Genomic DNA, 230,686 nt, shown 5'->3' on the forward strand with positions numbered 1-230,686 from the left:
CATTCTATTTTCCTGCTGAGTTTTCGCAAACTGAGCAGCCTTAGTAACTGACAACATCAACTCTTCATTGGCAAAGGGCTTTGTAATATAATCAAATGCCCCTACTTTCATAGCTTCAACGGCTGATTCAATTGAACCAAAAGCGGTCATGATTATCACTGGAATGTGTGAAAAGTTCTTTTTCACATGTTCAAGAACATCCTGGCCCGTAAGCTTAGGCATTTTCATATCAGTGATAACAACATCAACTTCTGATTCATCCATAAAAGCCAGACCGGTTTCAGGATCTGAAAGCGCAGTTATGTTATACCCCTCGTCCGAAAGCATTGCTTCGAGAATAAGTAGGTAGTTCTGTTCATCGTCCAGTATAAGAATATTAGTAGCCATAATTTTGCTATATCCAAAAATTTTAAGTGAGCACTAAAACCAAGTGCTAACAATCATGTTTATCTGACAAAAAGAGTTCAATGCGAGCACCGCCCTCTTCATTATTCATAACAGTAAGTCTTCCCTTATGGCTTTCCACAATGTTACTAACAATAGCAAGCCCCAAACCTGTTCCGCTATCCTTGGTCGTAAAAAATGGATCTTTAACTTTACCAATTATTTCAGGTGAAAAACCGGGTCCTGTATCTGAAAAAACAATACTTACGCCATTTTTTACTTCTTCAATAGAAACACATATCTTTCCGTCCTTATCGATAGCCTGCAAAGCGTTGCCGACAAGGTTGTAAAAAGCACGGTAAAGCAAATCTTCGTCTCCGCAAACCATAAGCCCATGAACATATTTACGTTCAAATTCAATTCCCTGTGAATGGCACTTTTGTTCCATAAACATTGAAATTTTATCAATCAAGTCAGCAGGATCAATAGGAACAAAGGTCAACTTACGAGGTCTAGCGTAATCGAGGAAATCACTGACAGTGCGGCTCAGCCTTTTACACTCTTCGTGAATAGCGGAGAGTATCCGCTCATTAAGCGGATCACTATCTTTCATGCGCTTAAGAAGCAATTCCGAACTAGAACTTATAATCCCAAGAGGATTACGAATCTCGTGCGCCACGCCTGAAACCATACGCCCAATACTAGCAAGCTTTTCGCTCTGGTTAAGCTCTTTTTCAAACCTCTGCCTATCTTTCATACGCTGCGCATTGATAATATCAGCACGCTTAACAATAGCCATAATAGTAGCAAACAAAATCAGCGCGGAAAAACATGAAGTAAAAAGAATCAACCTTTCAAAGTTAATAACAGACTGATAATCCTCAGTAATGTCTTGAGTAAGAACCAGCGCGCCCATGATAATATTTTCTTCAATGTTTAGGCTCTTCTCTGAACGCAAAGGATAAACAATCTTCAAAAGCATTGTCCCGGGCCGCATATTTAAATCAAAAATTGCCCCAATCGCGGATTTCTTGCTAATAAATTCATATTTAGGCTCGCCCGTCTCCATAACCTTTTTAATGAATTCTCCACCCAAATTATCTTTACCAATATTCGTTTTATCCAAAGAATACGAAACCATAAGGCCCGGATCATAAATCCTTACTTCATTGACCTTAAAGCTATGAATAGTAGAACGAACAACCTGATCCAAACGGTCCATCTGCTCTTCATTTTTTAAGCCGATTTTACCGTACCCAATAATAGTAGGCAAAATAAAACGACGATATATTTGGTGATTCAAATTTTCAGCCTGCAATAACGAAAACTCTTTCTGCTTTTCCAAAAGAGTCTCATCAGCATGTTTAGCCAAAAAAACAGACAGGCCCAAACTACTCGCAACAATAACCACCAACAATGTCCATGACAGCAGCTTTACCAACTGAAAAGACTGATTCTGTGGATCTTTAGGTTTAGAATCCAAGTATGCTCCGTATAAGAGAGTGCGGTGGGGTTATGCCTCCGGCGGCTTAAGAACCTTTTTGGAAAAAGGTTCTTAAGAATCTCCCAAAACTTTTTAACGGGTTAAAATAGGTAGAATTTGGAAATAACTACCGTTTAAATATTCTTTATAAGGCTTATGCAACAAAATCAAATCGGTCACTCACAAATATGAATGACCGATCTGTTACTTTTAAAAATAATACTAACTCAAAAAAGACCAATCTCTTCAAACCCCAACCCGATAAAAAGTTTTGGGATTCTTAAACCCTTTTCCCAAAAGGGTTTAAGCCGCCGGAGGCATAACCAACCTAAAATTTCTGCTCTACTCGTGTGTTACATAAAAAAGCTTCGAGGTCGGCTTTTTCTTCTTTTAGGCCGTCTGCTCCGAGACGCGCTTTGGCGAGCCGTTTACCTAGTTCTACTGCTGGTTGGTCGATTGGGTTAATTCCAATTAGCCATCCTGTGAATATTGTTGTGGCCATTAGTAATCCCATAAGGCGCCCTGCTGATTCTTCTGAATCTGCGGCCATTTTTAATTCGATTAACGGCACACTGTTGGCGGATAGGGCCATTTTGGTTCCTAATCCTTCTGCGTGAATTAGTTCACCGAAATTTTTACCTTTGATATATCCAAAATTATCGGGAATATTTTGGGGAATTTCTTCGCCATCCGGTAAGGAATCGCAGGTTAGGAACATACAAGCTTTATTCCGTGGCCCGTCTAGGAACATTTGGTTTACGGAGTGCTGATCTGTTGCACCGACTGCGGGAATGGGCTGACTGCCTTTGCCTTCTTTGCCTAAGCTTTCAGCCCAGAGCTGGGCGAACCATTGGCCGAAACAGGCCCATTGCGGAATATATGAGAAGAATATTAGTTCGTTATATCCTTTTTCCATCAAGGCTGCATTCCAGCAGGCTAATTTATATGAAGGGTGCTCTATAAGAGCTTCGGTAGTTAGGTTGGGTGAAGCTAGGGGCGATAGGATTTCTGCCGCGCCTTCTACTAATGAGCGGTAATCCATCTTCATAAACATGGCAGGGAGTAACCCTACAGCGGATAGTATGGAATATCTTCCGCCTAGGTTATCTGGAACTTCCAGAGTGCGAATGGAAAGCTCATTTGCTTGTTCGCGCAAAAATCCGTTCTCTTTGTCGGTTACGAAAAGGAAATTGTTGTTCCACTTTTCGCCGAGCTTTTCCTGCATGCGCTTACGAATCAAAAAATATTGGCTGATAGTTTCAATTGTTCCGCCAGATTTGGAAACAACTGCAACGAGTGTTTTTTCGAGAGGGAGTTTTTCGAGATATGAATCTAGTGTCTTGGCGCAGACGTTATCGCCTATCCAGAGCCAAGGGCCTTTATGGCAAGGCTGATCCTGTGCGGGAAAAAATGCTTTTTGTAATGCTCTGGCACCAAGGGCTGACCCCCCAATTCCGAGTAAGAGCATGTGATCGAACCCTTGAACATAATTTTCAAGGCCATCAAGATCGTGCAGAAGTTCCGCCATATAGGGCATGGAACAAAATGGTAATTTACCTTCAGCAACCTCTTCACAGAATCTTGCGGATATTGCATCTGCGGATTCGGTCTGTGCTTTTATATCAAGCTTATCCTGCCAACTGTCTGTCCAATCTATGATGTTCGTTGCCATACTCGATCTCCAAAATTATGGGTTCGTAATCCTCTCCCGGAAATAAAAACTTATTTCCGGGAGAGGTAAGATCCTATTACTAATCAAATATGACTATCTTTACGAACATTTTATTTTTTCATCAACACTTTCCCTATCTTTTCCAGTGAAGTTTTAAGAACTTCATCATCAAGAGCATAGGAAAAGCGGATACAGCGATCATCACCGAAAGCAGAGCCAGGCACAAGTGCTACTCCGGCTTCTTCCAATATTTTAGTACACATAGAAGCTGAATCAGGAGTTTCTTCATCAAAGAAAGTATCCAAAACAGGGAACAAGTAGAATGCCCCATCAGGCTTAGGACAAATAACGCCCGGCCATGAAGTAATTATATCGTACGCAATATCTCTGCGTCTCTCGAAAGCAACTTTCATTTCATCAACGAGATCCCAAGGACCTTCGAAAGCTGCAAGCGCAGCTTTCTGAGCCATTGAGTTAACGTTGGAAGTTGACTGCCCCTGAATTTTAATCATCGCTTTAACCAAGTCAGGGTGGGCAAGTGTTGTACCGATACGCCAACCGGTCATGCAGAAACTTTTTGAAAGCGCGCCGACGATTGCTACATCTTCAGGGTATTTTTCCCAAAAAGTAGAAAGAGTTGAATAGCTGGCCGGTGCATAAACTAGTCTGTCATACACTTCATCTGAAATGATGAAAATACCTTTACTTCTAGCCCAGTTAGCAATCTCATCAAGCTGAGCCTGAGGATAATGACAACCAGTAGGGTTAGAAGGTGTATTTAAAATGAGAACTTTAGTTTTAGAAGTGGTGGCTGCTTCAAGATCTTTAATTTGAGCAAGAAAATCATTCGCTGCTTTTGTGGATACAATTACAGGTTTTCCTTCTGCAAGTTCTACCATAGCAGGATAACTCACCCAGTATGGTGCGGGGATTAAAACTTCATCGCCTGGATCGATCAGAGCCATGAAAAGATTGTATAGTGAATGCTTTCCGCCGTTACTAACAATCACGTTGTCTTGTGTAGCTGTAACGCCGTAAAATCTATCGTAATATCCTGCAACAGCTTTACGCAATTCAGGGATACCCGGAACCGGGGTATAACGAGTGAAACCATCATCAACAGCTTTTTTCATAGCATCACATACGTGCTGTGGTGTCTGGAAATCAGGTTCGCCAACTGCAAGGCTTACAATTTCTTTACCCTGTGCGCGAAGTTCTTGTGCTTTTGCATTCACTGCCAAAGTTGCTGACGGCTTTGCTCTCATGAGTCTTTCAGAAATTTTCATATCTCTTTCCTGCTGCTTCAGTTATATGTTATTCCCCGACCAAAGACGTGCTTTTATCCCTCTGATACTGGGGACAGCTGACATATCCATGACCGAATACCGATTGCCTTTTTAAATTTGCAAACTACTGTATTACAAATTTGAGACAGACTATACGTATATCGCCCTAGGATTCTAATGTAAAAATGTTCGAACGTAAATCTCTCTATGGAAAATTTATTGCTTTCCACTGCTATTTTACATCCGTTTACCGAAACAATGCTTTTTGCAAATCATCTTCACCCCTGCTACTATCTATAAATAAGGAGATCACAATGACCTGTAGAATATTTCTTTTAATGGCTTTGCTCATGACCATCACCGCATGCTCAATTGTCCCAATGAACGGGAATGTAACTTCAAGCGGAGAAATTCTTGGAGCTGCGGAAATGTCCGCCACAAGAGATCCCGGCCTGAAGTCATATAATATTGTATCTGAACTTCCAGACGGAACCATTTACCGCGGTACTACCAAAAGCTCAGACAAATCCCTTACTTTGTTCAGCAATAGCGGAGAAAGCATGGAGTGTGTCTTCAAGGTAAATAACCTATCCAAGGGATTTGAATCCGGTGGAACAGGTTCTTGCACTACCTCTGAAGGGCAGAAATTGGACGTAAAGTTCTAGCCTTCTAAATAATAAAATAGAAATTTAATATGATTCATCTTAATCGCTTATCATACAGCTTCGGTTCTAACTGGGCACTGAAAGATATTTCCCTGCATGTAGAAAAAGGGGACTTCATATTCCTGACCGGACATTCCGGAGCAGGTAAAACTACACTTATGCGCTTATTATATGGCGCTCTTCCCGTAAAAAGAGGCCAGGCAACTGTCGCTGGATATGATTTACATAATTTGAAACGCAAACAAATTCCAGATTTACGACGCGAATTAGGCGTTGTTTTTCAGGATTTTAAAATTTTACCTAACCGTTCTGTATATGAAAATGTAGCTTTAGCTTTAACCGTGAGAAGCATGGCAAAGTCCACAATTGATAAAAGAGTACGCGCTATCATCCGCGCTCTTGGTCTCGAAAATAAGACTTACACAAAATGCCACAAACTTTCAGGCGGAGAGCAGCAAAGAGTAGCTATTGCCAGGTCAATGGTAGTGAACCCCAAGCTGATCCTTGCAGATGAACCTACTGGTAATCTTGATTTTGATCTTTCCATGCACCTGATGGATGTCTTTAAACAATTTCACACCCACGGTACGACAATCATAATGGCAACTCACAGCCGTGAAATACTCCGCACCGTACCGGACGCTAAAATAATCCACCTTGAGGGCGGACAAATTTGCGAACCACCGGAACATATACTTTCGGAGATAGCTTCATGATTTCTCTTATTTTTAGACTGATAGGCAGAGGAATACGCGATCTCGGTCTGCATCCGTGGGCAAATCTTTTCACGCTCGTTGCAGTAACCATGGTTTCGCTACTTGCCGGACTTTTCATGTTCACTCTGCATAACGTTAATCAGGAATTGCTCAAAACCAGAGGGCAAGTCCAAATGCAGATTTTCTGGCAGTCCGGTACAGCCGCTGAAGTCTACAAAAGACAATGGAAAACACTATCAAAACTTGATGGCTTAAAAGAAATCCGCACCTTCACTCCAGACGATGCACTTAAACATCTATCTGAAGCGTTAAACGGTGAAGACGATTTTGCATGGATGAAAGAACAAAACAATCCACTTCAGCCCACAGCGCTACTTGCCTTTTCCGTTGAGGCAGGAGTAGAAAACGATAGATGGGCCACGGATTTACTTAGCAGACTTAAAGAACTGCCTTACGTAGACAAGGTTCACTACAACCCTCTGCAAATAGACTTAGCCAAAGGCTGGATAGGACTCACACGATCCGTAATATGGCCTATAATTGGATTTCTAGGCTTGGTTGTTGCCCTTGTAGTTGGAAATACCATCCGTCTTTCTCTAATGACCCGCAAAGACGAAATTGAAATTCTATACTTAGTCGGCGCAAAGCAATGGTTTATCCGCCTGCCGCTCCTGACAGGAGGCGCACTCTTAGGGTTAACAGGAAGCTCCATAGCTCTGGGAACACTCTACGCTGCGCAAAGATTTTTCGAAGACGTATTGAATTTTCCGCCGCTATTCATGAAACTTACATTCCTACCGCCCGACCAATGCATGGCACTAATCGGAGCAGTAACCCTAATAGGAATGTTCAGCAGTTTCGTAGCTGTTCGTGGCTAAGAATGCCGCTGGCGGGCAGGGGCTTTGCCCCTTGCATCCCCACCAAAGGGGATAATCCCCTTTGGAAACCTTAGTTGGGGTTTATTCAGAAGATCGAATTAAATTTATTAAACCTTGCCCCCCCCCCCGATAAAAAGTTTTGGGAGCCTTGAACCCTTTTTCCAAAAGGGTTTGAGCCGCCGGAGGCATACAAATAAAAAGGAAACATAAAATGAGAAGTAAAAAAATGACAGGCGGGCTGGAAAAAGCTCCTCACCGTTCATTATTATATGCATTAGGTCTTTCAGAAGACGAAATGCACAGACCGCTTATCGGTGTATGTAACTCTGCGAATGAAATTATTCCGGGCCACGTACATCTACATACAATAGTTAAAGGCGTTAAAGACGGCGTTCGTTTAGCTGGTGGTGTTCCAATGGAATTCCCTGCAATCGGCGTATGTGACGGACTGGCGATGAACCATGCCGGAATGCGCTACTCCTTGCCGAGCAGAGAAATTATTGCTGACTCCATTGAAATCATGGCTACTGCTCATCCTTTTGATGCATTAGTGCTCGTTCCTAACTGCGACAAAGTCGTTCCGGGAATGCTCATGGCGGCTCTTAGGCTGAATATTCCGACCGTTATCGTTAGTGGCGGGGCAATGCTTGCCGGCAAAAAAGACGGCAAAAAAGTTGACCTCATCACCGTATTCGAAGGCGTAGGACAGGTTAAGTCCGGCACTATGACTGAAGGTGAGCTTACATCCCTTGAGCAAAGCGCATGTCCTACTTGCGGATCATGTTCAGGTATGTTCACAGCCAACTCCATGAACTGCCTCTCTGAAACAATCGGACTTGCATTACCTGGTAACGGAACAATTCCAGCTGTAATGGCTGACCGTATCCGTCTCGCAAAAAGAGCCGGTACACGCGTAATGGATCTGCTCGCAAAAGATATCAAACCACGCGATATTGTAACAGAAAAATCCCTTACAAACGCAGTAACAATGGACATGGCACTTGGTTGTTCAACAAACACAGTGCTCCATCTTCCAGCTATTTTTGATGAAGCAGGCTTAAAGCTTGATCTTACCATATTTGATAAAATCAGCCGCAACACACCAAATCTGTGTAAACTTTCACCAGCTGGTCCTCACCATATTCAGGATTTACATGACGCTGGCGGAATTCAGGCAGCGCTTGCAGAACTTGCAAAGTCAGGCCGCATTGAACTTGATGCCATGACTGTCACAGGTAAAACAATCGGCGAGAATCTTAAAGAATTGAATGCATCTGTAAAAGACCACGAAGTAATTCGTCCAATCGACAATCCTTATAGTAACGAAGGTGGAATCGCTATTCTTTTCGGTAACATAGCTACAGAAGGTTGTGTTGTTAAACAGTCTGCAGTTGCTCCAGAAATGATGGTAAAAACAAGCAACGCAAAGGTCTACAACTCAGAAGAAGAAGCTGTTGAAGCAATTCTTGGCGGAGAAATTGTAAAAGACGATGCAATCGTTATTCTTTATGAAGGACCAAAAGGCGGACCGGGTATGCGCGAAATGCTAACCCCAACATCCGCAATAGCTGGAATGGGACTTGGCGCAGACGTTGCTCTCATCACAGATGGTCGTTTCAGTGGCGGAACTCGCGGCGCAGCAATCGGCCACGTTTCACCCGAAGCAGCATCAGGCGGAACCATCGGAATAGTTCAGACCGGAGACGTTATCAAAATTGATATCCCGGGCCGTACAATTAACGTAGTTCTTACCGATGATGAAATTGCCGAAAGAATGAAAACATTCACCCCTATCGAAAAAGAAATGCCTTCCGCATTCCTGAAAAGATACAGCCAGAACGTAACATCAGCTTCTACTGGTGCTATATATAAAAAATAGTTTTATTAGCTTTCAGCTGGTCCAGGGGGTAACTTTTGAAGAAGTTTTCCCCTGGACCCCTTCAAAACTTTTTAGCGAGTCAGCAAGGTGAGATTATGTCAGACGTATTTTTCTGGAATTTAAGAACTACTCCCAATGCGCCGTATAGTAAAAAAATTGAGCGTTTATTGAGTAAGTCTGGTCTGGATTCTATTGTTGACGAAGGTGATCTTGTTGCTCTTAAAGTTCACTTTGGGGAAAGCGGAAATACCGGATACATAAATCCTGTTAATCTACGGCCGCTTGTAGATTTTCTTTTGAAATCTGGGACTAAACCTTTTTTCACTGACACCAATACTTTATACGTCGGCGACAGAGGAGAATCTGTTTCTCACGCTCTTGTTGCCGCACGGCACGGATATGATCCTAACAATATCGGTGCGCCAGTTATCATTGCGGATGGATTAAAAGGCGAGCACGAAGTTACCATTCCTTATGAAGGTAAATATATTTCTGAAGCATATGTCGGCGGTTCAATAATGGAATCTGACATGCTCGTTACTGTTAATCACGTTAAAGGCCATGGTCTTGCCGGATATGGTGCGGCCATAAAAAATATCGGTATGGGATGTGCTTCCAAACGTGGTAAAATGCACATTCACATCACCACCGGGCCAAAGCTGGTCGCGGAAAAATGTACGGGATGCAAGGTTTGTATTTCCGAATGCGCTGCAAATGCTCTTCAACTTGATATCAATAGCCGCATTTCAATGATTGGAAACTGCACTGGCTGCGGCCGCTGTTTCCTTTCCTGCAAACATGACGCTATCATCATTGACTGGAAGACAGATGTAGTTGAGTTCACCAACCGCCTGATTGAATATAACAAGGCAATTTTAGATAACTTTAAAAAACCTGCCATTCACATCAATTTCCTTACGAATATTTCACCAGAGTGTGATTGCCACGGATATACGGATACACCGATCTGTCCTGATCTTGGCATTATGATTTCATCAGATCCTGTCGCTATTGATCAGGCATCACTTGATATGATCAATGACGCTCCGCCTATCTACCCGAGCAAATTACCAAATGGCCTTAATTCCGGTGATGAAAAGTTCAGAGCACTCGCCCCAAGTACACCTAAATATTTCGGACTGGATTACGCAGAAGAAATTGGACTTGGTTCAAGAAAATATACGCTTATTAACATCTAGAATAATTTTGTTTCCTCGACCATTGCAGGAAAATATTTGATCATAGATCTATAATAATTTATCTTTTCGCAGAATAGTCATTAATTCAGCGCAATCTTTTGCTATGAAATCTGGATTAGACTTTTTCAGGTCCTCAAACGATATTCTACCAGTAGCTACTGCCGCCGTTCGGGTGCCTGCTCTCTCTCCTGTTTCAATATCGATAGGATGATCGCCCACCATCAGTGCATTCGCGGGAGATAGATTTATGATCCCCAGTGCTTTTTGAATATGATCTGGATGCGGCTTAACATTTTCAACATCTTCACGGGAAAGAAAGCAACCGCATAGCTTTTCAATATCCGGCAGCATGGTCTTAACTGCTGATGATGTATTACGTGTTATGATTCCTATCTTGATTCCAGACTGTCGCAATTCAATCAGCAAAGGGTGAGTAAATGGAAATAATTTACCATGTCTGGCAGCTTCCAATTCCATTGAAATAATTAGGAATCTGCACCTTGTATGGAACTCTTTTCCCAGATCAGAATCATCAATAGAAAGACAACTTGCAATATAATCCACCCATTCCAGAGCTGGTAGATTATCTGTTTCTGGTAGCGGATCTATAAAAGCCCTGCCCAAAGCTTTAAGCCTTTTTTTCATCTCATCAAAATCAATTGTCAGCTCAGCCAACGTTCCATCAAAGTCGAAAATAATACCTTCAATCTTATTCATAGTTTTCTATTTTTAAATATCTTTACAGTGTTGCTTGCGAAAGGGTCTTTCTCAGGGTTATGAAAGCTAAGCATGTTCGAACAAATTTATTCTTAATATATGTTTTTGTCAGGAGTTATAGTGTCAGGTAAATATGATGTAATTATCGCAGGAGGAGGTCCAGCCGGATCTTCAGCTGCATATATCCTCGCTAAGAAAGGCTTTAAAGTAGCTATTATCGACAAGGCGGAATTCCCTAGAAAAAAACTCTGTGGTGGACTAATTACCCACAAGACCATGAAAACTCTGGAAAAAATATATGACTGCGATGAACAATGCATAATTGATGAAGGCCTTATCGAATACGAATCCGCCGAATATTCAGTCTATTACCGCGACAAAAAAATACAAGATGGTGCATCACCAGTCCCTTTCCGTTTCGTGAACAGAGAAACCTTTGACTACTTTCTTCTTAAAAAAGCTGCAAATGCCGGGGCCGAGATTTTTACCTCTGAAGAAATAGTCCACTGTAATTACCAAGATGCAGAAATAAAGACCAAAAGTAATAAAATTTTCAAAGGTAAATACCTATTAGGGACAGATGGTGTAAATTCCACTGTCCGCAAATTTGTTCCCTACGATAAAAAAGCATGGCGGGAAAACATGGCGTCCACCATCGAAATAACTTTCGATGCAAAGGATTATCCACGCGAAGTCAAATGGCCTGAACTATACATAGGTTGCCTCAAAGCAGGTTATATCTGGGTTTTTCCGGCAAAAGACAAGGTTGTGGTAGGAATAGGCAGTCTCAATCGCTGTACTACAAATTTCAAAGAGACCTTCATGAATTTCCTGAAAAGTCAGGGCGTCGAAGATCCATACTCAATTCCACTGCAAGGATTCCCGCTTCCATACGGAAACTACATCAAAGATCCATGCTACGGCAGAACCATATTAGCAGGTGACGCCGCCGGACTTGTCGAGCCACTTTTCGGGGAAGGAATATTCTACGCGCTACAAACAGGAAGATACGCCGCAGAAGCCATCGCAAAAGGCATAGTCGAAAACAAAGATCCCGCTCAATTCTACATCCCAAGGTTACAAAAATACATTTTCCCCGAAATTATCTATTCAAACAGGCTGCGCTGGACTTTATTCTATTCACAAAAATTACTTAAACACGTTTCGTTCAAAATCGCGTTTAAATCATTACCAGCAATGCTCGCAGAAATGATTCACGGTATTCGCTCTTACAAGTTTTTATTGAAAAAGAAGTGGGATTAACTCACCCAATCCTATTTCGACTTAATCTGAGAAACAAGCATTCCGCAAAGCATCAGTCCACAACCGAATAGACCTTGAATTGTTAGCGTTTCTCCGAGCAACAGCCACCCTGCTACTGCGGCAAATACTGACTCTAAGCTTAGTATTATTGCGGCATGAGCAGGTTTTGCGTCTTGCTGAGCTATAACCTGCAAAGTATACGCAACTCCAACGGACATTAACCCTCCGTAAAGGATCGGAATAGCTCCGGCGTATATACCGCTCAGGGTCACTTCTTCGACCATAAATACGCCTATAAAACTAAATATTGAACATACTACAAATTGACCGCTTGCAAATTTTATTGGGTCAATTCTAGAAGAAATAAGCGATATTACAATTACATGTCCGGCCCAGAAAAATGCACTGATCAGAACGAGTAGATCACCGAAAGCTATATTAAATCCTTCATTCACACTCAGTAGATACATCCCGACTACCGCCAGAACGACACCTACCCATGTTGGAAGACCTGTTTTCTGCTTAAAGAAAAGCCCCATAATAGGGACAAACACAACATACATACCTGTAATAAATCCAGCATTTCCAGCAGTGGTGTAAACAAGTCCCCACTGTTGCAATGTAGACCCTAAAAATAGTGCTGATCCGGCAATAATACTGCCTTTAAAAAACTGATTCATATCCAATTTTTTGTAAGTACCGTCTTTCTTTTTTTCACTATCAAGTCTGTAGATGAGTGGAAGAAGTGCAAACGCACCGAGAGCAAAACGAACAGCATTAAAAGTAAATGGACCGACATAGTCCATACCTACTCTCTGAGCTACGAAGGCGGCTCCCCAAATCATTGCTGTTATGAGTAACAACACATCTGCTTTTATATTTTTAGACTGCATTTATTATAATTTTGGTTGTAGTTAAAAATGAAGAGCGAGAATGACTGTAATAATTTAATTCTGCAAGAAAAAAAGTACTGCCAAAATTTATATTTATGCCTCAAATATTTACTACTTAATTAATAATTATTAAAACTGATTTTCAAGATAAATAAACATCTCAACATACTGATAAGACTGAATAACTAGTAATAGTAATAAATAATAAAAATCCAGAATACTGCACGTTTATATTGTGCAATATTCTGGATTTTTTATGAAGTCAGAATAAATTGTAATTGCTTAAAACTAAGTTGTCTTATGTAGACTCAATTTCATCAACAGGCTCAGTTAAAAGGAAATCTCCTTTCTGAATCCATGATTTGAGCTTATCAGCAATTTCAAGTGACATAACATGACTTGTCATTGGAACAGTTGGAATAACCTTACCATTCACAGTTATTTCACCTGATTTAAGTTCTTCAAAAGTAACATGAGCAAGAGCACGTCCAACCCCGTTAGGATAGTCGTAACCGTAATCTTTTACCGGCATCTGAATATCTGCATCAGATACTCCGGTGAACCATGCCATTTCTTCGTTAAGAATCGGAATTGGAATTCCTATACCGACAGAAGCTGTACAGCCATATCCCTGAAAGCTTAGCCCGCGGAAATAACGTGGGTCCATGCCTTCCAAATCACCCTTAATCATAAGAGTTCCAGACCCGCCAAGAGGTATACCTCTTTCGTTACGAGCTGGGTTTTTAACATGCTGAGTTCCCGCTCCGATTACATATCCTTTAGCTCCTGCCAAAAAGATGCGTGTACCTAAACCGATAGTCTTTAAATATGGATCATTGAAAAGTGGTGAAAGCTGGCCGGCTGTAGCGTAATTTGCGTTACGCTGATTAGCTTTAAGAGGCCCCATATACGTGTGTATTGTACGACTGGTCATATTAACTGCGCAATTGTAATTTTGATAACAATTACGGGGGTTAAACATAACGGCGTTAGGTAAATCTTTCAGTGTAATGTCTTTTTCAATCTCTTTACGAGGATAACAGTCAGTCCCGTATCCCTTCGCCTTAAGACGAACAGTCTTACCTGCAATCAAATCTTCGATTACATGGCCGCCACCGTAAGCAAATCTACCTGGGTAAACTTTATTAAGCGGATCATCTTCAGCAGGCTCTGTAACACCGATATAAGAGTCTGCAGCGGCAATTCCTGCATAACATGGAACATTGTTCAACCACACCTGTGAAGTCTTCATAGTAGGCGGTTCCTGTCCAATATTGAACAATAACCCAGAAGAACACATGGGTGAGAAAGTACCCGTTGTTACAACATCTATTTCTTTAGCTGCTTCAACTTTGCCCTTAGAACGGACGATTTCGACCATTTCTTCAGCGTTGACGACTACAGCTTTACCATTTTTAATGCGCTCGTTTATTTCTTTTATAGTCTTATTGACTTCAAAGGTCTTCGCCATTGAAAAGACTCCATTTTGATTAAGATTAAGAAGAACCGAGATTGTGTCTTAAAAGCCCTCTTAATGCAATTTTAATTTTAAAATGAATTTTATACAGCCAACCCCTTTTAAAATGGTTTTAGAGCCATATCTATCTTGGCTAAAGCTTTCTTTTAATGTATAAGAACGAGTGGCTTTTGAGAGAAAAATAAATCATTATTTTTTACATAAATTTCAACTAGATATAGCACTGGTATAAAAAATAAAAATCACGTGAAAAACGAACTAAGAAATAACCTTCTGAATACTTGCTCTGATTCAGACTTAATACGCTGGTTTGACCCTATTAGCATCGAAGTTTCCGATGACACAGGATTTGTCATGGTTACTTTTCCACATGCTTTTTTCGGTCAATGGTTCAAAAGCAGCATTCAAGATAAGTTTGAAGAGCAACTTGGACTTTTTCTAGGAAGCGGTTTTTCTGTTTCGTATTTAAATAAAGGCTCTTCCGGATCCCAGCCTGCCGTAAAAATATCTGATACCAAAAAAATTGATTTCCCCTTCGGTCATAAATTTACATTTGAAAACTTCCTGACAAGTAAAAAGAATTACTTTCCTTTGGCTTCCGCAAAAGAAGTGACCAGAGTTGAAAATGTAGCTTTCAACCCTTTTATTATCTGCGGTAAAAGTGGTTCTGGTAAATCACACCTACTGAAAGCTATAGCGAATGAGATAAGCAAAAAAATTAATCGCGATAAAATTTTCCTTGGAAACATAGATGATATTCAAAATATTTACTCTGTCCGTTTCGGCGGAGATCTTATCCGAGCAAGAAATTACTTTTTTGAGTTTGACTACTTCTTCCTTGATGACCTTAAGCAAATTAGAAAATACGATAAACTCCAGCAGGAACTTATTTCTATTTTCAATAATTTTTACGAGAATGGAAAACAGATGGTTTTCAGTTGCTCTGATAAATTAGCCTCCTACGACTTTTTAGACCCTAACCTTAAGTCCAGGTTGGAATGGGGTTTAATAGTCACTCTCAAGCGCCCTGACCTTGAAATAAGAGCACACTACATCCAGAGACAGTGTAAACTTAAGAAGCTTCCGTTGACTAAGGATCAAATTTTAACTCTGTCTCAAAGATTTCAGGATTTCAGATATCTTCAAGGTATACTTATCAAGCTCACTGCATTCAGAGAACTTGTACGCAAGAATATGGATGATAGAGATTTTGAAAATATTCTGAACAACACGGAAGAAAAAACAGAGGAGAAACTCACTCCAGAGTTTATTATCAAGTCTGTTTCAACTCATTTTAACCTCAAACCTTCAGACCTGACAGGTAGCAAAAGGCACAAGATTACGGCTCATGCAAGACAGATTGCAATGTACCTTTGCAGAGACCTTTTGGGAATATCCTATCCGGCACTCGGAAGGGTCTTTGGGGGCAAAGATCACAGTACAGTCCTATATTCGGTTAAAAAAATACAAGAATTACAGAGGTATGATAAGGTTTTGAAAAGGCTGTTGATAGAATTGAAGGATATGTGTCTATTACGTGTTTCAAACTGAACAAGTTAAAAAACAGTGTCTATATGTTCAAATTGAACAACACTGAATGTCTATAAATTATTCAATGTTTCTAGAGTTTTATGCGAGTAAGAAACATACGAACGAAGCTTATTAAATTTACAAGGAGAATATAATGTATTTAAAGGTGAATAGGGACGAAGTGATCGAGGGACTCCAGAAATCCGCCAGCATCATTCCAGCCAAAACAGGAGCTGCATATTTGCGGACAATTTGGCTGAAAAGTGAGGAAGGCAGTTTACGGATTATGTCCACTGATTCTAATTTAGAATTTTGCGGAACATACCCAGCTGAAATTATCGAAGAGGGTCTTGCTGGAGTTCAGGGAAGAGCATTCTATGAACTGGTAAGAAAATTGCCTTCAGGTGAACTCGTAATCAAAACTGATCCTGATGGATCAAGTATTTTGGTTGAGCAGGGATCAAGAAAATACAAACTTCCAGTAAACGATCCAACTTGGTTTCAGAAGTTTTCTACTTTTCCAGCAGAAGGCGCTGTATTCTGGTCAGGTGATTTCTTACTTGAAATCATCGAGCGTATCGCATTCTGCATCAGCGATGAAGACAGCATGGAAGCAATCGCTTGTATGAACATTGTCCCTTCTTCTGATGAAAACGGAAAATACATTGAAGCATGTGGTCTAAACGGGCATCAGTTCGCTAGACTTAAATTTTTCAATGATGACATTCATGCGATTCTTCCTGAAGATGGCATTCTCGTTCAGAAGAAATATCTTGCTGAGCTTAAAAAATGGCTGACAGCTGATGAAATTGAAATGTCTCTAGTCGAAAAAAGACTATTTTTCAAAACAGCTGATGGTAAAGAAACTTTCAGCATGCCTCTCAGCTATTACCAGTATCCAAATTACAAAAATTTTCTGTCAAAGCTTAACGACGATGATGTCTCACGTATGAAAATAGAAAAATCAGAGCTTTCAAATGCTCTTGACCGAATTTCTATTTTCAACACTGATTCCAATCGTTGTGCTTCTTTCATGTTTAATCCTGGTGAGCTTATTCTCTTCAGTCAGGGACAGGAAGTTGGAACTGCAACAGAATCCATTGAAGTTGATTTCAGCGGTGAAATGGAACGTATTGCATTTCCCACAAAGAACCTGATCGAGATCCTCGGTCATTTTCAATCTGGGAAAATTAGCTTTACTTTGACCGGATCTGAAGCTCCTTGTGGTTTAAGCGGTGATGAGGACAACGAATATCTCGTCATTGTTATGCCTATGAAGGTTCAGGAAGAGACTTACTACAGCGAGGAAGATGTTTAATGGCTCAGAATAAAGATACTTATACAGCCGACTCGATCACGGTCCTTGAGGGACTTGCAGCTGTAAGAAAAAGACCGGCCATGTATATCGGTTCAACCGATACCAGAGGTCTGCATCACCTTGTTTACGAAGTTGTGGATAACTCCATTGACGAAGCTATGGGCGGATATTGCTCAAAGATTAAAGTCAAACTTCATATGGACAACAGCGTTACTGTTTCAGATGACGGTCGTGGTATTCCAGTCGATATGCATCCGAAAGAAAAAAAACCGGCTCTTGAGATCGTAATGACCGTTCTTCATGCCGGTGGTAAGTTCGATAACGATGCCTACAAAGTCTCAGGTGGCCTTCACGGGGTCGGAGTGTCATGTGTAAACGCTCTTTCGGAACATCTTGAGGCCACGGTAAGGCGCGACGGTAAAATGTATCGTCAGTCGTATATACGAGGAGTTCCAACTGCCGCACTTGAGTGCATAGGTGACGCAGTTACAACAGGAACAACTATCCGTTTCAGACCTGATGAGCAGATTTTTGAAACTAATCAGTATGATTTCAATACCTTAAGAAAACGTTTTCAGGAACTTGCTTACCTGAACAAAGGTTTACAAATCGATTTCCTCGATGAAAGAACCAGTGAGAAAGCAAGCTTTAAAGCTGAAGGCGGGATTATTGAGTTTGTCAAAGACCTTAACAAAGGTCAGACAGCTGTTAGTGAGATTGTTTATGCTTACTCAGAAGTTGATAATGTTGTTACTGAACTTGCCTTGCAATACAACACAGCTTTTAAAGAAAATACCAACACCTTTGCCAACAATATCCGCACTGTAGAAGGCGGAACTCATCTTGCTGGTTTTAAAGGTGGGCTGACCAGAGCTATTAATAATTATATTCAGAATTCAGATTTGCCTAAGAAGCTGAAACAGAAGCTCTCAGGTGATGATGTTCGTGAAGGTTTGATTGCGGTGCTTAGTGTTAAACTTTCCGATCCGCAGTTTGAAGGGCAGACCAAAACAAAACTTGGTAACTCTGAAATGACGGGTATTGTCGGAGCGATGGTTTACGACAAACTGTCATCATATTTTCAGGAAAATCCCAAAGATGCTAAAGCAATAGTCGAAAAAGTTGTTGATGCGGCAAGAGCCAGAGACGCAGCCAGAAAGGCTCGTGATCTTGTTCGTAGAAAGGGCGCTCTTTCTGATCATTCACTTCCCGGTAAACTTGCCGATTGTCAGAGCAAGGACCCTTCTGAAAGTGAACTTTTCATAGTTGAGGGAGATTCCGCTGGCGGTTCAGCTAAGCAGGGTCGTAACCCGAAACATCAGGCGATTCTTCCACTCAGAGGTAAAATTCTGAATGTCGAAAAAACCCGCTTTGACAAAATGCTCGGTAACAAAGAAATTCGTGCCATGATCACAGCTATGGGGATAGGGATCGGGCAGGAAGAAAACGATAAGGATTTCGATAAACTAAGGTATCATAAAGTCGTAATTATGACTGATGCTGATGTTGATGGATCTCACATTCGTACGCTTCTTTTGACTTTCTTTTTCAGACAGTATGAAGAGCTGATTAGGCGAGGCCATTTGTACATTGCACAGCCTCCTCTTTACAGAATAGCCAAAGGTAAATTTGAGAAATTTATTAAGGATGATGCTGAGCTTTACAGTTTGCTGATTGAAAGAGTTTCAAAAGATATTACCATCAAAGCAAGCAATGACAAAGAATATCATCAGGAGACTTTAACGCCTCTTCTTGACGATATTCGTTTCATCAAGCAGAAAATATTTGAAGCAATGAACATGGGTGTTGCTGATAAGCTTTTTGTCGCTTTGATAAGCTACTATTCTAAAATTACTCCAGAATTTTTCAATGATGGAGATACAGCTGAGTTCATAGAAAAAATGGCTGTAGCTGGTTTTAAAGTTGATATCGATCGTGAAGATGATGATGGCGAAGAGCGTGTTTACGTTACTTTTGAAAATGAAAATGGAAACCGCAATAAGCTTGCTGTTGAATTCTTTAATTCAAAACTCTTCAGATATTCATACGATACGCACAGCAATATCACCACAGAATGCGCAGGTAATGAATTCGCAGTGTTACGCGGCGAAAATGTTACTCAAGTTACCGGAATATTTAATTTGCTGGATGCTGTCATGGAAGAAGCCTACAAGGGCATTAATCTTCAGCGCTACAAAGGTCTGGGTGAAATGAACCCTGAGCAGTTGTGGGAAACTACAATGGATCCTGACAAAAGAACCATGCTGCAGGTAACTATCGAAGACGCAGTTGGTGCTAACGAAATATTCATGGATCTCATGGGTGATAACGTTGAACCGCGCAGAGAATTTATTGAAAGAAATGCTCTTGCCGTCCAAGAGCTTGATATTTAGTTTCTGCTAGAAATAAATATTATATATTTGATTTTACACAGGATATTTAAAACATATGGGTGTGAGTTTTCTCATAAAAACATATGTTTTAAGTCAGCCTAATTTCCGTTTTCAATCGGAGGACAACAGTGGCTCAGATTACTATCGAAGAAGAACTTAAAAAATCGTACTTAGAGTATTCTCTAAGCGTCATCATAGGGCGAGCTATCCCTGACGTAAGAGATGGTCTAAAGCCGGTTCATAGACGTATTCTTTACGCAATGCATGAACTTGGAAACCATTATAACAGATCATACAAAAAATCTGCCCGTATCGTCGGTGACGTAATTGGTAAGTATCACCCACATGGTGATTCTGCTGTTTATGATGCTTTAGTACGTATGGCGCAGGGATTTTCTATGCGCGATCCGCTTGTAGACGGTCAGGGTAACTTCGGTTCCATTGATGGTGATGCAGCGGCTGCGATGCGTTATACTGAATCCAGAATGACAAGGTTAAGTTCAGAGTTCCTGGCTGACCTTGAAAAAAATACAGTCGATTTCAGAGACAACTATGATAACTCTCTGCAAGAACCGACTGTTCTACCTACAAAAGTTCCTAACCTTCTGCTGAATGGTACAACTGGTATCGCAGTTGGTATGGCCACAAATATTCCTCCTCACAATTTACGTGAGCTTTTAAATGGAACTTTGCATCTTCTGGACGCTCCCGAGTGTACAATTGATGATCTTATGGTTCACATTAAAGGTCCTGACTTTCCTACTGCGGCTCTTTGCTTCGGTGGGAAAGGACTTGAAGAAGCGTATAAAACAGGCCGCGGAAGTATTAAGATTCGCGGTGTTGTTGCTGTTGAAGAACTTAAAAACGGTCGTCAAAGTATCGTTGTCAGCGAAATTCCTTATGCTCTTAACAAATCCAGTCTAGTTGAAAAAATTGCGCTGCTGATTGGTGAAGGCAGAATCGAAGGTGTTTCTGATCTTCGTGATGAATCTGACCGTAAAGGTATTCGCATTGTTATTGATCTAAAACGAGGCGCAATAGCTGATATCATCATAAATTCACTTTACAAATTCACACAGCTTGAAACCAGTTTCGGTATCAACATGATGGCAGTATCTGGAAACAGACCAATGCTCATGAACCTGAAACAGGTACTTAGCTTCTTCCTTGAACATCGCAGGGAAGTTATTATCAGACGCACAAGGTTTGACCTTGATAAATGCGAAAAGCGTGCTCATATCCTAGAAGGTTTGAGAATTGCTCTTGATAATATTGATGAAGTTGTAAAAATCATCAGAGCATCAAGCAATGGTGACGAAGCTAGACTCGGGCTTATGGCTCGTTTTGAGTTTTCGAAAGTACAGGCTCAAGCTATTCTCGACATGAGATTGCAGAGACTTACTAATCTTGAGCATGAAAAAATTCTTGAAGAATATGCTGAAATCCTCAAAAAGATTGAATACTTCAAATCTATTTTGGAAAATGAAGAAGTTCTTAAATCTGTAATACGTGATGAACTGACTGAGATTAAAGAAAATTACTCAACACCGCGTAAAACAGTACTTCTCGATCAGAATCCAAATGATATCGATATCGAAGATCTCATTCCTGATGATGATGCAGTAATTACCCTATCCAGACGCGGATACATTAAGCGTACACCTCTTTCTAACTATCATCAGCAGAAACGAGGCGGAAAAGGTATTGCGGGAGTTCAGACTAAGGATGGAGACTTTATCCATACTTTCCTGACCACTTCAAATCATCAGTATCTGGTACTGTTCACTTCGAAAGGAAAGATGTTTAAAATTAAAGTACATCAGGTTCCCGAAGCTAGCCGTATTGCACGTGGCGCACACATAGCTAACTTGTTGCCTTTGGAGAAAGACGAAACCATCGCAACAGCACTTACTATGCGTGAATTTGAAGAAGATCGCTTCTTCCTGTTCGTGACCAAGAAAGGAATGATTAAACGTTCCAGCATTGCTCTTTATCGTAATTGCAGACAGTCCGGTATCCGCGCTGTAGCAATGAAAGAGGATGATGTGCTCATCACTGTCAAGCAGGTCAGCGCTGATTCAGAAGCTATTCTTGTTACCAAGAACGGAACTTCAATCAGATTCAGCTGTCAGGATGCTCGCTCCATGGGCCGCGTCGCAAGCGGTGTGAAGGGTATTGCTCTTCGTCCTAAAGATGAAGTTGTTTCAGGTGTTGTTACTGGAGATGAAGAACGTACTCAGCTCCTTACCATATCCGAAGGCGGTTACGGTAAACGCACCAAGATTGAACAGCATCGCCTGCAGACACGAGGCGGTAAAGGTATCATCAGCATGCGTGTTACCACTAAGACCGGTAAGGTTCTTGGTTCCATCATGGTATCTGCGGATGATGAAGTTGTGCTTCTTACTTCTGGTAATAAGATTATCCGTCTTGGAGTCAAAGACGTCAGCTTAGTAGGTAGAGCTACTCAGGGCGTAAGACTTGTTAAGATGGCCGATAATGATAATGCAGTAGGATTTGATCTCGTAATGGATGATGGTATTGAAGTGCCAGAAATTGATGAGAGCGAAACCGAATCATGAGACAATGGTTGATATTAATTCTCGCATCCCTGATCCTTATGGTTCAGGGGTGTGAGAAACCTGTTGGTGATCGTTCTGAAGCTATCGAAAAAGCTAGGCAGAATTTTATCAGCGGCTTTTATGTTGATTCTGAAAAAGGTTTCGAAAGATATCTTCAGAATAATCCGCAAGGTAAAGACAGGCTTGAAGCTTGGGAATACCTAGTGAAAATTGATTCTGAGGTACGCCAAGATACTGAAAGAGGTGCTTCTCTCTTAGAAGCTATGTACCTTGAATTCGGTCATAAAAAAGAATTGGCAGCTGAACTTAAACGTAAGTTGGCTGAAATGTATGTAAGAAATGGCCAGTATAAATTAGCAGTGGAAGCACTTGAAAAAAGCTTAGAATTTCCGAATCAGCCACCTGAGCAGGTTGATTCAACCAGAACTTTGCTAGCGCAGACTTTTCGGAAATTGAGAAATTATGATTTAGCAATTTATACGTATAATGATCTTGCAGATACAACGCTAAATTCAGATACTAAGGCGAAGGCTCTTTATGAAATGGCGCATACTCTAACTCTTATTCAGGCATGGGAAAGAGCTGAATTAGAGCTGAAAAAAATGATAATAATGAAAGATATGCCGGAAAATGTGCACGCTAAAGCATCATTTATGCTGGCTGATATTTATGAACAGAAACATGAATATACGAAGGCAGTAGAGCTTTTAGAAGGCATATTATATACATATCCAAATCCACATGCTGTTCAGTATAAATTAGATTATATGAAGAAGCTTGAATCTGGTAAAAAGAGATAAGTTGTTCTGGCTAAATTAGATTAAAGTAAAAACGAACTTGTAAGTAATCCTTACAAGTTCGTTTTTTTTATTGGAGGTAGAAAATTATTATGTAGTAATTTTTTTACCAATCAATAGGCAACCGCACTATCTTCTTATCCTTATTAGTAAAAAGAACATACCCGTGCTCTTTTCCGAATAGATAAACATCTCTTGTTACAGCAACATCCTGTGTACAATATTCTGTAATAAGATCGAGCTTATCTTCTTTCCACCATTCTAGAGCTTGAAGCCCGTCAGCACTTTTTGCTGTATCTAATGTTGCCTGCGCTATGTTATCAAGTTTCAATCGATATCCAAGCTTTTCATGGACCTTAATTAGTAGATCTAAAGTGTTTAATCCTTTGTAATTAAAAGCATGCACTCCAGAGAGCACTTTATAATCAAACCTATCAATATTAAAGCCGATTATTAGGTCTAGTTTTTGAACATGGACCATCATTTCCGGTATCTGATGTTGTTCATAATTGAAAAATTTATCTTGTTCAGAATCGTATAGTACAGCGATGGAAATTCCCATGCGTTCAGCTTTATTCCAGCCTCCTACTTCTTGTGCGGATCTTCTGGTTTCCACATCGAGCACTCCAAAATTATTTGGCTCTACTACTTCTTTTTTTATTTCTTCGCCGTAAAGTCTAAGGCCCATTTTATTATCCTCAATATTTTTTGGTGTATCACCGTGAATCATATTTTGTAGAACGAAAATTGCCGCGCTTTTATCAATTGGACGATTGCCGGACCCGCATTTCGGGGAATGCACGCAGGTAGGGCAACCAAGTTCACATTCACAATCTAAAACTATCTGTAAGGTTTGCGTGAGCAGATCTTCCGCCTGTTCAAAGGCTTGCATGGTAAGTCCCGCGCCGCCGGGTATTCCATCATAAATAAATACTGCCGGTCCATCTACCTGTTCATGCATAGGTGTAGAAATACCGCCGAGATCGTTTCTATCCGTTAATACCATTAATGGAAGTATCCCGATGGCAGCGTGTTCTACAGCATGAATTCCACCCATGAAATGTATAAAATCGTCCTCAGCTTTCCGCTTGATTTCAGATGAAATTTCCATCCATAAACCTTGCGTTTCAAATATAACCGGAGGCAGATCTAGCGATACTATACCAAGTAGTTGTCCGCCGCGCACAGCCCTTTTTTCGTAGCCTGTTACTTGTTCGGTAACTTTTAGTTTACCAAAACGCATAACAATACCGAAAACTGTTTTCTGCGAATATACTTCTAAAATTTCTGTCGATTTATTCTTACGGGCGCGGGTGTAATATCCGACTCGCTGTTTCGCAGCTTTGATAATTTTTGCCGCTAAATCCAGTTCTTGAATGCAATAGGTATTTCCGCGATGAATATAAACCGCGCCTTCGTGTGCTTCCGAATGTGCTCTAACTTCGTCAATTGTTCCGATTGGTTCGGAAGTGGCAACATCTTGAATATGAACGGTACTACCTGCGCCGCGCAGGGATATTTCACGATGTGGCCGTTTGCGTTTGGAATATATTTCATCACCGCGTTTATTGCGTAGAAGTACGCCAGCTTGTTCTAGTTCAAGCACCCTATCTCTAATTTTGTCATCCTTAAGGAGATAATCATCTTCGCGCAAAGTTAGCTCTGATGCAGCGCAGATTAAATGCTTCTCCATAATGACCGGATTATATGGATTCAATACGGCATTTTCAGGTGGCCGTGAAAAAAAATTTTCTGGATGACGCATGAAATATTGATCAAGTGCATCTTCCTGTCCGACTAGGATAACAGCTGATTCCTGATTGGATCTACCAACTCTTCCGCCACGTTGAAGAGTAGCCATAACTGAGCCGGGATATCCGACCATAATGCAGAGATCGAGTCCGCCAATATCAATTCCAAGTTCAAGCGCGCTTGTGGATATTACAGCAAGCAATTCGCCAGACGACATTCTGGACTCTATTTCTCTTCTTTCTTCCGGCAGAAATCCTGCTCTATACGCGCTTATTTTCTCTTTATATTTTCCAGCCTTGTCAGTGACCCACATGGATATAAGCTCAGTCATTTTGCGGGACTGAGTATAAACAATTGTGCGTAATCCTCTAGCTAGCGCTGCTTTTAAGAGCTGAATAGTGGCGTTCGAAGGACTTATTACGGGATTGAAAAAAACAAAATTACGCTTGCCGGATGCGGCTCCGCTTTCAGTTATAGCGTGAACATCAAGACCAGTTAGAGAATTGCATAGAGCAGCAGGATTACCAACCGTTGCCGATGAAAAAACGAAGGATGGAGTAGCACCATAAAATTTGCATATTCTAAGTAATCTACGGAAAACCATAGCCATATGTGAACCCATCACACCCCGATATGTATGAACTTCATCCACTACAATATGAGTAAGTCCAGCGATAAATGGCGCCCATCTTTCGTGATATGGCAGAATTGATAAGTGGAGCATTTCAGGATTAGTGAGAATTACTGCAGGAGGATTATCGCGTATTTTTTTGCGCTTATACGGGGTGGTGTCACCATCATAAATTGCGGCTTCGGGTCTGATTTTTTCAGGCAAAAGGGCGGTCATCTCATTAAATGTCTTGAGCTGATCCTGCGCTAATGCTTTGAGCGGAAAAAGATATAAGGCATGGCTATCTGGATCTCGCAAACATTGCTCGAGAACGGGAAGATTGTAAGTAAGTGTTTTACCGCTCGCAGTAGGTGTGGCGACAACAACATTTCTTCCGGCCCTGGCGTAGTCGGTAGCTTCGGCCTGATGTGAATAAAGATTTTCAATATCGCGAAAACTCATGACAGCATCAAGTGACTTAGGCCATTTATGACGTGATTCACCATACACAGCAGTATTGCCGTCAATCACTCTATGGTGAACGACTTGATCTCCCATATTTGGAGAAGCCAAAAGTGATTTTATATATTCCTGTACTTTGTCTTGCTGGGTCAAATTGTATTCCGGTTTATGATTCAAGAAGAATTTAGAATCATACTCCAATACCTAGTTCGTCAAGGATTAAGAAAGATGCGGCATGCAAAAAATTAAGGCAGTGCCGGGGGGATGAGGGGGGTCCCGGCACTGCCAAAAGGGTTGTACAACAAAATCAATCTGAGTAAGGGCGTACAATTATTTTTATAATATAATAAATTGAATTAAAATCAAGGACAATTATTAATATTTTTATAAGGTTTTATTTTTAAAAATATAAATTAAAATTATTCTTTAAATATGGATGTTTGAAAGGTTATTGAATGTTCTAAAATTTGGGTTTATGCACTTGCGCTAACAAAATTTGAATGTATATTGAGATTTATATTTCAAATAAAGAGTATTAAAGTTTGTTTTTTTTATCGCTAAAAAGCTAAGTTCTAAGCAAAATTATTTCAAATAACTTCAAATTCGGAGCGTGATACCATGGAAGTATTGGAAGCAATTCACACCAGAAGAAGTGTCAGAAAGTACGAAGATAAGCCAGTATCTGAAGAATTGATAAAAGAGCTTTTAAGTGCGGCAATGGTTGCTCCAAGCGCGGGTAACGCTCAGCCTTGGCAGTTTATAGTTGTTGACGATCACGAGAAACTTAGCGGTGTTAAAGAGTATAGCCAATATGCCGCAATGGCAGAGCATGCGCCAGTAGCCATAATAATTTGTGGGGATTTGAGCCTTGAAAAATATCCCGGATATTGGGTTCAGGATTGTTCCGCTGCAACTCAGAATTTGTTATTGGCTGCTCATGGAAAAGGTCTAGGCGCCGTTTGGACGGGCATTTATCCCGTGGAAGAAAGAGTTAAAGGATTCTCCGACAATTTTAATTTGCCGGAAAATGTTATTCCGCTAAGTCTTATTGTAATCGGCTGGCCTGTGCATGAGCAAAAATATAAAGATCGTTACAAAGAAGATCGAGTTCACAAGAATAGTTGGTAGAAAGATCAAACATAAATTCATAAAGCCTCGCATAATGCGAGGCTTTTTTTTGCCCAAAATATGATGCCCCTTAAAAGAGCTCTTTTATCGCACCTTGTACTGTATCTTTTTGTCTAAAATTATAATTCTGAATATCTCATATTACCTACGCTGATATGTAATGTTTCAAGCTATCCATATTAACAATTGGTTTTATATTTTTATAAGTGATAAACAACTGTAAATAATAACTTTTATTGTGTTTTATTTAGCATGTAGAAAATGTCTACCAGATACGGCCATGGCATTGATTAATTTTGTATAAGCTAATTTTCTTTATTTTAAATTATCCGTGTAGTTGCTCACTTACGAGGATGAATAATTATGAACTATAATAAGTATATAGATTTTAAAGCTTACAGTGAAAAACTTAGTTGTGCACTCGGATTAAAACGGCAACTTGTGGGGGTTACTTTTTTTTACAGCCAAAGTGAATATGACTTAGCTGATGATCAGGAAATTAAGGCACCAACATCATATTGTGCCATGGTTAGAATGATGACTCTTGGACATGCTCGCAAAGCTAAATTTGAACATGTGAGTTGTCCCGGCGCTCAGCGCGCACTCGTCTTTACTCCTGTTGACGAAGAATTTAGGTCCGGAAAAAGGTACCAGTCACTGGGATTATACAGGGACGTTCAGTGCGCTAAAGAAACAGCGGCAGAAGTCTGCTTGATGAAAGATAAAATTTATGGGTTCTCACTTCGTCCGCTTTCTACCTGCACAACCCCTCCGCACGTAATTATTTCAATATGTGATCCAAATCAGGCCATGCGTCTGGTTCAGGGCTATATTTATAATTTTGGACCTGTTCAGCCTATGGGAAGCATGGGAATGCAGGGAGTCTGCGCTGAGCTGACAGTTCGGCCACATCAGACTCAGGAAATAAATGTTTCACTTCTTTGCTCAAACACTCGCTACACCTGTGCATGGGAAGATGGAGAGCTTGGTGTAAGTTTGCCTTACAGCGCATTCGTAGAGACGGTAGAAGGTGTAATCAGCACCATTAATTCCACTGAATCAGATAAAAAGAAACAAGCGCTTATGAACCGCGCTGATGAAATGAACATGAAAATGGATGTTCAGCTTGGAACAGCATATTATTCACCTCCGGTATCTAAAATATCCTCAATATCTAAACACTTAGAAGTCTCTAAAGTATCCCCAAAATCAAAAAATATAGAAAGTTCTACGAAACCATTTTGCGCGGTTGATAAACTTGAAAATTTATCTATTTCAGTTGAAAATGTGAGCAAAGCGCATTCACTGAAAAGTAACGAAAAAATTCACGTTGTTGATAACATTTCCCTTGATATTTACGATCAGGAATTCGTGACAATTGTTGGCCCGAGTGGTTGTGGGAAAAGTACACTGCTCAGCCTTATGGCAGGCCTTTCAAAACCTGACTCTGGAAATATTATATTTCATGGAAAGAGCGGAGATAAAAGTAACTTCAATCTAGGTTATATATCCCAGATTGATACTCTTTTGCCGTGGAGAACTGTTCAGGGAAATGTCGAAATAGGGCTAGAAATGCGCGGAGTTCCTAAAGCTGAACGAAAGATAATTGCTGAAAAATTGATGAAGCAGGTTGGGCTGAATGGGTTTGAAAAAAGTTATCCATTTGAGCTTTCAGGAGGCATGAAAAAAAGGGCGGCTGTAATCCGTACTCTTGCCTACGATCCAGATATTATTTTTATGGATGAGCCTTTTGTGGGGCTTGATGTCCAGACTCGCGATGAACTTGAGGAAGATATTTTAAAAATTTGGCAGGAACATAAAAAAACTATTGTTCTGGTCACTCATGATTTGACTGAAGCTATTACACTTTCCGACCGGGTTATCCTTCTTACAGCTCGCCCCGCTATAATAAAATCAGAATATGAGGTTAACATACCTCGTCCTAGGTCTGTTGTTGAAACTAAATTTACAGACCGTTTTATCGAACTTCATAAACAAATTTGGCACGACCTTAGTGCTGAAGTTCTTAAATCCTCCAAGGGGATAAATAATGAGTAACGACAGCAATTTTGAAATAATTCGAAACAGAATTCTAATTTTTGTTATTGTCGCTTCTGCACTTATTTTTTGGGAAATAGGTGCGAATATGAAGATTATTAAAACATTTTATGCCAGCCAACCTTCTGCTATTTTTATTGATTTCTATAATTTCATTATGAGCGGCGAAATTTTTATCCATTTAGGAATAACACTAAAGGAAGCTAGTTTAGGGCTTTTATTCGGTACTATAGCAGGAATTTCGTGCGGCGTTCTGCTGGGCAGAATTAAGTGGCTAGCTGATTTATTTGAACCGATTATCTCCGCGCTTTATGGAATTCCAAAACTTGCTTTAGCTCCAATATTTATTCTCTGGTTCGGGCTGGGCATCGAATCTAAAGTCTTTTTATCCGCCATTCTTGTATTTTATCTCGTATTTTTCAGCACCTTTGAAGGTATTAGATCTATCGATTCAAATATTGTGGCAGCTATTAAATTGATGGGTGCAAACCGTTTTCAAATATTTATGAAAGTAACGCTTCCGTCTTGTATCCCGTGGATAATCACAGGTGTCCGTGGAGGCATAGGAGCATCATTATTAGGTGCCATTGTAGGCGAATATATGGGGGCAAGCGCAGGGCTTGGCTGGATGGTTCAGTATGCGACCACCACTTATCAAGTCGATCGAGTTATGTCCTGTATTCTGACACTTCTGCTCATAGGTTTGCTTTTTAATAAAGGGTTAAAATATTGCGAGGCCCGCCTGCTTAGATGGCGGCCCAATAATTGTTAACGGTTGTTAGCTAGAGTTGGTCAGGGGGTGGACCACTTTACGCAAACTATAATTGAATATTGTATATTAACATTAAAAATCAGGAGAGTTAGGGATGACTAGAAGTAAAATTTCATTTGTTGTTGTGATCATGCTGACAATGTTTTTGTCGATGTCTGTGTGTGCAAAAGCCAGTAATACTGAAAAGCCAAAAGAGCTTACAAAAGTAGTATTTGCTGAAGCTGTACGTGGTGAGGGATGGTTGCCTATTTATCTGGCTCAGGAACTTGGATATTTTAAAGACGAAGGTATTGATCCAAAGTTTGTTACATTTAGGGATGGTCCTGTTGCTTTGATGAGTCTTTTGAATGGTGATGCTCAGTTTTGTATTATTGGATTTGAGCCAGTACTTATGGCCTTTGATAAAGGTGAAGAAAGTAAAGTTATCCTGACTACTCTGGATAGCCAGCCATATACTTTTGTTTCCCGCTCTGGACTTAAGGATATTAAAGATTTCAAAGGTAAAGTTGTTTTCGGAGGAATGGCGGGTTCTGCTCCTTATTATTTCGTAAAAACAGCTCTTAGAAATGCGGGCATTGATCCTGATAAGGAAGTTACTTTTGCAAATCTTAATTATGGTGCTGAGCTTGTTGCCATGAGTAAAGGTGATCTTGATGGTGGTTACGTGAGAGCCACAAGATTTGTTCAGGTTGATGAAATAGGCGGGAATGTCCTTGTTGATGCAACAGACCCAGCGCAGCATAAAAAGATTTATGGATCAGAGCTTTTTCAAGCGACTGTAGTTCAAGTAAGCGATGAGTATATTAAAGAGCATCCTGAAGTTGTTCAGGGCTTTACTAATGCTGTATACAAGGCAATCAAGTGGCAGAATGCACATAGCGATGCTGAAGTAGCTAAAGTGGTATCTCCGTTCTTCCCAGGCAGAAACATTGACGCTCCTTTGATCAAAGTTCTTAGACGCTGTCTGTCTGAGGATGGTCAATTTTCTGAGGAAGGATACCGCGCAGTTGTTGATTTCTGTATTGCGAACGGCGTGATTAAAAAAGATATTCCAATGTCCGCTTCTGTTGACCAGACTTTCATTAAGAAGGCAAAAGAGCATATTAAATAGTATTTGTCGTGATCTTTATTCTTTAAAAATATTGCTATTAAAAAAGCCCGTCATTATGACGGGCTTTTTTAATACAAAAAATATATTGATAGTAGTTTAGATATATTTGCTAAAACCACTCCTTCAAAGCCTTCAAAATTATATCCCACGCTTCCTCGGCTCTATTTGAATCAAATTCTGGATTATCAGGATTTGCAAAGCCGTGCTGGACGTTATTAAAACGAATCATCGACCATTCTACTTCAGCTTCGTCCATCTCATTGGTAAACATTTCAGCGTGTTTTTCGGGCACCACAGGATCATTTTCCACATGGATAGTGATTACTTCAGCTTTAATTCTACCGCGCTCTGCGGGATGAGTTGTGTCCAAATATCCGTAAACGCTGATTGCTCCAATTAATGCGGATTCTGAATTTATATTACCTTGATCAACGCAACGAGCCAGTTCAAGAACCGCGCCCCCTCCGAACGAAAATCCTAAACCAGCAATCCTTGTAATATCCACTTCCTGCTGTGCAATAAGGGCCTCAAAGAATGCTTTTGCGCGTTCTCGCATTAGTAAACGGTCATCACGGAAAACTCGGTGAAACTTGTTAGCCTCATCAACATTTTGGGGTCTGTTGTCTGGTCCGTAAAAATCTGCCGCGAATACTGCATAACCCGCACGGGATAGTCGTCTTGCGTGCTCTAAGGTGGGTTCATTTAAACCTGTATATTCATGAATTAGCAGAATAGTGGGGAATGGTCCGGTCCCTTGCGGCAGCACAAGAACGCTTTCAAGTTTGGTCCCAGTGTGCTCGTGATGAATAATTCTTTCGTGAATCACTTTTTGAAATTTTTCCACGTTGAGCATCTCTAAGAATTATTATTTTTAATCATAAATCCGCATAATCCGCCGACTTCATCGCAATCGTATGAAGCTTTATCCTCTTCAGGTTCAACGTGAATTGTTACGCGGCAGTTGTTGAGTTCATCTTTGATGCAGGATTCGATTTTATTGCATAAGGTGTGTGATTTATTAATGGTTACTTCACCGGGTAGAAGCAGGTGAAAGTCGATGAACCTTTGAGATCCTGCTTTGCGGGTCCTTAGTCCATGGTAGATAGTTTCTTGCCCAGCGGAATCTCTGATGGCTTTATCAATAATATTAAGTTCAGATTGTGGGAGTGCGTTGTCCATCAATCCAGAATATGATTTTTTAATTAAATAAAAACCGGTGAAAATAATATTTCCTGCCATTATGACGGCAATGATGGGGTCAAGAATCGCCCAAGATGGCGGAGTGAAGAGCATGACACCTAGGCCGAGTACAAGCCCTATTGAGGTCCAAACATCCGTTAAAAGATGCTTGGCGTCAGCTTCAAGTGTAATTGAATCGTGTTTTTTAGCTCCCTTAAGCATGATCTTGGCGGTAACAAAGTTCACCACCGAGGATAGGATAGCTATAATTAGACCGAAGCCTAAATTTGTAGGAACGGAGGGAGATATGAATCTATCGATAGAAGCATATATAATACCCACGGCGGCAATTAGAATCAGCATTCCTTCTGCCCCACTTGAAAAATATTCAGCTTTACCATGACCATAGGTGTGGTTGGGGTCGGCAGGTTTAAGGGCCATGGTCAGTGCACCCAAAGCAAGGATTCCAGCCACAAGATTAACTACTGTTTCCATGGCGTCTGAAAGCAGCCCCACGGAATCAGTGATGTGCCATGCCCAGAATTTAAGGATCAGAGTTATTATAGAAGCGGCAATGGAATAATAAATATATTTTTTAGGTGATTCTGACATAGTTTCAACTTAATTATGGTTAATAAATTTAATGATCAATTAGAGATAATTACCACTGGAATATTGCCCTTAGCAAGGTGCTTTAGGATATTTAACTTATAGGGCGATGGGTAAAGGTTAATTGTATAAATATCTTTCCATGGAGCGCACGGTTATATATGTTCTTAAAAAATATTAACAGTTCGTTAGTTTTTTTATAAGGAGAATATTATGAATTTGATTTTATCTTTTGTTTCAATATGCGCATTAGCAATAATGGGGTCTTTTATGGCCGTTTTTCCGGCACAAGCGTGTACTGGAATCACTCTCGAAGCTAAAAATAAAGATGTTGTTTATGCCAGAACTCTGGAGTGGGCAGAGTCTTTGGAATCAAAGGTTATTACCATTCCGCGCGGAATGGCTTATAAAAGTACGCCTCCGAAGAATGTAAAAGGAATAAATTGGAAAAGTAAATACGGTGTGGTCGGATCGAATGTATTTGGTCAGCCAATTGTTTTGGATGGTATGAATGAAAAAGGACTTCACGTAGGTCTGTTCTTTCTTCCTGAATACACTGAATATCAGAAATCTAAGTCTGGAGTTCCAGCACTGGCATCATGGGAAGTTCCTGTGTGGCTTCTTACCTCATTTGCAACTGTAGATGAAGCTGTGGCGGCATTAAAAACAGTGCAAGTCTGGGGAGCTCCTCTCGCTGGTACGGATGCAGACCCGACATATCATTTTTCAATTACTGATTCATCTGGCGGAAGCGTTGTTGTTGAATATGTAAAGGGTGAGCTAAATATTCATGAAAATATGCTGGGTGTTATTACCAATTCACCTACTTTTGATTGGCATCAAACGAACCTTTCAAATTACGTAAATTTATCCGCAACAAATGTTCATCCTTTAGATGTTAAAAGCAAATCCATCGCTCCATTCGGGCAGGGTTCAGGTATGCACGGGCTTCCCGGAGACATAACTCCGCCATCAAGGTTTGTTCGCGCTGCGGTGTACACTTCATCTGTTTTACCCAGTGAAAACGGAGCAGCAGCTGTTAAGCAGGCTGTGCGTATTATGAATGCATTTTATATTGTCGAAGGATTTTCGAAAGAAGTGCAAAATGGTAAAACACTTTATGATCATACTTTATGGACTACAGTTTCAGACCTTGCCAATAAAGTTTATTACTTCTGTGATTACGAAGGATTATCATGGCTTTCAGTTGATATGAAAAATGTTGATTTTACCGGTAAGAAAGTGAAGTCTATATCCATGACTGGTGAGTTTGCTAAGGATGTTAGCAAGAATTTGAAATAGGCGCAGGTTAATTTTACTGCCGTAAGTAATGATTTTGGGAGAATGATATGAAGATGGATGAGATTCCTTTTTGCACCACTGATTGGAATAATGTCGAAAAGACAGAGCATAAGGGAGAAACTGGTGTCGCTTACTGGCGAACACGTTTATTCGGTCCTTCTGATAATCAGATGAGGGTGCGCATGGTAGAGTACTCGGCTGGGTACTTAGCTGATCATTGGTGTAGTAAAGGGCATGTATTGTTTTGTATGGCAGGGCAGCTTGAAACAACACTTGAAGATGGTAGAAAGTTTACGCTGACTCCCGGAATGAGCTATCAAGTTGCGGATAACGCAGAAGCACATCAGTCATATACTGAAGGTGGAGCAACTTTATTTGTTGTGGATTAGCAAACTAATCTGAAGAATTCAGTAGTATATATTAGAAAAGGCCGTTCCATCTGGAACGGCCTTTTTGCTTGTATTTATGAATGGGTACTATTTGTTTTTAAGAGCGATTCTGAAACAAACTATTGCGCCGCCCCAAGTGATAACTAGACCGAAAACCATCATGATTATTGCGCCTGTAGTCATTGTCTATCTCCTTCTGAGGAAGCTGGTGTTTTCGGAATATTTTTGAAAGGCGTAATCTTTACGTGTAAATATCATTGAGAATATTGAACATATAAATAGAGTTGCCCAGCCAAACATCATGATGGCAGTGTTGGAGTAACCACCGTAATTTGTCTGAATATCACCAATAAAGTTGGTAATAACCATAAATCCGAGCATCGTTGGAACAATGAAGCGCAGGGAAGCTTTCCATGCTCCGCCGACTTTGAACTCGGAGGTGCTGTTAATGTGCAGTCGCAGACCTTCAAGATCGCAGAACCATGCGATAAAGATGATCTCAATAAATCCGCCGATTAGAATTCCAAAGTTGTTTACGAAATGGTCGACAATATCAAGCAACAGAAGTCCGCCACCTGTGGTGAATACTACACTGACTAAGAAACCAACTGCGCAGAATATGGTAGCGGCTTTTTCGCGACTAGTGTGCAATTTATCAATAATCGCAGAAACCACAGCTTCGGTGATGGATATCATGGAAGATAGTCCGGCTACAACAAGTGCTAAGAAGAACATAACACCGAAGAAGACCGGAGCAGGCATCAGGTTAATTGCTGTAGGCAGAGTTATGAAGGCCAAGCCAACACCTTTGCCAGCTACTTCACTAACAGGAACGCCCTGTTGCAGAGCCATGTAACCTAAAACACTGAAGATCATGATACCTGAAAGTATGCTGAATCCACAGTTGATGAATACAGTCATGCAGGCGTTGTTGGTGATATCTGATTTTTTTGGAAGATAACTAGAGTAGGCCAGCATAATTGCGAAGCCGATGGAGAGGCTGAAGAAAATCTGACCGAATGCGGCTGCCCATACTTTACCTTTCAGCAGAGCGGAAAAGTCTGGTTTAAATAACCAATTGAGGCCGTCCATGGCACCGGGAAGCATAAGCCCACGAGCGATGAATATGAAAACCAGTATGAAAAGGAGTGGCATGAATATTTTGTTAGCTCTTTCAATACCTTTTTTAACTCCGGTAAAAATAGCAAGGAAAGTACAAAACCATGCAGTAGCAGTAGCGGCCAGAATGCCCCACTGAATATTCCCGAGATTTGTCGGTGAATTTGTAAGATTTAAGAAATCTCCGTAGAAGAATTCCTTCGGTGATGCTCCCCAGCCCTGAGTAAATGCCAGTAGCAAATAGTTCATAGCCCATGCAATTACTACTACATAGTAGGTGTCGATGATGAAGGCGACCGTTACCTGCCACCATCCAAGCCATTCCCAGCGTTTGGAAATAGAAGAAAATATTTTGGGAGCTGATCCTCTAAATTTTTGCCCAAGCCCAAATTCAAGAATCATGAATGGAATACCAGCGGCAAGCATGGCGACAAAATAAGGAATAAGAAACGCTCCGCCTCCGTTTTCATAAACCATGTAAGGAAAGCGCCAAATGTTACCCAGGCCGATTGCAGATCCTACAGCGGCTAAAATAAAGCCGGACCGTGAACCCCATGTTTCTCTTTTTTCCATTTTAGTTAGAACTCCTTTCAAGAAAAGATAACTTATTTAGTATATATTCTGCGGAACACGAAAAATTATGTGTATTAAAATGTTAAACGCAAGAATACCGACCCGCATAAAATACAATTAGAGAATTGTCCATACGCTAATAACCTGAGTTTAAAATTGTAAAAACTTGTTTTTCATATGGAGAGGTGCGATTGTTGTTCTGGTAATATATTGATATTTTTAGGAGATTTATAGATGGCGAAAGAAGTAAAGAGTGGAAGTAAGGAAACCGTAGGTTTTGTATCGGCTGTTTCTATTGGAATAGGTGGTATGGTTGGCGGAGCAATTTTTGCTGTGCTCGGTCTTTCTGCGGGGCTGGCAAGAGGATCTATGCCGATTGCTTTTCTTGTTGGCGGAATTGTCGCTCTTTCAACTTCTTATTCATATGCAAAGCTTTCCGTTGCATTTCCGAGTCGCGGCGGGACTGTCTCGTTTATTAATAGAGCGTTCGGACACGGACTATTTTCCGGCAGTTTGAATAATCTTCTTTTGCTTAGTTATGTAGTGGTTCTGTCGCTCTATGCATATGCTTTTGGAGGTTATGGAGCTAGTTTCTTTCCGGTCGAGGATCAAAAGTTTGCTCAGCACATTCTGCTCTCTGGTGCACTTATTGGTCTCACTGTTTTAAATATTACCGCAGCTGAAAAAGTATTAAAAACTGAGAATCTTATTAATGCTTTGAAAATGATAATTCTTTTTATGTTTGTCGGAGCTGCATTTTATACGGGCATTAATTATGAGGCAATGTCTCCTCCCACTTGGGTTCCGCCATTAGAGATGATTGCCGGGGCAATGATAATTTTTGTGAATTACGAGGGTTTTGAACTTATTTCAAACGCAGCTCCGGATGTTCCAAATCGTGCTAAAATTTTACCAGCGGCACATTATACATCAGTAATTGTAGTAGTAGCTCTATACATTTTAATAGCTGTAGCTTGTCTTGGAGTAATGAGCCCTGAAGAGCTTCAATCTTTTTCAGATTACGCATTGGCCGCTGCAGCGCGCAAAGTTTGCGGTGCGACTGGATTTACCATGATCGCTGTTGCCGCACTTCTTGCTACCGCTTCCGCTATAAACGCTACTTTTTATTGTGCTTCCAGAATTACCTATACAATGGCTGAGGAAGATGAGGCCCCCCATTTTCTGGAAAACATGTTCATGGGGCAACCTGTACTAGGGTTAATCCTTATTTCAACATGTACATTGTTTATTGCGAATCTTGTTGATCTGCGGGCTATTTCGACCATGGCAAGTTCCGGCTTTTTGTTGGTATTTGCTGCAGTGAACGCAGCCAATATCAAGCTTGCTGAAAAAACAGGAAGCAGTAAAATAATATCTGGTATCGCCTTTTTGCTTTGCATCGGAGCGCTGGTTTCCATTTGTCTGCAAGTTTGGTCTGATCCAGTAAATAGACATCATCTTTGGGTGTTGGCAGGTATGTTCGGGATTTCATGTGGATTGGAAGTAATTTATAGATTTTTCACTTCAAGAAGGAAGGTTTGTGATGTCAGCTAAAATATTTTTCCCAATTAAGACCCGAATATTGGATGATATATTTAAGCTGATATTGGCTTCTTTTGTAATTTTATTGATATTTAATTCAAACTCATTCGCCGATGATTCCGTTTTAATTCTTGATGCTCCGGCTGTAGAAAATCTCCCTCGAAATTTTCGCACCTCAGCTTTTCCATTTAAAAATAGTACAGATTCGCCTTCGCGGACCGGGCTGGACACTCTTAAAATATCCGGTAGCGGTCAGTTTTCAGCAGATCAGTTTGATGTGATGCGCAGCAACCTTCCTGCCACTGTTACTGTGGTGGATTTGCGACAGGAATTCCATGGCAACCTTAACGGGGCAGCGGTTTGTTGGTTCAGCTATCGGGATTCCGGAAACAAGGGACTTGATTCAGCGCAAGTTACTAGCGGCGAGCAGGAAGCCTTGTCTTTACTTGGTGCGCAAAAAGAAATTCAGCTCGGCATGAATATTATTAAAAATGATGATGGCGGGTTCAAAGTTGATAAAAAATATCAGTTAAAGCCGCATACGGTCTATTCTGAACATGAATTGATGGGGGCACGCGGAGTAGGTTATATCAGGATAGCTTGTACGGACCACCTGAGACCGCCTGATGTTGCTGTAGAAAGGTTTGTAAAATTTGTACGTAATCTGAAATCTGATGTCTGGTTACATTTTCACTGCCGTGCAGGAAAAGGGCGCACAACGACCTTTATGCTTATGTATGATATGCTTAGAAATGCGAATAAGCTTGATTTAGGAACGCTGGCTGCTCGTCAAAAAATGATCGGAGGGTCAGGTTTGCTGGGAAAAGTTTCTACTGATAAAGAATGGAAAATTGAGATTGGCCATGAAAGGCAGAATTTTATCCGCAAATTTTATGATTACGCAAAGGCCAATCCAAACGGCTTACCGATGACTTGGCTAGAATGGCAGAAGTAACCGTTGGTTGTGGTAAGTTATTCACCAGATTTTTAAGGAGCAATAATCATGGCAAATATTCTGGTTCTTGATGACGTCATAGACGCTGGAATTCTTCTTAAACGAATTCTTGAGCGTAAAGGGCATGAGGTTGCGGTTTTTTCTGAGGAAGAAGAGGCAATAAGCTATGTCGCGACCAATAAAGTTGATTTGGCCATTTTAGATATTAAGCTCAAGAAGATGACCGGAGTGGAAGTTCTTGAACTTATGAAAGAAAAAGCACCGGATATTAAAGTGATTATGCTCACTGGTTACCCTACTCTTGAAACTGCGCGTGCTTCAGTCAAGCACGGTGCTAATGAGTATTGCGTTAAGCCTATCGATAAAGAAGAGCTTGAATCGAAGGTTGCGGAAGTTTTAGGTAAATAGTTTTTATAAAGTTTTTTTGTCTGCGCTATCCACTATTTTATTTTATGAAAAAACGGCCTGAAAGGTTTTCCTTTCAAGCCGTTTCATTTTGCTATTTGATAAGGTGGATTATGTCTAGAATTTGTCAGTGTGTACAAAAGATGCGAATGGCTTATGCTTAGGCATAGCTCCTTTCTGGTTGCGATACCCCATAGGGATTATGCTGACTATTTCTGTGCCTTCAGGGACATTAAGAATTTCATTGCACTTATTGTGATCGAACCAGCCTACGACAACAGTTCCAAGCCCTAGTGAATGAGCCGCTAAGCATAAATTTTGTGTCATGAGACCTAGGTCATACATGTACCAATCTGCATGGATGGTCGGCATTGAGTCCCCAATCATCCCTGATGTTCCTTTTTTGGCGCACAGAGCAAAAAGCACTGGAGCATCAACGGTGGCACGGTAGGCTGGGTTTTGCTTTGGCAAAGTTGCTTGCAACTGTTCTCTAATTTCAGGATCAACAACATTCACCACTTCCCAGCACTGAGTATTCGCCCATGACTGAGTGCTTTCCATGACCTTATATAGCTGCTCAAGAGTTTCATCGGTAACTGTTTCATCGGTATATTTTCTGATTGTGCGGCGTTCAAACATGTTATTTATTACTTCGTTCATTTTTTTCTCCGATATAAAAAAGTTGATTTATTACTAAGTCAAATGCGCGACTCGTGCAGATTACTTAGAAACTATTTAAGTCCAATTCACTCATGACGCAAATTAATAGTTGTCATCTTTAGTATGACTTATTATCATGCTGCATGACATCAATACTACTTGAAATAGATATGCTTCGTTGTTTTGTAGCTGTTGCGCAGACTGAAAGTTTTACCAAAGCTGGTGAAACAATTGGTTTAACTCAATCAGGCGTAAGCGTTAAAATAAAAAGGCTTGAGGATAAATTGGGGAGTTCTGTGTTTTACAGAACTCGCAAAAATCTTTCTCTCACATTAGAGGGCGAGGTGTTGATGAAGTATGCCCGGAGGATATTGGCAGACCATGATGAAGCGGTTTTACGTCTGTGCGAGCCAAAGGTTTCTGGTAACTTAAGGGTTGGCTTGGCAGAATATTTTATTCCTGATTTGCTCCCGACATTGCTCAGCAAGTTTAGAAAATATTATCCGGCAGTTCATCTTGAAGTTAAAACTGGATTCGGAATTAACCTTATTCCACTTTACGAGCGTGGAGAATTAGATCTGGTTGTGGCCGGAGCGGGACCTAAATCAAGTCCAAACCGTATTATAGCGCAAGAACCGTTGGTATGGGTAAGCGGGCGGGATATTGAATTACCGGAAAGAGATCCTGTGCCTCTTGCTTTGCTGCCTGCCCCGTGTGGTTTTCGTAAGGTGGCGATTGACATGTTGGAACAATCAGGCCGCGACTGGGAAGTGTTGTTTACCGGAACGTCAGTTCACAGCATTCAAGCTGCGGTTCAAGCTGGAATGGGATTTTCTGTACTTCCTTTGGGGGCTTTGGGTAGTGAAGTTCGTCAGGCTCCGCTTAGTTACGGGTTTCCAACCTTGCCTGTACATACTCTTTCACTTTTTACTGATGATGAGCAGAAAGTCCCTGCAAAAGAGTTATTTATTGAGTATTTAGAGTATGAAATAAGAAAAAAGCAACATAAATACAGCAATTATTAGCAGCCGTTTTTTTTAAATCAATACCAGTTTATAGTTTTTTTTCAAAAATAGAACTTGAGTTGACTAACTAAATTTGCTTTTTATAAGCTGCTTTAGGATATTAATTTTTAGTCAGAACAATTTTTAGTGATAAATATAATTTAGTGGCGGTGAATATACCGTGTTTTACTTATGAAAAAAAGGAGTTTAAATGTCTAATCTTTCTATACTTTTCCCCGGCCAAGGATCACAGGAACTAGAAATGGGTCGTGATCTCGCAGAGTCATGGGCGCCTGCGATGGATTTGTGGAAATTTGCTGAAGCTGAGAGCGGACAAGCTCTTAGAGAAATTTATTGGGCGGGTTCTCCAGCTGATATGGCAAAAACTGATGCTCTTCAGCCTGCGCTCACAGTAGTAAACCTATCTATCTGGCTTTACCTCAAAGATAGTATTAAACCTATCGCAACAGCAGGGCACAGCCTTGGCGAGTTTGCGTCTTTAGGTGCATCTGGAATTCTTAGCATTAAAGATACTTTAAAAGCGGTATCCCTTCGCGGTAAGCTTATGTCACAGGTTGCAAATGCAGATCACGGCATGGCTGCTGTTCTTAAACTTGCTCAGAGTGATGTTGAAGAAGCTGTAGAAGTTGCCATAAGTGAATCAGGCAAAGAGCTTCGAATTGCAAATTACAATTCCCCTGCTCAGTACGTAATCAGCGGTGAAAAAGCAGCTCTTGATGCTGCCGGAGCCGTGATTAAAGGGAAAAAAGGCCGCGCCATTCTTTTACCTGTAAGCGGAGCATTTCACAGCCCACTAATTCAGGAAGCTGCGGATGAATTCGCTGGATACTTACAGAAAATGGACTGGAACAGCCCCGCATTCCCTGTATATTTCAACGCGACTGCTGCTACTGAAAAGAATGCCGAAAAAATTAAAGAAATCATGTGTTCGCAGATGACTTCATCTGTGCGCTGGATTGAAATTATTGCTAACCAGTATGAAGCCGGAGCAACAAGCTTCTTGGAGCTAGGGCCTAAAGGTGTTCTGACTAAGCTTCTTGTCGCTAACCTTAAGGGTAAGGATTACGAAGGCAAAGGTATTGGCAACCTTGAGCAGGCTCGGGAAGTGAAATAGTTTAAAAGTTAATTAACATTAAAAAGGGGTAGATCTGGAATTCCAGTTCTACCCCTTTTTTTATAGTTCTGACGCTAATTATACCTTACAGGCCTCACTTCCTGAGCAGTATGCGTCTATGAATCCCATTAATTGGTGTCCGAAATAGACACACTTTTCACCTTCAATGCACCTTAAGGCATCCGCGTTCTCAATGTGGGTGGACAGAGTTTGCTCGCCCTTGGTCATAGTAACTAACCATTCATTCTTTTCATCACTGAATTCTGTTGAAATTTTAATCCCGAACTTGTTGATTTCAGGGTAAAGCTCAGTAATCTTTTCTTGTATTTGTGAACCTACAGTACTCATAAGCACCTCCATTATGTTTGATGTTGAACGTGGAGCATCAATCTTATTTGTAAAATGTTGTTAGTGACTGAATAATATAACAATCGTGCGTCAGGTCAAGAATAATCTAATAAAATTACTGCTTACGAACTCTTGCTGCTATATTAGATGCTTACAAAACTGTGGATAGGATGTGGTGTTTTAGAATCATATTTTTAATTTTATCAAGCTGTGTTATTAATGAAAAGTGTAAGCTGTTTACCTGTATCCGTGATTTTTAGTGTGAACAGTTGATGACAGCTTTATTCAAAAGAGATATTTAGTTTTTAAATAAATCGATTAAATTTGAACCATTTGGAGTTTATTATGAAAACCTTGACCGCTTCTCGCATGGAGCGTTGCATAGGATGCCATTCCTGTTCCTTTGCATGTGCCCGGCAAGTTCATAAGCTGTTGTCATGGAATACTGCAGGCATCAGAATATCTTCTTCCGGTGGTTTATCCACTGGATTTGTAGCAAAAGTGTGCCTCGCCTGTGACCCTGCACCCTGCGCAAAAGATTGCCCTACCGGTGCAATGAAAGCCCGTAAAAAGGGTGGCGGAGTTTTACATAAAAAAGATTTATGCATCCGCTGCGGAAAGTGTGCAGAAGCTTGTCCAGTCGATGCTATATATTTAGACCTTAAAGGTCGTCCTTTCGTCTGTATTCATTGTGGAAGATGCGTAAAATATTGCCCTCATGAGTGTCTTGAAATGATTGAATCAGAGAGCACGAAAAGAGCAAAGAAGGAGGACGCATTATGATACGCGATTATTTTAGAGTCCTTGTGGTCGATCTTGCTACCGGAAAAGGCAATGTCGCTAAAGTTGAAGGTCGTAATGAATATGCGGGCGGTAGTGGGCTTGGTGCTCTTTTGTTCAGCATTTACGGACATCCTACACGTCCGTGGGACGATCCTGATCAGCCGTTAATTTTTTCCATTGGTGCGCTTACTGGATTGTTTCCGCTCATGAGCAAAACAGTCTGTTCCTTCAAGTCGCCATATCATGATCAGTTTGCAGAAAGCCACGCAGGCGGGCGCTCAGCTCTCGCCATTCGCTTTGCCGACTATGATGCCATTGTCATTAAAGGACGCGCTCCGCGCTTGTCCTGCCTTTCCATAGGTATGCGTCATCTTGAAGTTAAAGATGTCCAATTTTTAGCTGGCAAGGATGTTTTTGCCACGGGCAAGATGCTTCGCCGCATGTTCCCCGGTTCAGGACATCGTTCCATTTTACGTATCGGGCCGGCCGGTGAAAATTTATCCGGCATGGCTTGTATTAATGCTGACACTTATCGCCATTTCGGAAGGCTCGGTTCCGGTGGCGTTATGGGGTCAAAAAATCTGAAGGGTATTGTTATTCTCGGTGATGGTTCATTTGTTATGCCAGAGGGTAATGAATACTCAAAAGTTTTTGATGAAGTCTACGATAAGATGACCGGTACCGACATGATGAGTAAGTATCATAACCTTGGTACTGCCGCTAATTTGAATGCTCTTAATGAGCTGAAGTCTTTGCCGTGGCGTAATCTGCAGGCAACTAGTGATGATGACATTGCCGGCATCACAGGCGAGAAATTTGCCGATGAAACTTTGCTCAGAAATGCCGCCTGTGCGGGATGCCCGGTCGGTTGTATCCATTTAGGTTTTGTTCGCGAAAAGTTCATGGAACAGAATCAGTATATGTATCGTCAGGTGGCTTACGATTATGAACCTATTTTTGCCACGGGTTCAATGCTTGGCGTAACGGATCCATTCCACGTTCTCACCATAATGGATGAAATTGAAAAAGCCGGACTCGACGTAATGTCGGGCGGAGTTGCTCTTGCGTGGGCGACCGAGGCTTTTGAAAAGGGTTTGATTACTGAAAAGGAAACAATTGTTCCGCTCGCTTTCGGCGATGCTGAAGGATATCAAAAAGCAGTCTATTATATGGGGGAGGCCGAGAATGATTTCTATGCCGCTCTCATCAAAGGATCATTGGTAGCTGCCAAGAAGTATGGCGGGGAAGACTTCGCATGTGTACTTGGTCAGGAAATGGCCGGATATGCCACAGGAGAGACTTTCTACGTTGCGGAAGCTTTAGGGTTCAGACATTCCCATCTCGATTCAGGAGGCTACTCCTGGGATCAGAAAAACGATTCTAAAGACGTTAACGCTATCTGTGATTTCCTAATAGGTGATGAAACAGGGCGAGCTTTCATTACTTCGATGGTCGCGTGTCTATTTGGTCGCGGCGTTTATAATGATGAACAGCTTGCTTCATGTCTTCATTCTGTCGGTTATTCCGAAATTGCAGATAATATGGATACGATTGGAGAAAGAGTTCGGGCGCTGCGGTGGAAGATGCGTTTTGATACCGGATATGATCCTGACGCAATCACTATTCCGAAAAGATATAACGAAGTGACCACTTGGAAAGGTAAAACTGATCCAATATTCCTTGCCGAACTCAAGAAAGAATATGGCAACAGAATCCGCGGTTTAGTCTCAGAAGAGGCCTTAATTAGGCTTGGATTGGAAAAAAACGATAAAAAATAGTAAAAATTGCAAAAAGTACTTGCCAAGTCTGGCTGGTTTCGATAGATATCTCTCCTCAGCGGCGCCGAGGTAGCTCAGTCGGTAGAGCAGGGGACTGAAAATCCCCGTGTCGGCGGTTCAATTCCGTCCCTCGGCACCATCTGTAAAGAATAGCCCTTATAATTTATTATAAGGGCTTTTTCTATTGTGGTCCGTTTTATATTTTAAGTTAAATTTCATAGTTGACATAAATCATCGTTATGATAGGACTTACCTATCGGCGCCGAGGTAGCTCAGTCGGTAGAGCAGGGGACTGAAAATCCCCGTGTCGGCGGTTCAATTCCGTCCCTCGGCACCACGCGAATATTAAAGGGTTAAGCTTACAAGCTTAACCCTTTTTTGTTTTGTTTTTCAGTAGTTTGGAATTGTTGTGCGAATCTTACTTGTCTGAATCCAGTCTCTTTCCTAAGCAGACCACGTTATCTACTTCATAGCCTAGGCTTTCATAGAAAGCTAAAACCTTAGAGTTTCTTTCACGAACTTGCAGGTTAATTTTGGGGCAGCCTTTCGCTTTAATTTTTTCTTCTACGCAATTCATTATTTTTTTTGCGAGCCCTTTCATCTGAAATTCAGGTGAAACAGCTAAGTAATTTATCCATCCTCTGTGCCCTTCGTATCCGCCCATTACCGTGGCAATTATCTTGTCATCATGAATCCCGACCAGAAATAAATCAGGATCTACTTCCATTTTTATTTTAATGTCATTTTCCGGGTGATTCCATGGCGCAACAAGATTGCACTCTTTCCATAGCTTGATGACTTCTTTTTGGTCTTCTATTTTAAATTCACGTATCTGCATGGGCTAGGTTTTACTCGATTGAATGGTTACTTTTATGTGTTTTATAAGTAAGTTCGGTTTGGAAGAACTGCTATAATCAAATATAACACACGTAATAGCAAATGCTAAAGAGTAAATATGGGAGAAGTTATGAACGAAAAAAAACATTTATATATTTTATGGACAAACGGTGACGTCGAAGCGGCAGAGAAGATGGTTTTTATGTACGGAGTAAATTCTCTACTTAAAGGGTGGTGGGAGGAAGTTACCATTATCCTTTGGGGTGGATCTGCAAAACTAGCAGCAGAAAACGAGACCATAAAAGATCTCATTTCAAAAGCTGTAGAAAGTGGTGTACATATTAGTGCATGTCGCGCCTGTGCGGATATGTATGGTGTGGCTGAGAAGCTTGAAGAGCAGGGTATAGAAGTTATTTATTGGGGAGAGCAGATGACTCACCTTCTTAAAAATAATGAAAAATTGCTGACGATATAGTTTTGTAGTTGGTTATAAGTACAAGAGCAGGGATCATAAATGAAAATTCGGATATTGATATTAATGGTATTGCTTTCGGCGATGTTTGGCCTGTCTGCCTGCGCGAGTTATGAGCGTAGTAGTGGGGTTGAGAATACTTGGCGGTCCAAAGATGTACCTACTTTTGAAAAAGGGGTAACGACTCAGGCGGATGTAATTAAAGCACTCGGCCCTCCATCGCAGATTATTACTCTTCAAGATAAGCCCGTTTTTTACTATTTGCATGAACATAGAGAAGGGGGCGGGGTTTTTCTGCTTGTATTCAACTATGCGAAAGATAAAGCCGTTTACGACCGCGCTGTTTTTTTCTTTGATGCCGATGGCGTTATAGAAGATTTTAGTCTCAGTAAAGAAGGTGTGCCTTATGAGCCTGAGAGCGAGTAGATTTTTAACAATATTTTTGCTCAGTTTAGTCTTTTTTTCAGGGTGCACTATTATCCAGAAAGAAAGTATGAACACAGTTGCGTTCAATCCAGCAGAGTATGAGCCTGGTAAATCATCCTGGAATGAGCTGCTGGCTGATTTGGGACCGCCTGACCAAATGGGTGATGCGGGAAGTGGTATGGTGTGGCTATATGAAAATATTGATGTCAGCGAATTTCAAATGGGCATCAGGATGAATTATCAGTGGATTGAACTGGTTAAGTTTGTGCACGCAACTGCTGAAGCGGATCGTATCGCTTTAATTTTAACTTTTGATAAAGATCGAAAGCTAAAAAGCGGTAATATTTTTGAATGGAAAGATGACCTCGGTCATGACAACGCGATTCAGTTTTTTCTGGTCGTATCAAGCCTTGCCGATGCAGATCATTTAGATCCTTCTCCGTATCAACTTCAATGGGGAAGATCGCTTCTTGTGGATTTACCCGAGGGACTTAATGCTCAATGGGTGCCGGAATTGAACGGAAAGGGAGTGGAGCTTAGAGGTACACCTCTTAAGGCCGGTCAGCATACTTTAGAGATGCATTAAGTCGATACGTATAAATTTTATATGCGTATAAATTTTGATGTGGAAAGCGAATAAGCTTTCTATCTTTTAAATTAGCTCCCGCAAAATATCTATCCCCCGCAGTAGCTCTTCAGCTGTACGAGGTCCGCTTAGTGATATTCTAGCCATGGCGGGAACAATGCTGTCGCCGACTGCGAATTTCTCTGCCCCGAAAAGATTTACTCCCATTTCCCGTGCTTTTGCTTCAAGCAGGTAGCCTCGCCACGGTTCAGGTAGTTTGATCCATATAAAAAATCCCGTAGGTTTGCCGTAATAAGTAAGGCCTTTTAGAGGTTCTTTTGCTAGCTGAGATCTTTTTGCTGCTTCTCCTCTTTTAAGGGCGATAATCTTATCTGCGGTCCCGTCTATTATCCATTCGGAGGCAAGTTCTGCATTTAACGGCGGTGTCATCCATACAGTGTTTAATATGGCGTGTGCTAGCTGATCCCGCAAAATTTTTGGTGCAGACATGAAGGCTACTCTCAGTCCAACAGCCAAGGATTTTGATAGTCCGGCAATATGAACACTATTATCGGGGGCTAAGGATGAAACAGGAAGCAGCGAATTTTCTACCGTGAGGCCGTAGGCATCATCTTCGATAATAGTAAGTGAATGTTTGCGGGCAATTAGGGCAATTGCTTCGCGCCGCTCGGCGGACATGCAGGCTGTGGTGGGATTTTGTACCCCGGGCATAATATACAGCCCTTTAATTTTCTCTCTGCGGCAGATTGCATTAAGCGCGTCCGGCATCATGCCTTCCCCATCCATTGCGACAGGAACCAGCCTGATTCCGAGCATAGACGCTAAGGTTTTCATGCCGGGATAAGTGAGCGCGTCTGATGCAACCCTGTCTCCTGCGCGAAATAGTGCAGTCAGGCAACAAGTAAGCGCGTGCTGTGCTCCTGAACAAACAAGTACGTCTTCAGGAGTTACATCTAGGTTATACCGTTTGCACCATTCGGCACCTGCCGCACGGTGCTCCGGCAATCCTCGTGGATCTGTATAGCGCAGGAAAACATCCGAATTGCGCCTACGGATGAGCTTTTTCATGCCCTCTTGAATATCAGGATCACAATCATAAAAAGTATTCGCCGCCCCTAATTCTATCATCCCGGGAACTTGCGGCTCGAATGAAACCATAGATGACGAAATAATCGCGTCAGAAGCCACAAATGTTCCGCGCCCGACAGTTCCAGCAATCAAACCTCGCCGTTCAGCTTCGACATAACCACGCGTAACTGTACTGACGTTTATTTCAAGATCGTCCGCAAGTTCACGGTGCGTAGGAAGTCGATCACCCGGTTTAAGCTTACCGGAAAATACATCACGTTCTATTACATCTGCCAGCGCACGGTATTTTGGGCCTGATACATCTTCAAGTGTGGGGTTCCATTTTGTCATGCACACAATAATTCCATTGACTACATACAATGTCAACAATATGTCTACAATCAGACAAATCGCAGCACACAATTTTTTGTGCGATCGCTTCTTTAAGTGAAAAAGGAATTATTATGCAGGAAAATTATTGGGCTTTTTTATTGTTTGTTATTGTTATGACTGGAACACCGGGGCCCGGTAATCTGGCAATGCTTGCGCTCGGTCAGAGTGTGGGTTTCAAAAAATCTATACCTTTTTTAATAGGCATGGTTACGGGCGGAGTATTTGTCGGGGTTCTCATATGTATGGGGCTTGGGGAATTGTATATGACGTCTCCTCGTACCGCCTCAGTTTTTAAGATCATCAGCATTATGTATATCCTCTACCTTGCGTGGAAGGTAATGATGATGAATGTAAAGCCACCTGAAGAGGTAAGGCCGTTTACTGTATACGACGGGTTGATGCTGCATCCATTAAATCCAAAAAATTGGGCTATGAATATTTCCGCATTCAGTCAGTTTGCAGATCCCACCGCACCTAGGCTTTTCGAAATTAGCATTTTTGTTCTGACATTTGGTTGCGGGGCTTTACTTTTCCACAGTCTTTGGGGGTATGCAGGTTCGTCTTTATTACGACTGTTGCGTACTCGCACTCTTAGATTGTGCATCAATTCCTCCATGGTTGTATTGATGGTCGGGGCTACTTTGTATGCCTTGTATAAGTAGAATCTAGGATGGCACCGATGTGTTATGGTTTTCGTTTCTTAAATATTAGGATATGGAATTTTTAGGGATGACTGTAAAAGCATTCAAAAAGTGCGATTTAAGGTTTAAATATATAATTTTGCATGAGGATTACAACTATGGGTAAAAAAATCGGTTGGATTGGAACAGGCGTAATGGGAAGCTCTATGTGTATGCATCTTATAAAAGCTGGACATGAAGCCTTTGTTTATAACCGCACAAAAGCTAAAGCTAAAGATTTGATCGCTGCTGGTGCAACATGGTGTGATTCTCCTTCAGCTGTTGCCAAAAGTGCTGACATCATATTTACAATCGTTGGTTATCCGACTGACGTTGAGCAGACAATTCTTGGATCAGAGGGCGTACTTGCAAACGCTGATGCCGGAAAAATTATAGTTGATATGACCACCTCTGAGCCTGCTTTAGCAGAGCTTATATACGACGCCGCAGCGGATAAAAACGTTGAATCCTTAGACGCTCCAGTTTCTGGAGGAGATTTAGGCGCACGCAACGGATCTCTAGCAATCATGGTCGGTGGTAAGCAGAAAGTCTTTGATGAAGTAAAAGAACTCTTCGATATCATGGGCCAGAATGTTCAGCTTATGGGTAAGGCAGGAACCGGACAGCACACAAAAATGTGTAATCAGGTTCTAATTGCTGGAACTATGATCGGAGTTGTTGAGTCGCTTCTATATGCTCAGAAAGCGGGCATGGATATGAATAAAGTAATCGATGTCATCGGTTCTGGAGCTGCCGGATCTTGGTCTATTAATAACCTTGGCCGCAGAATTGCCGAAGATGATTTCAACCCCGGTTTCTTTATTAAGCATTTTGTAAAAGATATGGGCATTGCTCTCGATGAAGCAAAGCGCATGAAACTTTCCTTACCGGGGCTTGCTTTAGTAAATCAGTTCTATATTTCTGCTATGGCAATGGGCTATGAAGAGCTTGGAACACAGGGACTATTTAAGGTTCTGGAGAAAATGAATCAGGTTTAATTTAGCCGGTTTCAATTTTACGTAGATTAAATAAAAAGTCCGGCTTCGTGTTTTCATGGAGCCGGACTTTTATTTTAATAAGCTATTCTAAAATTAAACCGGAACTTTAAATCCGCATAATTCGAGGATCTTTTGAGATTCAGCCGCTAGCACTGTTTGCAATAGCTCAGCTCCTTCTTTGCTCTCACCAATTACCATTGCATAATACTTTGCTCTGACCTTCAGTGGATGAGGCAAATCCATAATGTGAATATCAGTCATTTTTTGAGCAAGATCGAGCGCGGTTGTTTTATAGCCCAGAAATAGATCGATTCTACCATCATCAAACAAGTGGTACACTGGCGAATGCGGACCTTTCTCTTTTGGTGAATTTTTACCACCAACCAAAGTTAAGGCCCTTTCTCTTAGAATGAGTCTACTACCGGACTGCACTGCTTCGGTTTTATCAAATACAGCAAAAGCATAATCGCCTCCCGGATCATCGATTGGCGTAGACGTACCTATTCTGTTTTCGGTATTGAGCATATTTTTTAAAACATCATCACTTTGCATTGCTGATGATCTACCAAACAAGCACAGCTCATTTTCAGTGAACAGAACAGGATCAGAAGCAAGTCCCAAATCCGCAAGAATCTGTCCATGCTTTAAGTTTGCAGATAAAAAAAGAGCTGGGCAATCGCCACTAACAATACGCTCCTGAAGTACCCCTGAAGGCCCTAAGGTAGTTGTTACCAAAAGATCAGTATTTTCGAATATAGCTGGTAAAGCATTGCGCAGACTACCTGCTGAAAAAACTTTAACTTGGGTTATCACTTTGATCTCCTCCTATCATGCACGTGCGATACAGACTTTATCTCCGCCCTCAAGAGTGCAGACTTCTACAGGTAAACCATACAAGCGACTCAACATCTCAGGATCTAATGTTTCATTAGTAATTCCATACCCTTGTAAGAGTCCGTCTGCAATCAATGCCGTACGCTCAGAAAATCCTAGCGCATGGTCTGGAAAATGTGTTGTCATTACAACGGCTAACCCTTGATCAGCAAGTTTGCGTACAAGTACCAGTGTTCTGGCCTGATTCCCAAAATCCAGATGTGAGGTTGGTTCATCCAGCAGAAGAATACGAGATTCCTGCGCAAGTGCTCTGGCAAACAAAATCAGCTGACGTTCTCCGCCACTGGTTTCGTTATAGGATTTCTTTGCTAGGTCAAGAATTCCAAGAGTCTCCATTGCCTGTTCAGCAACCGAATAATCATTTGCTGAAGGTGAAGCGAACATACCTATATGGGCAGTGCGGCCCATAACGACGACCTCAATAGCTGTAAATGAAAAGACCGGAGTGTGCATCTGCGGAACAAAAGCAATGGCCTGTGCAATCTCTTTACGGCTCATATTTCCTATTTTGTTGCCTTCGATGGTTACCTGACCGTTTGATGGCACATGTAGCCCTGCCATACAGCGTAGCAAAGTAGATTTACCTGTGCCGTTAGGTCCAAGCACAGATAAAACTTCACCAGCATGTACTTCGAGCGTAATACCTGACCAGACAGGATTCACGCCATCATAAGCAAATGTGAGATCGGAAACGGTTAAAACTACGCCCATCCTGTTCTCCCTTTACCTAATAACCAAGCAAAAAACGGTGCACCAACTGTTGCAGTAAGAATTCCAAGTGGAATTTCAGCCGCACTGATATTTCTGGCAATGCCATCAATAACCACAAGGTAACAAGCCCCTAAAGCAAGGCTGGCGGGCATCAGCCGTCTATAATCCGGCCCGACTAACATTCTGGCAAGATGAGGAACGACAAGGCCGACCCAGCCTACGATGCCGCTGACGGAAACGGCACTTGCTGTGATAATCGTAACCGCAATAACCACCCCGAATCTTAACTTGCCTGCCTCGACCCCGAGGGTTCTGGCTTCCTCATCCCCGAAAGAAATCACATTTAGTCTCCAGCGCACCATTAAAAGGCCTACCATGCATAGTCCCATGGGAAGAAGAACAGTATATAAATCTTTCATAGCGATAGAAGATAGAGAGCCCATAAGCCAGTAGACTATCATGGGCAGCTTATCGTCAGGATCGGCAAGATATTTGACCAGAGATAATAATGATTGGAAAAAAGCGCCTACAATTACACCGGCAAGCACTATGATCATTGAACCGCTGGCTTTATAAAACTTACTCATCAGCCAAGCAGAACCAACTGCGACCATCCCGAATAAAAATGCGCAGCCTTGAATCATTACAGGTTGATTCCAGATGATTATTCCAAGGGCAGCTCCGAAACCTGCGCCTGATGCAACTCCAAGAACATATGGAGAAACTAGCGGGTTACGAAAAAGACCTTGAAATGCAGCGCCGGAAATAGATAAACCTCCACCGATAAGCATGGCAGCGAGTACTCTTGGTAAACGAACATGCAGAACCACGGTTTCTACAACACTGGACCATTCCCCTGTTACTGGTAATCCTACGTAGTTGCCGAGAACAAGCAGTACTTCAGTAAGTTTAACAGGATATCTACCCCAGACAAGGCCTAGGCATAAAGCGGCGACAGGAGCCACCCAGAGTAAAATAGACCACTTACTCCGGTTGTCCCTGCCGCTATTTATTGCAGACTTATTTGTATGAGACGCCATAGAATTCTTTGTAGTAAGATTGAACTAAAGCAGATAAATCAACATCTTTAAATTTTTCAGGATAAAGTGTTTTTGCCATCCATAGTTCACCTAGAGCCATAGACTCAGGTAGTGCGTGTCCCCAAGGTTTTACGTATTCAGGGCAAATAAAAACTTTATTGTTCTTAACTGCGTTGATCTGTTTCCATATAGGGTCAGTGGTCAAATCTTTTGCAACTTTGCGGTGACGCCACTGAACAAAAATAACTTCAGGGTTCCAGCGGAGCACATCTTCCATTGAGACTTCTTTGAATCCAACTATTTCTGCAGCAGCAACATTAACTCCGCCTGCACGTTCCATAATAACGCTGGTGTATTTACCGCGTCCGTAAGTTCTTAAGTTGGAACGAGCCATGTAACAACGTACACGTTTGGCTTCTTCAATTGTTCCCAAGTGGGATTTCAATATTTTCTGATTAGCATTGATAACTGCAATTAACTTCTCAGCTTTCTGTTGTTTGCTGAAAATGTCAGCAATGATGTTAATGCCTTCTTTCAGTCCATCGTTATAAGCTTTACTTGCGTCTTTTAATTCAGGATTAAGTACAGATGCTTGTTCGTAACCGGCATTATAAAGGGTGATAGCTACAACTGGGATACCAGCGGTTGTAATCTGCTCGATCATATCTTTAGGAGCGTAGTGAGTTACAAAAACAATGTCTGGGTTAAGCGTGAGCAGTGTTTCCATATTCACGCTTTTAAGACCACCGGGAGTGGGCATATTTTCGATATTTTTGATGCTCTTTGCTGCGCCGGGAAGATATTTTTCCCATTTCTCAAGGATACCTACGACTGAATCAGCAGCACCAAGCTGGATAGCAATGTCTAGTGTCTGATGCTGCAAAATAACTGCGCGGTTAACAACATCCGGTATAGTAACAGTTCTGCCAAGCTGATCTGTTACGCTACGCTCTGCCATTGCCGGGCCAGCAAAAAGAACAAGACAACTTAGTGCAAGAGCGCACAACAAGTTTAAAATTCTGAAATTTTTCATAGACATCCTTCTATTAGAAAATTGTTAATCCCAATCATCCCCCCAACAACATAATGACCACTGGATCTTTATATGTGTTTTTTGACATAACAGAGTGTGTAAGGCTCAGCAATGCGAATTACTCTTAGTTGTAAAATGGTACAGCATTAGTTATTATGATGCTCTATAATCATAACATCTCTCTATTTTTATGTAGTGATTGCATATATAAAAACGCAGGAAATCTATTTGCATCCCGATCACTCTCCAGCTGCATACTTACTTAAGCTTAATCGAGCATTATACAGTTATTTTATTATGAAATATCAGACATAATAAAAACAGCCCATACGTAAACGCATGAGCTGTTTTGTCTTAAAGCCATTTTTGAAAATAGTCGGTTATGCGCTATCCCTCTCAGCATTAACCTTCTTCTCAAAAGCACTACGATCCTTGCCTACATAAAAGATGAATGTGCAGAGCATAACTATCATGCAACCGATAAGCGCACTTTTTGCTGCGCCGGATAAAGCTACCAGACAGAATCCGCAGGCTATAATTGCAGAACAGATTTGCAGCCATGCTCTTTTCGCTTTGAATCCATAGCGGCGTAGAAGATTGAGAGCTGAATAGAAATAAGGCGGTAAGGTCAATAACACTGCGATGGATGCAATGTTTCCGAACAAACTTTGCGTGTTTCCGCCTTTGGACATGAACATAAGAATTACGAGAAGCACGCTCATCATTATAGATGAGAATACAAGTCCCATAACAGGAACGCCGTGGCTGTTTCTTACTCCAAAAGCTTTAGGAAGAGTTCCATCATTGGAAGCTCTGCAACCAGCCTGTGAAACAAGCATCATCCACGAACCAAGCGAGGCCAGACAGGCAAATGCTGTTACGGCTGAAACGAGCTTAGGAACATACGCTGCGAAAGGAAGACTGGCGCAGATATGGCCCATTGCCAGTGAAAAAGGTGCGCCGGATGCCGCCATTACTTTTGCGGGAAACATGCCGGAAATAGCAGTACAGGAAAGGATGTAAACTCCGCCAGCCAGCGCGGTTCCTACCATGGTTGAAATAGGAATGGTGCGTTTTGGATTCTTTACAATAGCGGTGTTAACCGAGGCACTTTCCACTCCGATAAAGGACCAGATGCAGAGAATGATCGCCGCAAGTATTGCGGAATCGGGAGTGTGTCCTTCCATAAGCCAATTGCTATTGAACTGCGCCATGTCAAAATAAGCCCAACCCGCTGTTCCCGTAATGATCACAGGAATTAAAAGCAGCACAACTCCAACTGAAACAAGTCTCCCGATCCAGTCTGCACCTAGAATATTAATTCCAGTGAAAAACCAGATAAGCGCTATGGAAGTTATACCTGAATAAATTGGATTCTGTAGGGCCGGAAAGAAAGTTGATAAGTAATCCACACCGGTAATCGCGATGGCAATGTTGCCTATCCAGTTGGCGTGGTAGTAGAGAAGGCCGGATTGGTAGCCCAAAATAGGCGCAACTTCTCCGGCATAGGCGATAGGACCACCCTCTTGCGGGTCTTCCATACCAAGTCTGGAGAAAACGTACGCAAGTGCCAGCGCTCCAACTAAGGCAATACCCCAGCCGATGACAGAAATACTGCCGATGGCAGCTAAGTTTGCCGGAAGCAGAGCTATTCCCGAACCCATCATGTTTCCGGCAACAACTGCGGTACACGCAATTACGCCCATTTTTTTGTGTTCAGCTGTGGCCATTTTGCATCTCCTTCTCGTCGTTAAATTACAAAATTTGAAATATTCTCTAGTTAATAATTTTAAGGTTCAATCGTAACAGGTGAAACAGCAGCAGCTTGTAAGCTGAGTTCTATTTGTGATTTTCTACGCATAGCGCGGTGATAGAAAACCAAAGGAACCAACGTGAAAACAATCACTCCTGTGAGTAGAAAACCTACATAGTAAATTGACGACCACATCCCTTGCGAGCGAACAGCGTGGGGCGGAATAAAGCCAAACCCGATAACGAACAAACAGGTAACCATTGCAACGGATGACACGATCCATATACCAAGTTTTCCGCCGGGAATTGTATAACCGCGCTTAACTTCGGGATGCGTGTAACGAAGCTTGATAGCTGCTGCAAACATCAGCAGATACATAATGAGGTATAGCTGAGCTGCAAGAGCACTCATAAGCATGAACGCGCTACTGACTGTCGGCATATACAAAATTACAAGTGAGAGAATTGCGGAAAGGCTCGTCTGGATAATTAAAATATTTGTAGGTATTCCGTACTTATTAACCTTCTCCCATGATTTAGGAAGATAGCCTTCTTTCGCAACGACACGGATACCTTTAGACGGGCCGACCATCCATGTAACAACCATGGTCAGTGCGCCATAAGCGAGTAGAAAACATATGATCGGAGTCATAAACGGCATGTGATGAATCTGGAATAGCTTATCAAAAGCCTGGCATACTCCAGCACTGAGACTTACGCCGCCAGCTGGAATAACCATGGCAATTGCAAGAGATCCTAAAGTGGAAAGGGCTATAATGATTGCACAAGCCGCAAAAATGGCCTTGGGGTAATTCTTAGCAGGATTTTCAACTTCATTAACATGAACCGCAGACATCTCCATACCGAGAAATGAAACAAGCATAGCTGCAAGAAGCATCAACTGTTGCAAACTGTCCATATTTGGAATCATTGCGGAAGCTGAAAAGGTTATCTCTAGAGGCTTTCCGGATATAACATGCACAATGCCTAGAATAATAATCAAAATTCCCGGGATGATGGTTCCCACTATAGCGCCGGATGAACTGAAAAAAGCCGAAAGTTTCATATCTCTAAAGTTCAAAAAGGTTGTAACCCAAAGCGCAACCTGAATAACTCCCACAATAAACCATTTGTTCTCAGCAAGAGCTGGATCAAAAGTGTAGGCAATGGCCGATGCTCCGAAAGCAAGTACTGCCGGAAACCACGGGAGATTTTCAACCCATTGCATAAAGATCGCGACAAATCCCCACTTGGGACCGAAGGCTTCCTTCACCCACAAGTATACACCACCCTCGCCCCGCCAGCCGGAAGCAAGCTCCGCTGATACCAGAGCAGAAGGAATGAAGAAGCATAGTGACGCAACGGTCAGATAGAAAATTAGCGACCAGCCATACTCAGCAAGGCCCGGCAATGCACGAAGCGACATAATAGCCGCCACGTTGATCATCATCAGGGTGAATACGCTTAATTTACTGGATTTCTTTGGTTTGATTGATTCAGCCATTATATTTTGGGGCCTGATTGCTCTTAAAAATATGAGTCCTTAAAAGCTTGTCTCTAAGGACTCATATTTAAATTATTAATTTGTTTAACAGGGACGTTCGCATATCCCTAATAAACCGCAATTATTAGCAGTTTATTTCTTTACGCACATAGTTCTGAAGTACTTTTTACCTTCACGCTCAATGCGCTCAACTCCGTGAATATCACTTTCGTATCCGGGGAATATGTTCTCGAAATCCTGACGTGCTTCAAGGTATTCATAAATAGCGTCAGCTTTCTCATTCAAGATTTCCCCGCCCATAATTACTGGGATACCGGGAGGGTAAGGGACAACCATTACAGCAGGAATGCGGCCCTTCATATTAGCAAGCTCTACATATTCAACATTCTTACGAACAACTGAATGGTAAGCTTCCGAAGGTTTCATTGCCTGATCTGGAATTACCTGAAATGCAGCTTGCATTTTGTCGATTAGCTTGTGTTCTTTGTAGTAGTTGTGGATGGCGTTACAATGATCTTTCAACCCAACTTTTGCATATGCTTCAGGGAAGCTCTGTACTAGGTCCGGCTGAACTTGGACCAGAGGAGTGTTCGCATCGTATAGCTCTTTGAACTTCAGCATTCCGGCAAGGAGTGATCCCTGCTTGGCCTTGGTTGTGCCCATGGAGTTAAGGAGCAGGAAGGAATAGTAATCTGTTTTTTCGCAAACAATACCGTGATTAATAAGGTAGTTGGTAACGATTGAAGCAGGGATTCCTTCGTCATACATCTCACCGTTTTCTTTCAAGCCCGGTGTCGTGAAGGTCAACTTGATAGGATCGAGCATAGCGTAATTGTCTTCGATATCATCGAATCCATGCCAATCATCTTTTGAACTGAAGACCCAAGGTTTCTGATTATCGCAGAGATACTGAGTAGGAACATCTTCGAAGTTTTTAATCTCTCCGTCCATATCAACCTTTGCAGGCTGCCACATTTCGAAGAACCAATCGCCTTCGTCCTTCATTTCCTTGGCAATCTTAGATACTTTTTTGCGCAAGTTAATGGCGTCGAGGATTGTGTCGTTCATTAGAACTTCACCACTGTCGTCCATCATTTTAGTTGCGACATCGAGCGAGGCAATCATGCTGTACTGCGGCGATGTAGAGCCATGCATCATATATGATTCATTCAGCTCATCAGGATCAATTTTTACATGACTTCCGTCTCTCACATGAAGCATGGATGCCTGTGAAAAGGCCATGAGAAGCTTGTGAGTGGAGTGTGAACAGAAGATTGGCGGATGGTTCTCATTAAGGTCATCATCAGCCATACCGAAATGATCTTTATACATAGGGTGAAAGCGAGCATATGCGAACCATGCTTCATCGAAATGAAGGTTATCAACGCTTTTTTGGAGCTGCTTTTTGATGTTGATAACATTGTAGCAGATGCCGTCATAGGTGGAGTTAGTAAGCGCAGACATCTTAACACTGGACGACTTAATATTGTCAGGTATCAGCTTATTTTCTTTAACTTTGGCCTGAATGGATTTTTCAGAGAATTCAGATAGTCGACAAGGTCCGATAATGCCTCGTTTATTACGGCGCGGAACCATATATATAGGATACGCATCAGTAATGACCATGGAGTAGTTGAGTGATTTATGGCAGTTGCGGTCAACAAATGCGATATCATCACGCACTAGCTGACTTCGCCAGATAATCTGGTTTACGTTGGATGTACCGTTCAAAACGTAATATGTCTGATCGGCTCCGAATACGCGGGCAGAATTCTTTTCAGCATCCCCGACAACGCCTTCATGATCGAGCAGAGAGCCAAGCTCTGGCACTGAAATGGAAAGGTCGGAACGGAATACATTTTCGCCGTAAAATTTATGCATTGCTACGCCGGCAGGGGATCGCATGAAACCTTCACCACCCATATGTCCGGGGGTATGCCAAGCGTATTTGTAAGCATCTGAATATTTGACCATTGCGCCGAAGAATACCGGATACACACCTTTAACGTATTCAAGGAGCACTGTTTCAACGCGACCTGCAAGGAATTCAGATGTATCGGCAGTTTTCCAGAGGCATTCATTGATTTTTTGTAAAACTCTGGTTGGTAAGTCTTCCATTGCAGTACGATCGGTAAGTAAAATGACAGGGATTTTTTTATTACGCTTGCGGATAGCATCAAGAAGTAGTTCGGGCCCAATTTTCTCATCTGGCCGCTCGTCTTGAATGTCCCAGTCAATGACGACAGCGCCAAGATCCGCGCGGGACATGAAAATTTCGATAGCATCTTCATAACTATAGGATGGAACTACCGAGCACTCCTGCACTTCGATGAGTTCTTCTTCTAGTTCACGGAGCCTTAGTCCTTCGTCATTCATCGCTTCAAACTGCCCTGAAACAATCAAAACAGGCCAAGAATGTTTAGTTATTTTCATCCCGCATACTCCTTTCTAACGTTTCAAAATACTTTTATAAATAAAGCACTAGCCTGACATAAATGGAATTTTTATTTAAATTACGCATATATCAAATCAAATAGAATAGCTATATTCTTTGCATAATTGTGGTGTTATTAAATTTGATAAAGGTAAAAATTTAGCCGAATAACCATAAAAAGAGTTTGGTGTGGGTGCTTGCAAAAACATGCATCAGGTATGTATGGTCTATCTATTAAATTTAAATCACTTCAACTGGCGGAGACCAAATTGAGAAAGCTGTTTTCAATTTTCATTATACTGATTCTACTATCCCTTACTGCCGGAATCAGCTTTGCTCGCAATGGGGCTTTACCCAATAAGGTAGCTATCGATGCTGATCAGGCGATTGGTCTTTTGAAAGAAGGAAATCAGCGTTTTGTAAAAGGTTCCAGCGTTTATCCGAATCAAACATCGCACCAGCGTAAAGTTTTAGCTTTGCAGGGGCAGCATCCTTTCGCCACAGTTGTTTCCGGAGCAGATTCCAGAGTGGACCCCGTGCTCATTTTTGATCGAGGACTAGGCGATTTATTTACCGTTCGTACCGCAGGAAATGTTGCTGGTACAGATACTCTTGCCTCAGTTGAATATTCAATGATTACGCTTGAAACTCCGCTATTGATTGTGATGGGACATACACGAAACAGTGTGATTAAAGCGGCTGTGGAGAAGATTCCGGTTAAAGGATATCTGGTTCAGCTGGTAGGTAAGTTAAATCCGTCCATCAAGATGACAAAGGTTTTATATCCATCACTTAAGGGTGACGAGCTTGTGGATAAAGTTACTGAAACAAATGTTCGGCAGGTAATGCGTGATATTTTGGGGAGCTGTCCGGGGGTGCTTGAAAAAGTAAGATCCGGTAAGGCACAAGTTATGGGTGCTATTTACGACACAGACACAGGAGCTATTCGCTGGCTTGGTCCGTAGCAGAATGAATTAAAGAACGATTGGTTTTTTTTAACGTAAAAGGATATTTTTTGCAGGCGCTGGGCTGTAAGAATTATCCTTTGCAGCAAGGTTTCCAGTCCAGTTCCGAAACATAGGGACGTTTTATCCAGATCATGAAACAAACCGCGAGAAGCTTATTAAGTGGGCTGATACGGCCATGTATAAAGCTAAGGAACAAACTAAGGATAGCAGTATTGCCGCCAGTGCAGAATGATCTACTTATTCAACTTGAATTTCGTAAGATTTAAGCTTGCGATATAGTGAGCTCCTTTCCAGGCCTACCGCTTCGGCAAGTTTGGAAACTGATCCACCGAACTCTTTTAATTTTATTTCGAGGAATTTAGCTTCGAAGTCTGCACGGGCTTTCTTGAAATCAAGTTGCCCTTCAGGAAGTGGCAGTGGAATTTGATCTTGATTGCACCTTTCAGCTCTAGGTCCGTCAGCTATTTCGGGGGGAAGTTTGTCAGGACCGACTTCTTTTCCTCCGAACATAATGAGCATACGTTCAACGAAATTCTTCAGTTCCCGCACATTTCCGGGCCATGAGTATTCGCTCAGGACAGTTAAGGCCGCCTCTGTAAAGTTTAGCGGTTTGAAACCATGCTGTCTGTTGAGGCGAGTTATGAATTCTTTGATAAGCAGCGGGATATCTTCTGATCTGTCACGTAGTGGAGCCACTTCAAGTGGGAATACTTTGAGTCTGTAGTATAAATCTTCTCTGAAGTTGCCTTCTTTAATTTCTTGGAAAAGATCTTTATTGGTCGCTGCTATCACGCGTACATTTACATTAATAGTTTTACGCCCGCCGACTCTTTCAAAACATTGCTCTTGGAGTATTCTAAGTATTTTAGCCTGTGTTTTAAGGCTCATATCACCAATTTCATCAAGAAATAAAGTTCCAGTGTCCGCAAGCTCAAATTTGCCTTCCTGCGCTCTTTCAGCCCCGGTAAAAGCCCCTTTTTCATGTCCGAATAGTTCGGACTCAATGAGTTCTTCCGGAATAGCTGCGCAGTTTACGGCGACCAGAGGCCTATCTTTTCTAAGGCTTAAAGAATGTATTGAACGGGCTACAATTTCTTTGCCTGTTCCGTTTTCTCCGGTGATGAGTACCCATGCATCTGTGGGTGCAACTTGCCCGATTACTTCACGCATGGACACAATAGCGTCAGAACGTCCGGTAAGTTTGGCGGGCTGCTCTGTTTCAATGCGTGTTCTCAGAGCTTTGTTTTCAGATTGCAAACGTGAAAATTCGACCGCTTTTTCCGCTGTGATAACTACTTTTTCAAGCGAAAGTGGTTTTTCTATGAAATCAAAGGCGCCTTTTTTGATAGCTGATACGGCAGTTTCAATATTGCCATGGCCGGAAATCATGACCACTGGTAGCCATTTCCATTCTTTCTTGATGCGGTCTAAAACTTCAAGACCGTCCATACCTGGCAGCCAGATATCCAGAAAGACTAGATCAGGCATGTCTTCTGACAAAGATTTTAACGCTGCTTCACCGCTACCGGCTTCAGCAACCTCAAATCCTTCGTCTTCCAGAATGCCTCTAAGTGAGTACCTGATTCCGTCTTCATCATCGACAATGAGTATGCTTTTGTTCATGAGTATTTCCGCTATTTATCGAAAGAAAAGTTTTCATTTTTTATAACAGCGATGCAGGCATCAACTATATTTGGGTCGTAATGGGTTCCGCGTCCACGAATTATTTCGTCTGCAGCTTTTTCGAATCCGAGAGCCGGACGGTATGGTCTATGGGAACTCATAGCCTCCACGACATCGGCAACAGCTATTATTCTCGCTTCAAGAATAATGTTGTTGCCGGAAAGCCCGGCCGGATAACCTGATCCGTTTATACGTTCGTGATGCTGATGTACAATCTTAGCCACTGGCCACGGGAAGGATATACCTTTAAGAATTTCATAACCGACTTCAGGGTGCGTTTTTACTAAACTCATCTCGATGTCGGTGAGTTTTGTAGGCTTTGATAATATTTCAGCTGGGATGGAAAATTTCCCCACATCGTGAAGAATGCCCGCAACCTTTATGCAATGAATCTCTTCCACGGACATTTGAAGTTTTATAGCGATTTTACAAGCAAGTTCGGCAACTCTCTGCTGATGTCCAGAAGTATACGGATCACGTTTTTCAGACATGATTGCGAGGGATGCAACAGTTTCATCAAATGTGTGCCGCAATTTCTTAAGGCTGTTTTTAAGAGCTGCTTCACTCTTCTTTATCTGAGAAATATCTCTCAAAACAATTACAGTGCCTATAGTTGTTTTGCGATCTTTGATTCCGGAAATACTTACTGAAACAGGAATATGTTTATTTTGGGTTTTTAAAATGGCGTCATCAATTTGAATTGTGTTTTCTTCACTGTTAGCGAAGTCGTCTAATATATTAAGATATTTAAGACTTATAGGGTCTGCCATGTTCACTTCTGAATTGAAATCTTTTGCAAAAATATATTCTGCTGAGCACCCAAGCATGAGTGAAGCTGTTTTGTTAATAGATTTTATTTGTCCATTTTTGTTGGTGGTAATAACTGCATCGCCAATGCTGTTAAATGTAGTTTTAAGCCAGCGTCTATTTTCTTTTAGAGCGCATTCAGCTCTATGTTTGTATAGAGCCATTTCAATGGTCAGACTTAATTCGCGGTCTTCAAATGGTTTTATAATATAACCAAAAGGTTCGGTTATTTTAGCACGGGAGAGAGTTTCTTTGTCTGCATATGCAGTGATGTAAATGACAGGAATACAATGTTCTTTGTTGATTTCTTCTGCAGTTTCTATTCCGTCCATGTCGCCTTCAAGCATAATATCCATAAGGATAAGATCCGGCAATTGCGCAATAGCTAATTCGATAGCTTTTTCCCCGGTAGATACAACTCCGATGACAGTGTAGCCTAGAGCATTAAGGCTCCCTTTGATGTTGAGAGCAACGATGGCCTCATCTTCAACAATAAGTATTCGAGATCCTTCGTTGCCGTATTCTGGCTGTGGTGAGTAAGGAATCATAATAGTGCTCGGTATTTTTAGCTAGCTATGTAAAATATATTCAACAGTGTGGGAATTGTTATAATAAAAGTACTTTAACCATGAGTTATTATTTCAGGCAAGCACAAGGAGTACCTTATTAAGTTGGCAATTCAATGACAAAAGTTGTCCCGTGCGGCTCCGAAGGTTTAACTCTAATGAATCCACGGTGATCGGTTATAATCGACTTTACAATAGTAAGCCCGAGACCGGTTCCACTTTTTTTACTTGAAAAATAGGGTTCGAACATTCTTGATCTTTCGTCAGAAGTCAGGCCCGGTCCATTGTCCTGAACCTCAATTCTCAGCCATCCCAGAGTGGAGTCATGCATCGCAGTAATATTGACTGTAGGATTTTCGCACTCTCCCAAAGCTTCGGCGGCGTTGGTGAGTAAATTGATCAACGTCCTACGCATGGCTTCAGTATCAAGCTCAAGGTCAGGTATTTTTGTGAGCAATTCCAGTTTCCATGAAATGTCAGTGTGACTGTTGTTATACATGCTGACAATTTCTTCGAGTAGCGGAGTCATATTGCCGGGATTCAGCTTAACTTCCGGTAGTTTTGCATAGGCAGAGAATTCTTGAACCATCTGTTGCAGATGTTCAACCTGAGAGACGATAAGCTCTGTGCTTTCGCGGAAAACTCCATCTTCGATCTGTGGACCGAATTTTCTCTGCAACCTTTGTGCTGAAAGCTTGATAGGGGTCAGCGGATTCTTTATTTCATGAGCGATGCGTCTTGCCACTTCTCGCCATGCCGCGATCCTCTGCATTTTTTCCAGCTCAGTAATATCTTCAAATACTGCAACAATGCCGTTGCTGCTGCTGGAAGTTTTGAGCGCGACAACATTGACCAGAAATTTACGGTGACGGCCGTCCACGGTCAGCGAGAGCTGTCTCTGCCACTGCGAATACGGGCTTGATGCCATATGAGACCGTGCGTCTGAAATGAGCGAGGCCAGGTCACCTTCAGGGAGCAGTGCGAGAGGATCTTTGCCGTGAACAAAGCGGGCATTGATACCGAGCATTTCTTCGATAGCATCATTTACCGTGCTGATTTTTCCATTTTCATCGAGTGAGATAACGCCCGCAGTAATGTTGTTCAGAACCGCTTCCATGTAGCGGCCTCTACGTTCAAGTTCCTGATTCTGTTGAGCTAATCGTTCGTTGGCCGTTTTCAGACTTTTCTGACTATCTTCGAGATCTTCCGCCATACGGTTGAATGACTGAACCATGAACCCCAGTTCATCATCAGAGTTGTCCTCGAGTCGCACGGAAAGGTCTCCGCGCGCAATTCTTTGCGAACCTGCCGCCAAAGCCTGAATAGGAGCAGACAATTCTTTTGACAGTCTGAACCCGAACCAGATGGAGCCGAGAATGATAAGTAGAGTTGTCACGCCAAGAGTGAGGTACAAGCTCATTTTCAGTGGATATTTAAGGGTCTTGAGTTGTTTGTACTCATCAAGACCTCTAACAACCCGGTCTAACTTGAAAAGCAGTCCCTGCCCGATATTATCACCGATAATAAGAAAGCCGGTGCGCGCATCATCAACAGGTAAAACCCCGATAACCATGTCGTTGCCGGGCATAGGATGTATGGTTGACCAGAAATGAGGGTTCTCTCTCATGTTATCCCAGTCTACTTTAGCCTCGATTTCCGACCATGCTTTTTCCCATGAGCCTTCGGAGTGCCAGTTTAGCTTGTCCCCGTCCGGCTGGATTACTCCGAGCAGGCCGAGGTCATATTCAACCAGTTTGGTGGCGAGGAACTGGTTCATGGTTTTCCCACCCCAAGCGTAGCGGCTTTCTTTGATAGCTCCGAGGACGTTGTTTCCTCTACGCTCAAGGCCTTCCTGCGCTGATGCGTAAAAGGCGCGGCCCAGTTCAAGGGACTGGACCATGGATTCTTCCACCTGATTCTTAAACCAATAGTCCACAGATACCTGCACGAACTGCATCGCCATGAAAAACATGAGCAATGTCGGGACAAGAGAAAGGGACATGAATGAAAGGACCATTCTCGTCCGAAGTTTGGAGCCGAGCACTTTCCTGCGTCGTTCTAAAAGAAGCTTAACTCCGTTCCGTACAACAATGAAAAGGACAACAAGAAGAAGAATGAAGTTCAGGTTGAAAAGACCGACAAATAGATATGAGTTTACACCGATATATTTAAGCTGAACAACGCTGAGCGCCACAAAAATGAGCAGACAGAGAAATGCCAGAACATATTCACGCTGTCTTTTTTTGCGCTGCTTAGTGTCAGGGACACTTACTTTAATAGATTTTTCGCTCATAAATGATTTGGAGATTTAGTAAGTAAAATCAAGTTGATATGTGGCAGAAGGGATAACATCCCATGACCAGAAGAAAAGTGTTTTTTTGAGCCATTCAGGGACGTCGATTTGATCGAGGCTTACATTAAGTTTAAGCTTGTAACGTTCTCCACGTTTCAGAGTACTCCAGGGGCCAAGATCCAGAACAATAGAATCCCATCCTTTTTGGAGCAAGTGGGTAAGATTTTTGTTTCGCAGTGGGTTTTTGTTGCCGGGTTGTTCTAAAACAAATTCTTTTGACAAAGAATTGTATGAAAGTTTGTCTGAATAGATTTTGTTTGCCACCTCAGAATCGGCCCACAGGCTTTGATGAACATACAGAGTCGCTTCACACTCAAGTTTCAGCTTAATGCCGTTTTCAAGAGCTTCCTCTGCTTTTGTGTCTCCCTTAAGATTCAGCCCGAACCGTGCTATGATTGCTCCCGCCTGATTATCGAGGACCATATTTTTTAGATCGAGAGATGCTGCGTGAACCGAGGAAGCTGAACAAAGTAAGGGCGCAAACAGACAACATACAATGACCAGTAAGTTTACTAGTATGGTATGTCGCGGTATAATGTTTCTTTTGTTCAGGTTGTAAGCCTTCATTTCGGTTCCTATAATAAGTGTTTCTAAGGAGAGACTAACAGTCACTAATCATTTGTTCAACATTATGATTGCCTAAGTCCTGATTTTACAGTTGAACTGTCTTTTCGTAAGATTATAATGTAAAAGAGTCTTATAAAGGTTAATTGGAGAGATACGGAGATTCTTATGTTTAAAAATATATATGCAAAGTGGAAAAATTTAGACCGCAGAATTCGGTGGGCATCTATCTTTTCTTCTTTAGTGGTTGTGTACGCCTTAATCGGTTTTTTCCTTGTTCCAGTTATTGTTAAGAGTGTTGTTGAAAAAAAACTGCCTGCGGTTCTGAACAGGGCGATAGACCTGCAAGGTGTTAAATTCAATCCATTTGCTCTTGATCTGGAGTTGGATGGTTTCTCTGTTGCTAAAAAGGATGGAGAAGGTAACCTTTTCTCCTTTAAATCGCTTGATCTGAATTTTGATTCACTTTCTCTTTTAACCTTTTCGGCTGAATTTGATAAACTTGAGATTGTTGATCCGCAGATAAACTTAACTATTTTTACGGACGGCTCTACCACTATTTCTGATCTTATCCCTGAAGCTGTTGATGACGATCAACCTGTAGAAAAGGATAAAAGCTTTTTTCCTTTTTCCATTCAAGATTTGATCGTTACTAACGGGACTTACGTCGTATATGATACTCCGAAAGATTTTCATCATTTGATATCAAATTTCAATCTGTTCGTTCCGTTTACTTCATCACTATCGCGGCACTCGGATGATTTCGTTCAGCCGTCGCTTGATATGACTATTAATGGAACTCCCTTTGTGCTCCAAGGGCAGAGCTTGCCATTTAAAAATACCCTACAAACTGAGTTCAATTTTTCTTTAGAGAATGCAGATCTCGGTGAATACTGGGTTTATCTGCCGATTCATAAAACTACGACTCTTAAAAGCGGTAAGCTGAGTTCTGCTTTTGATATTACTTTTGTACGTGGAGAGGAATTACTGCCTAAGATTTTGCTAGGCGGCCAATTTTACATCAGAGATTTTGATCTTGTCCGTAATAGTGGCGAACCTCTGTTGAAGTTTAAGGAGCTGGCTGTTGATATTGATGAAATGAGTCTTTTGAGAAAGATTCTAAAAATTAAATCAGCTAAACTAACTGATCCTCATCTTAAAATTGGACTTAAGGCAGATGGTTCTCTTGATCTTATAGATGTAGTTCCAATGTTACAAAGCAAGTCCGATAAGCCTGCAGCACCAACAGATGACGAACCTGGGTTTTTTGCAGAAATCCAAAACGTCACCCTTGTGGGTGGTAATGTAGACTTCACAGATAAAGCTTTTGGAAACGGCTTTACAAAGCAGATTGGGCCTCTATCTATAATTGCTAACAACATTACCACGGAAGAGAACAAGGTTGGGACATACGCTATTCAGGTAGGTTCAGCCGGTAAGGAAGTTGTAAATGTTGATGGGACTCTCGCCCTTGCCCCTCTGATTGTTAAAGGGCTTGTTTCCGTGAAGGATTTGAACATTCCAGATTATCAGAAGTATTTGGAAAAGTCAGTTCCGTTAGCTGTAACATCTGGTAAAGTAGGACTAAGTTCTAATTTTAATTTTGCTCCGCAAGATAACGGACTCATGAGGCTAGAAGGTCTCAAGATCAATGTAAAAGCATTTGAACTCAGTCCTAAGGCGGGCGGTGACCCGTTGATCGGGTTGGGCGGTTTCGCCGTTTCAAACGGAACAATAGATGTTGGTAAAAAATCGGTCTCTATCGGCTCGGTTGATTTAACAAAAGCCTTGATTAAATTGACGCGTGATAAGGATGGTATTGATCTTTTAAAGCATATCAAAGCACATGGTCAGGCAGGTGTTTCCAACCAAACTGTTGTATTTACAGGTAATGCTACTGAGTCCGTTGGAAGCGCTACTAAAGTAAAAGTAACCGTGGAAGAAGCAGTCTCAGAGTTAAAGCCCGTAGTTGAAGATATCGTAAAGAAAGCTGATGCAGGTGGATGGAAGGTTCTTGTTACTAAAGTTAATTTGGCTGACTCTGCTTTTGAATTTTTAGATAAGGCCGCACCGAAAGATACACCCCTTAGCATTAGCAAGCTTAGTGGCGGTATCAAGGGGATTAGCTACCCAGAAAATAACCCTCTTCAATTGAATTTTGATGGGGTTGTTAATAAAAGAGGCTCCCTAAATTTAACGGGAAAAGGTGTTCTGGCGCCGGTTGATATATCGGGAGCGGTAAAAGTTAGGAAGATTAGGCTGCGTGAGTTCAATGGCTATTTGCCGGCTGTAATGCAGATGAGTATTGCCAGAGGCCATATTGATGCCTCAGGAGATTGGACTTTTTCTAATGTGAATGAGCCTGTGGCTACCTATAAAGGAAAGGCGCAGATTAAAGATATGCTTTTGCGTGATGCAAAAGGAGATAAGCAGTTTTTCCACTTAAATGAGCTGGCCGTAAGGGACATAGATTTCATTTCGAATCCATTGAGGATTGATGTTAGGCTGATAGATGTTATTGAGCCAAACGTTTTTGTTGCGAGAGAGGAGGACGGCACGATGAATGTTCTCCGTATCCTCACTGGCAAGCTCGCTCCTCCTGTTGATGAAAAGGCTATTGCGGCGCAAGCTAAAAAGTCCGCATCTAAAGGTGGAGTTCTGTCGGGAGCAGCGAAAGATAAGGATGTAGGAGATCTCGTTTCTAATTCCACCACGGCTCATGGCACATCTGGAGATGATGGTAATTTTATTTTCTTCAATAAAATGGCGATGTCTAATGGTACTCTCATACTTAAAGACTACATGGTTTCTCCCGCTTTTGAGCTTGATATCACCAAAATGAGATCTGCCGTATTTGGTATAGAGTTGCCTTATGGTGACCGCACCGAGCTATCGTTTAATGCAACTTTAGATCAGCAAGCGCCGCTAGTGGCGGAAGGTTATATTCAACCCGCTGATGATGGTGCAGATACCGATTTGCATGTTACGTTGATTAATCTGGATATGACTCAGCTTTCACCTTACACAAGGAAATATATCGCTTATCCTGTAAGTACTGGTATGCTTAGCGCTGATGTCGCTTTGGCGCTCAGGGGAACGCTTCTCTCTACTGAAAATGTGTTTGATATTTACCAGTTTGAAGTTGGCAAGAAGATCGATAATCCCGATGCGGCGAATATTCCAATCGGGCTTGGGCTAGCACTGCTTCGGGATAGCAATGGCAACATTCAGCTCGATATTCCTGTGGAAGGACGTGTTGATGATCCGCAGTTTAGGCTTGGCCGAGTTATCGGAGCGGCAATATTAAATATTTTGGTTAAAGCTGTAACCTCCCCGTTTGCCCTTATCGGCGCGTTGATTGGCGGCAGTGATGATATGGATGTTCTGGTGTTTGAGCCGGGGCTTGCTGTTCCAAAAGAAGAAGCGGATGAAAAATTGGCGTCTGTTGCCAAGGCAATGGAGTCCCGTCCGGGCATTACCCTGAAAATTAGTGGCTTCACTTCGCCGGAAGATATCCCTGCGCTTGAGGGGCATAAGTTTAATAGAATGGTAGCCATGCCTAAGTTCTTGGACTTAGAGTCTGATGGTAAAGCTCCGAAGTCGATTGATGACGTAGTTATCAGCGAAGAGGAGTATCCTGAGTACCTAGAAGAAGCGTACAAGGAAGCTCCATTTGAAAAGCCAACAAATTTCTTAGGAATAGTTGAAAGTCGCCCAGTTCCCGAAATGGAACAGGCTCTGAGGGATCACGTCAAAGTTACCGATACGGATTTAGCTGAACTTGTCAGAGACAGAGCAGAGAGAATCCGCATTATATTAACGACTGAAAAGGGCGTAGCGAGTGAGAGAGTTTTTCTCAAGCGCGCGGCAACTGGTAAGGGAAACGGGCCGCGAGTTGAGCTTGGGTTAGGTAATTAACAAATAAATATTAGGAGTGGTAATATTATGAAAGTTATGAAAAAATTAGTGTTGGTTTTGTGTTTGGTTGCGTTCATGTCCGTAGCAGTTGGTTGTGAGAACGAAGGATCTGCTGAGAAAGCGGGTAAGAAAATTGATCAGGCTATGGAAGACGCTGGGGATTCTATGAAGGATATGGCTGATAAGCTTAAAGAATAGTTTTTTGTTGGGATTTTAGGATTGTAGTTGGTGAATTTGGAAGGCCGCTGGAACGTAGTTCCGGCGGCCTTTTTTTGTTTTTATGTGTCTTTGCTGGCTATATAAGTCATTTTTATATATTATTTAAATAATACGTGTGTAGGTGTAGTGAGTCGGTTTTAAGGTTTTAAATTAACTAGTTTGCTTGAGGGAAAGATGTCTTTTTATCTTAGAAAATCTGTCACGATTGGACCTGTTAGGTTTAATCTTTCAAAAAGCGGTATCGGTTTATCTTCAGGAATAAAAGGATTTCGAATTGGGGTTAGGCCTAATGGGAAAAGCTATGTCCACGCAGGGCGGAATGGTATATATTATCGCCAAGAATTAGGAAAAAGTGACAAGGAAAATAGCAAGATTGAGATTACAAAAAAACAACAAGATATTAATCCGAACACAACTTTTTATAAGTCGGCAAGTTCAATCGATATTGCTTCTGAGTCACGAAGAGAATTACTTGAAAAGCTTAACTCTTCTCATAAATCATTGAGAAGGGATTATATTATAGGAGTGTTGCTTCTGCTTGTTATTGGGTTCAGTTTTCGTGTAAATTCACAATACGGTCTGGTTGCTATACTAGTAGGCTGGGTTTTGTTCATCATTTCTTATTATGCTGAAAAGAAGCGTAGAACTGTCGAAATTGAATATAATTTTGAGAATGGAGATGCAGACTATTATAGAGATGTTCTTTTAGCATTTAATAATTTAGAATCATGCAAAAAAGTCTGGGCTCTCTTGGATTCAACTGCAATTTATGGCGCACATGAGCAAAAAAGAAATTCTGGGGCTAGCGAACTAGTTAGCAGGTCATTAGTTAAGCTTGGTGAAGGAAAGCCCCCTTGGGTGCGAACAAACATAGATGTTCCCGCATTAATATTAAAAGACCAAAGTTTATACCTGATGCCAGATGGCATTTTTATATATGATAATGTTGGCGTAGGTTTTGTTGAATATTCCGAGTTATCATTAGAAGATGGAACAACGGAATTTATTGAAGAAGTTTACCCTAACGATGCTACTGTTCTAGGAACTAGTTGGAAATATTCCAACAAAAGTGGAGGCCCAGATAAACGTTTTAAAAATAATTATGAAGTTTACATATGCCTTTACGGTAATCTCATGGTTAAATCTGCTTCAGGACTTTTTTGGTATTTGATGACATCGAAAGAAAACGCTGCTTTAGAATTTTGCAATGCTTTATCAAGAGCTGTTTCTCATAGGCAAGATTAAAGCGTGACTTGCTAATACTTATCTTTAAACAAAGAAAAGCCGCTGAAACAAAAGTTACAGCGGCTTTCCTAATTCTTAATCCAAATCTAATTCGTAAATCGAATTAAACCCTATCTAATAATCAGTCCTAGAACTGATCCTTCATAATATTAGAAAGGTTACCAGCAGTGAACCCGTACTTTTCAGCAAGCTCGCCAGCAGGTGCGGATGCTCCGAAGTGATCTATTCCTAGAACTGCTCCGTCTAGGCCAACGTATTTGTACCAGATTTCAGGGCGGCCAGCTTCAGCGGCAACACGTACTCTGACTTTCGGATCTAGAACGGAATCTTTGTATGCCTGATCCTGCTCTTCGAACAGTTCCATGGATGGCATGCTGACTACGCGGATTTTCTTATCCTTGATAAGGTCAGCCGCATCGATTGCTAGGGATACTTCTGATCCGGCCGCAATAGCGATCATGTCTGGAGTTCCTTCGCAATCCTTAACGATGTACCCGCCGCGCTTAACGCCTTCTTCTACCATCGGGAATTCGCCCTTATCCATTACAGGCAGACCCTGACGAGTTAGCATGAGGCTGGAAGGACGGTCAGTCTGGCTGATAGCAATCTGCAAACATGCAGCGGTTTCTCTTGCGTCAGCAGGTCTTAGAATCAACATATTCGGGATGAGTCTAAGTGATGCTACATGCTCGATTGGCTGATGAGTCGGTCCGTCTTCACCTACGTAGAATGAATCATGTGTGTAGATGTAGAGAACTGGAAGTTTCTGTAGCGCGGACATTCTCATACCGTTTCTGCAGTAATCAGAGAAGGTAAGGAAAGTTGCACCGAAAGGAATTACGCCGCCGTGAAGAGCCATACCGTTCATGATAACGGACATTGGGAACTCACGAACACCGAAAGCTAAGTTTCTTGCGCTGTAACCGTCTAGGCCGAAATCACCCATCTTCTTACGGAAATTCGCAGTCTGGTTGGATGGATCTAGATCGGCGGAACCACCTATTAAGGTAGGAAGTTCGTCGGTGATAGCATCGAGACATGCGCCCCATGCTTTTCTTGTTGCCATGGACTGACCTGATTCGAACTCAGGAAGGTCTAGCTTAATTTCGCTGCGTGGCTTGAAAGCTTCTGCCCAGAAAGCAGCAATTTCTTTGTTTCCGGCTAGGACGGATTCAAGTTTAGTCTGCCAGTCAGCGGACATTTTCTGCATTTCAGGGAAGCGGGAGCGGAAATGCGCAACAACATCTTCAGGAACGTAGAAAAGTTCGTTTTCAGGAAGGCCGAAACATTTTTTGGTAGCGGCAATTTCTTCATTTGAAAGCGGGCTTCCGTGCGTGCAGTGGTCGCCTTCGCAAGTTGCAGCTCCGGCAGCCATTTTAGTCTTACCGATGATGAGCGTAGGTTTGCCAGTTTCAGCCTGACCAGCTTTAATCGCTGCACGAATTTCATCGTGATTGTGGCCGTCTACTTCTAGAACCTGCCAGCACATGCCTTCGTATACTGCTTTGAAATCTGTGCAGTCACAACGGCTTGTTGGTCCAGCTAGCTGAATGTCGTTGCTGTCATAGAAAACTATAAGCTTGCCGAGTTTCCAGAGTCCAGCGAGAGCGGCTGCTCCAGAGGATACAGGCTCCTGAAAATCGCCGTCAGATGAAAGAACGTATGTGTAATGATCTACTACGTCGTCGTTAGTTTTAGCGTTCAGGAACGCTTCGGCAGTTGCCATACCAACACCGACACAGAAACCCTGTCCGAGAGGTCCGCTTGTTGCTTCAACTCCGGGGGTTACATCATGTTCCGGATGACCGGGAGTGATGGAGCCAAGCTGACGGAACTGCTGAAGATCTTCAACTGTAATCAGACCGGCTAAGTGCAGAAGACCGTAAAGAAGTGGGGATTCGTGCCCCGCAGCTAGTACGAAGCGGTCTCTGTTTTCCCAGTCTGTATTGGTTGCATCGTAGCGCAGGAAATCTTTATAGAGGATGTATGCAAAATCCGCAGAAGACATGGAGCCGCCGGGATGACCCGAGTTGGCCTTGCGGATAGAATCCATGATAAGGCCTTTAATTACGTTAACTGCTTTCTGGTCCATCTGACTATTAGTACTCATTGTGAGTGTTCCTCGTAAAACTATTGGGTATTTCTATATAAAAAATCCCGAAAACCGCATGGTTTTCGGGATTAAAGGCTATAAACCGTCGATCTGATTGATTCTACGCATATGACGTTCACCTTCAAATTCGGTGGTCATAAATGTACGGATAATTTCTTCCGCTAGTCCAATTCCGATGACTCTAGCGCCCAAACAAAGGATGTTAGCATCATTATGTGCTTTCGCCATTTTCGCCATGTACTCGTTTGTGCACATTGCGGCGCGGATTCCTTTCTGTCTGTTGGCTGCCATGGACATACCTAGGCCTGTTCCGCAGATGAGAATGCCCAGCACATCTTTTTTAATCTTTGAAGCTACCTTCGTAGCATATATAGGGTAGTCGCAGCTGACTGCAGATTCAGGACCTGCATCTTCAACTTCGTATCCCATTTCAAGGAGTACTTCTTTAGCATGTTCCTTGAGTTCAAAGCCGCCGTGGTCAGAACCGATTACTACTTTAGGCATCTCTGTCTCCGTGGTCTTTCATTAAAGTTAAGAAACCAAAAACCCTTATAAACAAAGGTCTATAATTCCATGTCACGCTGATTATCTCTGCGCTTTACATCTCGCTTTGCAGCTTGCTCTGTTTTCAGCTTGCTGATCTCTTCTTTGAAGAAATCTATCTGCTTCTTGCAAAGTTCAATGTCGCCTTGAGCATCATCGCAACTAAGCTTTCCGAGAAGGGCGTATTCTCTTTCGAGACGTTTTTCAAGCTGGCAAACTTCGAAATTTCCGAGTAATTTGCTGAAAATTGTCTTAAGTTCTTGCATCCAGACAGCAAGTCCATTCTTAAAATTATCAATAAGTCCTTTACCTTTGTCGACACACGCGCATTTCTGATCGCTCATTTTATAGTCTCCATAACAAAGCAAATTTTTTTTTAAGAAATATTGTTATTTCTGTTTCGGTCAAGTTTTATGGTCGGAATTCCGTCAGGAATGGCCATTTCGAGAGATTTATCATCCCAGATAGTATTCGTGAACAATCTGGATTTTATTCTAAGTATGGCTTTACCCTTATTTTCTGTGAAAACGGTAATCTTATCGGGCAGCTCTTTGCCGGACTCATCTAATTCATATGATGACATTTCCATCCGCCATGGAAGCTCTCCGCGTCCTGTTAATTCAACGGGAAGTCCTTCGCTTGTGAGAGTTACCGAGCTGATCGGGCCCTCATCAAATATAAACAGCAAATTGTTACCATTTGCTGTCAATGTCATCGTATCAAACGATTTTGGGATGAGGCTTGGATAACAGCCTGCAATTAGTCCCGCAAGGTCTTTTAATGCGAATGGAAACGGAAGACCCAGTAATTTGACCGCCCTAGTGGGTGAAGAGTGCGAGTAAGCTGTCTTTTGTTCAGGGTAAAAAGCCGTCAATCCTTTGCTGTCTTCGCGGATATGGGCAACGTAAGCACCTATTCCGGCTCTGACGTCAAGTCGCAAAGGTTCGGCAAGATTTCCCCATAGGTTTATTACTGTACGATGTCCCTGCTCATCCGAACTATAGTATAGGCTTGCCTTGGCTTTCATCCCGGTACTGTTACAATTTCCGTATTCATTTTTGAATTGGGCATAAACTTTGTCGGGGTCATAACTCTGTATTTTACGAGAAGCACACCCTGAAACCATAAATATTATGCTTAGCAGCAAAACGGTCGAAGCCGGGAATCTGGAAATCATAATGAATCGAGTTTCCTCTGAGCTTCACTGTTTTTAGGATCGAGCTTAAGAGCTCTTTTGTAACCCTTGGCAGCACTCTTAAAATATTTCATGGAAACAGCAATGTCTCCGTAATGTATCCATAAATCCGGCTGTTTATCTCTTAGAGATACAGCTCTTTTAATCTGTACCCATGCTTCTTTATATCTTCCAAGGCGGTAAAGAACCCATGCAAGTGAATCCGTAATATATCCATTGTCCGGCTCAAGCTTGTTTGCTCTGGAGATTAATACCAGTGCGCGGTCAAGCTGTTCATTCCGGTCAGCAAGAATATATCCTACGAAGTTAAGAGCGTCCGCATGATCCGGCTGCATAGAAACGATTCTTTCCATGTACGCAAGGGTTTGATCCAGATCTCCCTTCCCTTCAGCCATGATACCGAGCTGAAAAAGAATTTCCAATGAATTAGGAATGTTCTGGTCTCCTCTCAAAAGAGCTTCTTCTGCTTTTTTGAGATCGCCCATTTCGTTGTGAATCATCCCTTCAGTCATGTAAAAATTAGGGTCTTCTGGAAATTCCTTTTGGCCCTCTTTTGCAATTGTAAGCGCTTCGTCATACTTTTTAAGAACAATCAATAGATGCGATTTAAATTGCAGACTACGATCATAATGATCGCTGCCCGGCTGTACCTTGTTAAGGAAATTAAGAGCCTTCTGCGGATCTTCTTCTCCTTCATAAGCAATGGAAGCTTTGAAGAAGTAGTAGGAGTCGGGAATATCTTTTTTCTGTGCAAAAATATCAAGTATTGTTGATGCCTGTCCGTAAAACTTCCCATTCAAGAAAAGTTGTGCGGCTTCAAGAAGAAAAGGAGTGGATCTCGGTCCTTCAAGAACAAGAGACAGTCCTTTGTCAGGATTGTTAAGCTTTAGACTAAGTTCGATAAGGCGCAATCTGATATGGCTGGAAACTTCAGGAAATTCGAGCATTCTGGTGTAAATTTTTTCAGCTGCATCATAGTCTTTGCCCATTTCATACAAGTAAGCCAGTTCTCCCCATGCTTCAATGTAGTTGGGGTCAACTTTAACAGCTGTTTGAAGCGATCTTATTGCTTGCTTGGTCAGACCGAGGCCTGCGCTTGCTTTAGCGTACGAATAGAGAATGTCTGGCGTACGCTTCTTAGCCGGAATTGTTTTCAGCGTATCGAGAGCCTTGGCAAATTTTTTCTGTTCAAGGTAAATGTGTCCAAGCTGGCTGGTAACAATGATGTCGTCAGGATGTCTGTGAAGGTAGTCTAGCAGCACTCCTTCTGCGTCAGCATTTCTATTTTCAATGAGATAGGTGCTGGAAAGACTAAGGATTAGCTTTTGATCATCAGGATATTTCAGCAGCCCCTCTTTCAAAGCTTCGCGGGCTTGATCTACTTGCTGTGAAGCCCAGTAAAGCGAGGCTTTTTCAGAATAAAGTTGTGCGCTTGGCTCGGCTAGTAATATCCGGTCCAGAACGGTGATTGCTTCATGCTGGATGCGTGCGGCTTCAGTCACGCTTTCCAGCGATCTGTTGCTCAGGCGCATAAGCTGACTCAGCCTCGACAGATAATCTTGATAGACAAGATAGTCGTATGTCAACTGAGTTTCTGGGCTTAGTTGAATGGATTCATTTGCAGGGATGGGCACATTTTTATGTGCACAACCTTGTAATAGAATAACAAACAGCAGTGCGGCAACTGCAATAGGAGAAATAGTTTTGCGGGTCATGGATGCTTGCTTAATCATACAGTCGGCTTGTCTTTATTATAGGGGGAATATTCAGGAGAAGCGGCCATTTCAACTAGGCGCTTGTAAATGTCAGCTCCGATGGTCATGCCTTGTTCTATCATTTCAGGACCGTATTTCTTACCGGTATCTGTCCGAAATGTTGATTCGATGGATTTTATCATATCAAGTCCATTTGGAAACTTTTCTATAATTTCATTTACAGACCAGTCTTCGTAATCACAAATTTCCCAGAGCGTTGTGGAAAAGTTGTCAGGACCCCAGCGGAATTTGTCGGCATCGTAGAGCGCGCCACTAAGAAGTTCCAGCTCAGGATCATCGACGATAGGAGTAAGCGGTTTGAACGCCTCATGTCTGGCAATCGACTTGGCAATAAGATCTTTATTGCGTTCTGAAAGTGGATACTTGTTCAGAATTACGCGTGAAGTTTCTGCTCCGCGTATAGCGTGATCGTCATCAAGTCTGCAACTGTCATGGAGCAGCCCGCAGAATTGCGCGAGCAGAACAAGCTCTCTGACCGTTTCAGGAGGAAGATGATCGCCGTCTTTCAGAACGATTGCACCGGCTTCTATTGACACTTTTTTGGAGTGGTAAATGCCGTGAGCATATTCATCATAAAGAAAGGGCAGCACATCTTCCTGCAATCTAATGACAAGGGGATGATCGAAAAACATGCCATGCGAAAATTCAAGCTGCGTCTCAGCATCCCTGTAAAATTGGGGAGTGGGCTGAGATCTAGCTAATTTTCCTGCTTCTATTTTCAGTTCAGTCAGCAATTTATTCATTGTCAGGTATCCAATCTTCAGAAAAATCTTTTACAGTTTCGGCCAGATGTTCCTTGAGCTTTGATAACAGCCGGGCTTCAATCTGGCGGACTCTTTCTCTAGTAACCCCGAATTCTTCACCAATTTCTCTAAGAGTTCTTGGTGAGTCAGAGAGCAACCTGTCATCTAAAATAACTTGTTCCTTCTCATTCAACTTCGGAGCAACAGCTCTAAGCTGATCAAGAAGTAATGTAGAAATCTCTTTATTGGCAAGAGTTTCTTCAATACCCGGACCTAGATCGGGTAAAAAGTCCATGCGTGTGGCTTCTGATTCTTCTCCGAATTTAAGATTCAGAGAAAGGTCATTTTTTGCGAGCCTTTGGTCCATTTCCGAAATCTCTTCAACACTGACATTGAGATTTTTGGAAAGCACGGACGGCGTCGGATCAAAGCCTAAAGTCTGCAGTCTTTGACGCTCTTTGTTCAGATTATAAAAAAGTTTGCGCTGGGTTTGCGTGGTTCCTATTTTAACCATGCGCCAGTTATCCATTATATATTTCAGGATATAAGCCTTAACCCAGAATGCTGCATAGTAAGAAAATTTGATGCCTTTATCAGGATCAAATTTGTTTACAGCTTTCATAAGGCCGACATTTCCTTCCTGAATAAGGTCCAGAACATTTTGCATCCAGCGACGCTGGAAATCCATTGCTATTTTTACCACCAGACGCAGGTGAGATGAGACAAGACGGAATGCCGCCTCCTGATCTCCGTTTTCCTGCACTCTTTTGGCTAATCGAAATTCTTCATCAGGCTCAAGCAAAGGAAATCGGCTAATCTCTTGAAGGTAGAGATGCAGAGGATCTTTAGTGGCTACTTCGCCTTTTGGTCTCGGAGTAGGAAGAAAATCTGGCTTTGGAGTCAGCTTATCTTCTGTAATATCCGCTACTTCTGGAATAATCGGTTCTTTTTTTGATTTCATTGTCCGGGTAGTTTTCCTATGCGCCTGACATTATTAAAGCTTTCGTATCCAATGTAGATCATACTAGTAACTTATAAGGATATAGTTTTTATTTGTCCTTTTCAATGTTTTTAAGTAGAAGCTATTTGAAACAATTATGACCTTTCTTTTTGGGGTTTATTCATAACTTTTGGAGTATTTTATGCCGGATTTTCGCAAAGCACTCAGTGATGACAAGGTTTACTTTTTTGATGGTGGATATGGAACTCTCTTACAGGGACGAGGTCTTCCTGCTGGAATGTCACCTGAAATCTTCGGCCTTCAGAGTCCTGATGTCATTAAATCCGTTCATAAAGACTACGTTGCTGCCGGAGCAAATGTTCTTACCACAAATACTTTTGGGGGCAGCAGACCTAAACTCGGAGCAGACGTCGATGTTATAGGTCTTAACAGAGAAATGGCACTAATAGCCAGATCTGTTGCTGGGGATAATGTTTTTGTCGGTGGTAGCGTTGGCCCAACCGGGTATTTTGTACAGCCTCTCGGTGAAATGACCTTCAAAGAGATGGTCGAAATATATAAAGAGCAGATTCAAGGGCTTGTTGAAGGTGGAATCGACCTGATTTTGGGCGAAACTCACTTTGACCTTGCCGAAGCGCGCGCTGTCGTTATTGCCGCTCGCGAAGTGTGTGATCTACCTGTCGCACTTTCTATGACTTTCGAATCACCTGCAGCTTGTTTGACAGGAACTTCACCACAGACCTTTATTGATACCATGCAGAACATGGGTGTCGAGCTCATGGGAACCAACTGTAGTGCCGGTCCTGAGCAGATGTATGATGTTCTGAAATCCATGCAGACCAGGCTCACCAGCCCTTTGCTGGCAGAAGCGAATGCCGGACTTCCTGAGCTTGATGAGAATCGCAATACTGTTTTTAGACTTCAGCCTGAGCCTTTTGCTAAGCAGTCCGCTCGTTTCGTTGAAGTTGGTGCGAAGTTCATCGGTGGTTGTTGCGGTACAACTCCTGATCATATTAAGGCACTTAGAAATGCTGTCGGTAATGCCACATGGATGCGTCCTGTCCCGCAGGAAGATTGCCAGATGGTGCTTACTTCACGCGCACAGACCGTTAAAATCGGTTTTGAGCAGCGCGGAGTAATCATTGGTGAGCGCATCAATCCTACAGGTAAAAAAGTTCTAAGCGCAGAACTTCAGAACGGTCAGTTCACCGAAGCTATGAAGTTTGCCGCTGAGCAGCTTTTAGCCGGAGCACCTGTTCTTGATGTGAATGTCGGCGCACCGATGGTTGATGAAGTTAAAATTTTGCCTGCTCTCGCTAAAGAGATCATGGCGCAGCACCCAGCACCACTTAGTATCGATTCTACCAATCCTGACGCTGTTGAAGCCGCATTATGGACATATGCAGGATCTCCACTGGTCAACTCCATCAGCGGTGAAGCCGGACGTATGGAACGGCTCGGACCTTTGTGTAAAAAATTCGGTGCACCATTTATTCTACTGCCAATTATCGGAACCAAGCTTCCGTTCACTTGTGCTGAAAGAATTGAAGTTGTTTCCAAGCTTCTCAAGCAAGCTGATTCTTACGGAATTCCACGCAGACTGATTATGGTTGATGCGCTCGCGCTGACTGTTTCATCCAAGCCGGAAGCCGCAAGACATTGCTTAGATTTCATCCGTCACTGTAAAGAAGAGTGGAACCTGCCGACAGTACTCGGCCTTTCCAACGTATCTTTCGGACTACCGGCTCGTGAGCTATTAAATTCAAGCTTCCTAACCTTATGTCAGGGGCAGGGTCTTAGCGCATTTATTGCTAACCCGAATTCCTCCAGACTTAGAGAGAGCTTGTATTCCGCAGAAGTTCTGCTCGCCAGAGATCCACAGGCTGAGCAGTTCATTGCTCAGTATTCCGGCTGGACTCCGGCTGGTGAGGGCGGTCAGGCTACTGGCCAAAATTCTGGTCCTAAAAAAGTTGGAGCCGATAATCTCTTCGACGCAGTAGTTACGGGCGATCGAGGTGGAATTCTTGATCTCGTGAATAGAGAACTTGATGCCGGGCGCGATCCTTTCGTTCTTGTAAACGATGAGCTTATCCCTGCGATCATGGAAGTTGGCGAAAAGTACGAGCGCAAGGAATATTTCCTTCCACAGCTTTTGCAGTCCGCTGAAACTCTCCAGAAAGCTTTTGAAAAACTCAAGCCGCTTCTTGAGGCCGCAGGCGGCCAGAAGGTGCAGGACGTAGTAGTCATGGCAACTGTTGAAGGCGATATTCATGATATCGGTAAAAATATTGTTTGCCTCATGCTCCGCAATCACGGTTTTGATGTTGTTGATCTGGGTAAGGATGTTACGGCAGAGAAGATTGTTGATGCAGCTCAGGAAAAAGGCGCTAAAATAATCGGCCTTTCTGCTTTGATGACAACAACAATGGTCAGAATGGAAGATACCATCAAGCTTCTTAAAGAACGCGAACTAGATATTAAGGTTATGATTGGTGGAGCAGTGATTACCGGCGGATTCTGCGATTCTATCGGAGCTGACGGCTGGTCTACTGACGCAGTTGCTGCCGTTAAATTAGCTAAAAGGTTGGTTCAGTAATTTAATAATTGAAATATATAACCGCCGCATGGAATCTATTCATTGCGGCGGTTTTATTTTATTCGATAAAAACAGATCTGTTTTTACGTATTTTTTGACTAGCATGATCTTTTTGAGTTCTTTGCGGGAATCTGCTACTGCTGACGTAGGTTAATTGTGACGCAACAATTTTATACTGGAGATAAGTATGAGATTATCAAATAAAGCTTTTATTTTGCTGGCAATGCTTGTGATGCTTGCTGTCGGATGTAACAAAGCGGAAACTTCCACTGATGTTGAAACCGTGAATGCTAAAGCTATCCAAGATGTGATTGCTAAAGCAAAGGGTAAGGTTGTAGTTTTAAATTTCTGGGCAACATGGTGCCCGCCTTGCCGCGCTGAGATTCCTGAATTGATCGAAATTCGTAAAAAATTCAGTGATAGTGATCTACTGCTGATAGGTGTTTCAGTTGATCCAGGCGTTGATGCTGTTACGGAATTCATGAGCAAAGACGTAGAGTTTAACTACCCTATTTATTTTGCAGGTAGTGACGTCGCAAGCTTTTTTTCAATTGAATCTATTCCCAGGACGCTTGTATTTAACGCCGAGGGAAAGAAAGTTTTTGACAAGTCTGGCAGCTTTCCCGGTGCAATGTTTGAAAATTTCATAAAAAAATTGCTTCAAGACAAGTAGATACAAATGCCGTTTATTAGAAAAGCAATGATGAAGGATGCTAAAGATATCCATTCGATCATCAAAGAGAGTACAAAGGATGCGATGGTTCTGCCTCGCCCTTTGTCTTCTGTTTATAGTCATCTTCGAGATTTTTTTGTTGCAGAAGCGGATGATGGTAGCGTCGTTGGTTGCTGTGCTTTAAGCATAACTTGGGATTGTCTTGCAGAAGTTAGGTCTTTGGTCGTTATTCCTGGGCAGCGCGGAACTAATCTGGGGGGCCAGATGGTTGAAGCGTGTGTTGCAGAGGCTCGTAAGCTGGGTGTTTGCGAGGTGTTTGTTCTTACAAATATTGAGGACTTTTTCTCAAAGCAGGGTTTTGTTGCGACAGATAAAAACATTCTTCCCCAGAAGGTCTGGGCTGATTGTATCAACTGTCCTCTTTTCCCCGACTGTGATGAAATTCCGATGGTTATGAAACTATAATATACTAAATTAACAAGGTAATTTTAAATGAGCCATAGCCTGAAAGAAGTCTTTTCTTCAAAAGAAATTGAAGCTAGAATTAAAGAGATTGTTAAAGATATTTCCAAAACGTATGGAGATCAGCCTTTAGTATGCGTGTGTGTGTTAAAGGGAGCGTATCTTTTCTTTGCCGATCTGACACGGAACCTTGAAGTTGAGGCGGAAATAGATTTTGTCCGTCTTTCCAGCTACGGGTCAGGTACCAGCACAACAGGGAAAATGGTTTTTTCTAAGGATCTTGAGGGTTCTATAGATAATAAGCATGTTCTTATCGTTGAGGATATTGTAGATACTGGTAACTCAATTGATTTCCTTAAGAATGTTTTTTCCATGCGTGGCGCACTCAGCATTAAAACCTGTGCGCTAATTGATAAGCAAGAGCGTAGAGAAATCGATTTAGATGTTGATTTCCCCGGTTTTGTTGTTGAGAGTGGCTTTCTTGTAGGATACGGAATGGACTACGCTGAAAAATACAGGTATCTAAATGCTGTGTATGAATTAGAGAATGTCTAATTGCGTTGTTTTGTTTATATGATTTTTCAATGATTTGCATTGATTTAAACCTCTTGAAGAGCAGGTAGAGCGGTCCATGATTATTACGTGTTCCAACTGTGAGACCAAGTTCAATTTACCGGACAGTAAAATTCCCGCAGGTGGAGCTAAAGTTAAATGCTCCAAATGTGCGAATGTTTTTAAGGTAAACCCTCCTGCTCTTGAGCCGGAAGACGAAGTTGCGTCTATGCTCGAAGAAGAGACCCAGCCGGAGCCTAAACCAGCTCCGAAGCCTAAACCAAAGCCAAAACCTGAGCCGGAACCTGAGCCAGAACCTGAGCCGGAACCTGAGCCAGAACCTGAACCTGAACCTGAGCCAGAACCTGAGCCAGAGCCGGAAGAAGATCCTCTCGGTGATCTTGCTGATGATGAAGATCTGTTTGGCGAAGAGCCAGCCGCAGAAACTGAAGCTGATCTTGATGAAGATCTTTTCGGTGACTTAGGTGATGATGTTGCAGATGCTGGTTCAGATGATTTGGAAGATGACCTCTTCGGCTCGGATAATACCGACGATGATGCTGATTTGGGTGCTGATTTATTTGATGATGATGAACCGGCAGCACCTGCGGCAGCCAGTGCCGATGCTGACGATGCTTTCGATATAGATGATGAGCTTTTCGGCAGTGATGATGATGAAGTTGCTGATATTCCTGATGATATTACAAGTGATTCTGCCACTGAAGATCCTGCTGAGGAATCTCCAGCCGAAGACGAAGACCTCTTTGATGAAGATGAACTTTTCGGTAATGACGATGATTCTGAACCTTTTTCCGAGGATGAACTTTTCGGAGATGATGAGGGCGTTGAAGACGAAGTGGCGGATAATTTTCAGGCAGAAGAAGATTTCGTTGAAGAAGACGATGATGACGATGATGACTCAGACTTTCCTTTAGATGATGGTGAAATGGGCGATTTTGATCTTGATGATGGAGTCACCTTATCCGCTGCTGCTAAGAAAAAAAGCGGCAAGAAAAAAGGAAAAGGGATGATCATTATATTGGTCGTCGTACTCCTTTTTGCCAGTGGCGCAGGAGCGGCCTGGTATCTGAAGCTCTGGGAAAAGATTCCTTTCATTTCTTCAACTGATAGTGGTGAAATGGATGCTTCTGAACCTGCAGCCAAGCGGTTCAGCAAATTCTCATTCAAGGATTTGCGTCAGTTCTATGTGAACAATGACAAAGCGGGACAGCTTTTCATCATTGAAGGAAAAGTTGTTAATAATTTCGATACCGCTAAAGAGCTAATTCAAGTGGAAGCTCAGCTATTTGATGATAAAGGCCAAGTGCTCGATTCTCAGAAGCTGCTTTGCGGAAATACTCTCTCGCTGTTCCAGCTTGAGGTTCAAAGCAAAGAGGAGATTGACGCAGGGCTGACCTCCAAAGTCGGAGTCATATCTAATAATACTTTGCTTAAGCCGGGTATGGATACTCCGTTCATGGTGGTTTTCTTCAAGCCGTCACCAGCTGTTAAAGAATACGTAATTAATGTGGTGGATGCTAAGAATCCGCCGAAGAAATAAAGAATTATCAGAGGTAAGCTTTTTTATAAACTGAAAGGTCTTACCTTACGATCTGAATTAATAGATTTAAATATGAAAAGCCGGACGTATTGTCCGGCTTTTTGTTTATGTTTTACTACTGCGGAGAGATGATGAAGACTAAAGATGTTTTTGTTTGTTCCAGTTGCGGAGCGCAGGCTCTTAAATGGCAGGGACAATGCCCGCGTTGCGGTGAGTGGAATACTCTTCAAGAGAAAGTAGTTGTCCGCAAAAAGGGCGGAATAAGTCACGTTCACGCAGGGATAAAAGGTATACCTCTATCCGAAATACCCATTGAAAATACTGAAGCCCGTTCGACAGGTTTTGTCTCTTTAGACGCAGTTTTGGGTAAAGGTTTTGTTCCCGGTGGTGCCGTCTTAGTTGGCGGAGAGCCAGGTATCGGTAAATCCACCTTACTCTTACAGCTTGCCGCCGCGCAGGCGCAGATGGGAAACAAGGCCGTATATTTTTCTGGAGAAGAATCTCTAGCCCAGATTAGAAGTCGCGCTGAAAGGCTCGGCCTTCTTGATACTGGAATGCTGGCCATTGCATCCACCAGCTCAGATGAAGCACTCTCCATTCTAGAGTCTCCAGACAAGCCTGATCTTATAATAATCGATTCCGTGCAAACTCTAAATTCCTCACATGCTGATGGGATACCCGGATCCGTAAGTCAGGTTCGAGCTGTATCTTCTGAGCTAGTCGATGCAGTAAAAAAGACTTCTGCAACATTAGTTCTAGTAGGACACGTCACTAAAGACGGCCAAATTGCCGGACCAAAGCTCTTAGAGCATATGGTCGATACAGTTTTATATCTTGAAGGTGATCGCAAGCACATGATGCGCATAATGCGAGTGCTCAAAAACAGGTTCGGGCCAAGTGACGAACTCGTAGTATTTTCCATGCGCGAGGAAGGCATGGAGATAGTAGAAGATCCATCAACGCTATTCCTTGGCGACAGAGACGATTCTTTTTCCGGCGCAGCGGTAGTAATGGCAATGGATGGGCACAAGCCTTTCGCAGTAGAAGTACAAGCCTTAGCAAGCCGCTCAGTATTATCCATACCGCGCAGAACCGCATTAGGTTTTGACACCAACAGGCTTAACCTAATTCTCGCTGTAATAGAAAAACGACTTAACCTAAATCTAGGTGAACTGGACATCTACGCCAAAATTGGCGGAGGTCTAGCTATGCGCGACCCGGGACTCGATCTCGGCGTAGCCGCCGCAGTGCTCTCCTCTTTCTATGATCGTCCATTACCAGCTGGTTCAGTCTTCTGGGGTGAAGTCGATCTAAACGGAAGAATAAGACCAGCCTCAGGTGGAGAAACACGCTTAAAGCAAGCCGACAGGCTAGGCTACAAACCCGTTTTCCAGTCCGAAACATGCAAAACTTTAGATGACTTACAAGCTAAACTTTTTGGACCTGCTGAATAGTTGATATTACTATAGTTCTGTTATGTCTGCGACGCTTTTTTGAAGGCGGGGAAAGAATGGGTAATTTCGCCTTCGGCTGGTCCAGAAGGCCCGAGGCCCTCTGGACTTCCATTTAGGGGGAGGGGGGAGTATTTTTTTAATGCTATACCCGTTAAAAGTTTTTGGGATTCTTAAACCCTTTTTTCAAAAAGGGTTTAAGCCGCCGGAGGCATTCCCGGTTTTTCCCTATAATTTAAATTGAGAGAATATAAATGAAAAAAGTATTTTTGGTAGCTGGAGCGCGTCCTAATTTGATGAAAGTGGCCCCTATTTTTCGGGCCGCCCGCAATCTAGAATCCATTGAATGCGACATTGTTTATACTGGTCAGCATTACGACAGACAGATGTCTCAGGTCTTTTTTGAGGACCTTGATATTGATGAGCCAAAATTTAATATGGGCAAATCTACTGGCACTCACGCTGAGCAGACTGGCGCGATTATGATTTCATTTGAGCAGATGTGTATCGAACATAAGCCTGACCTTGTGGTGGTTGTGGGTGATGTTAATTCTACTCTTGCTTGCTCGATTACTGCGCGCAAACTTCATATTCCGGTTGCTCATGTTGAGGCTGGCCTTAGAAGTGGCGATCTGGATATGCCGGAAGAGATCAACCGCATGGTTACTGATTCGATTAGTAATTTGTTCTTTACTACTGAAGAACATGGTTATGAGAATTTACTGCGCGAAGGTAAGGATGAGGCGGCGGTCTTTCAGGTCGGTAATGTGATGATTGATAATTTGTTTTATAATGTTGGTCGCTTGGGCGATGAAGTTACAGCTGACTATCAATCTCGACCGCTTAAAGAAAAGCTTGGTAAGTATGTATTTTTGACCATGCACCGTCCTTCCAATGTGGATTGTAAGGATGTTTTGCAGCCTATTGTTTCTGCGCTTAATAAGATTTCAGAAAAGCTTCCAATTGTGTTCCCGATTCATCCTCGTACGGCTAAGATGATGGAAAAGTTCTCAATATCATTCTCGGAAAATGTGTATACTTTCCCGCCACTTTCATTTCGCGAATCTCTTTATTTGTGGAAAGATGCTCAGGTTGTAGTGACTGATAGCGGTGGCTTGCAGGAAGAGACTACTGCTCTTGGGGTGCCTTGCGTTACTATTCGCAAAAATACGGAGCGCCCTGTTACAGTTGAAAAGGGTACAAATGTTCTTGCTGGTGTTGCGGAAGATAATATTTTGCGCGAAGTGGATAAAGCGCTTGAAAAGACAGGTAATCCTGCTCCAAAAATACCCGGCTGGGATGGCCATGCGGCTGAACGTATTTGGAACATACTGATTGATTATATGAACGCGAAATAAAATTTAGGCTAAGCTAATTTTTTGTTGTTTCCCTTTAGACTCTGACATAGAACGGCGTACTTTTTATGTGCAGCCGCGATTCTTTGATTCGGTATGTTTTTGGTTTCCCTTCCATCTGCGGGAAGACAACTATACTCGAACTTTTTGGCGTATTTGAGACGCCTAATGCCGGAACTGTCAGCCTTGGCGGCGTAGTTATTAATGACCTGCCCCCTGAAAAACGCGCTGTTTATACAGTTTTCCAGAGCTACGCCCTTTATCCACATATGACCGTTTTCGACAACGTTGCCTTTGGCCTTAAGATTAAGAAGTAATCTGCGTCTGATATTAAGCAGGCCATTGGGGATATTTTTTTGCGTGGTTTCTGGCTCATGTCCATGGGGTTAATCTCCATGCCCGCGCAGATGCTCTATACTCGCGGAGCGGTGCTTTTGGGTCTTTGTTATACCTTGCTCCCATTTATGGTGCTGCCACTTTATTCATCCATTATAAAACTCGACAAAAGGCTGCTCGAGGCTGGGCGCGATCTTGGCGCAGGGCCGGTGCGAACCTTTTTAAGATCGCCTTGCCGCTTACTTTGCCCGGCATAGTGTCAGGTTCTATATTGGTTTTCAGTCCTGCTTTAGGTATGTTTTATATACCTTATATTCTTGGATGATCTAAACAGACACTTATCGGTAACTTTGTCAAATATAAATTTTTAGTGACCCGTGAATGGCCAGCCAGAGCTGCCGCAAGCGTGTTTTTAACTGCGCTTATGGCGTGCATGTTTTTCGTGAATATTCTAAGTCTGCGCAAGACGCGTAAGAGGACTTAATCATGAAAATTTTGCGCAATTTATGTGCATTTATGGTCTATCTTTTCCTTTATCTGCTATTGGCAGTGATGGTGGGATATTCGTTTAATTCTTCGAAAAATTCCATGAACTGGAAAGGTTTTACTACCAGTTGGCTGCTAATTTACGGCTGATGGAAACGGCGATGAATTCACTTTTGCTCGCCACGGTTGCCGCTACGATTGCAACTGTTTTAGGAACTGTCGCGGCCGTAATTATCACAAAAATGTTGCGGAGGCGCATAGGTTTATTTACTTCATTCTGCGCCCTGATGTGGCGGCTAAGATAGCCCTACAGCTTGGATATTCATCACCGAATGGTGAAGCCGTTAAATTGTTACCCGAAGCAATGCGCAAGAGTCAGATTTCATACCCCGATGATGAAACCCTTAAGCGCGGCGAGTTTGAAGTTGGACTTGGTGATGCTACACCATTATATGAAAAATACTGGGTAAAGCTCAAGACTGCCGAATAAATAATTATGGATTAGTTCTTTAACCATTATTGGGCGGTATAGTTGGCTTATGTGCGCAATAATGGTATATTCCTTGGTAACAAAACAATTGAAGGAGGAGCTATGCCCGCCCCTATACATACTGTTTGTTCCAAATGCCAAGCCATCAACAGGATTCAGTCTGCACGTCTTGGAGATAAGCCTACCTGTGGCAAGTGTGGTGGACTAGTGCTTAGTTCATCTCCCTTAGTCTTTACTGGTTCAAATTTTGATCGCTTCATTTCAAAAACAGAACTACCAATATTGGTCGATTTCTGGGCGCCTTGGTGCGGTCATTGTCGAACTATGGCACCCGCCTTTGAGCAGGCAGCGTTAGCGTTGTACCCTCATATATTGACCGCAAAAGTTAATACTGAAGAATTTAAATCACTGTCTGCCCGTTTTAGCGTTAGCTCATTACCTACTCTGGTTTTATTTAAGGGCGGCCGCGAAGTTAAGCGCGTGTCAGGCGGTATGTCTGCGCAGCAGATTACAAGCTGGGCAAAGCAGTTCGCGTAACTCTGTTGTTGAGCTTTCTCACCGTTGTATTATGTAGCTTTATGGAGAAAATATGATTCGTCCGGTTAAATATGTAGTTTTGTCCTTCCTGCTCATGATGATGGCTTTTTCAACTGTTTTTGCTTCTACCATGTTTCCTCTTGAGCCACCGGACACATCAAGTCCGCGCGCTACTCTAAATAGTTTTATCCATTATACTGATGAGTTATATAAGGCTGCAAATGAGCCTGATGAAGATTTCGCGCTTGAAGTAGAATATATGCAGAGAGCTGCACGTTGTTTTGATTTTAGCCTAGTTCCGCCTACTTTGCTTGATGATATCCGTGTCGAGTCTGTCTTGATGCTTCGCGAGGTGCTGGACAGGATTGATCTGCCGGATATGGATGATGTTCCGGATAAAAGAGATGTAAAAAGTTCAGGCGCGGTTTCGTGGCGCATGCCACATACAGAAATAAATATTAGCCAAGTTGCAAAAGGACCTAGAGTTGGTTCTTTCTTATTTAATTCTGAGACTGTGAATAGGCTGAACGAGTATTATAATGAAGTACGAGATTTGCCTTACAAAAACAGTGATCATGGTAAGGATTATTACGGTTTGTATGAGCAATATATTTATTCTTCAGGTTGGATGATACCGGATGGCTTTTTAAGCAAGCTGCCTGAGTGGTCAAAGCAAGGATATTTGGGACAGGCTATATGGCAGTGGATTGGTCTTATTTTGGTTCTTTTTTTTGGATCCCTCTGTTTATGGTTGATGTGGTTGATTAATGAGAGAGTAAAATGCTGGACTGCTGGTTGTTCGTGGGAAACCGGGCGTTTATTATTTCCGTTAGCAGGTATGTTTGTCTGTGCTTTTGTAGAGTATCTTATGAGTCGCCAGATCAATATTACTGGGCGGGTGCTGGCAGTTATGACCATGGGTTTTGAGCTATTCTTTTTTATGTTTTCCGGTATTGCCATAATTGTTGCTGGAAACGTTGTAATGCATGGTATTATAGCCACGGCAAAAATTAAGGAAGAGGCTCTTGATGCTGATGTGATTAAGCTTGTTGTAAGGCTTGTTTCATTTAGTCTTGTTTTCGTATTATGCTATAAAGCTGGAAGTTATTTCGGGATTCCAGTTACAGCTGTTTTCGCTTCTGCTGGTATCGCAGGTGTGGCTGTGGCCCTTGCTGCACGTGAAACTTTAGCCAATTTTTTTGGTGGAGTTTCTATCTTTCTCGACAGGCCGTTCAGAGCAGGTGACTATATTGTCCTTGATTCAGGTGAGCGGGGTGAGGTGAAGGCTGTAGGGATGAGATCCACCCGCATGCTGACCAGAGACAATATTTTAATCACAATTCCAAACTCGGTAATTACCAATGTTAAAATCACCAACCAGAGCATGCCGGAGCCGCACTTTCGGGTGCGTATTAAGGTTGGCGTTGCCTACGGCTCAGATGTTGATAAAGTAGAAGACATTCTTTTGGAAGTTGCCCGTTCTAATTCACTTGCTATCAGTAATCCCCCGCCGAAAGTGCGTTTTCGTTTATTTGGGGATTCTGCGCTGGAATACGAGTTGCGATGCTGGGCTGCAGAGCCGAAGGACAGAGGCAGGCTTACTCATGAGCTTAGTCGTGATATTTATAAGAAGTTTAATGAAGAAGGGATCAGCATACCTTTTCCACAGCGCGATGTGCATTTGCATAAGGTTGATGAATAGATGGATAGAGGAATCTGCTTACAAACAAAAAAAGTCCGGCATAAGCCGGACTTTTTTTGTTTAACATATGGAAAATAAATAAATTAGTATTCGATGATAGCGCCAGACCAGCTAAGTCCGATTCCGAAACCGAAGAGCATGATTTTGTCTCCGCGTTTAAGCTGTCCTCTTGCTTCTGCCCTTTTCATGGCAATGGGAATGGTTGAAGAGGTTGTGTTGCCTGTCTCTTCTAGATCAATGATCAGTTTGTCTTTGGGGATGGAAAGTTTTTTGCCGATCTCTTCAAGCACTTTGCGGCTTGCCTGATGGAAGACGAACAAATCAATGTCATCAAGAGTTATTCCCGCAGATTCAGTCAGCTTTATCATTTCGGGCGGTATTGTTTTTACTGTGAATTGGAGCACGTTGTAGCCGTCCATTATGAAATTTGGATTTGCAATGGGGGCGTCGGGGTCCTTTCCGGTCATTACGCTGATGCCGGTATTTTCACAGATAATGGATTTATTGCGGCTGCCGTCTGTACCGAATTGGAAAAACGGGGCGATCTCTGGTTTGTCTAGAATGGTTGCGCAAGCTCCGTCAGAAAAGAGCAAGTAAGCTTTGTTTGTTTCAGGGTCGATCACTTTTGAATAATTGTCGACAGTAACAAAGAGTACTCTTTTTGAAATATTTGCGGCCAGGTAGCCGTATGCAATGGAAAGACCGTAGCAATATCCACTACAGCCGAGACTCAAGTCAAAACACTTGGTACTAGAAGGCAGTCCCAGTTCGTGCTGAAGGCATGCAGATACGTGAGGCAGAAGGTTGTCCGGGGTCTGCGTGCAGACTATAAGCGTATCTGGAAGTTCTGATTCCGGAAGTGAAGCTATTGCCTTTTTCGCCGCAGTAAAAGCCAGCTGGAGCGTTGTTTCATCACTATCTGCATGATGAAGGAAGCGGACACCTGTTTTAGGCAGTGAATTGCGTACATGCCATTCAGGTTTGCTTTTATCTAACTCTAGGCAATCTACTGTGTTCTCTGGGATATAATATTCTATTGCATTGATAAGGGCAGTCATGATCTTTCCGTCGTTATTTATGTGTACCGCGATTAGGTGGTAGAACGACTGTTTTAGTCAGTTTTCAAAAGTGCATTGTATTTGGAGAGAAAATGGAAGATACATTCATATGCGTATTTAAACTCTCGTGTCACTAGTCACGGGTCTAATAACGATTATTCATGTGTGGCGCAAGTTAATAAAGGCTTGCTTATTTATTTTAATAAAAAAAATAAAAAGCTCGCTGAAGTTTTTTACAGCGAGCTTTTTATGAATATTTTATCTAGGAAAGTGTTCAGCTAGTTGTTGTCATTAATGATTTTAACTGCTTGTGGAAGAAACATGCTGAAAGTGTCATGAAGGCCAGCCATCAACTTGCCTGCATTATCACCTGTGTTTGCAAATCCTTTTTCCTGCTTGGAAGTGTAATTTTGGGAAAAAAGTAATTTGTTATCTTTAGTGACCATGCCGTCCAATTGAACTTTGTAATACATTTCCATCTGGCCCGGACGGTTGATGAGTACTTTATTGGCTATTCCGGTGACAATGAAGTTATCGCCTGCATCATCCATTGTTTCGAAGTACTCTGCATCGTACCCTTGGGACGTAAGCTGGCTGAGAACGGATTTAGCCATCCATGTACCTACATCTATTGAAGGTATATAATTGAATAATTTGCTTTGACCGAGCTGTGTGATGGGGTTGGTTTCTGTAAATTTTACCACTGCAATTTTTACTGTGCATGGAGGTATGTCCATTTTGATAGGAGTATAATCGAGCTGTAGAATAGTGTCCTTCATTTTCTTCTCAGCGGCAAAGCCTGAGGAAGGCATCATAAGCACTGCTACTGCAATAAGTAGAATGAATATTGATAGGGACTGTTTTTTCATGATTTCTCCTGTTTGTGTTCAATGTACATGCGATGATATTATATCGTTTTTCAAGATACTGGAACTTAGCTATTTTTGTCAAAGTTCTTTTCAATAAGGTGAAAAAATAATAGCGGCTTGAAATTGTGGTTTTAATTTTCATGATGGGCATGTAAATAACTCGGGTTGACCGAGGGCTGAGGGTAGACTATTTGCAGTAGCATCTCGATTCAGAGCAGCTATATAAAATTATGAATATGGCTAAAGGCAATATGGCTGCCTATTTTGAGGATGAAAAATTTTCAAATTGTTATGCTACTTCACCGTTGGTTAGTATTTCATAGTTCAGCCGCAAAAGTTATAGTTCGCTAATAGTTCCAAGAGAAATATTACCGCAGAATATATTTAAAGAAGGATCAGCAAAATGAAGACAGCAGTTTTAATTCCGTGCTTGAATGAAGAAGAAGCAATTACAAGCGTTGTCCGCGATTTTGCAAAGCAACTCCCGGGCTGTGAAATATACGTTTATGATAATGGTTCCACTGATAATACCATCGCAGTTGCAAAGGCTGCCGGAGCAATCGTTGCTTCTGAGAACCGACGCGGAAAGGGCAACGTAGTCAGCCGCATGTTTGCAGATATTGATGCAGATGTTTATGTTTTGGTTGATGGGGATGATACTTACGATGCTACCGCGGCTCCGGCTATGGTAGACAGGCTCCTAAGTAATAATCTTGATATGGTTGTCGGTATTCGTGATCATAAAGATGAAGACGAAGCATACCGTTCCGGTCATCAAGCAGGTAATGCCGTTTTTAATAAATTTCTGGGTGTAATCTTTGAAAAAACTTTCACAGATATCTTTTCGGGTTACCGCATATTTTCAAGGAGATTTGTAAAGTCCTTTCCTTGCCTCAGTCGCGGATTTGAGATTGAGATGGAAATGAGCATCCATTCCATTACCGCACGTCTGCCGGTGGAAGAAATGGTTACAACCTATGGCAAGCGTCCTGAGGGGAGCCATAGTAAGCTCAATACATATAGAGATGGTATGCGTATCTTTTTGACAATGTTGCGCTTATTTCGTCATATTTTCCCGCTAAAATTTTATGCAGGGATCGGCGGCGCATTTGCTTTACTTTCTCTTATTCTTGGACTTCCGATCGTAGGGGAGTGGATGTTGACGGGGCTTGTTCCCAAACTTCCTACAGCAGTGCTTGCAGCTTCTGTGGGTATAATTGCCTGTTTGTCGGTTGCAATAGGTATCATATTGGATTGTGTCAGCCGCGGACATATGGAGATGAGAAGGCTGGAATATTTGAATTTTACATCTCCGGCAGTAATATGCCGCGATTACTGTGCAAAAGAGAATGTTGATGGCGGATCAGTTGATAAGTAATCGATTTTTAAGATTTTGCTGTATCGGCGGGCTTGGTTTTGTCGTTGATGCGGGGATTACGTATGGGCTTGTTGCTCTCGGGGCACCGTCCCTTTGGGCAAGAATACCGGCAATATTGGTAGCGCTCACCGTATGTTACAGATTTCATCATGGTTTTACCTTCCGAAAAGAAGGGAAGGCTCCATGGCGTGGGTGGTATAAGTTTTTGATATCAAACGGAATTGGTAGTATCATTAACTATGGGAGTTATGCAGGAGTCTTACTCATTTGGCCTGGCTCACCCTTAATTATTCCACTGGCTGTAGGATCTTGTGTCGCTTTGGCGGCAAACTATGTGTTATCAGCTTGTTACGTTTTCAAGTGATAGCAATGAGTAGTGTAAGTCGTAGGATTTATGGAAAGGTCCGTCTGGACTTTGTTTAAACGGTGTGCTTATTTCGACGCTTTCAAAAAATAAACGGATCAGCCCGTTTTATGTTCGGTATTGAAGAGTGAAGATAAATTTTTTTTGATTTTATATAATTTCGAAAAGTGAGTTTTTGCGTAGTGAAAGATATAAGCACGATTAATCCTAAGCGAATTTTAGTATGCCAGTTACGTCAGATTGGTGACGTGGTATTGGCTACGCCTTCCGTGTCTTTGTTGCACAAAAAATATCCACATGCAGAAATTCATGTTTTTACTGAGGGAAAGTGTGCTGAGGTCTTTGAGAATAATCCAGCAGTACAGCATGTTTGGGTAATAGATAAAAAAAAACTAGCTAATCCATTAAAAGCCTTAGCTTTTTATAGAAAGGTAGGAAGGTCCGGCTACGATTTAGTCGTTGATTTTCAGCAACTGCCACGTTGCCGATGGATGCTTTTATTTAGCAATGCTTCTGTAAAACTTTCCTTTAAACCACCATGGTATAATCGTTTTTTGTATACCAATTGGCCCGACTTTATACCTGGCGGCTACGCTGCAAAATATAAAGCAGGAGTATTAAAGCCTCTTGGCATTGATTGGGATAATGAGAAGCCACAAATTTTTGTAAGTGATGAGGAACGCGCAGAGGGGCGTGATTGCCTGTCCTCACTAGGTGTTAGCGAGAGCGATACACTGGTTACAGTCGATCCTTCTCACAGAAGGGAGACAAGACGCTGGTCAGCCGAATCCTATGGCAAGCTTATCGCTCTGATTGCACAGGAAAGGGAAGGAGTTAAGTTCTTCCTGCTCTATGGTCCTGGCGAAAAGGATGTAGTGGAGAAGGTTAAATCTGTAGCAGATCTTGGCGAGCAGTGTGTCATGCTTGAAAAGCCAGGTTCACTCAGGCTAATGGCGGCTCTCATCGAAAGAGCTGTTTTACATATAGGAAACTGTTCCGCTCCGAGGCATTTTGCTGTAGGAGTCGGAACTCCAAGTATAACTCCCCCAGGATCATCAAGTAGTGCGTGGACTTTTCCTTCACCGGAACATGAAGAGGTTGTGCCTGAAGGTTTGGAGTGCCAGCCCTGCGGAAACGAAAAATGTGCCAGTGGCTTGATGAAATGTTTGAATGAGTTGAAGCCGGAAGTTGTGCTTGAACGTGTTCTGGAAAAGATTTAGAAGTTGTAGTTGTAGTTAATGGGGTGTCAGAGTCCGTTTTAATGGCAACAAATTTTTATTTGAGGAAATGAATGCCAGTATATAAAAAACAGGGCTCATATGGTTTATGAGTTTATCGTTAACCGAATTCTTAAGGGAGTTTGGCATCAATTTAAATGGGGCGTGTACAGTTTTACTGACCCTATTTTTTACCTGTTTTTATCTTTCGGGTTTGTTGGTCTGTATGTACCAAGCCCAGATTTAAAGCTTTCCCTTATGTGGCTTTTGGGTAAGGCTTTTATTGAAGAACTGTTTTTTAGGTTTCTCCTTCAAGAAGGCATAGATAGATATTTCCGGTATGGTTATAGAGTAGGCCCTTTGAGTCTGGCAAATGTTCTGGCCTCGTTAACATTTTCATGTATGCATCTCATCAACCAGCCGGCTAACTGGGCATTTCTTACTTTTATTCCTTCGCTTGCTTTTGGTTTTATATGGCAACGGTATCGTAGTGTTGTGCCAGGAACTATCATTCATTTTGCTTATAACGCGTTTTTATTTTATCAATTTATGTAGGAATTGTACTGGTAGAAATGACTGCTCTTGACTGAATTTTGCAAGTGTAGGATGATCGTAAAGTTATTTATGATTAAGGTCGATTGGATTCTAAGCTTACTCAGAAGCCAAATGGTCGTCTGAAATCCTTTTTTTTATAAAATATTCTTTCCGAATTTTATTTCGGTGGAGATTGTGACGCTGAATATGTTTAAAATTTTGAATAAAATATTTATTGCGCTGGTTATATCTTTCACTCTTCTTTCATCCGGAGCTTTTGCTCAGCCTGAAGGCGGAGAAGACGTGCATGCAAATTTAGAAAGCATCTCGCTCGTAGAGTTCATTAAGTTTGTCGGTCGTTATACCGGACGTAATATTGTATTCAACAAAGGTGCTTTACCTGCAACTCATGTGTCCATTTATGCTGGACAGTCTCTGACTGAACCAGAGCTTATGGCTGTTTTTCAGCAGGTTTTGTCAGGAGCCGGATTTTACGCAGTAACTAGAGATAATGTCACATATATTTTGCCTTTAAGGGATGCTAAACTTATTTCCCCGGACATTAAATCAAACCCTCAAGGTGGTTCCGGTGAAGAAATAGTCACATCTGTTTTTCAGCTTGCGGGGAAAATGTCCCCTGAGAAAGTCACTGAGCTTCTGAGGCCTTTTGTTTCGCAAATCGGGCAGGTTACAGCCGTTCCTATGGCTGATGCTGTGCTTGTTCGTGATCTCCAGTCAAATATTACTAAAATGCGGAAGCTTTTAGGGATTGTTCGCAAGGTCGGTGCGGGGCACTCAACGTCTATAATTGATTTGAAAAGAACAAATTCAAAATCAGTTTCCTCGAAATTAAATTCATTTTACAAGAAACTTTCTACTTCAGGAAAATCCGGAAATCCGCCGGTGATTGAGCCGATTGAATGGGCGAATAGTCTTCTGGTTTCAGGTAGCAGTGAACAATTAGCAACCATAAAAAGTCTCGTTTCGAAGCTTGATAAAGTTACTGAGTCATATTCGAAGTTAAAAGTTTACAAGTTATATAATATTGAGGCTGTTGTTGCCGGAGATGTGCTGAAAAGTCTCGTAGGCGGCGGTATTTCTGTAGGATCAGCGGATGGAAAAAGTAAAGGCACAGCTAAAGCCACAACAACTTCTTCAGGTAGTTCAGGTAGTTCAGGCAGTATTCAGGTGTCTGCTGATGCATCGACAAATACGTTGATAGTTATGGCTGATGCTGATCAAATGCCTCAAATTAATAGATTTGTTGAGCAATTGGATCAAGCACAAGACCAGGTTTATATTGAGGCTCTCGTTCTTGAGACCTCCTTAAATAATGCGAAAGAGTTTGGAGTAGAGTGGCAGGGAGCTGTTGAGACTGGTAGTGGAGTTTCAACCTTTGGCTATACCGCCTCTGATAGTAATTTGGCCTCTTATGCCGCTAGTCCAAGTACTGTTCCGGGTGGGTTTTCCATGGGGGTCCTAGGTGACCTCATTTCCTATGGAGGAAACAGTTACCCTTCTATTGCGGCTTTAGTAAACTTTACTAAATCAGCAGGTGATTTCAATCTTATTTCTGCACCTCAAATTATGACAATTGATAATTCTGAGGCTGAAATTTTTATTGGTGAAAACAGGCCATATAAAACTGGTGAAAGTACTTCCAGTAGCGGAGATTCTGTTGTGGCCACCTATGAGTATAAAGATGTTGGTATTAAGCTAAATATTACGCCGCATATCAATCGGGAAGAGGGCTTGGTAAAGCTCGAGGTTTATCAGACATATAATACGGTATCTACAGAAAGTACTTTGGAACTTCCTGTAACGAATGACCGTACAACGAGGACGACAGTCCTTTTGGCTGACGGATCTACTATGGTTATCGGCGGTTTGATTCAATCTGACAATACTAGAACCCAATCCGGTGTACCTTATCTTTCCGATCTGCCTTTGCTCGGGTGGCTGTTTAAAACTCAGTCAACGAGCGGAACCAAGAATACCCTTATGGTTTTTCTTTCCGCTCGTATTATAAAAACTACGGAGCAGCTTGAAGCCCTTAGCCAGGCAAAAATGGATAAGTATCGCAATCAGAGAACTAGATTTAATAGCTTCATAGAAAAAGAATTTAATACTTATAAAAAAGATGATGATAAGAATACCACCGACGAGGCATCCTCAACTCAGCCTGAAGGCTTATAGGTCATCAAATTGAGTAATTCTTACGATCTTAGCAAGGTTCCACGCGAAATTGTGGACCTTTTTCTGACTTTTCCGCAACGCAGTGAGTTTATTCCCGTGGAAGTCGGGGAGAATGAAATTAAAGTGTTGCTGCAAAATGAAGCATCTTTATCGATGGCGGATTTTATAGCATGGAAGGTTGGTAAAAGGGTTGTCACTGAAGTTGTGGATGAAGACGAGTTCTTTCCAATATTAGAACAGGCTTTGACTATCTGGGAAGAAGAAAGCTCGATTGAGTCGGATTCTGATGAAGAGAATGCTGGGGAGGATGGAGAAGATCTTTTAGGTTGGTCGCACGATGATGCTCCTATCGTTCGCCTTGTGAATAAGACAATGCATCAGGCAATTACCTCTGGTGCAAGTGATATTCATTTTGAAGGGCAAGGGACTGGTTTCGTGGTTCGTTACCGCCAAGATGGAGTTCTTAAGGCAGTTAAACGTCTTGATCGCGGGCTACAGGCTACTATTATTGCCCGTATTAAAGTCATGGGTGAGATGGATGTTGCTGAAAGCCGTATGCCACAAGATGGTAGAATTTTCATTAAGCTCGGTCAGAAAGAAGTCGATGTCCGTGTTTCTACAATTCCTACGATGAGCGGTGAAAAGGCTGTTCTTCGTATTCTTGATCGCTCTAAAAATATTTTGAATCTCGAAGATCTTGGTCTTAAAGGTAAAGATCTTGAGATTTTCAGAGGTGCTTTAGCCCAGCCTCACGGGATTGTTCTCGTAACAGGGCCAACCGGGTCTGGTAAAACAACCAGTCTCTATGCTGGACTTAGTGAGCTTCCGCGCGAAGACAAAAATATAGTCACGATTGAAGATCCTGTTGAATATCAACTTTCCGGCATAAATCAGGTTCAGGTCAATAAGGCTGCAGGGATGACCTTCGCTACTACGATTCGTTCTTTCCTCAGGCAGGACCCTGATATTATTCTGGTTGGTGAAATTCGAGATCAAGAAACCGCAAGTACTGCTGTTCAAGCCGCGCTAACCGGCCATCTTGTCCTTTCTACTTTGCATACAAATGATGCCGCAACAGCTGTAACCAGAATGCTTGATATGGGTATTGAACCCTTTTTGCTGGCTTCTTCTCTCTCGCTTGTTCTTGGGCAGAGACTTGTTAGGGTTAATTGTTCTCATTGCTCTAAAACTATTTCGGTTTCTGATCATACCGCGAAGCTCTTTGATGAATTTAATGGCCTGCCTACAACTCAGACTGCAGGTGAAGGCTGTGAGCATTGCAACTATACAGGTTTTAGCGGACGAAAAGGCGTATATGAAATGTTACCTGTAACAGAAGATATGCGCGGATTGATTATGGACGTTGTTTCTGCTGATAGAATCAAAGCCTATGCTAAGACGCAGGGTCTTGAGACAATGGTTGATCACGGCGTCCGTCTTGTTCGTGAAGGAGTGACTACTCTTGAAGAAGTTGCCCGAGTTACGAAGCAGTAATTTTTATTTGCTCTCACACATCTGACTTTTATCTAAGAAATATTTATATTGGAGTTGAACGCATCATGAGGCAGGAATTCAGAAAACCCGCGTGGTTGAACGATTGGAAAGTTTTTTTATTATTTTCTTTGATATCATTTGCTTTTGCATTTGGCCTCAGGTGCCTTGATTTGCCTAAGTGGGATAATCCCGAGTTTATGCTCAATGGCGAGTATATAATGGGAACTCATGATGCTTACTATTGGTTGGCTGGAGCAAAGGGGGTAGGGAGTGCTGTAGGTAACCCTATGTCCACTCTGGTCCATTTTCTCGGCAGCGTGACTGGCGCACAGTATGGCAATATTGCTTTCTGGCTGCCTGCTGTTTTTGCTGGTTTTTGCGCAATATCCGCTTTTGCATGGGGTATGCTCGTTGCCGGGCCTTGGGTTGGTCTGGTTAGTGCCATTTATGCTACTTCAATTCCTGCTTATTATTTCAGAACACGTCTTTCTTATTATGATACCGATGTAGTGACGCTTTTTTTCCCTCTAGTAATTTCTGTTTTACTTGCTAGGTGGGTAAGTCTGGGGATTCGAAAGTCATGGCTTCCTCAAAAGTCTGATGTGGCGCCGATCTCTGCTACAGTTTGGGATTATCTTGTCCCGATTGTCGCGGGAATGTTCACTTTTTATGGTAAGTTTTGGCATGCAGATGTTTTAACGTTCGGTTTGCTAGCTTCTCTCAGTGCATTTGGTTTAATTATTGTTTGCGGCTCAAAGCAAACTCGCTCTGAATTAATTAGAGGGATGATTTTATATGCATTGGTTGCTTTCATGGGTTTGATTGGTTTTGCGCTTGCTTTGGGATTGATATACTTTTATATTTGTACCTCTCTGAAAAAAAACCTTTTATATAATAATATTTTTTTTCTCACAGCAGTTTTTGTATCAGTTTTCATCTTGAGCGGTATGGGACAAAATTTGTTGTGGGAACTGTCAATCAAGTTCGCATCATATTTAAAACCTGTCGCAGGTAATGTTACCGGATTGTCTGGGCCACTATACCCGGGTATTGCTCAAAGTATTATTGAGGCTCAGAATATCAGTTTTGACGCACTCTTTGCAAATTTGACTGGTAGCCAAGCGTTAGGGTGGTTAGGTTTTGCGGGTTTCGGATTTGCTACGCTTCTTTCCCCTAGACTAATTTTCTTGATGCCATTTGCTATAATTACTTTTGCTGCTGTTACTATGGGCGGGCGGTTTTCAATGTTCGGTGGAGTGGCGCTTGGCATTGGGCTGAGTTTTGTGGCGCATTGGCTGATATGTAAATGGGTTAAAGCTACAAAGAATATATATTATTTGAGTGTTGCTCAAGCTGTTGTAATTATTTTTCTTTTATTTGTTAATGTCGGCGGGATGTACAAGAACGCCCCGGCCACACCTATTATGGGACCTGCTCATGCTGAAGCGTTGCTTAAAGCTGGCAAGTTTATAGAAAAAGGCAGTACGGTCTGGACATGGTGGGATTGGGGTTATGCGACTATGTATTATACAGGCGCCGAATCCTTTGCCAACGGTGGCCATCATGGTGGTCCGGTGCTCTTTCCTTTAGGATTATCTTATGCAGCTTCATCTTTTATGCATTCTAATCAACTTATCAATTTTAGTGCAGTAAATGGCAATAGCCCTTCTGCCGCATGGGATAAAATGAGCCCCGTTGAAGTTGAAAAGTTGATTCGTTCTTTCGGAACGATTAAATATAAATTTTCTAAGGCCCCGAAGCAGTACATGGTCGTGAGCTGGGCTAATCTTAGATTAGCATATTGGATTCTTTATTATGGTTCTTGGAATGTTCAAACTGGTAGCGGAGTCCATCCAAATGTGCGCCCTATCATGAAACAGTTTGATCTTGATTTTGAGAAGGGAGTGTTGACAATTCAGGGCGAGCGTCCTCTCCAGCTTAGCTCGTATGATATGTTAGAGCCGACTCAGAGAGTGACTAAGCGGATTTCTACTTCAGCTGGGCCTCATTTGTTGTATAACCAAGCTGTGGGACAGGGTTTTATTGTTGATGAGTTTGCTTATTCCAGTATGCTGGTAAGGCTGTTAATTGATAATCCTCAGGAATCGAGTTTATCTGCAAATTTTAAACTTGTTTACGAAGGGTTTCCCCTAGTTAGAATTTACGAAGTTTTGTGAATTATTTAATGCATAAACAAGTTGAACAGTAATGGATTTAAGTGTATAGTGTTTTCGTATTGATTGATAATACCTTGAAAACATTGGGTTTTCAGGGGTTATCCTTTTTTTAACTCAACTCAAGGAGATCTTTTCATTATGAAAAAGATTACAGTTCTCTTTACAGTATTGCTGATGCTGGCAGCTTCCAGCGCATTTGCTATTACAGTAGAAGCTCCTGCTGGTTTGGTGAATTCTACCAAATTTTTCGCAGGTTTCTATTCCAACACCACTGCTAATAAATACGTAGCTAAAGATCAGGCTACTAACGCAACAATGATGGTGTTTAACTCTTCTGCCAATGGATTCTACTCCAACGGAACACAGACATCTGCTAACACTTACAGCATTGCAAGTGATGATCAGAACGCACTTTACGGTAACTGTACTATCCAGATCTGGAACGGTACTGCTTGGAAAAGCACTGTTACTAACGGAACAATGAGAAGCCAAGATATTGGTGGTGGTTTAAACGCTACTCACTCTTGGCAGACTGCTCAGACTTTCGGTAACATTAAAGGCGTTCTAACCATGGGTCCTCAGGGTAACGCAACTAACGCTACTACTTTCTTTGCACACACTGCAGGTCACTCCTTCTTGGTTGGTATTGCTAACCAGACTGCAAACGCAACAAACACCGGCGCAAGCCCAGTTGTTGACATGTACGGTAACATGAATGGTACAACCATGTCTGTTCTTTACAATAACGGAACAATTGGCGGAACAGTATGGAGTAACACTTGGGACTACTATGCTTACGGCATGGACGGAACCTCCGCACAGCCTGTAGTTATGATTGGTGAAGTTGTACTTGGTACTGCTGGAACTAATGATAACGCTCAGGTTAAGTACTCTATTGTTGAAGCAGGTGCTAGATCTCACGTAACTACTGCAGTTACTTACAACGCTACATCCGCTAGCAATGGCAACACTTTCCAGCTTCTACGTACAGCTGGTGAGCCTCTCATGACTAACGGTACTGTAAATGCAGACCGTAACCTCATTTGTGGTTATGTTATCACTGAAGACAGCGACGGCGACAAGCTTTTCGTAGTTATGGTTAAATCCGGTACTACTCTTGCTACTGCTGACCTGACAAACCGTGCTTTCAAAATGGTTTACTCTGGTGCTTACGATGCAACTAAAGCTCTTGGTAACGCAACCGCTGGTATGATGGCTTACTCTGTTGATGGTAATAGAAACATCGACGGTGATATGACTTACTTCAACGGTACTGTTGATACTCAGGCAGTTTCACTTTCAGGATTCAGCCTTGCTCTTGCTAATACTAACGTATTCGCAACAACTCAGTCTAACATGACTATCTACGGAACTGACGGTTCTACTGTAGCTGGTAGCTTCTACGGTAAGCAGGCTGCTGACAAGACAATGTCTGTTGGTATCTACGAAGGCGAAAACACTGGCGAAACTGGGTACAACCTTGCTTTCATCATTCCTAACCCAGCATCTACTGCTGCAATCACAGCAGCTGGCGCAAATTACCAGAACAACAGCACATTGACTCTCAAGGGCCTTATCTTGAACTCAACTGCTTACTCTCAGGTTGCTCTCCGCACACAGTGGACAGGCATTCCTTCTAACTTCACTCCTCTGACTGACGTAAAGGGCTTCAACGCAACTTACACAGCTTCTCAGAAAGGTGATGTATACTACACATTCCAGTACCAGTTCACTGGTGTTGGTGACAAAGTTGAGAACCTTCGTCTCTACAAGGTATTCCCAACTTCCGCTAAGACTGTTCGTTCTTACAACTACGCATCTGCTCCTTCCACAAGCTCTGATGGCGCATGGTGGATTTCCACAGCAACTGCTGATGGTTACTTGAACAACAATTCTGTTCTTGCTCCAGGCGTAGAATACTACGTAAACTACGTAGTAAAAGACAACGGTAACTACGACTACAAGACCACTTCTAAAGAAATTGGTGATCCTGTAGTTCTCGGTAGCGTACCAACAACTAGCTCTTCTAGCTCATCCGGTTGTGTATTCAACCCAGCAGCTAGCTTCGGTCTAGAATGGTTGTTACTGATGCTTGCTCCAATGGTTGCTATCGTTCGTAGCCGCTTCAAGAAGTAATTTGAAGTAGCTTTGAATTGCTAGCAGATCATCAGGATCTATAGCTAATATTGAGGAGTTAACCGAAAGGTTAGCTCCTCTTTTTTTATGGTTTATTTCAAAGGTGAATTTACTTCTAGGAAGTTAAAAAGCGCAGATAAAAAACGTAAGAAATATATTTTTTTTGAAAAATAAAAAACAACATGATTTTAGCTTGTTATAGAAAATTAGCATTTTTTTGAGATCGAATAAATGGTTGCTCTGAACCTATGAACGTTTTAGGTTGGATTCTTGTGTTGCTATGAAGCCGTATGTTAATTTGGAATTATTTAATTGAAATTAGATTTTAATTTAGGAATAAGGATAAAGTTATGAAAACCATTAAAGTCGGTGTTGTCGGTTTAGGATGGATGGGAAAAGTTCATCTCCGCAACTATTTTGAAATGCCTTTTGTTGAAGTTGTTGGGGTTGTTGACCTCGATCAGAGTTTACTGGATGAAGTTAATGAGCTTTATGGTGTAGCAGGATATACTGATCTTGAGCAGTTGCTTGAAAACGATCTTGATGCTGTTAGTATCTGTGTGCCAACAACTTTACACCATGCTGTCGGCAAAAAAGTAATTGAAAATAATGTTGCTCTTATTATTGAGAAACCTTTGGCTGCAACAGCTGCTGAAGGGCAGGAATTAGTTGATATGGCTGCCGAGAAGGGACTTCACCTCATGGTCGGTCACGTTGAGCGTTTTAATCCTGCTGTTCAGAGAGTTAAAAGCCTTATGTCTGATGGTGTTGAACCAATTTCTATTCAGATTGAGCGTGTGGGGCCATACCCTCCACGTATTCAGGATGTGGGTGTTATTAAAGATCTCGCGTCACATGATATTGATCTGTTAAGGTTTTTGTCTGATTCCGATTTAAAAGATGTGTTCTCAGTAACATCGTCTACTCGCGGCGGTCACGAAGACAATGCCCTCATCACAGCTGAAACTGAGAGTGGAATTCTGTGTAATATTAACACAAACTGGGTTACTCCTTATAAGTCACGCAAGATTCGTGTCGCTGCCAAAACCAAATTTATAGAAGCGAACTTGATTACTCAGGAAGTAAAAGAATACAGTGAATTTTCTACTTATGATCAAAGCTTCAGTGTTAGAGAATGGCCTCTTATTTTCCGTGAACCTGTGAAAGAAGAGCTTAAGCAGTTCATTGATGCTATCCGTACCGGCGGTAAGGTAGCAATCAGCGGTGAAGATGGTTTAGAAGTTTTGAAAACAATTGAGAAGATTTTAGAAAAATAATTCGTGATGAGTCTCTATGAATCAGGTCTCCAGTTAGAAACTGGGGACCTGATTTCTTTTTTAATTAGAACCATCAAGCATCTTACGGAGAACTGATGGATTATATTGAAGATTACGATTATTTACAGAACTGGGTTTGCAAAATAAGGTTTATGCTCGAAAAGATGAAAAGCATTGCATCTGAAAGTAGTGGTAAATGTTTTTTCACCATAGGTAATACGACCAAGCAGACTGACGGATTACGCCCTTATACTACACCTATTAGAAAAGTTTCTAATGGAGTGGTATGCGGTGTTGTCGTTTTTACACAAACACAAGGTATCCTAGCTGCATCTATCGTAGATAAATTTGTGGATAGCGTAATTGTTGACGCTGAAAAGAAGTTACCTTTGTTACTAGGTCTTGATCCCAAGCCTTTTATAAATGCCGGCTTGCCGGTCCCCGATCTTGCGAATAAAAATAATGACGAGCTTTGTCCTGAGACTTGGAATTTGAGTTCAGCATGTTTCGGAGCGGTTAATAATGCTGATTGTTTCGAATATAAATCAAATGATATGACTGTTGAAGGGCTGTGGTATTATTTGGCTTCAAGCATGAAAGGTCTAAGTGGTCGCAATGTAGCCATTATTGGTGGTGGTAATATAGGCTTTAAATTAGCTATCAAGCTCGTTGAAAGCGGCTGTAATGTTCAATTTGTACGCAGAGACAAAAGTAAAGGCCAAGCCTTGGTAGAAGCTATAAATATTATTAAACCTCCTGCTACAAAGGCTACAGTCCTTTACAATGACGATCCTGTAGCCGCTTCAACAGACAGTGATGCCATTATCGGGTGCACCAACGGAAAGATAGCAATCACATCAGATATGGTTCGTAGGATGATGCCAGGAGGGCTTCTTGTGGATGTTGGTAAAGGCAGCATTTCTTCGGAAGGAGTAAATATTGCTCTTGAAATGGGCGTAAACGTGCTGCGTTATGATGTCACATCTGCAATAGATGGCATGATTGCTACTGTTGAAAGCAACTGCGAGACATCAGTGAAGATGGGGCGTAAGGCTTTAGCAGATGGTATCGTACTGGTTTCTGGCGGTTATTTGGGTGCTGAAGGAGATATGGTTGTGGACGATTTCCGCAAACCTGAGCAGATTTTCGGTATTTGCGATGGGCATGGCGATTTTAAGCAAACAATAAGTTCTTCTGAGGAGCTGGCTTTATCTAAAGTTAGACAGCAATTTGGGATAGAAGGAGCTTAGTTGCTGATCATCTCAGATGACCAGCAGTTGGCATTTACCTTTCTAACGTACTTGATAACTAATTTCGTTAGAAAGGTCGTATTAATTTGATGTAATAAGATTTTTATTTTTTATGAACTGGATACAGGATACCATTTTTTTTTTGAAAAAAAGCGGTAAGCATAAGCGGTTTTACAATCTTGCTCAGTACAAAGTGTTTAAGTTTGCAATCGTCGCGATACCAGAATTTACCCTTCTTAGCTAAATCTAACATTGCCTGCAGGTGGTTATCCAGAGTGGATACGTAAAGAAGAAGCTCACTGCCATCAAATTTATAAATGGATGGACTAGCTGCCGTTCCGCTAAGCATTTCTTTTGAATATTTACCTTCATAGGCTGCGAAAGTATCAGTTACAGTGAACGGTAGTAGTTTTACTTCATCTTCCAGCTTAACTCTGCACATGACGGGGTTTTCGAGGTCATTGAACCCTGGGTCAGATGGTTTCATAAACTGTTCTACATAATGAAAGCTGATTGACGTAGGGGCCGTACCTATAGAAATTTCCTTTGTTTTAAGCTCATAGAGTCGTGCGAACGGCGATTGAGGACCATAACACTCCGCAGATTTATGATGATCTTTTACTATCCACTCTGCTTTCTTCCCGTATGCTACAATTGAATGGGTAGGGTGAATACTGCGTTTTACACCAGGAGTCCTTCTAAACATTTCACTTACTAAATTTAACTGGTCAGTTGACATCTTAGGATCAAAGATTTGATTTTCAGCTAAAAATAAGATTGGACTTTTATTGAATGTGTAAGAAGACATTACAATATTACCGTCCGGGCTGAAGTAATCGAACAAGAAATCGAAGTATGCTTTAACACCACCCTCAAAAGCCTGAGCTGCACTAAGAGAAATTCGTATAAAGATAGTCTCGTCCGGTTTAATACCAGCGTTTACGAATTGATTTCTTAATTCAGAAATAGGAATAGTATTAGGGGTATATTCTAAGTTGTAACCCATGCTTCTTTTCCAGCGAAGTCTTCTTTGAGCTCTTTTTTTGCGATAGGGTGCATACTTTTCATATGCCATTGCAACCAGCTTTCTATAAATAGTAAGGATCATTTAGTTATTATTCCAAAATCTTGTATGTTGATGTTAAAACGTAGACTGAACAACTTGATACGTAAGTCATTTCTTTTACTGAATCTTAAGAAATGACTGCTGTCCCTATTTATCGAAGTTTGACTGTATTGTTGCGTTAGGGGATGAGGTGGTAGGATTCATCGGTGTAAAGAATCGTCTGTCAAAAAGGACGTTAAAAGGGCGTATCACACGTTTAATATAAGGTTTCCAGTGCTGAGGTATCTGCATTTTGAGCCAAGTGATAATTTTTCTCTTCAAGGATGGAACTGGGGCGTAGTCTTCGCCTGTTTCGGCACAGTCCCAAATGTGAGCGTAGTCACTTTGCTGAGGTGAAGTTTCAAAAATATTTTTCTTGGAAATTCTCTTAGCTTTGATCATTAAGTAAACAGGGTTGCTGTTATCTAAGTATACTCTTCCTTGAACAGATTTAGGACTGGCAACAGAAAACCAAGCTTTTTGACCAGGAATATATGCAATCATACTTTCAAGTTCAAAGCCGTTTTCTTTAGTAAAAATACTGTAATAAAGTTCCGGGCTGAACTGATAAAACCCGTGCCCCAGATAATTGTTAGCCGGTGTTGAACCAAGAAAATATCCTCCTACTTCAACCATCTCCATGCAGTTTTTAATGCCTACTGGAAAGTTGAAAACGTGCTCGAGGGAGCCACCATCAAATACCATAGAATACTTTTCTTTGAGATGTTCAGGGAGCGGTTCGTTCATATCGTGGATATGAGTAGCATTTTCATAAGAAGAGTTATCATATGACTCAACGCTGTCTGCACCAATTGATTTAAAGAAAGAATCCGCAAATCCATCTTCGGATTTGAATATATGATCGGTTGCAAAGTCGCTACTGGAGTATCCAAATTCTTCGAGGCTTTTTTTGAAAATATAAGGTGATAAAGCTAAATTCTGTCTGCCAATTGTAGCTGATCTCGTAAAATCTACACCATTGTTAAAAGCGTGAAGCATGAAGCGCACGCCGTTCATATCTAGTCCCATTTTATCTCTCCTGCATATTTTGTAAAAAAATTAAAAGCCGCTTAAGGTTTTATTACTTTCGTCGATTAGATCGGCTTGTCTTCGTCATTTATAAGTTACTGTTCAATGTAATCTTACTGAGGAAGGATAGAGTCTTGCGGTTTTGCAAAACTATCCTTTTTATAAAAGTCTAGCTTGCCTATTTTATCTAACAGCGTTTCTGTATATAATTTCCTGCCATTACTGTTCAAATGTCCGGTGTCGCCCCAGAAATAGGAACTTTCAGGGATTATATGGACAGTGTCAATTACCGGCGCTTTAAGCTTTGAACGAAGCTCATCAAGATCAAATTGGGTGGGACTTCCTGTGTTTGCGCATAAATAAACAAACACGTTTGTTCCATTTTTTTGGGCTAAGGAAATCAAGTAATTCATGAATTCAACATTCTTTTTACGAATTGTCTTATTTTGACTCTTTTTATCAAATGCAGTGGCATTGCCAGTTAATAAGGACCCGAAAAGAATTCCATCCCCATTTTCACATTTAACTGAGTAGTATTTATCTTTCAACTTTTGAACTTGAAATATTTTATTATCAGTGTCGAAGGTTGGCTCATCGTGTTCTTGGGTTGAGATTAAGCCGGAGTTAGATGGTGCTGTAAAGTAAGTAGACGTTACTCTATCGAAAATGGATTGAATTTTAGTCGCAATTGTAGTGGAATACCTAGATAGTGGTGGTATTTTTTCGATGTAGTCAAAGACAGTACGCGCGAAAAGTTCTGTGCCTACTTTTGTGGAAAATTGGGCTTGAATATCTTCTATACCCGGAGTTGGGATGCGTGTTTCAAAATCGTTGAAAAAGTAATCAACATCAACACCGAGTCCGATAGTTTTAGGTGAAACTTTTTTTGCGTTTTCGATCATACTCGGGAAGCTTAATGGAAAACAAGCGAGCATAGATAGGTTGTAACTGGGTAGCCCTTTTTTAGTTAAAGAAGCTGTATCTATGTGGAAATAGCTCCGTGAACTGCCGATGAACACTATTTCCAACGTGTTCTTTGGGTGATTCATCTGCAGATGTTTATATTTGGACGTGATAATATCTACGTAGCTTGTCGGCGTCGTTTTTCTTTCTTCATATGCGGCAATCATAAAATTAACTGCTAAATAGCACACAAGTAGTGATGCAAAGAAAAGAAGGAAACACTTTTTATTGCGGTTCTTCTTAAAATTGAAAATATAAAAATTCATTTGCATTCCAAATCTTAATAGTTACGAGTCCTGCAAACGCGGCTAAGCTTGCAATAGTTATTGCGATTGGCCGTGTGTTTGCAGATTTTTCAATGAAGTAGTCAGAATTTTTCCCAAATACGCATAAAAGTAGTCCTAAAAGAACTGTACTCAGAGGTACGATATAGCCCTTATTGAAAATTATATCTGGTGTGAGCATTGCTTTTGTAACACTGATTGCATCAGCTAGCGTTTCAGCCCTGAAAAGCACCCATGCAAAGTTGACGAACATGAAAGTGATTGTCCATGCTACAAAATTGGGCATTGTAATATTTCGTGCGACCCATATTCTGTGAACTACCAATGCGACTCCATGAAGCCCGCCCCAGATAACAAAAGTCCAACCAGCTCCGTGCCATAGCCCTGCAACAAGAAAGACAAAGATTAGATTGAGGCATGTGCGAATATGTCCGTCTCTGTTTCCGCCAAGGGGAATATACATGTAGTCGCGTAAAAAGCGGCCTAGTGTTATATGCCAGCGTCTCCAGAAGGCCTGAATGGAAAGTGATTTGTATGGTGAATTGAAGTTTTGAGGCAATGTTATCCCGAAGAGAAGTGCCGCCCCGAGCGCCATATCTGTGTATCCGCTAAAGTCGAAATAGAGCTGTAAGCTGTAGCTTAAACTTGTGATCCATGCCTTCAAAAAGGTTAAAGATTGAACTTCTCCATAACCGTAGTTTGCCCATATTGAAAAATAGTCAGCGAGCAAGACTTTTTTAGCTAATCCAAACCCAATCAGCATTAGGCCGGCGGACATGTTTTCCCAGTTGAGAAAATGGAAAGTTTTGGAATGAAATTGAGGAACTATTTCTTTGAACTGAACAATAGGTCCGGCAATAAGCTGGGGGAAAAAAGATATAAATAGAAGATAGTCAACAAATCCTGTCCCTTCAACTTTGCCTTTATCACAATCTTGAAGGTAAGCGATTTGTTGAAAAGTAAAAAAGCTGATTGCAAGCGGAAGAATGGTATTCAAAGTAGAAATATTAGAATCAAGTACTTGATTAGTAGTTTGAATCATAAAGTCCGCATACTTGTAATATGAGATAAAAAGAACGTTAAAAATTATTCCCGAATAAAATACGGGTTTTTTATATGGACTGGTTTTATCGAGCAAAAATAGTGAGCAGGTATAGTTTGTTATTATGGATATTAGAAAAAGAAAGAGATATGGAGGGTTCCACCAAGTGTAGAAAAACAAGGAGCATGCGATCAGCCAGCATTTGGACCCAAGGGTAGTTCGACTTCTCAGAATAGAGAAGACAATGACCACAATAGGTAGAAAAAGTAGTAAATATACCAGGGAATTAAATAACATTTCAGTTAAGAAGCTCCAAATATTGTAACTAATATATCCATTAATTACTTGTTATAAATCATTTTTTAGTGCGCTCAAAGATTCATGAGTTGCATTAATTAGGATGCATGAAAAATATTATAAAGGTATCCACGGCACACATGGTTTGTGGTGCCGTGAATACCTTGTAGTTAATCTTAGTTCTAAAGGAATGTACTACATTCTGCTGTTCGGGCAGTTTTTGCAAAGGGCGTAATCGCCTTTTGTCTTTTTGAAATTAGTTCTGAATGTTCTAGCCTTTTTCCCGTTCCAAACTGCATCAAACCCCTCTTCAAAAACATTTCCATAATAAAGTTTCTCAGGAACAAAAGTATATGCTTCACAGCAGGGAGTCATAGCCCCTTCACTGTTTACGAAGGCTCCGGAATAGACGCCGGGACATTTTCCTGTGAATTCTTTAAAAATGGCTTCATTTTTCATTAAGCCGCTAACAGGATCAAGTTTGTAGGTATCGTATTCAGTATTGATAACGGGTTTCCATTCGTCGTAATTTTCAACAGTAGTTGTATAGGGCAATGTGCTGAGCATTTTGAAATCTTTGGGTGGAATGGTAAAGCAATCCTGATATATATTCACGAAATCGTATTTAGAGAATAATGATTTGGCGTGCGCGAAGTCACCTTCAGTGAACTTGTTAACAAGTACTCTGATGTGTAATTTAATAGGATTATCTTTCTTGGTGTTAAGCTCACAGAATTTCAACATCCTCTCTAATACGTTTTCGATGTTTCCACCGATTCGGTATATTGCATAGGCTTCTTGGGTTGTGCAGTCTAAAGCAAAATGTATATGAGAAATATTGGAGTCAGCAAGTTTTTGCGGGTCTAAAACACTACCGTTTGTTTCAAGAGTAACAAACATGCCTTTGTCTGCAGCGTAGTCGATTATATCAAAGATTTGAGGATGGAAGAAGTCTTCTCCGCAGCCTGTTAAGGACAAGTACCAAGTTTTCTTGTGTATATCGTCAATCAATTTTTTGTACTTTACAAGGTCTACATGTTTATCGCGCTTGCCGATATGGGCTTTTCCTTCAGGAGTTCCGTGGCAGCAGGAAGGGCATTTGTAGTTGCATGCTGTTGTCGGTTCTATTGATATCTGAGTAGGATAGTAGGGTAAGTACCCTGTGTATTGTATTTTTGTATTAAGCTTTGCAAGCGCGATGTTTAGAATTTTGGAAAAGGCATGTTTAGATTTCAAAATATATGAAATTTTTTCAAAAGCCGAATGCCTTACTATAAAAGTGTAAAAGTCTTTCTTAAATATAGTTTTCATTATCTATTCCTAAAGTTTAAATTATGCTGCCAAAGTCAAAAAAGTGTGATCAAATATTTAATAATTAAAAACCGCTCCGCTCCAGCTTAATCCAATGCCGAAGCCGAAGGTTAAGACCTTGTTTCCCCGTTTAAGCCTGCCAGATTCTTCTGCTCTTTTCAGAGCTATAGGGATTGATGAAGAAGTGGTGTTGCCTACTTCTTCCAGATCGAGAATAAATTTTTCTTCGGGGATATTAAGTTTTTTAGCTATGGACTCAAGCACATATCTGCTTGCCTGATGAAAGATGAAAAGGTCTATATCGTCCATATTGAGGTCAGATTTTTCCATCAACTTTGAAATTTCAGACGGGATGGTTCCCAGCGTAAAAAGGAAAACCCCATAACCGTCCATTTCAAAACTGGGTTTCTTGATAGGCTGATTTGCCGCTTCACCAGTAACAACGCTGACGCCTGAATTTTCGCAGATAACAGCTTTGTTTCTGCTGCCGTCTGTTCCGAAATGGAATACAGGGTCATTGTCTGGAGTGTCGAGAATTGTGGCGCTGGCTCCGTCTGAAAACAGTAGAAATGCTTTTTTATTCTCGGGATTGATAATTTTTGAATAATTATCAACCGTAACTAGCAGGACTCTTTTGGAAAGACCGGACCGGAGATAACTGTATCCCGTTGCGAGTCCATACCCGTAGCCACTACAGCCCAGACTAAGATCGAAGCACTTTGTAGAGCGATCAAGGCCAAGTTTGTCTTGAAGCATGGCTGAGCAATGTGGGAGGAGCGTGTCCGGAGTTTGCGTGCAGACGATCAAAGTATCCGGCAATTCTTCAATCCCTTCGAGGGCTTTGGATGCAGCCTTAAAAGCTATATCAAGAGTTGTTTCCTCTGCATTGGCATGATGGAGAAACCTTACCCCTGTCTTGGGCAGGGTTTCAGCAATATTCCAATCCGGTTTCTCTTTATCGAGCTGAATGCAGTCGATGGTGTTCTCCGGCAGGTAATATTCAACTCTATGAATGAAATTAGGCATCAATCAATCCATGAGAATCGAGTGTTTCAATGATTGCCTGAGCGGAAAGAGCGATAGCCAGTTCAGGGATATTTGCAGCTTTACCGCCAGTTTCCTGATCAATGCGCATGAGAATCTGGAGTTGTGCGAGGCTGTCCCAAGCTTCCAGTGTCTGAGATGAATCAGTCATGGTTACGGGCGCTTTCTGGTCCAATGCTTCCTGAATGAGTGTAAGTACTTTTGCTTTATTCACAATAAAAATCTCCTTATTTTCTTGGCGATATCGCTTCGTAAATGCGCGTTTCCCAGATATACATGCCGAACTTGAAGTCAACGATAATATCTTTTGTTTCAATCGCTTTTTCTAAAACGTCTTTATGCTTTGCTGCCAGATCGAGTGGGAATTGGAAGCTCTGCTTATTTACCAGCTTCACTTCTTCAAAAACTTCTTCAGCCACTTCAATAATTTTCGGATAGTTTGAAAGAGTGAGTACGGGGAATAGCAACCTTCCGCCATCCTTCAAATGTTTAGGGCTTTTACGGATTATCTGTGTTGTCAGCTCTGTTCCATCACTACCGGAGTCACAACTGATTGATGTTCCGAACCACGGTGAAATTTTTGCTATGGACTCAGCAATTCCAGAAACATCATCAACTATGAGATCAAAAGTCATGTCTTTCCACGGATCAAGCATTGAGCCAGCTCTTCCGGTCATTTTAAAATCATACTTTTTGAAATTTTCCAGAGCATTTGCGACCGCTGATTCTGAAATGTCAGATGCGTGAATTGGTCCGTTAAATCCCAGCCTTTTAAGTACAAGACCAACGATGCCGCAACCGCAGCCTAGGTCAAGCAACGATGAGCCATAAAGCTCTTTTTCGTCTTTGAGATAACTTATAATGAGTTTGGATGTTTCAGTGGGGAAGAAAGATCCCTCATGAACATCTACAACTGTATCTTCGTATTCAAACGTTCTCACATTAAGCCCCCGTCTATGGTAATTTCCGATCCGTTTAAATAGTCGGATTTCATTATATGTTCAATTGCGTAATAAATATCTTTGCAAGATCCGAATTTCTTTGAAGGAATTCGTTCTAAAACAGCTTTTTGTCTATCTTCATCAAGGGAATGAATAAGACCGGTATCGAAATAGCCTAGAACAAGTGAGTTCGCAGTTATTCCGAATCTTCCGTATTCGTGCGCGAGTGACCTAGTCATTGCGGTCACTGCAGCCTTACTGGCTGAATAGGCTGCCGCTCCGACCACGCAACTTTGAGCAACCACGGAGGACACGTTTATAATCCGTCCCCATCCGGCGCGCATCATTACCGGGATAGCCGTCTGTAAAATTTTAACCCCGCCTGTGAGGTTTATATTAAGAACTGTATCCCATTCATCTGATGAGTAGCCCAGAAACAGCTTATCTATTGAAATGGAAGACAAGTTGATGAGGGTGATTTTTCCTTGGATATTTGTAATTTCTTTGCAGAAAGAAGTAATTGATTCCTTATCGGTAAGATCAAGCTCCGCGCAATTGAAATTCTCGTTATCCATGAATTCAGAGAGCTTCTCTTTATTTCTTGTTGTGCCCAGCACTTCGTCTTTCGTAAGCAACATTGGAAGCAATTGCTTCCCTATATCACTGGAAGATCCGATCAGGATAATCATTTGCCTGGCTCCTTGGCCGAGTATAATCTTCAACGATTAAAAGTGATGCAGGTGAAATGTGCGTGTAAGATTTATATCCTAATCACCACTGTGTATTCGTTTTCTAGTTCGTTAAGAAAAACTGAACACAAAGTCAACTTTAATGGTCAGATTACTATTTTTTAGATTAGAGAATGTCACGGTATAAAACGGTTTTTACGCTTTTTAATCCGTTTAACATTCTGTCCATTTTATTGTTTTTTACTACATCATACGGATCAAAGTAATGAGTCAGAAATAAACCGTGTTGCGAAATTATCTCAATGGTTTCAAGAAACTCTTTTACAAAAAGTTCATCATCACCGAGAAAGGGCTTGTTTTTACGCAACATGTTCCATGAATCGAAGATTGCAAGCGGAAAATGCAGACTGCATCCCGTGGGAATTTCGATAATTCCATGAGAATGGGCTGACGGTGCGCCAAATCCTTTATACCCACATGCCGCGGTAGAACTGCTGTATTTATATCCCATTTCCGCTAGTATTGGGTATACACTTTCTGTGTGGAGATTACCGTAGTGAGGTGTTCTGAACCCTATGCTCTCTACTCCAAGAATTTTCGAATAGACTTCATGAGCCTTTTCAATTTCTTCTTTTTGTTCAGCGTATGTAAGCTTATTAAAAAACTTGTTTGGGGCCCAGTGTGGGTTGTCGGGATGAGTATATGAGTGGTTGATTATTTCATGCCCTTCGTCCACAGCTCTTTTGTGAATGTCCGGATATTTTTCAACAAATTTTCCTATTACAGCCAGCCCGGCTCTAATGTCATACTTTTTTAGAAAATCTAGAAGCTCGGGAAAAGCTTCAATATCTTCCTCATAATCAAAATCAAAGGTTAGCCCGTACGCAGCTTCTTCCATCGGATTATTTTGCTTAAGCATAAATTTCAAAAAATAATCCTCAGGTGTTACTCTGTGAATTAGTTCTCTGGCAACTCGGGCAATATACCTGTTAGAAACAGGCCGAATCATGAATTGAGGGTACATTATAGATTTGTTCCACCAAAATAGATATTATTGCGCATCCTGCAACTCCGCTTGTATTTCTTCGTACCTACGGAAGTAGAAGTCGCTATGCTTAATCATATGATGCGCTAGTCTTATCCCAGAATTTATTTTTTCTTCTGTTATTTCAGGAGTGTATTCTACTTTAAAGTCTACGCTGGACCTATAGGCAGCAAGTAAAACTTTTCTTCGCTGGGCTTCACTGATTTTTTTGTCAGAAAGTCTATCTAATATTTCAACTGGGCTTGAGAGGTTAGGGATATATTCTGGATGTGAATACCATGCATCTCCTATTGTGAATGCCGGAACTCCATACATCATAGCCTCAAGGCCTACGGATCCATTGATCGTTAAAATGGCCTGAGCATTGCGTATGAGTTCTTTTCCCGGGTAGTTAACTGGAGCCATAGATACATTTGGAAGTCTGAGAATTCTTTCGAAATAGTTTTTGCCTCGCCAGCCGTACCCAAACGGATGATCTTTAATGACAATATTAATATCAGAAGGAGCATTTATTGAAAGTTCTTCGATGATTTTCCATTGATCTACATACTCTTGGGCTGCAGAAGTCGTCACAGATTCGGGTTGGTGAGCGAAAAAGTACAGTATGTATTTACCTGCTTTTTCGACGGAAAAGTTTTTAGTTCTTTTTTTAATATAAATTCTGTTCTTTAGTCTTTTTATTGCATAGGGCAAATATTTGAAATTTTTAATTAGTCCTAAAACTTCAAACCGATTGAAAAGGCTAGTGGGGCGGACTTTAAGGTAGTCCATCATAGGCTTCTCTTTGTTGAAAGAGTCTATGATTTGGTCGATGTATTCGGACTCTTTTTCAGTGGGAGGTGTGCTGTTCGTCAGCTCAAATTTGTATTGCGCGTTAATTACTTTTCGGGTTGTCCCGTTAAGTAGTCTGTTATTAAAAATTCCAGGAATGATAAAGGTGTGATAGAATCCAAATCCCATTTGTTTGGAAAATGCCTCCAATACAAAAGAGTAAACTTGGTCGATGGTATCATGGAAAGCGAATACAACGTTATAGTCATCGAATATTTTTTTAAAGAAACAGTATGAAGAGTAAAACTGTTTAGCTATTTGTTCTTTTGTCAGCCAATAAATATCATATCTAATGTTTGCTTCTTGTGCCAAGCGACCATAATATAAATAGTTTGAGTATGAGTAATAAATGTTTAAATCTAGCTCTTTCTCAACTCTTTTTATTTCATCCATGTTGAAGCTTGCATTTTGGGTGTAGTAATTGGCTTCTAAGCGCGTGTGCTTGCCAGTGTATTGGACGCTACTTCCGTCAACCACAATTACTTCGTATTTATCTTCGAATCCATTTATGAGGCCTTGAATATAGGCAGCAAAGAGAGGGCCCCTGCCCAGTAGGAGTACAGCGTCTTTTTTATTTTTCAGCATATTCGTTAATCGCATTGTGGTAATCTTGTTTTTGACCAATATCGATCCAGTAACCGTCAAGAGGGAATGTGCTTACGTGCAGTCCCTTTTCACAGGCATCAGAAATTGCCGTAGTCATGTCATAAAATACATCTTCAGGAATAAGGTCAATAATACCGGGGGACAATGTGTATATTCCCGCGCTTATCTGGAAGTTCATGGATGGTTTTTCTTTAAACCCTACAACTTTTCCTTCTTCTTGCTCAATAATTCCATATTGCAACTGATAGCTAAATTGTCTTGAGCAGACAGTTAATTCTGCATTATTGTTAACATGGTGGTCAAGCAGATGTCCGAAGTTTAGGTTCGTCAGAATGTCACCATTCATAACGAGAAAAGGGTGCTCTAGTTTACGGGATATAAGTCCTAATGAACCAGCTGTGCCTAATCTTTTGGTTTCTTCTATGTATTCGATCTGGACACCGAAGTCAGACCCATCTTTAAAATAGTCTTTTATGATCTCAGATTTGTAATTTACGCTGATCATTAAGTTGGTAAATCCGTGCTTGAAGAGGGATTCAATAATATACTCAAGGACAGGTTTATTACCGATCGGTAGCATTGGTTTTGGAGTTGTTTTGGTTAGATCTCCAAGCCTAGTTCCGAGCCCGCCCGCCATGATCACTGCAACATTGGGCTTTGCATTATAGTCCAGCTCGTCAAGGGTTATTACGTCAACGAGCTTTCCCTCACTATCAACTATCGGAGCTTGTCTTCTGGTAATTTTGCGCAGGGTCTGGACAGCCATATTGCGCGAAATACCTTCACTAAGAGTGTACGGATTTTTATTTATGATGGAGTTTATATCGCGTTTTCCTTCAAGGACCGCGCGCCGTATATCTCCGTCTGCAATAATTCCAAGAAGATGGTTCTCTGAGTTAACCACCGGGACAAAGCCGTATCCATATTCTCCGACCGCTTTAAGGGCATCTTCAAATGTCGTTTTCTCAGTTAAAACAAGCTTAAATAGCATTATTGTCCTGTTGTTTCTTTAAATAGCTGAAGCCCTACCTAATCAATTATAGGGAAGGGCTTCAGCTAAATTATTCAATATCTCAGTCATTTATGACTTGTTTGCTGGCTCCGCAGCTTCCTTTAAGGCCTCGTCGTGCCAAACGGCCTTTTTAAGAACCCATTCTCCGTCTTTTTTGTCCCAAATATGTGGGGAACGCCAACTATCAATGACTTTCCAGAAGAATTCTTCAGATATTCCGCAATATTCTAAAAAGGTTTGATAGTTGTCGCTCGGGAATTCGCCATCAAAACGTTTGACCAATCCAACTGCCTCTTCTCGCGTAATGTGTCCATCGCGAACTTCATGAGCTGAATCGGAAGTCGCACGGCCAATACCAAATTTGATGAACATCAGTAAAAAGTGGAATCCGTCTAATCTATCATCAATGGAGGCGTATTTAGAATAAGTTCCTTCACTGCGTTTGTAAAACGGTTTGAACCCGTTATGTTCAGCACAGTAATAGTAGTTTTCTTGTGGAATCCATTTCGTGTAATGGCCCATATAGTGAAGAGTGACGCCTACGCGTTCGAGGTCTTCGTGCGAGGGTCTACGATAAATTTTTAAATCTGACTCGGTTATGCCATGTTCGTGCATAATATCTAATGTGAATCCATGCATGTTCATCACTTCGACATCCTGAATTGGAACATCAGGATGGTATGCATGCTTCATAGATCCACCGTACTCAACCTCTGAGTTCTCACCATACATTACAAGCTTAACGTTGTGCTCTACTGCCATCTTTAGGGGCTGGTTGTACTGCCCAAAGATAAAGGGCATGAATGGGTCACCTTGCAGTTCAAAAGATAGCTTGGTTAGGAGCTTATGAACTTTACCGCTGGGCTTGGCCATGACATTATCTAGGCCACCCTCAACAATATGGTTTTCATAGTTGCGCATGCCGTCATTTGTCCAGAGTGCTGGTGCCCAGGTAACTGTGAGAGGATGCATACCGTATTCATATTTAAGCTTGTGCGCTACAAAGCCACTGTCTTTCCCGCCACTTGAAGGAACAATAACGTCATAGCTGCCATCTTTCGATCTATGCTTGTCGCAAAGTTCGCGTAGTTCGCGGTCACGATCATCCCAATTAATATCAGAATCTTTATAATCAGAAAACTGGCAGGCTGAGCAAATTCCCTCTTCATTGAAAGAGATGCGAGGACGCTGATTAGACATGGTGCAGCGTTTGCAAAATTTGATCTCTTTTGGAAGATTGAATTTTTTTTGGGTATCTCTATGTTGCATATTCAAATCCTCTAAAGGTTATAAAAGTTGGACAGAATGCGGATACCCTGAGAATTGCTTTTTTCAGGGTGAAATTGCAGGCCAAAAATGTTTTCCTGAGCAACTGCAGAAATGAAATTGTATCCATTATAGTCTGCTGTAGCTATAGCAACGTTGTCATTTTTAAATTCGTATGAATGCATGAAGTAAAATTCGTCGGTAGCTTCGATGCCCTCAAAGAGGATGTTCTTGTTGGCGGGCATTTGTAGTTTACGCCATCCTAGGTGTGGTAGCTCTAGATTTTCATCCATGCGTTCTACTTTTCCTGGAATGATGGACAAACCTTTATTTTCCCCGTCTTCAAAGCCAACCTCAGCAAGGATTTGCATCCCAAGGCAGATTCCGAGAGTATGTTTAATTTTAATTGCTTCAGTTAGCGGTGCTATTAGTTCACGTTGCTCGAGGTCTTCTAATGCATGCTTAAAATTTCCTACGCCAGGGAGTAATATTTTATCTACTTTTTCGAGGTCTTCGGCTGTTTCAACAATTACAACACTGGCGTCAATAAAGTTGAGAGCTTTGGATATATTAAAAATATTACAACAAGATCCAATATTCACTACACCGATAGTCTGTTTCATCTGATTAACCTTTTTCGCCATTAAGTGCATCTTGCACTTCTTTGATTGTAACTATGTCGTCATGGAGGACCGTTGCAAGGGCAACAGCAGAGGGTTTCGCTATTGAAGCCATCTTGGTAATGTGTTCAATGGACCCTGCTCCACTTCCTGCGATTAAAGGAATAGTTGTGATCTCATTAACTTTACGGATAAGTTCTGAGTCGAATCCTCTTTTTGCTCCGTCGTGGTCAATTGAGCTGAGCAAAATTTCTCCTGCTCCTCTTTTTTCTACTTCGAGTGCCCAGTCAAGAACATTCTTACCTGTGGGGTTTTTTCCACAGTCCGCGTAGCATTCCCACCACAAGTCTTTCCGTTTAGCATCTATTTGAATAGTAATTGCTTGGCTGCCGAAAAGGCTTTCCGCTTTGTCAATTATTGATGGATCTTGCATTACTGCGTATGAATTGATGATTACTTTGTCCGCTCCATTAGCAAATAAAGCTTTCATATCATCAATTGACCGTATCCCGCCGCCGACGGCAAATGGGATTAAAATTTTAGAAGCAACAGCACGAATAGGTTCGAGTTTAATTTCTCTATCACAGAGGCTTGAATAAATATCTATATAACAGATTTCGTCAGCATTGGCGGAACTGTATTTTAGAGCTAGCTCTTCAGGCATTCCAACCTTACGTAACCCTTCAAAAAAGATTGGTTTTGCTATATATGGCGGTTTGGCATCTAGTCTTGCAATAACTCTTGTTTTCACTTTAAGCTCCTGAAGCCCTTTGTCTGATTGGGACTTTTTAACATGACATGGGGTGGTTGTTTAAATTTGAACCATCCAAGTTTTTCTTGTTCGTTAGGTAAAACTGAACAAGTTGTCAATATGTTCGTGTTTGAATTATTTCTTTCAGATTAACTTGTTAACAAAAAATATAATTATTAGTGAGTGTTATTATGAAATTCACCAAAACAGAGCCTGTGAGAATTTTTTCTCCTGGCAATGATATATCTCTTTCTGATTGTGGAAGTTTAAATCTCTCAGTCGATGAGCAGATAACCATTGTCGACGATAATGGTTTTAAATCAGATTTAACTTGCAAGGAATGGGGATATTACCTTGCTAATTCTATTAACCATAGAATTTTAGAGCAAGGTTTTAAAACAGCCCTATTTTCCAGTAAATTACAGTCTCCACCCTCTCTATATGTATGCCTTGTGAAGGAGTCTAAAATTGATCAATTTATGATTTATCTTGATAAAGTTGAAGCAAGATTGATCATGTGGCTTGATGAATTTAATGACGATAATTTTTGATAGTGCTTATCCTTAGATATTAAGCAAAATTAGTCCACTCAACTTCGTCGCCATCCGCTAGATCATGGGCTGCGGTTCTGCCGACAGCATATTCAAGCTCTTCAGGTCCGATTCCCGTTCCGGGTCTTAGAAAATCGAAATCAACAGCCTTGAATACTTCACCCTTTTTAACCGCGCGGGTTGTAACCATGCGACGGCGGAATTTCTTTCTTTTTTCCATTTCAGCTTCACTGACAATGCGAGCTGCAGAACCTAGGGCTTTCCATACGTTTAAGCCGTCTTTACAGATCACGGTCATTTCTGAAGGGTCAGCGGAAATCCAGTGATCCCAGCCATCCATATCTTTATCCGTAGTGAAATGTTTTTCAATAATACATGCACCGAGTGCAACTGCGGCTAAAGGAACAGCTGAGCCTATAGTGTGGTCGCTGAATCCGACCGGCACATCAAATGCCTGCTCAAGTGTTTTCATGTTATTCAGGTGTATATCTTCATACTCAGGAGGATAAATAGAAATGCAGTGAAACAGTGCGATTGGGCCGGAGCCGGCTTCTTTCAATGTGTTAACTGCGGTCTCAATCTCACCCATGCTTGCCATGCCGGTTGAAAGCATAACCTGGCAGCCTTTGCTTCCGATGTATTTCAGAAGTGGGATGTGGGTTACGTCCATCGACGCAAGCTTAATGCAAGGCACATTCATTTCGAGGAGCATATCGACTTCTTCCGGGGAAAAAGCGGATGACATGAAGTCCACATTCTTTTCTTTGCAATAGTTTAAAATTTCTTTGTGTTGATCGTGAGTGAACTGGTATTTGTCCACCATTTCTTTAAGTGAGCCAAAGTGACGATTTGTGTCAGTGTAAGTGGTATTGCGCTCGTATTCTGCTTTGGAAATAAGCGTTTTATTGCTCCAAGACTGGAATTTGACTGCATCTGCTCCGCATTCCACTGCAGAATCAATCATCTTTTTGCAGAGGTTCATGTCTCCGTTATGGTTGGAGCCTATTTCCGCGATAAAGTAAGGTGGTTCACCGGGACCGACAAGGCGCCCGTTAAAATTTAATTTTTCCATATTTCCTCCAGTTCGGGGTGTGCTATCCACGACCACCAAATATGTTTTTCGTCAAGTTTGTTTAGATTCCTAACATATCTATTGAGAGTGTCAGGCGAGGACATGGAGTCCATAAAAATTTTTAAATCGTTAGAAGCATTTGTGAATGGTTTTGCTTTGTCTGTAAAGCTTGGCAATACATGCTCCTCCAAAAGGGAGTAATGCAGTTTTAATAGAGTGCAAGCTTTTAAAATTTGTTCAGTAGTAAAAGGAGCAAGAACTCGCGCCGTATTGGCTGAGTGCTGTCTGTATTGCATGAGTGGCATAGAGGTTGTTTTAATTGTTGCCCCTAGTAGCCATGCTTTTATTACCATGAACCAGTCTAGCATTACGCATTCTGGAGGGAATGGCATCAGCTTCTTTAACAGTTCGCAACGGTAAGCTGTGTTGGACAACCCGAAAACATTAGCTTTTGGCAATAATGTTGGTAGTTCTTCACTTTCTTTGACTGGAAAAATGGTGCTAAGATCTGTCCCGTCTGTGTCGATGATATTTAGTGCGCAGGCGCAGAGATCGCAATCTGTTAGGAGACTCTTTGCTTTGGCAACTCTTTGCGGGTGCAAAATGTCATCGCTATCCGTAAAGATGACTTGATCGTATTCAGCAATAATAATTTCAAAAGCTTTAGATCTAACCTGAGCCGGAGTCGCACCAGAATCAGCTTGTACAAACTTGGCTTCAAATTTTATGCCGGCATTTTTAAAGACCTGTTCAGGCGTGAATGAGTCCAGCCCGATAACTATGTCAAAGTCCTTGTCGGTCTGAAGTGCGACAGAATCAAACCACGGCTTTATATAGGGTTCTTCACCTGGATAAATAGTGGTGTAGAGTGCAGTTGAACTCAACGGGACACTCCGAACTTTTGTGTCATTAAGAATTCAGCCATTGCCCAGTCGTCATCATCATCAATATCAACAGCGTTCTTCCAGTTTAGCTCAAAACCCTTTCTGTCAGGAGCGTGGAAGGTCTTTTCTTCGCGCAACGCATCACATGTTGCCCACCATATTGCCCCTGTAGGGCAGAATAGTGTGGCAAGATCTTGACTTCTTTCTTTAAGTTTTTCTTCAAATAATGGTTTAAGGGGCTTGCCTTTTTCCATTTCCATGGCCCACCACGGATTCAGCCAGCCGTACTTGGTTACACTGATTTGAGTGCGCGCCTTTTGCTTTATAAAATGGTCAAAGCTTGCAATAATATCCATGTTGTCACGCATGGGACAATTGGCCATAAGCTGGCATATATAAGCATATTTATTGGCGTCAGGGTCCACTTTGTTTAGTGCATCAAGTGTTGCAGCTGAAACAGGGGTTATATCATCCGCTATGCTTTGGTCCCGCATAAAAGGGACTTCCGCCCCTAATGACTTGGATATCCCTGCTATATCAGGGCAATCAGTCGATACTATTACCCGTTCAAACAGCCCGCTCTTAATAGCCGCTTCAATAGTATATCCAATCATCGGCTTGCCAAGCATCTCGCGAATATTCTTCTTCGGAATACGCTTGGATCCACCTCGTGCAGGTATGACAGCTATGGCCTTTTTAGAGTTCACGTCTTTAAACTCCGAGAATCCCTGCGCCGCTAGGAATATTGATAACCCTTTTTTCAAGGGATTCAGCAACACTCATATCTGTGCGCGGGCAGTTTTCAAACATTGGGAGTTTGTGCATTGCTGTCCACAGTGGGCGGGTCATATACGCCGCGCCGTTTGTAGCTTCAAGGATTGAATCTCTTTCCGCCTCCATCCCTTTTTCAAGGATTATGGTGCAGAACCAGTAGTTGCTTTTGCATCCGTCCGGTTCAGTTAGAAAGCGAACACCTTTGATGTTAGCAAATGCAGCCGCGTATGCTTCAGCTAATTTACGCTTGCTTACGATGATATCGTCCAGCTTTTCCATCTGTGCGCAACCAAGAGCTGCGTTGATGTTAGGCATGCGGTAATTGTAGCCGATCATGTCATGGAAATATTCCCATTTATGCGGCGCTTTGGCTGTTGTGGTCAAATGTTTGCAAAGGTCAGCTAGCTCATCATCGTCGGTCAGGATTGCGCCGCCGCCACCGGTGGTGATGGTTTTATTTCCGTTGAAACTAAGTGAAGCAACTTTTCCAAACAGACCGCAATGCTTTCCTTTGTAGAAAGAGCCAATCGCCTCGGCCGCATCTTCGACCATAGGAATAGAGAACTTTTCGCAAAGCGTGAGTAGACCTTCAATGTCTGAAGGGATACCGAAGACATGCATGGGAACTAGGGCCGCAATTTTGCGCCCTGTCTGTTTATTGAAACATTCACCATTGCGAACTTCTGCAACCTCTGAAAGATGTGCATCCAGCTTGGCTGCATCGAGGCCGAGAGTTGTCTCTTCGGAATCAGCAATATGTGGAATTGCTCCGATGTATGCGACTGCATTGGCTGTTGCTACGAAGGTTAGGCCCGGGATGATAACTTCATCTCCGTTTTTAACTCCGGCAAGCATGAGAGCCATGTGTAGTGCTGCAGTACCATTGGTAACGGCGATTGCACGCTTCGCACCAGTGTAATCGGCTAGCATATTTTCAAACTGGTCTACGAATTTACCCACAGATGAGACAAAAGTCGTATCGATACACTCTTTGGTGTAAGCCAGTTCGTTGCCGGGAAATACAGGCTCATGCAGGGGGAGGAATCCTCCACCCTGCGGGAGCACTGTTTGCATACTTTTTAGAATTTCAGAGGCGAGGGTCATTAGCTTCTCTTGTGAGGAATGTTGTAATACTGCTGGCCTTCAGGATCACTGATAACGCCTAGCTCAACGATTTCTTTGATTTCTCTCATGCCTTCAGGAACGGTCTTAGTGATCTTGAAGCCGAGCTGTTCTTTGATTTTAGTATGATCAGCACGGTAATCGCGAGGATCTTCATCTTTTTTAACGTATTTGATGTTCGCTTCTGGGAAAAGTTTGTCCAGTTCGTTCGCGAGCATTTTCTTAGTGTAGTTTTCAGCTGTTTCACCGACGTTGAATACGTCGTAAGCAACTTTTTCTTTAGGAGCTTCAAGAACAGTCATCATTGCATTCGTGAAGTCAGCTACGTGGCAGTAAGGGCGCCAGAACTGCTCACCAAAGATAACGAGTTCTTTGCCAAGAGCTAAATCTTTGGTGAATTCGTTTACTGTGAGGTCAAACCGCATGCGGGGAGACATGCCGTACACAGTGGAAAATCTGAGTGATGTAGGGCAGAGAGCGTCTGTTTTTTCCATTTCTTTGAGGAAATAGTTTTCAAACTTAACTTTGAGCTCTGCATATAGAGAAATAGGAGCGAGCGGGCTTGTTTCTACAACGTATCCTTCAGGATCAGCCATTTTGCCGTAGTTGCTGCAAGTAGAAGCGAAAATGAAACGTTCGATTCCAAGTTCTTTACACTTATCTACTAGGTAAACAGATGCGCCCCAGTTAGTATTGTGAGCTTCGTCTGAGTAAAGTTTACAAGCAGGGTCACCAACGATTGCTGCGAGGTGAATAACTCCGTGCAGGTCGCTATCAGCCATAATTTTGTCCATGGCTTTAGCGTCAGCAACGTCTGTCTTGTAAAATGTAAAGTTGGGGTGTTCCCATATATCGAGGATGGATTCTCCGCCGAACTTAAGAGTGTCGACACAGACCACTCCGTAGCCGTCATCAAGAAGGCGACGCAGTAGAATTGAACCAACGTATCCGGCTCCGCCGGTAACCATAATATTTTTCATGTATAATCTCCAATTTATTTTGAGTTGTTAAACAATAAATCCCAGTTTTCACTACGATTGTACTCAACCGATTTGCTGAGATTCAGCTGAATGCGTGAATCAATGTCAGGAAATAAATCCGCTATAGGCTGTGAATATATCTCATAAATATGAGTTGTCTGTACAGAAGTCTCGACTTCTTTGAGGGACTCAGACAGATTATATAGTAGCTGTATAACTGAATTGCCTTCTTCTATTTGTGCAAGTTTCTCTTTGAAAGATTCTTGTTCAGATAGAACGTCATTTCCTATTTCATAAGTAAAGTTCTTTAGTGGAAATAGTTTTTGAACGATATTTTGTGTTTGCAGAGTACTGAATATGACTGTTGAAGCTGGATCTGCTTCAATTAATAACTCTACAAGGTTATCTAGTGCTTGATGCTTTGATTTATAATTTGAGGCAGTTTCCTGAGATTTGAGGTAACTGGTCATCACATTTGTGTTATATGCAGGGCAGTATTTGCTTATAAGATTCCCGTACTCCTTCTCGAGAAGATGCTTTCTTTGGGAAACAAGTGTTTCTATGAGAATAGGAACATTAAAATTCTGATTGATCTGTTCTCTTGAAACCAAATGCCCCTCTAAGTATAAGAAGTCAACATCTGTTCTCATGAAGCATATCAGTGCATCAAGTGGGGTTTCAATTATGGGCTCGCCATTGTCGTTGAAAGACGTGTTGAGCAATACAGGAATGCCGCTTATTTTGCTGAATTTTGATATAAGGTCGTAGTAGTTAGTACATGTATCTTTAGATACTGTCTGTACTCTGGATGTGTTATCAAAATGCACTACGCCAGGTATTATTTCCTTCGATTTGTCTTTTGCCCATGGCGCCAGAAGCATGAATGGAGATTCATTGTTAAGTTCGAAGTAATCCGCAGCATTCTCAGCTAAAACACTTGGAGCAAATGGGCGATAAGGTTCGCGGTGCTTAACTTTTCTATTAATTAGATCCTGAACTTCAGGATTACCCGGGTTGGCTAAGATAGATCTATGGCCTAGTGCCCGAGGTCCAATTTCACTTGAACCGTAGAAGTATCCAACAATTTTATTGTCAGCCAATAGCTGTGCGACTTCTGCGTTATCAGATTTTTTGTGTGGAATATTGTTTTCAGCTAAGACGTTTGAGATTTGATCTTTTGAATATGTTGCAGACAAATATGCGTTTTTCATGGTCACAGGCTTGCAATTTTCATTTTTTTCAAAATGAGGAAGCAGGGCGAGTCCAAGGGGAATCCCTGTGTCACTGCTTGCAGGTTGAAAGAAGTAGTTTTTGAAAACTTTTGATTCCAACATAATGTAATTTGCTAGGCAGTTTAGAATAACTCCACCAGCCAAACATACGTTATCAGTTCCAGCTTTTTCTTTTGCATATTCTAAAAGATGCATGAGGGCTTTTTCAGTTTCTTCTTGGACATCGTATGCAATCTGCGCATAGAGGTCGCTTGTCACAAGAGATCTGTCTGGACAAGGCAGAATATCAATTGGATTAATCTTCCCGTTAGGAGAGCGAGTCATGAAGTTGCTGTAATCTAGATTTAATCCGTCATATGAAGATTCGAAATTAAGTATTCTTTTGTTGCTGTTTCTCCCAAAGGCGGCAAGGCCCATTGTTTTTCCTTCCTGCCCTCTGCCGAAGTTAAGCAACTGTCTGGTAATGGCTGTGTATAGATTTCCTAGACCCCAGAGTTCTGATCTATCTATCAGTTCAAGTTTGTTACCTTTACCTTTATAAAGCGAGATAGTTTCATACTCACTTCCCAGTCCGTCTACGTTCAAAACTGCTGCCTCAGAAAATCCAGACATGTAGTATGCCGATGCAGCGTGGGCTTCGTGATGGCGGTATATATTAACCTTTTCGCGGTCTATTGTGCTGATGAGTTTAATGTAATCGTGTTCAAGCTTTCTATATACAGGAGTACTGTTATCAAATCTCTTTGCGTTCATGTAGTCAGTTGATATTACATCAACATCATCCAGGGTTAGTCCAAGGTTTGATAGGCAGTAGTCAATCGATCTGAGTGGTGAAAAGTAGTTAACTTTGACTCTGGAGAGTCTTTCTTCTGAAATAGATATTATGTTCTTTATTCCAGTCTCGTCAGAAACAACTACTGCCGCTCCACTGTCATGGCTGGCATGGTTCATTATTCCAAGAGTAATCATGATTTTTCTCCGTAGTATGGGATTTCTCAAATGTTAGAATTTGTAAGGATGATATTTTGATTTTGAATTTTATAAACCTTGTCACACCTTTCAATTGTGCTGAGCCTGTGAGCAATGATAAGCAGTGTTCTATCTCCACTGAGGTCATAAATCTTGTCCATGATGCGGCTTTCAGTGTCACTATCTAACGCAGATGTCGCCTCGTCAAGCACAAGAAGCTTTGGATTTCCGTACAAAGCACGTGCTATGGCTATTCTCTGTTTCTGCCCACCGGAGAGCATTATTCCGCCATCGCCAACCATTGTATCAAGCCCTTCTTTTTTATTTAGAAAGTCGAGTATGTCAGCTTGAACGAGGGCTTTTTTTATTTTCTCAATATCCACCGGGCGACCGAAGGCGACGTTTTCAGCAACCGTAGCATCAAAGAGATAAATATTTTGCGGAATATATCCTATATATGATCTCCAAGATTTCAAGTTTTCGGTATTAAGTTTGGTACCATCTATTGATATATTACCAGAATATTCAGGGTACATTCCTATAATTACGTCAGCCAGAGTTGATTTACCTGAGCCACTATCACCTATGAGAGCCACTTTATCGCCTGATTTGATAGTCAAATTGACCTTTTCAAGAACTGGCGTAGCTTCTCCATAATTAAAACTGACATTTTCAAGCTCTATCGTTTTGTCAAAAGTGAGAGGTGATTCCCCTAAGGGGTGAGTTTGTATAGTGAAATCATCATAAACAATATCAAGGGTTTTTTTGTAATACATGATATTGTTATAGCTGGATACAATGCGGTTTACAGAAGGAAGCAGTCTGTAGAGAGCCAATGCGTACATTGTTACAATCGGTAAAACCGCTGCCACGTTGTTTGAAGAATATACAACATAAACAACGATACTGATCAGTGTAGAAAATCCGAGAGTTTCGAGCGAATATCTAGGGACATGTGAAAGGGAAGCTGTGACAATGTTTGCCCAGACAAACCCCTTGCTGGATTTAAGAAAGTTATCAAGTGTCATGGATTCACTAGACATAAGTTTGATAACTTTCATGTTACCGAATGATTCACCGGCAATTCTAAAATACTTTTCTTGGTGATCCACTCTCTTGCGGCCTTGTACAGTGATTGTTTTGGTTATGGTCTTAAATAGAATTAAAACCATGACGCCTAAGAATGCAGTCAAGGCAATTGTAATCTTAACATCAACGGCAAGTAGTACGCCATATAGAAAGATCAAGACAAAAAATTCTGAACAAAGCAATAAAACTGCCATGAACATGTTGCCCATATTTTGCGTTTCAGAGACTAGTGACTTGGATAGGCTTGCTGAGTTCATTCCTACGAATCGCTGATAGCTCATAAAAAGATAATTACTGAATAATCTTTTCGCAATTGAATGTGCTCTGCCTTGGGAAAAGCGGCTCATCAAATAGAATGAAGTTAAGTTTACAATACTTTTAAATATGAAAAAGCCGATGAAAGTTAAGCCAAAAGTTACAATAAAATCTTTGGGACTCTGAAAGCCTAGAAAAGTATAAACATAATGGTAATACTTGTTCGTCTCTATCAAAGCCGGATCACTGGCTACTGCAATAAAGGGCATGACCGCAGATATACCAACGGTTTCAATGCATGAAACAAAGATAGTAAAGAGCATCAGCAAAATGAACTTTTTGCGATCTTTTGGTGAAAGGATCGTCAGTAGCTTTTTAATCATTTTTACCCTTCAAACTCGTAATCATTCATGTACCAGTCAACAGTCTTTTTAAGGCCCACTTCAAGTGGCACTTCGGGGATATATTTCAAAACTTTTGTTGATTTTGAAATGTCTGAAAGACGATCTTTTACTGCATCCCAGTCGCGTCTTTCTATGAAAACTATTTCTGATGTTGATCCTGTGAATTCGAGGATCATTTTTGCAAGCGCGATGATCTGAGTCGGAGTTCCGGTTCCGCCGTTGAAGACATCACCATCTTTTACGTCGGCAGTAGCAGCCAATGTTAGAAGTTGGGCTGTATTTCCTACGAATGTGAAATCACGGGTTTCGGTTCCGTCTCCAGTAATATTTAGCGGTTCACCTTTCATTGCGCGAACGATGAAATTAGGAATTACATTGCGATATGCGCCGTGCGGTTCATATGGGCCATAAGTGTTGAATACTCTTATAGACACACAAGGCAGTGCGTACATGGTGGCGTAGTACTTAACGTATAGCTCAGCGGTGTACTTATTAATCGCGTAGGGAGTTTCGTGCGGGTAGATGTAATCATCTTCGCGCATGATTTCGGCGTTTCCGTATACGCAGGATGAAGAGGTGTACACGAACTTTTTAAGCTCTTTGTTCTCTTTGCATATTTCAAGCAGATTCATGGTTCCGACGATGTTGGCTTGAACATCTTTGAACGGGTGATCCACTGAATTCTGGTTTGCGAAATGTGCTGCTAAGTGGAAAACATAGTTCGGCTTGAATTCTTCCATAACCGAGCGGTAAGAATCAATATCTCCGATATCTGAATTATGAAAAATGATGCGCTCATCGTCTGGAAGATAGTTCTGATATCCTGATGAAAGATTGTCGAGAACAAGTACCTGTCCTACTCCGTCGCGAAGTAGTCTTTCAATTAAGTTCAGGCCGATTGCTCCGGCGCCGCCAGTTACTAGAATCTTGGCATTATTCATCTGTCAAAGCCTCACGTATATTTTCGTAGTTGTTATTCATGTTGTAGAGATCTTTACTGCCGGCAGTCAGCATGGACTCGTCAGCATTCTCAAGTCTCTTGAGCAAAGCCGCGATTGCCGGCACATCTGAGCTGTCTGCGACAAGCATATTATTCTGAATTTTGCGTACAATATCAGTCGTTGTGGATGATAGCGGAGTCAGTGCCGCAACGGGTTTTCCTGCTCCGATATAATCCGCAAGCTTGGAAGGGAAAAATGGCGAATTATTCAACGGCGCATCGATTACCAGCAATATATCAGCATCTGAAAGAACCTGAATTGACTTAAGGTACGGAATTGGGTCGAAAATTTTGATTGTATCCGCACATTTTTCTTGAGCCAGTGCACGTTCATCCTCTTTCATGCGGCCATAAAAGTGAAATTCCAAATTTTGCGGCTGAACTTGTTCAATTGCTTCAATGAGCGGAACCACAGTCCGCAATCCATAAATATTGCCTGTGTGAGCAATTATTTTTTTGCCGCCAGTAGGCTTATTGTCACTGTATAGATCCGGGTCAAAAACATGCGGCAAAACTCTGATTTTAGAGCTATCAGCCTTAAGTCCGTTAACAAACATATCGCGTGTCTTTTCGGAGGTGACGGTGATTTTGTCAACCTTTGAAAGGATACCTGCTTCCAGATGCTTGTTGATTTTTCTCTGCAAGCCAGTTCGGTATGAAATATAAGGATTCATGGACCATGGATCAGAAAAGTGTGCAGTCCAGTGGATCTTAGGAATATCTTTTTTAATTTCAAATCCTGCTAAATGATTAACAAGTGGACTTGAGTGAGTATAAATATTTTCGATTTTAAATTCAGAAATAATTTTGAGAGCGGCTTTCTTGGCTGGAAATTTCCACCAGAGCTTACGGTCAGTGATTTCAAGTCCGCCACAGATGTAGTGCAGAGCCTTCTCTGCCGGAAGTTTTTTTACGCGGTGAATAATTATGTTTTCATGTTCACGGCAAAGAGCGGAGTCGAGATATTCAAAATCCGGAGTATCGCATGAGGTCAGTACATGAACTTGATGCCCATTTTGTGCGAGCGCAATTGCTCTGCGCTGAACCTGAATAGACTCTGGCGAAAGGATGGGAGGGAAGTCGTATGCTATGAAAAGTATTGGTTTTTTCATTATTTTGTTAGCGTCCTGTGAATTTCCGTAAAAACAGATTCTGCATGTTCAGGTGCCCAGTGTGAATTCGCATGTTCCGCCGCTTGAGTCCCAAAATATTTTCGGTTTTTTTCATTTGAAAAGTACTCAATGCCTGAACTGTAGCCTTTAGCGGAATCTGCAACTAATAGTGCCCAGCCATCTTTATATTCAGGAACGCCCTTACCTTTGCGTGAATTTACAAGAATGGGCAATCCGCAAAGTGAAGCCTCAAGGACTGTTTTGGGAAGTTCACTGTATTGGGAGTGCCCCGCAAATAGGTCATATTCATGCATTGTGCGGCAAAGATCATCATTAGGCAGGGCAGGGATGAAGCGCACTCTATCGGTAATATTAAGTTCTGAAGCCAACTCTTTCAATTCGGATTCTTTTGAGCCGCTGCCAACAATTGTGAGCTGGGCATCCTTGCCTTGCATTCCTCGAATTATGTTTTCAGGGTTCTTGGCAGGAATAAGTCGCCCGACATATAAAATTTGGAGAAGTCCTTTAGAACTATAGCTCTGTTTGCGCGAAAGAGCGCCCGGGTTGATGACATTGTATGCGATCACGGGATCTTTGACTCCGCGCTTGAGAGCATAATCAACAATCGAGCCGTATACGCAACTTACTTTGTCTGCGTATCTCAAAGTATAATTTTCTACTCCCTTTGAGAGTTGATAAAAAACTTGGGTTTTGAAGCCCACTTCCGACCTTGCTCGAGTCGCGTCAGGCTGCGTGTGCAAGGATACAAATAGTGGTATTTTAAGCTCTTCGCGAATGCGCGCCCCGAGATATCCGTTAAGAAAATTTCCATAGCACCTGACAAGCTGCGGCTTGATTTCTTTTGCCAGTTCAAGACCCTGGTCAGCCCAATTTTTGAGGAGAAAAGGTCTCCACAGGGTTTTTGCTAGAAGTCGCATACCTGAAGGAATGTTGTGCAGAGTTAATTCGGCATCTCCGACAGTCCTTTGTAAAGCATTGATATCTGGTTTATCATCGTTGGTCATCAGGATGTGCACGTGCTTGAACAGGCCGCCGGGATTATAATAGCGGTCAATTAATTCGCCCTTTTCAATTATGTGGGAAAGGCGATCATTTACTATGACAAGCAGAGTTTTTTGCATCTTAGCTGGCTGGGTGTCCTGATTTAGTTGCACGCGTGATAAAGCCGTTATTTAAGTCCGAAAAAGTTAATTATTTTATCGCCCATAACTTCTACCGACCAGTTATCTTTAAGCCAAGAGTGAGATTGCAGACGTTTAGTCTCATAAAATACATCGTCAGTGGCAAGGGAATGTAACGCCTTATAGCAGGAGTCAGTATCAGAGACATTGATGATAGGAATGTCTGGAAAGTTTTTAAGCACAGAAGAACTCATATTGGCCAGAACAGGCTTTCCGCAGGAGAGTCCTTCCTGTGAAGTTTGGCTAACCATTCCCCAGCCGACATGGTCTACAACACAGCTTGCCTGCTGGTATTTTTTTACCATTTCGGGTTTGGTAATCAGGCCATGCCATGAGGTGACATCATCAAGACCTAGTTTAGAAACAAGCTCTTTGGATTGGCTAAGATGTTTGCCCCATTCAGCCATTTCAAGTTCAACTGCGGTCTCATTTTTTAATCTTGCAACAGCTTCCATCAGGCAGTTATTCGCCTTTGAAACTGACGCTTCAAGCCCGTACCATAGGTGTCGGCTAGGATGGTATATTCGGAACGGTCCCTTAGGTTTTCCTTTGGCCTGATAAATGTCTGTATCGATGGGGTAGTTAGGGATGATTAACATCTTTTCTTCAGGAATAAATTTACGCAAAATTTTGAGCATTGAATCGTCTGCAGGGGTGACAATGCCTTGGCATGTTTTCATCGCATTTTGAAGTAAATATGAAAGCGGAGATGTGCCGCCTAAAACTTCGCGCACATCACTACCGGCACAGAGCCAGACGTACGGAATTTTCATTTCGTGGAAAAGTATGGGCCATATCCCCATAGGTAATCCGAATGTATAATTATTCCGGCGTATATGGCTGCGAATTTTAGCGTACAGATACAGTTTGCGGGTGAATTTATTACCGTAGAGAAAGTCGCTGTCATCGATACTAAGCGCGTTAGTGAAGGTATCAAAATCGATTCCTTTTACGGCATTTAGATCTTCCCATGAAGGGTCGTCGGTCCTATTGAGGTCATTGTCAGAAACTAAGATGTCTATATCAAGTCCTGTTCTTGAGATGGATTTTTTGATTCTATATCCGGCTCCGGCAATGTTACCGATGATCAGTGTTTTACTCATCTATACCTACTTTTAGTTTCGAAATCTGCGGTTGTCGGCACTAGCTGACAACCGCAGAGGAGAAAACATTTTTGGCTTTAAAATTAATTAAGCGTTTCTGATAGCGTCTGCGATGTATTCCTGTTGTTCCCTTTTAAGGTAGGGGTGCATTGGAATTGCGAAAATACGTGTCGCTGTATTCTCACTGACAGGGCAATCTCCCATTTTGTAACCGAGTTCTTTAAACGCTGTTTGAAGGTGAAGCGGGATAGGGTAATATATTGGAGAAGCTACACCTTTATCTTTAAGTGCAGCCTGAATCCTGTCGCGATGTGCGCTGTCTTTTGCAAGGGGGCAGTATTGTGCCCAAACTGAACGATCTCCTTCAGGAGTTGATGGCGGAGTCAGCCCGTCAATGTCTCCTAGAAGCTCTGCGTAGGTTGCAGCAACCTTGTCGCGCAATTCTACTTCTTCAGGGAAAATTTCAAATTTAGCTTGAAGTGCTGCAGCTTGAAGTGAATCCAGTCTGCCGGTTATTCCGAGGCGGATATTGTCATATTTATCTGGACCCTGTCCGTGTACACGGTGGGAGCGTAAACGTTCGATCAGTGCATCATCATCTGTGAAGCACATGCCGCCATCTCCATAGCAACCGAGGGGTTTTGCTGGAAAGAAGGACGTGCAGGCTATGTCGCCTAGTGAACCGGATTTTCTACCTTTGTATTCGCCGCCGAAGCTTTGAGCCGCATCTTCAATAATGAACAGGTCATGCTTATCCGCGATTACTTTGATTGCATCGTAATCAGCAGGTAGTCCGAAGATTCCTACTGTGATAATGCCTCGTGCGGTTAGCCCTTCCACTTTAGGGAGAGGGTAGCCGTTCGCGTCACCTTTGAGAGCTTCGATTGTTTTTTCGAGTTTCTCAGGATCAATATTGAAGGTCACAGGGTCGATGTCTACGTAGACTGGAGTTGCACCCAGAAGAGCTATAGCTTCCGCAGTTGCAAAGAAAGTAAAAGGCGTGGTGAAAACTGCATCGCCCGGTTTAATGTCTAGAGACATTAGTGCGAGAGTTAGAGCATCGGTTCCAGAAGCACAGCCGAGGCCGTGTTTGGTTCCACAATAATCCGCAAGGGTTTTTTCAATTGCTGGAATTTCAGGGCCCATGATGTAGGCTCCGTGCTCCATAACTGCGTCCATATTGCTACGGACTTGTTTTTCAATTCTTGCGTACTGTGTTTTAAGGTCAATAAATGGGATATTCATGAGATTAATTCTCCGTCTTTAGGCTGATTCAATTTTTATAGTTATTAAACAATTTTCCAATTAGGGCGTTTTAAATATATATCGCTTGTGCTTTTAAATTCGGTGGAACCTAGGACCATAAATCTTATTTTGCGCTGAATTGCTTCTTCGGCTTTTGCGCAGAGGTCGATAATTCTATCCGAATCGACATCGTCTCCAATAATAAGCACGTCGATCAGTCCTGAATCAATGCCTTTGGCATAGTCATCAAGAACGTAAACAGAGTCGACGTCACCGATAGTGGATAGGATGTACTCAAGTATTTGGTCAATGCCGATATATTTTCGAACAATGGAGCTGATTTCTGGAAAGAAGGGGTGAGAGCAGTTGGCGTTGTAGAATATGTAACGCCCTTCTTTTTTCTTGTTCAGGTATCCGGCATCACTTAAGCCGTCCAGTTCTTCCTTCATTGCGTTGGGAGAGACATCAAATTCTGCTGCTAATTCACGTAAATAGGAGGATACTCCTGGATTTAGGAATAACTTAAGCAGAAGTTTTATTCTTGTTTTTGATGTAAATAGTTCCTTTAACATAATGCGAGTTTGTTAGGTTATTCTGTACGAACTGTCAACGATATGAGGCGAATCAATTAGTTGAAAATTATGATCGCGTTCTTTTCTTGTAGGAAAAATAGTATGTTAAGAACTAGTTCTGAGATTTGTGTAAAATGTATATTATCTTCTTTTGAGCCGGATTGAGTATGTCCCGTTGAGTGTAGAAAAGTGTCATTGATGATACTAAAAACTTTTTTGTTAATATTTAACGAGCTGAATACGTAAGCTTCTAAGGGGGTAATATTGAAATTTTCTTTTCTGAGATGAAGGGTGAATTTATCTCCATGCGTAACTAGAAAATTATTTTGTGGGTTTAATAAAAAACCACGGGCAACATATGGAGATCTGGCACTATAAAACTCCTTGTTTAAGGAGGAGAACTCTTTGATATCCGCACTTGTTTGATCGTTGTTTTCAAGTTTAGTTAGCAAAAGGGCGTGCTTGGCTAGTTTGTTCTTGGGGTAGCGGTTCTTTAAATAGTTAAAGAGATCTTTATTCTTAAGTGAAAGTGTAAAAACACTTTCGTTGAAGTGCATGAAGCTTGTCGAGTCTTTATTTATATAATTCGGGTCGGCCCCCATATCGAGCAGGCAGTTGATGACATTCAGATCAGGGGAAAAACGTGCTGCAATGAGAAGGGGAGAGTCTCCCATTTGTACTTGCCCGTTAGGGTCTGCGCCAAGCAATAGTGCGTTTTTCACACTCTCAGAATTACCTGACATGATACTATGTTGCAGTGCTTCGCGCATGAGCTTTTCATCTGTATTGAACGGATACCCATTTTCCAATAGTGGTTTTAATCTTTCGTGCTTCCCGTCTAAAAAAGTATTAAGGATTAGTGCTCTTCGTAGGTTAACAAATTCTTCCAATTCAAGGATGGCGAACAAAGCACTTGTGTTGCCGCTATCTAGTAGGTTTTTACAGAAAGCGTCAGGTAAAGATTGCTCGGCGTAAATCTTTCTTAACTGATTAAGAGTGATGGTTTGATAGTTTAAGACCTGATCTTCAATGGGAGCTTTATTTGACTCCATCGGTTTGCCGTTAGATAAAAGAATAGGGATGAATTTTTTCAAGCCTTTTGCAGATAAATGCGAAGGGTCTGAAAAGAAACTTGTATTACCGGTTAAGATCGTATTTAAATGGTAATTATAAACTTTTTTACATATCTGAGTTATTTTGCGTAATATTGGTTCGAGCATACGCTGCTGCTGAGGACTAAATGGTTTAAGCCAAGGGATTAGAAAGTAGGTGGTGGAGATATTTTTATTCTCCAAAAAATTTACTAAATTTGCAATGGATTCCAAATAGTATTTTGTCACGGTGTGGCTTGAAAAAATTACTTGTTTGTCATTATATGGACTGTCTTTTTTGTGTAAAGATCCGAATTCATCAATATATTTGATGGAGATTGTGTTATTGTGCGGTCCATTGTTTTTTAGCAAACAGTCCCAAGCATTGGTAATTTTTTCAGGACCGATATTTTGTATTGTTTCAAGTAGGAGGGCGTTTTTCCCGGTCATTTCATTTGCCGGTTTAGTGTAATGAAAGCTGTTGATATCAATCAGGAAATAAACATGAGTGATATTTGCAAGCTGCTTTTTGTCAAGCAGCTTGAGCAGGGCAAGTACGTTCCCAGGGTTATTGTAAATAGATGTGCTGAAATTAAGTACTGGCTGGCCCATTATTTCTGAAGAAAGCAGCATTGTTCTGCTGCTTCCAAATACAAGCGCGTGTTTTCCCTCATATAGTTTAGAGGCAACGTGCAATGCTGTAGTTTTTTCTGCCTTAAGCTTGAGCCTGTTGTAGTCGCTCTCAATTAAGCGAAATTCTCCATAGGGATCTACGACGAAGTTAACAGCGACAATTAAGCCAATCACCAGCACTGCCAGCGTTGAGAGAGTCCGTATGGTCCAATTACGTTCAGTCATATTAAAAATCGAAGTAGAGAAAGGTTTGATGAGAGTATAGCTTTACAAAGGAGATCATAAATAGGGCTAATGCCAGAGTTGATTCCTTGAAAGAAAATTTCATGTCATGAGCCGCTTCTACAGAGTTTTTGGAAAGGGCTGTAAAAGCAACTAGTCCGATGCATGCGCCAAGTAGTATGAAATCATCTGTTAGAGTCAGGGCCGTTGAAAATCCAATATTTACCATGCCTAGCATGCCTTTGAAGATCTTTATGGCGTCATAGGTCGTTGTTGCTCTAAAGAGTACCCAGCAAGCATTGACGTATAGAAAGGTTAAAATCCAGCCTGCATAAGTTGGAAGCTTGCCACCTGTATTCTGCCAGATTCTATGAACCACCATCGCAACGCCGTGTAGGCCACCCCATAATACGAAGTTCCAACCTGCGCCGTGCCACAACCCAATTAGCAAAAATGATGAGAAAAGATTTGCGAGAGTTCTATAGTTTCCTTTGCGGCTGCCTCCGAGCGGAATATAAATATAGTCCCGGACAAAGCGGCTAAGTGTAATATGCCATCTTCTCCAGAAATCTTGGATATTTGAAGATTTGTAGGGAGAGTTAAAGTTATTCGGTAGTTTAATGTTGAAGAGTAACCCTAACCCGAGAGCCATGTCTGTGTAACCGCTGAAATCGAAATATAGTTGGCAGGTATATGCTAAACTTGTTGCCCATGAATCCCAGAACGGAAGAGCTAAAGCTGTGTCAAATCCTGTTTCAACATACGGGGCAAGAGAGTCAGCAATTACGATTTTTTTGAATAACCCCATGCTGAAAAGAAAGAACCCTTGCCCTATGTTTGTGTAGTTCAGTTTACCGGCTTTCGGTCCGTTGAATTGAGGCGTTATTTCATGTTGATAACTGATTGGTCCGGCCACAAGCTGTGGGAAGAATGAAACAAATAGAGAGTAGTCAAGTAAGTTACATCGCTTAGCTTTTCCACGATAAGTATCAACTAAAAAAGAAATTTGCTGGAAGGTATAGAAGCTGACACCTAGCGGAATAATAACTTTTTCAGTTATAGAGGGCAGCCCTGTTAGTCCGGCAATGTTGTCGAAAAAGAAATTTTTGTATTTGAAGTAGCCAAGTACTGATATATTACCACATACGGCTAAAGCCAGCAGCCCCTTACTCCGCCACTTATGCATGGCCTCTGCCATGAGAAAGTTCCAGATGATGGTTCCGCTGAGCAAAAATAGATATTCTGTCTTCCACCAAGCGTAGAAGACAAAGGATGCGCACACCAAAAAGATCTTTCCTGCAAAATGTAGCTTAAATCCTCGCAGAAGAAAGTAAAATGCAAACACCAGAGGTAGGAAGAACAGGATAAATATGTGTGAGTTAAATAGCATTTAGCCTTTAACCTTCTTCATCAAATTCAGCGACGGTATCATGGAGCAACGCGCGAACCTGATCTCCATCAAAGTTGTCGGCTGCTTCTCCCATACTTTGAAGCAAAGACCTTAATTCCGTTGTATAGGCTACGACATCCTGTTCGTCAGCCTTGAGAACCATGATCTTTTCATGCTCAGTGCGAACGATGTCTTCGCCCTCTGTGATGAGTTCTTCATATAGCTTCTCGCCTTCACGTAGCCCTGTGAATACGATTTCGATATCTTTGTCAGGTTCTTTTCCGGAAAGTTTGATTAAGTCACGGGCCATGTCGGCTATTTTTATAGGCATTCCCATTTCAAGGATGAATATTTCTCCGCCTTTAGCCATCACTCCTGCTTGCAAAATAAGCTGAGCTGCTTCGGATATGGACATGAAATAGCGAGTTACGTTTGGATGAGTAACTGTTACCGGGCCGCCTTTTTCAATCTGTCTACGGAAAAGTGGCACAACGGAGCCCGATGATCCCACGACGTTACCGAATCTGACCGCCATAAATGTAGTCTTGGAGTTATTGAAAAGACGCATGAGCAGTTCGGTTACTCGTTTGGAAGCGCCCATGATGTTCGTCGGCCTGACTGCTTTATCTGTAGAAACAATAACGAATCTATCTACGCCGTGTTTATCCGCCGCAGTCATAACATTTTTGGTGCCCAGTATGTTGTTGTTAACAGCCTGCCACGGATTGCGTTCTACCATAGGAACATGCTTGTAAGCAGCAGCATGGAAGACCGTTTGCGGTTTGTGTTCGCCAAAGGTGCGATCAAGAAGTCTTGAATTTTGAACAGAGCCGAGCACTGTTACATATTCATGAAATTTCATTTCGTGATGCAGTTCCATTTGAATGGAATAAAGATTGGCTTCACTTGCATCAACCAGAATAAGCTTGGCTGGTTTAAAGCGCACAACTTGTCTAACCAGCTCAGAGCCGATAGAGCCTCCGCATCCTGTGACAAGCACTGTTTTGCCGGAGATGTATTGATTAATGCGTGTTGTATCGAGCTGAACAGGCGAGCGACCTAGAAGATCTTGATAGCTGACATCGCGCAGAGCTTTGATGCCGACTTTACCGTTAATAATCTCATCCATACCGGGTAGGATCTTGTAAGGTAGACCCGTCTCTTTGCAGCTATCAATTATATTGCGCATCTGTTCACCGGAGGCTTCTGCTACAGCAATCAATATTTCATTTATGCACTTATTTTCAATAATATTAGGCAGGTCGCTAAGCGATCCCAGCACAGGAATGCCGTGGATAGTTCTGCCGCGTTTGGTGTGGTCGTTGTCGATAAAGCCAACCGGAGCAAACCTTAGTTGCCCACTTCCCATTATTTCGCGAACAACTTTCTCTCCGGCCCGGCCAGCACCTATGATTAGGGCGTTGTGTCCGTCGACAGGACATGAATCCTGTGAATAATGAGAACCATTTCCCTCACGATATGAATAAAATGAGCGGATAAGGATTCTTACACCACCAATCATGAAGACGGTAAGCATCCAGTCTATGATGAAAACTCCGCGAGAAAATCCACCGAAGCCAAATTTATAAAGAACGATAGTCACAAGGATCAGTGACTGTAGAAAAGTCGCCTCAAGGATATGCCAGAGGTCACGAAGCCCGGTGTAACGCCACATTCCTCTGTATAAACCAAGTCCGAAAAATACAGAAACTTTGATTATGACTGAATATTTTAAAATCTCTAAAAATTGGGTGGAAGCGTATGCAGGAAGCTCAAAATCAAAGCGGAAGAGGTACGCCCCGTAAAACGCAACGGCGAAAATAAACATGTCCAAAAGGACCATAAAGTAGAAATTGGCATTACGTAGGTTATGCAACATCTATAGTTTACCGCACTTTTTGATAGCTTCCACTGCCCTGTCGAGGTCAACTTGCGTCATGGCTGTTCCGCAAGGCAAACACAGGCCTCGTTTGAACAAGTCTTCGCTTACTTTGCCACCGAACGATTTGCAGTCTTTAAAGAGAGGTTGCATATGCATAGGTTTCCACACAGGGCGGGACTCAATATTTTCGTCTTCAAGTCTGAGTCTGATTTGTTCAGGATCAGCACCAAACGTATCTTCATCGATCAAAATTACAGTAAGCCAACGGTTGCATTTGCCATACTCTGCTTCGGGCATGAATGAAATTCCGGCGCATCCTTCAAGCTCATTTTTATAGTAGTCAAAAATTTCGCGTTTGCGGGTAACTCTGTCTTGGATAACCTCGAGCTGTCCGCGTCCAATCGCTGCCACAACGTTACTCATGCGGTAATTATACCCGAGTTCATTGTGCTCATAATATGGGAGTGGTTCTTTTGCCTGTTGAGATAGCCAACGAGCACGATCGATATACTCTTCGTTGTCGGACGCGAGTAAACCGCCGCCGGATGTAGTAATAATCTTATTGCCGTTAAAGGAATAAGCCGCCATAAGCGCACGTTTTCCCGCATGTTCACCCTTATAAGTCGCGCCCACGGATTCAGCAGCATCGACAATTAAAGGAATACCGTGCGGTTCCAAAATTTCTAAAATGCGATCATAATCAGCGCATTGGCCATACAAGTCGGTGGGAATCACCGCTTTAGGTTTTTTGCCAATGGAAATATAGTAATCAACAGCTTCGGCAAGCAGATCAGGGTCCATATTCCATGACTTATAGTCAGCGTCGATGAAGCAAGGTTCTGCTCCAAGAAATTTAACAGGGCTGACGCTGCCAATAAAAGTTAGCGATGAAGCAAGAACCACATCATTCGGCTGAACATCCAGAATTCTGAGCGCAAGGTGAAGGGCCGCAGTTCCGCTCGAAAGGGCAGCACAGTGTGCAAGGCCGGACAGCTTAGAAAAATCTTCTTCAAATCCGTTAACTTGCGGCCCAAGAGGCGCAATAAAGTTACTGTCAAAGGCCTGCTTGACGAAATCCTGCTCGGTTCCGCCCATGTGAGGAGGGGAAAGATATATGCGATTATTACTGCTTGCGGACAATTTCAAGCTTCCTTTTTAGTATAAAATTCAAAACCACCAACGGGTCTGATATTATATTTCAGTGTTTTAGTATAGTATGAGGTGCGTCTGTTGAAAGTGTCTGAAATTATTGTTTAAATATAACTACTATCGCTGTATTTTTAGCTTTTTCGCAGGCATTCCAGCCGCAGTCACGCCATCTGCTATCTTACGGTTGGCAGTTGATCCTGCCCCAAGCATTGCTTTATTACCTATTTTTACACGCGGAAGAACCGTTGCACCAATGCCGACCATCGATTCTTCGCCAACAGTAACTTCGCCGCCTAGAGTAGAACCCGGAGCAATGTGTGAATGTGGGCCGATCACATTATGATGCTCAATGGTACTATTCGTATTGATGATCGTATTATCTTTAATCTCAGCGCCAGTATTAATAACCGCGCCCGCCAATATCATGCAGCCTGCGCCAATTATCGCCGAAGGAGAAATGACAGCCGATGGATGAATAACCGTAAACAAAGTCTCACCCGCCTCGGTAAGTTCTGCAAAAATGCGCTTACGAAGGCCATTATTACCAAGCGCAATTACAACGCCGTCATGTTCTATATCGTTCAAGGAAGAGTTGCCGCCTGGAACAGGAATACCAAGAATATCCGTACCAATAACCGCAGGATTCTCGTCCAAGAAAGCAACAGGGTCAGCATCAGGCATCAACAAAAGAGCATCAGCAACAACCTGACCATGCCCACCTGCACCTAGTATGATAACTTTTTTCATTATATATGCCTCCGGCGGCTTAAGAGCCTTTTTGAAAAAAGGTTCTTAAGGATCTCCCAAAACTTTTAGTATTTAAGAAAGTTATGGTCTTTTAAGAAAGTTAAATTCGTAAGCAATTAAAACAGTACTTAATGTAAAAAGCAAAAATATTCCGAGCTACTCCAAAGACAAACCTATTAAAAAGTTTTGGGAGCCTTGAACCCTTTTTCCAAAAGGGTTCGAGCCGCCGGAGGCATACTACTTATCCTCATTTCCCATAAATTCACGAGCGGTAGCGTGTCCGGCTTGGCTTATTCCTTCTCGTTTGAAAACTCGTGCAACGGTCATGAAAAGTATTTTGATATCGAGTTGGACGGTATGGTTGTCTACATACCAGACATCTAGCTTGAATTTATCATCCCATGAGATGGCGTTACGTCCATTTACCTGCGCCCACCCTGTTATGCCGGGTAGTATGTCATGTCTGCGGGCTTGTTCTGGATTGTAGCGCCCAAGGTATTGCATAAGTAAGGGGCGCGGCCCTACTAGTGACATGTCGTCGAAAATTACGTTTACCAGTTCAGGCAGCTCATCAAGGGAGGATGAACGTAGAAAGCGGCCTAGTCTGGTTAGCCTTTCGGAGTCAGGAAGTAGGTTGCCATTCTCATCTTTAGCGTCAGACATGGTCTTGAACTTTAGGATATTGAACGGTTTACCGTGCATGCCGGGTCTTCTTTGTAAAAAGAAAATGCCGCCGCCCATTTTACGGTGAATAGCGACAGCTACAATCACTAAAATCGGGAAAAATATTATGAGGGCGGGGATTGCCACTGCTAGGTCGAAAGCTCTTTTAAGTGTCATATATTAAAGTCCCATTGCATTCATTATGGTCGTATTGACCTTATTAACATCATATTTATGTGCGGCTAAATCACAACTTTTTCCGCCCATTGCGCGGATAAGCTTAGGCGAAGTTATAAACTTTTCCATGGCTCTTTTTAGGGCTGGAACATCCTTAACCGGAACCATGAAGCCATTTTCACCGTCAATAACAGTTTCGCGGCAACCGGGGGTATCTGTTGTGACTATTGCTCTACCAGTGGACATGGCTTCCAGTACGGAACGTGGAGTTCCTTCTCTGTAAGATGGTAGTACATATACTGAGCAGTTTTCAAGTTCATCACGCACGTCATCTACAGGGCCGACGCAATCGACTCCGGCGGCTTTCCATTCTTCAATGACCTTTTCACTAATGGAGTCAGGTCCCGGGTCATGCGGTCCTACAAGTCTGAACTGTGCTTCGGGATACTTTTTCTTCAAGATCATCGAAGCCTGAGCAAATTCGCGTACGCCTTTTTCTTTTAGCAATCGCGAAATACATAAAAAGACAGGTGCATCGCGCTTAATGGGCATGGTGCAGAAATGGTCGAGGTCAACGCCTGAACCATTTGTAATAACATTTTTTTTGTTACGCCCAATTATGCCAAGCTCAATAAAAAGATTTCGGTCATCAGGATTTTGAAACATTACGCAGTTATTTGTGGCGAGTCCACAGCGGTACATGTTCTTAACTAGCTGAAACAATATCGCGCGCTTGCCGCTGGTTTCACCGAAAGCATATCCAAGCCCTGTGATCATAGAAAAAATAGAGGGAACGCCAGCCATCTTGGCCGCGAGAGAACCGTAAATTACAGGCTTAATGGTGTACGAAAGAACTGCATCAGGCTTAATATCACGCAAAATTTTGAATAGAGAATAAATCGTAGTCAAATCACGCACAGGGTTCATTCCAGTCCGTCGAATAGGGGCGGGAACATACTTAATACCCATGGCGGCAAGTCGAGCCGGAACATCGGGACTATCCGCAGGCGCAATACCATAAACCTCATGCCCTGCATCCTTCATGGCGCAAAGCATGGAGCCTCGGAAATTTATAAGCGATGGACCATACCCACCAATAACAGCAACTTTCATAAATATCTCTTTAATATACTGGCATTTATTTGAAAATTCAGTCCAACCCCAACTAAAAAGTTTTGGGATTCCTAAACCCTTTTCCCAAAAGGGTTTAAGCCGCCGGAGGCATCCCCCCCCTACGATATATCCCAGTGATCCATCCATGATTGAAACACTAAAATATTCCAGATTCTGTACTGGTTATCTTTGGTCCCGCTCAGATGTTCACGCCATGCTTTTTGTACAGTTCGCCCGTTGAAATACCCATCATCTGCGATTCTTTCGGGCGATAACAACTCTTCGGCCCATTCGCGGAGAGGTCCGCGCAGCCAGTCGCCTATCGGTATACCAAATCCCATTTTTGGACGTTCTATGAGATTCTTGGGTACGTGCTTGTATAGGATTTCGCGAAGCGCGTGCTTGCCTTGCCCATTCTGCGTTCTAAGATGCATGGGTAGGCGCTGTGAAAATTCTACTATTTCGTGATCGAGGAACGGTGCACGGGTTTCGAGACTTACAGCCATAGCCGCACGATCTACCTTGGTCATGATATCGTCAGGCAGATAGGTTGCTGCGTCCATGAACTGCATCCAGGCGGTCAGATTTTTGGTACTTGGTTGTCTTGAATAATTCTGGAACGGGCTGACGGTTTCTCTGCCGCTCATTACGATTGTTTCAGGATTCAGCCAGTTTGATGTGAGTGCGGAGTAATATTCTGATGCGGAATCTGCATCCATGACATTAGCTAGTTTGTGTAATTTCTGGCCGGGCAATCTCATGTGCAGTTTTTTGGGGATGATAGGCTTAAGCACATCGACTATTTCATCTAGATCTGCGGGAGTTATGCCGAGAATTGCTTTGGCGGCGATGGAACGTAAGGAAATTGGAATGCGCTCGAGATGCTTCCATAATGAACAGCCTCTGAAATGGCGATTGTACCCCGCGAAAAGTTCATCTCCTCCATCTCCTGATAGGGCGACTGTTACGTGATCGCGAGTCATGCGCGAGACTAGATGCGTTGGAATTTGCGAAGCATCAGAGAAAGGTTGATCCCATATTTGTGGGATAGAAGGGATTATTTCAAGCGCGTCTTTAGGCGAAACGTATAGCTCGGTGTGCTCGGTTCCAATGTGTTGGGCAACTAGTTTTGCGTCATTGGCTTCGTTGTATGCTTCGTCGTCAAACCCGATGGTGAAGGTCTTTACGGGAGCGAGTGCGCACTGTTGCATTAGTGCAACTATTAATGATGAATCTATTCCGCCGGAGAGAAATGCGCCAAGCGGAACGTCAGAGATCATCTCTCTTTCAACCACTTTTAGGAGCAGGTCTTCGAGGGTTTCGATTATTGCGGAATCGGGCGCAGTGAAAATTTTACTTTCTGCTTCGCGTGCAGAGTCGAGTAGTGACCAGTATTCAGCGGGATCTGAAACTGTTCCATCTTGGGAAACGCTCAGCCATGTGCCGGGCATGAGGCAATAGACGTTTTTAAAAATTGTACGCGGCGCGGGAACGTAATGATAGCGCAGGTATGAAGATAGCGAGTTGCGGTCTACTTTCCTTTCAAAATTTTCGCATGCCATGAGAGCTTTTAGCTCGGATCCGAATAGGAATTTATTGTTTTGCGTGGAATAATAGAGCGGCTTTTCCCCCATGCGGTCACGTGCTAGAAACAGCTTTTTCTCGTCGCGATCCCATAGGGCAATGGCGAACATTCCACTGAAGGATTTAAGGGCTTTTTCAAATCCCCATTGCTCGATGGCTTCAAGCATCACTTCGGTATCGGAATGGCCTCTCCAACCTTGAAATTCCGTTGTTTTTTCAAGCTCGGCACGCAGGTCTTGATAATTATATATCTCGCCGTTGTAGGACGTGACAAATCTACCGGAACGGCTGGTCATTGGCTGAACGCCTTCTTCCGTAAGGTCAATGATAGCAAGGCGCCGATGATCAAGGCCTATGCCTGATTCCGGGTCGGCCCATTGGCCTGAACCGTCTGGCCCTCTTGTGCTTTGGGCAAAGCCCATGTTCTTGGCTATTTGTCTTAGCTGATCAGAATTGGTGCTTTTGGAAAAATCAATAAGTCCGGCGATACCGCACATGCAGGGTTACCCTCTTGTAGTTTCCGCGAATTTGAGTCTGCCTTTACCAAGCAGATCATGGAGATGGATCATGCCGGAAACTTTACCGTCTTCACCGACAACGGGAAGAACGGTAATTTGTTTGGCTTCCATTAAATCAAGGGCCTGTGCTGCAGACATATCAGGCGTAACCCGCAAAGGGTTTATAGCCATAACGTTCGAAGCGGGGGCGGAAATATCTAACTTGTCAGAACAGATCAGCCTGCGAACATCTCCGTCGGTGATTACACCAGATAGCTTGCCTTCGTTTGAGGTGAGGGCAACAAGTCCGAGCTTACCTTGGTCAAGGAGGTTCAGAGCTTCTGAAAGCGGGTTGTTCTCTGGCGCGGAAGGTATGTTGTCAGTGTGCATAAGCTCACTGATGCATAAGGTCAGCCTGCGTCCGAGAGTTCCGCCGGGATGAAATTTTTTGAAATCGATGCTGTCGAAATCTTTGTGATCCATAAGACAGACAGCAAGAGCATCGCCTAAAGCCAATGCTGCGGTGGTGCTGGCCGTAGGAGCTAGCCCGTGAGAACAGGCTTCGCATGGCACTTTTGCTTCGATCACAACGTCAGAAAGTGAGCCCATTGTGGAATCACTGTTTGCGGTGATGGAAATGATCTTTGTATTGAAGGAGCGAATTGCCGGAAGCAGAGAGTTTAGTTCATCAGTTTCGCCGCTGTTGGATATAGCTATGACTACATCATCAGCGCGGACCATTCCTAAATCGCCATGCGCGGCTTCAACAGGATGCAGAAAAAAGGATGGAGTGCCGGTGCTGGACATGGTGGCGGCTATTTTGCGGCCCACAAGCCCAGATTTGCCCAGTCCGGTGATGATTACGCGTCCTTTGCAACCTGCCAGCATTTCGACAGCTTTTGCAAAGCCTAGGCTTAAATTTTCTCTGATGGACGCAAGCCCTTTTTCTTCAATTGCGAGAACCTCGCGGCCTCGCTCAATGAAATCAGACAGTTGTTTATCCGTCATTATTCAAAATTCCTATTTTACGAGGGTCGTCAGGTCGAAGATTGGACCCATAATTGCGACAACGATAAAAGCGACGAGCATACCGATAAATAAGAGCAGCATAGGCTCAGCTAGCGCAACGACACGTTTCATGAAGTTATCTACATCGCGCTCAAAAATGGTTCCCATGCGTTGTAGAAACTTACCAAGCTGGCCTGATTTCTGCCCTGCTGTAAGGGTGAGGATGTAAATGTCCGGATAAATTTTCTGTTCGGCAAAGACTGCGCTGAGAGTACGTCCTGTAGCAACTTCTTCTTTTGCCTCAGCTATTTTCTTTTTGAAGAAAGATGATTTTACCGCTTTGGCAGAACTTTCCATTCCCTGAACAAGGGGTATTCCTGCATCAAGCTGAAATCCTAAAATACCAGAAAAACGGGCGAGGGTACTTTTTTGGACGAGCGGTAGTTTCCAAAGTATGGAGTCAATTTTTTCTTGGAATTTAGGGAGAGATTTATACGCACTTATAAAGGCGAAAATGATAGCTGCCGGAATAATGAGGGCCATAATACCAAGGTCACCGACCGTATTTCCAAGCGCCACGACAATCTTCGTAGAGGTTGGAAGTTCACCTTTCGAGGCTTGGAATATGCCAGTAATTTTTGGCAGAACTTCGGAAAGAAGAAAGTATACCGCGCCAAGACCAATCATAAGAATTACGCACGGATAAACCATGGCGGTCATAAGTCTGCCGCTGACCTCAGCACGCTCTTCTTCGTATTTGGCAATGTTTTCGAGAACATCGCCGAGTTTACCTACAGATTCTGCAACTTGCACCATCCCGACATATACAGGCGGAAATAGTTTTGGATATTTGTCCAGACAAGACGAGAAACTTTCACCGGACTGAACCGCGTCTCTGATTTCCATCCATATGCGGCTGGCAAAACCGGAGGTCATACGGGACATCATATCTAATGCTTGCGCAAGGGCGGTCCCGCTTTGCAGTAAAATTCCTAAGTAGTAAAATGATTCGCCAAGCCTGATTTTGCCACCCATTGTAAGTGACGAAGCCAGAGATTTGGTAGCAGAAGGTTCTTTTTGAGTGGATTTAACCTGCTCAAGACGCAAGGGCATGAGCCCCTTGCTTTGCAAGGTCGCAAAAGCTTTGGATTGTGAGGAAGCCTCAACAAATCCTTTCTTTTTTTTACCTTCGTTCGTTACGGCTCTATATTGGTAAGTTGGCATTCCTGCTTATATTCCTACTTGAGTTCGACAACTAGTGAGAGAATTTGGCCCTTGCGTTCTACATCGATGTAGATTGCTGAAGCTCCGGCCATTGAACCGTAAACTTGAAGTAGTTTGGTCGGGCCGGTGATCATTTCACCGTTGACGCGCATAAGAACATCACCGTTTACAAGACCCAGTTTGCGGAGCAGTGAATTTTGCTTGATATTCGTGATGCGGAAACCTTGTGTTTTACCGTTTTTGCTGTTTGGTTTAAAGAGAGCCTGACTGAGGAATGCGTTAGGATCTTCAAGAACTGCAGACGCTTCTGCTTTATCTATGACGAGTTTATTGGTTTTGCCTCTGACAAGCTTTAGGGCTTGAACTTGGTCCCACATAGCAACTTTCTTTTCTTCGCGTCCAAATTTCCAGAGAACATATTGAGGCTTGATTTCATCAAGAGTCCAGCCTTCGTGTTCATCTCCTTCACGCAGTATAATTGTTTCGTCTTTAATTCTAAAGACCGCCATGTCCACTTCTCCAGTTATGATACCGACAAGAGCCCATGTGGTAGGTGTTACAGTCGCTTTTTTCTGAATTTCAGCAGGGTTATCGAGTCCCAAGATATTGCGTTCAAGAATAATAGCTGATTCTTTTGCAATCCTGTCTGCTGCAGAAGATGTGAAAGATTCTCCGAGAATAGGAGCGGTTGGGGTCGGCAACGGAATATATGACGCGACAAGGTATGCAACAGCTAACCCGAAAGTCAGCGGCCATATCCATGCCGGAAATTTTGTAACTTTAAACTCCATATTTAGTGGATATCCTACTATTATCTTATCTTAAATTTAATGAATTAATTCTATTGAATTAAATAGGTTAAGACCGTTTTATTGAGTTTTCGTATTGATCATCTGTTTCAGCATAGGAATGGTAGTTGTTTTTAATCCACTTGTCCATACCCTTGGTGTCGTGGTAAATGTCTAATCTTATTAGTTTTTTTCTTACGCTTTTGGCTGAGTTATAATAGAAGAGACGCACCTTCCGTGACAGTCTTGCACTAAATACGTTTTGAGTGCCTTTAACTTTGTGGATGTTCATGCCGGGGGTAGCTGAGTCTTGAACATCAAAACGGATTAGAGTTTCGATGACTTTCTTGAAAAGCTTGAACTGGGTCGAGTATACTTTTTCAAGATCGGCAACAAAGCTGGGCATCGGCTGACTTTTGGTCAATAGAGATTCGAGAATCTCGGATACTTTTTCAAATCCTTTGGTGCTGCTGCCTGTTTTGTCTTCTCTGGTAAGCTGTTCAAGCCTGCGCTGTTCATCCTGAAGTTCTTCAACTTCTTGCTCTAGAAGATGATGGTATCCCTTAACTTCTTCCATCTCATCGATAAGAGTATTGATTGTTTCAGCACTTTTTTTACTTTTTCCAAGGTAAAAGTGAAGCATGCTTGTGAGGTGGACTTCAGTTACCGGCTTAGGGATGAAATATGTGAAAACATCAGATTGCGCTTCATCTGTTGCCTCTGCGTCCATTCCAGTTAATAGAATTACGGGAATGTATGGATATTCTTCGCGGATGAAGGGGAGTATATCAACTCCGCTTAAGCCCGATCCTTCGAAATGAACGTCTAGGAGGATGACGTCAGGTTCATCTTCGGATTCTTTTAAGAAGGCCAGAAAAGATACTGGATCATAAAATGATTCATGTTTTTCGAGCATTCCAGACTCTTTCAAAATGGATACCGTGTATTCGTGTAAGCGTGGGTCATCATCCGCTAATACGAAAAAGAGTTTTTCCTGAACCGGGGTCATGCTGTTTCTCCTGCGGGGATAGCCCCTGCTGGGCCAAAGGTTCCGAGAGGTATAAGTATACACACTTCAAGCCCTTTAGAGCCTAACTCTTCAGTGTTTAAAACCGAAATATTAAATCCCATATTATCTCCAAAAAACTTAACAAACATAGTGCCCTGTCCCATCGCTTTCCCCTGCCTCTTTGCCGAAGGGACCGCTCTTTTGAAAAGATCTTGCAGGCTATCGTCCGGTACGCCTCCGCCTGTGTCCAGAATTCTTATTCTTGCATTTTTGCCATCTATATCAGCGATAATGGCAATACGGGGGACATACGTTTTGAATTCAGCACTACCTTGTCTAAGCAGCTCTATTTGCCGTAGTTCCATGGCGGTTTGACTATTCCTGAAAAGGTTAAGCAGGATTTCCCATGTTTTATACCTGTCTATAAAAATTTCTTCTACCCTGCCATCCCACCCTTTAAAATCAAAGCTTGCATCAAGTCTTTTTTGAAAATGTTTTTTATCCTCGTCTAGTTTCTTTTCGAGTTCTTTTGCCAATTCATCTAATTCAATTAGTTGCGGCTTAAAGGACAGTCTGTTTTCAAGACCTCTTAAATGTTCAACTATACTCTCTTCGAAGGGAGTTACGATTTGGTTGTAAAGTTCACGTTCTTTTACTTTTGGCAAATCATTTATGATGGTATGAATTTGTGATTTCCATGAATTCTGGAGTACCATCAATTCATCTTTTACCATATTAGCTTGCACAATCATATCGCCGGTTAATTTTTCTGTGGCGACCATGAGTTCAAGTTGTCTTCTTTTTTGCTGCTCATTTCGAATCGATTTTTCGCGATTACGTTTTTCTGTGTCTGCCGGAGATTTCCTTTTGGTCATGATGAACATAAAGATGATGGCTACGACATACAGTATCATAAAAGAACGGCTTAAAAATAATTTTGATGAGAAACTGCCTGTCATGTAAAGCAGGCGCGAAAATATAAAAGCAAAAAAGATATTAAAAAAGCCTACATATGTCATTGTTTCTCTGCCGCCGATGCGCCACGAGAAGTAAAGGGATGAGACAACCAAAACGATGCAGAAAATATAGTGGCGAATTGGACTGTCCACCATCATGTCGAAAAAAATATAAGCGAAAATATAAAAAACAGACAGAACAGGTAGTCGCCAACTTCCGCTTTTCATAGAACCAAACAACAAAGTGCTTAGCTCTATGATGCGGCCTGACAGACTTTGTTTGCTCTTTATTTCGAATTTGTTTTTTTTACTTCTCATGTGAACAGCCTGAGGTTATCCTTTTTTTTAGTAAACCTGATGGGTTCTTTTGCCGTAATACTGCCTTATGAGCAAGTAAGGAATTTTAGATCTAGCTTGACATTTATATTCACTATCTTAGAAACATTATCAAGCGCCTAGGCTTAAGCAGATTAGGCAATTTCAGGTATATTAGATTGATTTGAAATACTTAGTTATGTAGAGGTCGCTTCATTTGCTGTCTTAAAATAGAATCAAAGGACTGGTGGTTTAATATGAAAAAAGTTTTTTATTTATGTTTGTTAGTGGTCTTCGCAGGTCTTTTTTCAAGTTGCTCGGGAACAGGCAATGGGTCTCTTGATACAGGCGAGCCTCTGTTGATTGCCGATGATAACCTCGATGTGACTCAACTTGCAGGAAAACGTCCTGTAACTCTTACTGAGCTTGTCCAATACTCAGCCGAGCAGCAGTATTCGTCTTTGGACAGTATTTACAATCGTCCTCCTGATGATATGACTAGAAGTTATTATGTGCAGCTTAGTGAAAGTAACGAAATTGTGCACCTCGATGAGCACGTTACTAACCTTGTTCAAAAGGGAGATGTTCTCGCTTCGGGTCATCAAAATGGGTTAATCCGTATTTATGGTGGGTCTGGTTGCTCCGCTGTGCAAACTGCATCTGATCCTGTAACTGGTATTTCGTGGTTTCCAAAATCTTCTATTCTCGCTGCGACTTCGGGCAATAATGCTTTTGTTGAAGTATTCAGGGTTGATACTTGCTCCAGAGTTGTGGCCGCAGATGTAAACAGTACTATTGAAAAATTTTCTATTTCTCCGAAAGGATCGTGGCTTGCCATGATTGATAACGCCCGCAGGCTCTGGGTTGGACCTCCTTCTGGGCCATTTAATCAGATTTTCAGGTTTATGCATGAGCCGCTGATGCTTTCCTTTTCAGATGAAGAGGGACTTTTAATGGCAGTTGATGTTACTGGTGATCTTAACATGTGGTCTCCTTTAAAGAGGACGAAAATTTTTAATAACAAAATTCAGGGTGGTCCTTTTGAATTTGTTAAGGCGGACGGACCATATCTCGATATGACCACGGAATCTGGAGACAGGTTCCGCTGGGATGTCGGACAGCGTAGACGCTCGGCCTATCATGAAAATATTAATAATTTTTACTTAAAAAATGGTGTTGTTTCATACCGTTCACCGCGCAAGAGATTGTCCCGCAAGGTGTTTTTTAACCCTGTTTCTATTGAAGTTTTTAGGTCTGCATCAGCCAAAGCTTACCGGGTGAATGACATTGATGGTGAGATGAGATATTATTCATCCGTTACCGGAGAGCCTCTTGAAGGAGTTCAGGATTTAGCTGATTGGAAAAAAGTTACTATTGGCAGAGACTTTACTTTTTCAGAAAGAGGACGCCCATTTGTTCTTGCAGAACCCATCGCACAGCGTGAATTTCAACGGTTGTATTGTCGGTTCATACCAAGTAAGGGATATTTTTTGTGGTGGGATAAAGTAACGCGCCCCGATGATTATTTCAAATCACGCGGTATGCTTCCTCGCCGTTTAGGTCTTTCCGGCCAGTCTCCGCTTAAGTGGGAGCCGCTTGAAGTCGGGAAAATAGATATTAGGGATATTAATTAATAGATTCAATTTCAAAATATTAGCAGAGGCGAAAATGGAAAAAAGGGAAAATAGAATTTTGGAGAGCAAAAAAGCTCAGCGCGGGTTCAGTCTTATCGAACTTATGATCGTAATCGTTATTCTTGGTCTTTTGGCATCCATGCTTGTTCCTAAAATTATGGATAGACCAAACGACGCTAGAGTTACTAAAGCTCAGATGGATATGAAGGCTTTAGGCTCTGCTTTAAAGCTTTATAAGCTTGATACCGGAAGATATCCTTCCACTGAGCAGGGTCTTAAAGCTTTGATTGAAAAGCCTGATACACGCCCAGTTCCTCGTAATTACCGCAAAGGTGGATATCTTGATTCTACCGTAGCGCCAGTTGATCCTTGGGGTTATGATTATATTTACAGAAGTCCGGGCGAAGATGATCGAGATTTTGAGATTATTTCTCTTGGCGCAGATGGAATGGAAGGCGGCGAAGATTACGATGCCGATATCAACAGTTGGGAATAGATCCTAGTTCTCAGGGTTCCGTAATGCCTAAGCATTCAAAGCGAAGCCGCTCTAGCGGCATGACATTTATCGAGTTATTGATCGTGCTTATCATAGTGGGCATGGGCTGGTTTACGCTCATGCCCAATCTTGATCTTGCTGGAGACGGGGAAGAAGACGCCTTGGTTCAGGTTAATTCGTTTGTCTATAAGGCTCGTAATAGGGCTGTAGATACTGATTCAAAACAGACACTCTATATTGATTTTGAAGAAGGATTTTTACAGTGGGGAGAGGAGAAAGTATCTCTTCCGGGCAAGGTGCTTAGTGGGCATTTGAATGAAGAACCTCTTGACGGAGAAGGGGTGGACTTTTCTATTTACCCTGAAGGGTTTAGTGACGAGGTTCGGCTCGTGTTAGAAGGCGGTGTTACTTTTAGCTTGGATCCACTCTCTGTACGTTTTTTGGAGATTTAGCTTGCCGGATAAAAATGGGTTTTCACTAATAGAAATCATAGTCGCGTTGACTATCGCAGCAACTCTGTCCATATCCTTTCTTGGTGTGCAGCGTCAAAGCGCCCTTATGGCGCAAATGTCTAAAGATTCATGGGATGTGTTAAATATTTCTCAGGACATTCTCGCTCATAAATACCCTGATGGACTGACAGTTTTTTCTTCTGGCTGGATTCCATGGTCAGGCCCGCCTCAGGGAGATTTTAGAGTGAGCCTAGAAACCATTTCTTCTACCGGTATTGGGAATTATTTAATAGAAGCACGAAGCGGAGAGTATACGATGTCGTGGAAGGTGTACCGCGTTTCTCACAGGAATTTTAATAACCGATGATATCCTCTTCTTTCATTAATAAAAACAGCCATTCTTTACGGGAAGGTGGATTTTCACTGATTGAAGTGCTGGTTGGGCTAATTCTGTCTGGCTTGCTCATGAGTATGGTTGCCATGGTTCTTGGGCAATCCATAACAAATAATGAAGTCGTACGCAGTAATGTTGGATTGTCATCTCGCATGTTTACGCTGAGGCGTATACTTCATAGAGATTTGCAAAATAGGGTTATAGGTGGAATTCTGGAGATGAGGGAAGATGGATTTAAGTTAGTTACAAGTAATAACTCTCTTGAAGACGGAGCTGTTCCTGTGAATGTTTTTTGGGATTTATCAGGAAACATGATTCGCCGACATGAAGACTCTGATAAATTGTCATATGCAAGTTCATTTCAATTGATGCGTGGAGTTTCTTCTTGGACGTTAGAGATTTTGGACGGAAGAGATGGTACTTGGATTTCTGCTCTTCAATTGGAAAACAGGCCTCTTAATTTGGACTCCGTAATAAAAGCCATAAGGTTAAATTTGGTGTTTGAAGATGGGCAGCGCACTTTGATTGTTGAGAGGATTCCGTATGCTTTTGAATAAGAATAGAGATAATTCTAAAGGTGTAGTTCTAGTCCTCGTTTTGGTTATTTTTATGGCCCTTTCGGGACTGACTCTTATGACTATTGAAGTTAGTACTCGCGGAGCAGTTGAAGCCAGTAGGATGCGTAGCGAATATGATGCTCATTTTATTGCTGAAGAAATCTTATATTTGGTTTTTGAAAAAATTCGCAACGATAATACTCCTTTTTCAGACACCCCGATGGAAGAATGGGCTGGCCTGTGGGAAGATGACAATGTGTCATATGTGGTGCGCCCTTGTAATTCCAAAATAAATCTAAATAAGCTCGCGGACCTAAATGATAATGCGAAAGTTTTATCTATAATGCGATCTCTTCTTCCTGGCGGTGCTGATGTTCCTAGGTTGCTTGGTAGTCTGGGGGGATGGGTTGGTAAGTCCGATAGCGCTGTTTTAGAGAAAATGGATATGCTTTACTACGCATCACAATTCCCATCTTACGCTCCTCCACATAACTACCTACAAGCACCTGAAGAGATTTTGCTTGTGAGTGGTTGGAAGGATTTAGACAGGCAATGGGTGGATGCTACTTTTACTGTGTGGGGTGATGAGAACGTCAATATTAATTTCGCTTCAAAGGAAATTCTACTCGCATATTTCCCGGAACTCGGACGCAAAATTAGTAGCATTCTTCACTGGCGCAATACTCGGGGATTTACGGATTTGAGTCAGGTCCTAACTGTGGCAGGGATAGAGGCTGATTCTGATATTTACAGAGAGATGCTCTCCCTGTTAACGGTCAGATCAAGTTATTTTGAGGTTATAGTTACGGCGGAGGTGACTGGTTGCAGGGTAGTAAAAAGATATATCATCGCTAGGCCGGAAACTTTTCAAACACAGTTGTCGAAGTTGATTTTTCAAAGTGATATATCGGTAACTTTTCCTGAAAGCTAACAATAAGTGATCGCTTGGCAAAATTCATTATCTTTTTCGATAAATAGACAAACCGCTTGCTTACAGGTATAGGACAGAGCCATAGATGGCCGCAATAAAATTAGTATATATACTCACTTTTTCAGAGCAAGAACATCAGTGGATGTTGTTTGATGGTAACAAGCTTTCCGAGTCGGAAGGCCCTGATCCTAAAAACAAATATCCGGTGGTTGCGCTGTTGCCTGATCATCTTTTCTTTTTCTTTAAACCGAAAGGGGTGAATAAGTCTCGCCACGCGAAGTCTGCAACCCTTATGCAGATGAACTATTCTTTTCCAGAACAAGATTTTGGTTTTAAAGTGCTACGCCCTTCCGGCGGAGCCGTTCTCGGTTATACTTCCCACGATCTTCTTGATAGATTTTTGGACACCCACAGAGAAGTTTTGGGCAGGGCAACTGTGCTTACTTCTGCTTTTACTGTTTGCTGGCGAGCCGCTGTAGCCGAAGGGTTATCGGTTTGGAGCTGGAAAGGGCAGGATGGGATGCAGATTTTGGCCTCTGGTGATGACCTCACTTATTTTAGTGGGGGCGAAGGTGAATTCAGTAATCGCTATGACAGGCTGGGGCTTGAGGGTAATCCCGAAGATATAAATCTTGAGATGGCCTGTAAAGTTTTCACAGATAAAAAAATCAAATGGTCTAGGCTTAATTTGCTTTCAGGCACAAGTTCAGTAGCAGACAAGAGTGTTTCTATTGAATTTAAGCCTTATTTAATTTCAGCTATTTTAGCTACTTTGATTGGATTGTTTTTTATAATCGGCCAGTATCATCGTTGGGGGGTAAGTCAGGATGCTGCTGCTTCGTGGCGCACAAAATTAAAAGAAGTATATGTTGCCGCACTTGGACCTGCGCCGGGGTCAGATCCATATGGGAAGATCCTTTTCAAGCTGGATCAATTGAAAAGTGGCGGCGGAAGCAAGGGCGTTGATGTTCTTGGTTTACTTTCTTTTGTGAGTGATAGTTCTCCTGTGGGAATAGCGATTGAAAGCTTTAATCTGGGAGCAGATTCCGGGAATATTCGCGGTAAAGTCAGTTCTTATGATGACCTTGATACCATGATGGAGAAACTTGCTACGAGTGTAGCCTTTAACTTTGTTTTGGAGCAGGCCACGAACGCTCCGGATGGGATTATTTTTAGTTTGAGAGCTGAGTATAATCGCTAGTTGAAGCTGCTTCGCAAGGTTTGAATTTATATTTTTTGAATAGTGTTTAAAAGGTAGATTTTTATGGAACTGGAAAGATTTTTTATCTGGCAGGATTGGCCTGTTGAAAAGCAAAAACTCTTCTTTGCGGCTCTTGTCGCGGCGTGGGCGCTTGTGCTTTTTATGATATGGTCCGGTTTACATGAAAGTCAGCTTAGTGCTGGACGCGTTGCTCTGCAAAGCAAACATAACTACAGTAAGACTTTACCTTTAGTTGAGCAGCTTAAAGCTGGAGAAGCATCACGTGGAGCTCTTGTTGACCGCGAACCTATGACTGCGGCTCAGCAGGTTATTCGCGACCTTGGGCTTGATACCAGACTTACATCTCTCCGTCCGCTTCAGGCCGGCAGTAACGCAGGGGAAGGGGTTCAGGTCATTCTTGAAGCGTTGAATCTTCCGGAAATTGTATACTTAATGCGTGATTTTAATGTGCGCGGCGGGTTGAGGGTTTCCACTATTACAATCAACCACAGGCTGGACACGCCAGATTTGGCAGATGTGCAGATTATCCTTGTCAGGTAGGCCAGCCATATGAAATTCATACCCAAATTTTCTATTAAAAAAGTTTTAAGCCGCTTCTTTCTGTTCATGGGCGGATTGATTCTTGGTGCTTTTTTGTTTTTACCATGGGAAGTTGTATGGTCTCAGGTCTTTAAAATGGTTGATGCCAAAGTTTCCGCTGCGACTATTCAGTGGGGAGATTTTGTCAGCGCCGGACCGCTTTCTTTTGAAGTGACTAATGTTTATGTCACCACCAATAAGGGGCAGATCATAACTATTCCTCAGCTTGGAGTGTACGCCGGTTTTTCTCCTTTACTAGAAGTAAGGGTTAAAACTGGTCCTGTTCTTTCAGTTAAGGTTTTTAAATCTAAGGCACTTACTTTGAGTGGCGGTATTGATCTCGCAAGAATTATGAAGATGGACGGGCTGGGCGGTAAGGTTAAAATTACTTCTGATGTGAGTTTCCCTGAATGGGGGGCGCCACCGAAGTCTGGAAGTATTGTTCTCAGGTCCGATCAAGTTGAAATTCCAGGTGGACTTATTGCAGAAGATGTTAGTGTTAATGCTGTTCTTTCGGGAAACCAATTTCAGCTAAATTCATTTAGTAGTGGAATGCCAATACCTGCCAATGCGAAAGGATCTGCGACTCTGAATTGGAACAATTTGCGAGATTCTACTTATATGATCAGCGGTAGTGCCACATTCGGGAATACTGAGCGCCAGTTCACCAAATCCGGTAATTTGTCTAAATATTTGAATTTCTAATTTTCATTCTCTTTCACTTCTTGCCAAAGAGATACTATGATTCTTAATAATATACTTTCTTATGCGAAATGCGTGCTTCTTGAGGTTCTTGAACCCGGTTGTATTGCTATCGATGCCACTGTTGGTAATGGTTATGATACTGTTTTTCTTGCTCAGCAGGTTGGCAGTGAGGGTAGAGTTTTCGGTTTTGACATACAGCTCGATGCTATTGAGCAGACGCGCGAGAAGTTAGAAGAAGAATGTTTGCCCGATAACTGGACGTTATTTCAGACCGGGCACGAAAATATGCTCAAGATCATTCCTCCAGAATTGCATGGCACGGTAAGCGTTGTCGTGTTCAATCTCGGATTTTTGCCCGGCAGTGATAAGAGCGTTATAACCAAAGCCTCCACTACCGTCGAGGCTCTTAAATATTCGCTTGATCTTCTTGCTGTCGGCGGACTTGTTTGCATTGCAATTTATGCAGGCCACCCCGGCGGGGATGAAGAAGATGTTGCGGTTCGCCATTTTTGCAGCACGCTTGATTATCATTCCGTGCGTGTTATTCAGAGTGAAATGACTAATAAGCCTGGGTATCCTATTCGCCTTTTGTTTTTGACTAAGATTAAGTAGTTTTTTGTCACCGGCGGGCAGAATCTTTGCTCTTAGGGGTATGAATGCCAACGTTAAGTGATAAGGTTTTGATAAAAATTCCAATGAGAAAGGTCCGGTAGAGATTGTCTCTACCGGACCTTTTTTTGTAAATTTGGGATTTCGTTTAGTAGAATTCTTTGATGGTGTTTACTACGTACTCGGCTTGTTCTGCTGTCATGTGAGGGCCGATTGGTAGTGAGACTACTTCGCGGTGAATTGCTTCACTAATTGGCAGTGAAAGGTGCGACATATGTCTATATGCACCTTGCTTATGAGGCGGTGTTGGGTAGTGAATGCCCGTCTCGATGCCGCTTTCTTTTAGGTGAGTGATTAACCCTTCCCTACCTTCGCAGCGGACTACAAATAGATGCCATACTGGCTGTGCCCATTCTTCTACAACGGGTAAAACTAGCGGGGTATCTTTTAATCCTTTGAGGTAAATGTCCGCTATATTTCTTCTGCGCCAGTTCCAATCATCGAGTATTTCAAGCTTGATTCGGAGGAAGGCTGCCTGCATTTCATCCAGTCTGCTGTTGAATCCTAAGGAGTCGTGGACATACTTTTCTGATGAACCGTAATTTCCAATAGTGCGAATTTTCTCCGCGATGGTTTCATCGGTAGCAGTGATTGCTCCGCCGTCTCCGAAAGCCCCTAGGTTTTTACCTGGGTAAAAACTGAAAGCCGCGGCGTGTCCTAAGGTACCGCTCATTCTTCCTTTGTATAAGGAACCATGCGCTTGTGCTGCGTCTGTTAGAACAAATAGGGAGTTTGCTTCGGCAAAAGCCATTATCGGGTCCATATCTGCGGGTTGTCCGTAAAGATGAACTGGAATGATTGCTTTAGTATTTTTAGTCATGGCCTGCTCAAGATTGGCAGGATTCATGTTGTAGGTGGCTTCAATAGGTTCCACTGGGACAATATTTGCCCCTGTGCGAGTTACGGCAAGCCACGTTGCAATGTACGTATTTGAGGGGACCAGAACATCGTCACCCGGTCCAATTCCAGCGGCTCGCAGGGCCAGCTCTAAGGAATCCAGTCCGTTTCCTGTTCCTATACAGTGGTTGGCTCCTGTATAAGTAGCGAATTCTTTTTCGAATGCTTTTACTTCAGCACCGAGGATGTACCAACCTGACTCAAGAACTCTTTTTGCGGCAACATCTAAGCTGGATGCAAGAGTTGTGTAGGTCCAGCCTACATCGAGAAATTTGATTTTAGTCATTAATTTTTACCGCCTTTATGAAGTCTTCATAGGTGTAGTAATAATCTGCCGGATCGTAATATTCCGATGCTAGGACGAGACATACAGAGCCGGACGAAAAATTTTCCAGTTCACGCCAAGTCATCTTTGGAACATAGAGTCCATAGTATGAGCGATTCAGTGAAAATGTTGTTTTATTTTTTCCGTCATCTAATACTACATCAAAGCTACCTGATGCGGCAATGATGTATTGTCTTAATTCTTTATGAGCATGTCCGCCGCGTGATTCTCCACCTGGGACGTCATAGAGGTAATAAACTCTTTTGATATCAAAAGGAATATGGCGGCTGTTTTCAATGAAAGTCAGGTTGCCGCGATTATCTTCGATTTTCGGAAGATCTATAAGGTGCGGCTTGTCTTCATTAATCATTTTTTATCCTTCGGTTCCAGTTCAGCAAGCCGGATATATTTTTGAAAGGTGTAAAAGAAGCCGTGCACAGCTATTATGAACCCTGCCCGGCCGTCTAGAAAGCCCTGCTGAAGTATATATTGTTTGAAAAATTTACCTATTCCATGGCTTATCGCACTACCGAGAGAGCCTCTTTTGCCACGTGAGTACAGATCTTCAGCAGCATCTTGAGTGTAGTAATTAATTTTTTCAAGATGTTGTTTAAAATTCTCATAAGGGTAATGAATTATATCACCTTTAAGGTTTCCAGCTTTTGTTTTCGGGCGAAGTTCCTCGTGAGGTCTGATGCCGCCTATGCTGATCCCTTCGGGCTTGTAGATGCGGAAAAGCTTGTCTGGATACCATCCACTATGGAGTATGAATCGATTGAAATACCATGATTTACGAGGGCAATAGAACCCGTCTAAATCCTTGGGAGGATTTTCGAGGTTCTTTAGAATGTTATCTTTAAGTTCAGGAGAAATTATTTCATCCTGATCGATTGTAACAACCCATGGTGTTTTGATCTGTTTTACTGCGAACTTATGCTGATCAATTGCGCCATTCCAATCGTTATGAATAACTCTGGCATTGTGCTTTTTAGCGATATCAAGAGTAGCGTCAGATGAACCTGAGTCTATGAGTAGAATTTCAGAGCAGAAAGATAGGCTTGCAAGAGTTTCATCTAGCAGTCTTTCGCCGTTATATGTAAGGACTAATCCTGTGATGCTGGTCATTTCAGCCTTTTATTAGCGGGTAGTATTGAAAATAAATACCAAAAAATACATTCAAAATTTAAAATAACAGATTGAGTGTAGATATGGGAGTGATGAGAGTCAAGAGGGTATCGATACGAAGCCGTAGACCTATGTCATTTTAGGTTCAATGGCACTGGTAATCTGGATTGCTCGGTTGGCCTTAACCTTTCCGGGAAGTCCGTAATATTTGAGAATTCCTTCCACTTCGCACTCAAGTTTATCTTCTTCATCAGTATCGAGAAGTAGAAGATCTCCCTCTTGAAGGTTCACGAGTTGGCGCCCAGTAATTTTTGTTCTGCCTAGACGAACAAGCAGTTCAACTGGTGTCTCAAGAAGTCTTTCTTTAAATCTGCTTACCCATACATGGTCAATTTCTAGTCTTTCAGACTGGAAAGATGCATGGAGTTTTGAGCGGATAGGCTCGAGAGTAGAGTACGGCAGGCAGACGATAAGTGAGCCAATGGCATTTTCAAGTTCGACTTCAAATGTGATGACGATAACAACATCTGAAGGTGGAACTATCGCCGCGAACTGTGGGTTAACTTCAGAGCGGATAAGTTCGAGATGAACTTCGTGAACCGGACGCCACGAGTCTTCGAGATTTGATAGAGCAATTTTAACAACGCGGTCTACGATTGCTTGCTCGATAGGGGTGAAGTCACGTCCCTCAACCTTTGGCTGAGAGCCTGAACCTCCGAAAAAGCTTTCCACAAGAGCAAAAACAAGGCGTGAATCAACGACCAGAATGGCGTTTCCGCGAAGTGGGTCCATTTTAAAAATAGAGAGTGAGGTCGGTACAGGCAGGGAACGCATAAAGTCCCCGAATTTAGACATGTCGATAGAAATAGGGTTGATATCGACTCTTTTGCGCATGGTATTAGCTAGATTATTTGTTGCTAAGCGCGCGAAACGGTCATTAACAATTTCAAGAACAGGCATACGGCCGCGGATAATGCGGTCCTGATTCGCAAGGTCGAACGAAACTACGCCGGAATCATCATCCGGTATATCTTGCTCAGCTTCAACCTCTCCGCCGGAGAGACCTCTTAGCAGTGCATCGACTTCATCCTGTTGAAGGATTTTGCTCATTCTTATGCGATCCGTGTTAGAGTTTTACAATTGCTAATCACTATTAATTAACTGCTTTATACGACAAAGTAAATGAAAGCCATAGTTTGCCGTTTAGAAGCAGTGCTAGCTTGAAGGTCTTTTGCTATATATCATATCGTATTATTCGATATAATCTTTAGTGTGAAGCTAAGTGCTTTGATTATTTAACTTCATTAACTTTAATATGCCAAGGCTCATAGCGTACTCCGAGCATGTTTTCCTCGGGATATCGAAGTTTAAGGTATCCTTGCTTGCGCAACCTCGCACATGTTTCAGTTTTGGCAAAGCTGACACTGAAATTTGCTGATCCTAGACCCGTCTCGCCAACATCAAAATCACCTATTCCGTGAAATGAGTACCCGGGAGGGGCAAGTGAGCGTGAGGCAAGTGAAAGATTTCCTTTATTTGCGGCGGCCTTAGAATAAAATAAAATGAACTGCTTCATTATGCCGCGAACACCTGATGTCAGGTAAACTTTTTTCCCAAGCAGATGTTTTATAGATTTGTATGTCTCGTGTGGCTGCCCGCGATATAGATAATTGCCGCTTCTAGGTATTTTTATAAGTTCTTTCTTTGATACGCGGCTGGTGAGATTTGATGTCGGCCTTTCTCCGAAAAAACCGTAATTGGCTGCATCAAAGTGAAAGGTATAATCCATAAATTCTATTTCATCTTTGGTGAACGCACCAATGGAGGAATATCTGCGGGCATAGCTAAGCCCATCATCAAAACTGATGATAGCGAAATTTCCAAACCCTACTGAACGTTGGGTTTTGCGTAGTTTTTTTAAAGTAGATTTAAGCAGAGCAAGCTGTTTGCCTTTGAGGATTATGTCGCCTTTGTGCTCCATATCAAAGTTAGCCATATCGTGGAGATAGTCTTTCAGATCTTTTTCTGATGGTCTGGGTGGATCTGCATGTACGAGTTTCGGCAGTCCATAGAGAGTGGTTGCCGTTGCTGCTGCGTAGAGGGTCTTTAGAAATGTTCTTCTATTCATGTGGTAGCTTGGTTTTTAGTCTAGTGCTTATTTTAAGACGTAGTCTACGAAAGTTCTCTAGAGGAATGCTATAACAGAATAGCCGCGGTGGGAAGCATTTGAAAGAGCCACCCACAAACGTGAATGGCTCTTTTGGTACTGAATGTGGAGAAAACTGGTTATTTACCGCGTTTTGTCCAGAGTTGCATCTCTTTCATCTTTTTACGACGCTCGCGCTGTAAAGATTTACAAACGAGAGGCGTTTTTTTCTTCAATCCATGCTTTTCCCGGTATTCGTCCGGAGTAAGTTCATGTGACAAAAGATGTTTTTTTGTAATTATTTTGAAGGCTTTTCCGCACTCACAACAAACGATTGATTTTTCTTTTATTGATTTCTTAGGGTCGCATGCAGGAGAATCTTCCTTGGCAGGAAGAGCGTTTTCAGCAATGTCCTTAATACCAGCAGAGAGCTTGCGGACCATGGAAGTAATTTCATCTTCATTCATGGTTCTAACGCTGGCCTGTGCTTTGACTATTTCCAAAGCTTCTTTAAGGTAATCATCCATGTGAATCTCCTATGAGGATTATTTTAAAACTAATACCCGTCTTCAATATATAGGGAATAATGTAGATTGTAGTTGCTGTCAAATGTATTAGATGATTTTGTACTTTTTATTATTATTTATCTTTATTAGTTGTGTTGTTTTGAAATGTTTTTAAAGTAATACTTGTGAATGTATTTACTTTAACATTATTTAAAAAATATTTTTACTATTATATGCTTAATATTTGAAACACAGTAGTTATAGTGTGTTTGATATTGTGCATATTTGATCTAAATTATGTAGAGTATATGGTAATTTCTTGCACAATAAGAATGACGGAACAGATTTGAATATATTATAAATAAAAAATGTGAGTGCTCCCATTTTTGTGAGTGTTTTCTTAAAAAGTAATAACAATGAATGTGTTTATTAACTTCACAGAAGAGTGTTACTAAGTGCTTTATATTGTTTTTTACACTGTGAAAATAAATTTATTATGTTTCACTCTATTACATAATGTATTTTAAGTGTTGATTTGATTATAAGATAAAGTTTGTATTTTGTGTGTTAATTGTCGAGTATGTTGATGCCTTGCTTGTAAATAGTATGAGTAATGATTTGTTTGATAGTTGAAGGTAGGGAGATACGATGATTATACCTGTTATTCTTTCTGGTGGAAGCGGGACTCGCTTGTGGCCACTTTCGCGTAAGCTGCATCCCAAGCAATTGCTGGATTTCATGGGAGATGGATCGCTACTGCAAACTACAGTCAGGCGTGGGTGTTCCCTTGCTGAATCTGGTGCTCCTATTGTTGTTTGCAATGAATGTTACAGGTTCATGGTGGCTGAGCAGTTGCGCCAGATTGATGTTTCTCCTGATGCAATTCTTCTTGAACCTGAAGGGAGAAATTCTGCTCCGGCTATCGCCGTTGCTGCGTTTCGTGTTCAAGAAAAAAATCCCGACGGTTTGATGTTGGTTATGCCGTCTGATCACATATTTCAGAATTCAGAAGCTTTTTATGAGGCGGTACAGCGTGGAGTAGAAAGTGCAAACAAAGGTGATTTTGTCCTTTTTGGGATAGTCCCTACCTCTCCTGAGACTGGTTACGGATACATCAGGCATGGTGATTATTTTCCTGGTCAGGGTGTTTGCCCTGTTAATGAGTTTGTGGAAAAGCCTGATTTTAAAACAGCTCAGAGCTATCTCGATTCCGGTGAATATTTTTGGAATGGCGGAGTCTTTCTTTTCAAGGCGAGCGTTTATTTAAATACTCTTAAAGAGCTTGAGCCTGCTATATATGATGCTTGCCGTGATTCTGTTGAGAAAGCTCAGTCGGATTTAGATTTTATCAGGTTGCATGAAGAAAGCTTTCTCTCGTGCCCGTCAAAATCTGTTGACTATGCTGTGATGGAGCAAGTGGAAAACCGTGTGGTTGTTCCTTTGGATAGTGGTTGGTCAGATATAGGTTCTTGGGATTCTTTGATGCGTGAGCTGCCTGATGATGCTAATGGTAACGTGATTATCGGGGATGTTCTTGATGAGGGTGTGACTAATAGTTTTATGCACTCTTCTGGAAGAGTTATCGGCGTTGTAGGAGTCGATAATATGGTTGTGGTCGAAACCAAGGATGCTGTTCTGGTTGCGGATCGCAGTTGTACTCAGGATGTAAAAATTCTGGTTGAAAGGCTAAGTAAGGCTGGTAGGGATGAGGCTTCTGTTCATAGACAAGTGTTCCGGCCGTGGGGGTCATATGAACTTGTTGATTCCAGCGCCAGATTTCAGGTAAAAAGAATAATTGTTAAGCCCGGAGGGATTCTTTCGCTCCAGATGCATCACCACAGAGCTGAGCACTGGGTAGTTGTCAGCGGCACAGCTAGCGTGTTGATTGGCGGAGAAGAGGTTCTGCTCCGTGAGGATCAATCCACTTATATTCCTATCGGGGTGAAACACCGACTTACTAACCCTGGAAAAATTGACCTCGAGCTTATCGAAGTGCAGACAGGAAGCTATCTCGGCGAAGATGATATTTCGCGTTTTGAAGATGCTTACGGACGATCCGGAGATAGTCAGAAGTCGTGAAAAAAGCATTGATTACAGCACTATGCATTATTTTGTTTTCTTACTTTTCTACAGGGTGTCTCTGGTTGATGGCTGGAGTTGTGGGCGTTGCAGTCGTCACTGCTAACATAGATGAAATTCAGAATGCAGATACTAATAGTACCGGGACTGAGGCTTTTGATGAGCACATGTCCGAAGAAAAGGCAATAAATGAGGCTTTGGCTAAGCCTGAATCTGAAAAAATAGAAGTAAGAGAAAGCCTTAGTATAGATGATATTTTTGATGAATATGAAGGCGAAATAACAGATAATTGATAGGCTAGAAGTTCTTCTTGCTATTTTATATGCTTTTATAAGAATTAGCCTTAATAATAGTAATTTTAACTAAATATGAACCGGAGAGATTGAATGGCTGAAAGCTCAATAAAAAACACCGTACTTGTTGTCGAAAGCAGTCATACGCAGGCGCGAGTTATCACCGAGCACGTTGAGAGCATAACGCCTTTTGATGTGGAAGTAGCTTCTTCTTTTGATCAGGTTGAAGATATACTGGAAAATAATAGCGATGTTTTTATTGCAGTGCTCAATCTGAACATCAAGGGAGCTGCGGATGGCGAGGCCGTGGACTATGTTCTTTCCCGTCAGATTCCATGCATAATTTTGACTTCGACTTTTGATGAAAAAATGCGCAACAGATTTATCGAAAAAAATGTGCTTGATTATTTTAATAAATCAAACCGAACAGATCTCGATGATATGGTGGATTTGATTCGTAGAATTCATTCTAATCATGATATTAAAGTTGTAGTTGCTGAAGATAATGGTACAGCTCGTAAGATTATGTGTAAGCTTTTGGAACGGCTCAACTTCACTGTATTTGATGCTGACGACGGAGCGAAAGCTCTAAAAATAATTGAAGTAAATCAAGATGTTAAGCTGCTTATCACCGATTATGAAATGCCTGAGATGGATGGTTTTGAGCTTATATCAGCGGTTCGCAAAACTCATTATCGTGATCAGCTTTCAATACTTGGCGTTTCAGCTCACGATTCTGGAGCTATTACTGCCAAATTTCTTAAGTGTGGAGCAAATGATTTCCTTAAAAAACCATTTGAGGTTGAAGAATTTTCATGGCGCGTTACCAATAATTTGAATGATTTGGAACGCTTATCATCTATTAAAGACGCATACAGCCACGATCCTCTGACTGGATTTGGCAATTTAAGTGTATTCATTAAGCAGGGGCGTGATATTTTCGAATCCCTTTCCAAGCAAGGTAAAGCTCCAATTATCGCTGCATTTAATGTAGACAGCATGCCTGATATTAATGCTAAATTTGGTTGGGATGCAGGGTTTGCGGCTCTAAAAAAAGCTGCATCAAATTTAGAACAGCAGTCGCTTGGCTGGTTGCTTTCTGCTCGTTGGGATGGTGGTTTTTTAATTTTAGCTGAGGACGCGGAAGTGTTGAAGAATGACCTTCTCGCCGCACAGCTTGCCTTCTCTAAGACTGCTGTTGGGCAACCCGGTAAAAGGTTTAAGGGTACAGCTTCTTTTGCTGTAACTAGAGAGGCTGACAAGGATCTGGACACGGCGATGTCGAAAGTGACAACAGTTCTCGCAAAAATGCAGACAACCGGGGCAGACTCTTCCCGCTTTGTATAAGAATATTTATGCTTGTTTTAAAATGTGCTGCATGTAGGCGAAAGCTACTGAAGTATTATAAAATAGGTCAGGGTGAGGTGCACCGCTGCCATAAGGAAAGGATTAAAAAAATCTGGAATTTGGAAGAGAGGGATGGGAAAATATTCTGTTCCTGTGGTAAATCTTTCGGGATTGACCGTGGCAGTTACTATACCATGGATAAGAAAGCGTTTACCTATTCGGGTACTAAAACTAACAGCTGACCCTAAAATTAATTCCTGAGAGTGGCCATAAGCCTGATAGGGTGCGTGAAAAGTCCTAATGCGTGAGCTATTTTCGCGCTCGAGATATCTGCCGCTCTGGCAGCTGCCATGGACATGCATTCCGACCCTGAAATAGCGATACCAAGCGCAGCTTCCTTCAGTATTAATGCGTCATTGTGTCCGTTGCCTATGCAGGCACACTTTTCGGTCCCAAGTGAATGTATGTAGTCGAGTTTTGATTGATCTTCTGCAGGGCCACTTATGATGTGTATGGATACTGGAAGTCCTTGCAAATTTTCTTCGCATTGTCCGAGAGTGTCGGCTGTGAGTACATGGACTTCAATGTCTACAGATAATTCTCGAATAATTTTACCTATACCGGGTAGTAAATTGCCATCAAGAGCGATTGTTCCATTGTAGTCTAAAACTAGATGCTCGATGTTAAGTGCTCCGAATCCTGGAATATTAAGACTGATCATGGTTTGAACCTCATCTCGTGCGTTAATAAAAATCTTAATATTTAAAGGCTGGCATACCTTTCGATCTGCTTCTTGTATTCCAAAACTCCCTTTACTATTCCGTCTGCAATGTATGCAAGATATCTGTCGGACTTTAGCCTTGAAGATTCGGTTTTATTTGTTACGTATCCAAGTTCGATAAGCACAGACGGCATTTTTGCTCCCATGAGAACATAGAAAGGAGCTTCACGTACGCCCTGATCTTTTACGTTCCATTTTCTGCGTATGTTTTTCAAAGACCTTGAATGGATGTTTTTAGCTAAGTCTTTGCTTTCTTTCATCTTAGAGTTCAGCATCAGGTCGGTTAAAATAACCTGAAGGTCGCTGATACGCTTTGCAGAAATAGAGTTCTCACGGGCAGCTACGCGAACTGCGTTGCGGTTGCGCGCAAGGTTGAGGGTATAGGTTTCAAGCCCGTTAATTTTCTTACTGCGATGGGCATTGCAGTGAATCGAGATGAACATGTCAGCTTTTTTAATATTCGCCATACCGGTACGTTCCTCAAGAGGGATGAATACATCTTTAGTTCTGGTGTAGAGAACGTTGAATCCGGCCTTCTTGAGCTTCGCTGCTAAAATTTTCGCAAAACGAAGATTAATATTCTTTTCTTTTATGCCGTTTGCGTTTGCACCAGGATCTTTACCACCGTGCCCCGGATCGATCATGATGGTTTTAAAGGTAAGTCCTAGCTGTTCAAGTAGATCTCCGGCCATAGCTTTGCTGTTTTTGGGCGGAACGTACTTTGTGCTGGAAGAACTTTTTTTTCTTGTAGTTTTCTTTGCAGGGCTTTTCTTTGCTGCAACTTTTCCTTTTTCAGGAGCTTGAACGTCAACTACCAATCTGAAAGGATTTTCCAGCGGGAATATTTTGTAATCCTGCATGGCATTGAAATCGAGAACTACGCGAGTTGTACGCGGGTCCCGCTGCCCGGATCTGATATCTTTTAAAATTCCGTCGGCGACTATGGTGTCTTTATGAACGTCATTGCCGAGTATTGTATTTTCAAGATCTATATATAATCTGTGCGGACGATTGACACTCTGATTCGGGTTCAAAAGCTGGTAGCGGTAGCGTACTTCTTCATCTAGATCCAAAACAACGCGTGTGTATGTATCACTGCTCGTATAACGTACAGACAGAAGCTTAGCGCGGTTTTTAGATGATTTTTTTACTTTCGGGGCAGATGCTGGAACAATCGTTCCGGAAGGTTTTTCGCGTTTTACCTGTTTGGGAGAAACACCTTGCCTGTCCATCGAGTCCAGTCTGGCTCGGGCTTTTGCATACATATCAGACTTGGAATAGCGATGGACGATGTTAAGATAGTCTGAGTACGCGAGATCTTTTTCTTTTAATTTTTTAAGTCTTATTTCGGCCCGTCTGAAAATACTGTCATCGGTCCAAGCATGAGAAGGGAAATTTGATATCATTCTTCCGTAATAATCAACTGAAGCTCTGAAGTCTTTTTTTAATCCACTGCGGTTACCCAATTCTTCGTAGGATCTACCCAAATAATACAGCGATTTAGGAGCATACTGTCCACGGGATGATTTTTTAAAAACATTCCTAAATTTTTTAGCGACCTTATCCCACTCTGATCTATATTTAGATTTTTTAGCGTTTTTAGATAGCGCGTGAAATTGTTTCCACGCAATGGTGAACTCATCTTTCGTACTCGCTCCAAATGCGCTGGCAGGGGTAACTGAAACCAGAAGCCCAGCAAGGAAAAGGGCCATCACCAGATTTTGAAAGAAAATTTTGCGCATTTTTATTTCTTATTCTTAAGGGGTATTTGTTTTTTTGTGAATTATTTCAGAAAGCTCTTCTTTCTAAATGACGTCAAAGAAGTCTCTAAACAAAGTTTAGATGTTTTCTTAATAAGCTGGCATCGGCTAAAAATCAACCTCGTATATATATAGATGTAAAATTTGTTGTTTTGAAGGTCTTATCCTTGCTTTTGCAAGGGGTGCTATGAATACTGGACTGAGTCCACTTTTTATGTAATTCCCATGAAATATTAATGACGGAATTTGAATAAACAATCATTCATTTGGAGATAGGCGAATGGAAGCTCCCCAGAGAAATTTGGCTCTTGATCTTGTTCGGGTAACCGAAGCAGCCGCACTGGCTTCTGCTAGATGGCTTGGCCGTGGTGACAAAAACGCAGGTGATCAGGCTGCTGTAGATGCAATGCGTCTCAGCTTTAACAGCCTTGAAATCAGCGGAACTGTTGTTATCGGTGAGGGCGAGAAAGACCACGCTCCCATGCTATATAACGGAGAAAGGCTTGGCCTAGGCGAAGGTCCGGGTATGGACGTCGCGGTTGATCCTGTCGAAGGAACTAACCTTCTTGCTTACGGCCGTCCTAATGCAATTTCTGTTGTAGGCGTAGCTCCTACAGGAATGATGCTTGACCCCGGTCCAAGTTATTACATGCAGAAATTGGTTGTTCCTACAGCTGCGAGAAATATGGTTGATATTAACGCACCTGTTAAGGATAACCTTCAGAAAATCGCAAAAGCTCTTAATAAAGATATTGATGACTTGGTAGTTTTCGTTCTCGAAAAACCACGTCACCATGGTCTAATTCAGGAAATTCGCGATGCCGGAGCAAGAATTCAGCTGCACACCGATGGTGATGTTGCCGGAGCGCTCATGGTTGTCGATCCCCGTTGTCCTGTTGATGTTATGATGGGTACTGGTGGAACACCTGAAGGTGTGCTTGCTGCGTGTGCTATCAGAATCATGGGCGGAGAAATGTTCGCAAGATTTGATCCTCAGGACAAAAGCGAAACCCGTGCAATGGAAGAGAAAGGTTATGACCTGCGTGAAGTTATGACTGTTAACGATCTTGTTAAGAGTGATGATATCTTCTTTTCCGCTACAGGTATTTCCGGTGGAACATTTTTGCGCGGAGTCCGTTACTTAGGGTACGGCGCAGAAACAACTTCACTTGTAATGCGTGGTAAAACAGGAACTGTTCGTCAGATCGAAGCTGTCCATACATGGGACAAGCTCATGAAGATCAGCGCTGTTAAATACGATTAATATAGGGCGTTTGTTCTTATATTGCATCTGCTGAAATAGTAAGCGGCTCTGATACATAATGTTTTCAGAGCCGCTTTTTTATCTGGACAGAGCTTTAATCGAATTGCAGGTAAGCTATGATTCAGGAGCGTCCAGCTTTTCGCTTATTATTGCGGAATCTTCAGGTCTGATTCGGGTATTTAATTCCCTACTTTCTCCATGACAAGAGATTCCATCCTCGCGGATCTGAACGTATCCAGCGGAAAGAACATTGGTGTATGGAATCTGTTCTCTAAATTCAAGAAAAGCGATACGGTTCGGGAACAGAATCGGGAGAGGGTCGCCCGAAAAGTCTTCAAACATTATGTATTTCATGAGATATCCTTTTTGCGGTATCTGGCTTTAGGGTTTTCAGAGCAACCTTGTTGCCCATAGTCTCATTACAGACTATAGTGATATATCCTCTAGATCAAGATTTCATAACAGCAAATTACGGAGTTATTATATGAAAGATGAAGAAAAAGAACCTCTTCTGCTTGATACTAATAGTCTTGCTGTTATCAGGACATTGCTTGCAAACGAGAGAACTTTTCTCGCATGGTGCCGTACAGCTCTTGGCCTTTTGGGATTTGGTTTTGTGCTGGAGAAAGTAGGCCTGTATATGAGGCATTTTCTTCCTGACGTGAACCCTCTCATGTCGAAGGATCTTGGATTACTTAGCCTTTTTGCATTGTTTTCCGGGATGCTTGTTCTTGTTGGAGCTGCTTTTAGATTTTTCAGTATAGAGAAGCAGGTTGGAGCAAAACTCGGTAGAATGACTCCGTTTCCAGAAGTACTTGTTCTTATTGCTGTTGCGATAGTCCTGATCATCAGTGTGTTCTCAGGTAAAATGATTTTTAATTAAACGACAAAGATTAAACTTTAATACTCATTCTAAATGAAAGATAATTATAAAAAAATAGCTCTATGGCAAACTGCGTTTCTTGGAGATGCCGTATTGACCTTGCCGTTTATCAAAGCTTTGTCTCTGCGTTACCCTGATGCTGAGATTCATCTTTTTGTGCGAAAAGGTGTGGAACCTTTGTTCGAAGCGCAAAAGGAACTAACTGCTGTTCACGGCTTTGCAAAGCGTGGAAGCCAGAAAGGTTTGGGCGCGGCCTACAGCTTTGGCCGGAAACTTGGCGCGCAAGGGTTTGATCTATGGATTTCTGCTCATACTAGCTTTCGCTCGGCCTTAATCAGCCGTGCAACAAAGATTCATGATCGCGTTGGGTATGATGAGCCATGGTTTAGCTCGTTTGCTTACACAAACAGGGTCAAACGCAAGTTTGATCGGCTTGAGGAAGTTGAGCGCTTAATGACGCTCGGTTTGCCCCTTGGAATAGGCGGTCCGGCTCCAATCGCGGAACTTAATTTGCAGGAAGAAGCTATTCAGAAAGCTGCAGACTTTTTCGAGAAAATTTCAGACACTCCAGTAATTGGAATTCATCCCGGTTCAACGTGGGAAACAAAGAAATGGCCGGAACAGAATTTTGCAGAAATCATTAAGAAGTCTGTGGACGCAGGATTTAGGGTGATTCTTTTTGGTGGCCCGGGTGAAGAAGAAAGTTTGTGCGCGCGTATAGCAGAGCAGTCCGGTAGAAAAGACGATGTTTTAAATCTTTCGGGTAAACTTTCACTTCCAGAGCTTGCAGCCTACATCAAGCATGTGGATGCGTATCTTACTAATGATTCAGGCCCAATGCATATTGCGTGGATTCAAAATGTTCCTCTGGTAGCTCTTTTCGGGCCTACGGTTCGCCGTTTCGGGTTTTTCCCGCGCGGTGAAAATTCCACAGTACTTGAATCTGAAAGTGAGTTGAAGTGCAGACCTTGTGGTCTTCATGGTGGTAAAAAATGCTCTAAAAAACATCATAAATGCATGATGGATATTACTGTAGATCGGGTTTTGGATGAGCTACTTAAAAAGATTGCGATCAGGAGATCGGAAAGTTGATTAGAAATATTAATAGAATATTCTTCGCACTTTTGGTGATGGTTTTTATGCTTTGCCTGGGTGGGTGCAAAATAAAAGCTTTCGCTCCAAAGGTAGAAGCTGTTCCACTTGCTCCGGTTAAGGTTTCTTCTGCGCCTGTCACCGAGAAAAAGAAAAGCATTATTGTTTGTACTGAGGAGTTTGAGCGTGCTGCCCGTATGTTTTCATACCTTCATAAAGAATATGAAGGGGTCGGCTCTCTTATCCTTAAGGTTAGCGCCGGCAAAGGTACTGCTTTGTCACAGGCTATGCTTGCTACAGCTATTCAGAATAAAATAACTGCGCTCAATAAAGACGGCTCAATTATGTCTGTGTTGCTGCTCGGTAATAGATCCATCATTCCGGTTACAGAATTTAGGCCCCAAAAGTCCGATGCAGTTCATTTTTCAGATTATGGTTATGGCGGTGTGGCAGAGTCTCCTGAAAATATGCTCACGGTAGGCAGGATCCCGGCAAGTAATGTTTCCGAAGCTGAAATTGTCGCAGGGAAGTATGAACGTTGGTACGAGGATCGTGCTTTCCGTCCAGCTTGGCCTGTATCATTTATAGGTGGAAAGGGTTTTTCAGAGAACTACCTTTCTGATCCCGAACTTCTATTTTTCAGCCTTCAAGAGGAAGGCATGGCCGGACCGGAAGCTATTCGCTATCTTGGCGGCGCTGGGGGCTGTCAGCCTGCGAGGCTCAGTCAGAGCTTAGCGGAAGATGACGCTTCCGTTCAGTGGCTGGCCCTTGAGTCCGTTTCAGATGGATTTAGCATTGGCAACGGAACTGTGACAACTTCGGAAATTCTTGGGCTGGACTACAAACCTGGTTTACCCGTGGTTCTAAATCCTGCTCGTGATGTTTCTTTCGCTCTTAATTCGACATTTCCAAGCCCTGCCGAGGCTATAGTTCTTTCAAGAGGGGCCGGACTTGCTGTTATGACCGGCAGCGGACATTCTGGAAAAATTAGTGCAGAGCTTGATGGCGGGCGAATTTCCCATGTAGATTTTGATGGGACTACTAAAGTATTGATTGAATTTCATAAGGCATATTTCAGCGGTAAGTATCGCATTGCGGACGCTCTTTCCGAAGCGCGTGCGCAGTTTGCGCAGAATTTACGTCGTGGAGAGGATTTGTCCCCTGTGTACGACTTGGTTTTTTATGGTGACCCGGTGATGAGTCTGCCGCTTCCTGTTCGTACGGAATCTCCAGCATATACTGGGCTAAAGCCTCTGACTAAGCCAGAGTATCCTAAGGGTGTTGCTGTTTTCTATGCAAATTCCACCATCTCTTTTGCTATGGAAGAGGGAGGGATTTACCCCGGAGTACAGCTCAAAGTTGTTGATCGTTTGTCTGGTAAAACGGTCACTACAATGAAGGTGCAGGAAGATGATATTTTTAATTTTTCCTCAGACGGAGAAGGTAGTTATTTAATTTACTCCCGCCCTCTTGATGGTCCCCTTGCTTGGCAATTTTTTGATGTTCGCAAAAAATCTTCTAAGCCAAAAGTAAGAGTTGCACAGTCAAAAAGGCTCATTGCTTCATCTACTAAAATTAAAACGGGTCTTGAGCCCGTGCGCTATGCAGTACAAGTTAGTTCAAATAGGCGCGAATCTTCTGCTGCTGAGGTAAGGCGCAATCTGGCAAAGCTGGGCTACTCTGCATATGTGGTTACAGTTCCCTCTTTTAATAACAGGCCTTGGTATTGCGTTCGTTTCGGTGAATTTGATTCATGGTCTGCTGCGGTTGAAGCCTCTGCGGCTTATGAGAAAAGAGAGCAGGCTGATGTGAAAATTGTGAGATGTCGCTCTGGAAGTTAAAGGATAAGATGTTTTTTGACTGACTCTTTTTTTGTTAATGATATTCTTCATTGCTACTAGCTTTGAAGTGATTATTGAGATAACAGGAGTTGCATGGCAATAAAAGATCCTAAGAATGTGACTCCCAAAGCAAAATATTTTATGATCAGTCTGGCAATATTTGTCTTGATTGGATCAGGGCTCTTCTTTGTGAATAATGATAGTGTATCTAAGCCTTCACTTAATGCCGGGTATAAGTTTTTTCTAGGTCTTTCAGATAAAAGTTTGGATCTTAGTACTGCGGAAGTTTATAAACTAAATAGGTGCTTTCAAAACAATAGGGAAGTTGTGGATAAGGCCACACTTGTTATTGTGACAGAGGGAAGAACTATTAGTGGCAAAGAAGGCTTAATTAAGAATGATACTAAATTAAAATATAAAGTTATTCTAGAAAGCAAAGGTGGGATGAAATTCACACCGCAAATGAGCTACTGTACTCGTAAAAAATTAGTAACTAAAATTGTTTACAATTTTGATCGAGGATCGAAAGCTATGGCTGTATATATGAAGGATCCCATTTTTAAGGGGCGCACTGTAGAAATTAAAGATATGTAGATCAATTTTATTAGATAGATTATTAGTAAAGCCCCTTACGGAACATCCGTAAGGGGCTTTACTTTTATGCACTACCTTGCCGATTTTAGGAAAGAGAGTTTAGTCAATCTTTTAGCTGGCAGAGATGTTCCGGCAACGGCGCAGGAGACGCTGATGAGGCTCTAGCACACTCTATAGGTCGTGAGGCTGACCTTGTTTGTTGAAGTGTATGCAAGGTTTTGCGCCGTTGCCGGAAATTGGTTGCGAAACAATAATCATCTCCGGTGTTTATCTTCGTATCAGTTTTGTTGTCTTAGTTAACTTTTCTAGTAGGCAGATACTTTTATTAACTTTTTGCTGGATTGCTGTTTATAACTACCGTGTTATTTTGCCTGATCGGCTTCTTTTTTAGCTTTGAAATACTTGTTCGTTTCTGCGACAACAACTGGAGTCAGCAGGAGCAAACCAATAAGGTTAGGAATAGCCATTAAGCCGTTCAGAGTGTCCGAAATATTCCAGACCAAGCTGAGTTTTGCTATGGCGCCGATGCCAACGAAACAAACGAATACTAGGCGGTACGGTAGTACTGCTTTGACTCCGAGTAGATATTCAATTGACTTTTCACCATAGTAACTCCAGCCGAGAATGGTGGAATATGCAAATAGAATTAAGCCGATTGTTACCACGTGTGCACCACCGGGCATGCCCTTAGCAAAAGCTATTGTGGTTAGTTCTGCCCCGGTTGCACCACTTGACCATGCTCCGGTAAGAATCAGAACAAGACCGGTCATTGTACAGACAACAATTGTATCAATAAATGTCTGTGTCATGGAAACAAGAGCCTGTGTGATCGGGCTTTTGGTCTGCGCAGCTGCAGCAGCAATAGGAGCACTACCTAGGCCAGATTCGTTAGAGAAAACGCCTCGAGCAACACCCATTCTGATACACAGCATGATTGATGCACCGGCAAATCCACCAACAGCTGCAGTGGGATTAAAGGCCTGCTCGACGATAAATCCAAGAGCTGCTGGAACTTCTGCTATGTTGGCAATGATTATGTACGCAGCTCCGGCCATGTAAAAGGCAATCATTATTGGAACTAGTAACCCAGTTACTTTCCCGATTTTCTTGATTCCGCCAAGAATAACTGCGGCGGTACAGACCATGAGAACTATCCCAGTTATGGCAGGAGATATGTTGTATGTACTTTCGACTGCATCAGCGACGGAATTGGACTGAACCATGTTTCCTATTCCGAATGCGGCAACTGAGGCACAGATGGCAAAGATAGTACCCAGCCAAGGCATTTTTAGCCCTGCTGAAAGATAGTACATCGGTCCACCGCTCATTTCGCCATTTTCGTCAACAATTCTGTATTTTACGGCTAGTACGGCTTCTGCATATTTAGTTGCCATTCCTACAAGGCCCGTAATCCACATCCAGAACAAAGCTCCGGGACCACCCATTGCAATCGCTGTTGCGACACCTGCTATGTTACCGGTTCCGACTGTTGCTGAAAGAGCGGTCATCAAAGCCTGGAAGTGAGTGATATCACCAGGCTCGTCTGTGTCTTCTTTGCGCTTAATCAGTGCTAGATATAGTGCGTACCATAGTTTTCGAAACTGTATTCCGCGTAGTGAGTAAGTTAGCCAGAATCCTGTTCCGACTAAGAGAATCAACATTGGCGGGCCCCATGCGAACGCACCAACTTTTCCAACAATTCCGTCCAGTGTAGTCATAAAGTCCATAAGTAATTAGTCTCCTTGGGCCTTTATATTAAATATAAAGGCCCTTCTGGGATTAATTTGAATCGTCTCTACTGTAAAATCTACTGCAATACTTTTTCTACTGGTACGAATTCGAGGTCGAAAGCGTCGGCAACACCTTTGTAAGTGACATTTCCTTCAACAATGTTGAGCCCAGTCTTAACACCATTGTTGTCAATGGCAGCCTGTTTCCAGCCTTTGTTGGCAATCTGAACAGCATAAGGAAGAGTTGCGTTGGTCAGAGCCATAGTAGAAGTCATTGGAACTGCGCCTGGCATATTAGCAACACAGTAATGGATTACGTTTTCTACTTCATATACTGGATCTTTATGAGTAGTAGCTTTTGAAGTTTCAAAACAACCACCCTGATCGATAGCAACGTCGACGATGACTGCGCCGTTTTTCATGGATTTCAGCATTTCACGAGTAACAAGCTTAGGTGCTTTTGTTCCGGCAACGAGAACTGCTCCGATAACAACATCAGCTTCCATAACTAGTTCGCGAAGAAGAGTAGGGTTGCTCATCATAGGGAAACAGTTTTTAGGCATAATTTCAGAAAGGTAACGGAGTCTGTCTAGATTCATATCAAGCAGAGATACTTTTGCGCCAAGGCCACAAGCCATCTGAGCTGCGTTAGTTCCAACAACACCACCACCTATTACGACTACGTTAGCTGGGGCAACACCAGTTACGCCGCCCATAAGAAGACCTCTTCCGCCGAAGAAACGTTCAAGATATTTTGCTGCTTCCTGTATAGACATACGTCCAGCAACTTCACTCATAGGAGTGAGGAGAGGTAGATCTCCGGCAGCTCCTTCAACTGTTTCGTATGCGATAGCGATGGATTTGTTTTTAACAAAGGCTTTGGTGAGAGGCTCATCTGGAGCAAAGTGGAAATAGGTAAAGACAATCTGTCCTTCGCGGACCATTTCATATTCAGAAGGCTGTGGTTCTTTTACATGCATTACCATGTCAGCACGTTTAAAAATTTCAGAAGGCTCAGCTACCATTTCCGCTCCTGCGGCGATGTATTCTTCATCTGTAAAGTTGCTTCCAACTCCAGCTGACTTCTCAACCATCACATCGTGTCCATTTGCTTTCATGACTTCTACGCCTGAAGGTGTCATGGCTACTCTGTTTTCTTCTGATTTAATTTCTTTTAGAATTCCTACTAACATAATGTTCTCCAGATTATTTTTTTGCCCTTAACTATGGGCGTTGAAAGAAATATGCAAAAAAATCTCGTTCTCACATTTCCCATAAGGCAAGCTCCGTGCCATATGAGAAAAATGTTCAAGATAGATTTGTAAATGTCTGGAGTGAGGAGTGTAAGTGTCCGTATAAAAAAGGAATATTTAAATGGGCAGGAGTTATTTATTGCTTAAATAAGCATTAGAATTGAAACTGGTAGATGATGATTGAATGATCAATCGGTATGTTTTGTTACCAATAATAGTGGGATAAGCTGCTAAGCGTACAGGGCATGGTGATTTATCCAAGTGGTTCTAATTCGTTCCGCCGGTATTTTCTGTTACCACTACGTAGTTCATGCTTTTCTATTTTTTTAAGGAGAGCGGTATGAGATATGCCTAATTTAGTTGCTGCCTTTCGTATACTTGCAGTAGAATTGAGAGCGTCGATCAGTATGCTTATTTCGTAGTTAGCAATCAGTTTTTTCAAGGGCTTACCGTTAATTTCATTAGGGACTGAACAGCCTCGGTCGCAGTATCCTTTAGGTTCAGCATTCGGGCAGATTGCATTGGTTCCTATTTCACTTGAATCACTGAGGAGGGAGGCTCTTTCTATGACGTTTTGTAGCTCTCTAACATTACCAGGCCAGCTATAACTATAAAGTTTTTCAATCGCGGCATTGTTAATGGTCTGGGTTTCTTTTTCCAATTTACGGTTAAATTGCTCCAGAAAGGCACCAACAAGCAGGGGGATATCTATTAGCCGCTCCCTTAAAGGCGGTATCAAGACGGTCAGGACGTTAATGCGGTAAAATAGATCTTCGCGGAACCTGCCTTCATCCACCATTTCTTTAAGGTTTTTGTTGGTTGCAGTGATTACACGGGTGTTAACGGGTATTTCTTCAAATCCACCAATCCTTCGCACAAGCCCTTCCTGTAGTACCCTTAGAATTTTAGCCTGCGGACCGGGGGGCATGTCTCCGATTTCATCGAGAAAAATAGTCCCATTGTTTGCAACTTCGAATAAGCCCGGCTTCCCTTTTTTTCTGGCTCCGGTAAAGGCCCCGTCTACATACCCGAATAGTTCACTTTCAATAAGCGGTTCGGGAAGAGCTGCACAGTTGATGGGAATAAAGGGGCCAGTCCTGCCACTTTCAAAATGTATGGCCTTGGCGAATAGTTCTTTGCCTGTGCCGCTTTCTCCGGTAATTGAAACGGTGGTGCCAGTTACTGAGATTTTTTTTGCAAAATCAATAAGTTTTTTAATTGCAGTGCTTTGTCCAATAAAATCGTCAAAGGTTATCTCTAGAGGGGTTGATACTGCATCAACCATAGCTTTTACCTCTTTGAGATTATTCATTTGCAGGACAGCTCCGACAAAGTTTCCCTGAGAGTCGTTTATTGGTTTTGCGGAACCGTAAAACTCAACTCTTCCCGTACTTGTGATAACGGACTTTCTTCTACTGACAGGGATCCTTTTTTCAATACACTCCATGAGCAGATTGTCTTTCGGGCTTGTTTCACTGACATGGGTTCCAACTATATTTTCGTGGACTAAGCCGAGCAGTCGGCATGCAACCTTGTTAGCTGTATTTATTATTCCGGTTGAATCAACGGAGATAATTCCTTCACTCATACCGTCAAACAAAGTGCGGAACCATTTATTTCTTTTCTCTTGAGGTAGTCTTTTCAATTCCCCTTGGCTTTCAAGCTTAGGAATAGCTGAGAAGAGAGAGAACAGGGCTTTCTTGTCAAAATTGCGCTTAGGTTTCTCTATTTCAATAGAAATTTTTGCGAAGCCATCCTTTTGCTCCACTTCCATACCAATAATATTTAGCCCTTGTTCTGTCATCAACCTAGTAATATCAAAGACAATGCCGACCCTATCCTCAAAAAGAAGCTTAAATTTAAGATTTTCCGCTTCTTTCCGCGAATTATTCAACCCTTCTTTGATATTGATAGGTGCGTTCATATTGAATGGTACCTTTTATTTAATCGATGTAAGAGCAGCAGTAGTCTGCGAGTTCTTCGACAATAAGTTTGAATTTTGAGTTGGCAGGAACATCGAAACTTTCACCTGCAGTTATTGTCTGCCAATCTTTCGCTTCGGCAAGGAGGACTTTCATGCTGCCTTGCATGATTTCCATTACTTCCGCTTTCTCTGTTCCAAATTCGTAATCACCGGGAAGCATTATTCCCAAGGTTTTAAATGATCCGTCCGCGAAGGAGACCTTGCGACTAGTTACTTTTCCAGCGAAATATACATTGGCCATTTTAGTAACTGTTACGTTTGAAAACTCAGACATGATAACCCTCCTGAAGTGGTATCCGATTTACTGTTTTTATTTATAAATTAGCTTTAACTCACCTGAATTAGCACTGAATTAGCCTCAATCCACGTTGACTAACTGACTCAGAGAGATTTCGTCAAATAAGGATTATAATCTATTTTCTTACGGCATAACCAATGTAACAAGATCATAATCCGTAACATTATCTATTTCAGCTTCAACCATCATGCCCGGCGCAAGTTTTATTCCGTCTTCTGGTGCACTGATATATGTGATTCCATCCACTTCTGGCGCTTGGAACCAGACTCTTCCGGTAAATAGCCCAGGCCACTCATCGCTCGGTGCTTCCACCAAAACCTGAATCTTTTCGCCTACCATTTCAACCAAGAATTCACGGCTGATGTCCGCCTGCACTTCCATTAGAATTCTGCGTCTTTCTTCGCGTAATTCTTCGGGAAGTTGGTCCATATCACCAGCTGGAGTTCCTTCCTCGGCTTGATAAGCAAATACTCCAAGGTGATGGAATTTTGTTTCTTTAACGAAATCTAAAAGAGTTTTGAAATGTTCATCAGTTTCACCGGGGTACCCGACGATGATGCTGGTGCGTAGTATTGCGTCTGGAATATGTTTGCGGATTCTGTCGATCACCTTGCGCGGATCACGTGCAAATGGGCGGCCCATTGCAGTAAGAATCTCAGGATGGGCATGCTGAATCGGCACGTCGAAATATGGCAGAAGAGGTTTTCCCGCTTTTGCGAGAAAATCCAGCATGGAATCGGTCAGGCCTGCTGGATAGAGGTACATCAATCTGAGCCATTCAAGACCTTCGAGAGGTAACAACTGTTCGATGAGGTTACGCAAATTTATATCGGGATTGTTCAGGTCCGCGCCATAGGCGGTGGAGTCCTGCCCTACGATGATTATTTCCGGCACGCCCTGAGCTAGGATTTGCTTTGCTTCGGTGACTAAGCCAGCAGGATCGAAACTTACTTGCGGTCCACGAATTGAGGGAATCGTACAAAAGTTACATGAATGAGAACAACCTTCGCTGACTTTTAGGTAGGCAAAGGAGGGGCTGGTGCTCAGCGCGCGCTGATGTTGTTCAGGTAGCTTCGTTTTGAGTGCTTCTGCGGCAAGTTTCGGCCACGTGTCGAGGTCAAAAGTAGAAAGCCAGAGGTCAACTTCAGGCATTTCTTCGTCTAATTTTCCGTACCTGCTGACGAGGCAACCTGCCACAGCAAGAATTGGTTTTGGGCTGATGTCTGCTATGGCGTCTGCGGCTTCCAGTATGGATTGCACTGATTCTTCAACTGCTGGCTGAATGAATCCGCAGGTATTAATTAGCACCAGATTTGCGCTTTCAGGCGTGTCTGTCGGGACCATATTGTCACCCAGTGCTCCGAGCATTCTTTCGGTATCGACTCTGTTTTTTGGGCAACCGAGGCTTATAGTAAAAACTTTTATTTTTTTTGTAGGCATAATTTATGTTCCATTTGGGAAAATTTAATTTGTAAATATTACGGGGTTAAGCGCCCGTGATCTCTTGTGTGGCAATGGTTACCCCATTCTTTTATATCTGCAAAGGTGGAAATTAGGCGAATCCTGATTGTGCTTTTTTAGTAAAATAGTTTATTCTTGGCTCGGACTCTATATTAGATAGAAATGGAGAAAGTATGTTTGAAAGCCTACTGCGCGAAGATCATTGTGATTGTATCGGTATTTTAGGCAACTCAATAGTGATATCGTCGCTTGTTCAGTTGCTAAAAGACAGCAAACGGGATGTGGAAGATATAAACTTAATTGCTGGAGTGCTTGTTGACGGCAACGGGCGATCTTCCTCTGATTTCGAGATTCCAATATATGAACAAGTTGAGGATATGCTCGCTGCACATCCCGAAATAACTATGGTCTTCGAGCTTTCGGGAGATTGTTCGCGCGTGAGCAAACTTCGGCGTACTTTGCCGACATCCATCACCCTTGTAGAGCTTCCTGCTGCCAGATTTTTTCTGAAACTTCACGCCACAGATCGTTTATGGATAGCCTGTAAGGTCGATCTCATGCAGACGCAGGCTCTGTTTAAGTGTGTTGTTGATCAGTTGCCGGAAGATATCCTGATCATTGGCTCCAACGGAATGATAATGGATTGTAATAAACATTTTTCCGATTTGGTTGGAGAAGATGTCAAAGATATCAGGTGCAAAAACCCCTTAGTTTACTATGAGTCTCTTGCAACAGTATGCCCCATTAAAGATGGAGTAGTTGATGTTGAGGCTATGACCCCCGGCAAGCGCGAAGAGTTCCTTCTTTCTGAAGCGGATGCTGAGGGTAAAATGCATTTCTTTAGAGTTTACGTTTACCCCATTTCAGACGAGCAAACAGGTAATGTTGTTCAGATTGTTGTGATGCGCCGGAACATCACAAACAGAACTTTAATGGAACAGCGATTGCGGCAGTCTGAGCGCATGGCGACTGTCGGAGAACTTGCCGCATATGTGGCGCATGAGATTCGAAATCCTCTAGTGGCGATGGGCGGATTTGCAAAAGTTTTAATGAAAAATAAAAGCATTGATCTCGACGGTCATCAGAAGGTTGAAATAATTTTTGAAGAAGCTAATCGTCTAGATAAATTGCTAAAAAGTATACTTAATTTTGTTAGATCTCAAGATATAGAGATTGTAGGATTTGATGTTAATAAAGAGGTGGAAGGATCTTTAAAGCTCCTTTCACATGAGTGTGAGAAAAAGTTCGTTAAGATTGAGTTGGAACTGGACCCTCGTAACCCTGTAGGGCAGGGCGTGCCGGAGCAAGTAAAACAGTGCCTTATAAATCTGGTTATGAACGCTATGGAAGCGATGGATGGGGGGGGTATTATTAAGGTTTCAAGCGGAGTTACAGGTGGGCGAGTCTGGCTTAAAGTCCACGATGATGGCCCGGGTATTCCCACTGAAATGCGGGGGAGGGTGTTTGATCCATTTTATTCTACAAAAATAAATGGAAATGGACTGGGATTACCGATGGTTAAAAAGATAATGGAAGACTTCGGCGGGGATATTGAACTTGTGAGTCGCGAGGGTGAAGGGACTAGCGTTTCATTGCTTTTGCCTGCGGCTATGGCAGTTGCGTAAAAATCAGCTAACGAGTAATAGTCTCTCATCATATTTGGTGAACGAAATGGTGCGGATGATTTCATCTGTAGTTTTTAATATATTTCATGGGAGACGGGTTTGAAAACAGTAGTTCTTGCCACAAGTAATAAAGGCAAAATAGCTGAGTTTAAAGAGCTTCTTAAAGACTTTGGTCTTACCGTAAAAGGGCTTGATGAGTATCCTGAAATTGGTGAAATTCCCGAGCCGGGCGAAACCTTTTTGGAAAATTCCATAATCAAAGCGCAGACCGTTGCAAATCTGACAGGGCTTATTGCTGTGGCAGATGATTCCGGTCTTGAGGTTGATGCTCTTGATGGCAGGCCGGGCGTATATTCCGCAAGATATAGCGGTGAAGATGCTACTCCAGCAAAGAATAATCTCAAGCTTCTCGAAGAGTTAGAAGGAGTTGAGGAAGCCAAGCGCACAGCTAGATTTGTCTGTGTGATGGTTGCCGCTACGCCGAATAATATTCGCATTCAAAGTCGCGGGGAATGGGATGGACGCATTGCTTTTGAGCTTTCCGGGGCTGAAGGCTTTGGCTATGACCCATTATTTTTCGATCCCGAACTCGGCTGTGTTTCTGCTGAAATGACCCGCGAAACAAAGAATTCTCGTTCGCACAGAGGTAAGGCTTTAAGAGCGCTGATGGCTCAGTGGCCTGATTTCCAGAAGAAAGTCAGCGGCTAGATTTTTTGAGCCTTGTCTATCATATTAGAGTACTCGGCCAATTGAATGCTTTGGTAATAGAATAATCAGGAGATATTAATATATGTGTGGAATCATTGGATATGCAGGGCACCGTCCCGCTGTGCCTTTAATTGTAGAAGGGTTAAGAAGACTTGAGTATCGCGGATATGATTCTGCGGGTGTTGCAACTGTACAGAATAAAGAAATTGACCTTGTTCGCGCAGAAGGCAAACTTGCAGCTCTTGATGAAAAGCTGGCTCATATTAATGTAACCAATTCCACATTTGGGGTCGGGCATACCCGCTGGGCTACTCACGGTGTTCCTGTCGAAAAGAATGCTCATCCGCATCTTGACCATGATAAGAACATTGCCATGATCCACAATGGTATTATTGAGAATTATCAGGAAATAAAAGCAGAATTAGTTACCAAAGGGTATGAGTTTCGCTCAGATACAGACTCTGAAGTACTGGTCAACCTCATTGCGGAAGGACGTAAGCATAATGATTCCATGCTTGAAGCTATCTCATGGGCACTGAATCAGGTTGAAGGTGCTTACGCCATCGCTCTCGTAGCGGTTGATGAACCGGGAACTGTATATGCGGCTCGTGTTTCAAGTCCTATGGTTATGGGAGTAGGTGTCGGCGAAAACTTTGTTGCTTCTGATATCCCTGCATTCCTGCCGTACACTCGCGAAGTTGTTTTCATTGAAGATGGTGAGCTTGTAAAAATCACATCCTCCTCATGGGAAGTTTTCAGAGCTGAAAATCTGGCTCCTGTTGAAAAAGAGGTACAGACCATAAACTGGGATGTTCAGGCCGCACAGAAAGGCGGACATAAACATTTCATGATCAAAGAAATTTTTGAGCAGCCGAAAGTTATTTCAGACTGTCTTGCTGGTCGCATCAATATAAACTCCTCCACTGATATCGGTGAAGTTGTTCTACCTGAAATTTCAGCTATGGAGCCTCCTGAAAGGCTTCACATCATAGCTTGCGGGACTTCATACCACGCTGGCCTTTGGGGTAAATATCTCATCGAGCAGTGGGCTAAAATACCTGTAGATGTTGAGATTGCATCAGAGTTCCGTTACCGCGATCCATTACTCAGCAAAGGCTCTCTCGCACTCGCGATCAGTCAGTCCGGAGAAACAGCCGACACTTTGGCTGGCATTAAGCTCGCAAAGCAGAAGGGGTTGCCAATCCTCGGGCTATGCAACGTGGTAGGTTCAAGTGTTGCCCGTGAATCTGATTACATAATGTATACACAGGCTGGACCTGAGATCAGTGTCGCATCTACCAAAGCCATGTGCAGTCAGCTTACAGCATTGCTTCTGTTGGCCCTATACTGGGGTAAACGCAAAGGTGTGCTTGACGAAGAGACTTACATCCGCGCGGTCCGGGATTTACGTAATTTGCCATCAATCCTTGATGCGGAACTTCCTGCCATGCGCGCCAGAGCCAAAGAGCTTTCCCGCGAATATTCAGAAGCTAACAGCTTTTTCTACCTTGGGCGCGGACAATACTTCCCGCTTGCTTTGGAAGGAGCTTTGAAGCTTAAGGAAATTTCTTATATTCACGCAGAAGGTTACGCCGCTGGAGAAATGAAGCACGGTCCTATCGCGCTGATCGATCCCAAATTCCCGACCTTCGCAATGGCACTTAAAGACGAACTTTTCCATAAAGTTAAATCCAACCTAGTAGAAGTTCAGGCCAGAGGCGGAGAAATTATCGCGCTGACTAACCCGGGCGTAGAGCTTGATGTTGAATACCGCTGGATTTTACCCGAAGTATGGGGCCCGCTAAATGCGTTCATGGCTCTACCTGCCTTGCAGCTCTTCGCATATGAAACTGCAGATTATTTAGGTAAGGATGTTGATCAGCCTCGTAATCTGGCAAAATCAGTGACGGTTGAATAAGTGTCTGATTTTATTTAATAAAATACATTATATTGGTAGTAAGTATATCAAAGCCGCCCCTTTTAGAATCTAATACGTTCTAAGAGGAGCGGCTTTTTTTATGGCAAAAAAATGTGTTGGCTTAACTGCGGCAAAGATTAAGAAGTAGATTTGCCTTCCTGTAGCTTGATGAAAAACAAGCCTTAATGATGGTTATTTTTGTGTTGTACAAAGATGCTTTATTGATAGATTAGAGAATTGAAAATATCAAACGCATTTTAAATTCATGTTTGATTTAGTTCTGTAGCCACAATCTGAACACAGGGTCGACAACTCTCCACCAGCCCTCATTATCTTTTTCTATATGGTCCTGTTCCACCAGGGAATTTCGGGCATAAGCTACATTTGATGATATCATTTCATGTTTCATGCAATACTCACCGGCCGTGAGCGCTTGAGTCGGATCTATCGCTAGAGCTTTTAAGAGCTTAATTTGATTTGCAGTCATAGTACTTAATAATATCTCAAATCCAGACTTGGCCTGTTCAAGGACCGCTTGAGCGGCTTCATTGAATGAAGAGGAATCAGCTACCCTTTCAGATGCACCAAAAGCAAAATAGCCATATTGCTGAGCGTAAAAACCATACCCATGAGACAGCTCGGCGAGACCAGTAGAAATATTACTAGGACACTTCTTTTCAGCACTAGCGAACAGGTCAATATAGTATTGTACTAGATCTACAGTAGGTAGTGGCTGCAATGTTTTCATAATCGCGCTTTTAAAGAACGAGCGTTTCGGATCTTCAAACATCTGCTTCAATACTGCGCGCCTACTGCCGATAAAAATATGTGAAAACTCTTGGAATTGAATTTGAGTCCTAAGCAGTCCTTCTATTCCATCACTTCCCTTTAACCGGCTAACTTCCTGAAATTCATCAAAGGCTATAATAACCCTGTTATCCATTTTTTCAGCCATAGCATTTAAATCCTTTAGAACTTGCTCCAAAAGCGCCCGGCCTCCGATGCCCCCAATAGAGACGGCCGAAAAGGAAGGCGTTCCGTCTGGATTAATTTGCATACTGGGTGAATAAGATGTCAAAGTATCTTTAGCCCATTTAGCGGCTTTTTCCAGAATAGTTTCTTTAGATGCAATCGCACTATAGATCCCCTGAGCAATTCTGGCAGCGGTATCTTTTTCTGAATCAAGCTGTTCAAACGACACATAAATGGTCAGATAGTCTTCTTTATTGTGATGCAGGACTCTTTTTACTAAAGAAGTTTTGCCATAACGCCTTGGAGAACTGAGTACTATATCCCTCCATTCTGGGCATGTGTATTCAGCTCAGCCAAGATTTCAACTCTATCGCAGAAAGGGGATTCAACCGGAATTGGCTTGAAAATAAAGTGATTCTTTTTCATATTGCTCGCTCCAAGTATTTCGTTACAACTATACTGTAATTAAATAGTTGGAACAGGTTTAGAAGCATCACAATATTTTAAGTGTTTCAGTATACATATTTATTACTCACCCACAAAAAAGTCATTCGAAGCAGGCCCACCATTGTAGAATGAGATGGCTGAATTTGGTGTTAATTTGAATATGACAAAAGTAATTATTGCTTTGTAAAATTGGCTTAAGGGATTGAAAAAGGGAGTACCTTTTTATCAATAATGACCAATTTGTGTCCTTTCCTGTCAAAATCTGAAAGACCAATCTTTGGTCCCTTGGCGAGATCCTGAAGATCTCCATTAAACAGGTAGTAATAGCCATCAATAGATTGAGGGCGGTAGTTCTTATCTGTATTTTGGCCAAAAAGAAGGATTTTCATCCGGTGTCCGTTTCTGCGCATCTTGTCGTCTTCATTTATTTTCAATCGATTTTTTGGCTCGTACCCGGTCAAACTCATTGCCGCGCTCTCGATAGCGTTAGGAGTCCATGCGTTGTAGCGCATAATGACAGGCAATCCTTGTTCCTCGATTATTTGAGCGCTATTCACATCCTCTTGCAGTCTGGACAATGAATTTTGGGCAGGGATTTCCTTCAAAGTGAAAACCAAAAAAGCTACAAGCAGGACCCATTTCACTATAACAGCGTATTTGGGGGAATGCTTATGCCAATGCTTAATCCCTATAAGAATAGTTAGAAGCATAAATGGAACACCCGCAGTGAGATATCTGCTTCCAACAGGAGCGGCAATTTTAAGCGGGGAAATGCTGGATATCATATATATGTTAAAAAAAAGCCCACCTAAAAAAAGAATGGCAATAGATTTTTCATTGCTGTTCCCTTTTCGCAGCACCCATATGCCTATTCCTAATGCTGCAATAACAACCGGTAGTAAGCCTCTAAATTTTATGAGGTTTGTGAAATTTAAAAGATAATCCGAAAAGGTAAGCAGTAATTGGTCCTGTGAAATATGCGTACTTGCAAGAATTCCTAAACGACCTAATACATTTCCACTATCACTATAGAAATAGGTCCATTCAAGTCCAAGTACACTTAAAAAGAAGGCAGAAAAAATAAGAACAGGCCACAACTTTTTCTTGTCAAAAAGTAATAGAGCCAGCAGTCCGGGAGCGTAATAAATACCTGTTATGCGCGAACCCCAGACACATCCTGAAAGGAGTCCTGCAGCGGCCAAAAAGTGCCATCCTCCTTTTCTGCGCCAGATAAAAAGACAGCATACGCATGCTAGCAAATAGGTCATTTCATAAATTCCGGGCCAAAGCTGACTGCCGGAAGTTGTCATTTTTGGGTATAAAACTAGCAGTACAGCAAAAAATGCGGCAAATTTTCTGTCCCCTAGCTCCTTGCCCAAAAGATAGGCCAATATTGAAGCCAACACCGAGAATAAAACCGGCAGTATGTAATAATTTAATGGAGCAGTCCCAAATATATTGAGTAGGAGATCGAGTGGCAACCCAATTGCCCATCGCATATTGTGGTGATTCCACTCCAAATAGTGTCCATTCTGGACCATGCTTACAGCGTTTTCCCATACAAATAGTGAGTCTCCGCCAATTTCAACATATTCAAGTGATACGAGTCTTATCAGCATAGTGAAAAGCACGATGCCAGCAATCATTATTGCGTCACAATATTTGTTGGAGGATAGAAAGTTTGCTGGGACTAGCTTATTATAAAATTTTTCCATAAAATTTACAGGCTCTTTTTTTGTTAGATATAATTCTTTCTGAGTGTTTATCTTGATAGTTGAAATTGAAGTTTTTATTTGTCGTACGATTAGCTGATAAGATGTCTGAACGCAAATTCTTTGAGTACAAGATATTGCGATATTGCCTGTTTGAAATACTACATAAAAGGCGGACAGTCTGTCTGCTGCGGTACAAGATCCATGCGTGTTTATCATGCATGATCTGCTCTTAACTTTCCGCATATGTCGGCCATTTTTAAGATACTTCAAACTTGACTTTATTAGCGTTTTATCAAAAGACTCTAGCTCGATATATCCTTTAATAATCGGGTTGAGTTACAAAGAATATATATAATATTAAATTCGTTAAAAAAATGGGGTTGTAATGAAGGTTGGTTATTACCTATCAGATTTAACATTAACAGGTGGAACCAAGGTTATTAACCAACATCTGCGAATTTTAGATGCGTCTGACTATGATGTATCGTTTTTTGCTAAGCGAATTTTAACTGAGTATAAATTTAAAAAAAACTGTGTTCTTATTGAAGATCCCGCTGAAATGATTGGGCAGGTTGACGTTGTTATTGCAACGAGACTTTCAGACTTTAAAGAATGTCTTAAATCTGGGTTAGGGCGAGTTGTGATGTTTTATCAGCGCTACGAATTAGACGATTTGCAAAGCTACTACTCTGAAAAAGGAAAACTCGACAAGTATTCATCTTTTCTTGGACGTTTGTTTTTGAAGGTGAAGTTTGCATTACAGAAGTTTAATATCGAAAGAACTTACAGGTCTGGTGGATTCTCTTGGACCCCATGCCATACTGTGGCACATAAATTAGATAATAAATTTCATGTAAATTATGAGTTCATCAGGAATACAGTAAATCTTTCGTTGTTTGATTGTGCTACTCCCAATAGTGGAGCCGTTCCTTCTGTCTTGAGTATTGGAGATTACCGCCTTGGGCGTAAAAATATAGTACGTATTTTTGAGGCCGTGCGCATAATTAAGCAGAAAATGGACATCAATTTTATCCGTGTTTCTCCTTCACAGATTTATGAAGAGGAAATTGAATCAGGGATTGTCGACGAATATTATTCCCAACTTGATGACGATGGTATGAACAAAATTTATGACAAGAGTGATATTGTTGTTGCTGCTTCACTTTCAGAAGGATTTGGTATGCCCGCATTGGAAGGTATGGCCGCAGGTTGCGTCTGTGTTCTATCAGATATTCCCGCTCATAATATGTTTCATGAGTTGTGCGAGGAGCAGATTGGCCCATATGCATTATACTTTGATCCTGAATCAACAGTAACCCTTGTTGAGAACCTGCAGAAGGCTTTGAACCATAACGGGTGCAAAGAACTTTTGGAAAATGGTAAAAAAGTTGCGCAATCTTACGTCCCTGAATTGCAAAAAAAGGACTTGTTAGCTGCGTTGGACAAATTGAAGTGATTTCTACGAATCACGTACACCTAAATATACTATTTCAAACATGGAGATATAATAAATAATGTCTATGAATAATTCTGAGCAAAACGATCAGGCTGAGGAAGCGCTTAAGCAACTTGAAGAGCGTCTTAAGGAATGCAAAGATAATGATGATTCCAATGGTCGTGGCCAAACTCTTTTTGAGATGGCACAAATTGAGATTTCCAGAGAAAACAAGGAAGGGGCTTTGCTCATGCTGATTGAGGCATATGCTCTAGTTAAAGACCTTGGAGATTTGTCCTACATTTGTCCTATCGGTGAGCTTCTTGGCCAGCTTCTTTATGTTTCAGGCAGCCGTGTGGAAGGACTTAATATGGTTGGTGAATCACTTGCCGGATTAAAAGAGATGGGCTCTGACGACGAGGCTGCAAATACTGAACATCTGCTCGACGCAATGATAGCTCATTCTCTTGCGAATCCTTTGCCTGAAGAAGATGCTGACTCCTAGCCGCATCTTCACTGCTCTCTCACGTAACTAGAAATACACAAAAAAGCCGGACAGTGATTAAATCACCGTCCGGCTTTTCGCTTATAGACTGTAGTACAATGATGAAGAAACTATGTTTCTCCATATTTAGAAGCAGGCTTTAGCCACAGGTCGTGTAGCCGCAAGCTTTGCAGATTTTGCATCCGCCCTCTGGTACATATGCATTTTGGCCGCACTCAGGACAGGGGCTTCCTAGTCCTTTGGATACGATGGTCTGATCATCCATATCTAATGATATGTATTGGCGCAGGATGCGGGAAATGATCGCAGATGCATCAATTATATTGTAGCTGGAGCGTTCTAGCTGCGTGAGTATTCGGTCGATGGGCATGCCGACGCGAAGAAGCATACTGATCAAACGTGTGATGGTTTCCCATAGAGAATATTTTTCCTGAAAGACCTGCTCGTTGTAGATTCCAGAGCCCGTCATGCCCGCTTCTTTCGGAAGTTTGACAAATATTTCTATAGGGTTGCCGGAATCATCTAAGGATACGATGATATACATCTTGGACCCTTTCCACGTAACCCGGTGCCGCTCGGCTCGTTCGATATCACCTAACTCTCTTTCAAATAGAGAGGGGTTTTGGCCCAGCATGGTCGGATCGGCCTCTTTCGCCTCTTCTTTCTTGCTCAGAACACCTTTTTTACAACCGTTACGGAAGACCGTTACCCCCTTGAGGTTGTGCTTCCATGCTTCAAGGTAAATTTGGAATATGGTTTCCTTGGGCGTATCTTCGGAAAGGTTGATGGTCGAAGAAATGGAACTGTCCGTGTATTCCTGAATCGCGGACTGCATGCGGATACGGTCCATGTAATCGAGTTCATCGGACTGGACGTAATTTAATTTTTCTTTAAGCTGCATGGCGGTATATTTGCCGAACAACTCTTCCTGATTTGTTTCGATCATCCATTTCAATGGAGGCATATGAATGAATTCAAAAACTTTTCCAGCTTCAAGGCGGGTTTCTCTGGTGTAACTGAAAAGGAACGCCGGTTCGATTCCTGAGGTGCAATTATCAGACATAATGGAAATGGAACCTGATGGTCCAACTGTATTAAAGGCCGTATGGCGAAGACCCACTTTCATTATTTTAGTCTGTAATTTTTTGGGTAAATCTAGGTTTACGATGTAAGGGCATTCCAGAAAACGGGTTCTAGCTGCTGGGTCCTTTAAAGCCTCAACAACTCCTAAGCGCTCGGCAATATCCGCACTGATGGATATTTCGGTTATGGCTTTATCCCGCAGAATATTTTTGACAAAGGATATGGATTCTTCACTTCCGTAGCGCATGCCCATCATTGCCAGCATGTCTCCTAGCCCAGTAAATTCTATACCGATTCTTTTTCCATACTTATCCGCATCGCGGTGTTTCTGGAGAGGATGCTTATCCTGATTGAAGTCGGACATAGTATCCATAAAGGCCATTGTCCGGGCTAGGTCGTTGTGAAATAGATCCGCGTCGAATTTAGCTTCTTTGGTAAAGGGGTTGGCTACATACCTATACAAAACCATGGCGCCGAGAAGGCAATTGTTCCAGTAGCTAAGGCTTTGCTCGCCACACGGATTGGTGGACATGGGCTTGAGCCGTAGGGGATCAATATATGTACCGGGGGTATTGCGCTGTGTTGTATCCTGATAAAGGATGCCCGGATCACCTGACTGCCACGCAGAATCGCTGATTTCTTCGAGCAGTTTACGCGCGCTGACTGTTTCATACGGTTTGAAAGGAAGGTTAAGATCCTTCCAACTGCTGTAGTCGCCGTCCCAGATATCATTATATACGGACTTTATAGGATCGAATATGTCTGAAGTCTCGTTGCGACGCCTAGTAAGGATGAAGGTCAGTGTATCGCTAGGAAGAACAGCTTGATCATCATTCTCTGGAAGATGCGGCTGGACCTTGATCAAATGTTTTTTTGGATCAACGGAAATTACTTTGTAGACAATCTCAGCCTCAAGACGATCTCCTACTTGCGGATCAAGGGCGTCATATACTTCTGGAAGAAGCTGTAAGGTGTCGGAATCACATATTTTACCTGTTATTTTTACACGGTCGGGAAAAATAAAGGTCCAGTCCTTGTCTTCTTCAACGGCCTGCATGAACTCATCAGTAATTTTGACGCTGATATTTGCCCCGAATACATCTTGAGTTTTGCCCGTGAGGGAATCAACTCCAAATATTTCTTCAGGTTTACTTTTGCACCAGATGAAACGACGAGTGTCAGGGTGCCTGATGTCCAGAGATATCATGAGCGCGCCGCGTCTGCCGTTTTGACCTATGGTGTTCGTTAATTCACTGAAAAGAGGCATGAAGCTGACAGCTCCGGAGGAAGTGACCGCAGCATTATTTACAGGGTCTCCCGAAGGGCGCAATATTGTGATGTCGACCCCGCTGCCTCCACGGTAGGAATAGGTCCTGGCAAGTTTTTTTTGAGCCTCAAAGATTCCTTCCAAAGAGTCGGATTCGATCTTGGCTAAATAGCAATTGCTGAGGGAGCATTTTATATAGTCGTTACCTAACCCGGATAAAATGGAACCGGCAGGTATGAAGCGTCCGGACTGGAGCATTTCACATACCTGTTGGTTCTCTTGCTTATCAAATTTGGACTGTTTTAAATATTCGCGGCAAAGCCTGTGTTTGACGTCAGTAAAAGAGTGCTCTTGAAGGCGCCCTTTGCGGTCACGGATTTGATATTTTTTTGAGCTAACTGTTTCTTGAAAACGTGTGTGTTCTTCAAGGGCCATCTTAGCTGATTCGCGGGTGATAACGGAGTGTTCAGTCATTAAAAAAGGTCCTTTGAAGTGATTGTCTGCCCTAACCTTTGGCCACAGTGCAAGACGCTAGCGATATCACAATTTTAAAATTGCTAACATGCAAGGCTCCACGTGGAGAATAAGGAGTGAGCTTGTGGTGCAGGCGGCCCAGAAGGCTCGTTCTGCGGGATTTTTTTGGGCCGGATGTCCTTTTTCAATTGTCAGAATAGACAGGCGCATCCGGGGAATTGAAAATGTCTGCATAATGCAGGCATGCTTCAGGCAGGGGGGCTGGCTTTTTTTAATCCTTAACGGTTAAAAAATACAGCGGCAGAACCGCCCCGGAATCTAACCGGGTTCCCTCATTATAGGTCTAAAAAAATCAGACTCCTGAAGTTCAAAATCAACGAAAGTAAGTCTAACAAATCAGCGTTTTGGGTCAAGGTCTTTCTAGACTTTTTCATGTTCAAATCTCTTTAGCCCATGGGAGAGTAGGGATGACGTGGAGGTGGACGGTAGTTATCCACAGGCAATCTCTTTTTTGTTCATAACCATTTAAGAGACTGTTTTAATATAAATTATTAACATTTTACTGATTAATATATTTATGTCCTTTGCAAAAAAAAATGAACGGGTTGGCGCATTGCCACAGGAATAGCAATGCCGCCAATCTGAACAATTAATATTTTCATAAGCGCTGCGCTGAACTTTCGCTTCGGCAGGCTTTAACTAAATTATAATTACTGATGCTTATGGTTACAGATATCCGCTATTACGGAGAAACAGTTTTAGCTTCAGCCGTTTTAATTTCGGTAGGTCGGTGTTGTCCTTTGCGCCCTTTTTCCGGTGCGGGATCAGCAACAAGGCCGTAAGTGGTCAGCCCGTCATGGTCTTTAGGAAGGTGCTCAGTTATGGGATTTCCTTCTGAATTAACAAAGAGCAGACAGTGGCAGTATTTATACTGTTTCATGTCGTCACAAGGGCAGAGCCAGGTCCGCTCCTGCACCGCTTCCTGTTTGTCAGGATAGAACTGGCAGGGACATAGGGGCCTCTTCAACAGATTCAAATGGTTGGTAAGGCCGCCAACAACTGCTTCAGTTACATCCGGCATGGGGTGTGTCTGTAGTCCGGTACGTACACAGTTTTTTTCTACATAATTGAGTATCAGTTTTTGATTCTCTTCAGATTGGTTCATTAAAAAATACCCTCAATTGGTTTTTGTTCAATTAATTAAGTTAATATTTATTTGTAGTTGTCAGTAGGAAGTGCTCCACTGACTACTTTGAATTGCTTCAGTACATTTAGACGTGCGTTACAGGTCTGGCAAGCATTGAATTTTCATTAGCCTTAGTTTGTAGCGTAATTTCTATAGTGAGTTGCGCAAAACTAATAAATAATGTTGGTGTTTTGCATAAGCTCATATTAAAATCTATTGACATGTGTTCTAAGAGAAGGAGCTGGCAGATTTTGTTGTGCTGATTTTTTGTTGAGGAGTATTTCTGTAAACACGTACAGATGAGGTGGTTTAATGGTTATGCTAGAAAACGAGATGGGCGGTAAAATAAAGCTAGGAATCGCTAAGTGTCTTCTTGGACATAAAGTTAGATATGATGGATCGCAAAAGCTTGATAGATTCCTTCGCGATACGCTGGGTAGGTATGTGGAGTGGGTGCCTGTTTGTCCAGAAGTTGAAACCGGTATGCCTATCCCTCGTGAAGCTGTAAGACTTGTTGGTGAGATTGATTCGCCCCGGCTTGTTGGACGCAAATCCGGTGAAGACTGGACTGATCGAATGCAGAAGTGGGGAGCGATGCGTCTGCAACAACTCGAAGAGCAAGGTACTTGCGGATATGTCTTTAAATATGGTTCACCGTCTAGCGGAATGGCCCGTGTTAAAGTTTATAGTGAAAATGGGATGCCTCGACTCGAAGGGAGTGGACTATGGGCTCGCATGGTTATGGACCGCTTTCCGCAGTTACCATTCGAAGATGATGGTCGGCTTCATGATCCTCGATTAAGAGAAAATTTCATATCAAGAGTGTTCACGCTCAAGCGTTGGCGCGAAGCCATGGCAAATGGGCGGACAGTTGGGAAGCTTGTCGAGTTTCACACAAGACACAAGATGTTGATTATGGCCCATAATGAGGTTGTTTATCGCGCTATGGGCAAGCTTGTAGCTCAAGCCGGTGTTGCTAAAACCGATGAAACTTTCCAGCAATATTTTGAGATGCTTTTTAAAGCTCTTTCCTACAAACACACTGTGAGCAAAAATGTAAATGTCCTTACTCATGCCGTGGGTTATTTCAAAAAGGATTTGGTCTCATCCGAGAAAGTCGAGTTGCTTGAACTCATTGGTCAGTATCAGAAAGAACTTGTCCCCCTTATCGTCCCCATGACAATGATCAACCATTATGTCCGGAAGTATGGGAAAGAGTATTTGGATAAGCAATATTACCTGCATCCATATCCCGCAGAACTTATGTTGAGAAATCATGTCTGATATTAGATAATAATATATGCAGGTGAAAAGCTAGATTGGGTCTTTTCCCGTGGGCTAGTAATAACGTTGTTAACCAAAGTCGTTCCTGCTAGACCTATTATACTGTAATAGGTAGCGTGTATTCTTACGCCTTTAAGGAAAGAGCAAATATTTAGAAGTAATGGTTCAAATTAGTTTGATTTACCTAGACGGAGTGTTTCCTTGAGTGCAGACGATCATGGAAGTTTAGACAGGCTGTCTGAGCAAATATCAGAAGTCTTTGAATCTTTTTCAGATTTTATTCTATTCACTGACGGTGCAGGTTTTATCTGTTCCGCCAATCCTCCTGCTGTGGAATTTTTTGACGGGCCTCTATGTGAGCGCAGTCTCTGGAGTATTCTGGGGGTAGATGTTTCAGATATTAAAGAGTTTGTGAAGCTATATGCCGCTGAAAACGTTTACGAAATACCTTATGGGGACGGTGGCGGTAGCTTTTCGCTGCGCCTTATCCCTCTTTGCGGTCCATTTTGTTCAGAAGGATATGTAGCTGTTGTTACAAACAACGCGCCGTTTGTTGAATTGCATGAAACGTATGAAGAGCGTATTGAGGATAATATTGCAGCCCTTGATGACAGTGTCTCTCTTTTTAATGCCTTATTTGAAGTTGCGCACGATTCTACAATACTTACCGATTCTTCTTTTAGAATACTGACCTCGAATCCTGCCTCAGAGAAGGCTTTCGGGCGGCGGGCAACTCTGTCCGGTAACAGCTGTTTAAATATTTTTAGTGCCGCTTCCTCTGTTGTTGTTCGGGAATATTTTGAGAACTGCACAGCTGAGCTTCCGGTTCCTTTCGATGATCTGCTCACAGCAATCAATAGTAGCGGTAAAGAAATTTCTGTCGAGTTAACTTTACACAAAGTGCGCTTGCAGTCCGATATAGTTTTTCATCTGGTGTTGCGCGACATGACAAATATACAACGCCTTGAGACTGGCCTTGAAGAAACCCGCGAGCAGGTGGATGGGATGAATGTGGCTTTGCGCACGGTGATTGAGTCTGTGGAAGAAGAAAAGCGAGATATGCACGAAGATTTTTCTCAGCAGGTTCGGGAGCAGATCAACCCCGCGCTGGATAGAATGATTAAAGAGCCTCTTCCTCAAATGCGCAAAAGTTTCGGAAAGTTTATTAAGGAGCGTCTATCCGCTCTGGCTGGAGAAAGCGGGGATCAGTTCGAAGATCTATTGCTACAGTTGACTCCTCGTGAAATCGAAATATGTCGCTATATTGAAGCAGGAAAGGGTAGCGAGCATACTGCGGAGTTGTTAGCTATCTCGACTGATACCGTTCGTACCCATCGTAAAAATATTCGCCGCAAACTTGGATTGCGCGGCACGGGTACTTCTCTTATTTCCTACCTTAAGCATCAGGTCAGCTCTTAACCTCTATTGGGTATATCTTATACCCATTTTATACCTAATCGGTCACCTTGTGGTAGATCCTTCATTCTGTTTTTATATACTCTCTTAAAGGCTATCAGCGTTTTCCTTTTTCAAGCCTTAGTACAATTACCCTTGAATAACTCTTAAAAAATACTCTTATGAGATGCGGTTTTTAAAACTGTCTCTTGTGGATTATGTTGACTTGTTTAACGGGTTTATTGTTTCAGATTTTATAATAAAAAACTCACAGGATGTTATGACCGTTTATACAGAACGACAGGAAGAATTGGCTGGTGTTATTGATATTAAATCCTCGAAGTCCGATTGGACCGATTGGAAATGGCATGTTCGTAATACTATTAAAACTGTTTCTAGTTTTGAAAAAGCCCTCGGAATTACATTTAGTGATAGTGAAAGAAAGCAACATGAGATGACCTTGCGGAAATTCCCTTTGGGGATCACTCCTTATTACCTTTCACTGATCGATGTAGAGGATTATAAAAATGATCCTGTCTTCTTGCAGTCATTCCCAAGTCCTAAAGAGCTCATAATAGAACGGTGTGATATGTCTGATCCGTTGCATGAGGACGAAGACAGTCCCGTGCCCGGAATTACCCATCGTTACCCAGACCGCGTGCTTTTCCATGTAAGTAATCTTTGTTCCATGTATTGCAGGCATTGCACTCGCAAGCGTAAGGTTGGCGATCAGGATTCTATTCCTTCTCGGCAGCAACTTGAGCAGGGGATAGAATATATCCGCAACACTCCACAGGTACGTGACGTACTCCTTTCCGGCGGCGATCCGCTCATGCTTTCCGACGAGAAGCTGGATTGGCTTCTCACCAAGATTCGCGAGATTGAGCATGTGGAAGTTGTACGCATCGGAACCCGTATGCCTGTTGTGCTTCCTTATCGCATTACTGATGACCTTGTGAACATGCTTAAGAAGCATCATCCAGTCTGGGTTAATACTCATTTCAATCATCCCCGCGAAGTGACCGATTCATCCAGAAGAGCTCTTGCTAAACTTGCTGATGTCGGCATCCCTTTAGGTAACCAAAGTGTACTGCTGGCAGGTGTTAACGACTGTCCTCGATTGATCAAAACATTAAGTCATAAGCTAGTTAAGAGCCGCGTTCGCCCTTACTACCTGTACCAGTGTGATCTTTCCGAAGGGCTAAGTCATTTCAGGACTCCTGTTGGGAAAGGCATCGAGATTATGGAAAGCTTGCGCGGGCATACCAGTGGCTTTGCCGTGCCTACTTATGTTGTGGATGCTCCGGGTGGTGGCGGTAAGATTCCGGTCATGCCTAACTATATAATTTCATGGGCTAGCAATAAGGTTGTGCTACGAAATTATGAAGGAGTCATTACTACATATACTGAGCCTGAGTCTTATGAGTGCAACTATTGCGATAGGAACTGCGCCGATTGTAACCTTCAGCTCAAAGAAGATGATGCGGAAGAAAAGGCCATCGGTGTTCAAAAGCTTATTTCTGATTGGGATGAGACTCTTAGCCTGACTCCTGAAGATACTGAAAGGATGGAGCGCAATTCTAATGTTGCATGATTCCGTCGTTAAGGTTGGGCAGAGTACTATACAGGTGGGACCGTTTAATGACCGTATCTATCTCATGTCGCTAGCGCCAGAAGACGGTCCGGCCATTATTGATGAATTGACGGACATCGCTGCGAGCAAGGATGTATCTAAGATTTTCGCAAAAATTCCCGAATCGCAGGCTGTACCTTTTCTGTCCTGCGGGTTTGAAAAGGAAGCGGAAGTTCCGAATATGTTTGACGGTGAAGCTGGGGTTTTTCTTAGCTTGTATCGCTATCCTTGGCGCAGAGAGCTAGGCAACATGGAGGAGCTTGATAATGTTCTTTCAGTTGCCAAAAGCAAACACGGGAAGGGAAATGTTTCGACCCTTCCCGGTAGCCTGAATATGCGTAGTTTGAGGGTCGAAGATGTAAGCGTGCTTGCAACGCTTTACGGACAGACCTTTAAAACCTATCCATTTCCCATCACTGACCCTGAATTTGTGCGTCAGGAAATGGATGATGGTACTCGTTTTATAGGAGTATTTGAGGGCGATAAACTCGTCGGAGCCGCCTCGGCAGAGGTCAGCAAAGACGGCTGGAGTGCGGAAATGACTGATTTTGCAGTTAATCCTGCGTTCCGCGCAATGGGCATTGCCGGAGCATTGCTTCGTGCTCTTGAAAAAGATTGTGATAAGGCTGGAATTAAATGTCTTTTCACCATAGCCCGTGGTTGCTCCTATGGGATAAATTCATTGTTCTCCAAAGGAGGCTATGAATACGCCGGACGTTTGATAAATAACACAAATATCAGCGGTAGCCTTGAGTCCATGAATGTTTGGTCTAAGGTAAGCTGATTTTCTAAGAGCATTCAAGATATCATGCTTTTTTCTCAGCTGCGCAGTGCAGAGCCTCTTCCATTGAGAGTGTAGAAAAGCATTTATTACATGATATACAAGTTGCTTTTTCCCTGTTTCCTTCTGCCCATCTTTTTATGAGGTGAGGTTCTCTGATTAGTGGCCTTGAAAGGGCAATGTAGTCGGCCAGACCTGAAGTCACAGCTTTTTCTACAACATTAAAAGACAGGAACCCACCTACGAGAATTAGTGGAATATTTATTTTTTCCTTTAAGAGTTTGGCAGTTTCTTCGTAGTAAAATTCACGGTCTTCGGACTTTGAAGTGCCGGCTCTTGATGGCGTAAATTTGCCGGATTCGAAGGTTCCTCCGCTGATCTCAATGGCGTCAACTGTGTGCTCTTCAAGCATGCGGCAGACTTCGATTGTCTCTTCTTCTGTCATTCCGTTTTTAACAAAATCCTCTGAATTTATCTTGACCATTACCGGGAAGGAAGGGCCAACAGATTCTCTTACTTTGTCACAAACTTGGAGTAGAAATCTTGCGCGGTTTTCAAGCTTTCCACCGTATTCGTCCCCACGTTTATTGTAGTGGGGAGATAAAAACTGGCTAAGCAAATATCCATGAGCCGCATGGATCTGTACTGCATCAAAACCGGATTTTACGGCCCTTATTGCTGCTTTTGCAAAGGCTTTTGCGGTTCTGTCTATGTCTTTGGCGGTCATTGCGGAAGCTATTAGAACTTTTTCCTCAAAATCATCTGATGGACCGAGCGGTCCATATTCCCCACACCCGATGCCTTTTTTACCTGCATGCGCAAGCTGCGCGGCAACTAGACTTCCATTTTCGTGGATAGTCGCTGTCATCTTTTTTAAACCATCAAGCATATCATCAGAGTATATGCCCATCTGCCTCGGGCCTGCCTGACCTTCAAGCACAACATGAGTATGCCCGCTGATTATTAAGCCTACGTCGCCCTTAGCAAGATCAGCCATGTAGCTTAGCAGTTGATCTTGCACTTTTCCATCAAGTCCGGACATCGCTTCGTATGTTGCAGATCTTACAAAGCGGTTTTTTATATTCAGCCTGTTAATCTCGGTAGGTTCAAATAATTTAGACATGTGTTCCTTTCTTTATGGTTTCTCGGTTAGAGCGAACTTTGGCCCACGTATGCTCGTGAATCTGAATTCTAGTTTACTGTAAATTGATCCATGTTGTCATGCCAGTATCTGGTTCGAAGCGGGCAAAAGATATAGGAGATGCAGTCTGGTTGCTTTCATTCATCTCAGGGCTGTCTATCTGTAACTGACATTCTATCAAGAATGGGTTTGCTACTTTCCAGCTATACTTTTTAAAGGTTGCAACCATGCCGGCGACAACTTGAGTCGCGTGTTGCCGTGCTATCTCATTGTTTGGATATGATGACGAAAGAAGCAAACATGTTGCACCCTCCCTACCGAAAACGAGCAGTGATAGTTCAAAATGTTCTATGGCGAAATTCGGTTGTCTGGCGAGGTATTGTTCTACCTGACGTAAGAAGAGATCTTTGGTTAGCTGAGCTGGGTGAACTTCTTCAACCGTCATTTGTTTTTGCGGCGCAGGAGCCTGCGGAGGTTCGGGCACAACGATAACAAAAATTACAGATAAAACGATGCTCAGTGAGAGATAGGTGGTGAAAGCCATGGCCTTGTCTCTATAGTCTGGTCCGCACCAGAAAACTAATTTTTGTGGAATAAATAATCCCGCTATGGCGAGGATGAAGGCAGCTATAGCTGCATATACTAGTATAATTTCCACATCTGTCTCCTGCATTGATAATGTACCAGAGTTAAGAAGATAACAGCACAACGGCTAAACAAGCAATATGCTACATGGAATAGTGGTGATTATTACAACAATATTGATTTGAAGTGACGGTGTGAGCTTTCCTAAAGGCTTTGTTTGCTAAATTACTCAGTATGATTTATCCTACAAAGTAAGTCTATTAAAGGACTGATTAGATGTGCTGATTTTATTTGAGACTCGCCTGTATAATTTTTTCATGGTGTTCGTGGGGGATTAATGGATCTGATAACTCTCGGTAAAGAACCTATAAGCGTGGCCAAACCAGCGGGTGACGATGCCCGTTACGAACCGGAATATGATGAGCTTCAACAGCAGGTCGATAAGCTTACCAGCGTTACGGCTGACGGGGTTATTGATTGGAAGCAGGTTGTTAAACTTTGTTCGGCTATTTTATCCAGCAAATCTAAAGATATCAAAGTAGCTTCATATCTTGGTGTTGCTCTTTTGAACTTGAAGGGAGTTGAAGGACTTTCTGTCAGTGCTCAGATTTTGCTGGATATGGTCACTGAATATTGGGACAACATGTATCCTGCTAAAAAGAGGATGCGTGGAAGGTTTAATGCCATAAGCTGGTGGTCTGATAATGCCGAAAAATTTCTCACCACTTATGAGGGTGGTGACATTCCACAGGACACCGTTGATCTCTTAGCTCAGCGTATTACCGGTCTGGATGAAGCTCTTGCGGAAAAAGCAGACGATGCACCCATTCTTAGGAGTTTAGCTGATTATGCGAACCGTTTACCTGTTGAGGCTACCGAAGATCCAGAATCTGAACAGCCGCAGGATTCCGGTGCGGAACAGTCTGAGTCCGAAAGTAAGCAGCAGGTAAAAGCGCAAAGTGTAAGTGCTGCCACTACGACGCAGTCTGCACGATCTGATGGTATTTCTGCGGGAAGCATTAACTCGCCAGAGGAATGTCAAAGGCAGCTCAGCGCGGGGCTTGATTTGCTTTCTGCTGTTGCTGATTATCAGCTCGCCAATGATGTGGCGAATGTTGCTGGGTACAGGCTGCGGAGAATGGCTGCATGGCTTCCCGTAGTTGCATTGCCTCCTGCTGAGAAAGGTCTGACTATGATTCCCTCGCCTGATAGCTCGGTCAAAGACTCTATAATCAGCTTATTAAACAGCCGCGATTATATCGGAGCCGCTCAGGCCGCTGAGTCGAGAGTCGGCCAATTCCTTTTCTGGCTTGATTTAAGTCACCTTACCGTTCTTGCTCTTGAGGGTCTTGGGGAGGATTACTCAAACTCTAAGCTTGCGGTGGAGCTTGAGGTTAGTGTCCTGGTTAAAAGGCTTGCGGGTATTGAGTCTATGACATTTTCGGACGGAACCCCTTTTGCCGACACCAAGACGAAGTCCTGGCTGAAATCTCTTAATAGGGAGAAAGATGCGGGGTTTGGCGGAACCGCTGAGAAAGGAGCCGCAGCGGAAAAGATCTTTGCCGAAGCCGCTAAATTGGTAAAAAGTAAAAAAATATTTGACGCTGTGTCCATTATTCAGGATAGTTTAAATAGTAGTCCCTCTGGACATGAGCGTTTTTTGCTCAGGCTCGGGCTGATCCGGCTTCTTACTGATGTGGATCAGAGCGGGCTTGCACATGCTCATGCGGATGAAGTTATTGAGCATATCAAGAAGTTTCGTCTTGATAAGTGGGACCCGGAACTGGCTCTTAGAGGGCTTATGACAGTTTACGAAGCTCTTATAGCAGAGGGTGGAGATGAAGCAGCTCTCTTAGCGAAGGATACATTGAAGCAAATCTGCAGAATTAATCCTGCTGAGGCGCTTAAAATAGATGGTTTGAACTGAGGTTCGCTGGAATAATATTTGGAACGATTTATTGGAGGTCAAAAGCATGGCGAAAGAAGGATCCGTTGCCCCGAAAGAAAGGGTGAACATAGTTTATAAACCGGAAACTGGTAATGCTAAAGAAGAAGTGGAACTTCCTCTGAAGCTTCTGGTGCTGGGCGATTTCTCTCAAAAGAGCGATGATAGCATGGTCGAGGACCGTGACCCCGTTAATATCGACAAAGACAATTTCAATGAGGTTCTCAAAGCTCAGGATTTGGAGCTTACTTTGGGAGTTGATAATAAACTCACCAATGAGCCGGACGCTCAAATGGCTGTGAAACTTAAATTTGACAGCCTTAAAGATTTTGATCCTGACCAGATTATCAAACAGGTTCCTGAATTGCAGCAACTTATGGAACTGCGCGAGGCTCTTAAAGCTTTGAAAAGCCCGCTTTCCAATGTTCCTGAATTCAGGAAAAAAGTTCAGAGCTTGGTCAAGGACGCTGGTGCGCGTGAACGTTTACTTAAAGAACTTGGAATCGAGTAAGGGGGTCGTATATGGCTGAAGAGAAACAAGAACAACAGCAACAGGCCGCTGAAACTGCGACTGAAGGGTCTTTGCTAGACGATATTGTTGAAGCAACGAAGCTTAAACCGGACGATGAAGCCTATTCCGTGACCAAAGCCGGTTTGCAGGCTTTCCTTGAAGAGATGGTTAAGCCTGAGCGCGAAGGGGCTAAGATTTCCGGCGGGCTGGTTGACGATATGCTGGCTCAAATTGACCAGAAATTGTCTCTGCAGATGGATAGCATCATGCACAGCAAAGACTTCCAGCAGATGGAGTCTTCGTGGCGTTCGCTTAAATTTTTAGTGGATCGCACAGATTTTCGTGAAAATGTCCGCATTCAGCTGATGAACGTATCTAAGTCTGATTTGCTTGATGATTTTGATGATGCTCCGGAAATTACTAAATCCGGCCTCTACAAACAGGCTTATACTGCTGAGTATGGCCAGTTCGGAGGACAGCCTTTCGGGGCTATTGTCGGAAACTATGATTTTGGTCCCGGTCCTCAGGATATGAAACTTTTGCAGTACACAGCTGCTGTTGCTGCAATGACTCATGCTCCGTTTATTGCTGCTGCCGGAACTGAATTTTTTGGAATTGAAAAATGGAGTGAACTTCCAAATCTGAAAGATTTGAAGTCCATTTTCGAAATGCCGCAGTATGCAAAATGGAACTCATTCCGTGAGTCTGATGATGCACGAAATGTTGGGCTGACATTGCCTAAATTCTTGCTCAGACTTCCTTACGGACAAGATACTTTGCCTGCTAAGACCTTCAATTATCAGGAATCTGTAGCAGATGGCGACGATGATTTCTGTTGGGGGAACACTGCTTTCGCTTTTGCTTCCAAGCTTACGGATTCATTCGCAAAATACCGTTGGTGTGCGAATATCATAGGGCCACAGGGTGGTGGAGCGGTAGAAGATCTTCCTTTGTATCAGTATGAAGCTATGGGCGCGGTTCAGACCAAGATTCCAACTCAGGTCCTTTTGTCTGAGCGTAGGGAATACGAATTAGCCGAAGAAGGTTTCATCGGCCTGACCATGCGTAAAGGTAGTGATAATGCGGCCTTCTTCTCAGCCAACTCCGCACAGAAACCGAAGTTCTTCGGTACTAGCAAGGAAGGCAAGGAGGCAGAGCTTAATTATAAGCTGTCTACTCAGCTTCCATATATGATGATTATGGACCGTCTGGCCCATTATATTAAAGTTATTCAGCGTGAGAACATCGGTACGTGGAAAGAGCGTGGCGATTTAGAGCGCGAGCTTAATACTTGGATATCTCAATATGTAACTGAGATGGATAATCCAGCTCCAAGCGTACGTAGCCGCAGGCCGCTTCGCATGGCAAAGATAGAGGTTAATGATGTTGAAGGCGATCCGGGTTGGTACTCGGTTTCCCTAAAAGCCCGTCCTCATTTCAAGTACATGGGCGCAGCGTTTACTCTATCTCTGGTTGGTAAGCTGGAAAAAGAATAGTCTCTTAGGTTAGCCGGGTCGCCTTCCGTTTTGTGTAGGCGACATCTTAAATGTGTATTTGTAACATGAAATGACAAGGAGAAAGATCATGGCATTAACTTCATACATGAAAGTGACAGGCAAGACTCAAGGTCAGATCAAAGGCGATTGTACTCAGGCTGGTGATAAAAAAGACACCATGCTTATCTATGCTGTCGAGCATAATGTTGAAATTCCTAAAGATACTCACACTGGTCTACCTACTGGGCAGCGCATCCATAGACCTTTCACTGTGACTAAACATATTGATAATGCTTCTCCAAAACTTGCTCAGGCATGTTGTAAAGGCGAGCAGTTGACCGTTGAAATCGACCATTACCGTATTGATCCAACTGGTATTGAGAAAAAATACTACACAATCAAAATGGAAGAAGCGATTATCGTTAATCATCATGCATATAAACCTGTGACCTTCCTTCCTGATAATAAGCCTTATCATGATATGGAAGACATCAGCTTTACTTACTCAAAAATTACCTGGACCTACGCAGACGGTAATATTGAGTATACTGATGATTGGAAATCAAGCTAAGATACCGACTGTAAATTAAGCTAAGAAATTATAAGAAGGGCCCCCTTCGGGCCCTCTTTTTTTTATCGGGGTAATTGAATGAACGAGCAACGTCTGCTTGAGCGTATCAGGTTCATGGAACAGGATCCTGATTGGCGCGATGCCGCTGAACCGGGGCAGGTGGTTAAATCCATTCTCGGGCATTTGCGCATGATTCTGAACACGCGTCAGGGAAATGCTCAGATTGCTCCTGATTATGGCGTTCCCGACTTTACTTCTATGATCGGGGCTACGGGGCTTGATGCTGTCCGTGATATTGAAGAATCAATGACTGAGGTCATTCTTAAATATGAACCTCGGTTAGAAAATGTGAATATTCAGTTTATACCTGAAGATGATATGCCACTTTCCTTACAGTTCAAGCTTCAAGCAAAGCTGAAGCTTGAAGGGCAGGATATGCCTGTCGTTTTTGAAACAGTACTCGATCCTGATGGACGAATTATGGTTAAAGATAGCTAAATAATATGATCGAAAAGTACTACCAAAGAGAACTAACGCATCTACGCGAACTGGCTGTAGAATTTTCTAAGAACCATCCTGCACTGGCGCCAATGCTGACTGGACCGGGTTCCGATCCTGACGTTGAGCGTTTGCTGGAAGGCTCTGCTTTCATGTCCGGTATGATAAACCAGAAGCTTGATGATGAATTTCCCGAGATTGTTCACGGTCTGGTGCAGTTGGTTTTCCCTCACTATTTGCGGCCTATTCCGTCCACAACGATCGTTAAATTTACTCCTAAGCCGAGTCTCATGGAAACCGTCCACATTCCGCTGGGTTCTCAGCTTTCTTCTATTCCTGTTAAAGGCACTAAGTGTACTTTTTCTACGACCTTTGATGTGGAGTTGCACCCATTAACCATTACCAAGGTTGATATGGTTCAGCGGGCTGGCACATCCGGAACGCTGACTCTAGGATTTGAGTTAAAAGGGCTAACACTTGATGAGTGGGATGTTTCACATCTTCGTTTTCACTTAACAGGCGGCTATGCGTCCGCTTCAAGCAGATATAAAACCCTTTTTAATTCCATACGGGGAATACGTGTTAGCGGTTCGAATGGAGCTGTTGCAATGCTCGGTTCTGGGAGCCTTAAGGCTGTCGGTTTTGAAGACGAGGAAGCCCTGCTCCCTTATCCCTCTCAATCGTTTCCGGGCTATCGTATTTTACAGGAATATTTCATTCTTCCGGAAAAATTTCTCTTTTTTGATGTGGATGGTCTTGATAATTGGAAAAACCGCGGAGATGGTAAAACTTTTGAAATTGTGCTGGAGTTGGACAATCTTCCTGCAGAGTTGCTCGATTTTACTGAGGAACATCTGTGTTTGTACGCAACTCCTGCCATTAATCTTTTTCAGCGTGATGCTGAGCCAGTAACTCTTGATCATAAGCGACCAGAATATCAGGTTATACCTTCTGGAGGGTCGGGGGGAGATTATCAGGTTTATTCTGTAGATAGCGTAGTTGGATATGTTCAGGGAACAGTTGAAGAACGGCCATATAAGCCATTTCAAATGTTTAATCCAAGGTCGGAGGAAATGCCTGTTTACACTGTGCATCACCGCCGCTCGTTGGTTATGGACAAGACAAATCTTTACCTATCTGTGGCCTACCCGACTCAAGGGAAAGCTCCCAGACTCGAAACTTTGTCCATGTCTTTGACCTGCACTAACGGGAATTTACCTGAGAAACTTCGTTTCGGTGATATTTCAAAGCCGACATCGACATCGCCTGAGTTGGCTACTTTTGAAAATATCCGGCAGCCGACTTCACCTGTTCAGCCGCCCCTTGGTAAGAACTTGCTTTGGAGATTGTTGTCGCATCTGTACATAAATTATCTTTCAGTTGCAGATGTCGATAGCCTGCGCGCCATGGTCAAACTCTATGTATTTACCGATACCCGTGACCGCGGATCAGTAGTGGCGAATACTAAACGGGTTGAGGCTATTCAGGGCATGAAGTTAAGCGAGGGAGATAGGCTGGTTAAAGGTCTTGTTATGCGCGGGCGCGATATTCAATTGTCGCTTACCTGTGACGGATTTGCCAATAGTGGCGATCTATATCTTTTCAGTTCTGTAATGAACAGGTTCTTTGCAGGATATGCTTCTGTGAATTGCTTTACCCGCTTAACAGTGGAAGATACTTTAAATAAGGAGCGATATCGGTGGAATGCGATGATCGGCGATCGCCCTCTTCTATAACGGGCAAGCTACTTGATAACCCGACCGCCTATTCTTTTTTTCAGGCCATCCGATTATTGCGCCTGCATTCTAAGAGCTGCACGGGTAAGGATCTGGAGACGTTTTATCGCGACCATCTTCGGGTGCGTCCGCAGTTGTCCCTTGGATTTCCGGCTACGGATCTTACTGAGGTTACGGAAGAGCTTTCAAAGGACGGCGATCGTTATCGGATAGAAGCAACTTTCATGGGTTTGTATGGGGCATCATCCCCTATGCCCATATTTTATACTGAGGAGCTGCTTGAGGAAGCCTCGGAAGATAAGTCTGTAACCAGAGACTTTATCGATATCATAAACAATGATGTTTATGTTCAGTTTTTCCGCGCGTGGTCCCGATCCAGATTGATGGTGAAGGCTGTTGATGAAGAAGATAGTTCGTGGCTGGAGCGTTTGAACTGTCTGCTTGGATTCGGCCATAAAGAGGTTTTAGCCTCAGTTCCCGAGGAGTGCCGCCGGTATCGTCACATTGGGCTGTTAACTCAGTATCCGAGAAGCGCACTAGGGCTCAAGACTCTCCTGAAAGATTCCTTGGATCACGATAAAGTGCGCGTTGAGCAGTGCGTTTTGCGTAAAGTTAAACTTCCCGAAGATCAGCGTTTTTCGCTTGGCGTGGATTCTAATATTCTTGGAGAAAGGTCGTGGATTGGCGAAGAATTAGATGACCGTATGGGAAAATGTGCGATAGTTCTTCGTGGTTTGGATGCTGTACGGTATCATGAGTTATTGCCGGGGGAAGGTGAAGGTAAGAAGCTTGATAATCTTGTCCGCGGTTATCTTGTAGAGCCGTTTAAATATGATCTTGTTCTTGAAATGAAGCCCGGCGAGGCTCACACTGCGATTCTTGGCGGTGAACAATGGTCTGGCCTTGGCTGTGATTCATGGGTGTTTTCAGGAGATCGATTGGAACATGCTGAAGCCACTTTCCCCAATGAGGGCGGACGCGTATCAAGTAGCTAATTTAACGCTGTAAGACTAAATATTAGTGAGAGGGTAAAAGTTATGATTAATGTTGATATAAAAAATCTGCTTTCCAAACTTAACACCTATAGTACTAACGCTCTTCATAATGCCGCCGGACTTTGTGTCTCGCTCACCCATTATGAAGTTTCGGTGGAACATTACTTTCTCAAATGTCTTGAGGATGTTAATAGTGATTTACCTCTCATACTCCGCCAGTACGGAGTTGAAACCGCAAGGCTCACGGCTTCTCTGTCTGATGTGCTGGAAGATTTCAAAACTGGGAATTCCGGTAAGCCGGTATTCTCACCCATGCTTATTGAGCTTTTCGAGGATGCATGGCTCATTTCATCTGTAGAACTTGGCGATAGCCGCATTCGCTCCGGCGCTGTGCTATTAGCTTTCCTATCTAAACCAAATTTTTACGCCTCTGGTGCGTATTCTAGCCTTTTAACAGAAATAAGCCGTGATTCATTGCTTAAAGATTTCTGGTCTATTGCTAAATCTTCTGTGGAGCACAAACTTCCTGCTGCGGCTCCGAGCGGCGGTGGTGGCGGATCTCCCGCAAAAGGTGATGGCGGATTCCTCGAGCGGTTCTGTGTAGATTTCACAGCTAAAGCTGCGGAAGGCGGCATAGACCCTGTTTTCGGGCGTGACGCTGAAATGCGCCAGATGGTGGATATTCTAGCTCGTCGCCGTAAGAACAATCCTATTCTTGTTGGTGAGCCGGGTGTCGGTAAAACAGCTGTAATCGAAGGGCTGGCCCTGCGTATTATCGAAGGTGATGTTCCTGAAATCCTGAGCGGAGTTTCGCTGGTCGGGCTTGATATGGGGCTCCTTGAAGCTGGCGCGGGCATGAAAGGAGAGTTTGAGAATAGGCTGAAAGGGGTCATTGACGAGATCAAGTCCAGTGAAAAGCCTATCATTCTATTTATTGATGAAGCTCATACTTTGGTTGGAGCTGGCGGTGCTTCCGGCGGTTCCGATGCTGCCAATTTGCTTAAGCCTGCACTTGCCCGCGGAGAGCTGAAAACATGTGCGGCTACCACTTGGACAGAGTATAAGAAATATTTCGAAAAAGATCCTGCGCTGGCTCGTCGTTTCCAGCTTGTTAAGCTTGATGAACCGTCCGTTGAAACTTCAACAATCATTTTGCGCGGACTGCGTGAAAGTTATGAAAAATCACATAACGTGATTATTCGTGATGATGCGTCCGTTGCTGCGGCAGTCTTTTCTGACCGTTATATCGCAGGGCGTTTCCTGCCGGATAAAGCGATCGATTTACTTGATACAACTTGTGCGCGGGTTAAAGTTAACCTTTCCGCTAAACCTGCTATTTTGGAAGATTGCCAGCGCTCCGTTCAGGCTCTTGAACGGGAGAAGAAGGCCGTTGCCCGTGACCGCACTAATGGCGTTGAAGTTGACGAAGCGCGCTGTAAGGAAGTGGATAAACTTATCGCCGACAAGACTAAAGAAGGCGATAAAATTCACGAGCATTGGTTAAAAGAAAAAGATGCGGCTCACGCTGTGCTTGATGTGCGTAAGCAGATTCAGGACGCAGGCGAAGATGAGGCCGAGATTAAAAAGCTTAAAAAAGAATTAGCCAAGCTGGATAAAGCTCTTGCCAAGTTGCAAGGTAAAGATCCTATGGTTCAGATAGAAGTAACACCTGATCTGGTCGGACGCGTTGTTTCAGACTGGACTGGTATTCCTGTGGGTAAGATGGCTCGCGATGAAGCTAAAACTGTTGTTGACCTTGATGTCAGACTCCAAGAGCGGGTCAAAGGTCAGGACCAGGGGCTTGAAGCTATTGCCGAAGTTATCCGTGCATCAAAAGCGGGAATTAAAGATCCCGATCAGCCCATTGGAGTATTTCTGATTGTTGGGCCTTCCGGTGTTGGTAAAACTGAGACGGGGCTTTCTTTGGCAGACTTGCTATTCGGTGATGAAAGGTCCGTAGTTACCGTTAACATGAGTGAATTCCAGGAAAAACATACTGTTTCCCGCCTCATCGGTTCGCCCCCGGGCTACGTTGGTTATGGCGAGGGCGGCATGCTTACCGAAGCTGTACGTCGCCAGCCTTACAGCGTTGTTCTGCTTGATGAAGTGGAAAAGGCGCATCTTGACGTTATGAACACCTTCTATCAAGTTTTTGATAAGGGAATTCTGACTGATGGTGAGGGAAAAGATATCAGCTTCAAAAACACCATTATCATTTTGACTTCCAATCTCGCTACTGATGTTATTCAGGAAATGACCGGAGGCGAAGGTGAAGATGAAATGCCTTTGGATGCGGTGGTCGGGGCAGTCAGGCCGATTCTTTCCCAGCATTTCAAACCGGCACTTTTAGCGCGTATGAATGTGGTTCCGTATGTATCTCTTAATCCAGATGCGATGAAACTCATCACGACACTAAAACTACACAAGCTCGAAAAGATGCTGCTTAATAATAACAAAATGAAACTGACCTACGACGAAGCTGTAGTTGATCAGATTGCGGCTCGCTGTACCGAGGTAGAGACTGGAGCACGTAATATTGAATATATTTTGAATGGAAACGTTTTGCCGCAGATGTCTAAGGAAATTCTTGGACACATGACTGAAGGTGGCATGCCATCGGCTGTTCACCTCGGTATTGATAAAGACGGCTCGTTTGCCATGGATTTTTCTAAGGACTAAAAGGCAACATAAGAGGGTATTATTATGGCTGAAAATTCCAAACCTAAATTCCTGTTTGAATCTAAAGCGGTGGACAAGAACACCTTCACTGTCGTCAAGTTTAAAGGAACCGAGGGGCTTTCTACTATTTACCGTTTCAGTATTACGCTGATTTCGGAAAAAGCTAATTTGGACTTGGATTCCATTCTGCAAAATCCCGTGGAATTCACAATTAAACGTGATGATGGTGATATTCCTTTTAAGGGAATTCTCAGTTCGTTTGAACAGATGCATCAAGCCGCCGGGATTGTTTTTTATAGAGCTGAGCTTGTTCCCAAATTGTGGTGGACTACTCTGACTCATTGCAACCAGATTTTTTTGAACGAGAATGCGCAAGGCTTTATGGATGGAGTCCTCCAGAAGGGAGGTCTTAAGCAGGGCCTTAATTTTGATTTCAAGTTGCAAGCTTCATATCCTTCATGGGAATATATCTGCCAGTATAATGAGTCTCATTTCAATTTCGTATCCCGCTGGATGGAACGCTATGGAATGTATTATTATTTTGAGCAGACCGATCAGGGCGAGAAAATGATTATTACCGATACTCATATTTCGCATTCGCCCATGTCTCAGGGGACTTCTTTAAGCTATTCACCGCCCAGTAATTTAGATTTTACCAAGCGTGAGGAGATTGTTAAAAATTTCATGCTTAAACAGCAGCCATTACCTAAAAAGGTGTTGCTGAAAGATTATAATTATCAAAAACCTAGCCTTGAAATGAACTGTGAAGCGGAAGTTTCTCCTCATGGTATGGGCGAAATATATCTCTACGCAGAACATTTTTTAACTCCTTCGGACGGTGACAAGCTGGCGAAGATACGTGCGCAGGAATATCTTTGCCGTGAAAAGGTATTTCATGGCGTGTCCACTGTTCCATACGTTCGCACTGGGTATGTTTTTGAGCTGAAAGACCATTACCGTCAGGATTTTAATCAGCGTTATCTGACCACAGAAGTAACCCACGAAGGCAGTCAGGAAGCGTATCTCGTGTCGGGACTGGGGATGCATTTGTCTGAGGGAGAAGATAGGCTCTACTATCGTAATACTTTCACCTGTATCCCTGCCGCAACGCAGTACAGGGCAGAGCGCAAATCGTTTAAGCCGAAGTTCACAGGATCAATGAACGCTAAAATTGATGCTTCTGGAAGCGGTAAATATGCTGAGCTAGACAGTCAGGGCAGGTACAAAGTTATTCTGCCTTTCGATGAGTCCGGCAGGCATAATGGTAAAGCTACAACATGGCTACGCATGGCTCAGCCTTATGGCGGTTCCGACCATGGTATGCATTTTCCGTTGCATAAAGGCACGGAAGTTTTGCTGACCTGTATTGATGGTGATCCGGACAGGCCGATTATTCAGGCGGCAGTTCCAAACCCCGAAACTCCAAGTTTAGTTACAGATAGTAGCCAGACCAAGTGCATGATTACCACTGGCGGGAAGAACCATATTCACATGGAAGATCAGGCTGGCAGTGAGCGCATATTGATGCATACTCCCAAGTCCAACACCTGGGTTCGGATGGGGACTCCCAACGATCCCCCTGGCGGGGATGAGGAGACCCCTGGCGAGGATGGCACATGGGAGCGTGAAAACGAAGGTGGCGAGGATGGGTATAAACTTAATACTTCTGCGCACATGTCCGTATTTGCCGGTTCTTCAGCCTCAACGATTCTAGGGAACGAGTTTAAGTTCATTGGTGGAAGCTCGGAAGAGGTCGTTGTCGGTAATGATACAAAAGCCTTTTTAGGATTCAAAGAAGATGCTGTTATAGGTCTTGAAACGGGACTCAGTATTGGTGGCGAGATGAAATTTGCACCGTACCATACGGTTATTTATGAAGATGAGACTAAACTTGAAGCAACAATTACAGAAATAGCAGGTGAGAAAATAAAAACTGCTTTAGAAGTGACTAAATTAAATGGAACCAAGACTACGATGAGTGCGGAACTTAATAGCTTGCGGGGTGAACACAATACTTTAGTCGCCGAGCATAATAAATTAGCTGGCTCGACCCAGAAGCTTGCGGGGGAATCCAGTAAGCTTGCTGGGCAGGTTGATAAAGTCTGGGGTGAAATGAACACCGTTGCTGGGTGTCTTACTAACTTGTGCGGCGAAGTTACTGAACTTAGTGGGGATAAAAGCTCGGTTATAGGGGTTATGTCCAAAGCTATTGGTGAAACAACTAAGTCGATTGGTGAGCAGTCGACAGTAGTTGGGCAAACCAACGAAGTTGCAGGTGAAATGAATAAAATTGCGGGCCTGATTACCATGATTTAACGCGGGAAATGCATGAAGATATTCAAAGAAAAACAGCACTCTTTCTTCCCGCGCCCAATCGGCATTAAAGATAAAAATTATCTTAGTGTCGGGATCATGTCGTTTTTTGACCTGAATGATCCCGATAATTTGCTGACTGAGCAGGAGTTGTGGAAGACTTTGCCCGGAGAGCTTGGGCCTAAACCTATTCTTGATCAGGGTGTTCCAAAGCCACGCGGTGAATTTTTGGTGACGGGTTCATGTCATGCTCCTCGCGGAACGAGCCGTCCTGCTTCACAGGTGCGGGTGCGCGTTGGTGAAGTTGATAAAAAACTGAATATTTTTGGCGATAGGTATTGGAAAAAGGGTCTTATTACAGAGGCTGAACCTTTTGTGGAAATGCCTATTGTTTGGCCCACTGCTTATGGTGGGGATGGGTTTGCAAAAAATCCGCTAGGTAAAGGTATTCATAAACTGCCTATGCCGGATGGCTCTATGGCTGTGCCTCTTCCGAATATCGAACTTCCTGATCAGCAGATAGGTTCGCCCGGTCAGTCTCCCGATCCCGCAGGGTTTGGGCCGCTTGACCTTATGTGGCCGCAGCGTTTTGCTAAGAACGGCACCTATGATGAAAAGTGGAAAAACGAGCGCTGGCCGTTTTTCCCAGATGACATGAATTACGAATTTTTCAATATGGCTTGCGAAGATCAGTTCATTGATGGCTATTTCAAAGGCGGCGAGCCTGTTGTCATCGAGAATATGAACCGTGATTTTCAAGTAATAGAAAGCTCACTTCCAAAGCTCAGAATGCGCTGTTTTGTCACCTTAAATACTAAATTTAAGCCGCACACATTTCCTGCGGGCGCGCTTCCTTCGCATGAAATTAGCGAGACGGATGAATTTCGTGAGGTCTCTACAAGGCTGGAAACGGTTTGGTTTTTCCCTTCTATCATGCGTGGTCTGCTGATCTATCGCGGAACGACTGAGGTTATGGACGAGGATGGCGCGGATGTTATGCGCGTGATGATTCGTCACGAAGATCAGGCTGAGGAACCTAAAAGTATCGAGCAATATAGGGATTTACAGATTAAGCTCCTTGATCGTGGTGTGGACATGGATATGTCCAAAGCTGAGGAAACCGTGAAAAAAGCTCAGACTTCCATGCTCAAGGTTAAAAATATTCCAAAATTCGCGGATGATATTCGCCAAAAGGCGCTCGGAAATAGACCTCGTATGCCTGCTCCCTCTCCTGAAGAAATGCTTGCTAAATCTAAGACCATGATTGCAGAGCATACTGCCACGCTCGATAAACTTGAAGCCATGGCAACTAAGATGCACGCGGAAAAGGGGCATTTGGTTGCGATTAATCTTGGTATATTCGATAAATTCAGAACTACGCTTGCTACTATTGGACAGAAGATTGAAGCTACTACAGGCAAACTTTCTGCGGCAAAAGTAAAGCTGGAGACCGCGCGCAAAGCCGCTCTCAAAGATGTTTCCGGCGGTTTGAAAAAGATTAAACCCGCACATCTGGAGAAGGCTGGAATAGATCCTGACGAGGTCATTTCCCCTGATTTTCCACTCAAGAAAAAGGTTAACCCTTGGCATGATCGCGGTTTTCCTTTCGTGGTGCAGTGCCGCAAAGATCTAGAGGATGACCCTGAAACTTTGCGAAAACTTACGGATCTTGGACTTCAGCGCAAGACTCTGAAACGTGCGTGGCTTGGTGTTAATAACTCGGAAATTCTGGAAGCCCCAAAAGATTGGGGACTGAAAGGAGATAGCGAATTTTCTCTAGCCGCTGGGCTTGTATTTCCTCGTTTTGACGGGCCGGTATTAAACCGTATTCAGAGTTATCCTGCATATTTTGAAAGTGATAAAGAAAGCTTAGTTCCTGGCTCAGATGAAGCCCCCTTATTTATAGCGAGTTCAACTCTTATAGATTTGCCCTCAATGCCAGCCGCAGCAGGTGCGCCTGTTATAGCTGTTGCTGATGAGTTGCAGGCTATTTTTATGGAGCAGGAAGTAGGTGATTGTTGCTCAATTATTGCGCTTGGCTCTCCTAAAGATAAGCCGGGTAAAGAAGCCGCTAAGGAACTTAAAAACGCTCAAGCTTTTTTAATTGTACAGCCAGAAAAGTGGAACGAAGATAAGAAACTAAATGCTGGCTGGGAAGATTGGATTTCCGCTCACAAAACCGCTGTTCCACTGGAACTTGAGCATGGTAAAAATGTTTTTGAATCTCGCAAGGGCGGTAGTGATATCAGGCTGTGGGTGCTTGATCATTTGCCTGCGGCGTATGCCAGTGAGCATACCGTTGATATGGGAATGCCACCGAAAGGCAAGCCTCCAGGAGAAGGTTTTCTTAAAGGGTTTAAGCCTGTTTTTCCTGATGTGAAAGCTTTGGCTAAAGGGATTAATGCTGAAGTAAAAAAAGCTATGGAAGCCAAGTTTGCGCCCATTCATGCTGAACAGGCAGCCGCGCTAGAAAAGATGAAAGCTGTTGCTGCTAAGTACACGAAATATGGTGTTGATCCCGCTAAGATTACTATGGATGGACCTGCTGTTCCAAAGACTTCTCCTACAGAATTAGGAAAGAAGATTGCGGATAAGATTAGAGGTAAGGCTGCGTCCCTTAACAAGCGAGGAATGCTGACTCCCGAGGCTGCAGAAAAGATGGAGATTTCAGCCGCTAAAGCGCAATCCATGGGCATAGAAGCTGATGCTAAGAAAGCTAGTATGCTTGGTAAGTTAAAAGTTAAAAAGTTGGAATTGAAAGAGGGTTTGAAAAAGCTTGAGGCCAAAGATTTACCGGGTGTAGCCAAAGAAAAATTTGAGAAGCAAGGTCTTGATCCCGATGCAATTCGTCCTTTGACCCGCGAAGAAGTACACCGCATGCATGATCAGGGTAAGAGTATTGCTGGAGCTATTTTGACTGATGTTGATCTGTCAGAGCTTGATCTTGCTGGCGCGGACCTGACAGGTTGTCGGCTTTTGAGAACAAATTTTACGGGTACCTGTCTGGATAATGCGAAACTTGTGCAGGCAGTGGGCACTGATACTAATTTTACAAAAGCATCGCTCAAAGGCGCTGATTTTAATCGCGCTATGCTGAATAAATCTATTTTCAAGGAAAGCGATTTGAGCGGGGCGCAGGCAAAGATGGCTGCTTTCAAAGGTAGTAGTTTTGCCGGAGCTACTCTCGATGATGCTGATTTCCATATGGCAATTCTTGAGAAAACCGATTTTACCAAGGCCAGTTTGAACGGTGCTCGCATCAGTATGTGTATGGTCAGCGGTAAGGCGGATAATGCTAATTTCCGTAATGCGGATATCAAAAAATGTATCTTTAAAGAAAGTACTCTCGATGGTGCGGATTTCGGAAAGGCATCTATACACGAGAGCCTGTTTAATGGTGCAAAAGGTAAAAAAGTGAATTTCATAGGAGCTAATCTGGATAAAATCAGAACCGGCCGTAATGCGGAATTTCCCGATGCTAATTTCACGGGCGCGACCTTAAGAAATGCGGGACTTCGAGAGACTGATTTTACCGGCTCAGATTTCCGTGGGGCCAATCTTGAAAGTGCTATGATCGATAATAGCAGGTTGGTGCGAACGAATTTTAATGGTGCATCTGCCAAGGGCGCACGTTTTACCAAGAGCAATCTTGAAGGAGCGAGTATGCGCGCATTTAATTTGTTCATGGGTGGCATGCGTAAGGCCCGTCTGGTTGATACTGACCTGCGTGGTTCAAATCTTTTTGCCGTAGATTTTTATAAATCGGTAGTGGGTGGGACTCGCTTCGAAGGTGCGAATTTAAAACGCAGTCAATTGCACGGCAAAGTAGACCTTCTGGATGATGAATCATGAGCACTTTAACCCGTGATCAAATATTATCGGCAATAGCTGACAACCAGACGTTGGAAAACGTAGATCTGACCGGAGCTGATTTATCTGGAGTGGATCTCACTGGCGGTCGTTTTCATGATGCCATTATGCGCGATGTTAATTTTTCCGGTGCTAACCTCCTAAAAACGGGCTTTAAAAAGTGTGACTTCGCAGGAGCAAACTTCGATGGAACGGATCTAACAAAGGTTAACTTTCAGGGCATGAGCTTTGTCGGTGGTTCATTTAAAGAAGCCAAGATGCATATGTCATTGCTTCAGAAAACAGATTTCTCGGGCGCGGATATGCAAGGCGCAGAACTTTCGTGGTCCATGGCTCAGCATTCTAATTTTGAAGGTGCGGACATGCGGTCCATGAAGATTTTTAAATCCGTGATGTCTCATTCTAATTTGAATAAGGTTAAACTGGCGGGAGCTAGTCTTGATCGCGTCGTTTTTAATGGATCTACCTTTAAAGGTGCTGAGCTTAAGGGCGGCACGTACTTTAAAGTAATGCTCCGCGAGGCTGATCTTGAGGGACAGGATATTTCGGGACAGCTTTTTTCACAGGTCTTGCTAGATAGAGCTAATTTGAAGGGCGCAAATTTATCCGGCACAGATCTGAGTATGTCTAATTTTATGGGCGCTGACCTTTCGAAAGCAAATTTGTCAGGAGCAACGGCCCGTAGTTGTATGTTTAACGGGGCTGTTGTTCGCGAAACCAATTTCAGTAATGCTGATCTCACCAAAGCATATTTTGGCGGGGCGGATGCGACTATGGCGGACTTTTCAGGCGCAACAATGGTTCACGCTATTTTTGCCAAATCCATTTGCCACGTAACCCAATTTGTGGGCGCCAAACTGCAACATTCTGATTTTTCTCATGCTGACTTGACCCACGCGAATTTTACTCGTGCGTCTATGTACCGATCAAAAATGCATCGGGCTGTGGACAAAGACACTAAGTGGGATGGCGCTTCTCTTATTATGCTGCAAGGCACGGACAAAGATCTTGAAGAAGCCGAGAACTGGCTTCACGATTTATAGTTTTTCAACTTTGGAGGATATATGGATAATCTCGCTAGAAAACACGAACAGGCTAATCCTCATTTGGAATATGGACAGATTGTTTCCGCAGGTGGAACCGTTATGGTTGCCACAACATTTGGAGACATTGAAGCTAAGCGCGCTGTTAGTTGTTTAGTCAGGCCCGAAGAAGGCGATTCTGTGCTTTTATCTGTGGATGCAGAAGGCGGAGTATGGGTCTTATCTGTGCTTGTTCGCGCTGGAAATTCTCCTACTGCGCTCGAGCTTGAGGGCGATTCCGTGCTTCAAGTAAATGGTGGTAGTTTAACCGTTGCGCCGGAAACTGAGCTTAATTGCATCACTGGCAAAGCTGCTTTGCAGTCAACCGAAGTGGAGGTTGCGGCAGGTAGCGTTTCCCTGACTTCGCGTATTTTCACAAGTAATATTGAGCGGGTTAAAAAGGTGGCTGGAACTGTTGATGATATCAGCCGTGAATTCACCCGTCGTGTAAATAATTATTTCAGATTCACAAAAGAGCATGAAGATTGTCAGGCTGAATCCCGTAGACAGCTTGTGGACGAAACTATGACTATTCATAGTAAAAATACGGTTATAGTTTCCGAAGAGCATGTTAAAATTGACGGCGAACTCATACACATGGGCTAGGAGGAAGATATGTTTGCATTAACTCAAGGTGCGGGGATGGATATGGGGTTTCCGGACGTCTGCCTGACTCCGGTGGGGCCAGTGCCTGTGCCGATTCCGTATCCAAATATTGCTGAGTCCGCGACCACAGCTCCGGCTGCGTATAATGTGCTTATCGATTGTATGCCGACCTTAAATCAGGTGTCGCTTGGTTTGGTTAGTGAGGGTGACGAACCGGGAGTTGAGATGGGAGTAGTTTCTCATCTTGAATCGGGTCAGACTGAATATCTTGTGGGTTGCATCACCATTATGGCGGATGGTTTGCCTGCACAGCGGTTGACCAGTGTCACGGGGCAGAATTGTCTCGCAGTCCTGCCTAATGCCCCGGGAATGTGTATCTGTCCTAGTCAGGTTACTGTTCTGACTCTCGGATAACCAAGAGGAATTCATGACTAAAAGCGTTTTTATATCTATACTGGAAAAGGACGAGGCCAAAGGAAAAGGACTTTTTCAAACGGTGACCCGCTATGGGTTAGCTGTGAACGGGCATTTCTGGTCTGATAATCTGGAAAAGATGGAATGGGCCGGACCTGTTGCCGAAATGGATAAGCCGGAAGTTGGCGTATGGTTAATCAAGGGAACCAAGGCTAGCTTTGCAAATCCTGATATTCGGTTCGGACTCGGCCTTTTGGCGGCAGGAGTGCAAGCTCGTCGTGGTTATGGCTTTCCGATTGTCTGCATTTGTGAAGATGGCGATTTGGACGTGCAGACGTTGCCGACCATGCTAAGAAATGCAGATGTTGTAGAAGAATCCAAACTTGGGGCTAAGCTCGCTGCAAAAGCTAATATGCCTATTAAAAAGGTCGAGCCGGAATACCGTTTTGACTTATATCCATTGCCCAGTCTTGGTTTGTGGCTGGAAGTCGGTCCTGCTCCCGGTCATTCGTGGAAGGGCGCACTGCTTGGCGTTTCTGGCGGAGAAATTACGGCACATGGGACTGGTCCTGCTGGAATGTTGCCAGAGAAATGCGTGCTGAATTTCCCTATGAAGGGACTGAAGCTTGAACTTGGCGGTAGTGAATATGTGGGCTGGGCTGTGAAAAATGAGCTGAGCGAAGGTGAATCATATTTTGTGAAGGTAACCGGAACACCGGATAGCCTGCTCTTTGGTGAATTTTCGGAAGGCGATGATGCGGAATTATTCTCGCTGTCGCTGAAATAGACTTCTGCTGCTGTTGGTTTTTGTATTTAGCGGTAAATAAGCCTGAGAAACATGTTTTCTTACCAGCTGAATCCGAAGGTGAAAGGCTGGCCTCCAGTGAGAATCTCAGAATCAGGAGTGAAAGTTATTTCGAGCGGTATAGATCCTTCGGTGTTTTCGCCAGCAGTTATTTTCAGATTGCTTGGGACGGACAACCCTAAAGCTTGCATGAATAGGGATATGGCCTTGGCTAGGTCAATTTCAATATCAACTATTTCATCACCATGAGTTTCGGAGAGGCGGATGATAAAACCCGTCAACTGTGAAAGAAACATTCTGAAATTTAAAGGACCACCGTCCATTGTTATTGATGTGGTCACAAAAACCTGATCTTTGCCCGGTGCGGCCACAAGTGGTAAAATTCCCGCCTGTTTGAAATCCGTTCTGCGCTCTGAATCAAGCATTATTTCAAGTGGTGCCGGAGAAGAACCCTCGGTTAACGGCAGGTCTTCGATGCGGACAGATCCACGGTCGGAAAAACGCGTTGGGCGAGCATGTGTTGCAATGCTCTTGCCGCATAACGCCCCGATTGCCCAAGCGGAGCTGGACCATAAAGGTGTTGACTCAAATTGATGTTTCGGGCGGGTCATTATTCCGCTGACACAAGGCACAATCCAGCCTGCGCCGGATTGGGTGCGTAATGTTTTCCAGCGGCCATACTCAGCACCTTCAAGTAAGCTCGGAATAAAACGGACGGACTTAAGCGCCTTCCAATCTGATATTTCCAGAAATTTCGGACCAATGGGGATAACTGCCGGAGCAAGCATGGTTTCCGCAAAAGTCATGATTCGCTCAAGTTCCACCATAGCTCGCGGAGTATTGATGATATGTTTATCTACAAGGATAAGGTCGGGCGGAGTGTCAGCTAATCCGCTTTCGAGCATATCAAAAACGGGGATGCAGTCTCCTTTTGGTAGTGGAACCAGAGTTAGATTAACCGTAGGCTCGGTTCCTGATGGAATTTGGCGTGTTAGCAGTTCTGCTCCGCGCCATGCGGCTTCCATCATTCTGAAATTTAGGTCAGCGAAAATAGTTTGCAAAAGTTTATCGTGAATGGCGTCGATTTGATCGCCTACACTGGTGGAACCACTGCTAATAGGCGAACTTGTTTCATTTGCGTCTGTGTCCACCATGGATAGGATGTCGTCAATGGCGCTGGCTTTTGATTCCGATTTGCGGGAGCTGGTAGTTGCCGGAATTGTTATAAGCTGTGCTGTGCGCGGGTACTTTACCTCTAGATCTGCTGGATTTCCCCCATTTTTGACATACGCTTTTGCCTCGAGAATTTCTTTGATGAAGAGGGTGTTCTTAGATATATTCTTTGGTCTGAAATCAGCCATTTTTTTAATAGTTATTGCAATATTTCCATCTGCGCAGAGAGTTTTATCCACTGGGATATTAAGAGTCGGAGCAATAGCGGCTACCGCGTCGTTTAAGGAAAGTGAATTTACCGTTACGACTGGAGGTTTTTCTGTATCCAGTTCTGGAGAAAATGGTCCGAATGCTAATATTGAAAAAGGCGGTATTTCTATGTGCATAAAATCTCCTTGAGCGTGCTGGTGCACGGATATTTATGTCAGCATAACGGAAAATCAAGCACATTGGAAACAAGACATATAAAATAGTTGAATAATAAACTCAGGCATCGACATTAAATTAGATTATGTGTACGTTCTTTATTAAGTATTGTTTTATGTTTTGATGTAAGTGGTTAGTTACTTGGAGGTAGGTTGTGGTACTCAGGTATTTGATATTACTTTGTATGTCGTTCATATTTGTAGTTGCCGGATGCGGGGGGAAACCTAAGCCCGTAAATCCGACAACAGTGACTACACCTGCTAAAAGTCCTGACCAAATGAAATGGACTTATCAGACCGCTGCTATTTCTCTTAAGCTCGGTGTTGATAAAGAATTAAATCAATATGATGGGGACCCGCACACACTGCTTTTGTGTGTTTACCAGTTGTCTGATTTGAGTAAGTTTAACGAACTTGCAGGTAGTTCTACTGGCCTTAGTAAGCTATATAACTGCACAAGTTTCGGTCCGACTGTTACCCAAGTAAGGCGGGAGTTCATTCAGCCCGGAAAGAATGCGACTCTTACTATGGACCGGGCTGAAGGGACAAAGTTTGTCGGGGTTGCCGCGGGTTATTATAATCTGCAAGGGTCCGGAGCGACTAGAAACTGGCAAATTCCTATGGATGTAACAAGTACAGGTATGCTTTGGTGGTCAGATACTTGGTATGCTCCAGCTAAGCTGGATGCGATGCTGATTCTTGGTCCACAAGAAATACAGAAGGTCGGGGAGTAATGAGTGCACGCTAATAAACCTCTTTTTTGGCATCAGGGATTATTTCTTCAACCACAACATTTTCAGTTGTCGGATCTTCATCAATTGCATCGTTTACGTGCTTTGCGTGAGTATGGACAGCCCCATTTCTGGGGGCTTACCAGACTTGATATTCGTGAAGGAGCACTTGAACGTCGTAATTTTGAAGTTTCGGATGTAGAAGTCTTGTTTGATGATGGCAATTTTGTTTCCTTTCCTGGAAATGCCAAACTCGAGCCTAGATCCTTTGATAAAGCTTGGGTGGATGGCGAAAAACCTTTCATGGTCTATCTCGGACTTCGTAAATGGAATCCTGAGGGAGGCAATGTTTCACTGGTTGAGGATGGAGCTCCTGTTGTTAACACTATGTTTGCGGCATCTCCAAATCCTGAAGAGCTTCCTGATCTTTTAGGAAGTGGTCCTGTGGCTCAGATTAAGCCTATGCGATATGTGCTTCGTCTTTTCTGGGAAACCGAACTTGAAGATCTTGGCGCGTATACGATAATTCCGCTTGCCCGCCTTGTTCTTGATGTTCAGCAAATTCGCCTTGACGAAAGTTTTATTCCTCCAGTCATTACCCTGAGCGGTTCGGACTATTTATCCAATATTTTTAGAGATGTGAGTGATCAGGTCGCTTCACGCTGTCGTCGCCTGGAGCAATATAAAAATCCGGGTGGGCTTGGTGCTGGAGATCTGGACTTTACCTCAACGGTCTTTTTACTCGCCTTACGAACATTGAACCGGTATGCGCCCAAGCTTAAACATTTAGCGGATGCTCCGCATATTCATCCATGGAAAGCTTTTGGAGTATTGCGCCAGATAATAGGCGAGTTGTCTTCTTTTTCCCGCGATTTTTCTGCCCTTGGTGAGGGGATTAATGGTGAGAAGATGCTGCCTGATTATAATCATGAAAATCTCGGTCCTTGTTTTGAGTCGGCCCGCGCGATTATTACCCGTATTCTTGACAGCCTGACAGCTGGACCTGAGTTCATGAGTCAGTTTGTTTTCGAAGATCCTTATTATACTGCGGAACTTCCAGACCGAGCATTTGGTCCGGGGAACAGTTTCTGGTTGCTCATTCGTATGGATCAAACGGATCAGGCGAGTGATGAAATTCTTAAGATTGCAAAACTTTCGGCAACAAAGGGAATGAGTGCTCTTCTTGCTAGAGCCGTCCATGGTATAAGTTTGACTTCAGTGGAAAATCCTCCACCGGGTTTGCCGCGTACTAAGGGCGCACTGTGTTTCCGCATTGATACCGAGTCTCCTTTGTGGGACGATATTGAAAAGTCTCGTAGTATTTCGCTTTACTGGGATTCTGCTCCAAAAGAAATGGTGGCATATATTGCGGCCATGAGAGGGTAGCTCAATGCATCTATCGGATTGTTTTCTCGAACTATTCACTTTTATCCGCTTGGTAACGGATTCTCAGGAGCAGATTTCTGCTGATTACGATACTGTGCGCAAGGATATCTCGGTTCTTATTGAGCGGCTCGAAGAGAGGGCGCTCGATAATGGCTTTTCCAGTGAAGAATTTGATGAAGCACGATTTGCAGTTTTTGCATGGGTTGACGAAACCGTGCTGTGTTCTTCTTGGGCGGGAACGAGAGAGTGGCTTAAGCTTACTTTGCAGCGTGAATTTTATGGGACGGCCAATGCCGGTGAGGAATTTTTTGAGCGGCTTGATGTTCTTCTTGGGTCAAGAGAGAAGCCAGTAGATGAAACTCTGTTTGCAGATTTTGCTAAAGAGTCTGAAAAAGAGCCTATTGGTGAAGGTAAGAATGGGAATACTGAGGTTCTTGAAGTTTATACCTTGTGCTTGTCTCTAGGATATACGGGTGTACATTTTAGTGATTCAGATTCCAGCCATTTAGATCAGCTGCGCGAAGACGGTCTTGCCCGACTTATGGGCAAACAGGATGTTGACGGACTTTCCGCTTTTCCTCAGTCGTATGGTTCCGGTAAGGAAGCTAAACGCAAATCAAACTATGGGCGGGTTTTTGATCCGCTTGCCATATTGTTTTTTCTACTCCCTATGCTTGTAGTGGCTGGTGTTTTTTTCGCCTATAAGGGCTTGCTAGAGTATAGCCTCAATCTTTGGTTGGGCTAACTTTTTGGACCGATAAAGCAAACGATATATCGCATGAAGAAATTTCTTTTTTCAGTTCTAAAAATACTCCTGATCGTGCTCATATTTGTAGCCGCGGCTGTAGGATCCTATTCTCTTGTCACTTATATGGGCTGGCCTTGGTGGGCTGGTGCGTGTCTGTTTGGCGGGTTGATAGGCGTTGTTGCGGCCATTTTATTCATGCGTAAATGGCTACTTCGTAGGCGTGAAAGGAAATTCGTAAAACGAATTGTTGATCAAGATGATTCTGCCATCGCGGCGGCTCCGGCTCATGAACGTCAGCGTTTGCAGGATCTGCAACATAGATGGAAGGAAGCCGTTGAGCTATTGCAGGCTTCGGAGCTGCGTAAGCGCGGAAATCCTCTCTATGTGCTACCTTGGTATATGGTTTTCGGCGAGTCTGATTCCGGTAAGACCACTGCGGTCAGCAGCAGTCGCCTTACAACTATATTGACCGATGTTGGCCCCGTTCCGGGCGTTGCCGCCACTAAGAATTGTGATTGGTGGTTTTTTGAAGAAGCTATTATTCTAGATACTGCGGGGCGCTATGCTATTCCGCTTGATGAATCCCGCGATAAAGAAGAGTGGGAACAATTTCTTTCCCTTTTGGTTAAGTACCGCAAAAAAGAACCTCTGAACGGTTTAATTATAACTGTGCCTGCTGATCGTTTATTAGGCGGGGATGATGACGGTATTCATGAATATGGGCGCAGTTTGAGGCGTCGTATTAATGAACTTATGCGAGTACTTGGAGTACGTTTCCCTGTTTATGTTCTGATCACCAAAATGGATCTCGTTTTCGGTCTTAACGGCCTGACAGACGTTTTGCCGGAGCACGCTCTTTCTCAGGCTATGGGCCATGTAAATGAATCTTTGGTTACTGATCCTGAAATATTTGTAGATAAAGCTGTCTTCAGCGTGACTGAACGGTTACGCGAACTCAGACT

At 42.6% G+C, this 230,686-nt stretch carries 199 protein-coding genes, 2 tRNA genes, 1 pseudogene and 1 riboswitch (2 of these 203 only partly in view); of the genes and pseudogenes, 104 read left to right on the forward strand and 98 right to left on the reverse strand.

Annotation, left to right across the window (positions count from 1 at the left end; genetic code table 11):
• The 4 genes from BR06_RS0109520 to BR06_RS0109535 all read right to left on the reverse strand — a co-directional run.
• Nucleotides 1–387: the 5' end (the start) of a sigma-54-dependent transcriptional regulator gene (locus BR06_RS0109520; RefSeq protein WP_031482350.1), read on the reverse strand. 987 nt of this gene lie to the left of the window's left edge; the window shows 387 of its 1,374 coding nt (coding positions 1–387); its start codon is at nt 385–387; the stop codon falls past the left edge of the window.
• Nucleotides 388–433: 46 nt separating this feature from the next.
• A complete protein-coding gene (locus BR06_RS0109525; RefSeq protein ID WP_031482352.1) occupies nt 434–1,867 on the reverse strand; it encodes a sensor histidine kinase in 1,434 nt (477 codons plus the stop codon).
• Between the two features lie 328 nt (nt 1,868–2,195).
• Nucleotides 2,196–3,539 carry a hypothetical protein gene (locus BR06_RS0109530; RefSeq protein ID WP_031482354.1) on the reverse strand — a complete coding sequence of 448 codons (1,344 nt, stop codon included), beginning with the start codon at nt 3,537–3,539 and terminating at the stop codon, nt 2,196–2,198.
• A gap of 110 nt (nt 3,540–3,649) precedes the next feature.
• Nucleotides 3,650–4,825 (reverse strand): pyridoxal phosphate-dependent aminotransferase, encoded by a 1,176-nt coding sequence (locus BR06_RS0109535; protein ID WP_031482356.1) that lies wholly within the window; start codon nt 4,823–4,825, stop codon nt 3,650–3,652.
• Between the two features lie 314 nt (nt 4,826–5,139).
• Between BR06_RS0109535 and BR06_RS0109540 the strand changes: the two genes are divergently transcribed.
• From BR06_RS0109540 to BR06_RS0109560, 5 genes are all read left to right on the forward strand, one after another.
• Entirely contained in the window at nt 5,140–5,490 is a 351-nt protein-coding gene (locus BR06_RS0109540) for a hypothetical protein (RefSeq protein ID WP_031482358.1), read from the forward strand.
• 29 nt (nt 5,491–5,519) lie between these two features.
• Nucleotides 5,520–6,206 carry a cell division ATP-binding protein FtsE gene (gene ftsE, locus BR06_RS0109545; RefSeq protein WP_031482360.1) on the forward strand — a complete coding sequence of 229 codons (687 nt, stop codon included), beginning with the start codon at nt 5,520–5,522 and terminating at the stop codon, nt 6,204–6,206.
• On the forward strand, nt 6,203–7,084 hold the full coding sequence (locus BR06_RS0109550; RefSeq protein WP_031482362.1) for a cell division protein FtsX: 882 nt from the start codon (nt 6,203–6,205) through the stop codon (nt 7,082–7,084). Before ftsE ends, BR06_RS0109550 begins: the two co-directional genes overlap by 4 nt.
• A 211-nt stretch (nt 7,085–7,295) precedes the next feature.
• Nucleotides 7,296–8,963, forward strand: a complete 1,668-nt coding sequence (gene ilvD, locus BR06_RS0109555) for a dihydroxy-acid dehydratase (RefSeq protein ID WP_031482363.1) — start codon at nt 7,296–7,298, stop codon at nt 8,961–8,963.
• Between the two features lie 95 nt (nt 8,964–9,058).
• Nucleotides 9,059–10,162 (forward strand): DUF362 domain-containing protein, encoded by a 1,104-nt coding sequence (locus tag BR06_RS0109560; RefSeq protein WP_031482365.1) that lies wholly within the window; start codon nt 9,059–9,061, stop codon nt 10,160–10,162.
• 48 nt (nt 10,163–10,210) lie between these two features.
• Here BR06_RS0109560 and BR06_RS0109565 read toward each other — a convergent pair whose 3' ends face one another.
• Nucleotides 10,211–10,879 carry an HAD family hydrolase gene (locus tag BR06_RS0109565; protein WP_031482367.1) on the reverse strand — a complete coding sequence of 223 codons (669 nt, stop codon included), beginning with the start codon at nt 10,877–10,879 and terminating at the stop codon, nt 10,211–10,213.
• A 120-nt stretch (nt 10,880–10,999) separates the two neighbouring features.
• Here BR06_RS0109565 and BR06_RS0109570 point away from each other — a divergent pair, with 120 nt between their 5' ends.
• Entirely contained in the window at nt 11,000–12,142 is a 1,143-nt protein-coding gene (locus BR06_RS0109570; protein WP_031482369.1) for a geranylgeranyl reductase family protein, read from the forward strand.
• An 11-nt stretch (nt 12,143–12,153) separates the two neighbouring features.
• Here the strand turns inward: BR06_RS0109570 and BR06_RS0109575 are convergent, their stop codons facing one another.
• The gene (locus tag BR06_RS0109575; protein ID WP_031482371.1) at nt 12,154–13,035 is read right to left on the reverse strand and encodes a DMT family transporter; all 882 of its coding nucleotides are present in this window, start codon (nt 13,033–13,035) and stop codon (nt 12,154–12,156) included.
• 298 nt (nt 13,036–13,333) lie between these two features.
• Entirely contained in the window at nt 13,334–14,506 is a 1,173-nt protein-coding gene (locus BR06_RS0109580; RefSeq protein ID WP_031482372.1) for a homocysteine biosynthesis protein, read from the reverse strand.
• A 252-nt stretch (nt 14,507–14,758) separates the two neighbouring features.
• On the opposite strand from BR06_RS0109580, the gene BR06_RS0109585 reads away from it, so the two are divergent.
• The 5 genes from BR06_RS0109585 (at nt 14,759) to BR06_RS0109605 (ending at nt 23,135) form a co-directional block, all read left to right on the forward strand.
• The gene (locus tag BR06_RS0109585; RefSeq protein ID WP_031482373.1) at nt 14,759–16,063 is read left to right on the forward strand and encodes a DnaA ATPase domain-containing protein; all 1,305 of its coding nucleotides are present in this window, start codon (nt 14,759–14,761) and stop codon (nt 16,061–16,063) included.
• A gap of 133 nt (nt 16,064–16,196) precedes the next feature.
• Nucleotides 16,197–17,360, forward strand: a complete 1,164-nt coding sequence (gene dnaN / locus BR06_RS0109590; protein WP_031482375.1) for a DNA polymerase III subunit beta — start codon at nt 16,197–16,199, stop codon at nt 17,358–17,360.
• Nucleotides 17,360–19,753, forward strand: a complete 2,394-nt coding sequence (gyrB, locus tag BR06_RS0109595; protein WP_031482377.1) for a DNA topoisomerase (ATP-hydrolyzing) subunit B — start codon at nt 17,360–17,362, stop codon at nt 19,751–19,753. Before dnaN ends, gyrB begins: the two co-directional genes overlap by 1 nt.
• Before the next feature lie 128 nt (nt 19,754–19,881).
• Nucleotides 19,882–22,335: a DNA gyrase subunit A gene (gyrA, locus tag BR06_RS0109600; protein ID WP_031482387.1), complete on the forward strand. Its 2,454-nt coding sequence runs from the start codon at nt 19,882–19,884 to the stop codon at nt 22,333–22,335.
• Nucleotides 22,332–23,135, forward strand: a complete 804-nt coding sequence (locus BR06_RS0109605) for a tetratricopeptide repeat protein (protein ID WP_031482388.1) — start codon at nt 22,332–22,334, stop codon at nt 23,133–23,135. The genes gyrA and BR06_RS0109605 overlap by 4 nt, the downstream gene beginning before the upstream one ends.
• A 103-nt stretch (nt 23,136–23,238) precedes the next feature.
• Here BR06_RS0109605 and BR06_RS0109610 read toward each other — a convergent pair whose 3' ends face one another.
• On the reverse strand, nt 23,239–26,052 hold the full coding sequence (locus BR06_RS0109610) for a DEAD/DEAH box helicase (RefSeq protein WP_051677005.1): 2,814 nt from the start codon (nt 26,050–26,052) through the stop codon (nt 23,239–23,241).
• 522 nt (nt 26,053–26,574) lie between these two features.
• On the opposite strand from BR06_RS0109610, the gene BR06_RS0109615 reads away from it, so the two are divergent.
• The 4 genes from BR06_RS0109615 (at nt 26,575) to BR06_RS0109630 (ending at nt 31,025) form a co-directional block, all read left to right on the forward strand.
• Nucleotides 26,575–27,084, forward strand: a complete 510-nt coding sequence (locus BR06_RS0109615; RefSeq protein WP_031482391.1) for a nitroreductase family protein — start codon at nt 26,575–26,577, stop codon at nt 27,082–27,084.
• Between the two features lie 363 nt (nt 27,085–27,447).
• On the forward strand, nt 27,448–29,142 hold the full coding sequence (locus tag BR06_RS20110) for a DUF169 domain-containing protein (protein WP_084154089.1): 1,695 nt from the start codon (nt 27,448–27,450) through the stop codon (nt 29,140–29,142).
• Between the two features lie 88 nt (nt 29,143–29,230).
• Complete coding sequence (locus BR06_RS0109625; protein WP_211252474.1) at nt 29,231–29,914, forward strand: ABC transporter permease; 684 nt, start codon at nt 29,231–29,233, stop codon at nt 29,912–29,914.
• A 94-nt stretch (nt 29,915–30,008) separates the two neighbouring features.
• Nucleotides 30,009–31,025: an ABC transporter substrate-binding protein gene (locus tag BR06_RS0109630; RefSeq protein ID WP_031482398.1), complete on the forward strand. Its 1,017-nt coding sequence runs from the start codon at nt 30,009–30,011 to the stop codon at nt 31,023–31,025.
• Between the two features lie 109 nt (nt 31,026–31,134).
• Here BR06_RS0109630 and BR06_RS0109635 read toward each other — a convergent pair whose 3' ends face one another.
• Nucleotides 31,135–31,869, reverse strand: coding sequence for a dienelactone hydrolase family protein (locus tag BR06_RS0109635; RefSeq protein WP_235727706.1), 735 nt, complete (start codon nt 31,867–31,869; stop codon nt 31,135–31,137).
• 11 nt (nt 31,870–31,880) lie between these two features.
• The gene (locus BR06_RS0109640) at nt 31,881–32,816 is read right to left on the reverse strand and encodes a cation diffusion facilitator family transporter (RefSeq protein ID WP_031482402.1); all 936 of its coding nucleotides are present in this window, start codon (nt 32,814–32,816) and stop codon (nt 31,881–31,883) included.
• A 210-nt stretch (nt 32,817–33,026) separates the two neighbouring features.
• Between BR06_RS0109640 and BR06_RS0109645 the strand changes: the two genes are divergently transcribed.
• Together BR06_RS0109645 and BR06_RS0109650 are read left to right on the forward strand one after the other, a co-directional pair.
• Nucleotides 33,027–34,115: a linear amide C-N hydrolase gene (locus tag BR06_RS0109645; RefSeq protein ID WP_034602979.1), complete on the forward strand. Its 1,089-nt coding sequence runs from the start codon at nt 33,027–33,029 to the stop codon at nt 34,113–34,115.
• 47 nt (nt 34,116–34,162) lie between these two features.
• Nucleotides 34,163–34,504, forward strand: a complete 342-nt coding sequence (locus BR06_RS0109650) for a DHCW motif cupin fold protein (RefSeq protein ID WP_031482405.1) — start codon at nt 34,163–34,165, stop codon at nt 34,502–34,504.
• A gap of 87 nt (nt 34,505–34,591) precedes the next feature.
• Here BR06_RS0109650 and BR06_RS20320 read toward each other — a convergent pair whose 3' ends face one another.
• Together BR06_RS20320 and BR06_RS0109660 are read right to left on the reverse strand one after the other, a co-directional pair.
• Nucleotides 34,592–34,687: a methionine/alanine import family NSS transporter small subunit gene (locus BR06_RS20320; RefSeq protein ID WP_156952695.1), complete on the reverse strand. Its 96-nt coding sequence runs from the start codon at nt 34,685–34,687 to the stop codon at nt 34,592–34,594.
• Between the two features lie 3 nt (nt 34,688–34,690).
• A complete protein-coding gene (locus tag BR06_RS0109660) occupies nt 34,691–36,196 on the reverse strand; it encodes a sodium-dependent transporter (RefSeq protein ID WP_031482407.1) in 1,506 nt (501 codons plus the stop codon).
• A 234-nt stretch (nt 36,197–36,430) separates the two neighbouring features.
• Here BR06_RS0109660 and BR06_RS0109665 point away from each other — a divergent pair, with 234 nt between their 5' ends.
• The 3 genes from BR06_RS0109665 to BR06_RS0109675 are packed head-to-tail and all read left to right on the forward strand — an operon-like array spanning nt 36,431 to nt 39,101.
• A complete protein-coding gene (locus BR06_RS0109665) occupies nt 36,431–37,750 on the forward strand; it encodes an APC family permease (RefSeq protein ID WP_031482410.1) in 1,320 nt (439 codons plus the stop codon).
• Entirely contained in the window at nt 37,740–38,693 is a 954-nt protein-coding gene (locus BR06_RS19220; protein WP_051676991.1) for a phosphatase domain-containing putative toxin, read from the forward strand. Before BR06_RS0109665 ends, BR06_RS19220 begins: the two co-directional genes overlap by 11 nt.
• A gap of 48 nt (nt 38,694–38,741) precedes the next feature.
• The gene (locus BR06_RS0109675) at nt 38,742–39,101 is read left to right on the forward strand and encodes a response regulator (RefSeq protein WP_031482414.1); all 360 of its coding nucleotides are present in this window, start codon (nt 38,742–38,744) and stop codon (nt 39,099–39,101) included.
• 114 nt (nt 39,102–39,215) lie between these two features.
• Here BR06_RS0109675 and BR06_RS0109680 read toward each other — a convergent pair whose 3' ends face one another.
• On the reverse strand, nt 39,216–39,758 hold the full coding sequence (locus BR06_RS0109680; protein WP_031482416.1) for a nitroreductase family protein: 543 nt from the start codon (nt 39,756–39,758) through the stop codon (nt 39,216–39,218).
• A gap of 143 nt (nt 39,759–39,901) precedes the next feature.
• Here BR06_RS0109680 and BR06_RS0109685 point away from each other — a divergent pair, with 143 nt between their 5' ends.
• Both BR06_RS0109685 and BR06_RS0109690 read left to right on the forward strand, forming a co-directional pair.
• On the forward strand, nt 39,902–40,783 hold the full coding sequence (locus BR06_RS0109685) for a LysR substrate-binding domain-containing protein (RefSeq protein WP_084154090.1): 882 nt from the start codon (nt 39,902–39,904) through the stop codon (nt 40,781–40,783).
• A gap of 190 nt (nt 40,784–40,973) precedes the next feature.
• Nucleotides 40,974–41,897 carry an ACP S-malonyltransferase gene (locus BR06_RS0109690; protein WP_031482420.1) on the forward strand — a complete coding sequence of 308 codons (924 nt, stop codon included), beginning with the start codon at nt 40,974–40,976 and terminating at the stop codon, nt 41,895–41,897.
• A gap of 78 nt (nt 41,898–41,975) precedes the next feature.
• On the opposite strand, the gene BR06_RS0109695 is transcribed toward BR06_RS0109690, so the two are convergent.
• Entirely contained in the window at nt 41,976–42,245 is a 270-nt protein-coding gene (locus tag BR06_RS0109695) for a hypothetical protein (RefSeq protein WP_031482422.1), read from the reverse strand.
• A gap of 345 nt (nt 42,246–42,590) precedes the next feature.
• Here BR06_RS0109695 and BR06_RS0109700 point away from each other — a divergent pair, with 345 nt between their 5' ends.
• From BR06_RS0109700 to BR06_RS0109715, 4 genes are all read left to right on the forward strand, one after another.
• On the forward strand, nt 42,591–43,028 hold the full coding sequence (locus BR06_RS0109700; protein WP_031482424.1) for a 4Fe-4S binding protein: 438 nt from the start codon (nt 42,591–42,593) through the stop codon (nt 43,026–43,028).
• A complete protein-coding gene (locus BR06_RS0109705) occupies nt 43,025–44,806 on the forward strand; it encodes an aldehyde ferredoxin oxidoreductase N-terminal domain-containing protein (RefSeq protein ID WP_031482426.1) in 1,782 nt (593 codons plus the stop codon). The genes BR06_RS0109700 and BR06_RS0109705 overlap by 4 nt, the downstream gene beginning before the upstream one ends.
• A 63-nt stretch (nt 44,807–44,869) precedes the next feature.
• Nucleotides 44,870–44,945 (forward strand) — tRNA-Phe (locus BR06_RS0109710).
• A 122-nt stretch (nt 44,946–45,067) separates the two neighbouring features.
• Nucleotides 45,068–45,143: transfer RNA gene (locus tag BR06_RS0109715), tRNA-Phe, on the forward strand.
• An 81-nt stretch (nt 45,144–45,224) separates the two neighbouring features.
• Here the strand turns inward: BR06_RS0109715 and BR06_RS0109720 are convergent.
• Nucleotides 45,225–45,644, reverse strand: coding sequence for a GNAT family acetyltransferase (locus tag BR06_RS0109720; RefSeq protein WP_031482428.1), 420 nt, complete (start codon nt 45,642–45,644; stop codon nt 45,225–45,227).
• A gap of 129 nt (nt 45,645–45,773) precedes the next feature.
• On the opposite strand from BR06_RS0109720, the gene BR06_RS0109725 reads away from it, so the two are divergent.
• From BR06_RS0109725 to BR06_RS0109735, 3 genes are all read left to right on the forward strand, one after another.
• Nucleotides 45,774–46,118, forward strand: a complete 345-nt coding sequence (locus tag BR06_RS0109725; protein ID WP_031482430.1) for a DsrE family protein — start codon at nt 45,774–45,776, stop codon at nt 46,116–46,118.
• 63 nt (nt 46,119–46,181) lie between these two features.
• On the forward strand, nt 46,182–46,541 hold the full coding sequence (locus BR06_RS0109730; RefSeq protein ID WP_156952696.1) for a hypothetical protein: 360 nt from the start codon (nt 46,182–46,184) through the stop codon (nt 46,539–46,541).
• A gap of 67 nt (nt 46,542–46,608) precedes the next feature.
• On the forward strand, nt 46,609–47,127 hold the full coding sequence (locus tag BR06_RS0109735; protein ID WP_156952697.1) for a hypothetical protein: 519 nt from the start codon (nt 46,609–46,611) through the stop codon (nt 47,125–47,127).
• 66 nt (nt 47,128–47,193) lie between these two features.
• Here the strand turns inward: BR06_RS0109735 and BR06_RS0109740 are convergent, their stop codons facing one another.
• A complete protein-coding gene (locus BR06_RS0109740) occupies nt 47,194–48,546 on the reverse strand; it encodes an aminotransferase-like domain-containing protein (RefSeq protein ID WP_031482436.1) in 1,353 nt (450 codons plus the stop codon).
• Nucleotides 48,547–48,659: 113 nt separating this feature from the next.
• On the opposite strand from BR06_RS0109740, the gene BR06_RS0109745 reads away from it, so the two are divergent.
• Nucleotides 48,660–49,250: a LysE family translocator gene (locus tag BR06_RS0109745; RefSeq protein WP_031482438.1), complete on the forward strand. Its 591-nt coding sequence runs from the start codon at nt 48,660–48,662 to the stop codon at nt 49,248–49,250.
• Nucleotides 49,251–49,387: 137 nt separating this feature from the next.
• Entirely contained in the window at nt 49,388–50,266 is an 879-nt protein-coding gene (locus tag BR06_RS0109750; RefSeq protein WP_034602980.1) for an NAD(P)-dependent oxidoreductase, read from the forward strand.
• A gap of 93 nt (nt 50,267–50,359) precedes the next feature.
• Here BR06_RS0109750 and BR06_RS0109755 read toward each other — a convergent pair whose 3' ends face one another.
• The 7 genes from BR06_RS0109755 to BR06_RS0109785 form a co-directional block, all read right to left on the reverse strand.
• Nucleotides 50,360–51,079, reverse strand: coding sequence for a substrate-binding domain-containing protein (locus BR06_RS0109755; RefSeq protein WP_031482442.1), 720 nt, complete (start codon nt 51,077–51,079; stop codon nt 50,360–50,362).
• Nucleotides 51,080–51,094: 15 nt separating this feature from the next.
• Entirely contained in the window at nt 51,095–51,871 is a 777-nt protein-coding gene (locus BR06_RS0109760; RefSeq protein WP_031482444.1) for an ABC transporter ATP-binding protein, read from the reverse strand.
• On the reverse strand, nt 51,862–52,911 hold the full coding sequence (locus BR06_RS0109765; protein ID WP_031482446.1) for a FecCD family ABC transporter permease: 1,050 nt from the start codon (nt 52,909–52,911) through the stop codon (nt 51,862–51,864). Before BR06_RS0109765 ends, BR06_RS0109760 begins: the two co-directional genes overlap by 10 nt.
• A complete protein-coding gene (locus BR06_RS0109770; protein ID WP_034602982.1) occupies nt 52,892–53,944 on the reverse strand; it encodes an ABC transporter substrate-binding protein in 1,053 nt (350 codons plus the stop codon). Before BR06_RS0109770 ends, BR06_RS0109765 begins: the two co-directional genes overlap by 20 nt.
• 380 nt (nt 53,945–54,324) lie before the next feature.
• Nucleotides 54,325–55,674 carry an amino acid permease gene (locus BR06_RS0109775; RefSeq protein WP_031482451.1) on the reverse strand — a complete coding sequence of 450 codons (1,350 nt, stop codon included), beginning with the start codon at nt 55,672–55,674 and terminating at the stop codon, nt 54,325–54,327.
• 59 nt (nt 55,675–55,733) lie between these two features.
• Nucleotides 55,734–57,200, reverse strand: a complete 1,467-nt coding sequence (locus BR06_RS0109780) for an amino acid permease (protein WP_031482453.1) — start codon at nt 57,198–57,200, stop codon at nt 55,734–55,736.
• A 132-nt stretch (nt 57,201–57,332) separates the two neighbouring features.
• A complete protein-coding gene (locus BR06_RS0109785; protein WP_031482455.1) occupies nt 57,333–59,633 on the reverse strand; it encodes an Orn/Lys/Arg family decarboxylase in 2,301 nt (766 codons plus the stop codon).
• A gap of 270 nt (nt 59,634–59,903) precedes the next feature.
• On the opposite strand from BR06_RS0109785, the gene BR06_RS0109790 reads away from it, so the two are divergent.
• Nucleotides 59,904–60,599, forward strand: coding sequence for a carbonic anhydrase (locus BR06_RS0109790; RefSeq protein WP_031482457.1), 696 nt, complete (start codon nt 59,904–59,906; stop codon nt 60,597–60,599).
• Between the two features lie 240 nt (nt 60,600–60,839).
• Here the strand turns inward: BR06_RS0109790 and BR06_RS0109795 are convergent, their stop codons facing one another.
• The 4 genes from BR06_RS0109795 to BR06_RS0109810 all read right to left on the reverse strand — a co-directional run bounded on the left by BR06_RS0109795 (nt 60,840) and on the right by BR06_RS0109810 (nt 66,578).
• Nucleotides 60,840–62,225: a sigma-54-dependent transcriptional regulator gene (locus tag BR06_RS0109795; RefSeq protein ID WP_031482459.1), complete on the reverse strand. Its 1,386-nt coding sequence runs from the start codon at nt 62,223–62,225 to the stop codon at nt 60,840–60,842.
• Between the two features lie 11 nt (nt 62,226–62,236).
• Nucleotides 62,237–63,640: an HD domain-containing phosphohydrolase gene (locus BR06_RS0109800; protein ID WP_051676994.1), complete on the reverse strand. Its 1,404-nt coding sequence runs from the start codon at nt 63,638–63,640 to the stop codon at nt 62,237–62,239.
• A gap of 118 nt (nt 63,641–63,758) precedes the next feature.
• Nucleotides 63,759–65,951, reverse strand: a complete 2,193-nt coding sequence (locus BR06_RS0109805) for a sensor histidine kinase (RefSeq protein ID WP_031482463.1) — start codon at nt 65,949–65,951, stop codon at nt 63,759–63,761.
• Between the two features lie 15 nt (nt 65,952–65,966).
• A complete protein-coding gene (locus BR06_RS0109810; protein WP_051676995.1) occupies nt 65,967–66,578 on the reverse strand; it encodes a DUF4390 domain-containing protein in 612 nt (203 codons plus the stop codon).
• Nucleotides 66,579–66,743: 165 nt separating this feature from the next.
• On the opposite strand from BR06_RS0109810, the gene BR06_RS0109815 reads away from it, so the two are divergent.
• From BR06_RS0109815 to BR06_RS0109825, 3 genes are all read left to right on the forward strand, one after another.
• Complete coding sequence (locus BR06_RS0109815; protein WP_031482467.1) at nt 66,744–70,493, forward strand: DUF748 domain-containing protein; 3,750 nt, start codon at nt 66,744–66,746, stop codon at nt 70,491–70,493.
• A gap of 27 nt (nt 70,494–70,520) precedes the next feature.
• The gene (locus BR06_RS20510; RefSeq protein ID WP_169738233.1) at nt 70,521–70,691 is read left to right on the forward strand and encodes a hypothetical protein; all 171 of its coding nucleotides are present in this window, start codon (nt 70,521–70,523) and stop codon (nt 70,689–70,691) included.
• A gap of 195 nt (nt 70,692–70,886) precedes the next feature.
• Nucleotides 70,887–71,957 carry a DUF4236 domain-containing protein gene (locus BR06_RS0109825; RefSeq protein WP_031482469.1) on the forward strand — a complete coding sequence of 357 codons (1,071 nt, stop codon included), beginning with the start codon at nt 70,887–70,889 and terminating at the stop codon, nt 71,955–71,957.
• 127 nt (nt 71,958–72,084) lie between these two features.
• Here the strand turns inward: BR06_RS0109825 and tkt are convergent, their stop codons facing one another.
• From tkt to BR06_RS0109860, 7 genes are all read right to left on the reverse strand, one after another.
• Complete coding sequence (gene tkt / locus BR06_RS0109830) at nt 72,085–74,067, reverse strand: transketolase (protein ID WP_031482471.1); 1,983 nt, start codon at nt 74,065–74,067, stop codon at nt 72,085–72,087.
• 78 nt (nt 74,068–74,145) lie between these two features.
• Nucleotides 74,146–74,574: a ribose 5-phosphate isomerase B gene (rpiB, locus tag BR06_RS0109835; RefSeq protein WP_031482473.1), complete on the reverse strand. Its 429-nt coding sequence runs from the start codon at nt 74,572–74,574 to the stop codon at nt 74,146–74,148.
• Between the two features lie 59 nt (nt 74,575–74,633).
• Nucleotides 74,634–74,957, reverse strand: a complete 324-nt coding sequence (locus BR06_RS0109840; RefSeq protein ID WP_031482475.1) for a hypothetical protein — start codon at nt 74,955–74,957, stop codon at nt 74,634–74,636.
• Between the two features lie 32 nt (nt 74,958–74,989).
• Entirely contained in the window at nt 74,990–75,790 is an 801-nt protein-coding gene (locus BR06_RS0109845; RefSeq protein ID WP_031482477.1) for a hypothetical protein, read from the reverse strand.
• Nucleotides 75,787–77,541, reverse strand: coding sequence for a tetratricopeptide repeat protein (locus tag BR06_RS0109850; RefSeq protein ID WP_031482479.1), 1,755 nt, complete (start codon nt 77,539–77,541; stop codon nt 75,787–75,789). The genes BR06_RS0109845 and BR06_RS0109850 overlap by 4 nt, the downstream gene beginning before the upstream one ends.
• Nucleotides 77,538–78,326, reverse strand: coding sequence for an HD domain-containing protein (locus BR06_RS0109855; protein WP_031482481.1), 789 nt, complete (start codon nt 78,324–78,326; stop codon nt 77,538–77,540). Before BR06_RS0109855 ends, BR06_RS0109850 begins: the two co-directional genes overlap by 4 nt.
• Nucleotides 78,319–79,287: a sigma-70 family RNA polymerase sigma factor gene (locus BR06_RS0109860; protein WP_031482483.1), complete on the reverse strand. Its 969-nt coding sequence runs from the start codon at nt 79,285–79,287 to the stop codon at nt 78,319–78,321. Before BR06_RS0109860 ends, BR06_RS0109855 begins: the two co-directional genes overlap by 8 nt.
• A gap of 181 nt (nt 79,288–79,468) precedes the next feature.
• Here BR06_RS0109860 and BR06_RS0109865 point away from each other — a divergent pair, with 181 nt between their 5' ends.
• The 12 genes and pseudogenes from BR06_RS0109865 to BR06_RS0109925 all read left to right on the forward strand — a co-directional run bounded on the left by BR06_RS0109865 (nt 79,469) and on the right by BR06_RS0109925 (nt 91,488).
• Nucleotides 79,469–81,883: a homocysteine S-methyltransferase family protein gene (locus BR06_RS0109865; RefSeq protein WP_031482485.1), complete on the forward strand. Its 2,415-nt coding sequence runs from the start codon at nt 79,469–79,471 to the stop codon at nt 81,881–81,883.
• Nucleotides 81,884–82,070: 187 nt separating this feature from the next.
• Nucleotides 82,071–82,556: a TlpA family protein disulfide reductase gene (locus BR06_RS0109870; RefSeq protein WP_031482486.1), complete on the forward strand. Its 486-nt coding sequence runs from the start codon at nt 82,071–82,073 to the stop codon at nt 82,554–82,556.
• Nucleotides 82,557–82,562: 6 nt separating this feature from the next.
• Entirely contained in the window at nt 82,563–83,021 is a 459-nt protein-coding gene (locus tag BR06_RS0109875) for an N-acetyltransferase (protein ID WP_031482489.1), read from the forward strand.
• A 27-nt stretch (nt 83,022–83,048) separates the two neighbouring features.
• Complete coding sequence (gene hpt / locus BR06_RS0109880) at nt 83,049–83,573, forward strand: hypoxanthine phosphoribosyltransferase (RefSeq protein WP_031482491.1); 525 nt, start codon at nt 83,049–83,051, stop codon at nt 83,571–83,573.
• Nucleotides 83,574–83,649: 76 nt separating this feature from the next.
• Nucleotides 83,650–85,131, forward strand: coding sequence for a DUF3426 domain-containing protein (locus BR06_RS0109885; RefSeq protein ID WP_031482492.1), 1,482 nt, complete (start codon nt 83,650–83,652; stop codon nt 85,129–85,131).
• A gap of 131 nt (nt 85,132–85,262) precedes the next feature.
• Nucleotides 85,263–86,585: a DNA repair protein RadA gene (gene radA, locus BR06_RS0109890; RefSeq protein WP_031482494.1), complete on the forward strand. Its 1,323-nt coding sequence runs from the start codon at nt 85,263–85,265 to the stop codon at nt 86,583–86,585.
• Between the two features lie 251 nt (nt 86,586–86,836).
• Nucleotides 86,837–87,940: a non-hydrolyzing UDP-N-acetylglucosamine 2-epimerase gene (wecB, locus tag BR06_RS0109895; protein WP_031482496.1), complete on the forward strand. Its 1,104-nt coding sequence runs from the start codon at nt 86,837–86,839 to the stop codon at nt 87,938–87,940.
• Between the two features lie 107 nt (nt 87,941–88,047).
• Nucleotides 88,048–88,251: pseudogene (locus BR06_RS0109900) on the forward strand (ATP-binding cassette domain-containing protein); the annotation flags it as partial.
• A 42-nt stretch (nt 88,252–88,293) separates the two neighbouring features.
• Entirely contained in the window at nt 88,294–88,530 is a 237-nt protein-coding gene (locus BR06_RS19705) for an ABC transporter permease (RefSeq protein WP_156952698.1), read from the forward strand.
• Between the two features lie 518 nt (nt 88,531–89,048).
• Complete coding sequence (locus tag BR06_RS0109915; protein WP_031482500.1) at nt 89,049–89,249, forward strand: hypothetical protein; 201 nt, start codon at nt 89,049–89,051, stop codon at nt 89,247–89,249.
• Between the two features lie 102 nt (nt 89,250–89,351).
• Complete coding sequence (gene trxC / locus BR06_RS0109920; protein ID WP_031482502.1) at nt 89,352–89,786, forward strand: thioredoxin TrxC; 435 nt, start codon at nt 89,352–89,354, stop codon at nt 89,784–89,786.
• A 52-nt stretch (nt 89,787–89,838) separates the two neighbouring features.
• The gene (locus tag BR06_RS0109925) at nt 89,839–91,488 is read left to right on the forward strand and encodes a mechanosensitive ion channel family protein (protein ID WP_051676997.1); all 1,650 of its coding nucleotides are present in this window, start codon (nt 89,839–89,841) and stop codon (nt 91,486–91,488) included.
• An 83-nt stretch (nt 91,489–91,571) separates the two neighbouring features.
• Here the strand turns inward: BR06_RS0109925 and BR06_RS0109930 are convergent, their stop codons facing one another.
• Entirely contained in the window at nt 91,572–92,546 is a 975-nt protein-coding gene (locus BR06_RS0109930; protein ID WP_031482506.1) for a ketoacyl-ACP synthase III, read from the reverse strand.
• A gap of 278 nt (nt 92,547–92,824) precedes the next feature.
• A complete protein-coding gene (locus BR06_RS0109940; RefSeq protein WP_031482508.1) occupies nt 92,825–93,415 on the reverse strand; it encodes a hypothetical protein in 591 nt (196 codons plus the stop codon).
• A gap of 403 nt (nt 93,416–93,818) precedes the next feature.
• Here BR06_RS0109940 and BR06_RS0109945 point away from each other — a divergent pair, with 403 nt between their 5' ends.
• The 10 genes from BR06_RS0109945 to BR06_RS0109995 all read left to right on the forward strand — a co-directional run bounded on the left by BR06_RS0109945 (nt 93,819) and on the right by BR06_RS0109995 (nt 107,438).
• Nucleotides 93,819–94,793 carry a glycosyltransferase family 2 protein gene (locus BR06_RS0109945; protein WP_034602983.1) on the forward strand — a complete coding sequence of 325 codons (975 nt, stop codon included), beginning with the start codon at nt 93,819–93,821 and terminating at the stop codon, nt 94,791–94,793.
• The gene (locus tag BR06_RS0109950) at nt 94,771–95,157 is read left to right on the forward strand and encodes a GtrA family protein (protein ID WP_031482512.1); all 387 of its coding nucleotides are present in this window, start codon (nt 94,771–94,773) and stop codon (nt 95,155–95,157) included. The genes BR06_RS0109945 and BR06_RS0109950 overlap by 23 nt, the downstream gene beginning before the upstream one ends.
• A 182-nt stretch (nt 95,158–95,339) precedes the next feature.
• Nucleotides 95,340–96,377 (forward strand): glycosyltransferase family 9 protein, encoded by a 1,038-nt coding sequence (locus tag BR06_RS0109955; RefSeq protein ID WP_031482514.1) that lies wholly within the window; start codon nt 95,340–95,342, stop codon nt 96,375–96,377.
• Between the two features lie 99 nt (nt 96,378–96,476).
• Nucleotides 96,477–96,929 carry a JDVT-CTERM system glutamic-type intramembrane protease MrtJ gene (gene mrtJ, locus BR06_RS0109960; protein ID WP_031482516.1) on the forward strand — a complete coding sequence of 151 codons (453 nt, stop codon included), beginning with the start codon at nt 96,477–96,479 and terminating at the stop codon, nt 96,927–96,929.
• A 186-nt stretch (nt 96,930–97,115) separates the two neighbouring features.
• Nucleotides 97,116–99,104: a type II secretion system secretin GspD gene (gene gspD / locus BR06_RS0109965; protein ID WP_031482518.1), complete on the forward strand. Its 1,989-nt coding sequence runs from the start codon at nt 97,116–97,118 to the stop codon at nt 99,102–99,104.
• Between the two features lie 9 nt (nt 99,105–99,113).
• A complete protein-coding gene (locus BR06_RS0109970) occupies nt 99,114–100,598 on the forward strand; it encodes a GspE/PulE family protein (RefSeq protein WP_051676998.1) in 1,485 nt (494 codons plus the stop codon).
• A 170-nt stretch (nt 100,599–100,768) separates the two neighbouring features.
• The gene (locus tag BR06_RS0109975) at nt 100,769–102,775 is read left to right on the forward strand and encodes an STT3 domain-containing protein (RefSeq protein WP_156952700.1); all 2,007 of its coding nucleotides are present in this window, start codon (nt 100,769–100,771) and stop codon (nt 102,773–102,775) included.
• A gap of 138 nt (nt 102,776–102,913) precedes the next feature.
• Entirely contained in the window at nt 102,914–104,911 is a 1,998-nt protein-coding gene (locus tag BR06_RS0109980) for a hypothetical protein (RefSeq protein ID WP_031482524.1), read from the forward strand.
• A 350-nt stretch (nt 104,912–105,261) separates the two neighbouring features.
• Nucleotides 105,262–106,188 (forward strand): Gfo/Idh/MocA family protein, encoded by a 927-nt coding sequence (locus tag BR06_RS0109990; RefSeq protein ID WP_031482526.1) that lies wholly within the window; start codon nt 105,262–105,264, stop codon nt 106,186–106,188.
• A 95-nt stretch (nt 106,189–106,283) separates the two neighbouring features.
• Nucleotides 106,284–107,438, forward strand: coding sequence for an NAD(P)-binding domain-containing protein (locus BR06_RS0109995; RefSeq protein WP_031482528.1), 1,155 nt, complete (start codon nt 106,284–106,286; stop codon nt 107,436–107,438).
• Between the two features lie 103 nt (nt 107,439–107,541).
• Here BR06_RS0109995 and BR06_RS19710 read toward each other — a convergent pair whose 3' ends face one another.
• The 15 genes from BR06_RS19710 to hisF all read right to left on the reverse strand — a co-directional run bounded on the left by BR06_RS19710 (nt 107,542) and on the right by hisF (nt 122,274).
• Nucleotides 107,542–108,546: an AAC(3) family N-acetyltransferase gene (locus tag BR06_RS19710; RefSeq protein ID WP_031482530.1), complete on the reverse strand. Its 1,005-nt coding sequence runs from the start codon at nt 108,544–108,546 to the stop codon at nt 107,542–107,544.
• A 105-nt stretch (nt 108,547–108,651) separates the two neighbouring features.
• Nucleotides 108,652–109,572, reverse strand: a complete 921-nt coding sequence (locus BR06_RS19715) for a hypothetical protein (RefSeq protein ID WP_051676999.1) — start codon at nt 109,570–109,572, stop codon at nt 108,652–108,654.
• A 113-nt stretch (nt 109,573–109,685) separates the two neighbouring features.
• Nucleotides 109,686–110,801 (reverse strand): hypothetical protein, encoded by a 1,116-nt coding sequence (locus BR06_RS0110010; protein ID WP_031482534.1) that lies wholly within the window; start codon nt 110,799–110,801, stop codon nt 109,686–109,688.
• Complete coding sequence (locus tag BR06_RS0110015) at nt 110,776–111,861, reverse strand: MBOAT family O-acyltransferase (RefSeq protein WP_235727707.1); 1,086 nt, start codon at nt 111,859–111,861, stop codon at nt 110,776–110,778. The genes BR06_RS0110010 and BR06_RS0110015 overlap by 26 nt, the downstream gene beginning before the upstream one ends.
• A gap of 492 nt (nt 111,862–112,353) precedes the next feature.
• Nucleotides 112,354–113,469 (reverse strand): SPASM domain-containing protein, encoded by a 1,116-nt coding sequence (locus BR06_RS0110020; protein ID WP_031482538.1) that lies wholly within the window; start codon nt 113,467–113,469, stop codon nt 112,354–112,356.
• A gap of 57 nt (nt 113,470–113,526) precedes the next feature.
• Nucleotides 113,527–114,495, reverse strand: a complete 969-nt coding sequence (locus tag BR06_RS0110025; RefSeq protein WP_031482539.1) for a 3-oxoacyl-ACP synthase III family protein — start codon at nt 114,493–114,495, stop codon at nt 113,527–113,529.
• Nucleotides 114,488–114,727 (reverse strand): hypothetical protein, encoded by a 240-nt coding sequence (locus BR06_RS0110030; protein WP_031482540.1) that lies wholly within the window; start codon nt 114,725–114,727, stop codon nt 114,488–114,490. Before BR06_RS0110030 ends, BR06_RS0110025 begins: the two co-directional genes overlap by 8 nt.
• Before the next feature lie 13 nt (nt 114,728–114,740).
• Nucleotides 114,741–115,454, reverse strand: coding sequence for a methyltransferase (locus BR06_RS0110035; RefSeq protein WP_031482541.1), 714 nt, complete (start codon nt 115,452–115,454; stop codon nt 114,741–114,743).
• The gene (locus BR06_RS0110040) at nt 115,451–116,176 is read right to left on the reverse strand and encodes an SDR family NAD(P)-dependent oxidoreductase (protein WP_268870796.1); all 726 of its coding nucleotides are present in this window, start codon (nt 116,174–116,176) and stop codon (nt 115,451–115,453) included. The genes BR06_RS0110035 and BR06_RS0110040 overlap by 4 nt, the downstream gene beginning before the upstream one ends.
• Before the next feature lie 133 nt (nt 116,177–116,309).
• Nucleotides 116,310–117,062 carry a polysaccharide deacetylase family protein gene (locus BR06_RS0110045; protein WP_235727712.1) on the reverse strand — a complete coding sequence of 251 codons (753 nt, stop codon included), beginning with the start codon at nt 117,060–117,062 and terminating at the stop codon, nt 116,310–116,312.
• 132 nt (nt 117,063–117,194) lie between these two features.
• On the reverse strand, nt 117,195–118,604 hold the full coding sequence (locus tag BR06_RS0110050) for a capsular polysaccharide export protein, LipB/KpsS family (protein ID WP_169738234.1): 1,410 nt from the start codon (nt 118,602–118,604) through the stop codon (nt 117,195–117,197).
• Complete coding sequence (locus BR06_RS0110055; RefSeq protein ID WP_031482545.1) at nt 118,591–119,616, reverse strand: nucleotidyltransferase family protein; 1,026 nt, start codon at nt 119,614–119,616, stop codon at nt 118,591–118,593. Before BR06_RS0110055 ends, BR06_RS0110050 begins: the two co-directional genes overlap by 14 nt.
• 90 nt (nt 119,617–119,706) lie before the next feature.
• Nucleotides 119,707–120,906, reverse strand: coding sequence for an N-acetyl sugar amidotransferase (locus BR06_RS0110060; RefSeq protein ID WP_051677000.1), 1,200 nt, complete (start codon nt 120,904–120,906; stop codon nt 119,707–119,709).
• A gap of 11 nt (nt 120,907–120,917) precedes the next feature.
• Nucleotides 120,918–121,547, reverse strand: coding sequence for an imidazole glycerol phosphate synthase subunit HisH (gene hisH, locus BR06_RS0110065; protein WP_169738235.1), 630 nt, complete (start codon nt 121,545–121,547; stop codon nt 120,918–120,920).
• The gene (hisF, locus tag BR06_RS0110070; RefSeq protein WP_031482551.1) at nt 121,531–122,274 is read right to left on the reverse strand and encodes an imidazole glycerol phosphate synthase subunit HisF; all 744 of its coding nucleotides are present in this window, start codon (nt 122,272–122,274) and stop codon (nt 121,531–121,533) included. The genes hisH and hisF overlap by 17 nt, the downstream gene beginning before the upstream one ends.
• A 191-nt stretch (nt 122,275–122,465) precedes the next feature.
• Between hisF and BR06_RS19235 the strand changes: the two genes are divergently transcribed.
• The gene (locus BR06_RS19235; RefSeq protein ID WP_034602984.1) at nt 122,466–122,825 is read left to right on the forward strand and encodes a hypothetical protein; all 360 of its coding nucleotides are present in this window, start codon (nt 122,466–122,468) and stop codon (nt 122,823–122,825) included.
• 19 nt (nt 122,826–122,844) lie between these two features.
• Here BR06_RS19235 and BR06_RS0110080 read toward each other — a convergent pair whose 3' ends face one another.
• The 26 genes from BR06_RS0110080 to BR06_RS0110205 form a co-directional block, all read right to left on the reverse strand.
• A complete protein-coding gene (locus tag BR06_RS0110080) occupies nt 122,845–123,897 on the reverse strand; it encodes an N-acetylneuraminate synthase family protein (RefSeq protein WP_031482555.1) in 1,053 nt (350 codons plus the stop codon).
• Entirely contained in the window at nt 123,885–124,781 is an 897-nt protein-coding gene (locus BR06_RS0110085; RefSeq protein WP_051677001.1) for a glycosyltransferase, read from the reverse strand. The genes BR06_RS0110080 and BR06_RS0110085 overlap by 13 nt, the downstream gene beginning before the upstream one ends.
• A complete protein-coding gene (locus BR06_RS0110090; protein ID WP_031482560.1) occupies nt 124,778–125,488 on the reverse strand; it encodes an acylneuraminate cytidylyltransferase family protein in 711 nt (236 codons plus the stop codon). The genes BR06_RS0110085 and BR06_RS0110090 overlap by 4 nt, the downstream gene beginning before the upstream one ends.
• A gap of 4 nt (nt 125,489–125,492) precedes the next feature.
• Nucleotides 125,493–126,659: a LegC family aminotransferase gene (locus BR06_RS0110095; RefSeq protein ID WP_031482562.1), complete on the reverse strand. Its 1,167-nt coding sequence runs from the start codon at nt 126,657–126,659 to the stop codon at nt 125,493–125,495.
• Nucleotides 126,659–127,657, reverse strand: a complete 999-nt coding sequence (locus BR06_RS0110100; RefSeq protein WP_031482564.1) for an NAD-dependent epimerase/dehydratase family protein — start codon at nt 127,655–127,657, stop codon at nt 126,659–126,661. Before BR06_RS0110100 ends, BR06_RS0110095 begins: the two co-directional genes overlap by 1 nt.
• A 14-nt stretch (nt 127,658–127,671) precedes the next feature.
• A complete protein-coding gene (locus BR06_RS19720) occupies nt 127,672–129,858 on the reverse strand; it encodes a carbamoyltransferase family protein (protein WP_051677002.1) in 2,187 nt (728 codons plus the stop codon).
• A gap of 26 nt (nt 129,859–129,884) precedes the next feature.
• Nucleotides 129,885–131,585, reverse strand: a complete 1,701-nt coding sequence (locus BR06_RS0110110) for an ABC transporter ATP-binding protein/permease (RefSeq protein ID WP_031482566.1) — start codon at nt 131,583–131,585, stop codon at nt 129,885–129,887.
• A 2-nt stretch (nt 131,586–131,587) separates the two neighbouring features.
• On the reverse strand, nt 131,588–132,547 hold the full coding sequence (locus BR06_RS0110115) for an NAD-dependent epimerase/dehydratase family protein (RefSeq protein ID WP_031482568.1): 960 nt from the start codon (nt 132,545–132,547) through the stop codon (nt 131,588–131,590).
• The gene (locus BR06_RS0110120) at nt 132,540–133,718 is read right to left on the reverse strand and encodes a glycosyltransferase family 4 protein (RefSeq protein WP_031482570.1); all 1,179 of its coding nucleotides are present in this window, start codon (nt 133,716–133,718) and stop codon (nt 132,540–132,542) included. Before BR06_RS0110120 ends, BR06_RS0110115 begins: the two co-directional genes overlap by 8 nt.
• Nucleotides 133,718–134,860, reverse strand: coding sequence for a glycosyltransferase (locus tag BR06_RS0110125; RefSeq protein WP_031482572.1), 1,143 nt, complete (start codon nt 134,858–134,860; stop codon nt 133,718–133,720). The genes BR06_RS0110120 and BR06_RS0110125 overlap by 1 nt, the downstream gene beginning before the upstream one ends.
• Nucleotides 134,861–134,907: 47 nt before the next feature.
• Nucleotides 134,908–136,023 (reverse strand): glycosyltransferase family protein, encoded by a 1,116-nt coding sequence (locus tag BR06_RS0110130; protein WP_031482574.1) that lies wholly within the window; start codon nt 136,021–136,023, stop codon nt 134,908–134,910.
• Between the two features lie 87 nt (nt 136,024–136,110).
• Nucleotides 136,111–137,268, reverse strand: coding sequence for a DegT/DnrJ/EryC1/StrS family aminotransferase (locus BR06_RS0110135; RefSeq protein ID WP_031482576.1), 1,158 nt, complete (start codon nt 137,266–137,268; stop codon nt 136,111–136,113).
• Nucleotides 137,269–137,312: 44 nt separating this feature from the next.
• Nucleotides 137,313–137,840, reverse strand: coding sequence for a winged helix-turn-helix domain-containing protein (locus BR06_RS0110140; RefSeq protein ID WP_031482578.1), 528 nt, complete (start codon nt 137,838–137,840; stop codon nt 137,313–137,315).
• A 56-nt stretch (nt 137,841–137,896) separates the two neighbouring features.
• Nucleotides 137,897–139,789: an ankyrin repeat domain-containing protein gene (locus tag BR06_RS0110145; protein ID WP_031482580.1), complete on the reverse strand. Its 1,893-nt coding sequence runs from the start codon at nt 139,787–139,789 to the stop codon at nt 137,897–137,899.
• Nucleotide 139,790: 1 nt separating this feature from the next.
• Nucleotides 139,791–141,068 (reverse strand): MBOAT family O-acyltransferase, encoded by a 1,278-nt coding sequence (locus BR06_RS0110150; RefSeq protein ID WP_235727708.1) that lies wholly within the window; start codon nt 141,066–141,068, stop codon nt 139,791–139,793.
• 115 nt (nt 141,069–141,183) lie between these two features.
• Complete coding sequence (locus BR06_RS0110155) at nt 141,184–143,055, reverse strand: polysaccharide biosynthesis protein (RefSeq protein WP_031482585.1); 1,872 nt, start codon at nt 143,053–143,055, stop codon at nt 141,184–141,186.
• Nucleotides 143,056–144,198 (reverse strand): DegT/DnrJ/EryC1/StrS family aminotransferase, encoded by a 1,143-nt coding sequence (locus BR06_RS0110160; protein WP_031482587.1) that lies wholly within the window; start codon nt 144,196–144,198, stop codon nt 143,056–143,058.
• Between the two features lie 126 nt (nt 144,199–144,324).
• Nucleotides 144,325–144,954: an acetyltransferase gene (locus tag BR06_RS0110165; protein WP_051677003.1), complete on the reverse strand. Its 630-nt coding sequence runs from the start codon at nt 144,952–144,954 to the stop codon at nt 144,325–144,327.
• 237 nt (nt 144,955–145,191) lie between these two features.
• Entirely contained in the window at nt 145,192–145,794 is a 603-nt protein-coding gene (locus BR06_RS0110170) for a sugar transferase (protein ID WP_031482591.1), read from the reverse strand.
• A 3-nt stretch (nt 145,795–145,797) separates the two neighbouring features.
• Entirely contained in the window at nt 145,798–146,907 is a 1,110-nt protein-coding gene (locus tag BR06_RS0110175; RefSeq protein WP_031482593.1) for a glycosyltransferase family 4 protein, read from the reverse strand.
• 119 nt (nt 146,908–147,026) lie between these two features.
• Nucleotides 147,027–148,988, reverse strand: a complete 1,962-nt coding sequence (gene asnB / locus BR06_RS0110180; protein WP_031482595.1) for an asparagine synthase (glutamine-hydrolyzing) — start codon at nt 148,986–148,988, stop codon at nt 147,027–147,029.
• Nucleotides 148,989–148,994: 6 nt separating this feature from the next.
• Nucleotides 148,995–149,996, reverse strand: coding sequence for a KpsF/GutQ family sugar-phosphate isomerase (locus BR06_RS0110185; protein WP_031482596.1), 1,002 nt, complete (start codon nt 149,994–149,996; stop codon nt 148,995–148,997).
• A gap of 12 nt (nt 149,997–150,008) precedes the next feature.
• Nucleotides 150,009–151,220, reverse strand: coding sequence for a type II secretion system F family protein (locus tag BR06_RS0110190; RefSeq protein WP_031482598.1), 1,212 nt, complete (start codon nt 151,218–151,220; stop codon nt 150,009–150,011).
• A gap of 14 nt (nt 151,221–151,234) precedes the next feature.
• Nucleotides 151,235–152,011 (reverse strand): type II secretory pathway component PulC-like protein, encoded by a 777-nt coding sequence (locus BR06_RS0110195; RefSeq protein WP_031482600.1) that lies wholly within the window; start codon nt 152,009–152,011, stop codon nt 151,235–151,237.
• Between the two features lie 67 nt (nt 152,012–152,078).
• Entirely contained in the window at nt 152,079–153,017 is a 939-nt protein-coding gene (locus BR06_RS0110200; protein WP_031482601.1) for a response regulator, read from the reverse strand.
• Nucleotides 153,014–154,291: an ATP-binding protein gene (locus tag BR06_RS0110205; protein WP_031482604.1), complete on the reverse strand. Its 1,278-nt coding sequence runs from the start codon at nt 154,289–154,291 to the stop codon at nt 153,014–153,016. The genes BR06_RS0110200 and BR06_RS0110205 overlap by 4 nt, the downstream gene beginning before the upstream one ends.
• 254 nt (nt 154,292–154,545) lie before the next feature.
• On the opposite strand from BR06_RS0110205, the gene BR06_RS0110210 reads away from it, so the two are divergent.
• From BR06_RS0110210 to BR06_RS0110255, 10 genes are all read left to right on the forward strand, one after another.
• Entirely contained in the window at nt 154,546–155,922 is a 1,377-nt protein-coding gene (locus tag BR06_RS0110210; RefSeq protein WP_031482606.1) for a WD40 repeat domain-containing protein, read from the forward strand.
• 34 nt (nt 155,923–155,956) lie between these two features.
• On the forward strand, nt 155,957–156,418 hold the full coding sequence (gene gspG / locus BR06_RS0110215) for a type II secretion system major pseudopilin GspG (protein ID WP_031482607.1): 462 nt from the start codon (nt 155,957–155,959) through the stop codon (nt 156,416–156,418).
• A gap of 23 nt (nt 156,419–156,441) precedes the next feature.
• Nucleotides 156,442–156,870 (forward strand): type II secretion system protein, encoded by a 429-nt coding sequence (locus BR06_RS0110220; protein WP_031482609.1) that lies wholly within the window; start codon nt 156,442–156,444, stop codon nt 156,868–156,870.
• Between the two features lies 1 nt (nt 156,871).
• Nucleotides 156,872–157,237 (forward strand): type II secretion system protein, encoded by a 366-nt coding sequence (locus tag BR06_RS0110225; RefSeq protein WP_031482611.1) that lies wholly within the window; start codon nt 156,872–156,874, stop codon nt 157,235–157,237.
• On the forward strand, nt 157,234–157,821 hold the full coding sequence (locus tag BR06_RS0110230) for a PulJ/GspJ family protein (protein ID WP_031482613.1): 588 nt from the start codon (nt 157,234–157,236) through the stop codon (nt 157,819–157,821). The genes BR06_RS0110225 and BR06_RS0110230 overlap by 4 nt, the downstream gene beginning before the upstream one ends.
• On the forward strand, nt 157,808–158,752 hold the full coding sequence (locus tag BR06_RS0110235; protein ID WP_031482615.1) for a type II secretion system minor pseudopilin: 945 nt from the start codon (nt 157,808–157,810) through the stop codon (nt 158,750–158,752). The genes BR06_RS0110230 and BR06_RS0110235 overlap by 14 nt, the downstream gene beginning before the upstream one ends.
• Nucleotides 158,753–158,837: 85 nt before the next feature.
• Entirely contained in the window at nt 158,838–159,953 is a 1,116-nt protein-coding gene (locus tag BR06_RS0110240; protein WP_031482616.1) for a hypothetical protein, read from the forward strand.
• A gap of 63 nt (nt 159,954–160,016) precedes the next feature.
• On the forward strand, nt 160,017–160,514 hold the full coding sequence (locus BR06_RS0110245) for a hypothetical protein (RefSeq protein ID WP_031482618.1): 498 nt from the start codon (nt 160,017–160,019) through the stop codon (nt 160,512–160,514).
• Nucleotides 160,515–160,523: 9 nt separating this feature from the next.
• Nucleotides 160,524–161,258 (forward strand): hypothetical protein, encoded by a 735-nt coding sequence (locus BR06_RS0110250; RefSeq protein ID WP_031482621.1) that lies wholly within the window; start codon nt 160,524–160,526, stop codon nt 161,256–161,258.
• A gap of 36 nt (nt 161,259–161,294) precedes the next feature.
• The gene (locus BR06_RS0110255) at nt 161,295–161,870 is read left to right on the forward strand and encodes a class I SAM-dependent methyltransferase (protein ID WP_031482623.1); all 576 of its coding nucleotides are present in this window, start codon (nt 161,295–161,297) and stop codon (nt 161,868–161,870) included.
• 145 nt (nt 161,871–162,015) lie between these two features.
• Here BR06_RS0110255 and BR06_RS0110260 read toward each other — a convergent pair whose 3' ends face one another.
• The 6 genes from BR06_RS0110260 to BR06_RS0110285 all read right to left on the reverse strand — a co-directional run bounded on the left by BR06_RS0110260 (nt 162,016) and on the right by BR06_RS0110285 (nt 166,947).
• Nucleotides 162,016–163,110 (reverse strand): DegT/DnrJ/EryC1/StrS family aminotransferase, encoded by a 1,095-nt coding sequence (locus BR06_RS0110260; protein WP_031482625.1) that lies wholly within the window; start codon nt 163,108–163,110, stop codon nt 162,016–162,018.
• Nucleotides 163,103–163,519, reverse strand: a complete 417-nt coding sequence (locus BR06_RS0110265; RefSeq protein ID WP_031482627.1) for a sugar 3,4-ketoisomerase — start codon at nt 163,517–163,519, stop codon at nt 163,103–163,105. Before BR06_RS0110265 ends, BR06_RS0110260 begins: the two co-directional genes overlap by 8 nt.
• A complete protein-coding gene (locus BR06_RS0110270) occupies nt 163,516–164,274 on the reverse strand; it encodes a glycosyltransferase family 2 protein (protein ID WP_031482629.1) in 759 nt (252 codons plus the stop codon). The genes BR06_RS0110265 and BR06_RS0110270 overlap by 4 nt, the downstream gene beginning before the upstream one ends.
• Nucleotides 164,275–164,403: 129 nt before the next feature.
• The gene (gene fliM / locus BR06_RS0110275) at nt 164,404–165,384 is read right to left on the reverse strand and encodes a flagellar motor switch protein FliM (RefSeq protein WP_031482631.1); all 981 of its coding nucleotides are present in this window, start codon (nt 165,382–165,384) and stop codon (nt 164,404–164,406) included.
• A gap of 181 nt (nt 165,385–165,565) precedes the next feature.
• Nucleotides 165,566–166,402 (reverse strand): M15 family metallopeptidase, encoded by an 837-nt coding sequence (locus BR06_RS0110280; protein WP_031482632.1) that lies wholly within the window; start codon nt 166,400–166,402, stop codon nt 165,566–165,568.
• A 158-nt stretch (nt 166,403–166,560) separates the two neighbouring features.
• A complete protein-coding gene (locus BR06_RS0110285) occupies nt 166,561–166,947 on the reverse strand; it encodes a MucR family transcriptional regulator (protein ID WP_031482634.1) in 387 nt (128 codons plus the stop codon).
• Between the two features lie 627 nt (nt 166,948–167,574).
• On the opposite strand from BR06_RS0110285, the gene BR06_RS0110290 reads away from it, so the two are divergent.
• The 4 genes from BR06_RS0110290 (at nt 167,575) to BR06_RS20725 (ending at nt 170,887) form a co-directional block, all read left to right on the forward strand.
• The gene (locus BR06_RS0110290) at nt 167,575–169,005 is read left to right on the forward strand and encodes a mannose-1-phosphate guanylyltransferase/mannose-6-phosphate isomerase (RefSeq protein ID WP_031482636.1); all 1,431 of its coding nucleotides are present in this window, start codon (nt 167,575–167,577) and stop codon (nt 169,003–169,005) included.
• Nucleotides 169,002–169,298, forward strand: a complete 297-nt coding sequence (locus tag BR06_RS0110295) for a hypothetical protein (protein WP_031482638.1) — start codon at nt 169,002–169,004, stop codon at nt 169,296–169,298. The genes BR06_RS0110290 and BR06_RS0110295 overlap by 4 nt, the downstream gene beginning before the upstream one ends.
• Nucleotides 169,299–169,391: 93 nt before the next feature.
• The gene (locus BR06_RS0110300) at nt 169,392–170,645 is read left to right on the forward strand and encodes a GGDEF domain-containing response regulator (protein WP_031482640.1); all 1,254 of its coding nucleotides are present in this window, start codon (nt 169,392–169,394) and stop codon (nt 170,643–170,645) included.
• Between the two features lie 8 nt (nt 170,646–170,653).
• Nucleotides 170,654–170,887 carry a hypothetical protein gene (locus BR06_RS20725; RefSeq protein ID WP_031482642.1) on the forward strand — a complete coding sequence of 78 codons (234 nt, stop codon included), beginning with the start codon at nt 170,654–170,656 and terminating at the stop codon, nt 170,885–170,887.
• Nucleotides 170,888–170,895: 8 nt separating this feature from the next.
• Here BR06_RS20725 and BR06_RS0110310 read toward each other — a convergent pair whose 3' ends face one another.
• Together BR06_RS0110310 and BR06_RS0110315 are read right to left on the reverse strand one after the other, a co-directional pair.
• A complete protein-coding gene (locus BR06_RS0110310) occupies nt 170,896–171,366 on the reverse strand; it encodes an HAD family hydrolase (protein ID WP_031482644.1) in 471 nt (156 codons plus the stop codon).
• Nucleotides 171,367–171,407: 41 nt separating this feature from the next.
• Nucleotides 171,408–173,168 carry an N-acetylmuramoyl-L-alanine amidase gene (locus tag BR06_RS0110315; RefSeq protein WP_031482647.1) on the reverse strand — a complete coding sequence of 587 codons (1,761 nt, stop codon included), beginning with the start codon at nt 173,166–173,168 and terminating at the stop codon, nt 171,408–171,410.
• Nucleotides 173,169–173,466: 298 nt separating this feature from the next.
• Here BR06_RS0110315 and glpX point away from each other — a divergent pair, with 298 nt between their 5' ends.
• Nucleotides 173,467–174,450, forward strand: a complete 984-nt coding sequence (glpX, locus tag BR06_RS0110320) for a class II fructose-bisphosphatase (RefSeq protein ID WP_031482649.1) — start codon at nt 173,467–173,469, stop codon at nt 174,448–174,450.
• A gap of 114 nt (nt 174,451–174,564) precedes the next feature.
• Here glpX and BR06_RS0110325 read toward each other — a convergent pair whose 3' ends face one another.
• Nucleotides 174,565–174,804, reverse strand: coding sequence for a hypothetical protein (locus BR06_RS0110325; protein WP_031482651.1), 240 nt, complete (start codon nt 174,802–174,804; stop codon nt 174,565–174,567).
• A 130-nt stretch (nt 174,805–174,934) separates the two neighbouring features.
• On the opposite strand from BR06_RS0110325, the gene BR06_RS0110330 reads away from it, so the two are divergent.
• From BR06_RS0110330 to BR06_RS0110345, 4 genes are all read left to right on the forward strand, one after another.
• Nucleotides 174,935–175,333 (forward strand): YidH family protein, encoded by a 399-nt coding sequence (locus tag BR06_RS0110330; RefSeq protein ID WP_031482652.1) that lies wholly within the window; start codon nt 174,935–174,937, stop codon nt 175,331–175,333.
• Nucleotides 175,334–175,366: 33 nt separating this feature from the next.
• Nucleotides 175,367–176,425: a lipopolysaccharide heptosyltransferase II gene (waaF, locus tag BR06_RS0110335; RefSeq protein WP_031482654.1), complete on the forward strand. Its 1,059-nt coding sequence runs from the start codon at nt 175,367–175,369 to the stop codon at nt 176,423–176,425.
• The gene (locus BR06_RS0110340) at nt 176,422–178,266 is read left to right on the forward strand and encodes a C25 family cysteine peptidase (RefSeq protein ID WP_235727709.1); all 1,845 of its coding nucleotides are present in this window, start codon (nt 176,422–176,424) and stop codon (nt 178,264–178,266) included. Before waaF ends, BR06_RS0110340 begins: the two co-directional genes overlap by 4 nt.
• A gap of 93 nt (nt 178,267–178,359) precedes the next feature.
• Nucleotides 178,360–178,860 carry a hypothetical protein gene (locus BR06_RS0110345; protein WP_031482656.1) on the forward strand — a complete coding sequence of 167 codons (501 nt, stop codon included), beginning with the start codon at nt 178,360–178,362 and terminating at the stop codon, nt 178,858–178,860.
• 362 nt (nt 178,861–179,222) lie between these two features.
• Here the strand turns inward: BR06_RS0110345 and BR06_RS0110355 are convergent, their stop codons facing one another.
• The 5 genes from BR06_RS0110355 to rimO all read right to left on the reverse strand — a co-directional run bounded on the left by BR06_RS0110355 (nt 179,223) and on the right by rimO (nt 185,565).
• A complete protein-coding gene (locus tag BR06_RS0110355) occupies nt 179,223–180,587 on the reverse strand; it encodes an alanine/glycine:cation symporter family protein (RefSeq protein ID WP_031482658.1) in 1,365 nt (454 codons plus the stop codon).
• Nucleotides 180,588–180,667: 80 nt separating this feature from the next.
• Nucleotides 180,668–181,783: an alanine dehydrogenase gene (gene ald, locus BR06_RS0110360; protein ID WP_031482660.1), complete on the reverse strand. Its 1,116-nt coding sequence runs from the start codon at nt 181,781–181,783 to the stop codon at nt 180,668–180,670.
• 313 nt (nt 181,784–182,096) lie between these two features.
• Nucleotides 182,097–183,767: a sigma 54-interacting transcriptional regulator gene (locus BR06_RS0110365; RefSeq protein ID WP_051677004.1), complete on the reverse strand. Its 1,671-nt coding sequence runs from the start codon at nt 183,765–183,767 to the stop codon at nt 182,097–182,099.
• Between the two features lie 19 nt (nt 183,768–183,786).
• The gene (gene ppnP, locus BR06_RS0110370; protein WP_031482664.1) at nt 183,787–184,101 is read right to left on the reverse strand and encodes a pyrimidine/purine nucleoside phosphorylase; all 315 of its coding nucleotides are present in this window, start codon (nt 184,099–184,101) and stop codon (nt 183,787–183,789) included.
• A 147-nt stretch (nt 184,102–184,248) separates the two neighbouring features.
• The gene (rimO, locus tag BR06_RS0110375) at nt 184,249–185,565 is read right to left on the reverse strand and encodes a 30S ribosomal protein S12 methylthiotransferase RimO (protein ID WP_031482666.1); all 1,317 of its coding nucleotides are present in this window, start codon (nt 185,563–185,565) and stop codon (nt 184,249–184,251) included.
• A gap of 194 nt (nt 185,566–185,759) precedes the next feature.
• Between rimO and BR06_RS0110380 the strand changes: the two genes are divergently transcribed.
• From BR06_RS0110380 to glmS, 3 genes are all read left to right on the forward strand, one after another.
• Nucleotides 185,760–187,211, forward strand: a complete 1,452-nt coding sequence (locus BR06_RS0110380) for a two-component system sensor histidine kinase NtrB (RefSeq protein WP_031482668.1) — start codon at nt 185,760–185,762, stop codon at nt 187,209–187,211.
• A gap of 99 nt (nt 187,212–187,310) precedes the next feature.
• Nucleotides 187,311–187,919 carry an XTP/dITP diphosphatase gene (locus BR06_RS0110385; RefSeq protein ID WP_031482670.1) on the forward strand — a complete coding sequence of 203 codons (609 nt, stop codon included), beginning with the start codon at nt 187,311–187,313 and terminating at the stop codon, nt 187,917–187,919.
• 82 nt (nt 187,920–188,001) lie between these two features.
• Complete coding sequence (gene glmS / locus BR06_RS0110390; protein WP_031482672.1) at nt 188,002–189,837, forward strand: glutamine--fructose-6-phosphate transaminase (isomerizing); 1,836 nt, start codon at nt 188,002–188,004, stop codon at nt 189,835–189,837.
• Between the two features lie 274 nt (nt 189,838–190,111).
• Here glmS and BR06_RS0110395 read toward each other — a convergent pair whose 3' ends face one another.
• Both BR06_RS0110395 and BR06_RS0110405 read right to left on the reverse strand, forming a co-directional pair.
• Nucleotides 190,112–191,038, reverse strand: coding sequence for an ATP-binding protein (locus BR06_RS0110395; RefSeq protein ID WP_031482674.1), 927 nt, complete (start codon nt 191,036–191,038; stop codon nt 190,112–190,114).
• Between the two features lie 412 nt (nt 191,039–191,450).
• Complete coding sequence (locus tag BR06_RS0110405) at nt 191,451–193,187, reverse strand: glycosyltransferase family 39 protein (RefSeq protein WP_031482676.1); 1,737 nt, start codon at nt 193,185–193,187, stop codon at nt 191,451–191,453.
• Nucleotides 193,188–193,356: 169 nt separating this feature from the next.
• Between BR06_RS0110405 and BR06_RS0110410 the strand changes: the two genes are divergently transcribed.
• Complete coding sequence (locus tag BR06_RS0110410) at nt 193,357–194,427, forward strand: glycosyltransferase (RefSeq protein WP_031482678.1); 1,071 nt, start codon at nt 193,357–193,359, stop codon at nt 194,425–194,427.
• Nucleotides 194,428–194,485: 58 nt separating this feature from the next.
• Nucleotides 194,486–194,911: a hypothetical protein gene (locus BR06_RS0110415; protein ID WP_031482679.1), complete on the forward strand. Its 426-nt coding sequence runs from the start codon at nt 194,486–194,488 to the stop codon at nt 194,909–194,911.
• Nucleotides 194,912–195,050: 139 nt separating this feature from the next.
• On the opposite strand, the gene BR06_RS0110420 is transcribed toward BR06_RS0110415, so the two are convergent.
• Both BR06_RS0110420 and BR06_RS0110430 read right to left on the reverse strand, forming a co-directional pair.
• Nucleotides 195,051–197,735 carry an adenosylcobalamin-dependent ribonucleoside-diphosphate reductase gene (locus BR06_RS0110420; protein WP_031482681.1) on the reverse strand — a complete coding sequence of 895 codons (2,685 nt, stop codon included), beginning with the start codon at nt 197,733–197,735 and terminating at the stop codon, nt 195,051–195,053.
• 234 nt (nt 197,736–197,969) lie between these two features.
• Nucleotides 197,970–198,114, reverse strand: a riboswitch (cobalamin riboswitch).
• A 363-nt stretch (nt 198,115–198,477) separates the two neighbouring features.
• A complete protein-coding gene (locus BR06_RS0110430) occupies nt 198,478–198,900 on the reverse strand; it encodes a ferredoxin-thioredoxin reductase catalytic domain-containing protein (RefSeq protein WP_031482683.1) in 423 nt (140 codons plus the stop codon).
• 333 nt (nt 198,901–199,233) lie between these two features.
• Between BR06_RS0110430 and BR06_RS0110435 the strand changes: the two genes are divergently transcribed.
• The 4 genes from BR06_RS0110435 to ablB all read left to right on the forward strand — a co-directional run bounded on the left by BR06_RS0110435 (nt 199,234) and on the right by ablB (nt 204,017).
• The gene (locus BR06_RS0110435) at nt 199,234–200,205 is read left to right on the forward strand and encodes a YbgA family protein (protein ID WP_031482685.1); all 972 of its coding nucleotides are present in this window, start codon (nt 199,234–199,236) and stop codon (nt 200,203–200,205) included.
• A 201-nt stretch (nt 200,206–200,406) separates the two neighbouring features.
• A complete protein-coding gene (locus BR06_RS0110440; RefSeq protein WP_031482686.1) occupies nt 200,407–201,624 on the forward strand; it encodes a PAS domain S-box protein in 1,218 nt (405 codons plus the stop codon).
• 256 nt (nt 201,625–201,880) lie between these two features.
• Nucleotides 201,881–203,194 (forward strand): lysine 2,3-aminomutase, encoded by a 1,314-nt coding sequence (gene kamA, locus BR06_RS0110445; RefSeq protein ID WP_031482688.1) that lies wholly within the window; start codon nt 201,881–201,883, stop codon nt 203,192–203,194.
• Entirely contained in the window at nt 203,184–204,017 is an 834-nt protein-coding gene (ablB, locus tag BR06_RS0110450; protein WP_031482690.1) for a putative beta-lysine N-acetyltransferase, read from the forward strand. Before kamA ends, ablB begins: the two co-directional genes overlap by 11 nt.
• A 22-nt stretch (nt 204,018–204,039) precedes the next feature.
• Here the strand turns inward: ablB and BR06_RS0110455 are convergent, their stop codons facing one another.
• Together BR06_RS0110455 and BR06_RS0110460 are read right to left on the reverse strand one after the other, a co-directional pair.
• Nucleotides 204,040–205,137 carry an oxidoreductase gene (locus tag BR06_RS0110455; RefSeq protein WP_031482692.1) on the reverse strand — a complete coding sequence of 366 codons (1,098 nt, stop codon included), beginning with the start codon at nt 205,135–205,137 and terminating at the stop codon, nt 204,040–204,042.
• Nucleotides 205,138–205,210: 73 nt separating this feature from the next.
• Nucleotides 205,211–205,813 carry a hypothetical protein gene (locus tag BR06_RS0110460; protein WP_031482694.1) on the reverse strand — a complete coding sequence of 201 codons (603 nt, stop codon included), beginning with the start codon at nt 205,811–205,813 and terminating at the stop codon, nt 205,211–205,213.
• Nucleotides 205,814–206,077: 264 nt separating this feature from the next.
• Between BR06_RS0110460 and tssA the strand changes: the two genes are divergently transcribed.
• From tssA to BR06_RS0110530, 14 genes are all read left to right on the forward strand, one after another.
• Nucleotides 206,078–207,667 (forward strand): type VI secretion system protein TssA, encoded by a 1,590-nt coding sequence (gene tssA / locus BR06_RS0110465; RefSeq protein ID WP_031482696.1) that lies wholly within the window; start codon nt 206,078–206,080, stop codon nt 207,665–207,667.
• Between the two features lie 46 nt (nt 207,668–207,713).
• Nucleotides 207,714–208,196, forward strand: a complete 483-nt coding sequence (tssB, locus tag BR06_RS0110470; RefSeq protein WP_031482698.1) for a type VI secretion system contractile sheath small subunit — start codon at nt 207,714–207,716, stop codon at nt 208,194–208,196.
• A gap of 11 nt (nt 208,197–208,207) precedes the next feature.
• Nucleotides 208,208–209,692: a type VI secretion system contractile sheath large subunit gene (tssC, locus tag BR06_RS0110475; protein WP_031482700.1), complete on the forward strand. Its 1,485-nt coding sequence runs from the start codon at nt 208,208–208,210 to the stop codon at nt 209,690–209,692.
• Between the two features lie 88 nt (nt 209,693–209,780).
• Nucleotides 209,781–210,263 (forward strand): Hcp family type VI secretion system effector, encoded by a 483-nt coding sequence (locus tag BR06_RS0110480; RefSeq protein ID WP_031482701.1) that lies wholly within the window; start codon nt 209,781–209,783, stop codon nt 210,261–210,263.
• Nucleotides 210,264–210,341: 78 nt separating this feature from the next.
• Nucleotides 210,342–210,761 (forward strand): type VI secretion system baseplate subunit TssE, encoded by a 420-nt coding sequence (tssE, locus tag BR06_RS0110485; RefSeq protein WP_031482703.1) that lies wholly within the window; start codon nt 210,342–210,344, stop codon nt 210,759–210,761.
• Nucleotides 210,762–210,766: 5 nt separating this feature from the next.
• A complete protein-coding gene (gene tssF / locus BR06_RS0110490) occupies nt 210,767–212,497 on the forward strand; it encodes a type VI secretion system baseplate subunit TssF (RefSeq protein ID WP_031482705.1) in 1,731 nt (576 codons plus the stop codon).
• Nucleotides 212,461–213,492 carry a type VI secretion system baseplate subunit TssG gene (gene tssG, locus BR06_RS0110495; protein ID WP_031482707.1) on the forward strand — a complete coding sequence of 344 codons (1,032 nt, stop codon included), beginning with the start codon at nt 212,461–212,463 and terminating at the stop codon, nt 213,490–213,492. Before tssF ends, tssG begins: the two co-directional genes overlap by 37 nt.
• 42 nt (nt 213,493–213,534) lie before the next feature.
• Nucleotides 213,535–216,171, forward strand: a complete 2,637-nt coding sequence (gene tssH, locus BR06_RS0110500; protein WP_031482709.1) for a type VI secretion system ATPase TssH — start codon at nt 213,535–213,537, stop codon at nt 216,169–216,171.
• Between the two features lie 24 nt (nt 216,172–216,195).
• On the forward strand, nt 216,196–218,487 hold the full coding sequence (locus tag BR06_RS0110505) for a type VI secretion system Vgr family protein (RefSeq protein ID WP_031482711.1): 2,292 nt from the start codon (nt 216,196–216,198) through the stop codon (nt 218,485–218,487).
• Between the two features lie 12 nt (nt 218,488–218,499).
• Nucleotides 218,500–222,336, forward strand: a complete 3,837-nt coding sequence (locus BR06_RS0110510) for a DUF2169 family type VI secretion system accessory protein (protein ID WP_031482713.1) — start codon at nt 218,500–218,502, stop codon at nt 222,334–222,336.
• Entirely contained in the window at nt 222,333–223,397 is a 1,065-nt protein-coding gene (locus BR06_RS0110515; RefSeq protein WP_031482715.1) for a pentapeptide repeat-containing protein, read from the forward strand. The genes BR06_RS0110510 and BR06_RS0110515 overlap by 4 nt, the downstream gene beginning before the upstream one ends.
• A 21-nt stretch (nt 223,398–223,418) precedes the next feature.
• Complete coding sequence (locus BR06_RS0110520) at nt 223,419–224,042, forward strand: DUF3540 domain-containing protein (protein WP_031482717.1); 624 nt, start codon at nt 223,419–223,421, stop codon at nt 224,040–224,042.
• A gap of 9 nt (nt 224,043–224,051) precedes the next feature.
• On the forward strand, nt 224,052–224,456 hold the full coding sequence (locus tag BR06_RS0110525; RefSeq protein WP_031482719.1) for a DUF4150 domain-containing protein: 405 nt from the start codon (nt 224,052–224,054) through the stop codon (nt 224,454–224,456).
• Nucleotides 224,457–224,469: 13 nt separating this feature from the next.
• Nucleotides 224,470–225,243 (forward strand): hypothetical protein, encoded by a 774-nt coding sequence (locus tag BR06_RS0110530; protein WP_031482721.1) that lies wholly within the window; start codon nt 224,470–224,472, stop codon nt 225,241–225,243.
• Between the two features lie 59 nt (nt 225,244–225,302).
• On the opposite strand, the gene BR06_RS0110535 is transcribed toward BR06_RS0110530, so the two are convergent.
• Complete coding sequence (locus BR06_RS0110535; RefSeq protein WP_031482724.1) at nt 225,303–226,820, reverse strand: type VI secretion system contractile sheath domain-containing protein; 1,518 nt, start codon at nt 226,818–226,820, stop codon at nt 225,303–225,305.
• A gap of 194 nt (nt 226,821–227,014) precedes the next feature.
• On the opposite strand from BR06_RS0110535, the gene tssJ reads away from it, so the two are divergent.
• The 4 genes in view from tssJ to BR06_RS0110555 are tightly spaced (at most 33 nt apart) and all read left to right on the forward strand, a layout consistent with a single transcriptional unit that may run on beyond the window.
• Entirely contained in the window at nt 227,015–227,593 is a 579-nt protein-coding gene (gene tssJ, locus BR06_RS0110540) for a type VI secretion system lipoprotein TssJ (protein WP_235727710.1), read from the forward strand.
• Nucleotides 227,594–227,596: 3 nt separating this feature from the next.
• Nucleotides 227,597–228,976, forward strand: coding sequence for a type VI secretion system baseplate subunit TssK (gene tssK, locus BR06_RS0110545; RefSeq protein WP_031482728.1), 1,380 nt, complete (start codon nt 227,597–227,599; stop codon nt 228,974–228,976).
• A 4-nt stretch (nt 228,977–228,980) separates the two neighbouring features.
• Complete coding sequence (locus BR06_RS0110550) at nt 228,981–229,721, forward strand: DotU family type IV/VI secretion system protein (RefSeq protein ID WP_031482730.1); 741 nt, start codon at nt 228,981–228,983, stop codon at nt 229,719–229,721.
• A gap of 33 nt (nt 229,722–229,754) precedes the next feature.
• Nucleotides 229,755–230,686: the beginning of a type VI secretion protein IcmF/TssM N-terminal domain-containing protein gene (locus tag BR06_RS0110555; RefSeq protein ID WP_031482732.1), read on the forward strand. 2,587 nt of this gene lie beyond the right edge of the window; the window shows 932 of its 3,519 coding nt (coding positions 1–932); its start codon is at nt 229,755–229,757; its stop codon lies off the right edge, out of view.

It is taken from the genome of Maridesulfovibrio frigidus DSM 17176 (assembly GCF_000711735.1).
GTDB classification, from domain to species: domain Bacteria; phylum Desulfobacterota; class Desulfovibrionia; order Desulfovibrionales; family Desulfovibrionaceae; genus Maridesulfovibrio; species Maridesulfovibrio frigidus.

Bases quoted from the DNA above. Each gene is read 5' to 3' on its own strand.
- BR06_RS0109530 (WP_031482354.1), bottom strand. From the start codon at position 3,539: ATGGCAACGAACATCATAGATTGGACAGACAGTTGGCAGGATAAGCTT.
- BR06_RS0109535 (WP_031482356.1), bottom strand. From the start codon at position 4,825: ATGAAAATTTCTGAAAGACTCATGAGAGCAAAGCCGTCAGCAACTTTG.
- BR06_RS0109540 (WP_031482358.1), top strand. From the start codon at position 5,140: ATGACCTGTAGAATATTTCTTTTAATGGCTTTGCTCATGACCATCACC.
- ftsE (WP_031482360.1), top strand. From the start codon at position 5,520: ATGATTCATCTTAATCGCTTATCATACAGCTTCGGTTCTAACTGGGCA.
- BR06_RS0109550 (WP_031482362.1), top strand. From the start codon at position 6,203: ATGATTTCTCTTATTTTTAGACTGATAGGCAGAGGAATACGCGATCTC.
- ilvD (WP_031482363.1), top strand. From the start codon at position 7,296: ATGAGAAGTAAAAAAATGACAGGCGGGCTGGAAAAAGCTCCTCACCGT.
- BR06_RS0109560 (WP_031482365.1), top strand. From the start codon at position 9,059: ATGTCAGACGTATTTTTCTGGAATTTAAGAACTACTCCCAATGCGCCG.
- BR06_RS0109565 (WP_031482367.1), bottom strand. From the start codon at position 10,879: ATGAATAAGATTGAAGGTATTATTTTCGACTTTGATGGAACGTTGGCT.
- BR06_RS0109575 (WP_031482371.1), bottom strand. From the start codon at position 13,035: ATGCAGTCTAAAAATATAAAAGCAGATGTGTTGTTACTCATAACAGCA.
- BR06_RS0109580 (WP_031482372.1), bottom strand. From the start codon at position 14,506: ATGGCGAAGACCTTTGAAGTCAATAAGACTATAAAAGAAATAAACGAG.
- dnaN (WP_031482375.1), top strand. From the start codon at position 16,197: ATGTATTTAAAGGTGAATAGGGACGAAGTGATCGAGGGACTCCAGAAA.
- gyrB (WP_031482377.1), top strand. From the start codon at position 17,360: ATGGCTCAGAATAAAGATACTTATACAGCCGACTCGATCACGGTCCTT.
- BR06_RS0109605 (WP_031482388.1), top strand. From the start codon at position 22,332: ATGAGACAATGGTTGATATTAATTCTCGCATCCCTGATCCTTATGGTT.
- BR06_RS0109610 (WP_051677005.1), bottom strand. From the start codon at position 26,052: ATGGGAGATCAAGTCGTTCACCATAGAGTGATTGACGGCAATACTGCT.
- BR06_RS0109615 (WP_031482391.1), top strand. From the start codon at position 26,575: ATGGAAGTATTGGAAGCAATTCACACCAGAAGAAGTGTCAGAAAGTAC.
- BR06_RS20110 (WP_084154089.1), top strand. From the start codon at position 27,448: ATGAACTATAATAAGTATATAGATTTTAAAGCTTACAGTGAAAAACTT.
- BR06_RS0109625 (WP_211252474.1), top strand. From the start codon at position 29,231: ATGAAGATTATTAAAACATTTTATGCCAGCCAACCTTCTGCTATTTTT.
- BR06_RS0109630 (WP_031482398.1), top strand. From the start codon at position 30,009: ATGACTAGAAGTAAAATTTCATTTGTTGTTGTGATCATGCTGACAATG.
- BR06_RS0109640 (WP_031482402.1), bottom strand. From the start codon at position 32,816: ATGTCAGAATCACCTAAAAAATATATTTATTATTCCATTGCCGCTTCT.
- BR06_RS0109645 (WP_034602979.1), top strand. From the start codon at position 33,027: ATGAATTTGATTTTATCTTTTGTTTCAATATGCGCATTAGCAATAATG.
- BR06_RS0109650 (WP_031482405.1), top strand. From the start codon at position 34,163: ATGAAGATGGATGAGATTCCTTTTTGCACCACTGATTGGAATAATGTC.
- BR06_RS20320 (WP_156952695.1), bottom strand. From the start codon at position 34,687: ATGACTACAGGCGCAATAATCATGATGGTTTTCGGTCTAGTTATCACT.
- BR06_RS0109660 (WP_031482407.1), bottom strand. From the start codon at position 36,196: ATGGAAAAAAGAGAAACATGGGGTTCACGGTCCGGCTTTATTTTAGCC.
- BR06_RS0109665 (WP_031482410.1), top strand. From the start codon at position 36,431: ATGGCGAAAGAAGTAAAGAGTGGAAGTAAGGAAACCGTAGGTTTTGTA.
- BR06_RS19220 (WP_051676991.1), top strand. From the start codon at position 37,740: ATGTCAGCTAAAATATTTTTCCCAATTAAGACCCGAATATTGGATGAT.
- BR06_RS0109675 (WP_031482414.1), top strand. From the start codon at position 38,742: ATGGCAAATATTCTGGTTCTTGATGACGTCATAGACGCTGGAATTCTT.
- BR06_RS0109680 (WP_031482416.1), bottom strand. From the start codon at position 39,758: ATGAACGAAGTAATAAATAACATGTTTGAACGCCGCACAATCAGAAAA.
- BR06_RS0109685 (WP_084154090.1), top strand. From the start codon at position 39,902: ATGACATCAATACTACTTGAAATAGATATGCTTCGTTGTTTTGTAGCT.
- BR06_RS0109690 (WP_031482420.1), top strand. From the start codon at position 40,974: ATGTCTAATCTTTCTATACTTTTCCCCGGCCAAGGATCACAGGAACTA.
- BR06_RS0109695 (WP_031482422.1), bottom strand. From the start codon at position 42,245: ATGAGTACTGTAGGTTCACAAATACAAGAAAAGATTACTGAGCTTTAC.
- BR06_RS0109700 (WP_031482424.1), top strand. From the start codon at position 42,591: ATGAAAACCTTGACCGCTTCTCGCATGGAGCGTTGCATAGGATGCCAT.
- BR06_RS0109705 (WP_031482426.1), top strand. From the start codon at position 43,025: ATGATACGCGATTATTTTAGAGTCCTTGTGGTCGATCTTGCTACCGGA.
- BR06_RS0109720 (WP_031482428.1), bottom strand. From the start codon at position 45,644: ATGCAGATACGTGAATTTAAAATAGAAGACCAAAAAGAAGTCATCAAG.
- BR06_RS0109725 (WP_031482430.1), top strand. From the start codon at position 45,774: ATGAACGAAAAAAAACATTTATATATTTTATGGACAAACGGTGACGTC.
- BR06_RS0109730 (WP_156952696.1), top strand. From the start codon at position 46,182: ATGGTATTGCTTTCGGCGATGTTTGGCCTGTCTGCCTGCGCGAGTTAT.
- BR06_RS0109735 (WP_156952697.1), top strand. From the start codon at position 46,609: ATGAACACAGTTGCGTTCAATCCAGCAGAGTATGAGCCTGGTAAATCA.
- BR06_RS0109740 (WP_031482436.1), bottom strand. From the start codon at position 48,546: ATGACAAAATGGAACCCCACACTTGAAGATGTATCAGGCCCAAAATAC.
- BR06_RS0109745 (WP_031482438.1), top strand. From the start codon at position 48,660: ATGCAGGAAAATTATTGGGCTTTTTTATTGTTTGTTATTGTTATGACT.
- BR06_RS0109750 (WP_034602980.1), top strand. From the start codon at position 49,388: ATGGGTAAAAAAATCGGTTGGATTGGAACAGGCGTAATGGGAAGCTCT.
- BR06_RS0109760 (WP_031482444.1), bottom strand. From the start codon at position 51,871: ATGGGCGTAGTTTTAACCGTTTCCGATCTCACATTTGCTTATGATGGC.
- BR06_RS0109765 (WP_031482446.1), bottom strand. From the start codon at position 52,911: ATGGCGTCTCATACAAATAAGTCTGCAATAAATAGCGGCAGGGACAAC.
- BR06_RS0109770 (WP_034602982.1), bottom strand. From the start codon at position 53,944: ATGAAAAATTTCAGAATTTTAAACTTGTTGTGCGCTCTTGCACTAAGT.
- BR06_RS0109775 (WP_031482451.1), bottom strand. From the start codon at position 55,674: ATGGCCACAGCTGAACACAAAAAAATGGGCGTAATTGCGTGTACCGCA.
- BR06_RS0109780 (WP_031482453.1), bottom strand. From the start codon at position 57,200: ATGGCTGAATCAATCAAACCAAAGAAATCCAGTAAATTAAGCGTATTC.
- BR06_RS0109785 (WP_031482455.1), bottom strand. From the start codon at position 59,633: ATGAAAATAACTAAACATTCTTGGCCTGTTTTGATTGTTTCAGGGCAG.
- BR06_RS0109795 (WP_031482459.1), bottom strand. From the start codon at position 62,225: ATGAACAAAAGCATACTCATTGTCGATGATGAAGACGGAATCAGGTAC.
- BR06_RS0109800 (WP_051676994.1), bottom strand. From the start codon at position 63,640: ATGATTCCTTACTCACCACAGCCAGAATACGGCAACGAAGGATCTCGA.
- BR06_RS0109805 (WP_031482463.1), bottom strand. From the start codon at position 65,951: ATGAGCGAAAAATCTATTAAAGTAAGTGTCCCTGACACTAAGCAGCGC.
- BR06_RS0109810 (WP_051676995.1), bottom strand. From the start codon at position 66,578: ATGAAGGCTTACAACCTGAACAAAAGAAACATTATACCGCGACATACC.
- BR06_RS0109815 (WP_031482467.1), top strand. From the start codon at position 66,744: ATGTTTAAAAATATATATGCAAAGTGGAAAAATTTAGACCGCAGAATT.
- BR06_RS20510 (WP_169738233.1), top strand. From the start codon at position 70,521: ATGAAAGTTATGAAAAAATTAGTGTTGGTTTTGTGTTTGGTTGCGTTC.
- BR06_RS0109825 (WP_031482469.1), top strand. From the start codon at position 70,887: ATGTCTTTTTATCTTAGAAAATCTGTCACGATTGGACCTGTTAGGTTT.
- tkt (WP_031482471.1), bottom strand. From the start codon at position 74,067: ATGAGTACTAATAGTCAGATGGACCAGAAAGCAGTTAACGTAATTAAA.
- rpiB (WP_031482473.1), bottom strand. From the start codon at position 74,574: ATGCCTAAAGTAGTAATCGGTTCTGACCACGGCGGCTTTGAACTCAAG.
- BR06_RS0109840 (WP_031482475.1), bottom strand. From the start codon at position 74,957: ATGAGCGATCAGAAATGCGCGTGTGTCGACAAAGGTAAAGGACTTATT.
- BR06_RS0109845 (WP_031482477.1), bottom strand. From the start codon at position 75,790: ATGATTTCCAGATTCCCGGCTTCGACCGTTTTGCTGCTAAGCATAATA.
- BR06_RS0109850 (WP_031482479.1), bottom strand. From the start codon at position 77,541: ATGATTAAGCAAGCATCCATGACCCGCAAAACTATTTCTCCTATTGCA.
- BR06_RS0109855 (WP_031482481.1), bottom strand. From the start codon at position 78,326: ATGAATAAATTGCTGACTGAACTGAAAATAGAAGCAGGAAAATTAGCT.
- BR06_RS0109860 (WP_031482483.1), bottom strand. From the start codon at position 79,287: ATGAAATCAAAAAAAGAACCGATTATTCCAGAAGTAGCGGATATTACA.
- BR06_RS0109865 (WP_031482485.1), top strand. From the start codon at position 79,469: ATGCCGGATTTTCGCAAAGCACTCAGTGATGACAAGGTTTACTTTTTT.
- BR06_RS0109870 (WP_031482486.1), top strand. From the start codon at position 82,071: ATGAGATTATCAAATAAAGCTTTTATTTTGCTGGCAATGCTTGTGATG.
- BR06_RS0109875 (WP_031482489.1), top strand. From the start codon at position 82,563: ATGCCGTTTATTAGAAAAGCAATGATGAAGGATGCTAAAGATATCCAT.
- hpt (WP_031482491.1), top strand. From the start codon at position 83,049: ATGAGCCATAGCCTGAAAGAAGTCTTTTCTTCAAAAGAAATTGAAGCT.
- BR06_RS0109885 (WP_031482492.1), top strand. From the start codon at position 83,650: ATGATTATTACGTGTTCCAACTGTGAGACCAAGTTCAATTTACCGGAC.
- radA (WP_031482494.1), top strand. From the start codon at position 85,263: ATGAAGACTAAAGATGTTTTTGTTTGTTCCAGTTGCGGAGCGCAGGCT.
- wecB (WP_031482496.1), top strand. From the start codon at position 86,837: ATGAAAAAAGTATTTTTGGTAGCTGGAGCGCGTCCTAATTTGATGAAA.
- trxC (WP_031482502.1), top strand. From the start codon at position 89,352: ATGCCCGCCCCTATACATACTGTTTGTTCCAAATGCCAAGCCATCAAC.
- BR06_RS0109925 (WP_051676997.1), top strand. From the start codon at position 89,839: ATGATTCGTCCGGTTAAATATGTAGTTTTGTCCTTCCTGCTCATGATG.
- BR06_RS0109930 (WP_031482506.1), bottom strand. From the start codon at position 92,546: ATGACTGCCCTTATCAATGCAATAGAATATTATATCCCAGAGAACACA.
- BR06_RS0109940 (WP_031482508.1), bottom strand. From the start codon at position 93,415: ATGAAAAAACAGTCCCTATCAATATTCATTCTACTTATTGCAGTAGCA.
- BR06_RS0109945 (WP_034602983.1), top strand. From the start codon at position 93,819: ATGAAGACAGCAGTTTTAATTCCGTGCTTGAATGAAGAAGAAGCAATT.
- BR06_RS0109950 (WP_031482512.1), top strand. From the start codon at position 94,771: ATGGCGGATCAGTTGATAAGTAATCGATTTTTAAGATTTTGCTGTATC.
- mrtJ (WP_031482516.1), top strand. From the start codon at position 96,477: ATGGTTTATGAGTTTATCGTTAACCGAATTCTTAAGGGAGTTTGGCAT.
- gspD (WP_031482518.1), top strand. From the start codon at position 97,116: ATGTTTAAAATTTTGAATAAAATATTTATTGCGCTGGTTATATCTTTC.
- BR06_RS0109980 (WP_031482524.1), top strand. From the start codon at position 102,914: ATGAAAAAGATTACAGTTCTCTTTACAGTATTGCTGATGCTGGCAGCT.
- BR06_RS0109990 (WP_031482526.1), top strand. From the start codon at position 105,262: ATGAAAACCATTAAAGTCGGTGTTGTCGGTTTAGGATGGATGGGAAAA.
- BR06_RS0109995 (WP_031482528.1), top strand. From the start codon at position 106,284: ATGGATTATATTGAAGATTACGATTATTTACAGAACTGGGTTTGCAAA.
- BR06_RS19710 (WP_031482530.1), bottom strand. From the start codon at position 108,546: ATGATCCTTACTATTTATAGAAAGCTGGTTGCAATGGCATATGAAAAG.
- BR06_RS19715 (WP_051676999.1), bottom strand. From the start codon at position 109,572: ATGGGACTAGATATGAACGGCGTGCGCTTCATGCTTCACGCTTTTAAC.
- BR06_RS0110010 (WP_031482534.1), bottom strand. From the start codon at position 110,801: ATGAATTTTTATATTTTCAATTTTAAGAAGAACCGCAATAAAAAGTGT.
- BR06_RS0110015 (WP_235727707.1), bottom strand. From the start codon at position 111,861: ATGATTCAAACTACTAATCAAGTACTTGATTCTAATATTTCTACTTTG.
- BR06_RS0110020 (WP_031482538.1), bottom strand. From the start codon at position 113,469: ATGAAAACTATATTTAAGAAAGACTTTTACACTTTTATAGTAAGGCAT.
- BR06_RS0110025 (WP_031482539.1), bottom strand. From the start codon at position 114,495: ATGCCTAATTTCATTCATAGAGTTGAATATTACCTGCCGGAGAACACC.
- BR06_RS0110045 (WP_235727712.1), bottom strand. From the start codon at position 117,062: ATGCTTAAGCAAAATAATCCGATGGAAGAAGCTGCGTACGGGCTAACC.
- BR06_RS0110050 (WP_169738234.1), bottom strand. From the start codon at position 118,604: ATGCTGAAAAATAAAAAAGACGCTGTACTCCTACTGGGCAGGGGCCCT.
- BR06_RS0110055 (WP_031482545.1), bottom strand. From the start codon at position 119,616: ATGCTATTTAAGCTTGTTTTAACTGAGAAAACGACATTTGAAGATGCC.
- BR06_RS0110060 (WP_051677000.1), bottom strand. From the start codon at position 120,906: ATGCAACATAGAGATACCCAAAAAAAATTCAATCTTCCAAAAGAGATC.
- hisH (WP_169738235.1), bottom strand. From the start codon at position 121,547: ATGGCGAAAAAGGTTAATCAGATGAAACAGACTATCGGTGTAGTGAAT.
- BR06_RS19235 (WP_034602984.1), top strand. From the start codon at position 122,466: ATGAAATTCACCAAAACAGAGCCTGTGAGAATTTTTTCTCCTGGCAAT.
- BR06_RS0110080 (WP_031482555.1), bottom strand. From the start codon at position 123,897: ATGGAAAAATTAAATTTTAACGGGCGCCTTGTCGGTCCCGGTGAACCA.
- BR06_RS0110095 (WP_031482562.1), bottom strand. From the start codon at position 126,659: ATGACCCTCGCCTCTGAAATTCTAAAAAGTATGCAAACAGTGCTCCCG.
- BR06_RS0110100 (WP_031482564.1), bottom strand. From the start codon at position 127,657: ATGAAAAATATTATGGTTACCGGCGGAGCCGGATACGTTGGTTCAATT.
- BR06_RS19720 (WP_051677002.1), bottom strand. From the start codon at position 129,858: ATGATTACTCTTGGAATAATGAACCATGCCAGCCATGACAGTGGAGCG.
- BR06_RS0110110 (WP_031482566.1), bottom strand. From the start codon at position 131,585: ATGATTAAAAAGCTACTGACGATCCTTTCACCAAAAGATCGCAAAAAG.
- BR06_RS0110115 (WP_031482568.1), bottom strand. From the start codon at position 132,547: ATGAATAATGCCAAGATTCTAGTAACTGGCGGCGCCGGAGCAATCGGC.
- BR06_RS0110120 (WP_031482570.1), bottom strand. From the start codon at position 133,718: ATGAAAAAACCAATACTTTTCATAGCATACGACTTCCCTCCCATCCTT.
- BR06_RS0110125 (WP_031482572.1), bottom strand. From the start codon at position 134,860: ATGCAAAAAACTCTGCTTGTCATAGTAAATGATCGCCTTTCCCACATA.
- BR06_RS0110130 (WP_031482574.1), bottom strand. From the start codon at position 136,023: ATGAGTAAAACACTGATCATCGGTAACATTGCCGGAGCCGGATATAGA.
- BR06_RS0110135 (WP_031482576.1), bottom strand. From the start codon at position 137,268: ATGAATATCCCATTTATTGACCTTAAAACACAGTACGCAAGAATTGAA.
- BR06_RS0110140 (WP_031482578.1), bottom strand. From the start codon at position 137,840: ATGTTAAAGGAACTATTTACATCAAAAACAAGAATAAAACTTCTGCTT.
- BR06_RS0110145 (WP_031482580.1), bottom strand. From the start codon at position 139,789: ATGACTGAACGTAATTGGACCATACGGACTCTCTCAACGCTGGCAGTG.
- BR06_RS0110155 (WP_031482585.1), bottom strand. From the start codon at position 143,055: ATGTTGCATAACCTACGTAATGCCAATTTCTACTTTATGGTCCTTTTG.
- BR06_RS0110165 (WP_051677003.1), bottom strand. From the start codon at position 144,954: ATGAAAAAAGTTATCATACTAGGTGCAGGTGGGCATGGTCAGGTTGTT.
- BR06_RS0110170 (WP_031482591.1), bottom strand. From the start codon at position 145,794: ATGACACTTAAAAGAGCTTTCGACCTAGCAGTGGCAATCCCCGCCCTC.
- BR06_RS0110175 (WP_031482593.1), bottom strand. From the start codon at position 146,907: ATGAAAGTTGCTGTTATTGGTGGGTATGGTCCATCGCTTATAAATTTC.
- asnB (WP_031482595.1), bottom strand. From the start codon at position 148,988: ATGTGCGGTATCGCCGGACTTATTGATTTTTCCAAAAGCACCAATTCT.
- BR06_RS0110185 (WP_031482596.1), bottom strand. From the start codon at position 149,996: ATGACGGATAAACAACTGTCTGATTTCATTGAGCGAGGCCGCGAGGTT.
- BR06_RS0110190 (WP_031482598.1), bottom strand. From the start codon at position 151,220: ATGCCAACTTACCAATATAGAGCCGTAACGAACGAAGGTAAAAAAAAG.
- BR06_RS0110195 (WP_031482600.1), bottom strand. From the start codon at position 152,011: ATGGAGTTTAAAGTTACAAAATTTCCGGCATGGATATGGCCGCTGACT.
- BR06_RS0110200 (WP_031482601.1), bottom strand. From the start codon at position 153,017: ATGACCCCGGTTCAGGAAAAACTCTTTTTCGTATTAGCGGATGATGAC.
- BR06_RS0110205 (WP_031482604.1), bottom strand. From the start codon at position 154,291: ATGAGAAGTAAAAAAAACAAATTCGAAATAAAGAGCAAACAAAGTCTG.
- BR06_RS0110210 (WP_031482606.1), top strand. From the start codon at position 154,546: ATGAAAAAAGTTTTTTATTTATGTTTGTTAGTGGTCTTCGCAGGTCTT.
- gspG (WP_031482607.1), top strand. From the start codon at position 155,957: ATGGAAAAAAGGGAAAATAGAATTTTGGAGAGCAAAAAAGCTCAGCGC.
- BR06_RS0110220 (WP_031482609.1), top strand. From the start codon at position 156,442: ATGCCTAAGCATTCAAAGCGAAGCCGCTCTAGCGGCATGACATTTATC.
- BR06_RS0110230 (WP_031482613.1), top strand. From the start codon at position 157,234: ATGATATCCTCTTCTTTCATTAATAAAAACAGCCATTCTTTACGGGAA.
- BR06_RS0110235 (WP_031482615.1), top strand. From the start codon at position 157,808: ATGCTTTTGAATAAGAATAGAGATAATTCTAAAGGTGTAGTTCTAGTC.
- BR06_RS0110240 (WP_031482616.1), top strand. From the start codon at position 158,838: ATGGCCGCAATAAAATTAGTATATATACTCACTTTTTCAGAGCAAGAA.
- BR06_RS0110245 (WP_031482618.1), top strand. From the start codon at position 160,017: ATGGAACTGGAAAGATTTTTTATCTGGCAGGATTGGCCTGTTGAAAAG.
- BR06_RS0110250 (WP_031482621.1), top strand. From the start codon at position 160,524: ATGAAATTCATACCCAAATTTTCTATTAAAAAAGTTTTAAGCCGCTTC.
- BR06_RS0110255 (WP_031482623.1), top strand. From the start codon at position 161,295: ATGATTCTTAATAATATACTTTCTTATGCGAAATGCGTGCTTCTTGAG.
- BR06_RS0110260 (WP_031482625.1), bottom strand. From the start codon at position 163,110: ATGACTAAAATCAAATTTCTCGATGTAGGCTGGACCTACACAACTCTT.
- BR06_RS0110265 (WP_031482627.1), bottom strand. From the start codon at position 163,519: ATGATTAATGAAGACAAGCCGCACCTTATAGATCTTCCGAAAATCGAA.
- BR06_RS0110270 (WP_031482629.1), bottom strand. From the start codon at position 164,274: ATGACCAGCATCACAGGATTAGTCCTTACATATAACGGCGAAAGACTG.
- fliM (WP_031482631.1), bottom strand. From the start codon at position 165,384: ATGAGCAAAATCCTTCAACAGGATGAAGTCGATGCACTGCTAAGAGGT.
- BR06_RS0110280 (WP_031482632.1), bottom strand. From the start codon at position 166,402: ATGAATAGAAGAACATTTCTAAAGACCCTCTACGCAGCAGCAACGGCA.
- BR06_RS0110285 (WP_031482634.1), bottom strand. From the start codon at position 166,947: ATGGATGATTACCTTAAAGAAGCTTTGGAAATAGTCAAAGCACAGGCC.
- BR06_RS0110290 (WP_031482636.1), top strand. From the start codon at position 167,575: ATGATTATACCTGTTATTCTTTCTGGTGGAAGCGGGACTCGCTTGTGG.
- BR06_RS0110300 (WP_031482640.1), top strand. From the start codon at position 169,392: ATGGCTGAAAGCTCAATAAAAAACACCGTACTTGTTGTCGAAAGCAGT.
- BR06_RS20725 (WP_031482642.1), top strand. From the start codon at position 170,654: ATGCTTGTTTTAAAATGTGCTGCATGTAGGCGAAAGCTACTGAAGTAT.
- BR06_RS0110310 (WP_031482644.1), bottom strand. From the start codon at position 171,366: ATGATCAGTCTTAATATTCCAGGATTCGGAGCACTTAACATCGAGCAT.
- BR06_RS0110315 (WP_031482647.1), bottom strand. From the start codon at position 173,168: ATGCGCAAAATTTTCTTTCAAAATCTGGTGATGGCCCTTTTCCTTGCT.
- glpX (WP_031482649.1), top strand. From the start codon at position 173,467: ATGGAAGCTCCCCAGAGAAATTTGGCTCTTGATCTTGTTCGGGTAACC.
- BR06_RS0110325 (WP_031482651.1), bottom strand. From the start codon at position 174,804: ATGAAATACATAATGTTTGAAGACTTTTCGGGCGACCCTCTCCCGATT.
- BR06_RS0110330 (WP_031482652.1), top strand. From the start codon at position 174,935: ATGAAAGATGAAGAAAAAGAACCTCTTCTGCTTGATACTAATAGTCTT.
- waaF (WP_031482654.1), top strand. From the start codon at position 175,367: ATGAAAGATAATTATAAAAAAATAGCTCTATGGCAAACTGCGTTTCTT.
- BR06_RS0110345 (WP_031482656.1), top strand. From the start codon at position 178,360: ATGGCAATAAAAGATCCTAAGAATGTGACTCCCAAAGCAAAATATTTT.
- BR06_RS0110355 (WP_031482658.1), bottom strand. From the start codon at position 180,587: ATGGACTTTATGACTACACTGGACGGAATTGTTGGAAAAGTTGGTGCG.
- ald (WP_031482660.1), bottom strand. From the start codon at position 181,783: ATGTTAGTAGGAATTCTAAAAGAAATTAAATCAGAAGAAAACAGAGTA.
- BR06_RS0110365 (WP_051677004.1), bottom strand. From the start codon at position 183,767: ATGAACGCACCTATCAATATCAAAGAAGGGTTGAATAATTCGCGGAAA.
- ppnP (WP_031482664.1), bottom strand. From the start codon at position 184,101: ATGTCTGAGTTTTCAAACGTAACAGTTACTAAAATGGCCAATGTATAT.
- rimO (WP_031482666.1), bottom strand. From the start codon at position 185,565: ATGCCTACAAAAAAAATAAAAGTTTTTACTATAAGCCTCGGTTGCCCA.
- BR06_RS0110380 (WP_031482668.1), top strand. From the start codon at position 185,760: ATGTTTGAAAGCCTACTGCGCGAAGATCATTGTGATTGTATCGGTATT.
- glmS (WP_031482672.1), top strand. From the start codon at position 188,002: ATGTGTGGAATCATTGGATATGCAGGGCACCGTCCCGCTGTGCCTTTA.
- BR06_RS0110405 (WP_031482676.1), bottom strand. From the start codon at position 193,187: ATGATAAACACGCATGGATCTTGTACCGCAGCAGACAGACTGTCCGCC.
- BR06_RS0110410 (WP_031482678.1), top strand. From the start codon at position 193,357: ATGAAGGTTGGTTATTACCTATCAGATTTAACATTAACAGGTGGAACC.
- BR06_RS0110415 (WP_031482679.1), top strand. From the start codon at position 194,486: ATGTCTATGAATAATTCTGAGCAAAACGATCAGGCTGAGGAAGCGCTT.
- BR06_RS0110420 (WP_031482681.1), bottom strand. From the start codon at position 197,735: ATGACTGAACACTCCGTTATCACCCGCGAATCAGCTAAGATGGCCCTT.
- BR06_RS0110430 (WP_031482683.1), bottom strand. From the start codon at position 198,900: ATGAACCAATCTGAAGAGAATCAAAAACTGATACTCAATTATGTAGAA.
- BR06_RS0110435 (WP_031482685.1), top strand. From the start codon at position 199,234: ATGGTTATGCTAGAAAACGAGATGGGCGGTAAAATAAAGCTAGGAATC.
- kamA (WP_031482688.1), top strand. From the start codon at position 201,881: ATGACCGTTTATACAGAACGACAGGAAGAATTGGCTGGTGTTATTGAT.
- ablB (WP_031482690.1), top strand. From the start codon at position 203,184: ATGTTGCATGATTCCGTCGTTAAGGTTGGGCAGAGTACTATACAGGTG.
- BR06_RS0110455 (WP_031482692.1), bottom strand. From the start codon at position 205,137: ATGTCTAAATTATTTGAACCTACCGAGATTAACAGGCTGAATATAAAA.
- tssA (WP_031482696.1), top strand. From the start codon at position 206,078: ATGGATCTGATAACTCTCGGTAAAGAACCTATAAGCGTGGCCAAACCA.
- tssB (WP_031482698.1), top strand. From the start codon at position 207,714: ATGGCGAAAGAAGGATCCGTTGCCCCGAAAGAAAGGGTGAACATAGTT.
- tssC (WP_031482700.1), top strand. From the start codon at position 208,208: ATGGCTGAAGAGAAACAAGAACAACAGCAACAGGCCGCTGAAACTGCG.
- BR06_RS0110480 (WP_031482701.1), top strand. From the start codon at position 209,781: ATGGCATTAACTTCATACATGAAAGTGACAGGCAAGACTCAAGGTCAG.
- tssE (WP_031482703.1), top strand. From the start codon at position 210,342: ATGAACGAGCAACGTCTGCTTGAGCGTATCAGGTTCATGGAACAGGAT.
- tssF (WP_031482705.1), top strand. From the start codon at position 210,767: ATGATCGAAAAGTACTACCAAAGAGAACTAACGCATCTACGCGAACTG.
- tssH (WP_031482709.1), top strand. From the start codon at position 213,535: ATGATTAATGTTGATATAAAAAATCTGCTTTCCAAACTTAACACCTAT.
- BR06_RS0110505 (WP_031482711.1), top strand. From the start codon at position 216,196: ATGGCTGAAAATTCCAAACCTAAATTCCTGTTTGAATCTAAAGCGGTG.
- BR06_RS0110510 (WP_031482713.1), top strand. From the start codon at position 218,500: ATGAAGATATTCAAAGAAAAACAGCACTCTTTCTTCCCGCGCCCAATC.
- BR06_RS0110515 (WP_031482715.1), top strand. From the start codon at position 222,333: ATGAGCACTTTAACCCGTGATCAAATATTATCGGCAATAGCTGACAAC.
- BR06_RS0110520 (WP_031482717.1), top strand. From the start codon at position 223,419: ATGGATAATCTCGCTAGAAAACACGAACAGGCTAATCCTCATTTGGAA.
- BR06_RS0110525 (WP_031482719.1), top strand. From the start codon at position 224,052: ATGTTTGCATTAACTCAAGGTGCGGGGATGGATATGGGGTTTCCGGAC.
- BR06_RS0110530 (WP_031482721.1), top strand. From the start codon at position 224,470: ATGACTAAAAGCGTTTTTATATCTATACTGGAAAAGGACGAGGCCAAA.
- BR06_RS0110535 (WP_031482724.1), bottom strand. From the start codon at position 226,820: ATGCACATAGAAATACCGCCTTTTTCAATATTAGCATTCGGACCATTT.
- BR06_RS0110550 (WP_031482730.1), top strand. From the start codon at position 228,981: ATGCATCTATCGGATTGTTTTCTCGAACTATTCACTTTTATCCGCTTG.